The organism is Sulfurimonas limnophila, from assembly GCF_059705345.1.
The window spans coordinates 1,439,790-1,670,475 of record NZ_AP046127.1; the positions used below are offsets into that span (position 1 = coordinate 1,439,790).

The following is a 230,686-nucleotide window of genomic DNA, read 5'->3' on the forward strand; positions in this document are numbered from 1 at the left end:
AAATCTTTATGCTCAATACGCACAGATGTTTAAAGGTGAATTTGATGAAGAAAAAGCAAAAAGCTTTGGATTGCAGTCTCAAGCTCTAAACTTCCTAACACAACAAGCCCTTGTTTTAAATCTTGCAAAATCATACTCTCTTGAAGTTAGTGATGAAGAGCTTTTAAAAGAGATAACATCTAAAGAGTACTTTTTGAAAGATGGTGCTTTTGATAAAGATTTATATAAAGATGTTCTCTCAAAAAATAATATCAAGCTAAAAGAGTTTGAAGCTGATGTTAAAAAAGAGATTTTAATTAAAAAAACTCTCTCTTTATTGCCAATTGAAGCAAAAGATAGTGAAAATAAAATTTTAGACACTGCGATTAGTATTGCTGATAAAATTGACTACAAAGTTTTAAATACAACTCAAATCACACTTGATACATCTGATGAATCTTTGAAGCCATTTTGGGAAAAGATGCAAAATAACTTTATGAGTGAAGTTAGTTATGAGATAAAATACATAAAGCATGAAAAAATATCTAATGAGTATGATGATAAAACATTAAATGATTACTATATTGAAAACAAAGCATCTCTAAAAGACAAAGAAGGGAAAATTTTAGCCTTTGAAGATGCGAAAGATAAAATAAAATTTGAACTAGATGCTAAAGAGTCAAAAAAAGAGGCTCTAAAGAAATATGTTTCATATAAAAAAGGAGAAGTTGAAGCTTCAGAGGTACAAAGTACAATAATCTCTGCTTCAAATAACAGTTTTGGCATAGAGGCTCTTGAGATTATTTCAAAACTTACATCTGCGTCTCCTTTTTCAAAACCTGTTATGGTTGAAGGGAACTACTTTACATTTGAACTTGTGAACATAAATCAAGCAAAACCTAAGAGTTACGAAGAAGCTAAAAGTGAAATTTTGCCAATTTATTTAAGTGAACAAAAAAGAGAAAAATTAATATTGTTAGCAAAAAACTCTTTTGCTACATTTAATGGAAAAATAACCGATTTTATAACAGCAAATGACTCTAACGTACTAACAGATTTAACTAAAGATGAGGCTGATGAATTCTTATCTCTTCTCTTTACCTCTCAAGATAAAAGAGGATATGTTAGTTTAGAGAGTGGAACTGTTGTTATGTATAACGTTTTGGAACAAAAATTGCTAAACAACACTAACACTAATCCAAACAACTCGATTGTTAGATTAAAGAGTGCTATATTCAATGAAGGTCTGATTAAAAACCTTCAAAACAAGTACAAAACTGAGATTTTCATCAAAGGACTATAAGTTGAGCAGAAATGTTTTAGCCATAGATATAGGTTCAACAAAGATATGTGCAATTATTGCTGAAATCAGCAGTGATAAATCGATATCTATAACGGGAGCTGGTGTTTGTAAAGCACAAGGTCTCAAACGAGGAAGTATTACAAATATAGAACTTGCCTCAAAGTCTATAAGAACTGCATTAAATGATGCAAAACGAGTATCTGGAACAGAAGTAAAGACTGCGATAGTTTCTATATCTGGTGCTTACACAAAAAGTTTAAATTCAAGCGGAATAGTAAATATCCAAAATAAAGAAGTTAGCTTTAAAGAGATAGAGCGCGTAATGCAAGCTTCTTTATACAATGCAAATATACCAAATGAGTATGAAGTTCTTCATGCACTTCCTTATAACTTTAAGGTAGATGATCAAGACTACATAGAAGATCCACTTGGAATGAATGCTTCAAGACTTGAAGTTGATACACACATTATAACAACACAAAAATCAAACCTTAACAACCTAAGAAAAGCAGTTCGTGGAGCTGGTGTTGAAGTTGATAACATAGTTTTAGCTGGATATGCCTCTTCTATCGCAACATTAAATAGTGATGAAAAAGAGCTAGGTGTAGCGCTTATTGATATGGGCGGAAATACAAGCAACATTGTTATCCACTCAGGAAATTCAATAAGATATAACGACTTTTTAGGTGTTGGTTCAAGCCATGTTACAAGTGATTTATCAATGGCTCTTCATACTCCACTAAATATTGCTGACAATGTAAAACTTACATATGGTTCACTTTTGGCACCAAGCAATGATTTAATAGAACTTCCTATAATAGGAAACGAGAGTGCAACGCATGAAGTATCACTTGAAGTGGTCCATAATGTTATCTATGCAAGAGTGGAAGAGACACTCATGATTTTAGCTCAGTTTATAGAAAACAGCGGACTTAAGGATAAAATGGGAGCTGGAGTTGTTCTAACTGGTGGATTTTCACAAATGGAAGGGATTAGAGAGTTGGCTGTTGCTACTTTTGGTTCAGTTCCTGTTAGACTGGCAAAACCAAAAGAGATGCATGGACTCTTTGACAATCTTCGTTCACCAGAGTATTCAAGCGCGATAGGTCTTGTTATCTACGCTGCATCTGCATATACTCTTTATGAGATAGATGTAAACAGAAGAGTAAGACACTCAAATGAAGTATTTGAAGAACAAGCGCCTAGTATCAACCTAAGAGAAGAGATTCATACCCCAACTCCGCCATTTGAGCAAGATACAAAAAATATGATGATTAATCTTGGATTGAAAAAAGAGAAGAAAAAAGACGAAGCTGGAACATTTAGTAAATTTTGGAACTGGGCAACCCAGTTATTTTAAGGAGAAGATATGGAATTTTTAATCGAAGAAGCACGTAAAATTAGTGGTGCAAGAATTGTTGCTGTTGGCGTTGGTGGTGGTGGTGGAAATATGATTAGCCATATGATTAACAATGGTGTTACTGGTATTGAGATGATAATGGTAAATACTGATGCACAGGCTTTAAAAGATTCTACAAATGCAACAACTATTCAAATAGGAACAAAGCTTACAAAAGGCCTTGGTGCTGGAATGAAACCTGAAGTTGGTAGAGAGTCTGCTCTTGAGAGTTATGAAGAGATTAAAAATGCACTTGATGGTGCTGATATAGTCTTTATATCTGCTGGTCTTGGCGGTGGAACTGGTACTGGCGCTGCTCCTATTGTTGCTAAAATCGCTAAGGAAGTTGATGCTCTTACAATTTCTATCGTTACCAAACCGTTTATGTTTGAAGCTCCAAAAAGATTAAAACTTGCAAAAGCTGGACTTGAAGAACTTAAAAAAGAGAGTGACTCAATAGTTGTAATTCCTAACGATAAACTTCTCTCGATAATAGACAGAAAACTTGGAATCAAAGATAGTTTTAAAATAGTAGATGGTGTTTTAGCTCAAGCTGTAAGCGGAACTGCTGGTGTTATATTATCAAATGGGAATGATGATATAAACCTTGACTTTGCTGACTTAAAAACAGTTATGAGCCATAAAGGTATGGCACTAATGGGTGTTGGTGAGCATGAGGGAGAAAATGCTGCTTATGAAGCAATTAAAGCTGCGATTGAGTCTCCTCTTCTTGACAATGTTTCAATCAACGGTGCGATGGGTGTTCTTGTTCACTTCAACATGCATCCAAACTTCCCTATGATGGAAATTTCAGATGCTATGATTGTAGTTCAAGAGAGCGCACATGAAGATGCTGATGTAATATTTGGTACATCAACAGATGAATCTCTTCCTGAAGATTATGTAAAAATAACTATTATTGCAACTGGATTTGAGAAAGATTTAAAAACTGTAACAAATAACGAAAATTTTGTAAATGAGGCTTCTTCACATATTCAAAAAATTCGTCCAAGACTTGTTGTAGGCGGGGATTTAGATGGTAGCCATTTAGATATTCCCTCTTATATGAGAATACAACAAGATTAATTCTATCTTCTTCTCCTTCCCCACTAAATTGTGGGGTCATTTTTAAAATACAATACAAAAAGAGAAAATATGAAAATTTTACTCACTATCTTATCTGTTTTATCTCCTATCATCATATTTGCTTCTGATATAAGAAGTCAAGAACTCTCAACACAAAATATGCAAAAACAAAATGTTCAAATAACTAAACTTGCAGCTGAAGAGCTGTCAAAAACAGTTCCACAAACAATAGACAAACATACAAAACTTGTAAAAATTGAAGCTCAAGAGACTACTTTAGTTTATAGCTTCGAGATTGATGCAACTCCAAAAAGCGATGATTTTGTTAAAAAAGAAGATCATAGCAGAATGAAAGAAGCTGTAACTATAGGTATATGCAGAAGTTCTAAGCGTTTTTTAGAGGCAAATATCAATATTTTATATATCTATATCAGTGCAAAAAGTAAAAATGAGTTGTTTAGATTTGATATAGACAATAAGAGTTGTTCAAATCTTTGAGTAGTAAATAAAAGTCGTGCTTTTAAAAAATATTATCTCCTCTTTGGATTTTTTCTCTTCTCTCAATGATGAAGAGTTAGAAACTGTTGCATCCTTTAGCTCAATTGGAACATATGAGAAAGAGTATATTGTTTATTATGAAAAAACACAAAACACTTCTTTGCTTTTTTTACTAGAGGGCGTTGCAAAAGCTTATAAAATTGACAAGCATAATAATGAAATTTTTCTCCACTATATCTATGCACCATCGCTAATCTCAGATGTTTCAAGCTTTAAAAAAGAGACTCTTTTATCTTTTTCAAACGTCTCGCTCATAGAGGATTCAAAAATAGTTGCAATTGATTATAAAAAATTTAAAGAGCATTTTTTATCAAAAGGGCTTCTATGTTTAGAATTTACTAATGAGGTAATTCTAAAATCCCAACAGTTACAATCACTAATAAATAGAGAGTTTATATTTACTTCCGTAGCAAAGGTTGCCATGATGCTTCATGATGATTTAGATATGTTTAACTCTCTTAAGAGAACAGAAATTTCTCTTATTTTAAATATTCAGCCTGAAACACTCTCAAGAGTTTTAAATAGACTAAAGAGAGACAATATAATAGACTCTAAAAATACAAAGATAACAGTTTTAAATAAAGAGGCCCTACTTGGGGTTTACGAGGAGTAAAATATGCAAAAAATAAAAATTACTGGTGCACTTATATTTTCATTTTCAATAGCGTTAGCGTTTATCTTCAACTACACTTCTAAAAGAATATCTACTCACAATAATATACTCGCTGTTATGAATATACAAAAAAACTTTACACAAGAGATCTCAAAAAATATTTTTTACTCATATAAACATAAAGATGACTCTTCTAAAACACTGGAAAAATCTATCAAAGAGTTCTTAGAAAGTATGAATGAAGAAGATATTGGATTACAAAAAAATGAAAAAATAAGAAAACTATGGAATAACTTCTATCTTCACGTTCAAAACTTTAGAGATCATATAAATAGCGACTCTATATACTCTAACATTATTTTAGAAAAAGAGGTAAAAGAGATTTACAATACAAATTTAGAGCTTATTATACAGAGCGATAATTTTATAAAAGAACAAATTGAAAACTTTAATCAAACACAAAACAGTTATAAATTTGTTCAATATCTTCTCTTTTTTATCTTAGTTCTTCTTCTGTTATATCTATTTACACAACTAAAACTGGTAATGAATTTTATACAAAAATTTATTCTTACCTCTAAAGAGATTATTTCAAATTCATCTATTAAAACATTAAAGCCGCTTGATATTCAAGAAGATAATAACGAAATTTCAGAAGCAAAAGAGAACTTTAATCTACTTATAAAAAAGATAAATAACTCGATAGAAGCTTCTTCAAACTCTATGCAGCACACATACAAATCACTTGAGATAGTTGAGCAAAACATAGAAAATCTAGTGGAGCTTATATATGTTATGAATGAAGATAAAAGAGATAAAGAGCTTAGAAAAAAAGAAGACGCTATCATACAATCTTTTGAAGAGTTAGGCTCGTCTATGAAAAAACTCCAAAATCTAAAAAATGAACTAGACAATCTTATCTCATATACAAAATCTTAACTTAAATTTTAAAATTAATAAAATATTTTGACAGTAGTCAAATTTTTACACATCTCTTTACTCTAATATAATGTTTATGATTTGGGTAGTTTTTAACATCTCAAATGAATCAAAGGAGACAAAATGGCTAAGCATACTAAAAAACTTGTTTCGCTTCTTGTTGGTGCATCTGTAGCTGCGACTTCGTCGCTTGCTGATGGTGAACTTCAAAAAGTTATGAAAGCAAGAGGTCTGAGTGAAGTTGATGTAGTTCGTGCTGCAAAAACTTATAACCCTTCAGGCGTTAAAGATGAGTTCGTTGTATTTAGTTCAGCAGGTCAAGCTGGACAAGTTATCGTTTATGGTGTTCCATCAATGAGAATTTTAAAGTACATCGGCGTATTTACACCTGAGCCTTGGCAAGGATATGGCTTTGATGAAGAATCAAAAGCTATCCTAAGACAAGGTAACGTAAGAGGAAGAGAACTTAACTGGGGAGATACTCACCACCCTGCTCTCTCAGAAAAAGATGGAAAATATGATGGAAAATGGCTAGCTATCAACGATAAAGCAAACCCTCGTATTGCTATCATTGACTTAGCTGACTTTGAAACAAAGCAGATAGTTGTAAACCCTGTATTTAAATCAGCTCACGGTGGTGCTTTCTTTACTCAAAATAGTGATTATATTATTGAGGCGTGTCAATATGCTGCTCCTCTTGATAATAACTACCACCCAATTGAAGACTACAAAGAAGCTTACCGTGGTGGAGCTACTATGTGGAGATTTGACTCTAGCAAGGGTAGAATCAACGCAAAAGAGTCATTTACTATTGAAATGCCTCCATATATGCAAGATTTAAGTGATTCAGGTAAAGGTGTTTCTGATGGATGGGGCTTTACAAACTCATTTAACTCTGAAATGTATACAGGTGGAATTGAAGTTGGTATGCCACCAAACGAAGCTGGTATGAGTAGAAATGACACTGACTTTTTACATGTATATAACTGGAAGAAACTTGCAGAAGTTGCAAAAGACCCTAAAAACGTAAAAATTATCAATGATCATAAAGTTATTCCTATGGATATTGCAGTTAAACATAATGCACTATTCTTAATCCCTGAGCCAAAATCACCTCACGGTGTTGACGTTTCACCAGATGGTGAGTACATCACTGTTTGTGGTAAGCTAGATACTCATGCTTCTGTATATAAGTGGAGTAAAATTAAAAAGCTTATAGACTCTAAAGAGTTTGCTGGAAAAGACCCTTATGGTGTTCCTATCTTAGATATGAAAAAATCACTTCACGGACAAGCAGAACTAGGACTTGGGCCATTGCATAACCAATACTCAAATGTAGATGGTGAAATTTATACATCTTTATATGTTGATAGTCAAATTGTAAAATGGAACTATAAAACACTTAAAGTTATAGATAAAGTAAACGTTCACTATAACGTTGGTCACTTATGTGGTATGGAAGGTAAATCTGCTGATCCTCAAGGAAAATATATCATTTCTCTAAATAAATTAGCGATTGATAGATTCCAAAATGTTGGACCACTACACCCACAAAACCACCAACTAATAGACATTAGCGGTAAAAAAATGGATCTTCTTGTTGATATGCCTCTACCTCTTGGTGAGCCACATCAAGCTGTTGCAATTAGAGCAGAGAAACTTCACCCACACGTAAGATATACAATGGGTACAAACTCTAGAACAGATGAGATTCACGTTGGTAAAACACTTGCTGGTCAAGAAAGAATTGAGAGAAACGGAAATAAAGTTACAGTATATGCAACTGTTGTTCGTTCACACATCAATCCAGAGAGAATTACCGTAAATAAAGGTGATGAAGTAACATTCTATCTGACAAACTTAGAGCGTGCACAAGATGAGGCTCACGGATTTACTGTGGACCACTACAACATTCACGCATCACTAGAACCTGGTAAAACTGCAAGTCTTAAGTTTATAGCTGATATCGAGGGTGTTTTCCCTTACTACTGTACTGAGTTTTGTTCTGCGCTTCACTTAGAAATGATGGGTTATATGATGGTTAAAGACCCAAATAAAAAGTACGAAAGTGCTCAAAAAATGAAAATGCAAACAATGACTCCTGAGCAGCTTAAAGCTGAATATGACAAAACTGTTGCAACAAATGCTGCAACTGACGCAGTTATCCAGTCTGTTGTTGCGTTCTTAAAAGAGAACAAATATGAGAAACATAAAGTTGTAGCCGATCTTGTAACGGATGCGTTTGTTCAGTATAACCAAATTCCTGAACAGAAAAAATTAGCAGACAAATCTCTTAAAGCTGGAGACATTGAAAAAGCTATTCTTTTTGAAAACATGATTTGGCAACTAATGGTTAAAACAGCTGACGTTGGTATTAGAGCAAAAGATGCTCTTGTAAGACTAGTAGCAACTAAACAATCAGCTGCTGCATCTGCTGGTGAAAAAGCATTTGGAGAAGGCGGTTGTGGCGGTTGTCACGTTATCGGTAAAGTTTCATCTGGTCCAGATTTAACAGGTGTTCTTCAAAGACATGGTGCTGATGGAGAGAAATGGGTTAAGGATTTTGTTATGAATCCTGAAAAAATGTACAATGATCCTTATGTTAAAGGGATGATTGATTACTTTAACCTAAAAATGCCTAATCAACATATGGAAGAAAAAGAGACAAAAAATATCATTGAATACCTAAAATGGGTAGATGATAACGCAAATCTATTCTAAAATATAAAATAGATGCTATACAAAGGGAGGGGATGAAAATCCTCTCCCTTTTTTTATATAAAAAATAATAAATTTCATAAATCAATCTTATAAAAGAAATTTTGTTATATAATACTACTTAAAATAAAAGTTGAGGATTTACATTAATCTTCAGGTTTTATTTTATTTAAAAAGGAACTCTTTCAATGCATAAAAGTATTATAAAAGCAAGAGTGTTTGCCACTTTAGCCCTCATAATCTTAACCTTCTCTTTTACATTTCCTATGATAGCTTTTCATGGAACACTCAACAAAATTGAAGCTGGAAAAAATGATGATGTTTCATCATTTAGTAAAACTATATGGAACCTTTACAATCAAGGTAGATACAAGAGCGTAACAACGCCTAAAGAGGCACATAATAACTTGGATGAGATGATGTCATCTGCTTCTGAGATAGGTGTTGCATCACTTCCTATCTGGGCTGTATCACTTGAGGCTCCTAACTATCCAAAAGAGGCATTCCCACAAGGAATTCCAGTTTATTTTCACTTTGATGGATATAGCGGAGAAGTACATGAGATGAATACAATCAACCACTATGTAGGTATGGATCCTATGTGGGTTGGCGGAACTATTGAGAGAGAAATAGGTATCTATGCTCTTTTGGCACTATCTCTTGGAATGGTATTTTTTATAGCGTATAACAAAAAAATCCTAAACTATATCATGTTAGTTCCAGCATCTCTTCCACTTCTTTTTATTGCTGATTACTCCTACTGGTTATACTGGTTTGGACACAATCTTCACGATTGGGGAGCGTTTAAAATCAAGCCTTTCATGCCTACTGTTTTTGGAGATGGTAAGATTGCTCAGTTTACAACTCACTCATATCCTTCGATTGGTTTTTTTCTTATTGTAGCTATTGGACTTCTTAGTTTGCTAGCATTTTTTGCAAAACAAAAAGCTCTTAAAGAGATGAATCAATAAAAATGCTAAAGCTAACCTTTTCTCTTTTGGTTCTGTTTTTACCGCTTCTGGGTGCAAATATCTTACAAGAAGCGATAGATAATGCACCAAGCGGTTCAATATTGAAACTTCCTGCTGGAGTCTATAAAGGCAATATCACTATTGACAAGCCTCTTACGATTATAGGAAAAGAGGCTGGTGTTATAATTGATGGAGAAGGCAAAGGTACAGTAATTAAAGTTAAAAGTTCTTTCGTGACACTTAAAAATCTAAAGATAATTGGTAGTGGCGATAGACATGAAAACATTGATGCAGCTATAGTTCTCTCCGATGTTAAACAGTGTGAAGTAAGCGATTGTATTATAGATGATTGTTTATTTGGGGTAGATTTACAGATGGTAAGTAACTCTATCGTTTCAAACAATACTATAACATCAAAAGATTTTGAACTTGGTCTTAAGGGCGATGGCTTAAGACTTTGGTACAGTAACGACAATATCATCAGAAAAAACTCTCTTATTCGTTCTCGTGATATGGTTATTTGGTACAGTCACGGAAATTTAATAGAAGAGAACTTTGGCGAACATTGCAGATACTCTTTGCACTTTATGTACGCTGGTAAAAACCATGTGATAAACAATAGATACCAATACAACTCTGTTGGGATTTTTTTTATGTACTCTAAAGACACTGTAGCAACAGGCAACGTGATAAAAAGCTCTTTGGGTGCCACTGGAATGGGAATAGGACTAAAAGAGGTTACTAACTTTACAATCAAAAACAATACGATATTATATTGTGCACAGGGGATGTATATTGACAGATCTCCTTTTGAGCCAGACACAAACAACTGGATAGAAAACAATAAAATACTTTACAACTCTGAAGCGCTACATTTTCACTCACTAAGTGAAAATAACATTATCAAAAATAATAAGATAATGGGAAATATTGAAGATGTTGTAAATGATGGCAGGTCAAGCAAAACTTACAATAACGAGATAGTTCAAAATTATTGGGATAATTATGAAGGATTTGATAGAGATGAAAACAACATAGGAGATACACCTCACAAGGTATATCAATACGCAGATCAACTCTGGATTTATAATCCAGATGTAAAGTTCTTTTATGGTTCACCAGTTATATCTTTGCTAAATTTTTTAGCAAAGTTAGCACCATTTACAAAGCCGCTTTTTTTGTTTGAAGACAAAGAGCCGATAGTTAAAATCAAAGGATAAGTTTTGGAAACAGTTAAAACAGATAAAAGAGAGTTTATAAAATACTCCACTTTAGGAGTTTTAGGGCTTGTTTTAGGAGGAGGAATGGTTTTTTCTCCGTACGTCTTAAAGGCAGAACATAGATTAAGACCTCCTGGAGCTGTTGATGAGAAAAAGTTTTTAGCACTCTGTATAAAATGTGGTCAATGTCTTCAAGTATGTCCTTATCACTCTATAAAACTCTCTGATTTTGTAAGTGGTCATGGAGTTGGTACACCATATATAGATGCTAACGAGAGAGGTTGTTATGCTTGTAGCGCTGTTCCTTGTGTACTTGCATGTCCAAGTGGAGCACTGGACCATCACTGTGAAAAGCCTCAAGATATCCACATGGGTATCGCTGTCTTAGAGTTTCCAAATACTTGTATCGCTATGACAAATACGCCTATTCCAAAGGGCTACAACAAAGAGATGCATAAATTTACGAACGGTGTTGTAAATACTAATGAGCTTGAGACTAAGCTTCTAGAAAAATTTGACTCTTTCGAGGATAAGCAGTGTACTCTGTGCGCTGACATGTGCCCTATTCCAAATCCACTTAGCGCAATTGCTATGGTTAGAGATAGCGGTGGCGGAAATAGACCTGAGATATATGACGGATGTATTGGTTGTGGTGTATGTCAAGAAGTTTGCCCAACAAATACACCTTCAATAGTTGTTAAACCAAGAGTTACTTATGAGCAATTTTACTCACATAAAAGTTAAAGGCTAAAAAATGAAAATAGATAAAATCATCCTCGTTTGCACGGTTGTTCTACTTGGAATATTTAGTGGATGTAGTGACTCAAAAGATAAAGATAGTAAAAATAGCCAAGCAGTAGTTTCAGGCAGTGAAGTAACTTCTGCGCAAAGCATTGAAGTAGTTAAAAACGAAAATGCAGATGAGATAAAAGTTGCTATAAAGAAGAGTGACTTAAATCAGAGTCAATCATACTACTATGACTATAATATAAAAAGTGAATATGATATGAACTCTCAACCAGCAAATGATGATGCTTCTGTGAGAACAAAACCAAGAAGTGCAATTGATGCGAATCTACATGTAAGAAGTCCTTATGAAAATGTAGAAATATCTATGGTTGTCAAAAAATTTAGTAAAAATTTTATCGTTAAGTGTTCTGCATGTCACAACGACTATGCAAATGGCGTAATTGGGCCATCACTACTTGGCAAAGACGCAAATTTTATATTTGAAAAAATTTCAAAATTCAAAGATGGTTCTGCTAAAAATGTTCTTATGAAAGATTTGGTTTCTCAGATGGACGAAAAAGAGATAAGAGCCTTAGCAGAAGAGATTTACGAATTTAACAAAAAAATTAGAGAGATGAGAAAATAGAGATGAAAAATATTATTGTAGCAACACTAACACTATTAATTATTGGCTTGATGGCTTATACTGTGTCACAAGGAAGAGCATATCATGGCGGAGAACATGCAAAAGTTATAGATGACATGGGCAGTAATCAAAATACGCAAATGCAAACAGAAGCCCCAAAAATAGCACAACCACAAGAAAAAAGTGATAGAGATAAAGAGTCGGAGCAACTCAAAGCGCTAAAAGATAAAGCTGGAAATGTTGGCGATATCAAAGTGAGTGCAGCATATAAGAGCAAATGTTCAGCTTGTCACGGTGCTAACGGCTCTGGAGAACAAGACGGAAGAGCACTTATGGGTCCAAAACTATATGGACAAAATGCTGATAAACTATATAAAGATTTGGTTGATTTTAAAGCAGGAAGAAAAGAAAACATTATCATGAAGGGACTTCTTATCAACACAACTGAAGAAGAGCTTAGAAGTTATGCTGATGAGATAGGTGCATTCTCTTCTCAAGTACAACACTAAAAAAGGTGGATTATCATGGATAAATATAACAATAGAGAGACTATAAAACACTCCTCTTTTTGGTCAACTTTTTTTGATAGAACAAAAGATGGGAAAAAGATTTTTAGTTATAGAATGAAAAGATGGCTTCTAGTTATATCTGTGCATCTTCTCTTTTTTCTATCTTTTCATATCGATATACAGACCCTAGAGGGTACACTTAATGGTTCAAGATTTTTAGGTTTTCATCTTATAGATATTTTTACAACTATGCAGCTTTTCTTAGCTACATATGAACTACCTGTAAATATGATTATCGGAACTATAACTATTGTGCTTGTCTATCTCTTAGTTGGTGGTAGAAGTTACTGCGCATGGGTTTGTCCTTATGGAATACTCAGTGAAGTTGGCGAGAAGTGGCACAACACACTTGTAAGCAAGAAGATCATAAAAGAGAGAAAGTTTGACCATAGAGTTAGACATATCTTTTGGGCTATGTTTTTGCTCTTCTCTTTAGTGAGTGGTTATTTGGTTTTTGAAACTTTTAACGTTGTTGGAATTCTTAGCCGTATGATTGCTTATGGTTGGAGTTTGGCTCTTGTTTGGGTTGTCGTTGTTTTTGCTATTGAGGTTTTTTACTCTCGTAGAGCTTGGTGTACATACATCTGCCCAATTGGAACAACTTATGGATATATAGGAAAAGTCTCAGCACTTAGAATTGAGTGGAATGATAACTGTGACCACTGTATGGTTTGTCATGATGTCTGTTTTGAAAATCAAGTTTTAGAGATAACTAAAGCAAAATACGATGCACAAAGAGAAGAAAAAGGGATAACTAGAGAGTATATCACTGGGGCAGACTGCACACTATGTGGAAGATGCGTGGATGTTTGTCATGCAGATGCACTTAAATTTGATTTTAGACTAAAAAACTTGGTGTAGCAGATGATAAAGGTAAAGAATCTTACAAAAAAATTTGGCTCACATCTCTCGCTTGATGATGTAAGTTGCAATTTCAACAAAAGTGATTCTGTCGCACTTATGGGCGCAAACGGAGCTGGTAAAACAACGCTTATACGCTCTATTTTAGGCTACTATCACCCAGATGGCGGAGAAGTACTCATAAACGGGCTAAACCCTATAAAAGAGCGTACAGAAGTACTCAAAAACATCAGTTTTGTTCCACAACTTCCGCCTCCTATCAAACTAAGCATAGAAGAGCTTATGCACTACATAAGCGTAAGTGCAGATGTTGATAAAGAGTTAATCAAGCACTATGCAAATGAGATGAAACTTGACATCAGCGCAAACCTTAATAAATCTTTTTTTAAACTAAGCGGTGGAATGAAGCAAAAACTTCTCATAGCTATTAGCTTGGCAAAAGAGAGCAACATCATAATCTATGATGAGCCAACAGCAAATCTTGACCCAAAAGCAAGAGATGATTTTTACAGACTTCTTAGTAAAAACAGTGAAGAGAAGACGCTTCTCTTTGTTACTCATAGACTAGAAGAGGTAAAAGAGTTAGTAAATAGACAGATATATATGGACATGGGAAAAGTTGTTTCAGATGAAATTTTTTAGTTTTATCGCTTCTCTTATTTTTCTTATGTTTATATCTGCATGTAGCTCATCAGATGCAACAAGCTCAGAAAATAAAAAAAGTTGCCCAAAATGCAACATGCCTCTACCCTCATCAAATATCCATACTGCAAAGCTTCAAGATGGCACAAAGAGCTACTATTTCGATGATTTTGGATGTCTTGTTTTATGGGCAAAAGAGAAAAATATATCTTTGGAAGGTAAAAAGATAGAAATTTTCTCAAACGATACAAATAGATATATAGATGCTAATGTGGCTTATTTTATCATCAACGATAAAACACCTATGAACTATGGATTTGGCGCATATGAAAATGAGATGCCAAACTCAATCAAAGCAGATGAAGTGGAGCTAAAAATGCTCAGAGGTGAACATATGGCAAATCCAAAAATTAGAAAACAGATATTAGGGCAATAAAGGAGCGTTTTTTTGAAAAATTTATATTTAATTGCGTACTTAGATTTAAAAGAGTCTATAAGAGCAAAATGGTTCTTAGTCTATTCACTTGTCTTTGGCGGACTTATCGCTCTGTTTTTTATAGCAGGTGTTACAGAGTCCCAAGTCATGGGCTTTAGTGGACTTAGCAGACTATTGCTTATGTATATTCAAATAACGATAGTTATACTTCCTATTTTCATTTTGATAACAACCGTTCGCTCAATTTCTGGAGATAGAGATAACCATATCCTAGAGTATATGTTATCTTTTCCTATCTCATTAAAACAGTACTACTGGGGCAAAATCATAGGCAGATTTATCACTGTTTACATCCCTGTACTCTTTGCCATGATAATTGCTATACTTTACGGCGCGATGAAGGGTGCTGATATACCTTGGAGCATCTTCTTCTTGTATACTGGGCTTCTCTTTTCACTGTCGAGTACTTTTTTGGGAATAGCATTTTTTATCTCATCTTTTGTAAAGTCATCTGAAGTTGCTCTTGGCATCGCATTTTTTATCTGGATATTTCTACTTGCTTTTATAGATATAGCACTTATCTCACTTATGATGCAACAGAGATTTAATGAAGGATTTATCATCTTTATAGCGATGATAAATCCAATGGAGCTATTTAGAGTAGCTGCTATTTCACTCTTCGATCCAGAACTTACAGTTATGGGTCCTGTTGCATTTTATATTCTCGATTTGATGAGCCAAAAGGGCTTTGTACTGCTTTCTATCGCTTATCCACTCCTTTTAGGCATACTCTTTGCTTGGTTTGGATATACGATATTTAAGAGAAAAGATTTAGTTTAAGGAGGTAGTATATGAGAAAAATTCTATTGGCGTTAGTACTTATGAGCTCTTTAGCATTCTCTTATTCGATGGATTACGATAAAGAGAGTGAATGTTTGGTTAGAAAAATCAAAGTACACAAAGGACCTCAGTGGGTCTCTAAAATAGAGCTAAACAGCGGAAAAAAGATATTTTTCAGCAGTCCAAAATCTATGTTTGAGTTTTATCATCAACCTGGACGCTGGTTTGATATTGGAGTTAAGAGTGAAGATGACTTTAAAGAGATATTGGTTATGGATTATAACTCCCTAGAACCGATCAACGCTAAGGGTGCTTTTTATGTCTATGGAAGTTCTGTAACATCTCCAGCAGGTGATGATTTAGTTCCATTTAAAAGCTATGAAGATGCCCAAGCTTTTGCAAAAAAATACAATGGTAAAAGAGTATTTGCTTTTAGCGATGTAAAGGAGTCTTTAATTAGACTTCTAAATGGTAAGCTTTAATACACATTCCCACATTTTACATTAACACTTTGTTAACAAAAAATTAACATCTCATTTATACTTAATATGTAGACTTATAATAATAAATTTCTTGAGAGAGAAGTTTAAATATTGCGCCTAAATAGGGCAAAACAAAAGGATATATAATGAGAAAAATTCTATTAGCGTGTTTGTTGAGTGTGTCAGTTTGGGCAGCAGAGAGTAATGTTTATAAGGTAACTTACAAAGTTCCTGTTGATAAAGTTATAGTACACTTTGCTAAAAATCAAATTTCTCTGCTTTTAAAATTCTAAACTTTGTAAACTCTTTACCCGCTTCAAGTCCTAGTTCTTTAGCGCCCTCTTGTGTTATTCTCACAACACCAAGCGTCAATGTTAACTTATCTCCAGCTTTAAGAGCGTTAGAAAAATGAACCTCTTTTTTTGCATAAATCAGAGTATCTTTAAGAAGAGAATCTGCGCTCCATGGCATAACTTCTTTACCGTCTTTTGCTAAAACTCTCTCAAATACAAAAGGCTCTAAAACTATAGTTTTTCCATCTCTTATAATTGTAGCTTTAAGAATTCCCGCACGCAGGGCTTGGCCAAAGAGCGCATGATTTGATTTGTTTGTAATTAAAACGTCAAAACCTTGAGGCTTTTGCGTTACTTTAAAATCTATATAATCACCCATCTTATCATTCATGTGATATATACCAGCGATTCCGTGAAAGGCATGTGTTTTTGTCTCATTTATACTTACTTTTGAGCCAATTACTTGAGGCATATGACACGTAACACAGCTGTTTTTATCTTTTTCGCTAATTACTGCATCTAGCATTGTTATATCAAAATTGTGTTCATTATTTACATGAGAGTGACAACCCATACAGACATTGCCGTTATAAAAATTTTCATTGTCATAATTTATTTTGTGATAAGGAGAGCTTTTTGGCTCTTTTACAAGTCCAAACCAAGACTTTTCAGTTTCAAATGCAGCGCTACCTTTCTTGCCCTTCTCAGCGGTATAAAACTCTTTATGCTTACCTGTTGTGATGTTTGTATTAGACTCTTCACCCTCTTGAACCTCTTTTATATTATGACAATATACGCATGAGATAGGCTCTTCAACTTGAACTTCATTTTCAGTAAGTACGCCCTCTTTTAGGGCTTTTTCATCACTTGGAGAGTGACACTTTGCACAAGTGTAGCCTTTATCATCTTTTGGGTGTTTATCCCACATCGCTGCATGTATTGGGTTATTGTATATTGAGGCATTTTTATGTGAAGATTTGTAATACTCTTCGTATATTATAGGATGACATTTTTGACAAACTTTACTCTCATTTGCAAATAGTGTACTTATAAAAAGAGATATAAGAAATGGTAAAAAAAAGTAGCGCATAAGTAGCTCCGTTATAAAATTTTTGTATTTTAACGAAGCATATAAAAAGTTTTATTGATATCTGTCAGTAAAGGCTGCCTTAGGCTAAAAATACTCAACAAGAGCATCTTTATCGATATATTTTTTCTTGATATTTATAATTCCATTATCTTTAAAAAACTTCAATATTCTAGAGAGTGTCTCAGGCGAGACTCCTAATATCTCAGCAATTTCTATATTTTTTGTCTCAAAAAAATCATCACAGTGGTTATAAATATATTTTGCCACTCTCTCTTTTGAATCTAAAACTAAATTTGTAGAGATAATATTTTCAAGATTTTTTATCTTTTTTATAAGAGATGTCTGAATGTTAAACGCTAAGTTTGGGTTTAAAAATATAACCTCTTTTAGCTTTTCAAAATCTACCTTTAAAAACTCTACATCACTATAAGCCTTTGCGGTTGCAGGATAAGGAATACCCTCAAAATTTGCCACCTCTCCGATTAGCTCATTTTCGTGAAAATATTTAAGCACAATCTCTTTATGGCTTGATGATGTTTTATAAAGTTTGATTACACCCTTTACTAAAAGGTAGAGATATTTTGGTTCATCACCCTCATAAAAGACTATGTTGTCTTTGCTCACCTTATGCTCAGTAGTAAAACTCTCTATCTTTTTTATAGTATCTTCATCAATATTTTCAAAAAGAACTGTATTTTTTAAATGTATTCTCATTTTATTTTTTTAAGAACCTCATCATAAGTTAAAATCTCTTCGCCATCTTTTATAGACTCTTTTTTTTCATAAGCACTAAAGCCAAAAGCCATTGGCGTTACATTCTCAGATGTGTAAAATGCACCTCTTGCATCAATCCACTCACCACTATTTGCATCTGTAATCCAAATCTTAGCACTATCTTTAAAATCTATATTTTCTTCATCAAACCATAAGACCATACATCCAATATCATCAAATTTATAAACTTTATTTGTAGTTGGATGTTTTAGTTGAATACTATTTTTTCTATCACTTAAAACCATAACACATCTATCACACATATCTCTATCCCAGTGGATTTTTGCTGCTCCATCTTTAGGAGCATCTTTGCATCCTAAAAAGAGAGATATAGCCACTAAAAGAAGTGATATTTTAATCTTTAACATTGTAAATCCTTATAAAAAAACACCGTTTTTCAGGTAATAATTTAGTACATATAGTGTCAGTAATATAACATAAAGAGAGTTAAACAGAAGTGATATTTTATAGTTACTCTCACTCTCTTTTACAAAACTAACAACTAAACCGTAAAAGGTACCCATAAATAGAAAAAAGTACAGAAAATAGCCAACATAGTAGTAATCACTCTGTAAAAAACAAAACGGGCAGTGATGAGATGGAAGCTCATATATATATGTACCAAAGAAGAGTATAAGTGAAATAAGTGAAACTGGAATAAATAGCGCATTTATGGCACTAAAGATATATCTCTTTTTAAAAAAGAAAAACAGAACTATAAGAAGATAGTTTGTGTAAAAAACCATAAGCAGAAGTGAGTTGTCTATCTTAAATAGTGTAGAGAGCGCTGATGTTGAAGAGCTTGAATATATGCTCCCACAGCAACTAACCATCTTGTCTATCTCTATATCTTTAAACATAGAAAAATCAAGAGCAAGTTCTAACATCAAAAGAAAAAACAGCCCTACAAAAAGCCCGAACTTGTATCTTGTATATGGCTGATTTTTATCACTTATATCTACGGTGTGAACTCTAAGCCAATATGCAAAAAGATATAAGTTTATAATCTTGAGCACTATTAAGTACATACCGATTTGTGTTGCATCAACTACTCCAGCCGCACACATGGCACCTGTTATAACGTTTGAGATTTTATCAAGAGCAAAGATAAAAAAGATAAAAAGAGGAACTTTTATAGCAAATATATACTTAATTATAGTTGCCGTTAAAAAGCCTTGTTTTTCGAGCTTGTATTGCATAGCAGAGGTAGAATTTGCATCCCATTTTAAAAAAATTCTAAGGCTTAGCACAAACGCCACAACTGCAAAAATAGCAAAAATTATATTTAGGATAAGTATGGTTAAAACTTCTGGTGTAAGAAGCATTAGACAATCTTCCCTTGATATATCTCTATCTCCTCGTCAACTATATCTAATCCAAAAAAGAGCGGGTCGTGAGTAGCTATGATGATAGTTTTACCCTCACTTTTTAACTCTTTGATTATCTCAATAAAAGAGAGGGAGAGTTTCTCATCAAGATTTGCTGTTGGCTCATCTGCTAGGATAATTTTTGGATTGTTTATATTTGCTCTTGCGATTGCTACACGTTGCTGTTCTCCACCTGAGAGACTTTTTACAAGTTGCGTCTCTTTATGCTCTATATTGAACATACGAAGCACTCTTTGGAGTTTTTCTTTTATCTCTTTTTCGCTCAAATTCATGGGAACAAGAGGCAAGATTATATTCTCTTTGACGCTGAGTGTCGGGATAAGATTATATTTTTGAAAAACAAATCCTATCGTGTGACGTCTAAAATCCGATGCAAAGTTATCTGGAAGCTTTGAGACTCTATCGCCATCAACTAAAACTTCTCCGCTTGTTGGCTTACTTAGTGCCGCTATTAGCGAGAGAATCGTACTTTTTCCGCTTCCGCTTGAGCCTCTAAGAACGACTACTTGACCCTCTTTTATCTCAAGGTTTATCTTATCAAGTGCGATAACGCTCTCATTTTCGTTTACTTCATATTTTTTTATTACATTTATCAAACTGACCATTAGCGTATAACCTCATCTGCTTCAAGTGTAGCACTTCTCCACGATGGGATAATGATAGCAGCTATATATATTGGCACACTTAGGAAAAATATAAGTGCCAATGTCTGGATGTCAAAAACAAATGGAAGGTTAAAAGATGTTTTAAGTTGCGAATAACCTATAAAGATATTTTGTAAAAGAGGCGCTTTGAGTATATAGACAAAAGCCAAAGAGAGTGTTATACCAAAGAGGTATGAGAAAATTGAGACTATAAAGCCCTCATAAAACTTCTCTCTTAAAACGTCATCAACTCTCCATCCAACGGCTTTTAGTATCCCTATCTCTCTTTTTTGCTCACTGCTGAGTCCGCTTACTCTGTCATATATAATGATAAAAAAAGTAAAGAGTGAAACGCTAAAGAGCGCTAAGAAAATACCGCTCTTATAATCAAAGATGTTTTGATAACTGATTTTTAAATCATCTTTAGTTATCACTCTTGTATCTGGATATAGGAGTTTTATCTTTGAAGCCACAGTTGCTACTTCATTAAAATTTGCAACACGAACAACTATATCTGTAGCTTTTGTTTGTGAAATATCAAAAATCTCCCTGACACTATCTTTGCTCATAATGATAACATCGTTTGACTCAAGCTCACTCTGGGCTTTAAATGTAGCACTAATATCTACTCTTTTTAGTGTACCATCTGGTTTTATGAAGTTAAAGTACTCTTTATAGTAGCTCTTATCCATAACGCCTTTAACACCCTCGCCTACTATCATGGATGGTTTTGTAAAGTCAAGATTTGAAGCAACCTCTACAAATGATTTTTTGTACTGCTCCTCATACTCATCAATACCTACAAGGCTAAAATTTACCCCAGCATTTTCAAAGTAGTAGTATCCCCAAACCCTAGCTACTGCGCTACTTACACCGCGAATATTTAAAATCTCATCAACTGCACTTACATCGATATCATAATGACGACCAGCTTTAATCTTTTGCACTGTTATCTCAGGAAGTGCTTCTAGCGTCTGTTTTAGTTCATATTTTATGGAGTTTGTTATAAAAAAGAGTGAAGATAGCAAAAAGACAAGTATACTAAAGACTATCGAGATAAAAATAGTTTTATATTTTTGTCTAAGCAGAGAGTTTATCGCATACTCTACTATATAAAAATTTATCTTATTTCGCATCATTTGCCTTATATACGTATGTTGAAGCAAAGTACTCTCTTAGTGAGGCATCATCTCTATATATCGAGAAAAAATCACTCAAACTTCTATGTCTGACATAAGATGCCTCGGTAGAGATTGCCAAATCTGGAAGAAGAAGAGTGCCTACAAACTCCCTTTTTATAGCTAAAGAGCTCTCATCCAAACTTTTTGTTTTGTAGAGATACACAACTTCAAAAGATAAAAGTGAGGCTACAAAAATAAGAGTATATAGTAAAAATATGCTCTTTTTATTCATCTAATTTGTTTATTTCAGAGATTGTTATCTCTTTAAATCCAACTACACGCTCACCTTTATGATCCATACTAAAAGCTTTTGCCTCTTTTTGTGAGCTAAAAGGGATAAGCTCTTTGCCCATAGGACCATAAACATCACTTCCAAGAACATAAAAGGCACTCGATGCATCTATGGCTTTTTGTGAGTAATAATCTGTCACTAGAATCTTTTTGATGCCATCTCTATTTTCAAAATAGTACTTCATCATATCTTTTACACCATCAAATGAGTAGTGTTTGCCTTCATAAAAAATCTGCGCTGCCCATTTTGGATATTTATAGACAAACATACCGCATATTGGGCATTTATCATCTTTTGTTACTTGAATCGTATCTAATCTTTTATCATTTGCTTCAAATCTTTTTACTTCCCAAATATATAAAGATAGCGGTTGAAGCTCGTTTTCACCAAGAGTTCCACAAAGATGATTCTCTTGTAAATCTGCTTTTAGCTCATTTATCTGTACATAGTTGTTTGGGTCTAACTCTTTTTTACAGTTTTTGTCATATATCTTCTTACCCATCGGATAGACTTGCTTCTCTTTTTTGTTTTGCACCATCTCTATATCAGAATCAAGAGACTCTTGAGCCATCTTTAGAGCTTTGTCAAAACCAACTACCTCTCCGCCATGTTCTATATTAAAGTCATCGGCATCATCTTTTGATGCAAAGGCTAGTTTGCTTACTTTGCTCATAGTACCTTTTATATCTGAACCTACTACATAGTGAGCATCTTTTACAAAAATCAACTTTTGAGAGATAGCGTCAACAACTTTTACATCATTTATATCTATCTTATGCTCTTGCATATCAACTGCCAAACATCTAATAGAGCAGTACTGTTTATCTATATGATTTACTTTTGAAGTGTGTGAAGTTTTATAAAAACTCTCCAGTTTCATACCACAAACTGGGCACCACTCTTTTTGTGCACCTTTTTGGATTAGTTCTGGTTTTATTGTTGCAGATTTTGTAAAACCATCTGCACTTAAGTTTTGAGTTGTTAAAAAAAGGAGTGTGAAAGCAGCAAGAAGGAGTTTTCTTAACATGTAAAGCCTCTTTATATATAATTTCTAGAGGCTATTTTATCCTAAGAAGCATTAATCTTCTTATAAATAATATAAGTAGAGCTACTGCTAAAATCTTAAAATCAAGTTCACTTGCCATATGAAGATTTTTAAAAGTGTCGCTTAGTGTCGCTTCTTCACCAAGTCTTTGCATTGAGAGAATTTTTGGAGCATATACTCCGCTAAACATAAGAGCAGAGAAAACAACTGTTACAGAACTTCCAAAAATCAGTGAATCTCTGTGCCCGTTTTTATACATAACTATCTCATATATAGTTACAAAAAAAGCCAAAATATATATCCAATAGCTAAAACGGCTAAATATCTCAGCCATTATTTTCCCCTCGTTATATCTTCCTAGCTCAATGCCAAATAAAATAATATCAGTGTTAAAAACAACTGGAGCAACAAATGCACCCAAGACAATAACAGCTCCAAAAGTCGCAGCCAAAAGCAGAAGATAACCAAAATCTATGTAAATATTTCTTTTCAAGAGTTATAACCTTAGTGTAAAGCCCCTGTCAAAGTCACTGTAATCTTTATAAAAAAGAAGTGACTCATGAGGCTTAGTGTTTAAATAATTTTGTATTTTATCTTTTTGGTCATAACCCATCTCACAGCTAAATGAGTTAATCTTACCCCTTAAGACTCCATCAAGAAGCTCTTTTATAATCTCATCTCCAACACTGCCGCCAAAGAGCGCATTTTGTGGCTCATAAGAGAGGTTTGACTCCAGAGAAGCATCATCTGCTATGTATGGCGGATTTGATACAAGATAGTCTATTTTCTCTTTTATTGGTTCAAGCAGTGAGCCGTGACGCAACTCTATTCTATCCTCAAGGGCAAATTTCTCTATGTTTTTTCTTGCAACGCCAAGAGCGGCTTGTGAAATATCTACTGCTATAAATTTTGCATTTGGAAGAGATTTGGCAAGTATGATAGAGATAATTCCGCTTCCAACGCCAACTTCTACGATTGTCAGAGTTGAGTTTTTATCTTCTATATTTTTTAAAACTTCATCTATCAAAAGCTCAGTCTCAGGGCGTGGGATAAGTGCTCCACTATCTATATAAAACTCTTGACTATAAAAACTAACAGACCCTACTATATACTCAAAAGGCTCATTTTTAGAGCGTCGCTCAACCCAATCAAAGAGTTTTTCTATCTCTTTGACCTCCTTGTCTTGATTCATAAGTAGCCACAGCTCATCAACATTTAGGTGGTGCATCAAAAGAAGTTGCGCCTCACGTGAGGCTCGTGGGATACTCTCTTTTAACTCTTGAGTTATCTTATGAAGAACATCTTTTACTATATGTCTGCTTGACATGCCGACCCTAGCGCATCTGTATCAATATCTCCAAGTGCAACTCCGAGCACTCTTAATCTCTCTAATACGGGAGGATGTGTATAGTGAAAAAAGATATATAGAGGATGCGAGAGTGGAAAACTTTTGTTCTCAGTCACCAGCTTTTTAAGTGCATTTGCAAGTTCTATCTCTCCACCTGCCCCACATAACTCACTCCCTACTCTATCCGCTTCGTACTCATTATGTCTGCTCACAATGCCCATAATAGGCATCATTAAAAAACCTAAAACTGGCATAAAAAGAAGAAGAAGTATCATAATGGAATATGGTGCTTGTGAAATACCAAGCTCCATATATAGCGAAGATGGAAGGTTTCCAAAGATGCCAAACATCCCAAAGAGCATCGCTCCAACAAGTGCAATATTTTTATAAATATCTCCATGTGAGAAGTGTCCAAGCTCATGTCCTAAAACCGCCAAAAGTTCTCTTGTGCTTAGTTTTTCTAAAAGCGTATCAAATAAAACCACACGTTTTGCTTTTCCAAAACCGCCAAAATAGGCATTTAGTCTTGCATCTCTCTTACTTGCATCACTGATAAAAATACCAGAACTTACAAAACCAGTTTTGTTCATCAGCTCTTTTATCTCAGCGTCCAACTCCTCATTTTTAAGCGAAGTAAGTTTGTCAAAAAACATCGCTCTAAAAGTCGGGTAGAGCATATTTATAAGAATCACTACCCCAAATATAAACAGAAAGCTCCAAAACCACCAAAGAGCAAAGTTTGAGATAATCGCATAAATACCCCAGATAACCAGTGAGCCAAAGATAAGAGTCATAACAAATGAGATAAGCGTATCTTTTACCCATTGAGCTTTACTTGATTTGTTGAAACCAAACTTCTCATCAAGTACAAACTTCTCATAGTAACCAAAAGGAAGAGATGTAACAGAACCTATAACCAAAAAGCCCATAACAACGGCTATATTTAAAAAAGCTTCATTTTCAAAGTGAATATTTTGCTCTAAAAACTTAACTCCAAAACCAACCCAAAAGATAAAAAAGAGATAATCTATAAAAGTTGTAGCAATACTCATCTTCTCTTTAGCAACGCTGTAATTACCAGCTTTTAGAAAATCATTATCACTAAGAAGGATAGCTTTTTTTCTCTTTGCCACATTTACATAACCTATCTGCATAACGCTTGTATATATAGTGATAAGAATAAAAAGTGTATAAATTCCCATGATAGTCATCAACATCATAACTGCCTTTAATTTTTTTGCAATTTTATCATTCATGCACATCAAATATCCTTTAACAGAATTTTAGGTACAATCTTTAAAACTTCAAAGAGATATTTATGAGTAAATTTAGAGGCAAAAAAGTATCTATCGCACTTGGTGGCGGCTCTGTTTTAGGCGGTGTACATGTAGGTGTACTAAAGGCTCTAGAGGAGTATGATGTAGAGATAAAATCCATAAGCGGAACAAGTGCTGGAGGAATAGTTGCCTCTCTTTATGCCTTTGGCAAAACCCCAAAAGAGATAGAGCAGATAGTTTTAAATTTTGAGTGGAAAAACCTTGTAACGCTTACATTGAGCAAATTTGGAATTTTATCAAACGAAAAAATAGGTGAAATGATAAAAGAGAATATAGGAGAGACAAACATACAAGACGCAAAGATACCTCTTAGTATGGTAGCAACAGATATAACAGATGGTAAAAAAATCATACTAGATAAAGGAAGCACATCTAATGCAGTTATGGCTACTACCTGTGTTCCAGGGATTTTTATTCCTGTTGATATTGATGGAAAACTACTTGTTGATGGCGGAATTGTAGAAAATATACCTCTGAGTTGTTTAAGAGATAAAAATGTAGATTTTATAATCGGTGTAGATTTAATTTGTGATCACTCACATAAAAAACCTCAAAATATTATCGAGGTCTTGTACAACAGTTTTAATTTTTTAGTAAAAACAAACAAAAACATCCAATCAAAAGATGCAAATCTCCTTATAAAACCAGACCTCTCAAACTACAATGCCATCGATTTAGCCCAAATGAGAGAGTTGATAGATATAGGCTATAAAGAGACAAGAAAAATGATGAAAAATCTATAATTAATCTCTTTAGATGTAGAATATTTCCATGCCAAAATAAGGAGTGTTATTATGAAAAGTTTAGTTGGATATGCAAAGTTATCCCTTGTTGCTACAAGTCTGCTTTTAATGGTTCCTGTTGTTGCTTCTGCTACGCAGAGTATGGGTCGAGATATGCCAATTTTTGAAAGTTTTGATTTAAATAAAAATGGAACTCTAACTGAGAGTGAAATGAAAGAAGCAAGAGCCCTAAGAGCAAAAGAGCGCGAAGAAGCTGGCAAAATGCTAAGAAATAAAAAAAATCACTATGAGTTTTCAGATATTGACTCAAACAAAGATGGTGTAGTTGATAAAGAGGAGTTTAAGACACATCAACAAAAGAGAATAAGATAATAAATCTCGGCATGTTCTGTTTTTTACATGCCGATACTTCCCCTTTATAAAACAGACCATCAATTACTTCCCAATTAAACAAAACACCTCAAGAGTGTCAAGAAACTGTTAAGAGAGCACACATAAATATTTGACACAATCATTTTATACTTCCAACATATAGCAAACAAAAGGAAGAAAAATGAAGCTCATAATTACACTGTTTTTACTTTTTACTATCTCATCTGCCTCAGTTATAAATGAGTATCTAAGCGCTCTTGCAAAACAGGCTAAAGCCAAAAATCCAAAATTCACTGAATTTGATGCAAAAAGAGGAGAGGCGATTTTTACCTCAAAACATATAGGAAAAAAAGGTAAAGAGGTCTCATGTGTCTCTTGTCATGGGAATGATTTAAGTAAGCCTAGTAAAAATTTCTTTACCGCAAAAGAGATAGAACCGCTCTCTCCTAAAACAAATCCGAAGAGATTTAGTGAAGTTAAAACTATCGAGAAGTGGTTAAGAAGAAACTTCAACGATGTTTACAATCGTGAGGGAACAACCGAAGAAAAAGGTGATGTAGTAACTTACATCATTAACAAATAAGGAGTTAAAATGAAGTTATTAATCTTAATCATAGCGCTAAGCAGCGCGGTTCTAGCAGGTAGTTATGGTAAAGGTGATGTTGCACCAGTAACAGATGAACTCTACAAAAAAGAGTGTGGCTCTTGTCATTTTGCATATCAGCCAGGGCTTCTGCCATCAAATGCTTGGAATAAGATGATGCTAAATCTTGGAGATCACTTTGGCTCAGATGCTAGTTTGGCAAAAGAGGATTATGACTCTATTTTGGCATATCTAAACAAAAACAGTGCGGAAAAATTTGCAAACTATAAAAGAAGCGCAAAAATACTCAATAGCCTAAAAGCTAAAGAGGTTCCAGAGTCAATATCAAAAACTCCTTATATGATTAAAAAGCATAGAGAGATAAGAGAAAACTTGATAACCCAAAAAGAGGTAAAAGGCCTATTTAACTGTATTGCATGTCATACGACCGCAGAAAAAGGGATATACAGCGAGAGAGATATTAGAATACCTAACTTCGGCAGATGGGAAGATTAAAAGGAGAGAAGATGTTTAACTCTTATATCTGGTCACTTCCATCAAGAGTCTTTCATTGGCTCTTTGTTGCTCTGATACTACTTGCGTTTTTAACTGATGATGACAAGATACTAAACTACCACGCACTTATTGGTTATGGTGTTTTGATTTTGCTTATCTTTAGATTTTTTTGGGGCTACATTGGTCCAAAGTACTCAAGATTTAAGGATTTTCCACTTGCACTTAGGGACGTCAAAGAGTTTGCCTTAAATATTTTTAGCTCTAAGCAAAAATACATAGGACACAATCCTATCGCCTCTTATGTGATGATAGGAATTTTTGTTGTTGTTTTTCTAACTATAATTACAGGTATTTTAGCTTTTGGAGTACAAGAAGCAAAAGGCTTGTTATCTTCGCTAAATAGTACTTTTTTCAAAAAAATGGAGCTCTTTGAAGAGGTACATGAGTTTTTTAGCAATCTCTTAATTGTTCTTATAGCAGCTCATCTGTTGGGCGTATTTAGCGATAGAGTGCTTCATCCAGCACATAAGACACTAAGTTCTATATTTAATGGGTTGAAGTCTACAAAAGAGGATTTTAGCATTAAGCTAAATATCTTCCAAAAGCTTTTTGCTCTGATATTTCTGGCTCTATTTGTTGCCTTTTTTGTTTTTAACATAAGCACAAAAAACAATCCTCTAGTCGCTTCAAAACATACAACTGTTGATTACAAGATGCAAAACGCTCTTTTTGTAAAAGAGTGTGCATCTTGTCATACACTATATCCGCCTCATATACTCCCCTCTGCTTCATGGGTAACTATGATGGGTGATTTGGAGAATCATTTTGGAGATGATGCTTCGCTTGATGAAGCACAAAACAGAAATATTTTAGATTTTTTAGTGAAAAACAGTGCTGAGACTTCAACTCAAAAAGTGAGCGTAAAGGTTTTAGATTCGATAAAAAATAAAGATATAATAGCAATAACCCAGAGCGATTTTTGGAAAAAAAAGCATAAAGATATTCCAAAAAAAGTTTTTGCACACAGAGATGTAAAGAGCAAAGCAAACTGCAAAGCGTGTCATAGCGATATAGAAAAAGGATTGATTGAAAATGATAAAATTAAAGATATTAGCGCTTTTATGTAGTCTGTTTCTACCGTTTTCTCTTTATGCAGATAGTAATTATAAACACGAACATGAAGAGAAAAAACACCACATTTACAAAAATCTCAACTACCTAAACCTTAGCAAAAATCAATACAAAGAGATGAGAGAGATACTCATAGAGTATAAAAAAGATTATGAAAAATTTAATAAAAAAAGAGAAAAAAGAGAAAAAAAACTCCAAGAGTTGATGAAAGAAGATGAGTTTAGCAAAGAGAAGTATGAGGAGATTGTAAAAGAGATACAAGAAGATGCTCTAAGCTTAGAGGTAAAAACATTAAAAGAGATTCACTCTATTTTATTGCCACAACAAAGAGAGAGTTTCTCATACTATTTGCAGGAGTGGAGAGTTGAGTAGAAAAGTTTTACTTATAGAAGATGATTTGCAAATGCAAACTCTTATAACAGATTATTTAAGGGAGTATGCCTTTGTATGTACTGCATTCTCGCACCCAAAAGACGCCATAAAAGAGCTCGAAAAAGATAACTCTTACTCTATCGTCATACTAGATTTAATGCTCCCTGACATGGATGGTTTTGATGTTTTAAAAAAGATAAAAAGCATAAGCAACATCCCAATTATAATCTCTTCCGCAAGAGGAGATATAGGAAATAAGATACATGGTTTTGATCTTGGAGTGGATGATTATCTTGCAAAACCTTATGAGCCAAGAGAGCTTGTTTTGCGCATTGAGAATATACTAAAAAAGGCGCATGATTCTAAGATAAAAGTCGGAGAGTTTGCGATAGACAAGGCAAACAGAGAGGTTGTTTTAGATGGCTACTCAATTGATTTTACAAAAATAGAGTTTGAAATATTTCTGTTTTTAGTAGAAAATATGAATAAAATATCTTCGCGTGAGCAGATTATAAACGCCACTTCACTCGATGAAAATGCAAAAAACAGAACAGTCGATACACATATAAGCAACATAAGAAGCAAGATTGGCGATGACTCAAAAGAGCCCTTGTTCATTAAGTCTGTATGGGGCATAGGCTATAAGTTTGTGAGCTAACATGTCAATCCTGAAAAAAATATCGATACTTTTTTTAATAAGTTTTATCCTTATGAGCGTTATTGGTTTTTGGATTGATAACATCAACTCAAAAAGAGTAGATGAGCTCATACGAGATAAATATCTAAAAATAGCTAATGAGATATTTCAAAATATCGACAACAGCAAGAGAGTTGAGGAGCTAATCTCTAAATATAACCTCGCGAGAGTTGATAAAGAGGATAAAAGCAAGAGGGAAATTCTCTACTATGAAAAGCACACATTTGGTTTTATCTCTATCAAAAAAGCATCACTTGAAGATGAGTTTCTCATCGAGATAAATTTTCTCGATGAGAACTACAACCTAAAAACACCAAACGAAGATAATATCAACGACAAGTTAATGCTAAATGTCCTTATATTTTTAGATATTTTTGTTCTGTTTCTTATCTTTTTATATCTTCTAAAACTCCTCTCTCCTCTTAAAAAAATCACAAAAGGGATTGAGCATTTCTCTAGTGGAAATTTTGAGAGTAAAATAGATATAACGTCAAACGATGAGATGGGAACACTCTCAAATACCCTAAACTCAATGGCATCCTCTTTAAAAGAGCTCTTAAAAAGCAGAGAAGAGCTTCTTAGAGATATAGGACATGAGCTCAGAACACCCATAGCAAAAGGTAAGTTTGTTATTCAAAAAATAGAAAATACCACGCAAAAAGAGCTTCTTCAAAAGATATTTTTAGACCTTGATCTATTAACAAACGAGCTCCTAGAACTAGAGAAGTTAAACTCTACAAAATTAAATTTATCATTATTTAGCGCAGAGACACTCCTAACTGAAGCACTAAGCAAACTCTATATCAGCGATGAGTCAAGTATAAATATTGAGATAAAAGATGATTTTAAAATAGAAGCGGATTTGCATTATCTCTCAACTGCTCTTAAAAATCTTATAGATAACGCACTAAAGTATGCAACTGCACTTCCCATAACAATTAGCATCTCAACTAAAAAAATATGTGTCATAAATAGAGGAAAAAGACTCTCAAAAGAACTTGAGTACTATTTACAGCCTTTTACGCAAGAGCTATCTCAAAGGGATGGTTTTGGGCTTGGTCTTAGCATCGTAAACAAGATACTTGCAAAACACAACTTTTCACTGGACTACACTTATGAAGAAGAGAAAAATATATTTTGTCTGCACTTAGATGCAAAGGTTGTAGTTAGGTAGCACCATCTCCAAAGAGATGGCACTGAGCAGGACTAAACTAATCCTTGCTCTATCATAGCGTCAGCTACTTTTCTAAATCCTGCGATATTTGCACCTAAAACAAGGTTTGTAGGTTCGCCAAATTCAGCAGCAGTAGTACTAGCGTTTATATAGATATTTTTCATAATTTGAGCAAGTTTTGCATCAACTTCTTCAAAAGTCCAGCTACACATTGAAGCATTTTGTTGCATCTCTAATTGACTTGTTGCAACACCACCTGCATTTGCCGCTTTACCTGGACCATAACAGATTTTAGCATCAACAAATGCGTGAACTGCCTCAAGAGTTGATGGCATATTTGCACCTTCACTTATACAAACACAACCGTTTGCTAGAAGATTTTTTGCATCATTTAGATTTAACTCATTTTGCGTAGCACTTGGAAATGCTGCATAACATGGAACTGTATAAACACCGTTACAATCTTCTGGATACTCTTCAATCGGAGTATATTTTGCATTTGGTCTATGTTTTAAATACTCTGTCAATCTCTCTCTTCTTACCTCTTTTAGGTCTTTTAAAAGTTCTAAGTCGATTCCCTCTTCATCATAAATCATCCCGTTAGAGTCACTACAAGTGATAGGGATAGCCCCTAAATGATAAAGTTTTTCAATTGTATAGATAGATACGTTTCCGCTTCCAGAGACTACACATCTTTTGCCCTCTAGCGTTTCGCCTCTGTCTTCAAGCATATATTTTGCAAAGTAAACAGCACCATATCCAGTAGCCTCAGTACGTGCTAGTGAACCACCCCATTTAAGTGATTTTCCTGTTAATACACCCTCGTATTTGTTTGCAAGTTTTTTATACATACCAAACATATATCCGATTTCACGCCCACCTACTCCGATATCTCCAGCTGGAACATCAGTATTTGCACCGATATGTCTAAATAGCTCACTCATAAACGCTTGGCAAAATCTCATAATTTCGTTGTTAGATTTACCTTTAGGGTTAAAATCACTTCCGCCTTTTCCGCCACCGATTTGAAGCCCTGTAAGAGCATTTTTAAATATTTGCTCAAATCCTAAAAACTTAATAACTCCAGCATTTACACTTGGGTGAAATCTTAAACCGCCTTTATATGGTCCAAGTGCCGAGTTAAACTCTATTCTATACCCCTTATTTACCTGAATAACGCCATTGTCATCAACCCAGTTCACACGAAAGAGAATCTGTCTCTCAGGTTCTACAATTCTTTCTATAATCTTGTGCTCTCTATATTTTGGGTACTTAACCATTAATGGTCTAAGTGATTCAAGAACCTCTTCAGCAGCTTGATAAAACTCTTTTTGAGACGGGCTTGATCTCTTTAAATACTCAAAAACTTCTTTTACATATGGCATATATTTTTCCTTAATCTTAAAATAGAAAAGGATATTACTCTAAAAAAAATTAAAAAAATGTAAATCTGCATAATTTTTAATCAATTTTTACTTGATTATTTTCTTTTTTTTTGATAGCTATAAAATATAGTCAACCACTTTTGACTCAAGTGTTACACTTTTTATAAGCTCAACAACCTTTAAATGCTCTGGATGGATTGCATAAGCCTCTAAATCCTCTTTTGTCTCAAATGTCGAGTAGAGTGACAAATCAAATGCTCTTGGTGAGAGAGTAAAATTTACTCCAACTTCCATTTTCTTAAGCTCAGAAATAAGCTCTACAAGAGCATTTAACCTCTTTGTAACTTCTGCAAGATTTGCACTTTTGTTTTCATCACTAAATTTAAACATAACTATATGAACTATCATAAGAAACCTCTGTTTTTTTTGTGAAATTCTATCTAAAAACGATAAAATAGCCTTATGAAAAGAATCTTTAAAGAGCTATATGGCTCGGGCATACTGTTTTTCTACTTCTTTAAATGGCCATTTTTTATAGCATTTCCATATCTTTACAACAATGGTTTAAACAACAACTATATTTTAAATATTTTATGGTTTTTTACGGCTGGATTGATATTTAAAGATTTTTACATCATGTTTAAAAACAGAGGCTCTTAAGTGGTTATTTCCAAAAAAAATCAGCGATTATTACCACAAAAAAGATACCTATAAGATTTAACGCAAACCCATATCTAAGCATATCTTTTACATTGACAGCGCCACTGCTCATAGCTATGGCATTTGGCGGCGTGGCGATTGGGAGCATAAAGGCGTAACTTGCACAAACAGTTGCTACCATCATAAAAAGCCTAGCGTCCATATTTGTTTGGATTGCAAGAGCGTAGATTATGGGAAGTATCACAGAGATGAGAGCGGTATTTGATGTTATCTCTGTTGTAAATGTTACAAGAACCGCGATAGATAGGATTATAAATAGCAGAGGGTGTTGGCTAAAAGTTATAAGATAAGAAGCGACCTCGTTTGCTAAACCACTTGAACTAAAAGCTGCGGCAATAGAAAATCCTGCTCCAAAGAGAAACATTATCCTAAATGGGACCTTACCTTTGTCATCCATCCAATCAAGTATAGAAAAAGGCGGAGCAAAAAGCAAAAGTCCTCCGCCAAGCAAAACAACACTCTCATTTAACCCAAGCCCACCCCAGTAACTTCCAAGAGGAGCATTTAGTAAAAGAAGAAGGATAATCCCACCAAGCAGTAAAAGTATCTTTTTTTGCTCACTGTTTAACTCTTTTTTCTCCTCTTCAAAAGATATTTTAGCGCCACTTACTCCGATGCTAAGAAGAGAAGCAACAGCTATAAACATGACAAAAACCAAAGGCGTCATCATCCAAATCCACTCCACAAAAGAGAAAGCCTCCATCCCCTTATCTTGCATAAATCCAAGCAAAATTAGATTTGGCGGAGTTCCTATTGGAGTCAAGATACCACCAACACTAGCACCATACGCGACACTCAGAGCAAATCTCATCTTTAGTTTTGCATCATCGCTTAGAAATAGTGCGACAGGAATAAGCAGAAGTGCGGTTGTTGTGTTTGACAAAAGAGAACTGATGAGACCTGAGGAGATAGTCAGAGAAAAAATAATTCCCTTTGGGGTAGCTGGAAATATAGAAAATATTTTATTTGCTATCCATTTGTGCAAATTACTCTTCTCAACAGCTATGGCTATAAAAAAGCCTCCCAAAAATAAAAAAATGATAGGATTTGCATAGTTTTGAGTTGTAAGGTTTGTAGATAATATGCCAAATGATGGAAATAAAACGATAGGAAGCAAAGAGACAACCCCAAGAGGCAAACCCTCGTTTGTCCAAAGAGTAACCAAAAAAGCAATAACCCCTAAAAGAAGGGCTTGAGTAAGTGTAAAAGGCATAAAAGAGAGTAGAAAAACTACAAGTGCGATTATCATTGCAACAGCTATTTTTTTATATGCAACCATATCTATATCTACCATTTTTAAATCTCTTTTTTTTGATATTTGTATATTTTATCTTTTTGCTCTTAAATTAAAAATATATATAAAATCAAACTCTTTTAATAATTCTATGTTATAATACTAATTATTTCATTTTATATAAAAGGGTGTTGTCATGAAAAAAATAGTTAGCTTATCTTTAATTGTTGGTGCATTATGCACTATGTTTGCTTCAGAGACTCCAGAAGAACTAGCAACTAAGAAGTGTGGAGAGTGTCATCTTATGGGTGAAATCACAAAAGAGAAATTAGACAACATGAAAGCACCGCCATACTGGGCTATTGCTAAAAAAGCAAGAGAGCGCTATGAAAATGAAGAGGATAAAATCAAGTATATAATTGACTATGCACTGCATCCAAGTGAAGAGAAGATGCTCTTTCCAGTTGAGACAAAAAAGAAGTTTGGAGTTATGCCTTCACTTGAAGGAAAAGTAACTGTACAAGAGCTAAAAGAAATCTCAACTTATATCTTAGAGAAAAAGTTTTAACTACTCTAATTAGCCAAGAAGTTGCGAAGGCTTACATGCGGGTCTAAACCCTCTAACATATTGTAAACTTCTCTTGCTATTGGAAGGTATAAATCCTTCTCTTTAGCGATTGAATAAAGTGCGTATGTAGTTCCAATTCCCTCTGCTACTTCTCCCAACTCTTCTACTATCTGTTCTTTTGATTTTCCCTCAGCGATACCCAAACCAACACGAAAATTTCTGCTCATTGTAGAAGATGCAGTTAAAAAGAGATCCCCTGCTCCGCTTAGTCCGACAAAACTCTCCTCTTTTGCACCATAAACTTTACCAAATCTCTGCATCTCAACCAGACCTCTTGAAATCAGAGAAGCTGCCGCATTTTTTCCAAGCCCAAGCCCCTCGCAGATACCTGCGGCTATGGCTATAACATTTTTATAAGCTCCCGCAACTTCAGCACCAGCAACATCAGTTGATGTATATGTTTTTATAAATGATGGAAAAAAACAGGCGAATTCTCTGCTTAACTCTTCATTGCTAGAGTTTATGACAAGTGCCGTTGGTAGAGATTTCATAACCTCGGTTGCAAATGATGGGCCTGATAGAAAAGCTATATTTTCTGAAGGAACATACTCTTCATATATCTCATTTAAAAACTTACCACTTGTCGCTTCTATACCTTTTGCTGCGACTAATATTTTTTGATTATTGTAGATAAAATGCTCTTTGAGCCATGAAGAGATTTGCTGTGCTGGTATCGCAATAACCAAATACTCTAATCTTAAAATCTCTTCCAAAGAGACAAAGTTTTTCATATCTCTAGGAGTTCTTGAAGTTATATAAACTTCACACTTCTCACTTAGTGCAAAAGCTAGAGCGCTCCCCCATTTTCCAGCTCCAATTACGCCTACTCTACTCATCTGCGCCTCCTATTAATTTCTCAAATTCTATTATATCTCGCTCAAATCCAACAACAACAAATTGATAGCCATTTTTTATCTGTTGATGTTTTGCTTTTGCAGAGTAGATAAATTCCGTATCGCCATTTTCATCTATCACAGATAAAAGTGTTATATTATAATCTTTGCTCCAATTTATATCTGATGCAAATAACCCATCAAAATATTGGGCATTTTTTACAATAATTTGAGCAATTTTCACATTACTTTTCTCATATAAAATATTGTGTAGAACTTCCGTAATCATCGGCTTTTTAAGCATTTCAACAATAATATTTGCAGTAGTTTGTGTAGTTGGAAGAATCTTTGATGCACCAGCTAAGATAAGCTTATCTGTACTCTCTTTATCTTGAGATAGCGCTACAATTTTTAAATTTTTAAATGTCTCACGAAGAGAGAGCGTTAAAAATATATTTTTTGACATATCCTCAAGTATGCAAAATGCCTCACACTCATCTATGTTTACACTATCTCTTAACTCATCCCAATCTTCACTCAAATCAAAAGCTTCTATCTCATAGCCATTGCTATCTTTAGATACGCTCTGTCCATCAAGATTAAAAATATATATCTTTTTATAGTGAGATTTTATATTTTTTTCTATCTCAAATGTATAATCATTATGCCCAAATATTAAAGCTATCTTATGCATCACTACTTTCCTTTGTGCAGATTATCTGTAAACTCTTTTATAAACTGCATGTTGCCTATAAGAAGAAGATAATCGCCAACTTCTAATGATGTATCATATGTTGGATTAAAATAAAAATTTCTTTTGTTCTTTTTATATATGCCCAATAGTATGATTCTATGTTTATGGCACTCCAAATTTGCTACAGCTTTAAAACTTTCTATAATTCTCTCATTTATAATAATCTCTTGCATATCTATACCGTTATAGTTAGAACGAAGAGCATGAATAGCTTCAAATGCAACAGGCTTTCCAACAAACTCTTTTGCTATCATTCCAACCAACTCTTTTTCATACAAAAGTTCGTTTACACCTGCAAAAAGCAATTTGTTCCTATTTGCTTTAGCTTTTAATATAGAGAGGATAAAAACATCTTTGTTAAAAGAGCGAACTGTCAAAGCTGTATAAACATTTTCAACATCACTATGGCTTAAACACAAAATGGCTTTTACTTGCGTCTCTATATTTATACGAAGTTTTCGATAACTCTCTATGCTTCCAGGGTCGTAATGAAGTGCAAAAAATCCATCTTTTTTGGCTTGTATGGCTTTTTGTTCATCCTCTTCTAAGATTATCACTTCACTGTTTTGTACAAGTTTTTTTGCAACCTCTTTAGAGATATTTTCATACCCACAGATAAGGTAAAACTCTCTTTTTTTTGCAATATCATCGATTAGCTTTGTATCTTTTATCTCATCTAGTTTTTCAGTAAATGCGGTAACTATCAAAGATGTTGTAAATGAAAAAACTGCGATTCCAGCTATGATAACAAAGATGGCGACAACTCTTCCAGCCTCTGTAATTGGGGTTATATCTCCATATCCAACTGTAGAGATTGTAACAACAGACCAATACACCGCTTCAAAGAGCGTATTTATAGGTGATGCTGGATTGTTAGCTTCCATCACATAAATAAGTACTGATGAGACAAAAACGACGATAGAAGCAAAAATAAAGAGTGTTAAAAATTCAAATTTCTTAGCAGCAACTACTGAGGTAAAGACTTGAATACTCTTTGCATATCTAAAAAGCTTAAAAACGCGAAAGAGAATGAAAAGTCTAAGAAGCCTTAACTCATGGAAGAATGGAAGAATTGCAAGTAGGTCAATAATAGCTTTTACAGAGATTATATATCTGATTTTTTGATAAAAAATATCTCTAAGAGCAAGAGAGAGATTAAACTCAGCTCCAAACATAACATCATGTTCACTCTGCTTTATAATCACCTCGGTAATACTGCCACTTATCCAAAATCTAAGTAGATACTCTATCAAAAATATAACTGAGACTACATAATTATTATAAAAAAGAAGTTCATCATTTACATGTGATTTAACCTCTCTTATCAAAATAAAAACACTTGAAAATATAAGTGCAATCATAAAAAAGTCAAAAACTTTTTTATATTTATAGTTACTATTTTCTAAAAGATTGTAAAAGAAATGTTTTGTTTTTGTGTAGTTCTTCGAGGTGTTGATTTTATATGCTGCATCTAAGAGCAGAGACTTAAGCAAAGCTCTTATCCAAGCTTTGCTTTTAGTATATCGTTAACTGTTTGTGGGTTTGCACTACCTTTTGACTCTTTCATAACTTGCCCTACAAAGAAGCCAAAAAGTTTATCTTTTCCACTTTGATACTCCGTTACTTTATCGCCATTTGCAGCTATTACCGCGTCACATATAGCCTCTATCGCACCACTATCACTCACTTGTTTTAGCCCAAGCGTGTCAATTGCACTATCTACATCAACACTGTTTTGCATCAGATAATCAAGTACATCTTTAGCCGCTTTTCCGCTTATCGTGCCATCTTCGATTCTCTTTACTAAAAGAGCTAATTTTTTTGCATCAACTGGAGAGTTTGATATATTTATCTCTCCTTTAAATCTGCCTTGAAGTTCTGTTGTAAGCCAAGTAAGTGCATTTTTAGAGCTAACTCCCTCTTCCATCATACTCTCAAAATAGTGAGCCATCTCTATCGCAGAAGTTAAAACACTTGCACTATACTCATTCATCTCATAATCTTTTACAAAACGCGCCATCTTTTCATCTGGAAGCTCTGGGATTTTAGAGTATTTCTCTAACATCTCATCTGTTATAACTGTTTTTAGCAAATCTGGCTCTGGAAAATAACGATAATCAGCAGCTTCTTCTTTTCCACGCATAGAGCGAGTCTCTTGTCTTACCTGATCAAAAAGGCGAGTCTCTTGAACTATCTCACTCTCATAAGAGCCATCTTCCCAAGCATCACTTTGGCGCTCTACTTCAAGCTCTATTGCTCTTTGGATAAATCTAAAACTGTTTATATTTTTAATCTCTACGCGAGTATATAACTTCTCATCACCTTTTGGACGGATAGAGACGTTTACATCTACGCGAAATGAACCCTCTTGCATATTTGCATCACCGATATCTAGGTAACGGATAATTGAGTGTAATTTTTTAAGATAGAGCGTTACCTCTTCGGCACTTCTCATATCAGGTTCACTAACTATCTCTAAGAGTGGAGTTCCTGCACGGTTTAAATCTACTTTTGAGATAGCTCCGTCATGTATATTTTTTCCAGCATCAGCTTCGATATGAGCACGATTTATACGAATAGTTTTATGCGAACCATCCTCAAAATCGATGCGCAACTTTCCATGTTCTACCACTGGAGTATAAAGCTGTGTAATCTGATAAGCAGATGGAGAATCTGGATAAAAGTAACTTTTTCTATCAAAATATGATGTTTTATTTATGGTTGCCCCAACGGCTGCTCCAAACATTATAGACTTATGAAGAACCTCTTTGTTAAGCACAGGAAGCGCACCTGGAAGAGCTAAACAAGTTGGACATGTATTTATATTTTGTTTATGATTAAAGCTCGTTGGGCATGAGCAAAAAAGTTTAGTTTTTGTGTTTAATTGAACATGGACTTCGAGTCCGATAACTGTTTCAAACATAGATTTCCTTGATAAAAGAGTATTAAGATTGTGTTGGATTTTACCCAATTAATGCTTTTAAGTTTCATAAACAAAATCCAAATAATTTACTCAGCTTTCGCACATAAAACCCAACTCTTTTTGAGTATAAGCGTTGAGTACAGCGAGAATAGTCAGTAAATCTTTATTATCCTTGACAACATTTTCAATTTCAGAGATTTTTGTCAGTATTTGAATGAAGAGTTGCATTGATATTGCAAGAGTTTCAAGCTCACACTCTAAGTCTCTAAATAATTCTCCTAGAGTTTGTGGCTCATGTTTTATGCGATTGATATAGCTTACAATGTTGTAGGCAAACATTGAGAGAGTTATTTTTGCAATTAGTGATTCATAGATACGATTCTCTTCTTTGCCAAACCCAAACAGGTTTCGCAAATCTTTGTAACCTTGCTCAATATTCCATCTCTTTTTATAAGTTGCTAGAATCTCTTTGCCTATAATGATAATATCAGTTGAGATAAAAACCAACAAGTCTTTACCTGTGTGCAAAAATACGAGCTTGACTTTGCCTAGAACAGCATGTTCTACAATTGCATCGAAATATTTATAAGATATTTTTCCATGTTTGCCACTCTGTTTATGACGAGAGTTTTTCATACTATCATAGATTGCATTCATAGTTTTATGTTTGCCCTTAAAGTTCCAAATGAGTTTATTATTTGGAAGTCTTGCTATTACTGGCATGCCAAGCTCATTAGCTTGATGTATGAAGTCTGGTTTAGCGTACCAACTGTCTATAAGTAGGTAGTCTGCATCTACCCCTTGCTCTAACGCTCTCTCAAGCATCTCAATAGCTAAAATGTTTTTACCTTTGAGAGATTCAACTTTACGCTTATGAGAATTACTACGATGATGAACAGTTGAAGTGAATTCAGATATATCTTTTCGACGACTATCATTCATCTTGATGGAAAAATCAAGTTGAAATGTTGAATGTGAATCTGCATAATTTAGAGATACGATATTGAGCGCATTTATGCTTCTGTGCTCTTTATTGCTCCAAATATATTTACAGCTTCCTTCAATATGTTTACCACTTTTAGCTTCGACTGTGTCATCAATAATGAGCAAGCGATGTTCACCGTTTTTATGTAGAGGTTTTATTCTTTGCAAAAGCGCAGTAGTGCTTAGTATTAAAAACTTTCGCCAGTTGTAACGACTCTCTTTGATAAATCGGTAATAAGCGTCTTTGCCAAATGCACTATCGCTCTTTTTTATGAATGTAGACTGTCTTTTATTCATGATAAGCATATACACGAAGTGTAAGATTATTTGAAATGGTGGATAGCCGACATTTCGTTTAATGAAGTTGCTCTGCTTGAGTATTTTTGTGATTTTTATCTCTATTAGCACTTCAAGGATTGGATTCTTTAATATGCTTTTCATAGCAGTTTCTATATAATTTGCAAGTTCCATAAAATAGACCTTTATAATGATGTTAGTGGTAACATAATTATACTAAAAAGCGCCTATTTATGGGCTTTCGTAGATAAATTAAACATCAAAATCTATGTGCGAAAGTTGAGTAATTTATAAAATAGGTTTTTTGTTATATAATAATTCACCATGAAAAGAACAAAATCATTACTTTATCTTATTGTTATGCTTACTTTTTCATTGCACCTAGATGCTATTGAATTTGATATAAAAACCTTTGGTACTATAGGTGCGGTTTATAGCGATAATGAGACTCAGATATTTAGAAAAGATATTTCTCAAAAAGATGGCTCGTCAAATGATATAAACTTTAAAACAGACTCTCTGCTTGGAGTACAAACCACAATAGAGATAGATGAAAAACTATCTTTTACTCTTCAAGGTGTTGGTGCTTATGCTTATGATGATGAAATAAATGCAAAGATAGATTGGGGATATTTAAAATATGCTATAAATGAAAATATCTCAATTCAACTTGGAAGACTAAGAACTCCATACTATAGAAATTCTCAAAATCTAAATGTAGGATACTCAAATCTTATGATTAGAGAGAGTGTTGAAGTTTATGGCCAAGTTCCTTTCTCTTCGTACAATGGTCTTCAATTAACATATATGGACATAATAGGCAGATATTTTTATGAACTTCAAGCTGGATATGGAAGAGAAGAGCTAGTAGTTCCCTTTCACTCTATAAATGAAAAAGTAGATGTTAAAATAGAGAACTTATATACCGCAAATTTTACATTTGGCACACCAGCCATCCAAGCAAGAGCCACATATCTAAGAGCAGATATCACTGCGACCAACGATACTCTAAATCAGCTATTTGATGGAATAAGGCTCTTAAATCCAACTTTAGCAAATAGTTATGAGTTTAAAGATAAAAAATCAGAGTATATTGGATTTGGTATATTTATAGACTACAACAATTTTATCTTTAGTAGCGAGTACGGACAAAGAAAAATACCTAGTTTTTTTGCTGACTTACACGGCTACTACGCAACTCTAGGATACAGTTTTGATAAGTTTATACCATTTATAACATACGCTAAAACAGAGATGGACAAACCAACATATGAAGCAAACAGTGGCTTTGCCTCTCTTGATTACATCCTTAAATCTCAAAATCTTGCACAATCATCAAAGACACTCGGTGTAAAATACTATATCAACGATAATTTAGATTTTAAATTTCAGTATGAATATGTAGTTCCTGATGGCGAGTATGGAAGTTACCATCTAAACACATCTACCAATCCAAAAAGTATGAATGTACTATCTATGGCTCTGGATTTTGTATTTTGAGAACATTTTTTAAAATACAAATAATAACTCTTCTACTTTTTATCATCCCATTGCTTGATGCTCAAATTATTATAGTTACAAACAAGAGTTCTGATTTTGATGTAATTTCAAAAGAGATGATTCAATATATATATTTAGCAAAAACAACAAAAACGCAGGGTATCAAAGTGGAACCTCTTTTATCTAAAGATGAAACATTACATCGTAATTTTTGTTCCACAATTTTGTGCAAGAGTGTACCAGAGTACAACAGCTACTGGACAAGGCTGTTATTTAGTGGTCAAAAATCAATAACAAAAAAATTAGACTACAAAGAAATAGTAGATAAACTAAAAAAACCAAATACCATAGCGTATATAGAAAAAAAAGATCTTAAAAAAGAGTGGAAAATAGTATATGAATCCAATTAAATTTCTTCGCAGTTACTGCCTCTCAGTATCACTTCTTAAAAAGTTTTTACTTGCTCCTGCACTTGGTCTCGTGCTTGTACTGCCTTTTTATATATTTGCATTTTACTACATGTACAGTATGCAAAATTCTATTCAAGAGTTTAACAAAGAGCTTATACCTCTACAAGAAATCTCTTACGACAATATATTCTTGCTTCATAAAATAGTTAATGAGACAAATAACGCAGTAAGCGCTAAAGAAGTAGAGTGGCTAGACAACTCCCAATATGATGCAAACAGTATAAGAAAAAATTTACAAAAGTTTTCAAATACTACTTATAGCAATGAAGCAAACGATGCTCTTGTTTCCTTCAATGAGTATTATAAAAAAGTAAAAGAGGTATCTGTTAAGATAATCCAAGAGAATTACGACTATAAAAATATTGATACCGATACAAGGATTTTAGTTCAAAGATATAACTCTATAAATGAGCAGTTTAATGAGCTAAAGTTAAAAATCAAAGAGCATATGGAATCAAATGTAAACTCAATTTATGAAAAGATTAAATTTCTACTATTTAATGGCAATCTAATATTTTTATTATGGTTTATTCTATCTACTATGATTATATTTTTTGTGCATAAGGATTTAAAAGAGAAGATTAAAAATATCGTTATCGACTCAAGAGAGATAGCAAAAGGAAATGTTGATTTTAAAAAGCGTTTAAATACAATCGCAGATGATGAACTCGGTCAAGTAATAACTTCTATAAATATTTTCATAGATAAACTTCACAAAAGCCACCAAAAACTCTCTACCGCTAAAGCAAAACTAAAAAAACTCTATATAACAGACCGATTAACTGGTGTTTACAATCGAGCAAAGATAGATGAAACGATAGAGAATGAGCTAAAAAAAGCAAAACGTAACAATAGTATATTTTCTATTATTGTCATAGATATAGATTACTTTAAAAATATAAATGACGGATATGGGCATCTTGTTGGAGATTCTGTTTTAAAAGAGTTCTCTAATAGATTAAAAAAGAACCTAAGAGAGGTTGATATTATTGGCAGATGGGGCGGAGAAGAGTTTATTGTAGTCTGCTTAGAAGCAAATATAGAAAACACCTTGCTTGTTGCTCAAAATTTAAGAGCAAAAATTGAGGAGCATAGTTTCGCTAATGTAAAAAGTGTAACTGCTAGTTTTGGAGTCTCCACGTATAGCGCAAATGACTCTCTTGAATCTATCATTGAACGTGCAGACAGAGCCCTATATATAGCAAAAGAGAGTGGAAGAAATAGAGTTTGCTCAATCTAGAAATACTATTTTTCTAATAGTATAATTTTTATCTCAAACTTTTCTGAAACAGTTTTTACTCTTTTTATATATCTATCATCGCCATTTTCAACTATAAATCCGATAGCTGGTTTTTTACCAGTTATCTGCGCATAATAAAGTGATTGACCAATAGCCTCTGCCCATTTTTTAGCAAAATCAACTTCTATCGCATATTCGTCTGTTAAACAATCTACTCTCGTTTTATCTGGGAGTACATACTCTATCTTACCACCTAGTTCTTGACACATTTTAGTCTGATAATATTTTTCATTTTTTTTAACATTATCGTCTTCTTGCTTCAGAGTTAAATCATTTTCAAAAAAGATATATAAGAATGCTAGAAGAAGTGTAAACAGAAGAGAGATTTGTTTATTGCTCAAAGTTATTTTGGCTCTTTGGAGTAGATTTTTTCCAATAACTCGCTCTGCTTTTTCATCTCATAATATTTTTCTCTGTTTATCGCAAAAGCATCAAGAGTTAAAATTAAAAATAGTGAAATAACTATAAAAGTAATTGTTATAAAAAGAGCCAGCGAAAGACCTAAAGGAGAGAAGATTTGGAAGGTTATAAGAGCACCAAATAAGACTATTGCCCATGATGCTCCAAGCAAAAAGCTGATAATTCTATCGAATTTCTCTTTTTGCATAGATAAGGCTTAGTGCTCTTCGACAGCTACAGCACTACCAAGATAAACGTAAGTAAGCATCATGAAGATGAACGCTTGTAAAAATGCCATAAATGTAAGAAGTGCATATGGTATCATAGGAAGAACCCAAGGTGCAAGCATAAGGATAACCATTAAGAACATATCATCACCCTTTACATTTCCAAAAAGACGAAAACTTAGTGATACTAAACGAGAAAAGTGAGAAACTATCTCGATAGGAAACATCAACCAGTATAACCACCAAACAGGTCCTAAAAAGTGTTTAAAGTACTTAACAACACCTTGACGACGGATACCTTCAAAGTTATAGTAAACAAATACAGAAAGTGCAAGTGTAAACGCAAACTCTAAAAATGCAGTAGGAGCTTCAAAACCTGGAATAACACCGATTAAGTTAGCAATACCAACAAAAAGACCAATAGTTGCAACAAGTGGAAGATAGCGACGAGCAGCTTCTTGCCCCATAACATCTGTTCCCATTTTAAGAACACCAGAAATATATGCTTCCATTATGTTTTGAGTTCCAGTTGGAACAATTTTTAGATTTGACATAGCCATTCTAACTAGAACTAGTGCGATACCAGCTGCTAGCAACATATGTGTCATATAGATAAAAGTCTTTTCGTGAGAAATTAGACCAAAAAATGTGAACAATTCACCCATAGGTGTTCTCCCTTGCCTCGTAAAAATTGTGTGATTATAGTAAAATTAGGATTAAACTTTTATAATAAAATAAGTTTTTTATCTATTTTTTTTACTTTTGTCCTGTTTTACATCTTTTGCAGTGTAGTTTTTCCCTGCAATACTCTCTAAAAATACAGTTGCGTAAGAGCCTTTTGGCAGAGAAAAAGAGAGAGTTAGCATAGTCTCTTTTTTTACAAATTTACACTCAATGTCGCTTGGATAGATAAGAGCTTCTCTTCTTTGACCCTTCTCTTGTAAGAACTCATCATCAAATCTCTCTTCTATCTCTCTTGCTTCATACTTTGCACGAAATGTATCTCTACCGCATAAAAGACCTGTTGGAACTATTTTGTTTTGAGCAAACTCTTTTGTTGGAACTATCTTTGGTGTTGAGAGTTTGCCATCTTTTGAAAGTAAAACATCTCCGCTCAAAAGTAAGAACTCACCGTTGTTTTTCTCTCTGCTCAAAATTATTCGCTCTCTTAGCCACTCATTAAAGTAGTGGCTCTGATATACCGAAATCAAAAAGCTCTTTATCTTTGCGTCTTCGATAAAAATCTCTCCCTTTAGCATATCTTTTGCTTGTGTAATGCTACCCTCATCTCGTCCAAATCTCTGATAGCCAAAGTAGTTTGGAAGTCCATTTTTTGCTATCTTTCTAGCAACTTTCTCTATTTTACCAGCGTCCATAACATCAACATCATAAAGATTTATACTAAATCTGTTGCCTTTTAAATCACCCATTCTAATAGAGTGCGAATGTCTTGTCTTTTCTAAAATTTTTATATTTTTATGTTGAAAATTTTTAAGTAGTGGCTCATATTTTGACTCTACTGAGATGTACTGGGTAGTTGTTGCATGTTTGTCTTTAAGTCCAGCGTAACCTATCTTTTGTGCAGGAAGCTCTAAGAGTTCTGCAAAAACAGCTATCATATCCCATGTAGTTATCTCGACTTTTTGTATCTTTAATATGAGATAATTTCCTCTGCCTAAAAACTCATCTTTGGCGATTTCATCAACTCTAAAGTCTCTCTCATTTTGATAAAACTTAAAATCTATATCTTGTGTGCTTAGTAGATACTCTCTATCTAACTCTTTTATAATTGTAGAAATTTTAGCTCCTTTGAAGCAGTTGCAATATCTTTGTGTATCGCTTTTTTTAACTCCTCTAAAGAGTCAAATTTTCTATTTTCTCTGATAAATGAGACAAAACTTATAGTAGCCTTCTCTCTGCAGATAACCTCGCCATCAAGTATATGGCTCTCTAGTGCAAAACTTCCATCAGTTGTGATTCTATGACCTACAAACGAAACGGAAGGGTGAAAATGTTCCTCATCATCAATGCGTGTCAGAGTTACATAAACTCCCTCTTTTGGCATCAGATACTCTTTGGCTTCTAGATTTATTGTAGCAACCAGCTCTTTTTTACCTATGCCCTGTCCTCGTACTACACTCCCTTTTACCGTATAGTTATGTCCTAAAAATCCGTTTGCACCTTTTATATCGCCGATTTGAAGTTTAAGTCTTATTTTATGAGAGTGAACAGAATCTCCGTGAAGAGTTACTTCATCTATAACCTCTACTTCTGCGTCTTCATTCTCTTTTAGAAAAATCTCTCTTAAGTCGTTAAATGAGTATTTTCTATCTTTACCAAAATGAAAATCATAACCGACAACAATCTTGTTTAGCTTTGGAAATTTCTCTTTTAAAAAAGCCACAAACTCTTTGCCACTCAAATGACGAATCTCATCTAACTCAAGATACATAATAGGATGATGAGAAAAATTTTCACGCTCTTTTTTTGGAGTTATATTTGCATAACCAGTCTCGATAACAACTATCGTACTATTTTCATCAAGTGCATTAAAAAGTTGTTGATGCCCGATATGCATACCGTCAAAACCGCCTATTGCTATGGATGTGCTGTTTTTTAAAGACACCATTTACGCAACTCTATGGGTAATGTTTTGTATATTTTCTTTCTCTTTTTCATAAGTTTTGTATAAATCATAATTATTTTGTAGATTTAGCCAAAACTGTGGCGTAGTACCGAAATATTCAGATAGCTTTAGAGCCATCAAAGAAGTTATGCCTCTTTTTTCATTATAAAGCTCGCTAAGCGTCTTAATGCCTACATTTAAGTCATGCGACAATTGGGCTTGGGTGAGATTAAGAGGCAGAGTAAACTCATCTCTTAAAATAACACCTGGGTGCGTGCTTGGTCTTATTGCTTGCATTTTATACTCCTTTATTTGTGATAATCATCAATATATACATCATAAGCATTGGAATTTTCAAATCTAAAAATCACTCTAAACTGCTCATTTATCCTGATACTGCAAAAACCTTTTAAATCGCCCTTCAAATACTCAAAATGATTTGAAGGAGGAACTCTTAAATCGCTCTCATCAAACGATGCTTCAAGCATATCGAGTTTTCTTTTGCCGACATTATTAACAGACGCAGAAAATTTCTTCTGGTATTTACCCTCAAAAAGTTGCTCTGTATATTTGCATTTAAAAGATTTTATCATATTGGTATGTTATCACAATACGATAAGTTAGTCAATAGAATAAATACTACTATCTATCTAGCAATGCATACTTAGTTATCACTCTTTTGCCTTTTGCTTCTATACCACTTTTCAAGCCCGTATATACTTATCAAAATCCAAAAAAACTCTATGATAAAAGAGGCAAGATTCCAGTTGTAAAGAAGCGAATACATAATAAGCAGCGAACCAAAAGCGTTGAGAAACGAGTACAGAAAACCTTTTGAGTCTATCTTTTCGCTCTGCAGTAAAAAATATGTCACCACAACTATTGCAACACCTACGATACCTACAACATCTATCATAAAACTATTCATCTATTGTCTCCGTTGTTTATTTGCTAAACTATTTACGTTTATATCCTCTAGCGATAAAGAAAAACTACCATTTTTAAGCGTCGCTTTTTTTCTCGCTCCCATGCTGTGCTTGGGAGTGTGTATCTTAGTTTATTATTTTACATGTATGCATTCCCAAGTGAAACTTGGGAACGAGAAAAAAACTACCATTTTTAAGCGTCGCTTTTTTTCTCGCTCCCATGCTGTGCTTGGGAGTGTGTATCTTAGTTTATTATTTTACATGTATGCATTCCCAAGTGAAACTTGGGAACGAGAAATCGTTTTGGGCATTATAACTTTCTAAGCAAAACGACTCAAAAAGTATTGCAATTTGTCATATTTTACTTCTCAAAAAAGTAGCAATACTCCAGATTCCCCTCTTTACCTGTTAGTTTTGAGGGCGATTTTAAAACGAGTTTCCACCCTTTTAATCTACATGCGTCTTCAAACTTTATCATTGCCTGTAAAATTGCTTTCTCATCTGTTACAACACCATTTTTGTCTCTTTTTGCTTCTCGTCCTACTTCAAATTGTGGTTTAAAAAGGAGGATGATTTTATCCTTTGAGAGTCGTTCTACATCATCTAGGATATGAAGCAGAGAGATAAAAGCAACATCACTTACAACTATGTCAAACTTTTTCTCGTTCTCAAACTCTCTTATATCGCAACCCTCAAATGAGTGGACTCTTGCATCATTTTTTAGGCTTATATGTAACTGCTCACGTCCAACATCTACGGCAGTTACCTCTTTTGCACCCTCTTCTAGTAAAACCTGCGTAAAACCGCCAGTTGAAGAGCCGATATCTAGGGCTGTTTTATCTTTTAGATTAAGAGACAATTCGCCCAAAAAAGCACTGAGTTTAAAAGCACCTCTTGAGACATACTCTTTATGCTCTTTTACTACCACTTTATCGCTATTTTTTAAAGCATACGAACTCTTGATTATCTGTTCTCCGTTTACGCTTACAAGTCCCTCTTTTATGATGCTTTGCGCTTTGTTTCTGCTCTCGCATTGTCCGTTTTCTACCAGATAGTTATCAAGTCTGCTCAATTTTACCCCTCATCTCTTCTTCATTTAGACACGCCACACCCAAATCCATAGCTTTATCGTATTTGCTTCCCGCATCTTCGCCGTAAATTACGAAATCAGTTTTCTTAGATACTGAACTCGCCACTTTTGCACCTAAACGCTCTAGCATCTCTTTTATAACATCTCTTGACTCGCTCATACTTCCAGTGAGCACTACACTTCTACCCTTAAATGGGTTCTCTTTTGCCTCTTCTCTTTTAATAGGCTCTAACGGTTTTAAAATAGTTTGCAGTTTTAAAATGGTCTCTCTATTTACTCTGGCAAACTCCAAAACAGACTCTGCCATCTCCTCGCCTATACCCTCAAGTGCAACTATCTGCTCTTTTGTAGCATCCAAAAAACCGCTTCCAAATTTTGCACTTAGAGTTTTTGACGCAACCTCTCCGATATGCTCAATCCCAAGAGAGTTTACGAAACGCCAATACTCACACCCTTTTGCATTCTCTAGGGCATCAAGCAGGTTTTGAGCTTTTTTCTCCTTGAAACCCTCTAATGCTAAGAGTTTCTCAAGTGTCAAATCAAACAGATCAACAACACTGCTCACAACTCCTGAGTTAAAAAGTGCCTCAACTATCTTAGAACCCAAACCGTCTATATTTAGACACGGTTTTGAAGCAAAATAGATGATAGAGTTGATAACTCTTGCCTCACATGTAAGGTTTTGGCACTTCAAAAGGACACCCTCATCAAGGAGTTCGCTCTGGCATACTGGGCAAGTTGTCGGTCTCTTATACTCTACTTCACTGCCATCTCGTTCATGTGTTAAAACTTTTATGATTTTAGGGATTACATCACCGCTTCTAAGGATGATTACTTTGTCATGCAAACGAATATCTTTTCTAGCTATCTCATCAAAATTATGCAGAGTTGCCCTCTCAACTATAACCCCATCTATATTTGTAGGCTCTACAATTGCCACTGGAGTAACAGCTCCTGTTCGTCCGACTTGAAGGACTATCTCTTTTATGGTGGTTATCTTCTCAACCGCTGGAAACTTGTATGCAACTGAAAAACGTGGATTTTTAACAGTGTAGCCCATATCTATCTGAGCGGCTATTTCATCTACTTTTACAACCATTCCATCTAGCATCATCTCATAACTATCACGATTTTTATTCATCTCGCCATAGACTGTCTCTATCTCATCAAAATCTTTGCATGTGGCTCTTAGAGGTGGGTTTTTAAACCCTAGTGAGTAGATATACTCCATCTTTTGACTTAGTAGTTTATGCTCAAGCGTGTTCTCTCCGACACCATAAGGCAAAAATACTAGATTTCTTGAAGCTGTTATCTTAGAGTCAAGTTGTCTTAAACTCCCAGCGGCCGCATTTCTTGGGTTTGCAAAGAGAGCCTCGCCATTTTTTGCTCTCTCTTGGTTTATTTTCTCAAACTCATCTTTATATATAACAACCTCCCCACGAATCTCAATTTTATCTTTATGTTTTATTGAGAGAGGAACTGAGCGGATAGTTTTTACATTTTGTGTTATTAGTTCACCTATTTCTCCATCGCCTCTTGTGATAGCTTGGATAAGGTCTCCATTTTCATAGATAAGATTTAGCGATGCACCATCATATTTTGGCTCACAATAAAATGTTATGTTTTTATCTAGCTTGTATGTTTTAGTAAGCCACTTTTCTAAATCTTGTGAGTTAAAAGCATCTTCCAAACTCCACATACGGCTTAGATGAGGAGCTTTTACAAATCCCTCAGAGATAGCGTCGCCTACCCTTTGAGTCGGAGAATTTTTTAAGACATCTTCTTTATGGTTTATTTCATACTCCAAAACCTCATGGTAGAGCTTGTCGTAAACCTCATCTGTTGTAATTGCGTCATCAAGGAGATAGTAGTGATACGAGTAGAGATTTAGAAGCTCTACTGCTTTTTTATATTGTTCAAAATTCATGGTGCAATTTTAGCTCAAAGTTGTTAAAAGATATATTTATGATAATGAGTATCATATTTATCTTCTATTAAGTTTGTTTTATCTAAACTTCTAATTAAGAATGAATATCATTACTATAAAAGGAAAAATTATGAAAAAAACTATCTTGGCATTAACAGCTGTACCATTTTTACTAAGCGCAGATGTAATCCCAGCTATAAACTCAAAAGGCGGGGCTTTAGTTATGCCTCAAGGAAAATTAAAAGCTGAAATAAAACAGATAAATTTTGATAGAAAAAATATGTTTAACAAAACAAATGAGGTTCAAAACAGAGAGAACTTAGATGCAACAGCAAATATAACTTTGGTTTCTTTGTACTACGGATTGAGTGATGAGACCTCGATAGGAGTGATGGTTCCATACAAAAATATAGAAGCAACTGCATCGCTTGGAGGCAATGCAGTTGAGATACAAAACAAAGGTTTAGGCGATATTTTGCTAATCGCAAGGCATGTTCTTATGCCTATGCAAGAGTGGGGATTTCAGCTCAGTGTTGATGGTGGACTAAAACTTCCAACAGGCTCTACAAATGGCTCTTTTAAGGTATCTCCACCAATAGCAAATGGCGTAAATACGCCTCTTCCAACGCAAATGGGAACAGGAGAATTTGAGTATAAACTTGGGGTCGGAGTTACAAAAATGATAAGTGATAGTTGGGAAGCGTCTGCACATACTATGTACACTTATAGACCAAAAGCACATAATGATTATGATTTTGGAGATGAAATATCACTAGACCTTGCAACTACAAAAGCAGTTACAAAACAGTTTAATATCGGAGTAGAATATAATTTTATATACAATACAAAAACCAGTATGGGTAGCGATACAAACGCTCAACTTAGAGCAATGTTGCCATTTAAAGCATTTAGTGGGGAGAGTGGGTACATAACACCTCAAATTGAGTTTTTACCATTTGCAAAACCAAAGATTCATTTTGGTTTTGGGGTATCATTCCTTAGTAATTACAATTTAAAAGAGTATCAACCTCTTGAGAAAAGAAGATATATCTTTAGAATGGGTTATCTATTCTAATATTGATTAGAATCAATGATAATTAATATCATTATTGATAATATTACACTAAACAACACCAAAGGAAAAAAAATGAGAAGTTTTATACGTAGTTTTTTTGCGCTTATGTTAGTCACTGTTTCACTATTTGGAGCTCAAAAATTAGACAAAATAGTAATCGCTGGTCCATTTGCATCAGTTTCACACCCTATTTTACATATGATTGAGACAAATGCACTTGGGGATGTAGCCGATAAAGTTGAGTTCAAACTATGGAAAAATCCAGATGAACTCCGTGCTATCGCCATTAAAGGCGGTGCTGATTTTATAGCTATACCGACAAATACAGCAGCAATTCTACACAACAAAGGTGTAGATATAAAACTTCTCAATGTCTCTGTTTGGGGTATTTTGGGGATGATTAGCCGAGATGATTCGCTAAAAACCCTTAAAGATTTCAAGGGCAAAAAAATAGCTGTTCCATTTCGCGCAGATATGCCAGACATCGTTTTTAAACAGCTTCTAAAAAAAGAGGGTTTAGACCCGCAAAAAGATTTTGAACTGCTTTATGTGGCTTCTCCCGTTGATGCTATGCAGATGCTTATTATGAGACGAGTTGACCATGCACTTTTGGCTGAACCTGCTATCTCAATGGCTCTTAGAAAAACAAAATCTTTTCCTGTTAGCCTTGTAGCGCCAGATTTGTTTAGAAGTGTTGATTTGCAAAAAGAGTGGGCAAAGGTGTTTGACACAAATGGAGATATTCCTCAAGCTGGAATCGCAGTTATGGGGCATATAAAAGATGAACATATCATTAAAAGATTTAACGAAGAGTATGAAAAAGCTCTTGCATGGTATAAGGCAAACCCTAAAGAGGCAGCAAAGGAAGTCGTAAAAACTCTTGATATGTTAAGAGAAGATGGCGTAAGCGACTCAATAGAACATGTTAGGCTTAAAAATATAAGTGCAAAAGATGCAAAAAAAGAGCTAGAGTTTTTCTTTGATGTACTAAAAGCTGAAGATCCAAAGAGTATTGGAGACAAACTTCCTCAAGACAGCTTTTACTATGGGCTGTAACTTATGAAGTTTGCATTAAAAATATTAAAAGATTTTCCTGCATTTCTCTGGAGTGGATGGGGAGCGGTTGCTTCTATTTTACTCTTTATCGCTCTTTGGGACAGCGGAAATCAGGTTTATGGCAACTTAGTTCTTCCCTCCCCATTGGAGACTTTTAAAACACTTCACGCAATGCTAAATGATGCAAATGTTATAGCTGAGATAAAAACAACTCTCTATCGTGCATCTGTTGGTTTTGGGATTTCACTTCTTTTTGGAACTGCTTTGGGACTTCTGGCTGGTTTTTTTGCGACAGCTTCTATGATGAGTCGTCCAATTGTGACAATTCTTGTCGGTATGCCTCCGATTGCTTGGATAGTTTTGGCAATGATATGGTTTGGAATGGGAGATGAGACTGTTATATTTACAGTAATCGTTGCCTCTTTTCCTATCATTTTTGTTGGCGCACTTCAAGGAACTAGAACGCTTGATGGGGATTTAAAAGAGATGGCTAAGAGCTTTGGCTTTCCATGGCACATGAAGTTTCTTGATGTCTATTTTCCTCATATCTTCTCCTATGTATTTCCTGCATGGGTTAGTGCGCTTGGGATGGCGTGGAAGATAGTTATCATGGCAGAACTCTTAGCAACAAGTGATGGCATAGGCGCATCTTTGGCAACTGCTAGAAGTCAGTTAGACACTCCAACAGCATTGGCCATCGTTACTATCATGATAGGCTCACTGATGTTTATAGAGTACATTATCTTAGAGCCGATAAAGCGAGAGGTTGAGTTATGGAGAGATTAGAAGTAAAAGGGTTAAATCATAGTTTTGGATTTACAAAAATATTGCACGATATAAACTTTACACTAAACAAAGGCGAGGTTCTCTCGATAGTCGGACCAAGTGGAGGCGGAAAAACAACACTTCTTCACCTCTGTGCCGACTTGCTTGATGTTGAAGAGGGGAGCGTTAAAAACACATTTTTAAGCACTGCTTTTGCATTTCAAGAGCCAAGACTTCTTCCATGGAAAAATGTGATTGACAATATCTCACTAGCTCTAATTGCAAAGGGCGAAAAAAAGAGCGAGGCTATCAAAAAATCACAAGAGATTGCGCTTCGTTTTGGGCTTGAAGAAGATGATTTTGATAAATTTCCAAAAGATTTGAGTGGCGGTATGAAGCAGAGAGTCTCTTTTGCAAGAGCGTTGGTCACAAAACCATCTCTGCTATTTTTAGATGAGCCATTCTCTGCTCTTGATATTGGGCTTAAAAAAGAGCTTCAAAGTGTTTTGATAGATATGATAAGCAAAAAAGAGTTAAGTGTCCTCTTTATAACCCACGACCTGATGGAGGCTATCCGCCTAAGTGATGAGATGTTGCTTCTAAAGGCAGATCCAGGGCATATTGTCAAAAAATTTAAGTTTGATATAGTACAAAATCAAAGAGATGATAAGTATGTTTATGGCAAAAGTGCCGAGATACTACAAGATAGCGAGATAATAAACACATTTGAGTTGGAGCTAAAATCATGAGCAACATAGAAGAAAAAGAGCAACAATTACGTGCTACAAACCACTATCTTTACTATCCAGATGAGAAAAATGTTCCACCATATCTAGCGTATGGTTTTAGACCTATATTTCTGCTTCTTGCACCATATATGATAATCTCAATGGTTTTATGGGGACTTGTTTGGAGTGGAGTTTTAAACATCCCTTTCATGGAAAATATCTTAGTCTGGCACGTTTATGAGATGATTTTTGGTATCGTAACTGCTGGGACTATGGCGTTTTTAACAACTGGACTTCCTGAACTTTTCCCTGGTTTTGTTCCTATCATCGGAAAAAAACTTAAAAATGTGATGATTTTATGGATAGCTGGACGAGTTAGCTTTTGGTTTATAGATGTAACTGGTGTGTACCTCTCAGCCATACTAAACCTCGCTATGCTTGGATGGCTTATCTGGTTTGCAAAAGATGCCGTACTTGACAAGCTTCAAAGACATGCCTCACTTGGATATACAATGTTGGCACTTCTTATCATAGAGGCGTGGTTTTTTGCCTCTATGGCTGGAATTGCCAAAACTCCTGCAATGGATATACTAAAGGTAGCTTTAGGTGCTAGTGTTATCTTGATACTTCTTGCTATGCGACGCGTAAACATGGAAGCTGTCAATGAACTTATGGAAGATAAAGGGATAGATGATGTCTATGTTGCCCGTCCTCCTGTTACAAACCTTGCCATCTTTAGCGTTATGGCGTTTACAATAGTTGAGTTTTTATACCCAAACAACTCTGCGCTTGGATGGCTTGGTTTTGCTGCTGGAGCTGGTATATTGGGCATTACAAGTGACTATATACTAAAAGATAAAGTAATCATAAATCAACCATACGTGATATATCTAAGCCTTATTTTTATACTTCTTGGCGCTGGTTATGCTCTTATGGGCTATGCGATTTTAAGCGGTGAGTTTGAAAATATATCTCATTTTAGACACCTCATCACAAGTGGTGGCTATGGTCTTGCTTACCTGATGGTTATGATAATCATCGGCTGGATACATACAGGAAGACATCTGACATCAAACATCTATACGCACTTGATGGTAGGTTTGATTGTAGTAGCAACACTTATGAGAAGTATGATTCCATATTTTGAGGAGTATTCAAGCACACTCTATATGCTCTCTGCGCTGATTTGGACCATTCCATTTATGCTCTATATAAAACAGTTTTTTAGCTTTTTAATGGCTCCTAGAGCTGATGGTATCAAAGGCTAAGCACTCATCAAATCGGTTGGACGACCAAAGTAGTAACCTTGGAATTCGTCCACTCCATACTCTTTAAGTAGTTCAAATATTTCCTTGGTTTCAACATACTCTGCAACTGTTGTTATTCCTAACTCTTTTGCAAATCTAACGATGCTTTGAACCAAAATCCTTGACTCATTATCCTCTAGTATATCTTTTATAAGGGAACCGTCTATCTTTAGATAATCTGGTTTTATCTGCAAGATATGTGCATAGTTTGCATAACCGCTTCCAAAGTCATCAATCGCAATTAAGATACCTATATCTCTTAATCTTTTTACTACCTCTAAAAGTCTCTCAAAATTCTCAACACCCTCATGCTCTGTTATTTCTACTACAACTCTCTTGGGCGATTCAAACTTCTCTATACCGCTCATAAGAGCATCTATGATAGATGGATTAAAAAAATCATTTGGTAAAAAATTTACAGAAATCTTCTCGCTTCTCGTAGCAAAGAAGTTAAGACTCTGTTCTAACATCTCTTTTGCAATTTTTATATACAAGCCATTATTCATCGAGACCTCTAAAAATTCTGAAGGAGGGAGTATATTTTTTTTACCATTATCAAACTCTACTATTCTAACAAGAGCCTCATACTTCACAATAGTTCCTTTATCATCTGTAATTGGCTGGAAAAATGGAACTACATTTTTATGTTCAAGTGCATATTTGATGGTTTTTTTTATGTTTAAAATTGCGTGTGAAGACTCTTTTGTATCAACATTTTTTGAATATACCATATAACTCAAAGAGTTCTTTTTGGCTTTTTTGAGTGCCATTTGAGCATCTTCTAAAGAGTGCGCGTGATCAAACGCTATACCAGAATATATCTCAACTCCAATAATCTCATCTACTCCATAAATAGATATTTTTAACGAGTGAATCTTAGCGTGAAGCTTTTGCGTAAGTTTCAAGTAGCTTCTATTGTCAAAATTTTCTTCATTTTTCAAAAGCACATACTCATCAGATGAGATTCTATATGCCTCAAGACCATGCTCTTTTGCAAACTCTTTAAAAGAGTGCGCGACTTGAATCAGAGTCTCATTTCCAGCACTTACACCATAAAGCTCATTTAAAAGACTAAACTCTTTTATGTTGCTAAGAATTAGTACTTTGCTATTTGCAGAAGATAGAGCATCATCTAGCGCATGTCTGTTTTTTAGATTTGTTAAATGGTCTGTATAAATCTGTTTTGAAAAGTATTTCAATATTTTATTGAAACCAAAATGCAATACTGCAACAAGAATAACCATCATAAAAGCTATCATAAAAAAGAGCATATATATAAACTTTGTATTTTTATCCGCAATCTCTTTGATATCAAAACCAACAATTAAATAGCCAAGATTTTCTGAGAGATGGTTTTTAAGTGATATATTCATACTTACTTTATATAAGCTCTCACTTCTGTTGCTATCCATAAAGTATTTTTTCAAATTTTGTATATTATCGATTAACACATGTTCATCATCTATCTCTACTATCTCTTCTCTAGAGATAACATCAAGCAATTTTTTATCAATAGCAATACCTAACTCCGTCTTAAAAACAGAATTTAGCTCATGTAAAAAATACTCTGGTGAAATTCCAAGTTCTACATTTGCTACATATTTTTCATTGTAAAATATTGGTCTTGTTATGCGATATGTCATCTCAAACCTACCAACTTCAAAACCATCAAATGAGTGTCTAAAGAAATTTGTATCGGCTATGAGCTTTCTTTTTTCACTCATCTTATCCCCAAAAAATTCAGGCTTATGAGCACGATAAAGTGTTATGCCATCTTCTGAGCGAAAGGTTAAAATATTTACAGCTTTTTTGCTCTGTTTTAATTTTTTATAATACGGAGATACGATAGCGTCTATGGTTTTATAATCATTTTCTGATATTGCCCTTGATAATCCTTCACTCATAAGGAGTTCATCTAATCTTATATCTAAATCTACTTTTTCATCTTTTAGATTGATTTCAAAGAGCCTCTGTGTTGAGCCTGCCATTCTCTCAAACTCACTGTTTATCGATTTTTTAAGTTGATAATTTAAGAACAGATAGACAATCAAGGAGGATAAAAGCAGGATAAAGAGTGTTAGTATAAGTGTATTTCGTTTAGTCATATTTGGTGTATTCATAAAATAATATTCTTTGCTGTTTAAAATGTCCTTGAATTATATAACTTTTATCTTAAATCTTTGTCTCTAACCATTTTCTTTTCTTATAAATATAGACGTAAATCAACCCTTTTATCAGAGTTTCTACATTCATAATAATAAATATAGCAACGATTCCGTATCCCATTTTATAAGCTATATATGATGGGATTACTCTAAAAATCCAAAGAGAGGCAACACTTATCTTTAGTGTTATCTTTGTAGCCCCAGCACCTCTTAGTGCTCCCGAATATACAAACATAATAGCAAGAGGGATTTGAGCAAGACCTACAAAGATAAGATAGTAAGATGCAACCGCTACTGTCTGTGCATCTTGTGTGAAAAAACCAACCAAAAACTCTGGAAATGTTATAAGAAAAAAGCCGACAAAACCCATAAATATATATGCGACTCTTCCGCTGATAATGCCCATGTTATAGGCTTTTTCTCTATTGTTTGAACCCAAACTCTGCCCTACTAAAGCAGTAGCCGCTATGGCAAACCCAAACCCTGGCATAAAAGCAATCCCCTCGATACGAAGTCCTACTTGATACCCCGCTAACTCTGCTGTTCCATACGCTGCAATGATAGATACAAAAAACAGAAATGAGATACTAGATATTCCACGCTCTAGTGCCGCGCTCCAACCAACATGCCAAACTCTGATGATGTCTTTTGTGCGAATGATAGGGATGATATTTAGTTTTGAGTATGGTTTTTTTAGAAGTATGTAGTACGCAATAATGTTAAAACAGTAGGCGATAAGCGTAGCATAAGCTGCCCCTTCAATCCCCATCGCATCAAAACCGTAATGACCAAAAATAAAAACATAATTTAAAGCGGCGTTAATTACGGCTGAGATTAGCTTTATATAGAGTGAGTTTTTTGTATCTCCCGCTGCGGAGAGTGCATTGTAGAGAAGTGTATCTATAAATATTACAACAATTCCAAGTGAGAGTACCTTAAAATAGAGCGCTCCAAGCTCTACAACATCGCCCTGCGCACCCATAATAATGTAGAGATATTTACTTCCAAAGTACCCGCCTATTGTTACAAAGATAGATAAGATAGAAGCAACAATAATGAGTGAGTAGAGAAGCGAAGAAGCTCTTTTCTTTCTCCCCTGCCCTATAAAGCGTGATATTAGAGCATTTCCGCCAACAACATAGAGAGTCATCAAAACATTTATAACCATCATAAACTGCATACTCATACCAACAGCCGCCAAAGCTGAGACGCTAATCATCCCGACCATAAGCATATCTATGAGAATTTGTAAAATATCTACTAGGTGTTTAAGTGCGGCGGGAACTGCGATGGAGAGTACTTTGCGGGTATCTTTAGAGACTACTCTTGAAAAAATTGTGATACCTCTTGCATAGCGATTATTAGCTCTTGTTTTGTTTTAAACTCTAAAATTTTTTTATCTTTTTCATCTTGATGCAGTGGAGTAAAATCAAAAACAAGTACATATGAGAGTACCTTTACTTTATCGCCATAAAGTTCCACCCACTCAAGGCTCATCTCTGCGCTCTCGCCATTTAGTTCAACTACAACAGCTGGATAGAGTCGTACAAGCTTACTCAAGTCAATCTCACCAACAGTTGAGTGATAAATCATATTTTTCATATTAAAAACTTCTATAAATCTATTTTTCGTATGGTAGCTAAGAGGAGTTGATTATTGGCTTATCTATACAAAACTGATAAAACAAAAAGTTTAAATTCCACAAATATTTCACAAATATACGCAATAATGCAACTATATTTTTTATATAAGGGTACTTCTTTTATGAGTAAATTTTTATCTCTCTTTTTAGCTCTTTTTCTCTTAAGTTTACAGGCACAGACACTCACTATTGAGAGTTGTATTGAAAAATCTTTGCAGAATCATCCAGACATTAAAAAGCTCTCTTTAGGGTTAGCGCAGAGTGCTTACGCTGTTGATGTAGCAAAGGCTGACTACTTGCCTCAAGTAACTCTGAGTGCAGATTATAATCCTCACAACACTTTTGTTATGCCACAAAATGGCTCTTTTAACACCATAACAGACGATAGTTGGCAAGTTGGAGGCGTGATAAATCAGAAGATATATGACTTCTCAAAAACTGACTCAACTATAAAAGCAAATGAAAATGGTGAAAAAATAGCCTCACTTTCACTAAAAGATGCTGCGTCTCTTCTTAGCTATAACATCAAAAACATCTACAACTTAGCACTATTTCAAACTAAAGCCCTACAAACAAGAGAAAAAGATTATCAGACAAAAGAGGAACTATACAAACAAGCAAAAGCACTTGTGCGTGAGGGCTTAAAGACTCAAGCAGATGAGATGAGTATGCTCAGTGCTCTTTATGGCGCTGAGGATGCAATAGCGCAAAGCAGAGCAGAACTACATAAGGCTCTCACAACGCTCTCTTTATATATGGGCGAAGATGTGGCATTTGATGTGACTCTTATCGATGAGTTTGTAGAGCAAAAAGATGACTTTAAGAGCACAAGCGAAGATGCTATAAGAAAAAACTATGCTCTATCTAGTGCGCAAGAACAAATCAGTAAAGATTCACTTCTCTACAAAGCTGCTAAAGCCCAAAATTACGGCTCAATTGATGCGATTGCATCTTATTCGCATCAAAGCACTCTTAACGAGTATGACACCTCAATGGTTGGCATTGGGATAAAGATACCGCTTTACAGTGGGGGAAGAATATCTTCGTTAGAGCAAATCTCTCGCATAGATATTGAGATGGCAAAAGAGTCATACAACACAAAAAAACTTCAACTCAAGGAGGAGATTGAAACTCTTCTAATAGATTTGCAAAGATTTCACTACACGACCAAAGCTAAAGAGGCACTCATAGATTCCACAGAGGCTACAAAAACTATAGTTGAAGCCAGATACAAAGAGGGTCTCTCCACATACATAGAAGTTTTAGATGCTTCATCGCTAAATTTACAAGCTACACTTGGGCTCTTAGAGTCAAAGTTCGCTATACGAAAAATCATAGATAGATTAGAATACTTAAGAGGAGAAAAAGAGTGAAAAGTTACTTAAAATATATAACAGTTGGGCTTATTATCGCAGTTGGAGGAGCTATTTTTTACAACAAAGTTTATGTTGTAAAATCAACTTTTGCAACAATAAAGCCAACAAAAGGGGATTTGGTTGTAAATATTCGTGGCATTGGAAATGTAGACGCTAAGAACATCTACAACATCACAGCACAAAGCGGGGGAAAGATAAATGAAATCTTTTATGATGAGGGAGATGAAGTAAAAAAAGGAGATTTACTTCTTAGTATAGATGCCGTTGATATGCCTCTTTTAGTAGACGAAGCAAAAGCTTCCCTTTCAAAAGCTGGGCATGAGGCTAAGTCCGCAAAAGAGACTAAAGAGGCTCTTGAGGCACAAAGGATGCTCCTAGAATCAACTCATCAAAGATATAAAAAACTCTTAGAGCAGAAGTTTCTCTCCCAAGCAGAGTACGATAAAGCAAAGAGCGACTTGGACAATATAGACGCGCAGATAGCCTCTTCAAAGGCAAAAATCGCCTCAGCTCTCTCTGAAGAGTTACGTCTGAAAAAAAGCATAGAAGCGTTAGGAGAAAAGCTCCAAAGATTTAAAATCTACTCGCCGATTGATGGATATATAATCTCAAAAGATGCAGAACTTGCATCTTATGTTCTACCCTCTTCTACTATTTTTAAAATCGTTGATCCAAAAACGTTATGGGTTCGTGCTAATGTTGATGAGAGAGTTGCTTCAGAGTTGAAAGTCGGACTCAAGGCGACGATTAGACTAAGATCTAAACCAAATGAAAATATCCCTGCAACGCTTCAAAGAGTAGTAGCCATGAGTAACGCTGTAACTTTGGAGAGAGAGATAAATGTCGGTTTTGATGTTACCCCCAAAGAGTTTTATATAAATGAACAAGCAGAGGTAAGTGTAGAGGTTGCAACCTATAAAGATGCTATAAAAATACCATCAAAACTGCTTAGAACATATAAAGAAAAAAGGGGTGTTTGGGTAGCTGAGGGCGAAAATGCTCAATTTAAACCTATAGAGATTTTGGCGCAAAGTGATGAAGAGGTTGCAATTTCTTTGGGAATTGATGCACAAACAACTCTTCTTGTATTAGAAGAAAACAAAAAACCTCTAAGCGATGGAATGAAGATTTTTAGATGATAGATTTAGCGGCAAAAGACATTAAACACACCCTTGGCAAGTTTTTAGTAACTGCTATGGGTGTTGGTATGTTGCTTGGGATTGTTCTCATTATGATTGGTGTTTATCGTGGAATGATGGCTGATGCGGAGATTTTACTCGATGACATTAAAGCTGATTTGTGGATAGTTCAAGAGGACACGCTAGGACCATTTGCGGAATCTTCAAGAGTATATAAAGATATGAGAGAGACTATCTATGTTATGCAAGGCATTGAGAAAAGCGAAGCCATGACATTTCAAAATATCCAGTTACCTCATCGTAAAAAACCAGTTCGTGTTGTAGCTGTCGGATACGATATATATGGCTCAATCAACCCAATAAATGAAGCAAGATTAATAGCTGGGCGAGTTTTAGAACATGAGCATTATGAGATAGTTGTAACTGATAAAACAGGATTTGAGTTAGGTGAGATAATCAAGCTAGGCAGAAATGATTATACTGTTGTTGGAATCACGCATAGTACGGTCTCAAACGGTGGAGACCCACTTGTCTATCTAAACCTAAAAGATGCGCAAGAACTTCAGTTTTTATACTCAAACAAAGAGATTCAAAACAGCGTAGCAAGAGGGGTGAAAAACTCAGAATCTGACATGGTAAACACAATTATCGCAAGAGTAAAAAGTGGTTACGATATAGAAGAAGTAGCAGCAGAGATAAGAAAATGGCAACATAAAAGTGTTTATAGTGCAAACGACCAAAAAGAGATACTTACAAAAAATCTTATTGAGAAATCATCAAAACAGATAGGGCTCTTTACCGCTATTTTAGTTGTAGTCTCTACCATCATAATCGCGCTTATCATCTACACAATGACACTAGAGAAGATGAAAGAGATAGCCATTATGAAGCTTATGGGACTACCAAATAGCCTTATTATCTCCATGATTGTAAAAGAGACTCTACTTCTTGGAGTTTTTGCATTTATATTTGGAAATATCTTTGCTCTTCTTACTTACGACAAGTTTCCAAAGAGAATCGTGCTTGAGATTCCAGATGCGTGGATGCTCTTTGGTGTCATCATCATAGCCTCTATCCTAGCCTCTTTTGTGGGTGTTAAAAAAGTTATCAGCGCAGACCCTTCATCTGCAATAGGAGGATGATATGAAAAAAGAGTCAGCGATAAAAATTAAAAATTTAGTCAAAAACTTCGGCAAAGATGAAAATCTAGTTAAAGTAATAGACAATGCCTCATTTGAGATAAACAAGGGCGAACTCGTAGCCCTAATCGCTCCAAGCGGTGCTGGAAAAACAACACTCTTGATGATGATAGGGTGTGTGTTAGAGCCTACTAGCGGAGAGATTTGGCTGGGAGAGGAGATGGTTTATAACAACAAATGGATAGCCAAAGATACGCGCCGTATCCGCAGAGAGAAGATAGGTTTTATCTTTCAAGCCCACTATCTTATACCATTTTTAAATGTTATAGAGAACATAACACTCCTTCCACAAACTAACAAAACAAACAAAAAAGATGCTGATAAAAAAGCGATGGAACTGCTAAAGTACCTTGAGATTGCAGATAAAGCCCATAGTATGCCATCTCAGCTCTCAGGCGGACAAAACCAAAGAGTAGCAATTGCTAGAGCTTTAGCTAACAATCCAGAGATTATCTTAGCAGATGAGCCAACAGCCGCACTAGATGCAAAACGATCAATCAGCGTTATACAAATGCTCAAAAAAATAGCGATTGAGCAAAACGTAGCAATCATCACAGTTACCCATGATGAGAGAATCCTTCCATACTTTGACAAGATTATGAAGATAGAAAACAGAAGCATTGTTTTTGAAGAGTTAAGTGAAACTCAAATAGTTTAAAACTTTCTCTTTAGCTTCACAATTATTTCACAACCCTCCATTATAATTATGAAAACAAGGAGCGAATCATGAAAAAAAGTATTATTTTATCTATGTTGGCAATTAGCCTCTCTTTTGGAGCAGACTATACACAAATGAGTACACAGGAGATGCAAAACATGCGTGGAAGCGTTCCTGAGGCTGATAGAGAAGCTTTTAAAAGTGAGATGCAAAACAGAGTTCAAAATATGAGCGCAGAAGAGAAAGACTCTTTTAAACAAAGCAACTCTAAAGGTGGCTCAAAACAAGGTCCACAAGATGGAACAGGCAATATGTATAAAGGTTCAAACGGCGGCGGCGGCGGTGGCGGTGGAAGAGGAAGAAGATAACCTTTTCTAAATAATTTTTTACAATAACAACTAAAGGATATATTATGGATGTAAGTTCAGCTGGTTCAATGCAACAAATGCAGATGCAGATGAGAAAAATGGATGGCTCTGGCGGTGGTCAAGGTCAAGGCGGCATGAGAGACATCATGCAGAGTCTATCTACTGAAGATAAAAATCAAATGATGGAACAACTTAGCGTAATGAGTCAAGAAGAGAGATCCAAAACAGTTGCACAAATGAAAGATATTGATGCAACTACTCTAAGTGAGCAAGATTACACTAAAGCACTACTAGAGATACTAAACAAAGCAGATACAAATGAAGTTCAAACTGAAGGCTTTTCAGTATATGCATAACAGTTTTTAATGTATAATTTTTTATGAAAATTTTATACCTTGAAGATGATATACCTCTCTCAGATACCGTCGCTGAGTTTCTTAGCGAAGAGGGATTTGAGGTAAGCTCTGTTTATGATGGCGAAGAAGCTCTAGAGCGTATCTATAAAGAGAGTTTCGATCTGTTTTTATTTGATGTAAATGTTCCAAAAATTGACGGATTTAAGCTCTTGCATGAGCTAAGAGAAGCAAATATCTCAACTCCTGCAATTTTTACAACCTCACTCAAAGGCATTGATGATTTATCGATGGGCTATGAGTGCGGTGCTGATGACTACATAAAGAAGCCCTTTGCCCTAAGAGAGCTACTCTTTCGCATAAAAGCACTTCTAAGACGAGAGTTTAAATCACAAAATGAGATAACAACCATAAGTAGTGGAGTAAAGTTTAACACCTTCACCAACGAGCTCTATATTGCGGATAAAAAAACGCCACTAAACCCTAAAGAGTCTATTTTACTAAAACTTCTGCTAAAGCATCAAAATGAGTGTATTTTACTAGAAGATATATATACCGAGCTTTGGTCACATGATGAGCATTACAGCGATATGAGCCTAAGAACATATATAAAAAACCTACGTAAACTTCTAGGCAAAGAGCAGATTTTGAGCATAAAAAAAGTAGGATACAAACTTGTACACTAGCGAGAGAAAAAGTATATTTTATGTGCTTGGGCTCTATCTAAGCTCTACTCTCCTGCTCATTGCCACACTCTTTGGCAGTTACTACTTTTATAAACAAGATGAGCTTATACACTCTGAGCAGAATATATTAAAAGAGTACAGCTCAAATCTACAAGAGAGACTTCTTTATGTCCATGATAACAGCGACACAAAATATGAATACCCAAGATTTAAAGAGTTTAGCAGTGCTATTTATGATATTGATAAAAATCTCATCTTCTCAACTATCAAAAAAAATGTACAAAATCTTGATAATGAGCTATTTTTCAAAGGCCAAAAAGCATACTATGTAACTTCTATAAATCCTCACTATCTAGGCGCTGCGTTTATGGTTATAGAAAAAGATGCAAAACCTTTAAATATCTTAAATGACCTTATCGCCACTGCTCTTTTTATTATTATCCTTACTTTTATAACCTCCTATTTTTTAGTAAAAGCCGTACTTAAGCCTCTAAGAGACAACTTGCGTCTTCTTGACAACTTCATAAAAGAGACTACACATGAGCTAAATACACCCATAACGACAATTATGGCCAATATCGAGACGCTAGATAGTAAAAACTGTGATGAAAAATCTCTAAAAAAACTACAAAGAATAAAGAGCGCATCTGCAACCATCTCAAACCTCTATGAAGATTTGGTATATCTGCTCCTAAACCACAAAGTCTCATCACAAAACGAAGAGCTTGATTTATCGCAAATTATATACGACAGAGTTGAGTATTTCTCTTTTATGTCAAACGCAAAAAAGCTTAACATTAAACTCGATATTGATGATGGAGTTATCTTTTATGCAGATAAGAAAAAGATAGAAAAACTCATAGACAACATCCTCTCAAACGCCATAAAATACACAAACAAAGCGACAACTATAACCATTGAGTTAAAGCCATCACATCTTTTTGTTTTGGATGAGGGCAACGGCATGAGCCAAAAAGAAGTAGGTATGATATTTGAGAGATATAAACGCTTCGATAAAACTCAAGGCGGTTTTGGCATAGGATACAGCATCATAAAAGCGATAATCGATGAGTACAACATAAAAATCGAGATAGCATCAGAGCTTAAAAAAGGTACAAAGGTGACTCTAAGATGGTAAAAATTACGCTAATTATAACTCTGTTTTTAAGTCTGCTTGATGGCTCCACATTTAAAGAAAACTGCCTAAGTTGTCATGAAAAAGATTTTAAATTTAACATGATATTAAAAAAATATACCCAAAAATACAGCAGTGAGAGAAAAATCAAAGAAGCTATATTTGAGTACTTAAGAGAGCCAAGTGTTGAAAAAGCAATTTTGCCTTATGAGTATATAAACAGATTTGGCATAAAAGAGAAGAGTGAATTGGATGATAAAACATTAAGAGAGATGATAGACATCTACTACGAAATGTTTAATCTAAAATCTAAAATTTATTGATTAAATATATTGGATATCTTTGCATCAGATATACTTTCTAAAAAAAATCAAAGTTTAAGAACAGAAATAAGCAAACTTAAGTTTTTAATAGAAAATAATTTTAAAATAAAAATTAGAACTATCTTTTTTGGTTAACATACTAAATATATAAAATTGTACAATTCTCACATTTATTTTATGGAGCTAAAAATATTAAGTTTAATAAACATAGTATCGATAACTTAAATAAATTCCAAACAAAAAATAATTTAATTGAGGAGTTATAAAATGAAGTGTCCTGTATGTACAAATGTTCATTTAGTTATGAGTGATAGACAGGGTGTTGAAATAGATTACTGCCCAACTTGTAGAGGTGTATGGCTTGACAGAGGTGAACTTGATAAGATAATCGAAAAAAGTGCATCTTCTTCAAATTCATATACGAGCAACTCACATGCCCAACCAAAGTATGAAAATACTCAAAAAGAACATTTTAATAAATATAATAATCATGAGAATAATGGGTATCATAAAAAGAAAAAAGAGAGCTTTTTCTCAGAACTTTTCGATTTTTAAAAAAGAGGTTTAATGATACTTTATATACTCGCAATTATGGCAGGATTCGTAATCCTTGTTTGGAGTGCAGATAAATTTGTTAGTGGTGCAGCTTCTGTTGCAAAACATTTAGGAATGCCTAGTTTATTGATAGGTATTTTGATAGTTGGATTTGGAACAAGTGCGCCAGAAATGGTCGTCTCAGCTATTGCAGCGATGGAAGGCAATCCAGCACTTGCTCTTGGTAATGCTTTGGGTTCTAATATTGTTAATATTACTTTGATTTTAGGAGTTACAGCGATTGTCGCTCCTATTAGTGTGAAGTCAAAAATTGTAAGAAAAGAGATTCCATTATTACTTTTAATTGTTTTACTCGCAGGATATATATTAGTTGATAATGCGCTTACATTCAATGAGGGAATTATCCTTATATTTGGCTTCTTTTTACTTATAGGTTGGTCAATTTTTGCCGCTATTAAAGGCAAAGGTGATGCACTAGAAGCTGAAATGGATAATGAGCTCATTGAACATAAAATGAGTTTAAGGGCAGGAGTTATTTGGCTTATTATTGGACTCTTTTTGCTAATCGCAAGCTCTCGACTTTTAGTTTGGGGTGCAATTGGAGTTGCTACAGAATTTGGTGTGAGTGATTTGATTATTGGACTCACTATTGTTGCTCTTGGAACTTCTTTACCTGAACTTGCAGCTTCTATCATAGCTGCAACAAAAGGTGAACATGATATCGCTATTGGAAATGTCGTTGGTTCTAATATGTTTAATATCTTAGCCGTTATAGGTATTGCAACGCTTATTGCGCCTATGAATAATATTGCTTTAGAAGTATTGCAAAGAGATTGGCTTATAATGTTAATTTTAACAATTGCACTTTTAATCATGACTTATAGGTTTAAAAAACAAGATGGAAAGATTACTCGAATAAAAGGTATGTTTTTAGTCGTTGCTTACGTTGCTTATAACACATACCTCGCAATGAGTTTAACAGGAAATTTATAATTTCTAAGAGAGTAAAAAGAGAGTTTTTTTACTCTCTTTTATTAAAAACTGAATTTATTGGTTTATTCTTAATTTTTTTGTCTCTTAAAAATCTTTACAACAAACAGAACTACAGCCCCGATAACTGAGCCAATCAACATGTCGTTTACAAAAGCAGGAAGAGCATCTATAAAGTAGTTATGGAAAAATTCTACTTTATGTGTAAGTATTCCACCACCGACTAAAATCATGGCAAATGTTCCTACAAAAGCCAAAATTTTTATCAATTTTGGCATAGCATTTATGAGAAAAAGTCCGCTTTTTTGATGCTCTTTTTCTATAAGGTAAAAACCGACATTATCCATTCTAACTATCATTGCGACAAGCCCATAAACACCAAAAGTAGCTACAAGAGCAACTATAACAGTAGAAGATACTTGTACCATAAACGGCTTTGTAGCAACCGCAGCAAGGGCAATTACTACAATCTCGATAGAGAGTATAAAGTCAGTTACGATTGCCGATTTTATTTTTTGTTTCTCTATCTCTAAAATAGTCTCTGGAGTTGAGTTTAGTAGCTCTTCATTTTTTTCTTCATGCTCTTTATGAAACAGATACTCCTCTATCTTCTCAACGCCCTCATAAAGCAAGAAAAGCGCACCAAACACAAGTATAATCGTAATGAGAGTAGGCGCTATTGCAGTTAGTAAAAATGCAACAGGCAAGATGATGACTTTATTTTTCAGTGAGCCTTTTGTTATAGCCCAAATTACTGCCAACTCTCTTGATTGCTCAAAACCTGTCGCTTTTTGAGCATTTACCGCCAAGTCATCTCCAAGAATTGCCGCCGTTTTTTGAGTAGCAACTTTACTAGCAACTGCTACATCATCAGCGAGCATTGCAATATCATCTAAAAGTAAAAAAATCCCTGATGCCATCTTTTGTGTTTTTCCTTAAGTATTTTAAATTTTTACATCTTTTATATTTTGACTCTTTATTACCCATCTAAAATAGAGCGCACCAACGATAAACATAAATCCAATAAGAGAAGTTATAAACTCTAGTGAGTACCCTTTTGTAGCCAAAAAACCTACCATATACGATATAAATGTAGCAGCCGCTAAAAATAGCATATCGTTATAAGCCACAATCCGCCCATAATACTTTGAGTCTATATTTTGTTGCAAAAGTGTGTATGTATATGACCAGAGAGTTGTAGTAAATAGCCCAACAAAAACACTCGCAATGAGCGACATGTAAAAATCACTCATCAAATAAGCCCAGAGCCAAATTGCCAATGCTTGAGATAAAAAGAAATAGGACATTTTTTTATTATCTGCCCATCTAGATAAAAGTATTGGACCAACTACCAACCCAATTGCCCTAGAAGCATGCATCATCCCAAGAGCTAAAGAAGTTGCAATGACAGAGGCGTAGTATTTATCAACCATCAAAGCAACTAAAGCATCAAAAGCAGTAAACCCAATAAAAGCATGAAGCATCATTAGATGAATAGCATGAGGCGTTCTCTTTAGATACCTAAAAGTATCACTCATCATCTCCGTAAAGCTCTCTTTTGTTTTTATAAACTCTACATCTATATTTGTCTTGTAAAGAATATAAAAAGCAAAAACAAACATTGACGCATCAAGGATAAACGCAACCTTTACTCCAAGCCAAAAAACTACAAAACCACTAAGAGCCATACCCAAAGTATAAGAAAATGACCAGATGATAGAGTGTATCTCATTTGCTCTTTGTAGTTTTTTTCCATCAAGAATTTTTGGCAGCAGTGACATCTCTGTTGTAAAATAAAAACTAGCAGCCGACATCTTTAAAAAAACTAACATATACAAAAGCCACAAATCTGAAATATCCTCTACAAAGAGAAGAAAAAGAGTTGTAAATATCTCAAATACAAGAAGAGACAGAAGAAGTGTTTTTGGTTTTACACTATCAATGATAGAGCCTGAAAACGGAGCTTGTATAATTCCTGAGAGAAAATGAAGCATAGCCGTAAAGGCAACAACATCTGGTGAAACTTCCATCTTTAGCAAGAGAGTGTATATAGCTACATTGCTAAACCAAGCCCCAAAATAGGCTATTAACTGTACTGTAGATAGACGTCTCAATATTGGTTGTGCTTGTAATAATTTTATGTACTCATTCATAAATGCAAGGGTATCATAAATAGATACAAAATAGAAAAATCAAAAATAATGTTTTTTAATTAAAGTATTTTATTTTTATGCCGATTTGGACTCTAGAATGTTTTAAAATAAGGAGTACGTCATGGATGGCATAGCAAATGTAGCGAAACAACAACAATCTCAAATGAAATCAGCTCAAACAGAGCAGACTCATCTACAGCAGACTCAAGTACAACAACCAAAGCAAGTTGATTTGGTCAAAGAGATGCAAAAAGAAAATTCTCCAAAGATAGATTCTAAAGAGCAAGTACAAGACTTGGTAAATCAACTAAACAACGCACTAGCTCCAATGAATACAAACATAAAATTTGGTGTTGATCAGCAAGATATCTTTTATGTTTCAGTAGTAGAGTCTGAAACAAGCAAAATGATAAGAAGATTTCCAGCAGAACAAGCTGCAGAATTTTTACCAAAAATGCAAGAAGTAACAGGAATACTGTTTGATTCAAAAGGGTAATAAAATACCCTTTTGAAACCATTTTAGCCCCTCTTTTCCATTTTACTATCTCCCATTTATCTTTTTTTGCTAACCCTTATTTAATATCTTTTGTAGTAAAATCGCGCCAATTATTTTGTTTATAAAGGTTTTTATTATGAAAAGAGAAGTTAAAAAAGTAGTTTTGGCGTATTCTGGCGGACTTGACACTAGTGTTATTTTAAAGTGGCTTCAAGATGAGTACAAATGTGAAGTTGTAACATTTACTGCCGATATCGGTCAAGGCGAAGAGGTTGAACCTGCACGCACCAAAGCCCTCTCTTTGGGAATAAAACCTGAAAATATTTTTATCGATGACTTAAGAGAAGAGTTTGTAAAAGATTATGTATTTCCTATGTTTAGAGCAAATGCTATTTATGAAGGCGAATATCTTCTTGGAACTTCAATAGCAAGACCACTTATCGCAAAAAGACAAGTTGAAATCGCTCACCTAACTAATGCAGATGGCGTAAGTCATGGTGCAACTGGAAAAGGAAACGATCAAGTTAGATTTGAGATGGGATATTTAAGCAAAGACTCAACATTAACTGTTATCGCACCATGGAGAGAGTGGGACTTAAACTCAAGAGAAAAACTTTTAGCTTATGCCGAAGAACATGGTATTCAGATAGAGAAAAAAGGTAAAAAATCTCCTTATTCTATGGATGCAAACTTACTTCACATCTCTTATGAAGGTGGAATTTTAGAAGATCCAAATGCAGAACCAGAAGATAGTATGTGGTTATGGACTACTAAACCTGAAGATGCACCAAATACTCCAGAATATATAACAATAGGCTATGAAAACGGAGACCCAATCTCTTTAAATGGTAAAAATCTAAGCCCTGCGACTATGCTTGAGACACTAAACAAAGTAGCTGGGAAGCATGGAATCGGTCGTGCTGATATTGTAGAAAACAGATACGTTGGTATGAAAAGCCGTGGATGCTATGAAACACCAGGCGGAACTATAATGCTAAAAGGACATCGCGCAATTGAGTCACTAACACTTGATCGTGAAGAGGCTCACTTAAAAGATGAATTAATGCCTCGTTATGCAAAATTAATCTATAACGGTTTTTGGTTCTCACCTGAGCGTGAGATGCTTCAAGCGGCAATTGACGCAACACAAAAAAATGTAAACGGAGAAGTTAGACTAAAACTCTACAAAGGCTCTGTAACTGTTGTTGGACGTAAATCAGAATCTTCACTCTTCAATCCAGAGTATTGTACATTTGAAGAAGATGCTGTTTATGATCAAAAAGATGCAGCAGGATTTATCAAACTAAATGCACTAAGATTTATTATTGCTGGCAAAGCAAGAAAAAAATAAAACCCTAAAGGAAATAGCATGAGCATAATCAAGATAGATATGAATTCACCTGAATTTCAAGAAGAGTTACAAAAAACTATAAAATTTACAGACAAAGTAAATAAACAATTTGGTTGGGTATACAACCCTCAAGAAGAGGTAAATGAAGGCGTACAGATGGGTCTTGCTAGAAACAAGATGATGTACGGTAAAAGATTTTGCCCATGTTTTATGGTTGAAGTTGTAGATGAAAAACCAAGAAGCGTAGAAGATAGAATCTGCCCATGTAAACCAGCTATTGAAAAAGAGATGCCAGAAGATGGTGTTTGTCACTGTGGAATTTACTGTACACCTGAGTATGCAGCAAATAAAAGAGCTGAAATGGGTATGGAAGAAGCAGTTCACACCCATTCTCGCGGTTTAACCAAAGAAGAAGCTATACTTCTTCTAAACCAAAAAGAGCTAGATGGCGATGAAGTTATTTCTCTTCTTGAAGCAAGAGAACTTGGTATGGTAGAGTTTAACCTTGTAGATGTTCGTGAGCATATGGAGTGGCAGATGGGTCACATAAAAGGTGCAAACAAACTTGTTCCGACAAGCAGTTTTTTCGCAGCACTTGATGACGCTAAACTAAATAAAGAAGAAAATATAATCCTCTACTGTCATGTAGGAAGCAGAAGCGCTCATGTTGCTAGAATATTAAATGACATGGGATACCAAAAGATAGGAAATCTAACTTATGGAATAGTATCTTATAGTGGTGAAATAGAGAGATAAGGAAAAAAATGAAAATACTTTTAATAAAAGATGTAAAAACGCTCGGAAAAGCAGGTGAAGTAAAAGAGGTAAAAGATGGCTATGGCCAAAATTTCTTAATTGCAAAAGGTTTTGCAAAACATGCAACAGCCGAGATTTTAGCGCAACACAAAGAAGATGAAAAAATAGCAGCAGACAACCTAGCACAAGAGATAGCGTCACTTAAAGAACTAGCTATAAAACTTGATAAAGCTGAGATTGTTATCACTAAAAAATTAGGACAAAATGGACATCTCTTTGGTTCAATTACAAAAGATGAAGTAGCCCATGCTCTTTTTGAACAACATAAAATTGAAATCGATAAAAAACATATCACTGATAAGCTATCGATAAAAACTGTTGGCGAACATGATTTAGACTTAAGATTAGGTCATAGTATCCATGCAACACTACATGTGGATGTTGTAGGCGAATAATGTTTGATGCAACAACTATCCTTGCATATAAAGGCAAAAACAGAGCAGTAATCGGCGGAGATGGGCAAGTTACTTTTGGAAACAGCGTACTAAAAGGCAATGCTACAAAAATACGTACACTCTATAATGGCAAAATCTTAGCTGGTTTTGCTGGGAGTACTGCTGATGCTTTTAATCTTTTTGATATGTTTGAAGAGTTTTTAGAGGCAAAAAAAGGCGATATTTTAAAATCAGTTGTCGAGTTTTCAAAGGCGTGGAGAAAAGACAGAGTTCTTCGCAGACTTGAAGCTATGATGATTGTGCTAAATGGTGAGCATATTTTTATACTTACTGGAAACGGTGATGTTGTTGAGCCTGAAGATGGAGAGATAGCTTCTATTGGCAGTGGTGGAAATTTTGCAATTTCTGCAGCACGTGCACTTAAAAAACACTCGTCTCTTGATGAAGAAGCTCTAGTTAGAGAGAGTTTAAGCATAGCCGCTGATTTGTGTATATATACAAATCACAATATCAAAATTCTTTCATTAGATGGAGAGCCTAAGTGAACTTAACACCAAAAGAGATTGTTGAATATCTAGACAAATATGTAATATCTCAACATAATGCTAAAAAAACAATCGCTCTTGCTCTTAGAACAAGATATAGAAGAATGCAATTAAGCCCTGAACTTCAAAATGATATTACACCAAAAAACATCCTAATGATTGGCTCAACTGGAGTTGGTAAAACAGAAATCTCAAGACGATTAGCTAAGATGATGAAGGTTCCTTTTATCAAAGTTGAAGCTAGTAAATACACAGAAGTAGGTTTTGTAGGGCGTGATGTTGAATCTATGATTAGAGATTTAGTTGTTGCTTCCATAGCTATCGTTAAAGCCGAAAAAGAAGAAGAAAATAGAGAAAAAATTGAGAACTATGTCTTAAACAAGATAGTTGAAAAACTTATTCCCCCACTTGCATTTGGTGCTAGTGAGAGCAAAAAAGATGACTACCAAAGACTTCTTAGTGTGATGGAAGAGAGAGTTTTATCTGGAGAAATGGACGATCAAATCATACAGCTAGAAGTTGAGAAGATTCACATAGAGTTTAATGACACAAACCTTCCTCCAGAGATGGCAAAAGTGCAAGAGTCATTTTCTCGTGTATTTTCTCAAATGAATAAAGAGGACAACAAAAAAGAGCTAAGCGTAAAAGACGCTAAAGTAATCCTAAGAAATGAAGCAAGTATAAAGCTTATAGATTCTACTCATATAAATGCTGAAGCGCTAAGACGCGCTGAGGATGGAGGGATTATTTTCCTTGATGAGATAGACAAAATAGCTATAAGTGAAAAATCGCAAAGTAGAAATGACCCAAGCAAAGAGGGAGTTCAAAGAGATTTATTGCCTATTGTTGAAGGAAGTAGCGTTTCTACAAAATATGGAACTATAAATACAGACCATATTTTATTTATTGCAGCTGGTGCTTTTCATCTATGCAAACCAAGTGATTTGATTCCAGAGCTTCAAGGAAGGTTTCCTCTTAGAGTCGAACTTGAAGCTCTAAATGAAGACACTCTATATAAAATACTAACTCAAACAACAAACTCTCTGCTCAAACAGTATGAAGCGCTACTTAGTGTTGAGGGAATGAAACTGATTTTTGAAGATGAAGCGATTAAAGCTATCGCTAAATTAGCACATCGAGCAAATGAGATAGCCGAAGATATAGGAGCTAGAAGACTTCATACTGTCATAGAGAAAATCTTAGAAGATGTTAGTTTTAATGCGAATGAGTACAAAGATAAAGAGTTTATAGTTACTTCAAAACTAGTACATGAAAAGTTAGACACCATAGTTGAGAATGACGATCTCTCTAGATATATCTTATAGGAAAAAATATGGCAAACTCCGCCTCAACTAAAGCATCAAATTTACAAACCAAAGCTGGTTTTGTCTCTCTAATAGGTCGCCCAAACGCAGGAAAGAGTACTTTAATGAACTCTCTTTTAGGTGAAAATATAGCAATGGTTAGCCAAAAAGCCAATGCAACCAGAAAAAGATCAAATGCCATAGTTATGCATAATGACACTCAAATTATCTTTGTTGACACGCCAGGTTTACATGAGAGAGAAAAAGTACTAAATCAATTTATGCTTGATGAGGCTCTAAAAGCCATGGGTGATTGTGATTTGATAGTTTATCTAGCTCCTGTTACTGACAATGTTGAAAACTATGAAAAATTTTTAAAACTTAATAACTCAAAAATAAAACATATCATAGTCCTAAGCAAGATAGACCAAGTCTCACAAGAAAAGCTTTTTAAAAAGATATTGCAATACAATCAATTCTCAGAGAGCTTTGAAGCACTAATCCCAATGGCAGTTCCGAAAAAAGTTGGGCATAAAGATCTGCTTGAAACAATCTCAAAACTACTTCCCGCATCGCCATTTCTTTTTGATCCGCAAGATTTAACAAGTGAGCTTGTGCGTAATATCTATGCTGGATTTATCAGAGAAGGAGTTTTTCAAAATGTAAGTGATGAGATCCCTTATGAATCTGATGTTATCATAGATAAAATTTCTGAAGAGAAAAATGTAGATAGAATCATTGCCACTATCATCGTAGAAAAAGAGTCTCAAAAAGGGATAATTATTGGCAGAGGCGGAGAAGGTATAAAAAGAATAGGTAAATATTCTAGAGAGAAGATAGAAATGTTAAGTGGAAAAAAAGCATATCTTGATTTACAGGTTGTTGTAAAAAAAGGTTGGAGCAAAGATAAATCATATTTACAAGAGATAGGTTACACATCATGAAATTACTACTGCTAATACTACTGAGTTTAAATGTTTACGCTGTTGATATATTAACAAGCTATAGAAATAACGGTACTGCTGATATAGAGAAGCAGATGGATTTGGAGTTATCAAGTGAAGATTATTGGAAGACTCAAGTAAAAGATAGAGATGTTAATTTTGGATATATTGAATCATTTACAAATATACTTGCATGTGATAAATCACAATCATCTCTAAATCTATACTCACTTGATGAAAACCAAAGTTTTAAATTTAGAAAAAAATATAGCGCCTTTACAGGAAAAATGAAAGGTGATAAGATAAAAGAGGGAGATTTAAGAACTCCAACTGGAATTTATCAAATCACCCAAAAACTCTCAAAAGAGACTAATCTAGACCCTTTTTATGGACCATTTGCTTTTGTCACTTCATACCCAAATGTTTATGACTCTTACAAAGGTAAAAATGGCTCTGGTATTTGGATACATGGGCTTCCAGCAGAAGACAGAGATGAATTTACAAGAGGTTGTATCGCGATAAATAATCCAAGCATTGAGTGTTTAAATAAAAATATAGATATATCAAAAACACTACTTGTTATTAATGACTCTGAAGTTAAGAATAATGTCTCAAAAGAGAACCTTGCTTTGATTTTAGCGCAGTTATATACGTGGAGATATGCGTGGCTTTATGATGATATAAAAAATTATCTAAGTTTTTATGCTTCAAGCTTTGTTAGATTTGATGGAATGGATATAGAAAAATTTAGAAGCTATAAAACAAGAGTTTTTCAAAAAGGTGAGAAAAAAACTATTATTTTCAATAATATAAATGTTTTACCTTATCCAAACAGCTCGAATATTTATGAAATTACATTTCAAGAACACTATAAATCTGATACATTTGAGTTTAATGGAGATAAAACTCTAATTATTGAGCTAGACGAGAGTAGAAAAATAAAAATATTAACAGAAAAATAAAAGAGAGTATTATGAAAATCATTTCACTAAAACTCTCTATATTTTTACTTTTACTTACTCCACTTTTTGGAAATATTGAGCTTATTAAAAAAGAAAACAATGACTCAAATACTACCCTTCTTGTTATTGGTGGAATACATGGTGATGAGCCAGGTGGGTATTTTGCCGCATCAATCTTAGCATCTCATTACAAAATAGAATCAAAAAACTTATGGATAGTTCCAAATCTAAACCAAGATAGCATTGTAAAAAACAATAGGGGCATTAATGGAGATATGAATAGAAAATTCTCCGTCATAGATAAAAATGATAACGACAAACAAACCGTTGAAGATATAAAAGAGATAATTTTACAAAAAAATATCTCTTTAGTTTTAAATCTACATGATGGTAATGGGTTTTACAGAAAAACCAACAAAGGAAATATATTTAATCCAAACGCATGGGGGCAAACATGTGTTATAGACCAATGCAATCTAAGCAAGGATCAACCATTTGGTGATCTAAATAAAATTGCCCTTGATATAAAAGAAGTAATCAACAAAAAACTTATTGAAGAGCATCACACCTTTGACGTTAAAAATACAAATACTAAATTTGAAGATGAAGCTATGCAACTTTCACTCACATACTTTGCTGTAACTAACAATAAACCAGCGTTTGCAATAGAGAGTAGCAAAAACTTATCTTCTCTGTCTCAAAAAGTTTTTTATCATCTCTTAGCGATAGAAGAATTTATGAACATCATGCATATATCTTTTAAAAGAGAGTTTGAACTAAGTCAAGAGAAAATAGAGGAAATACTTCAAAATAACGGGAATTTGATAATAAATAATAACATTTGCATAAATTTAACTAATATAAAAAAAATTTTAAGCTTTATTCCGATAAAATCAGAAAATAACGTGTTTAAATTCTCAAACACGCTAGGAAGCGTTGTTCAAGAGGGACAGAATTTTGTTGTTTACATAGGCAACAAAAAAATAACCACTCTTGTTCCACAATTTTTTAAAATACAAGAGTCTTGCACAAAAGAGTTTGAAGCAGTTGTAGACGGAGAGAAACGCTCTTTAAATAGCACTTTAGATTTTTTTGTAAATGACGATTTTAAAATTATTAGTGAAAATGAGTATCGTGTGAATATAATTGGTTACAAGGCAGTTGGTCAAGTTGATGATAGTGGTGTAGATATCTCACTTAAAGATTTTGACAAGAGATACTCAATTGATATAGACGGTATGGTTTATAGAGTTGAGTTTTATAAAAATAGTGAATTTTGTTTTATGTCCAAAGTTCATTTTAAACAGGATGATGCAAAATGAGTAAAAAAGAACAACACTCTTTTTCTAGTGTACTTTCTATAAATCCATACAAAAACAATTATGTTTCAACTATTGCAAGTAGTTTAAACGTAACAACAACTCCGATTTATAGCAAAGAGCAGTATGTAATATCTTATCTCAATACAAAAAGTTTTATTAACAGCCATATAGCTATAAGTAAAAATATACCTGATGAAGATTTATATGATGCAATATACAATAAAGCGTATGATGAGCTAGGTCTTGATCAGGCGATTTTGTACCAAATAGAATACATTGAAACTTTCAATAAACTAGATGAAGCAAATAGAAACTTTCATGTATTTATAATTGATCCTATTACTGTTAGCGATGTTTTTAAAAGCGCAGTTGATAAAATTAAATATATTGACCAAATTATTCCATCACCTCTTTTATTAAAATCGCTCTATTCAAGAGATTTAATTGAAGATAGCGGAGTTCATTGTTTTATATATTTTCAAGAAAATGATACGTTCATTACAATCTACAACGAAAAAGAGTTTTTATATACAAAGTCTATAAACTACTCATTTACGCAGATGCATGAGAGATTTTGTGAACTGTATGGAGAGATGGTTGAATATGAAGATTTTATTCACTTTCTATCTTATGAAGATCTTAAAACTACTGAAAATAACTACAAAACATTTATTATAAAACTATACAAAGAAATCTTTGCAAATATAAATGATATTTTAACTTATGTAAAAAGAGCTCTAAGTATAGAAAAAATAGAGTGCATATATATAGACACTCAGCTTCCTTCTGTTACAAAAATATATGAAATGGCAGAAGTAGAACTCGGCATAAAGAGCTCAAGCTTTAATTTTAACTATGGATTTATAAGTAACGACGCGCACATAGATCATTTTCATGCGCTAATGCATATTTACTCAACTCTTTCACAAAAAGATAGATATGAGTGTAATTTTACAATTTACCACCGCCCTCCAAAATTCACACAAAGAGAGAGTGGTCGTGCCATACTACTCTCCGTTGCAACACTACTCATGGCATTTATGTATCCTGTTTCATATTGGACACTAACTTATGCTCAATCTCTGCAGTACAAACTACTTGAAGAAGAGTATAGAAATGTACACAATGTTAAAATAACTAGAGAGCAAATTATCAAAAGCAAAGAAGCAGAAAAAGAGAAAATTTCTAAGCTTGTAAATAATGAAAAAGAAGAGTATACAAGTAAAAAAAATACCTTAGTAAAAATTCATGATGTAAAAGTAAATTATCCAATGAAAGCTGATTTATTACAAATCCTTACAAAAGATTTTAATACTTTTAATGTAAATCTTGAGACTGCTTTTTATGCTGAAACAGAAAAGAGTGACAAATCAGAGGCTTCTAAAGAGTTCAAGTTTGGTTTAGTATCTTCAAATGATAAAAAAATAACAGATTTGATTAAATACTTAACAAAAACCTATGGGGAGAAATTTCACTTCTCTATAAATGAAATATCGTATGACATAGAAGAGAAGTTATACTTCGGGGAATTAAAGGTGAATTTAATATGAACTTTAAATTAATGATTGAAGAGACCTTACAAAGAATGGACTCCTTCTTTAAGGAAAAATCTCAAAAAGATACCTATATGGTATATCTTATGATTATTGTTATTTTCTCTGCTTTGGCTTATCCATTTTATGATAGCTCAACTAATGAGTTTAATGCTATAAAAGATAAAGTAACTCAAGTAACAACAAAAATAGATGCTGATAAGATTTATCTTAAAATCAACACCGAAGCTACAATTGCTAGACTTGGCGAAGAAATTGTTGGCTTAGAAAATGATTTAACTATTCTAAAAGATCAAAACAGTTATATTAAAGAGAAAATAGAGGCAATATCGTCATTGATATATAATGAAAAAGCTTGGGGTGAGTATTTAAACTCTATTTCAATTCATGCTAAAAACCATAATATTAAAATTGTAAACTTTGTGAATACTTATTCGCTTCACAATGAAGCTTCTTTTGGCCATGTTCTTGATATCTCCCTAAAAATCACGGGGAATTATCTTGACATCGTAAAATTTATCAACTCTTTAGAGCAGAGTGAATTAGTAGTAGATGTTCATGATTTAGATATAAAGGCACAAAATGCGCTTAATACAAAAATTGATATCTCTGTCTGGGGGATTACATACTAATGAAAACAACATTAATAATATTACTAACATTATTGTTATCAAATAATATACTTGCATCTGAACTAGACTGGGTTAATGAACAAATCGAAGCTATTAAGCCACCAAGAAAAGGTGTTGTAGTATCTGGTGTAGAGAACCCGTTTGTATTTTTAAAGAAAAATATGCCAAAAGACAAAGATGGCAAAAAAACTGATACATCAACACCAAAAACAGGAATTGCTAGTAGCATAGAAAAACCAAAAAAAGAGGTTATAACCGCTGCTAGTTTTGATTTAAGTGCGATTATTAACTCTTCAGCTATGATCAATGGAAATTGGTGCAAAGTTGATGATGTTGTAAAGGGTTATAAAATCTCTGAAATTAGCAAAGATGGCGTAATCCTAAAAAAGGATAAGAAACTTATACTCTTATCAACAGCAACAAAAAAACAAACTCTAAAATTCAAAAATAAGTAGGGCAGATATTATGAAACTTATAAAAACAACAGTGTACTCAACTCTTTTAACACTTCTTCTCTCAAGCAGTGCTTACGCAGCAGATTGTTCTTATGAACTATTTAGCATTAGTTCTACAAAAGATACAAAGATAATTGATTTTATTGAACAGCTTAGTGATGAGTGTAACTTTAGTATTATAGTTACTGATCCAAATGCACAAAAATTTTTGGATACAAACTTAAACAAGACAAATCTAAACAACCTTACAATAGATGAAGTTTTAAACATTGTATTAAAAGAGAACAACCTAACATACACTCTTCAAAATAATCTACTCAAAATTTCATATCTTGAAACTAAAATGTTTAATGTTGATTACATTCTTTCACAAAGAAAAAGTGAATCAAAAACGAACATTACGCTCTCATCAGAAGGAGCAGGAACAGCTTCTGCAACAACTGGGACAACTGCTTCTACTTCTGCAAATGGCGTAGATGAAACAGGTGGCGGCTCAGCCGGTAAATCTGGTATGAATGTAAATAGCACTGATGAAGTTCAGTTTTGGCATCAACTAGATTTAGAGTTTCAAAGTGTTCTAAATAGACCGCAAGATGTTTATGTTGCTCAAGCACCTATTATAAACAAAAATGCTGGGATTATCACAGTTACTGCTACTATAAAACAGATGGAAAGATTTGAAGATTATCTTAAAAAACTTCAAGACAAAGTACAGCTCCAAGTTCTTATAGATGTTCAACTGCTATCTGTTACACTAAGTGATGGAAAGACAACAGGTGTTGATTGGTCACAGCTATATAAACTTCAAGATATTGACGTAAGTATCGATAAGCTTTTTCACAAAAATATAACAGAATTTGAAGATAATAAAATTACAACTGCAATAGCAGGCGGAGGTGCAAGTGAAAACTCTCATCTTATAAAAATAAGTGCTAGTGGGAGTTTAAACGAAGTTATTAAGTTTCTTAAAACACAAGGGGATGTTAGTTCGATATCAAATCCTAAAGTTTTAACACTAAACAATCAACCTGCACTTATTACAGCAGGGACTGAGTACTTTTATAAAATCATAAGTACTGAAACTCTATCTGGAACCACAAGCGGAACTCAAAGTACAAGTGAGGATTTACAATCAGTATTTGCAGGAGTCTTACTAGATATAACACCAGAAATTTCAGATGATGATATGATAACACTAAAGATCAACCCTTCTCTATCAGAAACTGCAACTGATATATCTACAATTGTTGGTGAAGACAGAACAATGCCTCCTGACCTTCGTCGTCGTCAACTCTCTTCTGTTGTAACTGTAAAAGATGGAAACCGTATTATCTTAGGTGGTTTAATTAATACTAGTAATAGTATAGATATAAATAAAGTACCTATCTTAGGTGACATTCCTGTACTAAACTATCTTTTTAAATATGAAAATAAATTAAAAATAACTCAAGAATTAATTATAGTAATTGAACCTCATATTGTTATCAAAGGTAAAGAGAACTTATCTCTATCAAAATTAGGTTATCAAGGAATGTCTGATGATGTTTTAAAAAACACAAAAGATGCTCTAACTACTACTACAAACAGCATAAAAGAGAATGAGTGAATCCAAGTATCTATGAAAACTCTAGAGATGTTTTTTTAGATACTGTTAATGCTAAAGACTACATCCAGCTTGAGAGAGTCTCCACTATCTACCAATCTCTAAAGGACTCTATAGAAAAACCACTCAAAATGGTTCTTCTGTATGGAAAGCCAGGAACTGGGAAAAGTATGTTTCTCTCAAGACTTTATCAGAACATGCTCCCTTTACAAAAAATATGCCTTTACAAAACTCCTATTTTAGATGAGAGTGAATTTTTTAAAATATTAGCTCAGGACCTATATGGTATAGCATATGAGGGAGAGTTAAATTTTACACAATTTATTAAAGTTGTAGAGAATAGAGAGCTTGAAGGAGCGATTGTCCCTTTAATACTTCTTGACGAAGCTCAACTTTACTCAACTTCAATGATGGAGAAGATAAGACTACTCTCAGATACAAGAAAAGTTAAGTTTGTTATAGCTCTTCACAAGACTGAAAAAGAAGATATTATCGCAAAAGAGCATTTTCAGACAAGAATTTGGGAGAGCATTAGGCTTGATAACTCCTCAAATTCAGAGCTAAAAATATATATTCAAAAGAAATTAATGAAAGTAAACTGTATCGATACCGCAAGTATGTTTACGCAAAAATCTATAGACCTAGTTCATAAACTAACTGATGGAAATTATAGAGATGTAAATAAGTTAATATATACTCTTTTTGATATTTACTCATACTATGCCAATACAAATCCAAATAAAATTAATAAGAATGAAATCTCAATTAAATACATAGAGATGGCTGCAATACACACAGGACTTATAGATGCTTAATGTGAACGACTTAGAATTAAGACATAAAAAATATAAAAAAAGCTACTACTATCCATATTTAATTGTTTTTGCCGTTGTTATAATAGTGCTTATGTCTGTTTTATTGTTTACTCTATACAATGAAAATTTAGAAATAAAAACAGAAGCAAGAAAAGAGCAAATAGTTATATCTACTAATTTGGATAAAAAAATTGAAACGCTAAAAGATGATACAAATAACACGCAACTTGTTTTTGAGCAGAATAGCTCACTAAAAGATGAAGTGGCACCCATACTAGAGATAAAAAAAATTGAAGAAAACAGTGGCTTATTAGAAATAAAAGAAGAGAAGATAGAAGAGACAAAAAGAGTTATACTAACTCCATCTTTAAATTTTATAAATAATATTGAATCAAACACTGTTATAAAAAATCAAACTCCTATCCTTTTAGATACAAAAGAGATTAAAGTTGAAAATATAGAGCCAATGACTGAAGAAGTTAAACATATAGAACAAAATATTGCACAAAAAACAATAGAAGTTATAGAAACAAAACCTGTTCACATAGAAGAAAAAAAAGGTTCTATCAACATAGAGAGAAAAGATGAAGAGAATGATATAGCAGATGTTATAAAAAGATTTAATATAAATCACAATCCAGCACTCAGTCTTTTCATAGCAAAAAAATATTATCAATTAGGCAATTGGGAACAAGCCTATAATTTCGCTCTAATGACAAATGATATAAACAACAATATAGAAGGCAGTTGGATTATATTTTCAAAATCACTTGTTAAAATGAATAAAAAAGAGTTGGCAATTGAGACTCTTAAGAAATATATCTCTTTTTCTAGTTCATCTCAGGCAAAACAGCTTTTAGATGAGATTACTTCAGGAAAATTCAAATGAAAATTTTATTAATTCTTTTAACTGCAATTATATTAAATGCAGATATCAAACAAGATATACTGCACCTTTATCAAAATAAAAACTTTGAAGAAGCCTGTGATATTGGTTTTAAAAACTTTAATGACAATTCAAAAGATGAAGAATATGTCTCAATTTACTCTTTTTCATGCTTAAATATTGACTATGTTGATCGTCTCTCGGTATCTATCACTACTCTTAAGTTCTCAAAAGAGGGAAGAGCGAATGCAACTTATTTTTCTACTATCCTTTTACAAAAAAAACTTCTATATTATGCAATGATTGATGATTATGATATTTCTAATTTAATTCTTCCAAAAACCGATTATGTACTCTCTAAAGTATTTGATTTATATGTAAAAAATGTAAAAGGTGAAAAAAAAGAGTTTTATTTTTTTGATGATGAAGATAATAACAATTTAAAATATAAACTATATGTTTTAAAAGATGATAGAATAGACAAGATAGTAATTGAGGAATTTTACAACTCAATTACTATAAAAAAACATATTTACTGGTAGGAAACATGATGGACAGAATTACGTCAGATTTATTGGCTAATGGCTCTATAATGAAGAGTCAGGTTGATAGATTAATTGCCAAAGGTCTTGATAGCAACCTAATCCTAAGAGATATTACAATATCTGGATTTATGACCATGGATAGGCTTGTAAGATTTATTGTAGATAAAATTCAAGCTGGAGAATACCATCTTTCTATCATAAACAATTATGACTATATTCAAGAGAAAGACATACTTGTAAAACTAGCTCAAAAGCAAAATGTTTTATTTCTTGATTTAGATTCAATAGATATGGATTATAGACTTATAGAAAAAGTCTCTCTTACACAACTAAAAAAATATTATGCATTCCCTATTTCAGAGGATGAGCTAAGCATAACAGTTGCTTTTTGTGATCCATTAAATATAGAAGCGCAAGAATCCATACAGAGATTATTTCCAAAAAAACCAATTAAAATTGCAGTAGCAACCAAACGACAAATTGATTCATATCTTTTTAAAGTGGAATTAAAAGACAGTATAAAAGGACTTGTAAAAAAAATTCGTGATGAACTAAACTCTATAAGTTCATTAGAGGAGCAACAAGAAGCTTCATCAATACTACTCTTAATCGATGTAATACTCAGCGCATGTATTAAAGACCGAGCTAGTGACGTACATATCGAACCTACAGAAAAAAACTGTGTTGTTAGAACACGTATTGATGGTAAATTAGTTGAGATATTTATATTTGAAAAAGATATATACCCTCCTCTTGCATCTAGGCTTAAATTATTAGCAAATCTTGATATTGCAGAAAAAAGAAAACCTCAAGATGGGCGTTTTTCTACAATGGTTGGTCCAAGAGAATACGACTTCCGTATTTCTACACTACCTATCTTATATGGTGAATCAATTGTTATGAGGGTTCTTGATAAGCAAAAAGCACTTGTAAAACTTGAAGATGCAGGAATGGATTCATTTAGTTATCAGAGATTTTTAAAAGCTCTACAAACTCCATATGGCATTATATTAGTAACAGGACCAACAGGAAGCGGAAAAACAACAACACTATACGGAGCGCTAAATGAGCTTAGAAATGTTGAAGATAAAGTAATCACAGTTGAGGACCCTGTTGAGTATAGAATGAATTTAATTCAACAAGTACAAGTCAATGCAAAGGTAGGTCTTTCTTTTGCAGCAGCTCTGCGCTCAATTCTAAGACAAGATCCAGATAAAATAATGATTGGTGAGATTCGTGATTCAGAAACACTAGAAATTGCTGTCAAGGCAGCCTTGACTGGTCACTTAGTTATATCGACTCTCCATACTAATGACTCAATAAGCGCAGTTACTCGTATGGTAGACATGGGAATAGCTCCTTATCTTATTAGCGGCTCTTTGGTTGCGATACAAGCGCAAAGACTTGTAAGAAAAATATGCACAAATTGCAAAACAGAAGACAGAGTTTCTGCATCTGCATTGGAAGAGTTAAGAGGATTAGCTCCAGCTGATAGTAAGTTCTATATTGGCAAAGGGTGTAGAGAGTGCAAAGAGACAGGTTATATGGGAAGAGAAATGATTTGTGAAGTTTTAGTTGTTAATGAAAAAATCTCATCTCTTATTGCTAAAAATGCATCCGTAGAACTAATACATGCTCAAGCGGTTGAAGATGGATTTATAGGCCTATTTCAAAATGGTATCGAAAAAGCCCTAGCAGGGGTAACAAGTTTAGAAGAAATTTTAAGGGTGGCAAAATAATGAAATACTTTGTAGCAACTATACTTACTAAAGGTAAAAAAGAGCAAATTGGAATGTATGCCGAGGATAGAAAACAGGCTAATGAGCTTGTTAAACTAAAGTATTCTGGAATTATTTTAAAAGTTTCAGAAGAGACAGAACCTCTTGAAGCTCAATTTAAAAGATTTAAAACAGATTTACTAAGCAATGTAAGAAAAAGAAAAATCAAACAAGATTCACTCATTGCTTCAATAAGACAGTTAGCTGTTATGACAAATGCTGGTATATCCATATATGATTCACTTAGTGAAATATCAAGATCAACAACAGATGAAACACTAAAACTTGTTTTTGGAAAACTAGCAGAAGATATTAACTCTGGACATTCGCTCTCTAAATCAATGAATAATTTTCGTTTTGAACTAGGAAATCTTGCAATAGCAATGGTTCAACTTGGTGAAAAAACAGGTAATTTAGATGATGCTCTATACTCTCTTGCAAATATGCTCGAAGAAATTCGTGCAAATGTAATAAAGTTTAAAAAGGCAATGGCATATCCAAGAAATGTAATGATAGCCATGGCAATTGCTTTTGTAATATTAATCTCCTATGTAGTTCCTAACTTTAAAACTATGTTTGAAAAATTAAATGCAGAGCTTCCTCTTCCAACGCTAATATTGCTAAAACTAGAGTATTTATTTAATAATTTTGGGCTCTATGTACTAGCTATTTTGTTTATATCATTTGTTATTTTTAAATATTTAATTAATAACTATAAAAATATAAGATATGGTTGGCATGAAGTTTTATTACGAACATATCTGATAAAGAACATCATAATGTTTGCAACACTAAGCAGATTTACTCTTGTTTTCTCAGAATTGATTAGAGCTGGTATTCCTATAGCAGAAGCGCTTGACACATCAATATCTATGATTGACAACCTTCCTCTGAAAAACAAATTATCCTCTGTTAGATTTGCTGTAGAAAAAGGTTCCGCACTTAATGTAGGGCTAGAAGACACAAAACTTTTTGAAAATATGATTATACAAATGGTAAGTGCTGGGGAAGATAGTGGTACGCTAGATACAATGATAGGTAAAGTTGCGGAGTACTACAAGATGAAATTTGATGCTATTATTGATGGTTTATCAGAATCTGTTGAACCAATTATGCTATTTATTATTGCTAGTATGGTTTTACTACTTGCTCTTGGTATATTTTTACCGATGTGGGATATGGGTAATGCAGTTATGGGTAAAAAATAGAAAATATTTTCTATTAACCCATAAAATTTTGACGCTTAAGCTATATTTGTAAAGACCTTTTGAACATCTTCATCATCTTCTAGCTTATCTATTATCTTATCTATGTCAGCTTGTTGTTCTTCGCTAAGTGATATTGGAGATGTTGCCATTCTCTCTAAATTTGCTTTTATAATTTCAATACCCATATCTTCTAAAGCGCTATTGATTGAACCAAAGCTTTTATAATCAGCACTGAGAATAACTATACCCTCATCTTCTTCTATCTCTTCTAGTCCAGCATCAATAAGCTCAAGCTCTAACTCTTCTATGTCCATTCCATCTTTAAGTAAAAACTCAAAAATAGCTTTTCTATCAAACATGAACTCCAAAGAGCCTTTAATAAGCATCTCTCCGCCATGTTTTGTTAATATATTTTTTACATTAGCAACTGTTCTTGTATTGTTATCAGTCATACATTCTATAAAAAATTGAACTCCATATGGAGCTTTTCCTTCAAAGCTAACTTCTAACATACTTGCGGTATCTTTTGCAGACGCTCTTTTAATTGCCGCTTCTATGTTGTCTTTTGGCATATTTTCAGCTTTTGCATTTATGATTGCTGTTCTGAGCCTTGCATTCATATCGGGGTCAGTTCCACCCTCTTTTGCTGCCATTGTAATAATTTTTCCAAGTTTTGGAAACAACTTTGACATTGCTCCCCATCTTTTTAATTTTGATGCTTTTCTATATTCAAAAGCTCTTCCCATACACTTTCCCCTGCCTGTTATATATGCTTTACTCTATTTAGACTGATTTTAAAATCAAAAATGTATAATAGCATAATACAATGTACTAGGAATTTAAATGCTCTCAAATTTTAAGATTAAAAACCATTTTTTCAATGCTTTTCGTGAGCTTTTTGTTCATCATCATGGCTCCCTAGAGTTTAGAGCAAAAATATTAGCACTTATAATTTCAGCAAATGAAGAGATAAAACCAGATAATTATACTATCGTTAAAAATATAGGAATGAGTATATATAAAGATGATGAAGATAGAGCAAATTTACTCATGCTATTAACAAAAGAACTTGTTTCTAGGGTAAAAGAGCATAATAGTCTTGACATTGACACTATTGTTGTAAATATTCAAAAAGAGCTAAAACTGACACCTAGATATGCTAAAAAAATAGATACAGCCTCTCTTGAACCACTTTTAAATATCTCACATAATAGCGATACTCTTGCTTATCAAAAAAATATGATAGAGTTTTTAGAATCTATAAAAGAAGAGACGCTTCACGATAAAAAATCACAAATTGCAAAAGATGAAGAGAGTCTTGAATCTAAATATTAAAGCTATCTTTATCAAAAAAGCTCTCTTTTGAGACGTTTTTAAATGAAGCATTTAAGCTTGTAAATAGGGTTGGAAACTCTTTTTCCATTTTAGAAAGCATCTCTTTTGTACTAGCTCTAGCATGTGGCATTTTTATATCAAATCTCATTGATGGACATGCTTCATCACCAATTGTTTCTATATTGTTATCATGAGCAAATGCTGCTAATTGTCGCTCTCTCATCTCAATAAGCGGACGAATAACAGTTACTCCCCTATCCGCTTTATATTTTGGAGCTAAACTTCTAAGCTGCCCATTATAGATAAAGTTCATAAAAAAACTCTCTGCTGCGTCATCCATATGATGACCTAGGGCTACTTTATTACATCCAAATTTTTCTGCTGCGGTATAAAGGGACCCTCTTCTCATTCTTGAGAAAAAACTGCAGAAGGATGAATTTTTTCTTATCTTATCCTCTGCAATATTATAGATATTTGTATCATAAACCTCATACTCAATATCATACTCTTTACAATGAGCTTTTAGTTTATCATAGTTTTCACCCATTCCATAAGAGATAGTCACCGCAATAAATTCGAACTTAAATGGGGCACGACGTTGTTGCTCTTTTAGTGCATGAACAAGTGTTAGCGAATCTTTGCCACCACTAAGACCAACCAAAATCTTATCACCCTCCTCTATTAAGTTAAAAAGAGCGTTTGTCTTGCCTAGCTTTGACATGATTTTTTTAGAAATTTTAATCTGCAAGCTTATCAACCATTTTTATTATAAACTCCGCACTCTCTTTTGCACTACTCTCTAAAAACTCATCAAAACTAAAACTAGCATCCATATCAGCTGCATCACTAATTGAACGAAGAATAAAAAATGCTACATTTAAAGCGTTACAAACAACCGCAACACTTCCACCTTCCATCTCAAGAGCATCTGCACCAAATGTCGTTCCTATCCAGTTTTTTCGCTCTTCATTAGCTACAAACTGGTCTCCAGTTGCAATGATTCCCTCTTGAATATTTTTACCCATTTCAGATGCTACTATCTTGCTTATTTCAATCATCTCTTTATCTGCTTCAACAAATACAGATCCCCCAGGAACATAACCATATGGATGTCCAAAAGCAGTAATATCTAGATCATGTTGAGATAGTTTTGTTGCAACAATAAGATCTCCAACTTTTAAACTACTTGATATAGCTCCAGCAACTCCTGAAAAAAGTAACTTAGTAGCCCCAAAATGTTCTATCATAGTTGTAGCTGTTAGAGTTGAAAATACCTTTCCGATCTTACTATAAGCAATAACAAGTTCAATACCCTTATATGTAGCTTCATAATAACTATTCCCCGCATAAGCTGTTGTCTTATATGTACCTATCTTCTCCAATATCGGAGAGATTTCCTCAGGCATTGCACCCATTATCGCTATTTTCATATCTGTCCTTATATCTCAAATGTTTTAACTATTTTCTCATATCTTGGTAATTTATGTATAATTTGCGCATTTTCATCAACAATACAACTTCCACCCCAAAAACCAAGACCATCTTCAAAGCCAACTCTATTTACAAATATAAGTTTTGCTTTACACTCTTTGGCAACACTCTTTACAATCTCATACCACTTGTCTTCTATCTCTAGCCCATCATCGCTAAAGCCACGAGCTGGAGAGGCTACAAGAGCAATAATATAATTAGGATTTTCATTTATTAAATCTTTATGGACGCTTTTATGCCATAAATCTTCACAAACTACCATAGATATTTTCAACTCATTGTTTAAAAAACTCTCAAAAATATCTCCTGCTAAAAAGTATCTAGCCTCTTCAAACATCCCATAATTAGGTAAATGAACTTTGTAGTGATTTGATAAAAGTTTGCCTTTTGAAAAGTAGAGTGCAGCATTTCTAAAGTTATCTCCATCTCTAATTGCAGCACCAACTACTATATCAATATCTAAGCTTAAATCTTTAAAAATATTCAACTCATCAATAAGCCAAGCATCTTCATATAACTTATCTTGGAGCATATAGCCATTAAGTGATAATTCTGGAAAAACAATCAAATCACTCTCATCTTTATATGCACTAATTATAGATATAGCCTCCTGTAAGTTTGAACGATTTAATTTAGGTGCTATTTGTGCTAAAGTTATTCTCATACTAGTTACAAATTTGCTCAACTACTTCAAGTAAAGATTTCATGTCTGAGATAGTATATGTCTCAAGATCTGGTGCTATTCTTTTATTTAATCCTTTAAGGGTAGCTCCATTTCCAAACTCAATTGCAATATCTACACTATTTACAATATTTAAAATTGATTGTTTATACTTAACTGGCTTTATTAACTGCTCAGTTAAAAGTTCAATTGCTTCTTTTTTTGTTGAATATGCAGCTGTTGTTACATTTGATATAACTGGAGCTTCAAAATTATCATGTATCATGCTCTCCATTAAGCTTTTTAGAGGAATTTGTGCTGGAGATAATAGTTCGCAATGACTAGCAACTGACATATTTAATAAAAGTGCTCTTTTTGCACCAGCATCTTTAAAAGTCTGTTCTAATGAAGCCAAGTCACTTTTCATTCCAGCAACAACAAGCTGTCCATCTTGATTATAATTAGCTGGCCAAACTTTTTTACCTTCTTTTTGAGCTACTTCACAAATATTCTCAACACTATCATCATCTAGGCCCATAACTACCATCATCCCAGCTTCTATATCCGAACATGCATCTTGCATAAGCTGTCCACGTCTATGAACTAACTCAACAGCATCTACATATTCAATCGCTCCGCTTGCACACAATGCTGAAAATTCACCCAAAGAGTGTCCTAAGAAAAGTTCTGCCTTTATATTTGGGCACTTTTCCTTAAATAGACGATAAGCAATCATCTGTATAAGAAGTATAGATGGCTGTGTGTATGCTGTTTGAGATAAAAGATCATGCTCACCAAATATTAACTCATCAAAATTAAGTCCAGCTCTTTTTCCAGCTTCCTCAAACATCTCTTTTGCCAATTCTGAATTTTCATAAAAATCCCTACCCATTCCGGTTGCTTGTGAGCCCTGCCCAGCAAAAATCATTGCTATTTTTTTCATTTATGTCCTTTTATAAATATTTATCATTTTCTGATATTTTTTTTCTTAACGTGTTTCTATTTAAACCAAGTTTATCTGATAGTTGTAGTTGTGATTTAAATTTTTGAAGCCCTGCTTTTATTAGTGGTACTTCATAAAGATGTAGAAAGTTTTTATAATCACTATTGGAACCAAGTTTTTCAAAAAGATACTTTTGAATAATCTCCATTAATTCATTCTCATTAATATTTTGAAGCAAATATTGTATCATTATTTGTTTTTTTAGTGAATGAGAATTTTTACTCAAATCAGGGTTAATATTGGTAATTTTTAACATTTCTGATGCACCAAATAAAGAAACTGCTTCATTTATATATTTATCAATTAAAAAAGAAACATCTTCTGGTCTCTCTCTCAATGATGGTATATCAAGTTTAATGCTAAAGACCTTATCAACAAAGTCATTTTTATATAAATTAGATGCTGTTGCTACAATTCTTATACTACGTACTGTAACAATATCTAAAATTTTTTTTATATTAGGTGAGTTTTCTAAATTAGTAATAATTACACTATTCATGCTATCAAGAGCAAGTAATAGTTCATCATAATTTGATGCATCAAAAATTATTGCATCTGGAAGTATATAGCTAGCTAAACTCTTCTTTCCAACACCACTTTCTCCAATAATAAGAGCATTTACACTAAGTGATTTTAAAAGAGTAGCTGTTTTAAAAGCTTGCGTCCAAGAAGCAGACGCATTTATATGTTTAGCATCCACAACCCGTGCCACCGCCAGTGCCACAACAATCATCTTGTTGATTTTCTGCTGGTATACCACTCATTAATTCCTCAGCAGATGCTTCTCTAATATTGTTTACAATAACAAGAAAAGTTAGCTCTTTTCCAGCCAAAGGATGATTAAAATCTATAATAACGTTTTCATCTCCTATCTCTTGCACAACTACCTGAACAGTACCACCATCTTCGCCTTGACCGTATAGAGTCATTCCAACATCTAAATCAATTCCTGCAAATTGATCTTTTGGAACCTCTTGCTTAGCTTCTGCATTATACTCTCCATAAGCATCTTCAGCTTTAACAACTACATTAGCTTTTTCTCCAATAGACATATTGGTAATTGCATTTTCTAAACCTGGAATAATTTGACCTCTACCAAACATAAAAACAAGCGGAAGTCCGCCAATATTACTATCAACTACTTTTGTTCCATCATTTACTTCGTATTCAATTGATACGATTTTATCTTTTTCTATTGCCATACAGTATACCTTTTAATTTATTTTGTAGATTCTATCAAACTATTATTTTATTGAGCTTAATTTCTTTTTTGCAATATCTGCTTGTTTACTTTCTGGATATTGACTTTTAACAGCGCCATAAAAAATTTCAGCATTTTTTTTATCACCACTTTTCTCCATGGAGATTGCGGTATGAAGGAGAAGCGTTGGCATATAAGTAGCCTTATCATAAAGCGTTGCACTCTTTTTAAAATATGCTATTGCTTCAGAATAGTTATTGCTATAATATTCAATTTCTCCAACCATATAATGAGAATATGCAGGTTTATAATTTTTTTCAACTAGCTCTTTATAAAGTGCTATTGACTCTTTATAAAGTTTTTTATCATAAAAATCTTTTGCTTTTGTATCAATTTCTGCTGTTGATAACTCTTTATTTTGTGTACTTTGTGTACTTTTTGCTTTTACTGGTGTCTTTAACTCTTTTGCAATAAGATCTTTAAACTTATTTACATCATTTACCAATGAATTAAATTCGTTTTTAGTAATGTAATTTTTATTTATTACATCAATAAGCTTAGAGATCTCAGCAAGTTGAAGATTTATTTTTTCAATATCTTTACTGTTGACTTGGATTGATTCCATTACACGTTTATCATATTCGCTCTTATTGTCTCTCTGAAGTGATATTTCATTTTCATTCGACTTAAGTTTGAGTTGATTTTCACGACTTGTAGAACTTATTGTTTCAATTATTGTTTGAAGTCCATCTATTCTTTCTCGTAAGGAGTCAACTTCATTTGCTTGATTATTGCTTTTTACAACAACTTTTTGAAGATTTTTTTTAGTTTCAAGTAGTGTTGCCTCAGTGGAAGAGAGGCCATAAGGATTTGGATTATTCAAATTACCAGCACCGAACGCTGATGGTTCGGCACTAAGCAAATATGAAGGTAAGATTATTGCTAATAAAGCAATTATTTTACTATTATTCATTAATTATGGTAAAAGTTTAAAGTCAACTCTACGATTTTGTGCCCAGCACTCTTTTGTTTTGTCTGTACAAGCTGGACTACTTTCGCCAAAACTTACCATAGAAACACGATTTGCATCAACACCTTCAGCAACTAATGCCTTTTTAACTGTTTCCGCTCTTTTTAATCCTAAAGCAAAGTTATACTCATCACTACCCCACTCATCACAATTACCTTCTAGTTTTACTAAGAATTTACTTGCTTTTGAATTTGCGATTGAAGCATCAGCTGAAAGATTTGCTTGCATATCTGCTTTAATACTAAATTTGTCAAAATCAAAATATATTGTTTTTAACTCTTTTTCAATTCTTGCCATATACTCTGCTGCAGTCTCTGAATTACTTGCAACTGGAGCTTTTACTGATGGAGCAGATTTTACTGGAGCAGCTTGTTCTGCAACAGCACCATCATTAGCATCAACTTGAGGATCTTTATCTCCACATCCACTTAAAACTAAAAGTGCTGCTACAGCACTTGCTAGAACTATACTTTTCATTCTTTACTACCTTATGTTTTTATTTTCGCAATTATACCTAAATAAAATTAATTTTTATTTATAAAATATTATTTTACCAATCAATTGATTGAATTTTACCAAACTGTAACGGAAAAAGATAGTTTTTATTATGATTTAATCTAATTATTCCAACCGAACTTTGTGATTGATAATTTTTAACAAAGATGATTGCATCACCATCTATAGAAAATTTTGGAAATTCATTTACACCAACAGCAGTAAGTCTTCTAATGAAATCACTCTCCATTGAAACTAAATGTAAATTAAATGTATTATTTGAAAATGAATCTGAGCTCTCTCTAGCTTTATATACTACATACTTGCCATGAACACTGCATGCAGAATTGCTTTTTCCATAATAAACCATCTGTGCAACACTGCCAGAATTTATATTTAGAGAAAAAATATTTGGATATCCTAATCTATCAGAAACAAAAATAATACTATCGCTTCCCATAAATTGTCCACTAACATCAATACCGCCATAGTTAGTCAATTTTTTTGTATTTTGCGTTTTCACATCATATATAAATACATCTGGTTGACCGTTTGGTGCCATTGTAAAAAGCAACTTTGACCCATCTTCGTTTACATCAGAACATATCATCATTCCATCAGATGATTTAATAACTTTACTTTTTCCAGTTTTCAAATCTATATGCTTAAGTGTTGGCTTTGTTTCATTAAGAGAAGTGTAATAAAAAGCACTTTGCTCTTTATTTGACCATTTTGGAAAAAGATTGAAACCACCTTTAACTACAACATGTTGGTATGTTAAAGTATAATCTGTAACTACTAATTCGCTTCTTTGTGGAGATATCATTCTTGAAAAAATAACTTTTCTTTTAATCCACTCTACTGGGCTTTCTCCCATAAAATTATTTATATCATATGCTATTGTATGAGAAACAAACATATATATGTCAGAACTATTAACTTTATAATTTTTATTAAAAACTACATTATCTTTACTGATAAGTTTCATTTCAAGACTCAATGAATTGCTATCATCTTGACTTAATTTATACCTTAATACATAATTCATATCTTTATTTTCAACAAGAACACTACTTGCATCAAAATTAACATTTCTTTGAACTCTATCTACATTAAAAATTGATAGCACATTTAAATCTGCTACAAGTGATTTAAAAAACTTAACTTTAAAAGTAGAATCATAACTTACTGATGCATCTTCTAATGCAATAGAAGGTAGTGTATCGGCTTTTTTTATAACATCAATAGTAGCATCATTTGCAAATATAGATATCATAATTAATAAAATTGAAATTATTATTTTCAAAGTTTACTCCTGCGAAATTAAATTTATTACGTAAGTACCTGATTTGTTGTCAGGATTTTTTGGAAAAAGAACATTTATTAATCTTCCTTTTATTTTGTCACATTCACTATTAAAACTATCACTATCAGAATATGTAAGTATCCTAAAATCAATAACTTTTCCAAATGAGTCAAGCTCTATAACGGCTTTTATCATTTTGCCTTGAGAATTTTCTGGCGGTGTGAAGTATTGATAAACAATTGCTTGAATATTAGCTAAATATTCGTTTACTTCAGATCCTGTTGAACTTTTAGAACTTTTTTCGGACTTATCTTTAGAGTTCACTTTTTCTATTTTACTACTTATTGATTCTACTTTATTTTCTGTGGATTTTTGACTTTTTTTAGATAGCTCTTGAGCAACTCTCTTGTCAAGCTCTTTTTCTATTTTTTTATCTTCTTTTTTAATGTCTTTAGTCCAAACTTGGCTAAATAAGTTATCAATATTTAACTCTTTTTTTTGAGGGGTTGTTTCAGTTTTTTCTTGCGGTTCTTGATTTACAATTGGTTTTTCAACCTCTTTTACAACAGGCTTATCAACGGCTTTTTTTACATTTGTAGATTGAACACTTACCATATCTAATGAAACGGAAACAAAGTCATCTTTTTTTAATGCATAACTTTTCATATCCTTAGATACAATAATAGCTATAAAAAAAACTACTGTAAAAAAAGCAAAAAGAGATAGCGATATAAAACCGCTAATATAAAAGTAGGAGTCCTTGTTAACCATTAGTAGCTAATGAAACCTCAATAAAACCAGCTTGCTTGACTGATGCAAGAACAGACATAACAACACCATAATCTAAACTCTTATCTGCACTTATTAAAACAGTCGCTTTTAAATCTAATTGCTTTGAATAAAGAAAAAAATTATCTAAAAAAGCATTTAATTGAAAATTGTCTTTATTCACTTTTAAGTTTTTATCTTTGTCTATAGTGATGTGAACAGGTGGTATCTTTGATAGTGATTTTGTTTTTGAGCTCTGAGGAAGATTTATTTTCTCTTCATATATCATATTTGGTGCAATAACCATCATAATCGCTAAAAGCACTAACATTACATCCACCAAAGGAGTAATGTTTAATTCAGGTTTTTCATCCCAGTTATAAGCCATCTGTTATACTTTTCTTGCAAGAATTGCATCGCTTTGCATTTCAAGAAAACTGATTAATTCAAATGTTTTTCGCTTGAGTATTTGATGATACGTATATGCAAAAATTGCAACAAAAATACCTGCCGCAGTTGCGACCAATGCATCAGAAACACCAGCAGCAATAACTGACATACCGCCACTGCTTTGTCCTATATGTGTAAATGTATCCAATATAGAGACCACAGTTCCAAAAAGCCCAATAAAAGGAGTAGTAGATGCAAAAACAGAAAGGATAGATAGGCCTTTTGTAGCCTCTTTTGTTGCTGCTTGTAATCCTAATGACAATATATCTTTATTAATATTTGAACTTGATCTCAAAAAACTATTTAAATATGATTGTGGACTTACAACTGAAGCTCCCATTAGAAGACTCTCAAGAGATCTATTCTCAATTTCGAGCCAACTATTTATAGAGAGGTATCTGTAGAAAAAAACCCAATTTAGCACTATAAAATATATAGCTAAAAGAGTTAATACACCCAACGTAACTGGATGACTTTTTATATAAAAATCAATAATTTCGTTAATCATTATATTTACAGTAAATTATGAGCAGCCGACTCTAATCTTGCAGTAACAGTAGCTATTGCAGGGTTATTATCTTTAATTGATTCAATAAGTTCTTTAGCATCGCTAAGAGCTTTCGCAACACTGTTTTCATTGTCACCACGAATTGCTACTGCACCTTCAACTAACACTATAACTTTTTTCTCATCAACTTGGACAACACCCCAGTTAATAAGAATTGATTCGACTGATTTATCTTCTTTCTCTATATCAATTACACCAGCCTCAAGCAGTGTAGTTAACGATGAATGCTCTGCTAAAACACCAAACTCGCCCTCTTCACCAGGAAGAGTTACACTAACGGCTTCACCATTATAGATCACACCATTAGGAGTTAGTATTTCAAGTTTTAACTTATTCATATCAGTCCTTTATGAATTACTTAATTTTTTGAGCTTTTTCAATAGCCTCATCAATACCACCAACCATATAGAAAGAACTTTCTGGCATATGGTCACACTCACCACTTAGAATCATTTTGAAACCTTTGATAGTGTCAGCTAAAGAAACATATTTACCTGGAGAACCAGTAAATACTTCAGCAACGAAAAACGGTTGAGACAAGAATTTTTCAATTTTACGAGCACGTTCTACAACATTTTTATCATCTTCAGAAAGTTCATCCATACCAAGAATCGCAATAATATCTTGCAAATCTTTATACTTTTGAAGTGTTTGTTGTACACCACGAGCAACACCATAATGCTCTTCACCTAAAATTTGTGGATCAAGTAATCTTGAAGATGAATCCAATGGATCAACTGCAGGATAGATACCTTTTTCAGCAATTTTACGGTTAAGAACAGTTGTTGCATCTAAGTGAGCAAAAACTGATGCTGGAGCCGGGTCAGTTAAGTCATCCGCAGGTACGTATACAGCTTGAACAGATGTAATTGAACCATTTTTTGTAGATGTAATTCTATCTTGAAGTGCACCCATTTCACGAGCAAGAGTTGGTTGGTAACCAACAGCTGAAGGGATACGACCAAGAAGTGCAGACATCTCTGAACCTGATTGAGCGAAACGGAAGATATTATCAACAAACATCAATACATCTAGACCTTTTTCATCTCTAAAGTACTCAGCCATCGTAAGACCTGTTAGTGCAATACGGTTACGTGCTCCTGGAGGCTCACTCATTTGACCATAACACAGTGCAACTTTATCCAAAACGTTAGAATCTTTCATCTCGTGATAAAGGTCATTACCCTCACGAGTTCTCTCACCAACACCAGCAAAAACAGATAGACCGTCATGCCCCATTGCAACGTTATGAATAAGCTCCATAATGATAACTGTTTTACCAACACCTGCACCACCGAACAATCCAACTTTACCACCTTTTGAATATGGTGCAAGTAAGTCAACAACTTTGATACCTGTTTCAAACATCTCTGTTGTAGTTGATTGCTCAACTAAAGCTGGAGGCTGACGATGGATTGACCACATTGGAGCATCAGTTACTTGTTCACCGTCATCGATAGTTTCACCAATTACATTGAAAATACGTCCAAGTACTTTCTCTCCAACTGGGACTTTAATTGGAGAACCAGTAGCTGTTGCATCCATTCCACGAACTAAACCTTCACTCATATCCATTGCAATCGTTCTAACACGACCGTCACCTAAGTGTGCTGCAACTTCAAGTACTAAACGAGTTTGTGTACCTTCTAAATTTATACTAACTTCGATTGCTTCATTAATTATTGGAAGATAACCATCAAAATCAACATCAACAACCGGGCCCATAACCTGGCTAATTTTACCAATCATATTTTTCTCCATTATTTCATAGACTCCACACCACTTATAATCTCTATAAGTTCTGTTGTAATAGCTGCTTGTCTAGCTTTATTAAATTTAACATTTAATGACTTAACCATATCTTTTGCATTGTTTGTAGCCGTATCCATTGCTTGCATTCTAGCACTATGCTCAGCAGCAACAGAATCTATTAGTGAATAGTACATTGCATATTGTGCATATCTATTTACTAAAGAATCCAACATCTTCTCTTCATCTTGAGCTTCAACTTCAAGCATTGATTTTTCTGCTTCAGTACATTCAAATTGAGTAGCATCTACCGGCAATATTTTGCTGATATGCAACTCTTGTGTTATCATGTTCTTGTAACCATTGTATACAAGGTAAAGAGCATCTACTTTTCCATCTTTAAAATCTTCTATTGAAGTCAAGATAAATTCATCAGAAATCTCTTTATCAGGTTTTGAACTAAGATTTGCAACTGAGTCAAAAAGTTCAACTTCATTGTATTTAAAAAATTCAATTCCTTTTTTACCGATTCCACGTAAACGTACTTTTACATTTTTTGCTTTGTACTCTGCTAAAAGTTTTTTAACAGCTTTAATAGTTTGAATATTAAATCCGCCACATAAACCTTTATCAGCAGTTACAAAAATAATGTCAATCGTTTTTGGATTTTCAATCTCTAAGAAACAGCGATTGTCAATTCCTCCAACTTTATTGCATTTGATACGTCCAGCAATTTCGGCAATTACCTGATTCATTTTTGCAGCATATAGACGAGAGCGCTTTGCAAGCTCCTCAGCACGACGAAGTTTTGCAGTTGATACAAGCTTCATTGCACGAGTCGTCTTTTGAGTATTAGAAACACTCTTAATCTGTCTTTGAATATCTTTCAAGTTTGCCATTAAGTTATCCTTACGCTACTATAAAGCTAGCTTTGAACTCTTCAAGTGCTTTTTTCATTAATGCATTGGTATTATCATCTACTTTAGAAGTACTTCTAATATTTTCAAAAATTTGAGGATAAGATGCTTCAATAAATGGATACAACTCAGCTTCAAAACGAACTACATTTGATGGCGCCATGTCATCAAAGAAACCTTCATTACCAGCAAAAATAATCAATACTTGCTTTTCTACAGAAAGAGGAGAAAAAGGTGGTTGTTTTAGAACTTCGACCATTCTTTGTCCACGCTCAAGCTGTTTACGTGATGATTCATCAAGATCAGATGCAAATTGAGCAAATGCTTGTAATTCACGATACTGTGCAAGGTCAAGTCTAAGTGTTCCTGCAACTTGTTTAGTAGCTTTAATTTGAGCAGCACCACCAACACGAGATACAGAAAGACCGACGTTAATAGCTGGACGTACACCTGAGTTAAATAGTTCAGTCTCTAAGAAAATCTGTCCGTCAGTAATTGAAATTACGTTTGTTGGGATATAAGCCGATACGTCACCTGCTTGAGTTTCAATAATTGGTAGAGCAGTTAAAGAACCAGCACCTCTTTCATCAGAAACTTTTGCAGCTCTCTCCAATAGACGAGAGTGAATATAAAAAACGTCACCAGGATAAGCTTCACGACCTGGAGGGCGACGAAGGATAAGTGACATTTCACGATATGCAACTGCATGTTTACTTAAATCATCATAAACAATTAAACCATGTCTAGCGTTATCACGGAAATATTCACCCATTGTAACACCAGTATATGGAGCTAAAAATTGAAGAGCCGCTGCTTCAGCAGCAGTTGAAGAAACAACAATTGTATATTCCATAGCGCCATGATCTTCTAAACGACGAATAATTTGTGCAACTGTTGACTCTTTTTGCCCAATAGCAACATAGATACAGATAACACCATTACCTTTTTGATTGATAATAGCATCAAGTGCAACTGTTGTTTTACCAGTTTGTCTATCACCAATAATAAGTTCTCTTTGACCTCTACCAATTGGAACTAGAGCATCAATTGCTTTAATACCAGTAGCAAGAGGTTCGTGAACTGATTTACGAGCCATAATACCAGGAGCTTTTTCTTCAACGAAACGAGTCTCAGTTGTTTCAATAGGACCTTTTCCATCAATAGGCTCACCAAGTGCGTTTACAACACGACCAAGAAGTGCATCACCAACTGGAACACGAAGAAGACGACCTAGTCTTTTTACAGACATACCCTCTTTCAATAAAGAGCCTGCTCCTAGGATAACAACACCTACTGTGCTCTCCTCAAGGTTCATAACTAAACCTCTTGTTCCCTCTTCAAACTCTACCATTTCTCCTGCCATAACATTGTTTAGTCCATAAACTTGCGCAACACCATCAGCATACGAAACAATTTTACCTGTCTCATTTATATCAACACTTAGTTCAAAGTTATCAATACGTTCTTTAATTATTGAGCTGATTTCATCAGCTTGAATTTTTGTTACCACTACACGTCTCCTCTCGTTGAAAGTTAAATTGCTTTTATAATGTGTTCTATCATTTGATTATTGATTCTTGCTTTTGAGAAACTAATCTCAACACCAAGGTCTTCAACATCTACTTTTATACCGTTAAAGTTATCTTTTACAAGCTTTAATGATATTTTAGAATTAAATTTACTACCTAATCCATTGCCTAAATCTTCCATAACCTTTGAATCTACAACACTATCGCTATACACGATTCCGTTATAAACTTTATTAGTTTTGGCAATATCTTTTCTCATTACTTCTGCAATTGCAGGAATGATATTTATACGATTATGCTCAGCAAGCAGTTTAATTAAATTTTCAACATCTTTATGACCTGCTGACTTAACAGCTGCCAATAAAATTTCTGATTTTTGATCTCTGCTTACATCTGGGTTATTAATAATTTGAATAAATTTTTTATTATTAAAAGCTTCAGATAATATAGAAAATATCAAAGCTATCTCCTGCATCGACTCTGCATTAGAACGTTGTTTAATAGCTTTGAGATATCTCTTTGCAATCAACTCTTCCATTTATGCCACCTTCTTTAAGATAACATTAGCCATAGCTTCTTTGTCAAAAGAATCATCACTTTGACTTAAAACTTCACTTAGTGTGTTTTCAACAACACTTCGAACCATTTTTCTCTGTTCAAATTCCATAAGCGCAGCTTGTTGCTTTATCATTATTTCGATATCACTTTCGCACTGTGCCATGATTGTGTCATTTAAAACTTTATTCTCTTTTTTTAAGCTTATTACTAAATCTGTAGCAAACTTTTCTGCAGCTACAACTTTAGCAAGAACATCTTTTTTTAGAGAAACAGACTCTTTTAACTTGTCTTGAACTTTTTTCATCTCATCAGCAATAGAGTTGCTTCTTGATGCAAAATAGTTCTTTGCCGGCTCCGCTATAAGATACCAAACAAGTCCAGCAAACAGTAAAAAGTTAACCGTTCTTTGGACAATATCAGTCTCTGCATTACCACTAGATGCCAATGCATATGTTGATATCATTAGCATAAATACTAAAATTCTACTCACACAACATCCTTATATTTGACTAAATTTAGCTTTAACAGCTTCTTTAAACAGTGGTATTTGTGATTTTAAATCACCACTTAACTGTTCACGAGTACGAGCAAGTAACTGCTCAAACTCTAAATACTGACTAGCTAATTCAGCACGTTTTGCTTCTATTTTACTCTCTGCTAAATCTTTAGCATCCGCAATAACTTTTTCTCTCAGGGCCGAAGCTTCCAATTTAGCATTTGCAATTATTGATTTTGCTTTTAATTCAAGTTCATTGATTTCATCATCATTAGAGCCTACTTTTTCTAGGTCTTTTTTGATATCTTCATCTCTTTTACTCATATAAGCAAATAATGGATTGTAAAGCCAACTGTTTAGAACGGCAATAAGAGTAAGAAACACGATCAATGTAGCTACAAGTAGTATCGGGTTTATATCTAACATAGCACCTCCTAAAAGTTGCGTGATTATACTATTTTAAAATTAAAAGAATTGTTAAACTGATAAAATTTTTAATTTTTTTTTATATTTTTTATACATAATGTAAAAAAATGTAGGTATCTAATAAATTTATTTTGATAAATTTATTAAAAATTGTTCTAACTGTAGCTCATTTTTAAACTCAATAGTTAAACTTTTATTTGAACTTTTTGCCACAAATCCAAGCTCTAGTAATCTCTCTTTTATATCTCCAAAATCATACTGAACTTCTTTTGATTTTTCTTTTGGTTCACAATTAGTATTTTTAATACTTTTAATTGTTGCTTCAACTTCTCTAACACTTAATTTTTGCCCAATAATAGAATTTACTATTAACTGTTGTTGTTTTTCATCAAGTCCAACTAAAACTTTTGCATGTCCTGTTGTAATTTTTTTCTCAACAAGAGCTCTTTGTGTTTTTTGAGAAAGCTGTAATAAACGAATAGTATTTGTTATGTGTGTTCTGCTTTTATGAATTTTAGTTGATAGTTCTTCTTGTGTAATATTGTGAAGCTTAATAAGTTCACCATATGCATGTGCCAACTCAATAGAGTTAAGTTCATCTCTCTGAATATTTTCAATAAGCGCAAACTGTCTCATCTTCTGCTCATCGCTATTTAAAACAATTGCGCGAATTGTTTTTAACTTTACCAATTTAGATGCACGAAGTCTTCTCTCTCCTGCTATAAGAACATAACCATCAACATCCTCTGTAACTATAATTGGCTGTATTAAGCCATCATTTTTTATAGACTCTCCAAGCTCAAGAAGTGAACTCTCTTCAAAATGTTTTCTTGGCTGATATGGGTTTGGTCTTATATCCTTAAGAGAAATCTCTACAATTGAATCTTTATGAGAAACTTCATTCTCATAAGCCTCTTCGATTTCACCTAAAAGTTCACCTAAGCCTCTTCCTAATCTTTGCGTCTTCATTCTTTCATAATCGCTTGTGCTAAATTTTGGTAAGAGATAGAACCCATAGATTTTACATCATATAAAATCGCAGGCTTACCAAATGATGGTGATTCTGCTAATTTTACATTTCTAGGAACAACAATAATCTCCCCATCTGTGTCTTTGAAAAGTTTAGCGCTAAAGTGTTGTTTTAAATCTGCAAAAACTTGCTTTGATAAGTTATTTTGAGCACTAAACATTGTTGGCAAAAAACCTTTAATAACTAACTTTTGATTAATTGATTTTCTAACTAACTTCACAGTGTTTAAAAGTTGTGCCAATCCTTCAAGAGCAAAAAATTCACACTGAATAGGAATAATTACAGAGTTTGATGCTGAGAGTGCATTTATCGTCATTGGTCCAAGTGCCGGTGGAGAGTCTATAATAATATAATCATAATCTTTTAATACACTTGCCAATGCTTTTTTAAGTAAAAGCTCACGACCTTTTGAGTTTTGAGCATCATAGTACTCTTTTTCTATACCAACCAAACCAATATTTGATGGTGCTAAATGTAGTGTTGGAAGTTCAGATTTTAAGATAATATCTTTTAGTTTTTTTGTGCCTATCAATACATGATAGATATTAAACTCATAATCATTTCGATGGAAACCTAGTGAAGTTGTAGCATTTGCCTGAGGGTCTGAGTCAATTAAGAGTACTTTTTTTTCTGCTACGGCAAGTGATGCAGCTAAGTTTACGGCAGTAGTAGTTTTACCAACACCGCCTTTTTGATTTGCGATTACAATCACTTCACTCATCGTCTGCTATATATCCTCTCGCCGTTAATTACAATTGAGCCATCATCTTGCAATGAGGCATTACCTAAAGAAATTATTAAATTTTTATCGTGCGTGTAAAAGTTTTGATTCTTGTCAAATTCTAACTTATATTTGCTAAAAACTTGCTTCCATAAGCTCTTTTTTTCGATATTGGCAAAAAATCTCTCTACTAAAAAATTCCTCTCCAAAATGATATCTAGCTTGGCAAAATTCTCCGGTGCATCAACTATATTTAATCCAACACCACAAAGAACGCACTCATTAACTACATTTGTAATCATTCCACCAATTTTTTTATCATTTACATAAAAATCATTTGGCCATTTAAGCCAAACTTTTGAACCAAGCTCTTCTAACGTCTCTTTTAAAATATAAGAAAAATAAATAGATGCTGACTCTAGTTTTAAATCTTTTGGCAACTCGGCAAATGAAATTACGAATGATAAAAAAAGGTTATTTTTAATTGAGCTCCACTCATTTCCTCTACTACCTATTCCATCCGTTTGTACATCTGCTACTACTGCATAAGGAGGAGTAATTTTTTTTTCTAAAATCAACTCTTTTAGATATTTTTGTGTGGAATCTACGCACTCAAGAGAGAGTATCTGCAATATTTAATCTTTTTCCGTTTATATAAGAGAGTGCTGACATCTCGTTTTTTGACTCTGGCTGAATAGATATTATTTTAATGCTTCCCTTGTTGCACCCAACAATGATTCCATCTTTTTGAATATCTAAAATTTTACCACTCATATTTTCACTCTCACACTCAACTAACTCAATGTTTTTTAGTTTCAATCCTGAAGAGAGATAAATTCCTGGCCATGGAGTAAATGCGCGATATTTATTAAAGATTACAGAAGCGTTATCAAACTCTATCTCGCCATCTTGTTTAGTTATTTTTTTACAGTGTGAAGATAGAGAGTCATCTTGTTTTTTTGGAGTATATTTTGCAAAGTTTTCTAACACATCAATAGTTAAATCAGATGCAATTTCAGTAAGTTTTGCAAATAGAGATTCCGACATCTCATTTTCATCAACTTCTACCTCATTTATTTTTAAAATATCTCCAGTATCTAGTCCTTCATTCATCAGCATAGCAGTTACGCCTGTTTTAGTGTCGCCGTGCAGTAGTGTTTGTTGAATTGGACTTGCACCTCTATATTGTGGCAAAATAGATGCGTGTAAATTTATACAAGGAGCATGTCCAAGTATCTTTAATGGAAGTATCTGACCATATGCTGCTACAACAATATAATCACACTCTATGCTTGTAATTTCTGCAATTATCTCTTCATCTCTTAGGCGATTTGGTTGATAAATTTCGATATTATATTTGAGAGCTATGTTTTTTGCAGCAGGAGAAGTTAAAATTTTTTTACGCCCTACTGGCTTGTCAGGCTGTGTAAATAGTGCCACTACATCTATATTTTTGCTTTGTATCAATCTCTCTAAGATATGAGCTGCATAATCAGGTGTCCCCATGAAAATAATTTTCATTAATTACTGCATGTAAAGAGAGTTCCGCCTGTGTGATTGCCCTCTAGCATTAAGCTTTTTATATCATCTAAATTATATCCGCTTGTAAGAACCATATCTATTTTATTATTCAAAAGATAGTTAGCAGCTTTTAGTTTTGTTAAAATTCCACCTGTTGCAAAAGCTCCATGAGGAGTTGCATCTTTCTCTAACTCATCAGCGTTAATACTATTTACGATTTTTAAAACTTTAGCATCCAAGAACATTCTTGGATCTTTGTCATAATATGCATCAATATCCGATAGGATTATCAGTAAATTTGAGTCTGTATATTTTGCTACATACGCTGATAGTTGATCATTATCTCCAACCACTAACTCTTTTGTAGTTGTCGCATCATTCTCGTTTATAATGGGAATAACTCCATTTGATAAAAGTGTATCAACTGTATCTTTGATTTTTCTGCTCTCATCTTCCATTTTAAAATTTGCTGCAGTTACTAAAACCTGAGCCGTTAAAATATCGTGAGTAGCAAATTTTTTAGCGTATTTTTTCATAAGTATTGGTTGTCCGATAGAGGCTAGTGCTTGTTTATTTTGAAGTATGCTTCTATCTAACTTTAGTGCTGTATATCCAGCAGCAACGGCACCAGATGAAACAAGTATCACTTCAGAGCTTTTTCTAAGTTCAACCAAGAAATCAACTAAATTTCTCATCCTCTGTAATGCTATCGCATCATTTTCTGTTAGTACTGCGCTTCCAACTTTAACAACAACTCTTTTCATTTTTTTATCTCTATAATTTAAAAATTACTTACTATAAATTCTATTTGTTTGAACAAGGTTAAATAGTGCATGTTTAAGCGGTTCTATATTTTTGTTTATTGCTGAAGAGATTGGCAGAACAAAGTATGGAATTGTTCTATCATATCCAAGAGTCTCATCTGCGCTATTTTGAATAAAGTAAGGAATCTTTTCATCAAAGCCAAGCTCATTGTTTTTACTAGCTTTAACTCCTACAATATCAAAGAAACTATTTACCAAGTCAGCAATCTCATCTTGTGAAACAACATCTGCTCTTGTTAGTGCTATCGCATATTTGCTACTTCCAAGCTTATCGGAGAATGCAGCAACTTCTGCCTTTAGCGTCTCTATCTGCTCTCTTAAATCTCTGTATGAAGCCAAATCTACCATAAATAGAAGTATTTGTGTTCTCTCAATATGTCTTAAAAACTCTATACCAAGACCTTTGCCCTCATGTGCTCCGCCAATAATCCCAGGAATATCTGCCATGATGAATGACTCAAAATCACCTATATTTACTTGACCTAGCTTTGGAGTAAGTGTTGTAAACTCATAGTTTGCAATCTCTGGACGTGCATTTGATACAGTTGAGATTAGAGTCGATTTCCCTACATTTGGAAAGCCAACCAATCCAACATCTGCAATAAGCTTAAGATCTAACTTAATTCTTCTTGTCTCACCTTTTTCACCTGGTTGAGCATATGTTGGTCTTTGGTTAGTAGATGACTTAAAGTGAGTATTTCCAAGTCCACCTTTTCCACCGCTAATAAAAAGTTCTTCTTGTCCATCTTTAAGCATGTCAAACACTACTTCATTGCTGTCCATATCTATTATTTGTGTACCTGGAGGAACTATGATTACTTTTTTTACACCTGATTTTCCAGCCATATTTGTACTCTCACCTGGAGCACCGTTATCTGCTTTTATATGCATTTTCTTTTGAAAATGTGAAAGGGTGTGCGTATTGTTATCGCATTTAAACCAGATGTCACCACCTTTTCCGCCATCGCCACCGTTTGGGCCACCGTTAATAACGAATTTTTCACGACGAAAAGAGACACAACCTTGTCCGCCTTTTCCTGAAGAAACTGTAAGTTCTACGACATCTGTAAACATGAAAATCCTTGAGTGTTAATACTTAAAAATAAACTATATCAAAAGAGTAAATTGTTAAATATTTAAATTATCTAGGTGTAAAAACCTAATATTTGAAGAGAAACATCTGGGCAGAAGCCCAAATATTATAAATTATGCAGCAGGAACGATAGAAACTTGTTGACGTTTTTTATCTTTTCTGTGAAAAGTTACAACACCAGCAACTAGAGCAAAAATTGTATGGTCTTTTCCCATACCAACATTTTTACCTGGATGAATTTTAGTTCCTCTTTGGCGAATGATGATGTTACCAGGTATTACAACCTCTCCACCATACTTTTTAACACCAAGTCTTCTACCAGCCGAGTCACGATTATTTTGTGTACTTCCCTGACCTTTTTTATGTGCCATCTTGAATCTCCTTAGTTAATTTTACAGCTTAAAATTATGCTGCGATTTTTGTAATACGAACGCGTGTATAGTCTCTTCTAAAGCCTCTTTTAACTTTAGAGTCTTTACGACGACGCTTTTTAAAGGTAATAACTTTTTTCTCACGACCTTCATTAATAACTTCAGCAGTTACAACAGCTCCTTCTACAAAAGGTGCTCCCATTTTAAGTTCGCCTGCGTTAACAGCAAGAACTTCTTTGATTTCAAAAGTAGCTTTAGGCTCAAGAGTCATTCTATCAAATAATAAAATGTCACCTTCTTGAACTTTATACTGCTTGCCACCGTTTTTGATAATTGCGTACATATACAATTCCTTAAATCTTTAAATACTTATAGCTCTCAAAAAACATAAATCTAATGCTTTTATCGATTTCGTTTCTACAAAAAGTTCGGAATTATACTCTCAGTAGCTTTAAGTTTTGTTTAACTTAAACATAATTACCTTATTTAAACGATTATTTTACTTTAATAGCAATTTTCAATCTCTCTTATAAACAGATGTTTTTTTTAGCAAATGGTTTTGTCTTTAAAAGTATCAAATGCGGTATTAAGAGCTCAAGATTAAATCTGCTATTTTATTTAACTACTCCAAATCTTTATAGCTTTGTATATTTATTTTTTTTAAATTAAAGTGTTTATGTTCACACTCAAGAGTACTATTTTTAAACAGTTCATTAGCATTTATTTTATCTATATCTATATCTTCATGCTCATGTTTCAAAAGTACAAAATCATCGCCGAAAATACGAAAAATTTTAAAGTTTTTATATTCTGCTCTTAAATATGCTGCAAACTTTTTTAGAAAAATATCTCCTGCGTCCCAGCCATTTTTCTTGTTGTAAGCGGTAAAATTTCTTATATAGAGTATATGTAGACAGACAAAAAGATTTTCATTTTTACTTTTATTTATTATAAAATCAAAATAGTAGTGATTGTAAAGATGTGTAAGTGAATCTTTATAGAAGTATGCAAAACGTGCATCATCGATAAGTGTCTCTGCCTCTTGGTTTATGCTCTCATCAATATCAAAAGTTGCTAAAACATTAACTGCTATATCTACAATTTTTGGATCGTAATACTTTGCTTTAAATTTTTTTAGCTCCTCTATCGCTTCATATTTACTTTTTTTAGGTTTATATACTCTGCTAGTTGTCATTGCATCAAATGAGTCGGCGATTGTCATAATCCGTGAGAACAGAGGTATCTCTTCGCCCTTTAGTCCTCTTGGATAACCGCTTCCATCATAATATTCATGATGAGCATAAACAATGTCTGCTAGTTCCTTGTACATTGGTATATCAGATAAAATTGAAAAACTTGTACTTACATGCATTTTTATCAAAGCATACTCTTCATCTGTAAGTTTTACTGGTTTGAGCAAGATAGCATCAGGAGTTATGATTTTTCCTATATCATGCAGTATTCCAGCTTCATAAATCAAATCACACTCTTTTTGTCCAAACCCCATAGCACGAGCAATATCTCTAGAGTATATCGCAACTCTCTCGCTATGTCCGCCAGTATATGTATCTCGTCCCTCTATCATCTTTACAAAAGAGAGTAGCATCTGTTTGTGGTTTGAAACAAGTTTATTTTGCAGAGTAAATATTTTTGCTGTTCTCTGCCCAACCATATCCTCTAGTTGTGTTTTATAAATTTCATTTTCGCGAAATGCACTTATTTTATCGATAGATTGAGCAACTGTTTTTAAAATTTGCTCATAATTCATAGGTTTTATAATATAGCCACTAACCCCAAGCTTTATAGACTGTATCAAATAATCAGAATCGGTATAGGCAGAGATAACAACCACTTCTTGCTTTTCATCGACTTTTTTTATCTCTTGTATCAGTTCTAAACCATCCATATTTGGCATTCCAATATCAGTTATAACAATATCAGGTCTGTTAATCAGATACTTTTTAAGGCCTTCTCTGCCGTCTTGAGCTGTTTCTACATGCATAAATAATTTACTTAAAAAAGAGAACATCTCATCGCGCAGTTTCTCTTCATCTTCAACATAGAGAATTGAAATCTCTTTAGATTTATCTTTTATTGAATTTATAAGCTCATTAATCATCTGCACTATTTTTTTTCTCCGCATTTAGGTAGTTTTACTATAAAGCAGACCCCTTCTTTTATGTTTGATACCTCTATCTTGCCTTGTAAATGATCTTCGACAATCATTTTGCTTATATAAAGACCGATACCTGTTCCATTCTTTTCATCTTTAGTTGTAAAATATGGGTCAAATATTTTTGGGAGTATTTCACTTTTTATCTCTCCTCCATTATCGCATATTTTTATATTTACGTGCGTCTCATCTTCAAAAACATTAACTTCAATAAGAGCATTCTCTGTTTTATTTGATACTAGCGCGTCTTTTGCATTATTTATTATATTTACAAGAACCTGCATAACTTCTCTTGGGTATCCATTTATCTCTGTTTTAGAATCATAAGAAGTTTCAAATCTGATACTATTATTTTTTAGACTATCTTTGACTATTGAATATACTTCATCTACTATATTTTTTAAATTTATTTTGGAGACACTTTTGTCTGGCTTGAAATAATTTCTAAAATCATCAATAGTTTTTGACAAATACTCTGTTTGCTTTAGAATATCTTTTGAATAATCATCTGCTTTATTTGCGTCAAAATTTCCAAGAGCGGTATCAAGAAGCATGTTGTTTGCTATCATAGAAACTATGCTTATTGGCTGTCTCCACTGATGAGCTATCATTCCTATCATCTCTCCCATAGCTGCATGGCGTGATTGTGCCATCATCAACTCATCTTTTTTCTTTAGCTCTGTAATATCCATAGCCGAGCTTATCACAACACGGCTTCCGTCTATAACTCCAAGCGGAGCGGAGCTAAACTGCCAAATAACAGTATCTCCATTTTTAGTGAAAATAGAGTACTCTCCCTCTTCAGTTTTTGCATCAAGTTTATAAAGTTTGTCTATATATTCTTTTACGATAGGCATCTCTTTACCATAAGCTTTTTGTGTCCATTTTTCAATAGTATCTATTTCGTTATAGCTGTATCCGCTGAGAGTCTTCCATGCTTTGTTTACTAAAACAACTTTTCCTTTTTCATTATGAAGCATAATAGGATTTGGTGCTTCTTGAATTATTTTTTCTAGCTCTCTCTTTTTTTGTTCCAGTTCTAAGAGAGACCTTTCTCTATCTGTAACATCTTCGTGTAAAATTACAATATTTTCAACATTTCCCAAAGAGTCTTTAAGGGGATAAATACGTGTATTTAAAGTGCGCACTCTTCCCTCTCCAGCTTCTGTATCTCCTCTTGAATCAAACTCATATAGCGGAACAGTAACACTCTCTCCTGCGTAAGCTTGTTCTATATACTTTAATAAGCCTGTTTTTTCTACCTCTTTGCTCTTTAAAAGATTAAATTTATTAACTGTAACAGTTGCGGCAAAACCCCATAAAACTTCATAAGCACGGTTTACCTCTATCTGTAAGCCATCTTTATCATACACTTCCATAACAGATGGAGACTCTTTCATAAGCTGTTTAAATCGTTTTTCACTCTCAATCAAAGCTTCTTGTGATTTTTTTTGTTCAGTTATATCTACCGAGTTTACTACAAGACCTATAATCTCACCATCAGAGTTTAATAGCGGGGACTTTGTAGTAAGTATATAAACTCTTTTGCCATCAGGATAAGTTACCCAATCATAATTTAACTTTGAAGCTTTACCATAAAGTATCTGTTCGTCATGTTGAGACAGAAAATCTGCAAACTCTTTATCAAAAATATCATAATCACTTTTACCAATAATCTCATTTTTTGATTTCCCTGTAAATTTCTCAAAAGCTCTGTTACATGTTAAGTATATTAAATTTCTGTCTTTTGCAAAAAACAAATTTTCAAGGCTGTTCATGCTATTGTCATAAAGCTCTTGTAGCTCAGCTATATCTTGTTCTACTTCAACGTTGTTTAGAGCATAAGCTATATCTCCAGCAACTTCTAAGAGAAGCTCTTTATCATCACTATCTTTAATATATTTTTTATCTATACGAAGAGTTAAATATCCAAAAACTTTATCTTTATATTTTAGTTCTAGATTAAAAGCGCTCTTAACGTTATGTATATCTTTTAAAAGACACTCTAGGCACTGCTCATCAGAATTTTCTATAAAATAGGAACTATCCTCTCTTGAGGCTTCTATACACTTAGGTATCCAGCCACTCTTTATCTTCTCTACAAACATATCTGCATTGTGGCTTTTGTCTGTTGTGTATATATATTTAGGCACTTTAAAATTATCATACAAAACTATCCAAGCACTCCCAAAAACATGCTTTGAGACTAAGGTATCACATATTTATTGGATTAATTTATCAATGTTTTTTTCTCTTATTATAATCTGATTTACATCTCTTATAACAGATAGAACACTATTTAGATGCTCATTTTTATATAGATAATTTGAAATACGATTTATGGTGTAATAAACAATTAAAATAAAAGAGATTAGAAGTAATATCGATGCAAAAAAGTCGATTAATATCAGCTTTTTAAAATTTTCATCTGAAACAGTTTTTAGATAATCGGCTCTATTATGCACATAATCATAAAGGTTACTAACTGAGTTCTCAAGCTTTTGCACATGATTTGGCTCTGAATTTTTAGCAATCTCTATGACTTGTGCTATATAGTTACTATCAATAAGAGAAATAATTGCATCACGAACTGGTTGACAATCTTCAAATACATCTTTTGTCTCTTTTAAAAGTGTTAAGCCATGGTTTGTAGATATATTATTTTTGATAATATCAAAGTTACTATAAACATTTTTCTGTGTTAGCTCAATCTCTTTGATTAGTTTTTGTACTTCTTCATCTGATTTTGCTAGGACAATGTCTTTCATATTTTTATGAATTTTATAAATATCTGATTTTATTAAAAGAGCGGAGTTGGAGACATTTAGAGTATATTTGTAAGTCGCAGCATCTGCTTCACTTACATCATACATCTGATAAAAACTAAATGTTTTTGATATTATGGCAACAACAGCAATAACTATAAATAGATAAACTATAAAATATATCTCTTTTTTACTCTGCCCTATTTTTTTCATAATACCCTCCTCTCTCACTATCTTCTAGATAACAGACAATTATGCAAAAGTACCTGTATTTATTCTACAACTAGAAGCATTTGATATGACTTAATCAACTACCTTCTTTGATTCATAAAACCCTCTTAAGTATCTATCAAGTGGGCTTATTATTTTATATATCACAGGAACTATGAGAAGTGTTAAAAACATTGAGCTTAAGAGTCCGCCTATGATGGAAATAGCCATTGGAGCTTTTGTCTCACTTCCAAGTCCAGAGCTTAGAGCTAAAGGAAGCATTGCAAAGACCATCGCAAGAGTAGTCATAAGGATTGGGCGGACTCTTTTACGTCCAGCTTCAAGGAGTGCTTCATCTGTATCTTTGCCATGCTCTTGTGCGTGGTTTGCAAAGTCAACTAGCAAAACTGCATTTTTTCCAACCATTCCCATAAGAAGCATAAATCCTATCATTACAAAAAGAGAAAACTGAAGTCCAGAGATATATAGAGCCAAAATCACACCTATGATACTAAGAGGAAGTGCAACCATGATGATGATAGGTTGGATAAGCGACTCGTAGAGAATGGCTAGAATGATAAACATCAAAATAACGCTAAGACCGATTGCAACGCCAAACGCATCAGCGGTTTTACCCATCTCCTCAGCAAACCCTGTAAATCTGTACTCTACGCCTGAGGGTAAAAGTGAAGTTATCTTCTCTTTTGTGTACTCAATAGAGCTACCTAAATCAAGCCCAAACAAGTCAGCAAAGATTGTAACTTCTCTTTGACGGTCAAAGTGATTAATAGCTCCTAGAGCATATGAGTCTTTAAACTCAACCAGACCATCAAGATAGATTAGTTTTTTATCTCTGCTTCTTACCTGTATCTTTTTTATATCCTCAAGTGAGACTCTGCTCTCATCGCTAAATCTAAGTGTTACATTGTACTGTTTACCACTCTCTTCAAAGTATGAGATTTCCAAATCACTTGAAAACGCAATCGCTATTGCCTCTGCGATTTGTGAAGCTGAGACACCGTAGAGTGAAGCATTTTCTCTTAGTATATTTATATCAATCTGCTGTTTCTGGTCATCCAAATCTGTATCAATATCCATAAATCCATCTTTTTTCGCCAAATAAGCAACAAGATTTTCTTTACCACGCTGTAAATCTTCAAACGAATCAGATTTTAAAACTATCTGATAAGGGACACTCACCCCTGCACCCTTTATATCTGGAATAGCTGAAGCAGTTATAAACATCTCCCTCTTAAAAGGCTCTAGGCTTTCTCTAAAGCCTTGGATAATTTGCTCTTGATTTAACTCTCTTTTGTCTTTAGGGGTAAGTTTTACATAGATGAGTGCTTTATGTTTCTCTTGTGTAGTGTTGTAGCCAACGCTTAGGGTTGTGTACTCAACATGAGGATTTTTTCTAACCAAATCTTCAACTGTTTTTGATTTTTTAACCATCTCTTGCAGTGATACCGAGGCATCTGCTTTGATTTTTATCTCAAACTCTGCTTTATCCTCTTTTGGTATAAAATCCATACCTATTTTTGGAAAGAGGCTAAGAGAAGCAAAAAATAGTAAAAAGACTCCAAGAAGAACCAAATACTTAAACCTTAAAACCTTTTTTAGTATAGCTTCATAAAAACGCTCTATTGCCCTAAAGAACGGCTCAGTCATGTTGTAGAACTTACTCTCATCTTTACGTAAAACTCTAGCACTCAAGCTTGGAATGAAGCTTAGTGCTATGGTGTATGAGATGATGATAGCAAAGCCTACTGTCATAGCAAAGCTCTCAAAAAACTTTCCAACAATCCCGCTCATAAACGATACAGGGACAAATACAGCAAGAAGCATTGCAGAGATTGCTAGGATTGTAAAAGCCATCTCTTTTGTGCCTTCGTAAGCTGCTTCGTATTTGCCCAGACCCTCTTCCATCTTTTTGTATATATTCTCAATTACAACAATAGCGTCATCTATAATTATCCCAATAGCCAATGTTAGACCTATTAGCGTCATTTTATTTAGCTCAAAACCCATGTAGTCCATCAAAGCAAATGTACCAAAAATAGAAGATGGGATAGTAAGTGCGGATACTAGCGTGATTGTAATGTTTCTTAGAAAAACAAAAACGATGATTGAAGCCAATATCGCCCCATAAATAAGGTCAAACTCAACATCACTTAGAGAGTTGATGATAAATGGAGAAGTATCGTTTAAAACCTCAACACCAAATCTCTCTCCCGCCATACTCTGAAGATGAGGAACAACTTTTTTGACACGTTTGATTATATCTATCGTATTTGTCCCTGAGATTTTTTGAACCTCAAGCATAACACCTTCAACACCATTGTATGAAGCGTAACTTTTTGCATCACTCAGGGAGTCTTCAACAGTTGCGATATCTTTTAGCTTTATATTATCTTTTATCTTTATATCTCTAAGTTCTTCTATGCTTAGAGCGTCTGCTTTTGTCTTTAAAATAAACTCTTTAGTTTTAGTTATAAGCTTACCACCGCCGATTTTTACGTTTTCTTTTGAGATTGCGTCGTTTAACTCAGCAATAGTTATTTCATATTTGTTAAGAGCTTGTGGGCTTGGAAATATCTTTATCTCTCTATCTTTGTATCCGATGATATTTATAGCGCCTACATTATTAATCTTCTGCACTGCAGGTTTTACCTTCTCGTCTGCAAAGAGCATAAGCTCTTTTAGATTGTCTGTTTTTGCTGTTAAAAATATATTTATGATAGAAGCGCCACCAATATCTAGCTTACTGACAAGTGGTACTTCGGCATCACTTGGAAGTCTGATGGAAGCAACTTTGTCTCGAACATCATTTGTAGCTTCATCGATGTTACGCTCTAAGAAAAACTTTACAGTAACTATACTCACTCCATCACTACTGCTAGATATTATGCTATCAATCCCGCCGATTCTTGAGATTGCCTCTTCGACTTTGTCTGTTATCTGCGACTCTATGGTTGAAGCCTCTGCTCCTGCATAGTTTGTCTGAATGGTTACTATCGGAAAATCGACATTTGGAAAGAGCGCTGAGGGCATTGCCTTGAAACTTATGTATCCAAATATTACAAGCGTGAGGACATACATAAGTGTCGTGATTGGTCTTTTGATTGATAGTTTGTACATCTAGTTACTTTTTTGAGTCTGTTACTATATAGCCATCGCCAAAGAGTCCAACTAAAAACTCTTTAACCTCAACTTCTGCTATGAGTTTTCGATTTTGCTCATTTACATGTGGATATATTTTTGAGATAACGCCCGAGTGCTCACTTGCATCACCATCTATCTTATACTTAAACGTCTGTCCAGCTTTAACTATGCTCCAGTACTTTTGGTCAAACTCTAAGATGAGTTTTCTTCTATTTTGGCTTTGAATTTTAAACACACTCTTTGGCTGCATCTCCGTTACCACATCGCCTACTTCTGCATCTTTTTCATAGATAATGCCGTCAAACGGGGCATAGATAGCTGTTTTTTTATAAAGAGCCTCTCTGTATGTTAGATTTGCTTTTGCACTTTGAAGTGAAGTTTTCGCGCTCTCATACGCAAATGCAAATGTATCAAATCTAGCTTCATCAACAAGATGTTTGACTTTTTCTTCTCTTTCATAATCTCTTTGGGCATATTTTAGAGCAACTTCTGCTTTGTCAACATCAGCTTTTGCAAGACTCAAAAGTGCATGTGAGTCTTCATTGTAAAGTTCTGCCAAAAGAGCACCTTTTTTAACTCTGCTTGAGACATCAACATCCATCTTTTTTATCACTCCTCCAGCATTAAAAGCTAGAGTTGCATCTTGGATTGCTTTTACAAAAAAACTAGCATAAACCTCTTGTGCAGATAGATTAAACGCTAAAAGCAGTAGCGCTAAGTATATTTTTCTCACTCTATAAACTCCTCTAGTTTTTTACCGCTGTAAAAATAGTAAATTGCATAGGCTATTTGAAGCTCATAAAGTGAACTCTCGTAAGTAGCCATTGCTTCTGTTTTAGCACTTAGTGCATCAAGATAAGTAACATTATCAACGATTCTGGCTCTGTATTTCTCTTCTATTGTAACAAACGCACTGCTTGAAGCAACTAAAGAGCTTTTAGCGCTTTTTATCTTTAGCTTTTGACTCTTAACTCTTTGCAGGGCTATCTTCTGTTCTGTTTTTTGCTCATTAGTGCGGTATTTTATCTGCTCATTTATAGCTTTTGCATTTAACACAAGAGCCTCTTTTGCCTTACTTGCAACGCTGTTGTCATAGATAGTCATATTTAAACTTATCATTGCTACATTTTGCTTATCTATCTCAAGAGGATTATTTGGTGTTGTAGTTCCGTACTCATATTTTGTATATATATCTTCTAACTTTATGCTTGGGTAGTAGATAGCATCTTGTGCCTCTGCACCCCTTTTTATAGCTATCTCTTGATAAGAGAGTGATTTTATAGAGTCACTCTGTTCATACTCCAAAGAGTTAACATCTTTAAAATTTGACAACTCAAGAGCATCTATGCTTTTGCCAACTTGTAGCTCTAGATATTTTTTAGCACTTATCATCTCAAAATTTAACGACTCTATCTCATATATCTCTTTATCATAAGCCGCTTGAAGTCTCTCTACACTATCTTGTGTAGCCAATCTTGCTTGATAAAACTGCTCTACTCTCTCTAGTTGCTTTGCTAAAGAAGCTTTTGCGTCAAGCTTTGCTTTCATACGTGCCTCTAGGCTTAAAATGGTGTAAAAGCCTTTTGTTATCTCAAGAGAGAGTGTCTCTTTTGTAAATAGCTCATCGTGCGTAGTTGAGAGAAGCTCATTTTTTGCCTTCTCGTGTAGTGCAGATTTTACTCCGCCATCATATATATCTACTTCAAACTTCCCATAAAGAGCGTAAGTATCTTCTATCTGGAAAAGAGAGGCATCACTTATATTTTTATATGAAGCGCCTATATCTATCTTTGGATAATAAGCATTTTGTTTTGAAGCGACTTCACTCTCTTTTGCGTTTTTTATATATTTTTTTGATTCTAAAATGGAGTTATTTTGATACGCAAACTCTAAGATATCTTTTAAACTCTCTGCATGTATAAACATTGGCAGGAGTAAAAAAAGTGCTTTTTTCATTTTACAAGGGCTATGGCATCAATCTCAACGAGGGCATTTTTTGGCAATGTTTTAACCGCTACTGTGGAGCGAGATGGTTTATGAGAGCCAAAAGCTTCTGCATATATCTCATTTACTGTGACAAAATCATCCATAGAAGCTAAAAATATTGTAGTTTTTATAACACTATCCATTGAAGCTCCAGCTTCTTCTAAAACAGCTTGTAAGTTTTTTAGAACCTGTTTTGTCTGTACTACTACATCATCCTCAAGCATAACACCCTCAGGAGTAAGTGCAATCTGCCCAGATGTAAAAACCATCCCATTTGCAACTACTGCTTGTGAATATGGACCTATTGCCGATGGCGCTTTGTTTGTTTGTACGAATTTCATATATATCTCCTTAATCTTTTTTTGCTTCGTCTACTTCATTTAAGAGTTCATTAAAACCCTCAAAACTTCTATAACCTATGGTCGTATAGATTATCTCTCCCCTATCATTTAAAAAATAGTGTCTAGGTACAGGTTTTGTCTCTAGGTGAGAAGGAATGTCGTCTATATCTCTTGAGAGATAAATGAGAACATACTTCTCTTTTAATTTTTTCAGTACATCCTCGCGAGACAAAATCTCATTTTCAAACTTCTCGCAGTATTTACAATACTCAGAACCTAAAAAAAGATACACATCCTTCTTTTGCGCTTTTGCTTCGCTTAGAGCTGCTTCATAGTCGCTTGGCCAGTTAAAACTAGCACTTAATGTAGCTATTAACATCACTATTGTTAGTAAAATTTTCATCTTCTCTCCCTATTCCCACGTATCTATGAGATGTTTAAAAACTTCATAAAGTTTCTCTACTTCATCTATTGTGGTTCTCTCATTTATAGCGTGAATTGTATCATTTATTACGCCAAACTCAACAACTCCAATCCCAAGTGGAGCCATATGCCTTGCATCTGAAGTTCCTCCAGCAGTTGAGTGTTTTGGTTTTATGCCACTGATTTGCTCAATTGAAGCATCAAGATTTTTTACAAGCTTAGTTTTTGTATCAGTTTTAAAAGGATAAGAGCCTTGAGTAAGACGTAAATCATAATCTAAGCCTTCTAAGTTTTTCTCAACAAACTCTCTAACCTCTTTTTGAGAAGTAAGAGTAGTATTTCTTACATTAAACATAATCTTAAGCTCATTTGGAGTTACATTTGTAACCTCCATACCAGCTCTAATGTCCGTTATAACAAACTTGCTTGGAGAGAAAAACTCATCGCCATTATCTATGTCTACTCCAGCCATATTTGCCAATCTTGGTGCGATTAGATTTATGGGGTTTATAGACTTTTCAGGATATGCGGCATGTCCCTGTTTTCCTCTTAGAGTTATATAGCCGTTGATAGAGCCTCTTCGTCCTACTTTGATGGCATCACCAAAAGCTCTCTCACATGTAGGCTCTGCAACAACTGCAAAATCTGGGAGCATATTTTTCTCACTAAGGTAGTTTAATACCTCGATTGTTCCATAAGTCCCCTCGCCCTCTTCATCTGAAGTTAGCAAGATGGATAGAGTTCCATTAAAATGTTTAGTATCTTTAATAGCTTGAACAAATGTTGCAACACCGCTTTTCATATCTTGCGCACCACGTCCATATATATATCCGCCTCTTTCTATTGCGATATATGGGTCACTATCCCACCCATCTCCAGCAGGGACAACATCTACATGTCCAGCAAAACATAGATGATCGCCTTGTGAGAATTTTTTATATAAGAAAAGGTTTTTAACACCCTCTACATCAACTCTAATCGCTTCAAAGTCACCTAAATAACTTTGTATAAAATCTAAAAGTCCGCCATCATCTGGGGTTTGGCTCTTTGAGCCTATCATAAATTTAAAAAGTTCAATTGTATTCATATCTTGCCTTAGGCTAATTTATTGAAGTGTGAATTATACTGTTTTTTATTTAGATGACAAATGTTATAAATTTTCACACTTTTTAATATTTTTTATAAAATTCATCTGTTTTCATTTATCTATAATATAAATTTATGATATTATCGCCTCAATTTAATTATGAAAGGTTTTTATGTCAGGGTTTAAAAAAGGAAATTGCAAAAAATATTTTAATGAAATTACAAATTATTTAGATGAATACTCATACAGACATAAAAGGTATCATATAAACTTTGCTATTGCGATTGTCTACTGCCCAGATAGCGATTTAAATCCAGACCTGCACTTCAAAGCTAAAAGAAAAACAGATAAATATATCTCGTTGCAGAGCAATCTCTTTTTTGTTGTATTTGACTGCATTGACTCAAACTCATCAAAAATTGCAACACAAAATCTTGAAAATAGTCTCAAAGAGAGCTGCACGGATAGAGAGTTTTTTATTCACTCTATCTCTAGTACAGAGTATGAAAACAGCTCAAATATGCTTGAGACACTCTTTAGAACTCTTGAGAACTCATTTTGCACTAAAGATAAAAAGAGCTCTACTCCCAATCATCTAGTATAAATTTTTTTGACTCATTTATCTCTGGAGTTGTCTCTTTTTTTGGCTCTGTTTTGCTTAATTGTTCTTCATACTTCAACTCTAGCCCACTGCTAGTCATCACAAAACCATCAACTCTTATCTTGCCCTCATGGATTTTTTTATGATGCTCTTTACATAAAGGGATGAGATTATGTTTTGTGTTTTTATGAAAATGTCCTATAAAACCATCCTCATCTGCTAAAGATTTATGTTTTATGTGATGCACATCTTCTGCCATATCGCCACAGATTACGCACTTTGTAACATATAACTCTTTGTTGTACTTTGAGCTTTTTTTCTTAACCAGCAACTCCAACTCATCAAAATCTTTAGCCAATCTTTTTCTAATGCCGTTTGCAATATCCAAAAAATCACTATCCATATGAAGCGATTTTGCAAACTCCAAACCATATATACTGCTCCCGCTTCCACTCTGAAGAACTCTGTTGAAGAGCAGTTTGTCCTCTGCTTCATCATACTCAACGCTTAGATGCAAATCCACTACATTTTTCAAATCACGTATCTCTTTCATGGTTGAGAGCTGATGAAGGTGTGTTGCAAAAAGAAAGATTGAGCGGAGTTTTGAGAGCTTTATGATAGCACTTGAAACTATGGCAACTCCAGAGAGCGTCTCAGTTCCATGACTTATCTCATCGCCTAAAATCAAAGAGCGCAGAGTTGCACGATTGAAGATGTTTTTAAGTTCAAGCATCTCAACTGCAAATGTGGATAACCCTTTTGCAAGATTGTCTCTTGAGACTATCCTTGTAAATAGAGAGTCAAAGAGTGAAAATCTCATAGCTGCTGCACTTACATAAAAACCAGCCTGTGCCATCAGTGTTGCTAACCCTATACTTTTCATAAGTGAAGATTTACCGCTTGAGTTTATCCCATAAAGAAGTACGCCATTTATCTCATGTCCATCATGAACACTCAAATCAAGCATAACTGTTTTTGGATGAGGCAGGTCAATATATGCGCGATTCCCCATCACTATATCATTTGGAACATATATACCGCTTCTCTCTTGTATCTCTATGAGAGGATGGCGGAGTTGCATGATTTGGATAAAGTTTTCTTCACGCTCAACTTCAACAATGGTTGGTCTTGAGTGTTTATACATCTGTGCAACTTTTGATGAGCTCACACCAACATCCAAATCAGCCACATAACCTATAATACGGTCAAAAAGAAGAGCGTAACGCTTCTCATAAAGAGCTTGAAGATGCATAAATCTCTCTTTTGCCAAAACCACAATTTTACGGCGGTTTTTCATAATCAAATCTGAGAGATTATCAGTAAAAGCAGAGGTTATTTTTACATTGTTTGTTAGTTTTTTAACACTAAATTTTTTAAAATCTTCATCTTTGTAAAACTCTTTTTCTATCATAGAAAATCTATTTTTGCTAAGAGATATGTAATAACCCTCTTTTTCTAAAAGACCGAGTGCTACATTTGAGCTATTTGAGTTTGAACCCCCAACGAGAAGCTCAATTTTTGCCATAATATCTTCAAATGCGATAAGCATAGTTTGGTTCTCTTTGACTAAAGTATCTATCGCCTCATCGACACCATTCATAAGAAAGTTTTCATCAACGCTATTTGTAGTAAAACGTCTTGAAACATCCAAATCTATACTCTTTGAAATATCTCTTAAAAATTCATCAACTTCGCTCTCACTAAATGGCGTCTTTTGTATCTTGTGCTTCTTTGCATACCCAACCAACTCTTTTACGCTAAGCATTGAGTCATATATATGGTTCATCTCAAAAGGGTGAAGCCTCCCAAGATAGAGCCTTCTTGAGAGTCTCTCTAAGTCATAAATCCCACGCATAACTTCATCCAAATATCTTACATGCAAAGAGAGTTTATCTATGAGGTTATAACGGCGTTCTAACTCATCTTTTTGTATGATTGGATTTAATAGTCTCTCTTTTAGAAGTCTGCGCCCAATGGCTGTTGCACTCTTATCGAGGAGTTTTAATAGTGTAAACTCATTTCTATCTTTAGATATTACGCCCATCTGCTCTAGCGCACTGTTTCCAAGGTACATGTAGCGTCTGTTGTCTATGATTTTTGGCAGGTCAAGTTTTTGAACTATATGTATATCATGTTCAATCACAAAATGGATAAGAATAGCCAAAGACTCGCTTATCATTGGGCTTCTCTCTAAATCGAGATGCTCAATAGCTGAGAGTAGAGATTTTATCTGATAAACCTCACAAAAGAGCCTGTTTTGAAACTCTACGCGAGGTCTTTGGTTGTTTATGCTGTAGTGGTAGTGCTGGGCGATTTCAAGATATTGCATAGCATGGCGCTGGTCTTCAACTCCATCTAAAAAAGTAACAACTATCTCAGAGGTGCGATAAACATTTAAAAGATTGAAAATTTCATCTAACGCATAAGCTGGGTCTTCGCTTGTTCCATGAGATTCATATAGCCAAGTTTTGCCAGTAGTTACGTCTATGGCGCTATATCCGACTTCATAAATATCTCTATGTTTATCAATCAAGATTGAGACTATATAGTTATCATCGTTATCAACTATATAGTCAAAGTTAGTTCCTGGAGAGACAATCTGGGAGATATAACGGCTTATTTTTGGAGGGTTTCCTCTCTGTTTTACAACAATAACTGTATATTTTTGCTCTGCAATAAGACGGCTTAGGTATCTATCAAATGAGAGAGCAGGAACACCTGCTAAGAGCGGGTTTCTATCACTGTTTTCGACTATATTTTTATTTTTTTTAGTGAGCTGAATATTTAAGAGTTCTGCTATCTCTTTGGCTTTACCAACCTGCTCATCATCGTTATTTACTTCATAGACTTCAAAAAAAGTTCCAATCTCTATAAAAACAACTGTATCTTTTCCATACTTTTGCTCAAAATGTCTCTGAAGTTCAAAATATGTTTGAGTTAGCAATTTATCTTTATTGTTTAAAATAGAGTCTATATCTGATGAGAGCATGGATTACTTTTTTATTGTATTTTTAAGATTTGGATTATAGCACAAAGAGTGTCTATATCTCATCTCACGTTTCGTAAAATAGCCTAAAAAAATCTTAGTTATATTTGTTTATATAATAATATTAAGCTGACACAATAGTGATTTTTGATATACTCACGCAATTTAATATACAGGAACATTGTTATGAATCGTAAAATATTACTCTCACTATCTTTAGCATCTGTGCTTTTTTCTCAGGATATCAAAACGACATTAGATGAAGTTTTATCTACCAATCCTACTGTACTAGAGAGACTGAAAAACTATAATGCAACAAAAGAAGATATTACGACTGCAAAATCTGGATATTTGCCAAAACTAGACCTATCTATCGGGGTTGGTAAAGAAGATGGCAAAAGAGCTCCAAACAGCACTCCATTTGATTACAGTGTCTATCAAAATTCGCTTACACTTTCACAAAACATTTTCAAAGGTTTTGAAACTCAAAGCAGAGTTTCTCAGCAAGAAAACAGAACTGTCTCTGCTGCTTACAGCTATATAGAAAAAGTAAATCAAACTTCGTTTGAAACATTAAACGCATACATTGAAGTTATGAAAAACAGAGAACTTCTCTCTACTCAAAAAGAGAACGTTGAGATAAATACAGAAATTTTCAACAAAGTACAAAAACTTTATGATGCTGGACTTACAACACTCTCTGAAGTAAACAAGATAAAATCAGCTCTTGCTCTTGCAAAAGCAAATTATGTTGTTCAAGAAAATACTCTTCTTGATGCAGAACATAATATGCAAAAACTACTAGGGCACTCTATCGATGCTAATAGTATGACAAGACCAACAGATGAAGTAGCCCTTCCTCTAAATGTTAAAGAAGCTGAGGAGTTCGCTAAAGAAAATAATCCATCACTACTTGTTTCAAAATACAATATCAAACTAGCAAATGCCACTTATGAAGAGAAAAAATCTCCATACTATCCATCTGTAGATCTTGAAATATCACAAAATTTAAACAAAAATTTAAGTGGTATCGAGGGCAAGTATGAGAACTTAAGAGCTATGGCATACTTAAAATACAACTTTTTCAACGGTTTTGCAGATGAATCAGCAAAACAAAAAAGTATAAGCACTATTAATCAAGAAATGCAAATTAAAAACAGACTAGAGCGTGACGTTACTGAGAGAGTAAATCTTTCATGGAGTGCTCATGAAAAACTAACAGAGCAGTTAGGGCACCTAAATGAGTACAAAGAGTTCTCTCTTCAAACTTTAACACTCTACTCAAAAGAGTATGACTTAGGTCGTCGCTCACTTCTTGACCTTTTATCTGCACAAAATGATTTTATTGCTGCAAAAGCTCAAATAATAAGCTCCCAGTACAATATGCTCTTTGCAAAATATAGAATTTTAGATGCAATGGGAACGCTTGTTACAACAGTTTTACAAAACAGTGAGAATCTATATGCAAATGTAGGGTTACGCGGAGAAACTCCACAAAATAACGATGAGTTGCCTATTTCTTACAATAAGTAATAAAAAAATATAATAATGGCATAATATTAAAATCATAGAAAACAGAGCAAAATAGACTCGTAAAACTATAATATTTAAAAAAAAGGTTCTATATGCTTTTAACAAATGTAGAAAATTTAAACATGGATGCTCTGCTTGAGTGTTTAGTTCTTTTTACAAAACTATATCACAAGCCATACTCAGCGGAAGCCCTAACTGCTGGGCTTCCTATTGAGAGGGGCAGTGATTCGCCAGAGCTATTTTCTATCGAAAATTCAAAAGGTCTCTTCTCTCGAGCATCTGAAAAAGCTGGTCTTAAATCATCTCTTATCAAACGACCTCTTTCTCAAATATCATCACTTCAACTTCCTATGATTATCTTGCTATCAAATCAAGGTGCTTGTATACTAGACAGTTTTAGCAAAGATGGAACTATGGCTAAAATTGTTATGCCCGCAGAAGAAGCAATTGAGCAGTGGGTTGATATCTCTGTTTTAGAAGATGAGTATATAGGCTTTGGCTTTATGATAAAAAAAGCTTTTGAATATAACGATAAAAATTCAAGAACACTTCACATAAATCAAAAACATTGGTTTTGGAGCACTATAAAACTATCATTACCTATTTACAAAGATGTTTTATATGCCTCACTGCTTATAAATCTTTTTGTCTTAGCCTCTCCTCTCTTTACGATGAATGTTTATGATAGAGTTGTCCCAAATAACGCTATTGAAACGCTTTGGGTTTTTGCCATAGGAGTAGCCGTTGTTTATATCATAGATACTTTTTTAAAGTTCACCAGAACATATCTGCTTGAGTCTGCCGCAAAAAAAAGTGATGTAATTATGTCTTCAATCATTTTTGAGAAAGTTCTTGACTTAAAGATGGCACATCACCCATCTTCTGTTGGCTCTTTTGCAAGTAACATAAAAGACTTTGACTCTATTAGAAGTTTTCTTACAAATGCTACTATGACAGCCGTTATAGATCTTCCTTTTACTATTATCTTTCTTCTTGTTATCTGGTATCTTGGCGGTCTTATTGTAATCATTCCGATTGTAACTATATTTTTAATTATCGCTTATGCTATTTTGATTAAAAACCCACTGCAAGAGAGTATAGAGAGTACGCATGAAGCTAGTGCTAAGAAAAACTCTATTTTGATTGAAGCTCTAAACAATATCGAGACATTAAAAACTCTAGGTGCAGTAAATCAAGTACAGTGGAACTGGGAGGAATCAACTGGAGAGATTGCAACTAAAAGCCTTAAATCACGCCTTCTTTCTTCATCAATTCCTACAATAACACAGTTTTTGATACAACTAAATACAGTTATGATAATTGTCTTTGGTGTTTATTTAATCAAAGAGTTTGAGCTATCTATGGGTGGACTAATAGCTATAGTTATCTTAACTTCAAGAACTCTAGCTCCAATGGGTCAAGTTGCAGCACTCTTAACAAACTATGAAGAGACAAAAACATCTTATGAGACTCTAAATGAGATAATCTCTCAACCAAGCGAGAGACCTAGTGGAAAGAAATTTGTTGAGAGACCTAAGTTTAGCGGTCAAATAGAGTTTGTAAATGTAACTTTTTCATATCCTAACTGTGATATGCAGGTTTTAAAAAATGTCTCTTTTACCATAAATGCAGGTGAACATGTTGCCATAATTGGACGTATTGGCTCAGGGAAAAGTACGATACTGAAGCTTGTTTTAGGCTTGTATGAGCCTAATTCTGGGCAAATTCTTATAGATGGGATTGATATAAAACAGATAGACCCTGCAGATTTGAGAAAAAGTATGGGTTATGTTTCACAAGACATTATGCTTTTTCGTGGAACAGTAAAAGAGAACATCACTTTTTGTGCCTCTCATGCAAGTGACTCGGCAATGCTACGAGCATCTCAAATTAGTACAACTGCTGAATTTATAAAAAAACACCCAAAAGGGTATGAAATGCCTATTGAAGAGCGTGGACAAGGGCTCTCTGGAGGTCAGCGACAAAGTATTGGGATCGCTAGAGCTTTCTTGCTGAACTCTCCAATTATGCTTATGGATGAACCAAGCAACGCTATGGATCAGATGACTGAAGCGAAACTCTTAGACAATATGCAACGTGAGTTAGAAACTAAAACTGCAATTTTAGTAACTCAAAAAATGTCACTTCTTAGAATCGTACAAAGAGTTATAGTTATGAATGAGGGGAAAGTTTTTATTGATGCACCAAGAGATGAAGCACTAGCTAAACTACAAGGAAAAGAAGGCGCTAATGAAAAAAAATAAACCTTTAGAGTACACAAAAAACGACTATAGTTTTATGAACAGCCTTAGCGCTGCTGTTTTAGAGCATACTCCTAAAAAAATGAGTGTTGTTATTAAGATTTGGCTCTTTACTGTTGCAGCTTTAATTATCTGGGCGTCTCTTACAAAAGTTGATGAGATAACCAGAGGAGATGGAGCCGTTATACCTTATGGACAAAATAAAATCATACAAAATTTAGAAGGCGGGATTATAGAGTCTATCTTGATTGAAGAGGGACAAATCGTTAAAGAGAATGAAGTGATTTTAAAGATTAGCAATGCTAAGTCAGTCTCTACTTCCCGTACAAATGAGATGACATATTATGAGTTAGAAGCAAAAAGATTGAGACTTTTTGCACAAGCAAATGAACGTGAATTTCAAACACCAGAAGTTACTGATGAAGAGTTCAGACGTCAGATAAAATTGGCAGAAAATTTATACAACTCAAACAAAACAGAGTTTAATGCCAAAGATAGATCACTAGCAAATATGATTACACAAAGAGAACAGGCATACAAAGAAGCAAGTGCTAAAGTATACTCTTTACAAAAATCTTTGGAGTTTGTAACTGAAGAGATCTCTATGACTGAACCAATGGTTAAAGAGGGTGTAAAATCCAAAGTTGACTTCTTAAAATTAAAAAGAGAAGCAAGTGCAATTGAAAATGATATTCAAGCAACTAAACTCTCTCTTCCTAGATTAAGCGCTGCTATTGAAGAGTCAAAAAATAAAAGAGAAGAGTCAAAGCAACTATTTATAAATACCGCAAAAGAGGAACTAAATAAAGTTATAGCAGAAATTGCTAGACTAAAAACTCAACAAGTAGCCTTTAGCGATCAAGTTGATAGAACGATGGTAAAATCACCAGTTGAGGGGATTGTACAAAAATTATTTATAAACACAATAGGTGGTGTTGTTCAACCTGGGGCGGATTTAGTAGAGATAGTTCCTACAAATAAGAAGTTATATCTAGAAGTAAAAATAAAGCCTAGTGATATAGCTTTTATTCATCTAGGAGCGGTTGCAAAAGTAAAAGTATCTGCATACGACTTCGCTATTCACGGTGGACTTAGCGGAAAAGTTGTAAATATATCTCCAGACACTATAACAGACAAAAAGGATAACACTTTTTATATCATACATGTTATAACTGAAAAAAATTATTTGGGAACAGAGGCAAAACCACTAAATATTATCCCTGGGATGACTGTAAATGTTGATATCGTAACAGGTAAAAAAAGCGTTATGGAGTATATTTTGAAACCTATTTTAAAATCAAAACAGTATGTTTTTTCGGAGAAGTAGATGAAGATACTTTTTTTTAGTTCAGATTTTAATATTGTTGATGAGTGGAGAGATAAGATTTTTCATACAAACACCTCTTCATGTTACGATATTTCTTCTTTGTCTAATGAACTAAAAAAGTCTCCTGAGGCTATTGTAATAGCAGATTACGACTCTCTTGCCCATGATATAAACAACATGATAGCAACTGCTTCTGCGCCTTTAAACCTTATTGTTCTTGAGAAAGCCCCATCTGTTGTAACTGGAAAAATGCTTATTTTGCGTGGAATAAAAGCATATGGAAACTCAAGAATGCATAAAATTCATTTCACGCAAATGGTTGAAACGCTAAAAGATAAAAATATATGGACATATCCAGAGCTAACAGCATCTCTTGCTTCTACAAATAGCAAAACAGGCTTAAGTAAAGAGTCTAGTGAACTGATAGAAGAGAGATTGACACAAAAAGAAAAAGATGTCTTAATGCTGATATTAAATGGTTTGACAAACGATGCAATAGCATCTTCTCTGGGCATAACAACAAGAACAGTAAAAGCTCATGTAAGCTCTATATTTTCTAAATTGCATGTAAATGACAGGGTTTCTCTGATTTTGCTTCTAAAGTAATTTTATCTCGTATGTAGATATTTTTTCTACATACGAGCAGATTTTACGAGTGTGTAATAATTAAATCATCTTGGATATGAAGTTTGACAGTTTCATCTTGATTTGACGTATAGTCATTAAATCCAGCTACTGTTTGGCTTGTCGCTTGACTCCAGTTGTCACTATTTTGTAGAGTAACGTTATCTGAACTGTCTCCAGTAATAAAGAGCTCATTATCCGTATCTGTTATGTTCACTACATCACTAAGTGTTAATGATATATTTTGAGTGCCATCTCCTAGATTTATCTCTTCAATATTTTGAACTTTACTAAAATCTATTGTGTCATAAGTTAGAAGAGTATCGTAACCTGTTCCACCATTAAACGTATCGTTTCCGCCTCCACCTATTAAAAGGTCATCTCCATCTCCGCCGATTAAAATTTCATTAGCACTTGTCCCTGTTATTACTGAACCTTGAACTGTTGTAATGGATACATGAGCTGTATCACTATCAATTCCATCTGTTAAAGTGTAATCGAAAGATGACAAATGAGAAGCTGAAGTAGGTTCAATCGACATCCAGAGTTGATAGTCTCCACTATCATATGAAATATTGCTTGAATTGTTATTCCATGCTGTAGCATCTATGTAGTAGTAGCCATCTGCAGAAGCAGTGTACTCAAGATAAGAATCAAGTGAATTTGAGTGATAAGCACTCTGAACAGATCCTAATCTACCAAGCGATGCTAAGGCATCATCGTTTTCAGCCAATAGCGTACCACTTGCATTATAAAGTTTAAGATACATATCAACTGCGCTATTATCTGTACCAATATTCTTTTGACCGTTGTCAGCACCATCAATATCTAAAATTATTTTTTCACCTGCATACAGATATACTTTTATATAATCTTGGTCCGTTGTATTTGGAGTTGCGTTTCCATCTTCTATTCTACCATTCCACTTAAAACTAGGCAGCAAAGCATTTGTAACATATGCCGCATCTGATGCACTAACTTGTCCAAATTTACTTCTTGAAACTTCATATGCATGAGCCATATCATTATTTAAAGCATTTGTTTCTGAATCAGAGGCAAATATATCCGATTCATTTACTATTTGTGCATTTGCTCCAAAAGACGCTGTATCTTTAAAAACAACAGTATCAGTCCCGCTAACGGTTCCATTTAATGCATTAAATGTATTTGATATATGTAAGGTATCATTTTTATCTACATCTGTATCATTAAGAGTCAATACACTTGCAGCAATAGTAATATTTTCTCCTGCAGCAATATTTGTAATAATACTATTATCTGTTGCCACTGGTGCATCATTTGTCCCAGTAATATCAATTCGGATAACATGGCTATCAGTTCCATCAGCAGTAGCAACAATAAAAGTATCTATATGCACTTCATCTTTTGACAATGATTGAAGATTATTATTATCTACCGTATATGTCCATTCTCCATTCTCTGTAATTGATAAGCTTCCTAACGCATTTCCGCTTGGTGTAACAGTTGTATTAAATGTCCCAGTATTTCCATCAGCAAGAGTATTTACTAAATTTCCTCCTGCACTTAAAATACCAGAACTCTGATCTTCTGTAAACGAAGCACTATCAACAGTTGCCGTGATTGTTGAACCATTTATATGTATATTTAAATTTGCAGAAGATTTATCGCCATCAGCATCTGTTATTTCATATATAAAATTCTCACTAGATATACTAGCTGCATCAACAGCAGGTGTATAGCTTACTTTGTAAAGATACATATGGTCAAACATTCCACCTGATTCAATCACAAGGTATTTAAAATCAGAAGATTGTATCTGAATTGATTGATCCCCAGTACCAAAAAATGAGAAGAAATGGCTAGTTGAACCATTACTAACAATATTACCTGCGCTATCATAAGTAGACCATTTTACCGTTGGAAACATAGAAAATAAAGCAGTATCATTAAACTGTAATGCAACATTCGTAATGTTAGTATTAAACTCTAACACAAGTGCGTCATTACCATCAATACTGTTGTTATAAATAAAACTGCTATCTTTTACCCCTATCCCATGACTGTTTTGTGAAACTTGATCTGTATGAGATGCTAAAGTAGAAAGCAAGAGTTTTGAATTAGCTTCATACAAATCATCTGCGCCAAAAAGTTGATTACCTTGATACCCGTAAAGATTAACATCATCCCATTGTGAAATAGTTGCTCCTCCAGTTACAACTGGGTCCAAACCTGTATAAGTATATGTATAGTCACCATTTTCATTGAAAACAATATCTCCATATTTTGCGTTAATACTTAGATTGCCACTTCCGTCAAATGAAGTATATTCCACACCATCATATTTGACACCAAAAAGTGTCGTAGTTCCATCTCCTGCTGTATCAACTTTACCATTATAAGAGTCAGTAATTACATTACCAGATGTTGTGACTTCAGAAATTATGACGTTATCTACATTATCGTAAGCAATAGGCGCGTCATTAACAGCAGTTACTGATGGGTCAACATTAGCAGGTGTGCCGTTGATTGTGCCATCGTTTGGAGTAAGTGTAAATGCTGGTAAATCAGTTCCGCTATTAACAAGCATAAGACCCGCAGCTGTAAGTGTTACATTACCACTACCATCAAGTGCATAGTTAGTTGGATCGCTTAGAGTTACAGTAACTTGGCTACCTTCTTCATCATATGTTGTATAGGTTGCAACTACAGAGCCTACTGCGTTTGCAGGTGCATCTTCTGTGAAGTTATTAGTAGCTGTAATAGTAATAGTTGGTACATCATTAACTGGTGTTACTGATGGGTCAACATTAGCAGGTGTGCCGTTAATTGTACCATCGTTTGGAGTAAGTGTAAATGCTGGTAAATCAGTTCCGCTATTAACAAGTATAAGACCCGCAGCTGTAAGTGTTACATTACCGTTTCCATCAAGTGCATAGTTATTTGTATCACTAAGAGTTACACTAACAAGGCTACCTTCTTCATCATATGTTGTATAGGTTGCAACTACAGAGCCTACTGCGTTTGCAGGTGCATCTTCTGTGAAGTTATTAGTAGCTGTAATAGTAATAGTTGGTGCATCATTAACAGCGCTAACTGATGGGTCAACATTAGCAGGTGTGCCGTTGATTGTGCCATCGTTTGGAGTAAGTGTAAATGCTGGTAAATCAGTTCCGCTATTAACAAGTATAAGACCCGCAGCTGTAAGTGTTACATTACCACTACCATCAAGTGCATAGTTAGTTGGATCGCTTAGAGTTACAGTAACTGGGCTACCTTCTTCATCATATGTTGTATAGGTTGCAACTACAGAGCCTACTGCGTTTGCAGGTGCATCTTCTGTGAAGTTATTAGTAGCTGTAATAGTAATAGTTGGTGCATCATTAACAGCGCTAACTGATGGGTCAACATTAGCAGGTGTGCCGTTGATTGTGCCATCGTTTGGAGTAAGTGTAAATGCTGGTAAATCAGTTCCGCTATTAACAAGTATAAGACCCGCAGCTGTAAGTGTTACATTACCACTACCATCAAGTGCATAGTTAGTTGGATCGCTTAGAGTTACAGTAACTGGGCTACCTTCTTCATCATATGTTGTATAGGTTGCAACTACAGAGCCTACTGCGTTTGCAGGTGCATCTTCTGTGAAGTTATTAGTAGCTGTAATAGTAATAGTTGGTGCATCATTAACAGCGCTAACTGATGGGTCAACATTAGCAGGTGTGCCGTTGATTGTGCCATCGTTTGGAGTAAGTGTAAATGCTGGTAAATCAGTTCCGCTATTAACAAGTATAAGACCCGCAGCTGTAAGTGTTACATTACCACTACCATCAAGTGCATAGTTAGTTGGATCGCTTAGAGTTACAGTAACTGGGCTACCTTCTTCATCATATGTTGTATAGGTTGCAACTACAGAGCCTACTGCGTTTGCAAGTGCATCTTCTGTGAAGCTGTTTTGGTTTGTGATGGTAATTGTAGGCGTGTCATTAGCATCTGTAGTATCTGCTGGGTTAACGGCTGTGGTTGCAGTAGAGTTAGTTGAAGTTGCTGTTACATTGAAATCTGGAAGGTTTGCTCCTGAGTTTACAACTGCAGCACCTGTAGATGTGAGAGTTACCTCTCCAGTTGTTGGGTTAATTACATAGTTAGTTGTATCATCGATTGTAAATGTAATAGCTCCGCCATCTTCATCACTTGCTACTGATGTTGCTACAACTGTTCCTGCTGTTACTGAATCTTCTGTAAGTGTTGCTACTGGAGTTACGTTTAGTACTAGAGCATCATTTACAGTTGTAGTATCTGCTGGGTTAACGGCTGTGGTTGCAGTAGAGTTAGTTGAAGTTGCTGTTACATTGAAATCTGGAAGGTTTGCTCCTGAGTTTACAACTGCAGCACCTGTAGATGTGAGAGTTACCTCTCCAGTTGTTGGGTTAATTACATAGTTAGTTGTATCATCGATTGTAAATGTAATAGCTCCGCCATCTTCATCACTTGCTACTGATGTTGCTACAACTGTTCCTGCTGTTACTGAATCTTCTGTAAGTGTTGCTACTGGAGTTACGTTTAGTACTAGAGCATCATTTACAGTTGTAGTATCTGCTGGGTTAACGGCTGTGGTTGCAGTAGAGTTAGTTGAAGTTGCTGTTACATTGAAATCTGGAAGGTTTGCTCCTGAGTTTACAACTGCAGCACCTGTAGATGTGAGAGTTACCTCTCCAGTTGTTGGGTTAATTACATAGTTAGTTGTATCATCGATTGTAAATGTAATAGCTCCGCCATCTTCATCACTTGCTACTGATGTTGCTACAACTGTTCCTGCTGCTACTGAATCTTCTGTAAGTGTTGCTACTGGAGTTACGTTTAGGACAAGTGGGCTATTTATGCCTAATCTACGAATATCTTCATTAATGTCTATCTCTAAATTTGTTTGATTTTCTCCAAAACTTCTCTCTCTCAGATCAGCATTTATATTTGAAAGCGTATAAGTTGTCTCTAAAAACTCTGCTCCTCTGCCTTGGGTTGACTCAACAGCAACAGCTTCTCCAGCAGCAGTTTCTAAATCTTCTATATTTTTGATATCACCACTTTTTTCTAAAAGAGTTATAATCGAATCTTGTTCAGTGACTGTATCTTGTAGTGCAAACTCTTTTTCTAAAAGAGAAGTATCAAATAGTTGTTTCTCTTGTCCAGAAATTACTATATCAGAACCATTTTGGATTGTAATAATGATGCTATTTTGAGATGTATTTGCTTTGTCTCCCACGATAGTTTGCTGTTCAAAAACATCATCACCTTGAGCCACTTTATTTTCTGAACCATCAACACCTTTAAGATTAAACACTCCATCTACACTCTTAACTTTTCCAATAATTGATGACATAATAAACTCCAAATATAATTTTTTATTATGTTATGATAATTTTAAATAAAAGGATATTGTACTTGAGTACATTTTTGTAATAGGTAAGGAAGTTTGATTATTTTAAAAGAGTCTATAAAAGTATAGCTTCGTGGTGGACAGAGAGGGATTTGAAAAAGTCTTACCCCTATTATATAAAAATGGTGTATAATTATGCACTTAAATAAGGAGTGACAAATGAATACTACTAGATTAAACATAACATTGCCTACTTCTATAAATAACGATATAACTCGTTATGCAGAGGAGTTAAATGAGAAAAAAAGCCATATTATCGCTTCTGCTCTTGAGATGTACTTTGACTATCTTGATATAAAAGTAGCAGAAAAAAGACTTAATGATTCTAATTTTAAAACTGTTTCTATGGATGAATTTTTTAAAGAATTGGATTTAGATGTACGAGATTGATTTTGCTACTACTGCAAAGAAAGATTTTAAAGTTATTAATAAAGCTGATACAACTTTTATTCGTGATTCTTTATACGATTTTGCTCAAAATTTTAATTCTGAGTATGAAAAATCTCTTATGCACTCTGGCAAGATAAAAAAGCTTAAAGGACAAAAAGAGGTTCTTTATCGTTTAAAACTTCGTTCTTATAGAGTTATATATAAAAAATATGATAATAAACTCGTCATTTTAGTTTTACATGTAACTACTCGTGAAGGTGCTTATAAGAGTTTGGATTAGTTCCTCTCTGGCTACTCTGCTTTTTTATCTTACTCCTATTAATTTAACACTACAATCGTGCATTATTCCGTTTTCATAGTGACTAACTTCAATCACTACTCATCTCTATATCTTGATTTTAAAAAACATGAGTTAAAAAATTCTACTCTTGATAAATATACAAATATAGTTAAAAACAGAATAGATCCTATTTTCAAAGATATAGATTTTGATAGAAGTATCTTTATTTATCAATAATTTTACGTTTCGGTGTAAGTAAGGGATTTTTTTATTTTTTTAAAGGCTTTGTAAGTCCCCAAAATAGGGCTTCGTGGTGGACAGAGAGGGGTTCGAACCCTCGGTACAGTTACCCGTACGCATCCTTAGCAGGGATGTGGTTTCAGCCGCTCACCCATCTATCCATTGAAGGTTGCAATTATAGTCATATATAGATAATAAATAGCTTAACTAAGGCTATATATTATTAAATTTGTTCTAATACTTTTCTAACTACCTCTGCGGGGTCCTTGGAGTTGTAAATCGGGCGACCAATAACTATAAAATCAACTTGCGCTTTTTTTGCAAAAGCTACGTCAGCTACTCTTTGCTGATCTCCTGAATCTTCTCCAAAAGGGCGAATTCCTGGAGTGAGCGTCATAAATTTTTTATCTGTTATATTTTTTATAGAATTACTCTCATAAGCCGAACATACCACGCCATCAAGTCCGCTTTCGTAAGCATCCTTTGCAAACTGATCTGCTTTTGTGGCAATTGAACTCTCATAAACTTGGCTAAATTCATCTTCATTAAACGATGTAAGAGCAGTTACTGCTAGAACTATTGGACGGTTTTCATATCGCTCAAGTCTGCTCATAACTTCCTTCATCGCTCGTTTTCCAGCACTTGCGTGTACATTGAACATATCAACACCAAGGGACATAATAGACTCCGCAGCATCTGCCATAGTATTTGGAATATCATACAATTTTAAGTCTAGAAATATTTTAAAATCTGGGTTAATCTTTTTTATATCTTTTAAAAACTCTTCACCATCTCTTATGTAAGAACGAAGCCCTACTTTTAACCAGACATCATAATCTTTTATCTTGCCAATAAGTTCTAAATTTTCCTCTTTGGTTGGCAAATCAAGGGCTACACAAAGTTGCATCGGTTCTCTTTTAAATTGTATTTTGGATGAAATTGTAACATTATTTTCTTGCAGTAAGTAAAAAGACACCATACTCTTTTTCTGGCTTTTTAATCGTGTTTACTTGTGTGCACTCTATATTTTTAAAGCCACTACTCTTTACTATCTCACAAAGCTTAGCGGTATCAAAACCATAGTGAAAAACGCCCTTGTTATCGGAGTGAAAACTTCCATCTTCAAGCTCAAGGTCTGCAATGGCGATAAATCCGCTCTCTTGTATATTTGTGTAAATTGTGGAAAAAAAACGCTCTAAATTCTCTATATGATGCAGAGTCATAGAGCTTACAAGCCCATCAAAGCTTCTTTTTAGTGGTGAGGCAATTATATCTTGGAGAAGTGGCTCTATACTTAACTCAGGAGTGTTTTTAGAGCAAAGTTCATCTAGCATACTGCGCGAAGTATCAACGCCATAAACTTTTCTAACATGTCGTGCTATCTCAAAGCCCAAAAGCCCTGTTCCAGTGCCAAAGTCTAAGAGTTCCATCTCATTATTGAGAGTAATTTTTTCTAAAATTGCTTCGCCTATTGTTTTTGTATTGGCATTGCTGTTTTTATCCCAATCTTTTGCTTTATCTTTAAAGTTGTCGTGTGGCATTTTCATCTCTATTTGTTGTTGTATTTTGAGGGAGGATATAGAGTAGAAAATCTACTCTATATTTTTATAATTTACAAGATTGAACTGCTGAAGCGATTGTTGCTACTACTGATGGGTCTTCAAGAGTTGAGATATCTTGAGTAATCTCTTCTCCTTTTGCTATTGAGCGCAGAATTCTTCTCATGATTTTTCCAGAGCGAGTTTTTGGAAGTCCTACAACAAAAACTACATCATCACAAAGAGCGATATTTCCTATCTCTTTTTGGATAACTTTGTTGATAGCTTTTACCTCTTCAACTTCATCTGCTATACCGCTGTCTGATTTTAAAACGATATAAGCAAAAATGCCCTCACCTTTTATCTCATGTGGCTTTCCTACAACTGCAACTTCTGCAACATTTGGATGTTTTTTGATAGCAGCTTCAACTTCAGCTGTTCCCATCCTATGCCCAGAAACATTGATAACATCATCAGTTCTGCCTGTGATTGTGATATAACCTGCTTCATCATAAATAGCACCATCACCTGTAAAGTAGACTGGTTTGCCATCTTTTTTTACATCACCAAAGTATGATTTTACAAATCTCTCGTTATCTCCCCAAACACCTCTAATCATTGCTGGCCAAGGACGAGTTACACACATAAGACCTTTTTCGCCAACTTCAGCTCTGTTTCCATTTTCATCTAAAATCTCAGCCATGATTCCTGGAAGCGGGAATGTTGCACAAGCTGGTTTTATAGGAGTTGCTCCTGGAAGCGGAGATACGATATGTCCACCTGTTTCAGTCTGCCAGTAAGTATCAACGATTGCACATTTACCGCCGCCTATTGCCTCATAGTACCATTTCCATGCTGGTGGGTCTATCGGCTCTCCAACTGTTCCTAATACTTTTAGGCTTGATAAATCATATTTTGCTGGTTCATTCTCACCTGTTTTATGTAGCACACGGATAGCAGTTGGAGCTGTGTAGAACTGATTTACTTTATACTCTTCAACCATCTTCCATGGACGACCTGCATCTGGATAAGTTGGAACACCCTCAAACATTATAGTAGTTGCACCCATCGCAAGTGGTCCATAAACTATGTAAGTATGCCCAGTAATCCAGCCAACATCGGCTGTACACCAGTAAGTATCGTTCTCTTTTACATCAAATACCCACTCCATAGTCATCTGTGCCCAAAGAATATATCCAGCTGAATTATGTTGAACACCTTTTGGCTTACCTGTACTTCCTGAAGTGTAAAGTAGGAAAAGAGGGTCCTCAGAGTCCATAACTTCTGGCTCACACTTTACATCTTGATGCTTGATAAGTTCATTGTAAGAGTAGTCACGCCCTGCAACCCAAGTCACATCTTCGCCATTTCTCTCAACAACTAAAACTTTTTTTACAGGAGTTTCGCCCTTTAGAGCCTCATCTACAACTGGTTTTAACATATACGGCTTATCTTTTCTAAATGCACCATCAGATGTAATTACAACTTTTGCCTCTGCATCTATGATTCTGTCTTTTAGTGCTTCAGCAGAGAAACCGCCAAATACGATAGAGTGGATTGCCCCGATACGAGCACAAGCAAGCATCGCATAAGCAGCCTCAGGAATCATCGGCATATAGATGATAACTCTATCGCCTTTTTTAACTCCAAACTCATTTTTAAGAAGATTTGCAAATCTATTTACGTTGTAATAGAGTTCAAGGTAAGTGATGATTTGCTTATCGCCTCTATCGCCTTCAAAGATTATCGCAGCTTTGTTTTTACGGCTCTTTAAGTGACGGTCTATACATTGAACTGAAACATTTAGTTTTCCGCCATCAAACCACTTTACAAATGGAAAATTACTCTCATCCATTACATTTGTAAAAGGTTCCATCCACTCTAGTTTCTCTTTTGCGTAACTGCCCCAAAAGCCCTCATAATCTCTTGTTGCATAATCTTGCAACTCTTGATATTCACACATATTTTTAATTCTAGCACTTTTGCTAAACTCTATATTTGGTTTAAAAACTTCTCTATTCACTGTTTTTCCTTTGTTAATTTTAAATATATCATCGCCGTCATAATTGCGTCATTAACGGCATTGTGTACACCCATATTGGGTATTGAGCAATTTCTTAAGATTGTATCAAATCGTAAATCAATATTTCCTTGCGGAATTAGTGAAATCGTTTTATCAAAGTATATTTCAGATACTTCAATCATTTTATTTGGAAGTGTTATTCCAAGAAGAGGCTTTGTATATCTATTTATCATACTCACATCAAACTCCAAATAATACCCTATAAGCGGCCTTGAGCCAATAAAATTTAAAAATTCTACAATACCCTCCTTTGTTGTTTTTGCATCCTTTAAATCAAATGGTCTGATACCATGAATTTTAATGCTAGTAGAGCTTATCTCTTTTTCGTTTTGTAAAAAAACTTCAAAAGTTTGAGATGTTAAAACCTTGTTGTCTTTTATCTTAACGGCCCCTATTGAGAGAATCTCATCCACTTTAGGATTTAATCCTGTTGTCTCTGTATCAAAGACAACATACTCCCCGCTTTTATCATCCTCAAATAAAAATTCAAATGCGCTATCTTTTAATTTTTTACGATTTGCATTTTTTTTAAAATTTGCGATAAAAGAGAACATTATTAAACAACCATATTTAAATGAAAGTGAAAGTTCATAAATTTTTTGAATTTATTTATGATTTTAAAACTGTCTTTTAGTAAATCTCTCTGATTTTTCTCCAAACTCAGAGGATTTATATAGTTCGCTTCATCTATATTTTTAGCCTCCAACATCGCTTTTAATCTTATAGAGCTTAATGTATCAAAACTCTCTATAAGTTCAGTTGCAAATGTTTTGTCTATTACTCCATGATTATTTAACTCTTTGATTCTCTCTACTGTGTTTGTCTCTTTTATCTCATATTGAAGAGATAGCGTTCTTATGCCGTGAACTAGGGCAAAAATACCGCCTTTTTTGAGGTCTAACTTATCTTTACGCTCTTTTTGAAGAACAAACCCAGAAAACAGAGAAAGTGGAGTTTCAAAGCTCAAAACTGCTTTTGCAATATGCGCTAAAACATCATCTCTTGAGTGAAAACTGTTATGAAGATACTCTTTTAATTCATCAAGCAAAGAGCAATCTCCAGCGATACATTTTGCATCCAAGAAAATGCTCATGTTTTTAACACTCTCCTCACTCATATCATAAGTCCATGTTGTAATCAAATCTTTATATGCACTTGAATTTTTGCGCCAAAACTCATTGCTTACCATCACGTTACCACTGCATTTGGGAAATCCAAGTTCAAGTAGGTAACCATTTAAGCGCATCATTGGTTCACGAAAAAGCTCTATATCTACGCCATTTTTAATGATGAGAGCATTGTCTTGATCGCTCTTTAGAGTCTGCTCTTCTCGACCTTCACTTCCCATCACTATAAGTGCGCATTGATCTCTAAGTGAAGGCTCTACACACATCTCAAAGAGTTTGTTGTAGATTTTATCGTTTAGAGTTGCAATGAGTTTTGTGATATACCTTACCTTTACACCTTTTGCTCTAAGAGTAACAATAAGGCTTTTAAAGTCATGCCCAAGCGCTTTTAAGTCATCAATATTTTGCGCTTTATCTATCTGAACAGCTACAAGATGCGAGTGACTTGCAAAGTAACTTAGAAGGTCGAGTTGCTCTAAAACACCTACAATTTTATCTCCATCAACTACTACAACTCTCTTGATAGCATTGTGTGTCATCATAAGAAGTGCATTAAACAAGAAGTCATTTATATCTATGCTGATAATCTTTTTTGAAGCGATTGAAGATATATTTTTACTTAAATCGTTATCGCCTAAAAGCAGTTTTTTTCTCAAATCTGTATCAGTGACTATCGAGTAACCATTTTTCTCTTTTACAAGGATTACCTTTGATTTGAGTTTTTCCTGCTTTAGAAGTGCGCTATGTATAGTTTCATCTTCTTCAACAATACATGCGGTATGGAGAAAAATATCTGAAACCTTTGAGATAAGAAAAGGTGAGAGTTCACTTTGAGTGTCATAATCTTTTAGCTGTTTATGACGAGTTATAAAGTCTTGTAAAAAGTATCCTTGAATCTCCTTATCCTGCATCAAATCAAGAAAATCCTCTTTTTTGATCTCATAACAGATAAGGTCTTCATCAACTATAAACTTTGCTTTTGTGTTACCATAGATAAGTGCATCAGCATCAAAGCTATCTCCTGCTCCATACACATTATGAATCTCATCATCAATATACTCTGTTACAGAGCCTTTAATGATGATATAAAAAGCGATAGAGGAGATAGCAGGAGATACAAGAAGGGTTTGGTTTGGATAGTAAGCTATGTCGATTTTTTTCATCAGTCCATCCATAGCACTGGAGCTCAGCAGCTCAAATGGATGGATAGATTCGATAAGTTTTCTTTGATCTAAAATACTCATTTTATTTTCCAAATACCAAGAAATTTTGTTCCTCATTTTGTGACCACAGCGGTCTAGGCGAAGCAAAAGGAATTTACTTCCTTTTGCAAACATATCTAGTGAGAACTTGCACCCTCAGCACCGATACCTGTTTGAGCTCTGATAAACTGAGCATCAAATCTATCTTGCTCATCTTTAGCATCTTGAGACTTATCAGTAACCGAGAAGAACCAAGTCGCAGCAAATGCTACACTCACTGAGAACAACGCTGGGTATTTATAAGGGAAAATTGCTTCTGCATTATGCATAATATCAACCCAAACAACTGGACTAAGGATAACAAGGATAACCGCACTAGCAAGACCTAATGTTCCACCAATTACAGCACCACGAGTTGTAAGTTTTCTCCAGTACATTGAGAGCACAAGGATTGGGAAGTTTGCAGATGCAGCAATCGCAAACGCAAGACCAACAACAAATGCGATGTTTTGGTTCTCAAACGCGATACCCATAATAATTGCAACTACACCAAGAGCAACTGTTGCCATTTTAGAAACTCTCATCTCTGTCATAGAATCAACTCTGCCTTTTCTAAATACAGAAGCGTAAAGGTCATGGCTGATTGCAGATGCACCAGCTAGTGTAAGACCAGAAACAACTGCTAAAATAGTAGCAAATGCAACCGCTGAGATAAATCCTAAGAAGAAGTCTCCGCCTACTGCATGACTTAAGTGAATTGCCGCCATATTGCTTCCACCTAAAATCGGTGAACCGCCACTAACTGCATCTTTTGCAATATCAAGGTACTGAGGATTTTTAAATACCATAACGATAGCACCAAAACCGATGATGAAAGTTAAAATATAAAAATACCCAATAAAGCCTGTTGCATAAAATACTGATTTTCTAGCCTCTTTTGCATCACTTACAGTAAAAAATCTCATAAGAATATGTGGAAGACCAGCTGTTCCAAACATAAGAGCAACTGCTAAAGAAATAGCCGAAATTGGATCACTTACAAGTCCACCTGGGCTCATAATCTCGATACCTTTAAGCTCTGTTGCGTGTGAGAAAAGTGCACCAAAACTAAAATTATAGTGTGCCATAACAGCTATTGCCATAAATGAAGCACCAGATAGAAGTAAAAATGCTTTAATGATTTGTACCCAAGTAGTTGCAAGCATACCGCCAAACACTACATATAAAATCATAAGAACACCAACAAGTACAACTGCCAACTCATAAGAGAGTCCAAACAGAAGCTGTATAAGTTTGCCTGAACCAACCATTTGCGCGATAAGATAAAGAACAACCGTTGCAATTGAACCAGAAGCTGCAAGTGTACGGATTGGAGTCTGCTTTAGTCTATATGAAGCAACGTCTGCAAATGTATATTTTCCTAAGTTACGAAGAGGTTCTGCAATCATAAATAAAATGATTGGCCAACCAACTAAAAACCCGATAGAGTAGATAAGACCATCATACCCTTTCATATATACAAGACCAGAAATTCCCAAAAATGACGCTGCTGACATGTAGTCACCAGCTATCGCCATACCGTTTTGAAAACCTGTAATTCCACCACCTGCTGTGTAGAAATCTTTTGCACTCTTTGTGCGCTTTGCAGCCCAATAAGTGATACCTAAAGTTGCTCCAACAAATATAAGAAACATAACTATTGCAGAGATATTAAGACCTTGTTTTTGAACCTCGCCAGTAATTGCATCTGAAGCAAAAAGAGCAATAAAACCAAGAATTAAAAATAAAAATATTCTATTCATTAGTTCTCCTTTATCGAATTTTTAATTTTATTGTTTAAATCATCAAATTCACCGTTTGCTCTCTTGGTATAGATACCAGTTAAAACAAATGCGAAAATAATAACCGCCATCCCAATAGGAATACCAATTGTTGTTACCGAATCAGAAGAGATTGGTGTACCTAGTGCTGATGGGTTAAATGCTATCGTTAATATAAAAGCAAAATAGACAATCAGCATCAAAATAGATAGCCTTACAGCAAAACCATTTCTCTTTGAAATCAACTCTTTGTAGTTTGGATCGTTTTTTATCTTCTCAACCATATCTTTGTTCATCTAATTCTCCTTAGAAATTATAGTTAGCTATAAATCTGTACTCATTCCAGCCAGTTTTACCAGTGTTAATCTCTGCAAACCCTCTTGTAAAGTTTCCACGAAGACGAAGTTGCAAGTTTTTTACAGATTGCACGTTATATATCGCATCAAATCCTGATTCACTTGCGGTTCTCTCAATTCCGTATCCACTGTTCTCATCCATATCAAACTCTGCATAGTACGCTGTTGTTGTTAAGTTTGCACCCATATCTTTAAAGTTATAAGTAGCCGCAACCTTACTAGCAGCCGTTCCAGCCATAAACATATGACGAGTTACCATGCCTTGAGTATAGGCAGGCATACCGCCCCATGGAGACACAGTAGCATTTGCAAGACCACCAGCAGTTGCTTCAGCTGCACTATTTTCGCCTGTTTTAGAGTATGCAAAAGATAAATCAAGGTTTTGTACTTTAAAGCCAAACTTTGCTGCTGCATAAGTACTATCTATATCTCCGCCAAACTCATCACCCACAGAGTCCTCTTTTATAACTTGAACTCCAGCGTAAGGCTTAATCATGTCAGTTATCAAACATTTCCACGAGAAGTTTGCTTCTGCATAAACCATATTCATAATGTCATGTGCATAGTAATCCCAAAGAGTTAACTTTAAATTTTCTATGCCAGTGTATGTAGCAGATGCCATAGTAATACCATCAGTTGATTCGCCAAAAGCGTAAGTTCCTACATTTGCAAACTCACCAGTTTGGTCTAAACTATCAACATATGAGTAACCAGATGTTGCAGATAACAACTTATTTGCCTTTGAGGCATTTAGTGTTGCACTATATACTCTACCAAATGTTCCTTGTGCAAATTTTGTAATATGCCCTAGCGTCAATGTAGTATTTGAAATGTCTTTGTTTGTTAAAACATAAGCTTCAAAAAGGTTTGGAATCATTCTAGCATCATCATCACCAAGCATTGGTGTCATGAGTTTTTGACGTCCGCCCTTAAATGACGTGTTGGCATTTTTGTACTCAACATACGCCTCTCCAAGCATTGTATAGTTCTCATTGTCTTGTCCAAGAAGCGTTTGATCAACTGTGTTTCTTGAATCAATTTTATTTGTAGTATAAAAAGCAGCCCCTAAATTAAAACCCTCTAAAGAAGCTGTTTCGTATTTCAAATATCCGCCAATAGCAGTTGAGCCTCTATGAGTTCTAGTCCCTGCACTCCCTTGATACTCTCTATCTATATAAAACATACGAGCTTGTCCGCTCACTTTACCTTCACTAAACATAGTGTTAATATCATCTGCCGCATTTAATGAAGCTGCCGATACAAAGCTAATAGCAGCGATGCTAAGAACTAACTGTTTTTTCATATTTTTCCCTTTTTATAAAATTAAACTCTCTAATCCTAAAATAGAAAAATAGCATGAACATAGCATTTATAAAAAAAACTAATATGAGCTAAAGTTATAAGAAAATATGTGTAAAAAAGTAACTTTATTTAATATTTAATCCACCTTAAACAAATCAAAACACTATATCTTTGTCTAATAATATAAATAAACTATATTATAATCTCAACTTATAGACAAAATTTATATAATGGAAAAAGTTATGAAAGAAGTTATAAATGCGTACAGAAAACAAAAAATAAATGTTGACTCTTTTTTAAAAACATTTATAAAGAGTCTTGATAAAAACTATTTTGATGAATCTTTACAGATTTTAAAAACACACAGATTTATACAGTTGATGTATGGCGTTGATTCAGAGTTTAAGCAATCAACATCAGTTATATCAAAAAAAGAGTCAGACTCTTCTCAGCTTGGAAGCAACAAGAGCCACTACTTTATGAAACTTCAACTTGATGAAGATGATATATATATCTCAAATCCATATATCCATCATAAAACTGGAAAAGCGAGTGTTAGTGTTGTTCACTATGTAGACTCAACCTATTATATATTTGATGTTAATCTTATATATCTTTTAGAAGATTTAAAACTTATCGAGTATAACAGCGTTCACGATAAGATAAAGAGAACTATATATTTCTTTGGCTCTACCATGCTCGCTATCGTTGCTATTGCACTTATCGTATATGGCGGTTATGTATTTTTTGCTCTTATCTTTTCACTATCTAGCTCTGATTTTTTACATGATATATTCAAATCCATCATCTCAATGACGCTAGGACTTGCCATTTATGACCTTGCAAAACAGATTTTTGAACATGAAGTTATATATCAATCATTTCATCAAACAGAGGATAAACAGTACAAAGTTCTAGGAAAGTTTTTAATCTCAATCATTATTGCACTATCTATTGAAACGCTAATGGTGGTATTTAAAATCGCACTTGAAGATACGTCAAAAATGTTGTCAGCTTTTTATCTGCTAATAGGCACAACAATCATGCTAATAGGCCTTGGTTACTTCTATAAAACCATCCAAGAGTCAACGCCCAAGGATGATTGCTAAGGCTTGTCTATCATGTAGCCCATGCCGCGAACATTGATTATAAAATCCTCTTTTAGATTTTTTTTGAGTCGATTAATCTCGGCTCGGATGGTTGCGTTGTCAACTATCTGCTCACTCCAAACATAGGTTTGAAACTGCTCAAAATCAACTATTCTGCCTCTGTTTCTTGAGAGCAGGTCTATTATCTGAGATTGGCGTTTTGTCAGTATTTGAACCTCTTCCTCGCTCCCATGCTCCAGCGTGGGAGTGTGTACTTTTTTGTATGCTTTGACTTATATGCATTCCCACGAAGACCGTAGGAATGAGGCTTAATCACGGTTTATCCACCATATACCCCATCCCACGCACATTAATAACAAAACTTTCAATACAAAAACCCAAACAGCCAGAGCGGGATTTTGTTGCCGCTGCCTATCTCTATATCATCAGATACGATGAAGCTATCCGATAGGTCTTTTATTTGCTTATATTTTTTGTTTTTACCGCCTACTTCAAATGTATATCTGTCGTCTATGAAAAAATCACCTTTTTTAGCAACCTGAACTTCATGCGCTACTCTTAACATACTTGCAAAAAAGGTCTCTCTTATAGTTCCTAGCTCAAAGTCATGGCAGTAGGCGTAGTGCAGGTTTGTATTGCCTAGATAGATTTTTTCTGGTTTAGTAAAGATACTATCCCCTTTTGTTTTCGCTCTTATAACATGCAGTACTTTTGCTTTATGCAGATATTCCAAAAATCTATACAACCCTTTGTAGTTCTCTTTCATATCCATTTTTACAAGCAACTCTTGTATGTTTGGAGTAAAAGGGAGCGATTGACAAACAAGTCTTACCAGTTTTTTGAGGTTGACAACATTGTTGTACTCTATGGGAAATACGGAGGGAATATCTATCTCAATGACTGTATTTATGGTCTCACTCAGTCGCAAAAGATAGTTTTCTTTGTCTTCAAAATAAAATGGATAGTATCCGCTTTGTATATACTCTTTGTACGAGAGTCGCAGGTTAAATTTTTCCAGCAAGTCATACGCTATGTCTATGTGGTCTGAGAGTATCTCATCAAGCGAAAAAGATGGAAGTTTGATATCGTTGTTTAGTTCGATAAACTCACGAAAAGACAATCCTTCAAAATGATAAACAATCGCTCGTCTGCTCAAATCGGCTTTTGCGTTATCTATCTGCAACGCACTTGAGCCACTAAATATAACTTTGAGGTCTAAGATATCGTAAATCTTTTTAAGCTCTAGTTCAAAATTTTGGTATTTGTGTATCTCATCAATGATGAGCACTTTCCCATCCTCCTTTGCAAAAACCTCCGCCACTTCAAAAAGAGAGGGAATGGCAATAGCATCCGCACTAATGTAGAGCTTTTGGCTAAATGGCAAGTCAAGCTCTTTGAGGTACTGCACCAAAAATGTGGTTTTGCCCACACCTCTAGCACCTACAATGCCTATAAGTTTGGGTTTTAAATCTATCTTGTCGTAAAAGTATCTTTTATATGTGAAGTTATGTTTTGAGAAGATTTTTCTCTGAAAATCTCTGATTTCTTCTAGCATCTTTTATCCTTCTGTGCTAGATTGTATCATAATTGGATTTTAAAGTCCAATTTTTAGCTATATTTTTGGTTATAAGACTTTAATTTTGCTATTTTTGCTTAAAAGGCTGTCCTTTCTCTTCTCGCTCCCATGCTCCCGCGTTGGAGTGTGTACTTTTTTGTCTGCTCTAGCTTATATACGTTCCCACAGAGACCGTGGGAACGAGGAAAAGTGTTCATTTTATCTTCAACACTTCTTCACATCTTTGTCAAAACTCAGTTTTTTATACCCTTGTAGTTTACTTTTTGCACAGATAAGTGCATCGACAAAATCAATATTTTTGTTTTCTATGATTGAAAGAGTCTCAAAGAGTATCGCTTTGTTGTGACTCACAACTCCATCAAATGCCAAAATAGTTTTAAGGTCGTTTATCACACTGTTTTTGTCGCACTTGTAAAATTTAGTCAATACAAAATAGCTTTCCATCAAAACACCCTCAAGTATCTCTACTTGGATTTTTGAAGATTCGATTTGTTCAAAGATTACTATGCTCTGGGCTAAAAACTTTTCATCGTCTCCTATCAAAAATCGGATGATGACATTGGTATCAAGAAGATAAACCATATTTTTCTTCCATAGCTTTAAGAAACGCTTCTTGTTTTATCTGCTCTATATTCATAGATGAAGGATTTACTTTATCTTTATATTTTCCAGCCATTAGAGCCGTCTGTGATTGTTTACGAATCGGATAAACAAAAGCCAAAGATTGTTTTGTTCTTTTGTCAACTACTTCTAAAACCTCGGTGAGATTTTGGAAAATAGAGATATTTTTTTGAAGTTCACCTATACCAATACTCAACATTTCTATATCCTTTTATATATTCTTCTTATCATTCTATATAAATAAATTTCATTTGTCAATATCTTAAAATGGAGACGGGCTACTTTTCTCGCTCCCATGCTCCAGCTTGGGAGTGTATACTTTTTTGTCTGCTCTAGCTTATATGCGTTCCCACGGAGACCATGGGAACAAAGAAAGGATGATTGCTAAGGCTTGTCTATCATGTAGCCCATGCCGCGAACATTGATTATAAAATCCTCTTTTAGATTTTTTTTGAGTCGATTAATCTCGGCTCGGATGGTTGCGTTGTCAACTATCTGCTCACTCCAAACATAGGTTTGAAACTGCTCAAAATCAACTATTCTGCCTCTGTTTCTTGAGAGCAGGTCTATTATCTGAGATTGGCGTTTTGTCAGTATTTGAACCTCTTGATTAAAAAGAAGTGTGCTGTTTTCTTGGTCGTAACTATAATTTTTACAAAGTCTTAGATGCACTCTTGGGACGATATTTGAGAGCTTTACTCTATCTACTCGCAAGGACAACTCTTTTAGATGAAAAGGCTTCTTTAGATAGTCGTGACACCCCAAAGTGTAGGCCCTTGAAATATCTTCTATATCAACTAACGCACTTATGTAGATAACACTTACATGGATTTTAAGCTCATGGATTTTCTCTAAAAATGTAAGCCCGTCAATTCCAGGGACATTTATATCTAAGATAAGCAGGTCATAAGAGTTCTCTTTTATAGCATTAAAAGCCAAAAGCCCATTAAAGAAGCTCTCTACATGATGCCCTTCAGATTCAAGGTATTCGCAGATTGACTCATTTAGCATCACTTCATCTTCTAAAAGCAGTATCTTCATCAATCTCCAATAACTTTAAACTTATACCTAAATGTTGTTGAAGTCTCATCTGATAAAACACTCACTTCAACACCCTCTTCATCACATATGCTCTTAACCAGCCTAAGCCCCAATCCAAAGCCTTCTGTGCCTTTTTCTTCTCTATAATAAGCATCAAAAACTCTATTCGTATCTTGGATTATTTTTGATTTGCTACTAACCATAAACTCAACATATGAGCCAACTTGCTTTAGAGCCACCTCAACGCTCTCATTTGGAAGTGTGTATTTTATGGCATTTGTAAGAGTGTTGTCTATGACTCTTTGGAGCTTAGTCTCATTGAAGTTAACATATAACTCATCTTTTGGAGAATTGTAGCTAAAAGTTATAAGAGAAAACTCCGCTACCTCCCTAAAAAAATCTATCCTGCTGCTTAGAAAATTATTTAAATTTATCACACCCTTTTTATACTCTATATGATCTTTTTTTACAAGATAACTCAAATCATCATAGATGTTAAATATATTTTTTGCAGCAGCTTCTATCTTTGAGAGTTGTCTATCTTTTGGATTTTTCATAAGATATAACTCAATACTTGTCAAAATAACACTAAGAGGCGTGTTTGTCTCATGTACTGTATAACGTAAAAACTCTTTTTGGGACTTTAGCAAATCCTGCGAAAATGTCTTTTGTTCTTCTAGGTTTTTGTTTATATCAAGCAGAGCGGCAGTTTTTTTCTTTACCCTCTCCTCAAGCCCAAGATTAAGCTCTTTTAGGCTCTTTTTTTGCTCATTTATTTTACTAACCATCTCATTTGCATAGCCCACCATCATCTTAAAATCTTGGAAAAATATGCTATTTTTATTTATCTCTTCTTCTTTGTCGATAGCAGTTTTAAAAGCGTCTAAAAATGTCTGCGTATCTCTTTGAAGCAGTTTATTAAAAAGCGTGTTTAGCCCCAAAAATATGGCAAATATAATAAAAGAGAGAGTAACAATGGCTAAAACTGTTTTTATCAAAAGTGCTTTTAACTTTTTTTGATTTTGCTCTAAAATAGTACTATCAGGTATAAGATGATTTTTTACTACATAACTCTGCTCTAAGGCTCTCTCATACTCCTTGTACATCTCCTCTACAAGCAGACCCACAAAAACCAAAGTAAAGAAAAATACAACCAAAATAGTAATAACATCAGCCTGTTTTATACTGATATTTTGAAATAGTGCTTTTATCTTCATAAAAGCCTACATCATGTCAAATATCTCTGAAATATCCACTTCTATTTTGCCCAAAGATTTATTTGCATCAACCTTCTCGAGCTTAACTTCTGGAGAGGTAGAGAACTCAACATCAGAATATCTATGCTTCTCAAATAGAGGCAATGAAGCTATATTTATATTCTTTAGCATTGAAAATAAGTTTACCACAGCACTCCCATTTGGAATAACGATAAATTGATTATGCCCAAAGTAGCCTATAAATGCATCAGGCATACTTTTTTGCTTAATCTCTTTTATTTTATTTGCAAGACCTAGCTCGACTTCTTGAGCTTCTTCTTTTCCGTACCATTTCTCAAGATTTTCAAAATGTTTTATTTTTAAAAATATCATATCTAGCATACTTGTTTTTTGTTTTAAAAGCTCTATTTTTTCAAGCACAAATTTCTTACTAGGAAGCTTTGTTACCTCATCAAGAAAGAGAGCATTGTGTATAGCGGTTATATCGCTAAATGTGAGTATGTAACTATTTTTATCATCTATCTTAGAACAATTTACTTGATATTCAAAAGTTATCGTATTTTTGAGTATTCTTACTTTTCTATCTTCTTCTTTAAGTGTCTTTAACTGCTCTATAAGCTCTGCATTGCTTGTAGCACTTATGCAGTGTGATGCTTCTTCAAACAACACCCCTATCTCTGGCATCTCCAACACAAGCATCTCGAAAGTATCAAAATCACCAATCTCTAAAAAGGCTTTATTTGCCATAACTATTTTGTTATCTTCTAGAACAATTATCCCTATTTTTGCCTGATCCACTATAAGCTGTGCTCTTTTTGAAAGAGAGACAATTTCATCTTGAAGTTTTGTCTGCTCCTTTGTAAAACTAAGCTCTTCTGCAATCTTATAAAGTACATATAAAAACTGCTTGTTGTTAAAAGGCTTCAAAACAAAACGGTTAACATTGAGGTTTATAAGTTTCATTAGATATTCGCTGTCATTGTGAGCTGAAGTTACCAATACCACCTGCTCATAATTTATCTCTTTCATAGCCTCTATCATCTCTATGCCGTTCATATTTGGCATATTTATATCTGTTACAACAACATCAAACTTTTTCTCTTTATATTTTTGAAGTCCTATAGCTCCATCTTCTGCTAAAACTACATCAGGGAAAAAACGACCTAAAAAATCTGCTGTCTGCTTTCTGATAAGTTCATCATCCTCAACGTAAAGCACAGAACAGACTGAAGCATACTGTTTAAGTTTGATTACATTGATACTAATTTCCATCTTCGTTTTCCTTCTTCATTAATGATATTGTAAATATTGTAGAAACTCCTTCTACTTTTACATCCAAATATCCACACAGATGCTCTTCTACAATCATCTTTGACATATAAAGCCCTAAACCTGTACCGTTTTTCTTATCTTTAGTGCTGAAATATGGGTCAAATATCTTCTCTATTATCTCTTTTGGTATGCCGCCTGCATAATCTTTTACAACTATTTCTACTCTTTTTGGCTTATCTACTGCACTTATCTCTATGACTCTGTTTTCTATTTTCTTCTCAACATACGCATCCATAGAGTTTTTGACAAGATTTAAAATAATCTGCTTCACATCATTTTTCTGCGTAAAAAGCTTTATATTCTCATCAATACTATTTTTTATCTCAACTCCGTTGCTCTTTAGAGTGCTATCAATTATCATACATGTATCTTTTACGAGATACGCAACGCCTACCTCTTCCATCTTCATATTTGGTTTAAAAAAGTTCTTAAAATCATCTATCGTTTCGGATAAATACGCTATTTGTTTATTTATAGTCTCCAAGTTATCTTGAAATCTTTTCTCATCTATATCTTGAAGTTCTATATCTAAGAGCATATTGTTTGTAGTCATACTCATCCCAGTTAGAGGCTGTCGCCATTGATGGGCAATCATACTTATCATCTCTCCCATAGCCGCAAACTTGGACTGTTTTGCTATAAACTTATCTTTATCACTTAACTGAAGAACAAAATACTTAACAGTAAAATAAATTCCAAAAAACACCACTAACATCATAGCCTCAATCAATATGAAGAATTTAATCATCTCATTATCTGAATCAATTGGGGAGTAGATAGCATCTATTGCGCGTATCTCTCCTAGCTTCTCGTTGAAACCATTTTTATCTCCATATATCTTGATCATACCTTTTGGAGCTTTACTTGGGTCACCGTGACACTGCAAACATGACTCATTGTTTCTAGCTACTGGAAGTGCAAAAAAGAGTGTTTCTTTGCCATTATGTGTAACTATCTCCTTGTATGATTTCATATCTGAGTTGTTAAATTTTTTTAGTACTTCAGCCTCAAATGGAGTCGCTTGATTTATAGGATTTGTTGGGTTGTTACTTGGAAATCTTAGTTCAATATTTTTATGAGAATCGCTATGTTTTTTTGCATAATTTTCTTTAAAAACCTCATATATATGAGAAATAATATATGTAGAAGATAAAAGTGTCGGATCAAAGTAATCTTGTGAGAGATTTTTATCATTTATAAGCTTATATACCGCTGGTTTTTGATAGTTTGCTATAAACTCCTGCATAGAATCAAACATCAAAACATTCTCTTCTATAAGTTGATTTGCCTTTTCTTGATGAAACTCTTTAAGTGTAAAATAAAAAATTATAGTACCTAAAATAAAAGAGAGTATAAATATAATTTTTATCTTTTTTAGTAAACTTTCCAATGCAAATCTTCCTTTTTGTAGTTGTTTGATTTGCAGTATATCGTTTTTTTATTTATAAACTTACACTATAATTCCAAAAAAAATATCTACATAAAGGTTACATATGTTTGGAAGACAACTAAGAAAATACGAGTTAAGTGCTGAGGAAATAGCTAAATTTCAATGGGCAAAAATTACTACAAGCAAAGGTGACATCTGGGTAAAACTGTTACCTGAAGAGGCTCCAAATACTGTTGCAAACTTTGCACATTTATCAGAATCAGGTTTTTACAATAACCTTAGTTTTCACCGTGTAATCCCTGGATTTATGGCTCAGGGTGGTTGTCCAAATGGAACTGGAACAGGCGGACCTGATTGGGCTATCCCTTGTGAAACAAAAACAAATGTTACTAAACATAGAAGAGGAGCACTCTCTATGGCTCACGCTGGGCCTAACACTGGTGGAAGCCAGTTCTTTATAACATTTGTTGCTACTCCACATTTAGATGGCGTACACACTGTTTTTGGAGCAATCGAGAAAGATGATGAAGATAGCTTCTCTACGCTAGACAGCATAAAAGGTCAAGACGTTATAAACTCTATTGAAGTTTTACAAACTCGCCAATAAAAATTTCTAATTACCCTCATGCTCTCAAGCATTGAGAGTAAAATTTTTCAAGGAACTCATATCTTAGTCCATATATGTTGCAGCGTAGACTCCCACTTTTTTTTAGAAAAGCTCCAAAAAGATTATCCAGATGAAAAACTTATTGGATTTTTTTACGACCCGAACATTCACCCATTTTCAGAATATCAGCTTCGTCTTCTTGATGTAAAACGCTCTTGCAAAAAACTAGGTATTGAACTTCTTGAGGGAGAGTATGATTTTGAAGCGTGGATGGAAGCTGTACGAGGTTTAGAAAATGAACCTGAAAAAGGCAAAAGATGTGAAGTTTGCTTTGATAAAAGATTTGATGTAAGCGCAAAAAAAGCTCTTGAACTCGGCGAGAAAAGCATAACAACAACTCTGCTTGTAAGCCCTCTAAAATCACAAGAACAGCTAAAAGTAAGCGGTGATAAATTTTTCAAAGAGCATGGTGTTGAGTTTATATTTTATGATTATAGAAAAGATGGCGGTACAGCAGAGCAAAGCCGTGTTACAAAAGAGGAGCAACTCTATCGTCAAGACTATTGCGGATGCATCTATGGACTAACTATGCAACGAGAACAGCAAGATCGCCTTATGGATGAGATGTTTTCTCATATATCCAATCAGATTCAGCCCTCTAGCATTGAAGAGAGGCTTGAGATGTATGAGCAAAGAAACGAACTTGAAGAGAATGGTATCGCTTACAAAATCATTCGAGAGAAGTTTTTAAATTATCGTCAATTTAGCTTTAAACTCTATGCCAATAGAGATGAAATCATAGATGCTTATGCTCTTTTTTACTCTAATCTTCCAAGAAAAAAAGCAAATGGAAACATAGAATTTTGCGATAAAAATATCCACTATTTCAATCGTGAAGAGATAAAATTTGTAACATTAGAGTTTTTTAACTCTGTATGTAAAGTAAAATATAAAAACACTAAAGAACTTATATTTAGCCCTCCTAGCGTTAAAGAAGAGATAAGATTTAGAGATATTTTACTCTCATCGAGCTACGATTTAAGCCCTATTATTATCGTTGATGAGATTCCAAAAACAAAACTCTCTATTGAACTTGATGCTAAAACTTATGAAGATATGAGAGAAAAACTAATCATTCTATAATATTTTTTTAGCTAAAATAGCCAAAATTATTATAAAGGCTTTTCTATATGATTATGGACGTTATTGAAATTCAAAAAATTATTCCTCATCGTTACCCATTTTTACTTTTAGACAGAGTTACAGACATCAAAGAAAATGAATCACTTATCGGTTATAAAAACGTGACTATCGGCGACAACGTATTTCAAGGTCACTTTCCAGGTCATCCAATCTATCCAGGCGTTATGATTTTAGAGGGCATGGCTCAAGCTGGTGGCATACTTGCATTTAAGAGCATGGGCAACATGACGCAAGAGGAAGCTGCTGGTAAAGTTGTCTATTTTATGAGCATAGATAGAGCAAAATTTCGCGCTCCTGTAAAACCTGGCGACAGACTTGAGTACCGCATAAGCGTTATAAAAAACAAAGGCCAAATCTGGGTACTTGATGGCAAAGCTTATGTTGATGATGTTTTAGTTTCAGAAGCAGAACTAAAAGCTATGATTGTAGATAAATAATGAGTAAAATTTCTCCACTTGCAATCATAGAAGATGGTGCAGTTATAGGCAAGGATGTTGAGATAGGTGCTTACTGCATTATCTCCTCAGATGCAACTATCGGCGATGGAACAAAGATAGAACAAAACAGCTGTATTTATGGCAAAACAACCATAGGTAAAAATAACCATATCTTTTCACACGCAGTTATCGGTTCAGCTCCACAAGATTTGAAATTTGCTGGGGAAGATGTAGAACTAATCATTGGCGATAACAATAAAATCAGAGAATTTACACTCTTCAATCCTGGGACAAAAGGCGGTGGCGGAAAGACTATCATCGGCTCACACAACCTTTTTATGGGTTATGTTCATATAGGGCATGATGTTATCATCGGAAATCACTGTATCTTAGCAAACGCTGCAACTCTTGCAGGACATGTTGAGATGGGAGACTATGCAGTAATCGGCGGTATGACTCCTATCCATCAGTTTGTTCATATAGGCGAGTACGCAATGGTTGCTGGTGCATCAGCACTTGCTCAAGATGTACCTCCATTTTGTATGGCAGAGGGAAATCGCGCGACACTTAGAGGACTTAACTTAACAGGTCTTAGAAGAAATATAGAGCGCGAAGAGATTGATGAGATAAAGTCAGCATACAAAGAGCTTTTTGAAGCTGGAAAAGCTTTAAAAGACGCTGCAAATGAGATACTTGAACACACAACAAGCCATCATGTTCAATCGCTTTGTAATTTTGTTCTTAAAACTAAACGCGGTATCCCGTATGAAAGGAAACATCTATGATAATCAGATCATGTAGCTTTTGTAATGCGCTAGAGAGTGATGAAAACCCACTAATTGCAGGAAACAGTGTCTATATATGTAAAAACTGTGTTACTTCTGCATATAAGATAATGTTTGGAGACGACAAAGTTCACTCATCAGCGGATGCTGATTTGCATGATGAAAACAGCACTCTTATGACTCCAAAAGAGTTAAATATTTTTTTAGCTGATTATATTATCGGGCAAGAGAGAGCTAGAAAACTTCTTAGTGTAGCTGTATATAACCACTACAAAAGAATTTTTAAAACTCACACAACCAAAGATGATGATACTGAGATAGCAAAATCTAACGTACTTCTTATTGGACCAACTGGAAGCGGAAAAACACTTATGGCTCAAACAATTGCTAGAGTTTTAAATGTTCCTATTGCAATTGCTGATGCAACAAGTTTAACAGAAGCTGGATATGTTGGAGAAGACGTTGAGAACATTCTAACAAAGCTTCTTCAAGCAGCTGATGGTGATGTAGAGAGAGCACAAAGAGGGATAGTATTTATCGATGAGATTGACAAAATTTCCCGCATGAGTGAAAACCGCTCCATCACTCGTGATGTTTCAGGAGAGGGTGTACAACAAGCTCTTTTAAAAATCATAGAGGGTGCTGTTGTAAACATTCCGCCAAAGGGTGGAAGAAAGCATCCAAATCAAGAGTTCATAGCGATTGATACGACAGGAATTCTTTTTATCTGCGGTGGTGCATTTGATGGGCTTGATGAGATACTCAAGAAGAAGCAAGGCGAAAATGTTTTAGGTTTTGGTCATGAAAAAAAGAGTAAAACAGAGCAAAAGATGAGCTATGACGCGGTTGAGCCTGATGACTTGGTAGGTTATGGTCTTATTCCTGAGCTTGTTGGGCGTCTTCCAATTATTGCATCGTTAAATGAGATTACAGAAGATGATATGGTTCGCATACTAACAGAGCCAAAAAACTCTATCATAAAGCAATACAAAAAACTCTTCTCAATAGACAATGTTGTATTGAATTTTGAAGAAGACGCGCTTAGAGCGATAGCTACAAAGTCGATAAAAAGAAAAACTGGTGCTCGTGGACTTCGTGCAATTTTAGAAGAAAATATGATAGATATTATGTACGAACTTCCTGAATACAGCGGGTACGAAGTACTAGTAACAAAAGCAGTTATTGACGACGGTGAAGCTCCCGTCTATATCAAAAAGAATTCAAAACAAATTGCATAAGGTAAAATAATGATATTTAACAAATTAATTGGTCTTTTTTCAAACGATTTATCTATTGACCTAGGAACAGCAAATACGATTGTAATTGCAAAAGGCAGAGGCATTATAATCAACGAGCCATCAGTAGTTGCTGTAAAAACTGGTAAATTTGGACAGCAAAGAGTTCTAGCAGTAGGACATGAAGCAAAAGAGATGGTTGGTAAAACTCCTGGAAATATAAAAGCTATTCGCCCTATGCGTGATGGCGTTATTGCTGACTTTGATATGACTGAGAAGATGATTAGAAAATTCATTGAAAAAGCTCATGGAAGAAGTTCTCTAATAAGTCCTAGAATTATTATCTGTGTTCCTTATGGATTAACTCAAGTTGAGAGAAAAGCTGTTCGTGAATCTGCTCTTAGCGCAGGTGCTCGTGAAGTTTTTCTTATAGAAGAGCCAATGGCTGCAGCAATTGGAGCTGGAATAGATATACGTGAACCTCAAGGAAACTTAGTCGTTGACATCGGTGGCGGTACTACCGAGATAGGTGTTGTTTCTCTTGGCGGTCTGGTACTTTCAAAATCAATTAGAACAGCTGGCGATAAGATAGACCAAGCAATCGTAAACTACGTAAGAAGAAAATATAACCTTCTAATTGGCGAGAGAATTGCTGAAGAGATAAAAATAGCGATTGGAACTGCTGTTACTCTTGATGAAGAGCTAAAAATGGTAATTACTGGCAGAGACCAAGTAGAAGGACTTTTAAGCTCAGTTGAATTAACAAGTGAAGATGCTAGAGAAGCCATGAAAGAGCCTCTAAAAGAGATAGCAGAAGCACTTCGTGATGTGCTAGAGCAGATGCCTCCAGATTTGGCTGGTGACATAGTAAATCACGGAATTATCTTAACAGGCGGTGGAGCACTCATCCGCCAACTAGATAAATATCTCTCAGATATTATCAAAATCCCTGTATATGTAGCAGATGAGCCTCTACTTGCAGTTGCTAGAGGAACTGGACGCGCATTAGAAGAGATAGATTTATTACAAGAACTTTTTGAAAATGAATAAAGGGCTTCTTAGCTTTTTTCTCATCTTTACTGCACTCATAATGGGTGCACTTTATTATACAGATATTATTCAATCTCCTTTTATTTCTGTATTAAACAAAATCAAAACCAACTATCACGCCTCTAGCGAATATGTAGAAAAACAGATTCAAAAACATCTATTTCAGGCAAAACATATTGAAGAACTTAATGAAAAAATAAAAAAATATGAGAACAATTGTCTCATAATAGAGCAGTTGTCATATGATATAAACAATCTTTTTTTAGAGAGTTTCTCTGATCTCAAAATTGATCCAGATGTAGAGCTTGTTAGAACAATCTCATATCAAAAGTTTGGCGATTTAAATAGAGTTTGGCTTGAAGTAAATGACTATAATGCATCTAAAATTTATGGTCTTGTTTACAATAATCTTGTAGCTGGAATAGTAATATCTCAAAACGACAGACCTCTTGGGCTTTTAAACAGCGATTTAAAAAGTTCATACGCTGTATATGTAGGGGCTCAAAATGCTCCTGGCATTATTCATGGAAACAATTCTAATCATCTTATTGTAAAATTTATTCCTGCTTGGTTTTTGATAAATGAGGGCGATAAAGTTATAACTTCTGGTCTAGATGAGATATTTTTTCAAGGACTAAATGTCGGAGTTGTTGTATCTGTTACAAAATCGCAAGGGTATCAAAGTGCGGTTGTTGAACCCTTCTATAAAGCAAATGCACCAAACTACTTTCATATGATTAAAAAAGTCAAATAACTCATCAAGTTTTAAGTGCCTTTTACCTATAATAAACAAATTTTTTTATGCACTAATGCAACTCTCGAAAAATATAGTTTTTCGTAGCTTTAGGGGGGTTGGAAGGGACTTTGGTCCCTCCCGCTAAAACGGACTTGTTCGTTTTGGTGCGTAACATCAAACAAAAGGTAAACAATGCCAAAACGCACCGACATTCATACTATTTTACTTATTGGTTCAGGTCCGATTATCATCGGTCAAGCTTGTGAATTTGACTACTCAGGAACACAAGCTGTTAAAACTTTAAAAGAGTTAGGCTACCGCGTAGTCCTTATAAATTCAAATCCTGCAACAATTATGACAGATCCAGAATTTGCAGATAGAACATATATTGAACCTATTAAAGAAGAGATAATTGCAAAGATTATAAAAGATGAGGGTGTTGATGCTATTCTCCCTACAATGGGCGGACAAACAGCACTAAATGTAGCTACTAGTATGTATGCAAAAGGTATGTTAGAGGGTGTAGAGTTTTTAGGAGCATCTCCTGAAGCTATTCACAAAGGTGAAGACCGTTCAGCTTTTAATAAAGCTATGATTAAGATTGGTATGGATTTACCAAAAAGTCGTAATGCTTACAGCGTTGATGAAGCTTTAGAAGTTGCTCTAGAGATAGGTTTTCCAGTTATAAGCAGAGCCTCTTTTACACTAGCTGGCGGTGGTTCAGGGGTAGCTTACAATATGGAAGAGTTCAAAAAACTAGCACAAGAAGGTATCTCCGCGTCTCCTGTAAATGAGATAGAAATAATGGAGTCGATGCTTGGCTGGAAAGAGTACGAAATGGAAGTTATCCGCGATAAAGCGGACAACTGTATCATAGTTTGTGCTATTGAAAACTTTGATCCGATGGGTGTTCATACAGGTGACAGTATCACTGTTGCACCTGCTCTTACACTTACAGATAAAGAGTATCAAAGAATGCGTAATGCTTCTTTTGACATACTAAGAGAGATAGGTGTTGATACTGGCGGAAGTAATGTTCAGTTCTCAATTGACCCTAAAACTGGGCGTATGATTGTAATCGAGATGAACCCTCGTGTTTCACGCTCTTCTGCACTCGCGTCTAAAGCGACTGGTTATCCTATTGCAAAAGTTGCAACACTTTTGGCTGTTGGCTTTACTCTTGATGAGATTACAAATGACATAACTGGAACTCCTGCATCATTTGAACCAGTAATTGACTATGTTGTTACAAAGATTCCTAGATTTACGTTTGAGAAATTCCCAGAAGCTGTAAATACGCTAAGTACTAGCATGAAAAGTGTCGGCGAGGTTATGGCGATAGGTAGAACTTTTAAAGAGTCTATGCAAAAGGCTCTATGTTCACTAGAGACTGGACTTTGCGGATTTGATCCAATTGATGCTGATTTTGATTTTATTAAGCATGAGATTCGCCGTCCAAATGCAGATAGAGTTCTATATGTTGCAGAGGGTTTCCGCCGTGGCATGAGCGTTCCTGAGATGTTTGATACATGTCAAATTGACCCTTGGTTTTTATACCAGATAGAAGAGATAATAAAAAGTGAGCAAAGCATCACAGACAAGATACTCTTTGATGAACAACTTATGAGAAGTGCAAAAGTTGATGGCTTTTCAGACAAAAGAATAGCTCAGCTAATAAGTAAAAACTTAGATATAAAAGTAGAAGAAGAGGATGTTTATAAGGCTAAAAAAACTCTTGGGGTAACCTTAGAGTATAACGAAGTTGACACATGTGCAGCAGAGTTTGAAGCGCTTACTCCATACCTCTATTCAACAACAAATATCACAAAGCTTCCAAATGTAAAAAAAAGAGCAAGTGAGGCGAAAAAAGTTCTAATTTTAGGCGGCGGACCAAACAGAATAGGACAAGGTATAGAGTTTGACTACTGTTGTGTTCACGCTGCATTTGCACTTAAAGAGATGGGTATAGAGACAATTATGTACAACTGTAATCCTGAAACAGTTTCAACAGACTATGACACTTCAGATGTACTATATTTTGAACCAATTGATTTTGAACATGTAAGAGCTGTGATTGAAAATGAAAATCCAGATGGCGTAATAGTTCACTTCGGTGGACAAACTCCACTTAAACTGGCAGATTCTCTAACAAAAATTGGAGCTAAAATCGCTGGAACACCATCTGCTGTTATTGATTTAGCAGAAGATAGAGAGCAGTTTTCAAACTTTGTAAACCAGCATGGACTAAAACAGCCCGCAAATGGACTTGCTCGTTCTAAAGAGGAGTCTTACCCTATAGCGGAGAGACTTGGTTATCCTGTTCTTGTTCGCCCATCGTTTGTTCTTGGTGGTCGCGGAATGAGAATCGTTTATTGCGAAGATGAGTTAAGACAATATATGGACTTGGCTGTTTCAGTCTCAAATAACGCTCCAGTTTTGATAGATAAATTTTTAGATCAGGCAATTGAGCTTGATGTTGATGCTATTTGTGATGGCTTGGATGTTTATATCGGTTCAGTTATGCAGCATATTGAAGAGGCTGGAATTCACTCAGGCGATAGCGCATGTTCACTTCCTCCTGTAAACTTATCAAAAGAGATGATTGACAAGGTAGAAGCACAAACAAGAACTATCGCTCTTGGTCTTGGTGTTCATGGTCTTATGAACGTTCAATACGCAATTTATCAAGATGAGATATATCTGATAGAAGTAAATCCAAGAGCTAGTAGAACTGTTCCTTTTGTTAGTAAAGCGACAGGTATGCCTCTTGCAAAAGTTGCAACTCGTGTAATGGTTGGAGAAACTCTAAGAAATGCTCTAAACTACTACGACAAGTACAACATCGTTATGGAAGAAAATGGGCTTTTAAAACCTCGTTTAAAAGGGCATATCTCTGTTAAAGAGGCAGTATTTCCTTTCCATAAACTATATGGCGCAGATTTAGTTCTAGGGCCTGAAATGAAATCAACTGGTGAAGTTATGGGTATCAGTTCTAACTTTGGTATCAGTTTTGCAAAGGCTCAAATTGCAGCTGGAAACAGAATTGTAACAGAGGGTACGTGTTTCTTATCATTTGTAGATACAGATAAAAAATATGCACCTGAAATTGCAAAAGGGCTTCATAAACATGGCTTTAAACTTGTTGCAACTAGAGGAACACAAGCAATAATAGAGGAAGCTGGAATTCCATGTGAAATTGTTTTAAAAATTTCAGAGGGTCGTCCAAATATTGAAGATAGTATGAAAAATAATGCTATTCATATGGCAATAAATACATCTGATAATAACACTTCAAAAAAAGATGCAGTAGTAATTCGTCAAGAGGTTCTAAAGAGAAGTATTCCTTACTTCACAACTCTTAGTGCTGCAAGAGCGCTTATTTTAGCTCTTGATGAGATGCAAAATGATTCTTGGTCTTCATCAAAGGCTCTACAAGATTTTCTAGCATAGAGATGAGTGTAATACTTACACAAACCGACACTACTGTCGGTTTTCTATCTCAAAATTCACAAAAACTTTATGAGATAAAATCTCGCCCTCAAACAAAGCCTTTTATAAAAGTATTTCAAAATTTTAATAGCTTTATAAAAGATTTTCACAGAGTGCCAAATAACAGAAAAAACTTAGTTCGTCGCTCTAAAAAAACCTCATTTATTGTTGGTAATTTCTCATTTAGAATTGCTAAACTTCCTCTTGATTCACAAATTCTAAGAGACTCTTCTTGGTTTTATTCTACCTCTGCAAATAGAAGCAGTGAGAGATTTGATAGGAACTTTTGTGAAGTAAAAGCTGATATAATAGTAGAAAACAAAGATGGTTTAGTTGAAAGCATCTCTTCAAAACTTATAAAATTAAACTCTAAAAAATTAAGAAGGTTACGATGACAAGAGCAATTCAAGCACTACTGACTGGTATGTTTATAACTTTTATATTAGACTTTTTTCTTTTTTTAGGAGTTATGCTTCACTATATAGAATTCTACAAAATAGACCTATATTACAATATTTTATTTGTAGACAATCAAAACTGGTATCTATTTTTCTTACTCTCTATAATTTTTGGATGGATGGTTATCTATATAAAAAATTATAAAATCGCTCTAATTCCAATAGTAGCAATATCTATATTTACCTCTCTTACTTTGTTTGAAGATTTTGGTTATATGGCAGGAGAGGCTATGTTTATGAAAAAAAATATCACTCTGCATAGTTCTAAATTCAGCTATAACGGCAATATTATCTATGATGGAAGGCAAGAGATTACTTTTTATCGCAATGATATATCTAAAATAGTAACTTTAAAGAAAAAGGATTTGATTTAATGAAACATATCTACTCAATAGCAAAAGGTGTAGCCCTTGGAAGCGCTGGAATAGCAATGATGAGCATTCTTGGCGGATGTGAATCAAACAAAAAAGAAGAGCAACATCAAAATAAATTTTTGGTAATTGAACAACAAGCAGATGGAAAATATATCGTTGTAGAAGAGATGCCAACTGATGGGCCAAGCAGAGCAATCATTCGAGAGATAGATGCAAACGGAAACAAAACAGAACGTTTCATGAATGAAGCTGAGATGAAGGCTTTAGCAGAACAGGAGTTTCAAAAAGTTCAAGATGGCACATCAGAGACTATGAGTAGTAACGAAGGAAGTGCAGGAATGGGACTAGCAGGAACAATTCTGGCAGTAGCAGCAGGTTCTCTTTTGGGAAATATGATAGGAAATGCTCTTATGAACAACAAAAACTTTGCATCTAAATCATCTGCCGTAAACAAAAGCGCTTATTCTCGACCAGCTAGTGGCGGATCAACAGGCAGTTCATCATCTGCTAAGAAGAGTTACTTTGGTGGCTCAAGCAGTTCATCAACTTCTACCAAATCATACGGGAGTTAATTTTTTGATAAATTTAACTAAAATAAAACCACTTCAAATAGAGCAACTAGAAGAGCTAGGTTTTACATGGCATACTGATAACGACAATAGCAAATATCTAAGCGATACTCTTGTAAATGTCACACACGATGAAGCAGAGGCTTACTATGAGGCTGCAAATGAGATATATGACATGTACGCAAAAGCAGCTGAGTATGTGATAGAAAATAATCTTTTTTTTGAACTAGGCATTCCTTTTAATCTCATAGAAGCTATAAAAAAAAGTTGGGAAAATGATGTTCACTGGCATATCTACTCTAGGTTTGACTTTGCTGGAGGAGTTGATGGAGCGCAGATAAAACTCCTAGAATTTAATGCTGATACACCTACCTCCCTATTTGAAACTGCACTATTACAATGGGGTTTATTAAAGAGCAACAACATGGATGAAGAGGAGCAGTTCAATAATCTGTACGAAGCTATAAAAGAGAACTTTAAACGTCTTATAACACTCTTTGAGGATACCGAGCTCTTTGATGAGAGGTATGATGGATGGAAGATACTATTTTCATCTGTAAGCGGAAATGATGAAGAAGAAGCGACTACAAGATTGCTTCAACAGATTGCAACTGATGCTGGTTTTAACACTGCTTTTGAGTATCTAGGAGATGTTAAGTTTGATGAAGATGGAATCTATGATAGAGACGATAACCAATACGAGTACTGGTTTAAACTCTACCCTTGGGAAGATATAGCAACCGATGAGCCTGAACTTGCCACAATGCTAACGACCATTATGCAAAATCAAAATGCAATCATCCTAAACCCTGCATATACGCTTCTTTTTCAATCTAAAGGGATGTTAAAAATACTATACGACCTCTTTCCAGATTCGCCATATCTGCTTAAAACATCTTTTGAGCCTTTGCATGGAATAAAACAAGTTCAAAAAACTGTTTTTGGTAGAGAAGGTGCCAATATAGAAATAATTGATGCTCATGGCGCAGTGCTCAACAAAGAGGATGGTCCATATAAAAATCATAAAAAAATCTATCAAGAGTATGTTGAGTTAAACAGAGATGCAAATGGAGAAAAATATCAAGCTGGAGTTTTCTTTGCCTATGAGGGAGCTGCTCTTGGATTTAGAAAAGGCGGAGAGATTTTAAACAATATGAGCAAATTTGTGGGACATGTTTTAGTATAAACACTCCCACACCTTTAACTATCTGCTTCCTTGTAGTTTTTGTTTGAGAATTATTTTACCAGACTCAACACCAGGTTGATTATAAGCGTCTATATACATAAATTTTGCACAAACAGAAGTAAGTAGTTCATACTCATACATAAGCGCTGCTATACTTCTCTCACTAACCCTGTCTATCGTAATAACATCACATGGAATATCGCCTAAATTTTGAATAGACTCTATTGTTGCATCTGCTTGTTTATTTATAAGTGATGAAAATTCTATATTATCTATATAGTTTAACTCTTCTAAACCTTTTAACTCTACCTGAGGAATTTTTAGGTTATTTTCAAAATCATTTACTTTGATTACGGTAACTGTTTTATCACGTCTGCCTTCAACTATAAGCTGTAAAAAAGAGTGCTGATCTATTGGTCCAATAATACCTATTGGCGTTAGTCCTTGTCTTGTTGCATTTATATCAATTTTGCCTAAACTCTCGCCCCAAAGCTGTATATACCAGTTGTTAAAACCATCAAGTCTTGACGAGTAAGAGAAAAGTACATTTATATTGAAGCTATTTTTATACTCTACAAAAAATCTAGCCTTCTTTACTATTCTTTCGTATGTATCTTCTTTGCTGAAAAACGAGTCATAAGCAGTTTTGGCACCATATAATAGTTCATCTATATCTATACCAATAATTGCTAAAGGGAGAAGTCCAACTGCACTAAAAACAGAAAATCTTCCTCCAACATTTTTTGGTATCTCAAAACTAACAATATCATTTGCCATCGCGTACTCACGGAGTTTTGAGTCACTCTCAGTTACAACTACTGTATTGTTTTTGTCACATTTAACCAAAGAGTTTATATATTTAAAGATAGAAACTGTCTCTATTGTGGTTCCAGACTTTGATATAACTATAAAAAGAGTATCGTCTAGGTCAATATTTTTTATCTTTGATTGTATATCTATAGGATCAGTCGTCTCTAAAAAATGCAGTTTTTTTGTTAAGTTTTTAGAGTATTTTAAAAACTTGTATATTGCATAAGTTCCAAGAGTACTGCCACCTATACCAATAACCACAATGTTTTTTTGCATAACTTTAGAAGCGTACTCTTTAAAGAGAGAGACATTTTGATGCACAAGGCTATAGTAGCCGATGTACTCTCTCTCCGCTTCTATTTGAGTAAAAACATCTTCATCTGAGATAGAAGGGTTAAAATTGTGCTGGTATTGCATCTCTACTCTTTAGTTTTGTTGTAAAAAAAGTTTGTAGCTTCCACAAAGCCATCTACGCCACCGCAGTCAAATCTTTTTCCTTTAAACTTATATGCGATGACTCCGCCTTGTTTTGCTTGTGTCAAAAGTGCATCTGTTATCTGAATCTCTCCGCCTTTACCAGGTTTTGTATCTTCTAAGATATCAAAAATATCAGGAGTTAAAATATATCTTCCTATAATTGCCAAATTTGAAGGAGCGTCTTTACTCTCAGGTTTTTCTACCATATTTGTAACTCTTAAAACACTATCTTCTTCTTCAAAACCAGCAACTATTCCATATTTATTACTATCTTCAAGCGGTATCTCTTCAACAGCCACGATAGAACATCTATATTTTTCATACAATTTTACCATTTGCGTTAAAACAGCTTCGCCATCATTATCACACAAGTCATCTGCTAAGATTACTGCAAAAGGCTCATCACCTACTAGAGTTTGTCCTGTTAAAATAGCATGGCCCAACCCTTTCATCTCAACTTGTCTCGTGTAAGTAATAGTACAGTTTTTAACGATATCACGTATCTCTTTCATAAGCAACTCTTTGGAAGTTCCATTTATCTGATGCTCAAGTTCATACGATCTGTCAAAGTGGTCTTCTATCGCGCGTTTTCCACGACCTGTCACTATCGCCATAGTGTTTATTCCTGCTTCTCTTGCCTCTTCAACGCCATATTGTAAAAGCGGTTTTGTTAGGATTGGCAACATCTCTTTTGGGATAGCTTTTGTTGCAGGAAGAAACCTTGTTCCATAACCAGCTGCTGGGAAAAGGCATTTTCTTATTTTTGTGTTATCTTTTGGCATTCCATAACCTCTTGATTTTAGATTTTTATTAATTTTATATATACCTATAAATCTCGAAAAACTTGTTTTTCGTAGCTTTAGGGGGTTGCAAGGGACTTTAGTCCCTGCCATTAAAACGGACGAGTTCGTTTTAATGCGTAATATCAGTTTTTTAACTTGTACACTTTGGCATGAGGGGTTAAAATAACCTCTTCAAACAGCATTCTATCATACTCTTGCAAAACTGATAACTGAATATAGAGCGAGTTATATGTTTTTTCATCAACAAGCAAAAATGTATTATAACTTGACATAAAAATCAAATTTAATTCACCATTTTGATTTACAAGTTGAACGTTTTTTGTAAACTTCATATTCTTGTCATAAGCACTCTGAACAACTCTTTTTATCGGAACTTTATTCTCATTTATCTTTACAATCATCTCTTTTAAATCAACAACAATTCCTTGAGATAAATTTAATATATTTTCTTCTTGCTTAAACTGTTTTGTTGCGTAAAAAAATGAGCGATTTTTCATATTTCCGTTCATCAAGTCAAGATTTGAGAACATCTCAACAGTTGGATAAATATCTATCATCCTATATGGAAGATAGAAGTAGATATCTCTTGTTTTTTTAGGAAGTTCAATGTCTCCTTCAAGAGAGAGTAAAAAATCATTTGTATCGCTAAAGCCATACTTTTTTGTCATCTCTTCTATATTTGAGAAGATAGTTAGGTTTTTATCTCTAATCATCTTCTCATTCTCTTTTTGAAACTTAAATTTTTCCTCACTGTATTCAACATCAAGTCTTGCAAGTTTTGCTGATACATCTTGAGGATTTGTAAGCATAAAGCTCACTGGAAAGTTCACATCTCCAGCATGTTTTCCGCCATCTATTAGAGTCTTTACATCACTATAGTATCTTATAGGATACCCATAATCCCACCATGCAATAACATAATCCTCTCTACTAGCTCTGCTTTTAAGCATATCTAGCACTTTTACCTCATCTGTGTTAAAAACTGTAGGAACTTTATACTCCTGAATATGAGCTATATTTGGAGTCAAGATGAGAAGTGTAAAAGCAGTCATTGATAGAAATTTTAATCTTTTAGTTGGCATAAAACGAGCTATCTCAGTTATTAGAAAAGCTACTCCAAAGGCTAAAACTGGAACTGCATAGATAGTAAATCTAAGTCCGCCGACATAAGCTAAAAATCCAAGCCCGACTAATGGAACTCCAAAGAGCATTACTCTATGTTTGTATGACAAATATATATATCCTGCGACAGAAGCTACAAATGTAATAACATGCCCACTGATTCTATCTGCAAATACATTAAAGGGTATATGCCCAGCTTCCCGCACAGTCTGCATAACAGAGTAGAAGTGAAGCTTCAAGCCCTCTTCTCCCATCATTAGAGCATCTTTAAAAACATAACCTTTTAATTGACTCCAGATAGGATTAAAACCTCCAGAGACAAAAAACAGAACAATAGAGAGGGCTAAAATATAGTGAACATATTTATCATACTGCTCTCTCTTGTAGAGAAAAAAGGCGATTAAAACAAAAATGGCCCTTATATAGCCATCAAACCCAACCATCGCAAACATCATAATTGCCAGTAGTTTATAGTTATAACTATTTTTTCTATCAAACAAAAGAGTATAAAGAAGTATCAGGGAAAAAAATGCACTCTCTAGTGAGTAGCTTTGCGGATACCACCATCTGTAAATTAAAATATCAACTGCTGTTATTAGTAGATATTTATCCTGATTTGTTCTGATTGCCCAGATAATAGACCATAACAAAAACATAGGAAGTACAATGTTTAACATATCCGTATCATAGTAGCCTATCATAGTTCTGTTGTAGTAACTATGAGCGATACTAGCTAGAAGTGCGGCAATAAAGCCCATCTCTAAGTTATCTATGCTCTTAGCGATTAATATTATTGGGATAACTATAAGCGAACCAAGAAAGATAGGCATAAAGAGGATAACGCTCTCAAAAGAGAACGGCAAGATATATGCAAAAAAAGCGCTCACCTGTGAAGCAGCTCTATCAACTGGAGAGAGGTCAAACTCTTGATGATTAAAACCATTTAAGATATCTCTGGCACCCTCAGCCCAGTAGTAGCCATCATTTGTGTTTATCATAAACTGACCATTAAACCAAAAAGGTTGATAATCTGAAAACTGATAAAACCAAATCATTCTAATGGCAACAGAAAAAAGAAATGCCAAAGCTATGTAGAGTAGTGTAACCTTTGTATCTTTTGTCAATGAATGCACTCGCTATCCTTAATTAAATCTCGTTATAAAGGCTATCTCTCTGGGTCGGAATAAAACCGCTGTTTTTAATAAGAGCTTTAAAATCTTCCAGCTTTACGCCATTGGCACTCTTTGCCCCTGCTGCGGAGTTTATAGACTCTTTTTCTATCGTTCCATCTAAATCATTTGCGCCAAACTCTTGAGCTACAAGGGCAAGATTTACAGTTGAAGTTACCCAATATGCTTTTAGGTTTGGCACATTATCCAAAACTATACGACTAATCGCCATTGTTTTTAAAATCTCATTTGCGGTTATTGGCTCTTTTATATTTAAGTAGTTATTCTCAGTTTGATATACAAGCGGAATAAAGCAGTTAAAACCACCAGTAATATCCTGAAGTTCTCTTATACGCATCATATGGTCTATTCGATTGGCACGACTCTCTATATGTCCAAAGAGCATAGTAACATTGCTTTTTTTGCCTCTCTCATGCCATTTTCTATGAATCTCAAACCACTGATCGGAGGTCACTTTGCCTTTGCAGATAAAATCCCTTACCTTCTCATCAAAGATTTCAGCTCCGCCACCAGGCATAGAATCAACTCCATTTTCAATCATCAAATCAAGTATCTCATCATAAGTTTTACCGTAGTGACGAGATAAAAAATCGACCTCAGCCGCAGTTAACGCTTTTACATGTAAGTGCGGATAAGCTGTTTTAATTTTTTTAAAAATCTCCAAATACCACTCTATCCCTGTATTTGGGTTATGAGCGGAAACGATATGAACCTCACTTGCGCCACGAGAGTCGATATCTTTGACTATTTCCATAATTTGTTCATGCGTCATTGTGTATTGATTTGGATTTTTTCTTGTTGCCGAATACGCACAAAATTTGCAAACATCGGCGCAGACATTAGTTGGATTTATATGACGATTTATATTGTAGTAAGTTTTTTTTCCATGCTTTTTTTTACGGATAGAGTCCGCTAAATCGCCAAGCTCAAAAAAATCCATCTCATAAAGCGAGAGAGCTTCATCAAAATCGATTCGCTCACCTCTTGATATCTTATCTCTTAGGCTCATAACTATTTTAATGCCTCAAATTTTGAGAGTTCATCTAGTTTTTCCCATGGATAATCACTCTGACCAACCTGCCCACGAGCCGCTACATCTGCATACAAAAATGTCTCTTTCGATGGATGGTCTAAATTGAATTTTCGTGTAATCCAATTTGGAGTTAGAGAGAAATTATCAAGAACAAATGTTGACAACTTATCATCATCCAAACCATCAATTACAGTTCCGTAAGTGTCAACTGCAACAGAAGTAGGACGAGCAACACCTATCGCGTAAGATATTTGAACAAGTGCTTTTTTTGCAACTCCTGCTGCGACTATATGTTTTGCAATGTAACGTGCCGCATAGAGTCCGCTTCTGTCAACTTTTGTATAATCTTTTGAACTCTGCGCACCGCCACCAATTGGTGCATATCCGCCAAAGCTATCAACTATAAGTTTTCTACCCGTAAGTCCTGAATCATGCAGTGAAGAGTGAGAAACATACTTTCCAGTTGGATTGATGTGAATGATACAGTCGTTTTTGTTATAAATCTCACTTGGAAGTCCTGCGTCATCTATAAGAGCTTGAATCAAAGCTCTTACGCTGATAATATCCATAGTATTTACGCATGGAGCGGACACTACGATAGTGTGGATTTTTTGCGGTTGGCACTTCTCGAAGTTCTCTTTTTTACCATAATCCATAGTAACTTGAGTCTTGATATCAACACCTAGTTTTGAAGGGTTTGCTTTTGCATAGTTGTAAACTTTTTCCATCAAAACTCTTGCGTAAGTTATAGCACTTGGCATATAGTTTTTTGTCTCTATATCGGCATAGCCAAACATGATTCCTTGGTCACCCGCTCCAATCTCGCCATCTTCTTGATCAACACCTTGATTAATGTCTGGAGATTGTGCGTTTAGGAGCACTTGGAGTTCTACATCTTCAGGATGCAGACACTCCTCTTTTGTAAAGTATGGATTACCATCATAGCCTATCTCCACAAGAGCATCATGAACGATTTTCTTATAATCTTCAGTAGTAACTCTAGTTTTTGAAGTTACCTCTCCGCCGATTACGATGTGCTTTCCTGCAACAAAAACTTCTGATGCAACTCTTGATTTTGGGTCTCCAATAATTAGTCTATCAACTATACTATCTGCGATTATATCCGCACATTTATCTGGATGCCCAGGACTAACTACTTCACTTGTAAAAAGGTACATATATTTCCTTGAGTTATTATCAGTGCACAAGGCTCTCGCCTTATGGACTAGTTTGAAAAGCCCCTTTTGATTTTGACCTAAAGGCCAGGTGCTCTCCACATTGAAGTCGTAATATTATCATCTACTAACTTTAATTGTACTGCATACGCTTTTTGGAACTTCTCTTTTATCTCATCATAAATTTTTTTATTTTCCATATTTGGTTCATATACTCTATCCCAAACAACGAGTTTTTTTGCAGCATCTGACATATCTTTATATACCCCAACTCCAACTCCAGCAGACATCGCTCCGCCGAGTGCTGTTGCTTCTGTAACTTGAGGAATTTTCACTCTGCACCCTGTTACATCAGAGAGTATTTGAGGCCAAAGAGAGCCCTTGGAAGCTCCTCCTGCAAAAACTATGGTGTCAAATTTTACACCCGTAAAATCTCTAATTTTATCAAGATTTATGGATGAGACTATAGCGGCATTTTCTTGCAAACTTCTAAACATTGAAGAGCGATTACAAATCTCTGGGTTTATATTAAGATTTAAAAAACTAGGCGCTGCGTGGTACCATTTGCCATACTTCATAGAGTCTGAAAATATAGGCATAATCCCATAAGAGCCAACTGGAATTTTGGAAGCCTTCTCCTCCATGATAGTATAAACATCTACGCCTCTCTCTTTTGCTTCAAGCTTCTCCATCTCACAAAAAGCATCTCTAAACCACCTCATCACCAAACCGCTAAAAAAGGTTATCCCCTCAGCTTGAGATTGGGAAGATATTACATGTGGGTTTACTCTTATACCCATGTCAAGTGGCGGAGGTGTATTTTTGTCTATATTTACCACTTGTTGCCAAAAAGAGCCACCCAAAACTGCTGCTTCTCCAACCTCGACAACACCAAGTCCAGCACTTCCCAACTGAACATCGCCACCACCCATGACAACTTTTGTACTTGTAGCTAGTGATGTTACAACAGAGGCCTCTTCTGTGACACTTCCCATCAGAGTTCCAACCTCTAAAACCTCGCCAAATATATCATACCTTAAACCCACTTTTCTCAACATATCACTCGACCAAGTACGGTTTTTTAATGAAAAAATCCCTGTTGTTCCACCATTACTTGGATCAGTAGCAATAACTCCGCTAAGACGAGCCAGTATCCAATCCCCTATCATAGAGATTTTAGCAACTCTCTCATAAAGCGCTGGTCTGTTGTTTTTTAGCCACAAGATTCTAGGAATAGCTCCAAGTGCAAAAGTCTGCCCAGACTCTGCGTAAAACTCCTCCTCTATGCCTTTAAAGTTCTCCTTTAGATAACCTACTTCTCTATCCGCTCTTGCATCAACATTTGCAACAGCCCAAAGTTCTCTGCCATCTTTATCATAAAGAACAATCCCCTCACGCATACTTGTAGCACTAAGAGCTAAAATATCTTCGCCCCTCAAGTTCGCTATCTCAAGAGATTCTCTTATGCACTCACACACCAAAATCCAGTTTGCATCAAAATCAAAACTCATAGAGTTAGCCACACCCTCCTCTTCCAAGTGCGTCCACTCTTTTTGAGAAACACTTATTTGATTGCCCAAAGTGTCAAATATTACGGCTCGTATGCTCCCAGTTCCTGCGTCTATTGCCATTAAGTAATTCATTCACATCTCCAATGTATTAAATATTTCTGTGTATTTAAATTGAATCAAATATCATTGCGTATATCTACATGCAGGATATCTATTGCATCCCCAAAAACTGTTCTTTTCATACTTTTCTTTGGCTTGTTTTGATTTCGCTTCTCTTAATACTAACAAACCTTCATTGCATCTAGGGCATTTTTGAGGCGTGTCTTGGATTTTTATATCCACAACATCTTCTTTTACATCTACATCCTCTTTTTTTAATTTAAACTTCTTTGTGTAGTCAAAATCTATTGGAGTGTGTGCATTTATAAGCAACTCTGCTATTTCTTTGGCTTTTTCAATGTTGTATGCTTTGCTTAAAAGAGTTATCGCCTTAAAAAAACCAACATTGTCTATCTCTTTATTTCTTTTTGAAACAAAACTGTCTCCTCGCTCAAACCTATCTGGTAGTATTTTATTTGTTATGTTTGTATTAGGATGGATTAAAACTTTGCTAGAAACTTCTATCCCGCCAAACATATCTACTCTTTTAGATAGCAAAGCATGAGAGTTTATAAACTCCTTTAAAACTAGTGCATGTCTTTTTGATTGTTCAAGCGGATTTGGATAGGTGTTTGTGTAGTTGTTGTTTTTCAAAGTTAAAGAACCGTCGTCATTAATAGTCATAGTCCCTTTTGCACTTTTAGTCTCCAGCAGTTCTATCCCTATTCTTGAAATCAAAATATGGTCAAACTGCGCCACTCTTCCATTGTACTCAAGCCTTATATCATGCAACAGTAGAACATTTTTACTTTTTTCAAAAGCAAAATCAAGATAATAAGCATTATCTATCTCAGCTTTATAACCAGCTTCAACCCTTTTTAAATCTGCATCAATCAACTTTTGCTGGGCTTGGCTTTTACTCTTGAAAAGCAAATCCCTAAGAGTTTCTATCTGTTTTGATTTGTCATCAATTTGCTTGAGTATCACTTATTACCTTCTTATAATTCACAAAATCATTAACCCAAAACCTCTAGCTCGTCGCTGTATTTGTCTTGGCAGTACTGCTCGTAACTATTTTTGTAGATTTTATAGTGCTCAGTTGCTTTATGCCCATCTAGTGCGGCTTCATCTCTCCATGTCTCAACTGCAAAGAACTTCTCTTCTCTATCCTTGCACTGAAAAATATCATAAAATATACATCCATCTTCTGCTTTAGAAGGTTTTACCATAGCACTTAAAAGCTCTTTCATCTTTTTTACGCCATCTTTTTTTGCTATGAATGTCACTTTTTTTGTAATTGTCATCTTTTTTTATCTCCTGTTTTGATTAATTTTTAGTCAGAGGATTATATCGAATTAGAATATAATAGGAAAAAAATTAAGGTTTTTATTTTGGATATAACTTTAGAAATTGAAAATCTCATAGAGAAAAATGGTAGCGATTTTGAACTCTCTAAACTTTTTAAAATATATATAAATGAGTATAAAAACTCCCTAAGTGAACTGTTTAAAAAGAGCCAAGGGAAGGACTTTTTAGTTCGCCACACAAAACAACTCGACTCTATCATCTCTTTGATGTACAAAACAATCTTAAGACGTATATTTGGCAACTATATACCTATGAGAAGCTCTATTCCTATCGCTATCGTAGCTCTTGGAAGTTATGGCAGGGAGCAGTTGTGTGTTAATAGCGATATAGATTTACTTATAGTTTATGAAAAAATCGATGGATTTAACAGCGAACTCATAATCGAGAAATTCTTCTACCTAGCCCTTGATGCTGGGCTAAAACTAGGTCATAGAGTTCATGAGGTAAATGATCTCTTTCGTGCAAGTAAAGAGGATATTACCATTAGAACTTCTCTTATGGAAGCAAGATTTATCACAGGCTCAACTCTAACATGGCACAGCGCTACAAATGCACTAACTAAGATACGTCTTCACAGCCAGAGAGAATTTATACTAGCAAAGATAAGCGAATCTCAACTAAGACATAAAAAGTACCCACAATCAATGCAACCAAATATAAAAGAGAGCGCAGGTGGGCTTAGGGATTCAAATCTTCTGTTTTGGGTAGCGCAGACCATCTATGGGGTAAAATCTCTAAAAGATTTAACTGGCTCTCTTTTTTTAGAAGATGAGTACAAAGAGTACAGAATCGCCCTAGAGTTGCTCTTTCGCGTAAGAAGCGCTCTTCATCTGATAACAAAAAAACAAGAAGACCGTCTCTTGCTTGAACTAGTTCCTGAAGTAAGCACCATGCTTGGATTTAAAAATCATACAAAAATGGTTACAAAAGTTCTTGAAGCGCAATGGCGCATAAGCAATTTTACGCAGATTTTTGTAAAAAAAATGGCTAGAGAGTTTATAGTAGATTTGTCTCAATTCTCAAAGATTAAAAGCGGACGTATATGCAGAGGAGTTTATCTACTAGATGATAGAGTTTATGCATCTTACAATCTTTTACCATTACCGCTAAATAGACTTCTTGAGATATTGGTTGAACTAGAAGACAAACCTTACAAATTTGATGCTGGATTTTTAAATCAACTTACATATACAAAGATAGAGTACCCCCTAAAAACAAAAACATATACCCTCATCAGAGAGCTTTTTAGAAAAAAACATACATATGAGTTCTTGAAACTTTTTTATGATGCAGGAATACTTCATCGCCTATTTCATAGCTTTAAAAAGGTGCTTCATATGCCACAGTTTGACGGCTACCATCACTACCCAGTTGATATTCACTCCATCAAATCGGTTGAAGCATTAGAAAACATTCAAGAACCTTTTATAAAAAATCTCTACGACTCTTTTAATGAAAATGAAAAATTACTTCTAAAAATTGTCACTCTTTTTCATGATAGCGGAAAAGGTAGAAGACAAGACCACAGTGAAGTTGGCGCAAAACTTATAGCACCATTTGCAAAAAAAATAAAGCTAAAAGATGAAGAGATCCAAAGGTGCACAACTCTTATAAAACATCATGTTACTATGAGCAATATAGCCTTTAAAGAGAATATTCACAACGAAAAAACGTTATATAAATTTATGTCAAACATAGAAGATGTGAAAAATCTAAAACTTCTATATGTTTTAACGTATGCCGATATTAACGGCGTTGGGGAAGGTGTTTTTAACTCATTTAACTCAAATCTTCTTTTTGAACTATACACAAATGCACTAGAAGCTGGTGAGAATTTTGGAAGAATAAATGAAGCAACAAAGAGAATAAATATAGAAAAACGTGTAGCAAAGCTTCCAGAGTTTCTAAATCTTCCTAAAGTTTTACAAAATAAACTTCTACACGTAGAATCAAATCTTTTCTTTTTTAAACATACTCCTCTTGATCTTATAAAAATAGCCACTACTGCAAAAGAGACACAAAAGTACAACTTTTCAATCAATACAGACAAATCTTTAAATATAGAAATATACAGAAAAATACCCCTAAACATAGGCTATCTTCTCGCAATGCTCAGTCATCTTGATGTAGCTTCTATGGAGATTTTCACACTCTTTGATGATGTGAAATACTTTAAGATAGAGTTTATAGAGCATGTTGATGAAAATGAGGCTTACCATATAGAAGAGATTGTAAATAATGCTTTTGATATGAGTAGACACGTTAAACTAAAAGATGTGAAAATATACTCAAATGAGATACAAATCGATTGTGAACACTCGCTCACACATGCTGAAATCACAGTAAACACACAAAATCAAAAAGGACTCTTAGCCTATATTATGGAGTGTTTTGAGGAGCTAAACATAAATATTGTAACTGCAAAAATTCACAGTACCAAGCATAAAGTAAGAGATAGCTTCTTAATCGAAAAACAAAATGATATATGCAATAATGTCGAGAAATTATATAAGACACTGATAACTAAAGGCAAATAATGTGCGGAATTGTTGGATATTTAGGAAAAAAAGAGACTAAAGAGATTTTGCTAGATGGGCTAAGAGAGCTTGAATATCGTGGATATGACTCAGCTGGAATAGCAGTTTTGGAAAATGGGCAATTCTCAAACTACAAAGCAGTAGGTAAACTCATCAATCTTGAAGCTAAAACTAAAGATTTTAAAACAAATGGCTTTGCTATTGGTATTGGTCATACAAGATGGGCGACACATGGAAAACCAACAGAGCTAAACGCTCATCCGCATTTAGGCGAATGTTCTTATGTAGTTCATAACGGTATTATTGAGAACTACGCAACTCTTAAAAAAGAGCTTCAAAATAGTGGAGTAACTTTTTTAAGCCAAACAGACACAGAGGTAATAGTTCATCAGTTTGAGAAGAATCTAAAATTATGCAAAGATAGTTTTGAAGCCTTCGCTAAAACCATAAAAGAGCTTCATGGAGCTTATGCTATCTTACTTGTGACAAAATCAAATCCTGACACAATCTTTTTTGCAAAACATGGCTCACCTATGCTTATTGGTATAAATGAAGAAAATGAAAAATACTTTGCCTCTTCAGACACCCCTCTAATTGGGCATTGCAAGAGCGTTTCTTACTTTGAAGATGGAGATTTTGGTTATGTGACTTCTGATGAAATAGCTATTTTTAACACTCAAGGTATAAAAAAAGATGCTAAATTCACACCATTGTCTCAAAACAAACTTCTTGCACAAAAAGATGGTTTTAGATTTTTTATGGAGAAAGAGATTTATGAGCAGAGCGTTGTAATCTCAGATACTTTAATGGGAAGAGTCGGCGAGGATGAGATTATCTTTGATGAGCTTGACCCTGCCCTCTTTGATGGAATTACTGAGATAAAGCTATGTGCCTGTGGTACTTCGTATCACTCCGCTATGAGTGCTTCTTACCTGTTTGAGCGTTATTCAAAGATAAAAACATCACTAGAGATTGCAAGTGAGTTTAGATATAGAGACCCTATTATGACAAAAGATACGCTCTTTGTAGTAATCTCTCAAAGTGGTGAAACTGCTGATACTCTTGAAACGCTAAAGATGGCAAAAGCAGCTGGGCTTAAAACTCTTGTAATCTGTAACGTTGACAACTCATCTATGGTAAGAGTCGCCGATGCTTCTATCCTTACCCGCGCAGGAATTGAAAAAGGTGTCGCTTCAACTAAAGCATTTGCCACACAAGTTGTTGTTTTTTGGATGCTATCTTTATATGTTGCAAAAATTAAAGGCTCTCTTAGCAGAGCAGAGATAGCTTCACATATCTCGACTCTCAGAGAAGTCCCTTCGCATGTAAGAGTAAGCGATGAGATGCACGAGAGAATAAAAAGACTCTCTAAGAGATACCTTCATGGTCATGGGTTTTTCTTTATAGGTAGAGATATATTTTATCCTCTGGCATTAGAGGGTGCGCTAAAACTAAAAGAGATTTCATATCTTCATGCAGAGGGGTATCCAGCTGGCGAGATGAAACATGGTCCTATTGCACTAGCAGACCCTGAGCTATTTACTATCGCCCTACTTCCAAAACATCTTCACTATGAAAAATCAAAAAGCAATGTTGAAGAGTTGAGTGCTAGAGATTCTACTATCTGCGCGATTAGTCAGATACCATTTGATAAAGCGGATGATTTTATAGAGATTACTCCATGTGAGAGTTATATGCTTGAGTTTTTTGAGATGATGGTAGTTGTACAACTTCTCTCGCTAGAAATTTCTATAAGACTTGGAAATGACGTTGATATGCCTAGAAATCTGGCAAAAAGTGTAACAGTAGAATAATTGTTTCTTATTTAAAACTACATTTAATAATTTCTTAGGTACTATAAAAAAAATTATTAAAAAGTGATTTCAAATGACAACAAAATCTAGACTTTTAGTTATTGTTACTTTTATGCTTCTTGCATTAACAGTTGCGACGATTATAAACATTTCTCTAAATTTTAGAGACTATAGCATCAACAGTGCCGTTGAAAAATCTCAAATGGCTGCCAATATCGTAAAAGATGGCTTAACGGCGCATATGGTCAATGGCATAATGGATAAAAGACAATATTTCTTAGACAAAATTGCCACGAGTAACAACATCAAATCTCTTTGGATTGCAAGAGGAGAAAAGGTTATCTCCCAATACGGAGAAGGCCTATCTTCTGAAGCCATGCGAGATGCCATTGATGAAGAAGTTTTAAAAACAGGTGAGAGTGTTAAAAAAATCACTGAAAATACTAAAAACACAATTTTAAGAGTAACCATTCCATATAAAGCTTCAACTCCAGTTGATAACACAAACTGTATCTCATGCCACAATGTAAATAGAGGAGACACTCTTGGTATCATAAGTATGGAGTTTGATATAAGCGACATGAGAAGCAGCGGTATGATGACTATTTTAAAAATATTAGGTATAAACCTTCTATTTATAATTGTTGTTCTGCTTCTTATCAACTATTTTGTAACACCATATATGAATCTTTTCACAAATCTCCAAGATGGAATTAGAAAAGCATATCGCGGAGATTTTACACATAAATTTATCTCAAAAGTCGGCGGTGATGCAAAAAGTGTTGTCGAGCAGATGAACTCACTATTTACAAAAATGCAAGAGACATTTGGAGATATAAAATACAATCTTGCTACTTTTATACCTCAAGGAAGTGTTTCTTTAAGCGATCCACTACATGAAGCAAAAACTATCATAAGTGAATTATCTGATATCTATAAATTTAAAAAAACTATCGAACTTGATGGCTCAAAAGATGAAGTATATACGAGAATAGTTGACATACTTAAACTAAAATATCATGTAGGTCACTTTGCATTTTATGAAGTGAACAATGTTACATCTGAGAGAAAATTAATATATAGCACAGATGAAGAAAATATCTGCTTTGAAAAAACAAATAAAAATGCCTTAGAGTGCAGAGCATTTAGAACAAATACGGTTACGATTTCAACAGAGTTTCCAAATCTATGTCAAGCTTGTGTAAGTCTAAATCTTGACTATGTTTGTATCCCTTTTAATATAAACCACGATATATCATTAACTGTATCTATGACATCTGGCAACAGAGAAGAAGTTGATCTTATGAAGAAAAACATCTCAAGCATAAGACACTATCTTGAAGCTGCGAAACCTGTTATTGAGAGCCAAATATTGATGGGTAAACTTAGAGACACTTCACTTCGCGATGGAATGACTGGACTTTATAACAGAAGATTCCTAGAAGAAGTTATTGATAAAATTATGAGCCAAGCAAATAGAAACAAAGAGACATATTCAGTTCTTATGTTGGACGTTGACTTCTTTAAAATGGTAAATGACACATATGGGCATGATGTAGGCGATAAAGTAATTGTAGCACTTGCAAAAGTATTAAAGAGCTCTATCCGTGAGTCTGATTTAGCTATTCGTTATGGAGGAGAGGAGTTTGTTATTCTTCTTAGTAACGCAACAGATGAGGGAACTATGCAGGTTGCAAATAAGATACACTCTGGATTTGCAGCACTCTCTTTTGATGTTGGTTCATCAGAGACACTCAAAAAGACCATAAGCATAGGAATATCAAAATTCCCAACAGATGGGGACACTATATGGAAATGTATAAAATATGCAGATATTGCGCTATATGAAGCAAAAAATACAGGAAGAAATAAGATAGTAGAGTTTCATGCAGATATGTATAAAAGCGGGGATGAGTTTTAATTAAGAAGTAGGGATAATTTAATTAATCCCTACAGTGCTTTATAGGCATCTTGCCTATAAAAGCTATTTACATACTACAAGCAGATACGCCTGGAGGAGTTGTTGGCTGAACGCTCTCATTACTCGCTCCACCTTTTGCATTTACTTCTTCAATAGTTGCCCACACAGAAGCAGCCGCAGCCATGTAACGCTTTGCACTCTCACTTGTTGGATTCACAAAAGTAATAGGCTTACCCTCATCTCCACCAGTTCTAATACTAGGCTCGATTGGAATCTCTGCAATTATCTTTGTATCAAACTCTTTAGCCATAGGACCAGATGTTCCTTTTCCAAAGATATCATACTCTACACCAGTATCTGGAGCGATAAAACCACTCATATTTTCAACTATACCAGCTATTGGAATATTTAATTTTTTAAACATATCTAATGAACGACGAGAGTCATCAAGAGAAACAGTTTGTGGTGTTGTAACAGTAAGACCAGCAGTTACAGGTACACTTTGAGCCAGTGTTAGTTGTGCATCACCAGTTCCTGGAGGCATATCGATAACTAAAACATCTAAATCACTCCAAAGAATATCTCTTAAGAATTGCTCGATAGCTTTCATAATCATAGCACCACGCCACATAAGTGATTGTCCTGGCTCCATAAGTGAACCCATTGACATAACTTCAATACCATACGCTTTCATTGGAAGAACTTTATTTCCAGTAACTTCAGGTTTTTGATCTTCAATACCCATCATACGAGGGATATTTGGACCATAGATGTCTGCATCTAAAAGTCCTACTTTTTTACCTTGTGCAGCAAGAGCGATAGCTATATTTACAGACGTAGTTGACTTTCCAACTCCACCTTTACCAGAGCTTACCATTAAAAAGTTTTTAATATGTGGAGCGATATTTTTATTTTTTGGTTTTTGAGCTTCTGGCATTTTTGGAGCTTTTACGTTTACAGTAACGTTAGTTGCACCAACTGCTTTTAACTCTTTTGTCGCATCATCAGTAATTTGCTGAGCAACTTCTGGAGCACTTGAAGTAATGTCTACATTAAAACTTACATCACTTCCATTTATCTCTATACTGTTAACAAAACCAAAAGTAACTATATCCTTTGTAAAACCAGGATATAAAACTTTTGATAGTGCTGAATTTACAATATCTTTAGTCATATCTATCATTTCCTTTATAATTTTTATTTTTGTAACTCTACCATAATTAAATAAGACAAAAATTATCCTATATCAATTAATCCTCTTTCTTAAGCTCCCAGAGCTTCACGCTCTTTAACCTCTCTAGCAATTTGCTCAATCGCTTCAGGATTATCCATAATGCTTTGAGTTATCTTATATGAACAAAATTTAGGTCCACACATTGAACAAAACTCAGCCTCTTTAAATACATCTTGAGGAAGTGTCTCATCATGGTACTCTCTTGCTCTCTCACTATCGAGTGCTAACTCAAACTGTCTCTCCCAGTTAAAGCTGTATCTTGCATCGCTCATCTCATCATCTATATCTCTAGCACCTTTGCGTCCACGAGCAATATCTGCTGCATGTGCCGCAATTTTATATGCAATGATACCTGCACGAACATCTTCTGCATTTGGCAGACCTAAATGCTCTTTTGGTGTTACATAACAGAGCATACTAGCACCATGCCATCCGCCAACAGCCGCACCGATAGCTGAACTTATATGATCATATCCAGCCGCAATATCTGTTACCAAAGGTCCCAAAATATAAAATGGCGCTTCATGGCAAAGTTCGCGCTGAAGTTTCATATTGCGCTCAACCTGATTTAACGGAACATGTCCAGGACCTTCTATCATAACCTGAACATTTTTCTCCCAAGCTCTTAGAGTCAAATCACCTAAAACCTTAAGCTCACCTAGTTGCGCATCATCACTTGCATCGGCTAAACATCCAGGACGTAGGGAATCTCCAAGACTCAAAGATACATCATATTTTGCACAAATATCTAAAATATCATCAAATGCCGTATAAAATGGGTTTTCTCTATGGTAGTGCATCATCCAAGCAGCCATCAAACTTCCGCCACGGCTTACTATTCCCATCTTTCGTTTTGCAATTTTTGGCATAGTTTCAAGTAAAAAACCAGCATGTATCGTAAAGTAACTAACACCCTGTTTTGCCTGACGCTCTAGTACTTCAAGCATAACTTCTATGCTTAAATCCTCTATCTTGTTTCCTACATCATGAAGAATTTGATAAATTGGCACTGTGCCTATTGGAATCTTTGAAGATGCTATTACAGCTTTACGTATCTCATCTAAATCTCCACCAGTAGATAAATCCATAGCAGTATCAGCTTTGTAATGCTGAGAAACCTGCATCTTCTCAACCTCTCCTTGAACATCTGAGGCAATTGCAGATGAGCCGATATTTGCATTTATCTTACATGTAGCAGCGATTCCTATTGCCATGGGCTCAAGTGTTGTGTGGTTTACATTTGCTGGAATTATCAATCTTCCTCTTGCAATTTCGCTACGAACTAACTCTGGGGATAGTTTTTCCAGCTTTGCAACGTACTCCATCTCTTGTGTAATAATGCCTTGTTTTGCGTAATACATTTGTGTCTTTACAGCATCGTCTTTACGCTTTTCTACCCACAATGATCTCATGGTTGTCTCCTTTAAAAATTATATATATCGTATGTTAAGTCATTGGAAATATAATCAAATAAAGTTAATCTAATATTAACTCTATTATTTGATTTCATAATTTATAATAATAGAGTGGATGTTTTATAGTAACAATTGCCCTCTTCAAGATAAAAAAAAGCTTTTGGTGTGTATAATTTCGTAACACTATAAAATTTTAGGGGTTTGATTGTCAACTATAACACTCATCTTATTAGCAGCTGGTAGTTCTTCACGTTTTGGGCTTGATATGAAGAAGCAGTGGCTTCGAATAGATACTCAGCCATTGTGGCAATTTGTAGCAAATAGATGCGAAAAAACAGACCTTTTTAACAAAATTATTATAACCTCTTCACTTGATGACATAGAGTTCATGAAAAACTATGCAGATTACACATTTATAGAGGGTGGACAAACGAGACAGCAATCTCTAAAAAATTCCCTTGCACACGTAGATACAGAGTATGTCCTTGTAAGTGATGTTGCTCGTTCTTGCATAGATGAAGCTTTTTTAAACACAATCATCTCTCACATAGGTAAAAGTGATTGCATTGTTCCTTTTCTAAACATAACAGATACTATCGTGTATGACGGTAAAACGATAGATAGAGAACGCGTAAAAAGAGTTCAAACTCCTCAACTCTCACTAACATCTGCTCTAAAAGAAGCCCTTTTAAGTAAAGAAGAGTTTACTGATGAGAGTAGCGCTATTGTCGCGAATGGTGGAAGCAGAGAGTTTATTTTAGGAGAAGAGAGTGCTCATAAAATAACTCATATAGAGGATTTAAAAAAACTCACTTGTCTTACTCCTCCATCAAACGACACTCTAAGTGGTGTTGGTTTTGATGTTCACGCCTTTGATGATAAAGGTGAGATGTTTCTTGGCGGTATAAAGATAGATTCTGCGTATGGATTTCTTGCTCATAGCGATGGAGATGTAGCCATACACGCCCTAATTGACGCTCTTCTTGGCGCGGCAGGTATGGATGATATCGGGATGATGTTTCCTGATAATGATGCAAAATATAAAGGGGCGGATTCTAAAGAACTATTAAAGAGTGTTGTTACAAAACTTCGCCATTTTGGGTTTGTTATAGTAAATGTAGATATAACTATCGCAGCTGAGAAACCAAGAATCGGAAACTATAAAATGGCGATGAGAAAAACACTAAGTGCTCTTTTAAATATACAAAGTCAAAGAGTAAACATTAAAGCTACAACAACTGAAAAACTCGGTTTTATCGGCAGAGGTGAAGGTGTGGGCGTAATTGCAAATGCAAATTTAAAATATTTTGATTGGACAAAGATTTGAAGATACTTATAATAGAAAATGAAGTTTATTTAGCCCAGAGTATTGCTACTAAGTTAAGTGAATTAGGTCATGTGTGTGAAATGTGTACATCTACAAGAGATGCGATAAAAAGTAACAACTATGATGTTGTACTTCTCTCAACAAACATAAATGGCCAAGATTTTAATCCTGTAATTGAGACATTTAAAAAATCTATCATTATCTTAATGGTATCTTACATAAGCAATGACACCGTTTCAAAACCTTTATCTGCAGGTGCAAAAGACTACATTCTTAAACCTTTTATGATTGAGGAACTTATTAGAAAAATAAACCACTATCAAGATTATGAAAAATTAAAAAAGAGAAATGTTGCGTATGACAAATATCTAACACACAATTTCTCATCACTATCTAGTGAACATAACTTTGACAATGTTGAACTTCCAATCTTTATCTCAAGTGCTTATCAAAAACATGCTGACTCGTTTGCCTTCGAGTATGCAAAGAAAAAAAATCTTCCACTTCACTTTATAACTCTTAGTGATTCAAAAGCTCTTAGTGAAATTGAGTCTATAACTGACAATTCTCTTGTTTATATAATTGATTTACAAATACTTAAAAAAGCTGAGAGAAAAGTACTTTACGCTCTACTTGAAAATAAAAAAGCGATTATCTCAAGTACAGATAAGATAGAAGATGATGAATTTTCCGTTATTGAGATGAAGAGTGAAAGCAATGTCTTTGATCAAGGCGAAATTCTGCCTATTGAAGAGTATGTAAAGTTTATAGTTTTAAATTATCAGCATAAATTTCCAGATACAGAACTATCAAAAAAGCTAGGGATAAGCCGTAAGAGCTTATGGGAAAAGCGAAAGAAGTATGACATTGTTAAGAAAAAATAAAACACTTCTTATTGACAAAGAAGCAGCTTCTGCACTTGAACTCTTAAAAGACGGGCTACTATCACCTGTTGAATCACTAATGAATGAAGAACAGAGTAAAAATGTCCTAAAAACTGGTCTCTTCAATGGCAAATCATTTCCTTTTCCGTTTCTTCTAGCGCCTTCTGGAAAAATGAATGCAGAGGTTCTTGCTTCGCTTGAGAAAGATGAAGAGGTTACTATTATTTTTGACGATAAGCCATTTGCTTATTTAAAAGTTGATAGTGTTTTTCATATCGATCCAAGCGAGAGAATAAAGCAAATCTATGGAACTGATGACATCTCCCATCCAGGAGTTTTTGCAACACTTAAAAGAATTGGCTCTTTGGCAGTATGTGGAGAGTATACACTAGCAAATAGGTCAAGCAATAACAACAAACAGATAATAGAAGAAGCAAAAAAACTTATAGATGCAAAACATACAACAGCCCTTGTAATGGCTGCAAATCCTCTTCACCGTGCTCATGAAAAGCTGATTCGACAAACTCTAGAACATACAGATTTACTTGTTATATTTTTATTGAAACCATATACAGAATCAAATTTAAGCTATAACATTAGAAAAGAGACGCTTGACTATTTTATAAATAATTTTCTTACAAAAAATCACGTAGTTATTGTTCCATTGGAAAACAGCTATATATTTGCTGGTTACAACGAGATAATCATTGATGCTATAGTTGCTAAAAATTATGGCTGTGACAAACTAACAATTGGACGAAATCATGCAGGTCTTGGGATGTTTTACGACTGTAACTCAAATAAATCAATAGTTGATAAAGTCGTGGGCATAGAGATAGAGATAACAGTAGCAAGTGAGTACGTATACTGCGATAAATGCACAACACTTGTTAGTAAAAATACTTGTCCTCATGGGCAACATCATCAGATTTCATACCATGCTACTTCTATTTTGGAACTTCTTGAACTTGGCATACTGCCACCTACGATTCTTATAAGAAAAGAGATTTCAGCTGTAATCCTCTCAAAACTTCATCAAAAAAGATTTAAAAATCTTGAAAAACTATACTACGATATTCTACCTAGTGAAGGTCTTTTAGAAGAGCACACAGAAAATGATTTTTATCTTGAACTTATGAAACTTTATCAAACAACATCACTGACATAGGATATACATGAACTGGTTTTTTATAACGCTAGGATACAGCGGCCTCTCTCCAAAAGCCCCAGGTACAGTTGGAACAGTTGTTTCACTTCCTCTTGGAATGTTAATTCTTATCTATTTTGATGCACAAACACTATTTTTAGCAACTCTGCTTATCTCAATTATCGCTGTTCGTGAGATTAACAAATATGAAGCAAAAAGCGGTATCCATGATGATAAACGCATAGTCATAGATGAACTAGCTGGAATGTGGTTTGCACTAAGTATAGCACCTGCAATCAGTGTTGGCATAGGTGATGTAGCTGATTTTCAAAATGGATTTTTGATTCAAAGCTTACTATCGTTTGTGCTATTTAGATATTTTGATATAACTAAACCATCCATAATAGGAAGACTTGATCGTGAAGCTAAAGGCGGACTTGGTGTTGTAGCCGATGATGTGGTAGCTGGTGCAGTAGCTGGAATAGTGAGCGCTCTTATCTGGCAAGGTCTCTTAGAGCTTCAAAAAATGCTCTAAGAGTACAATTGCATCAGATAGAAAGCGGATCATCTGATGGCTCTATCTCTTCAAAATCTTCTATAATTTGCTCAAACATTCTCATAGTACTTTTTGCTTTTGTTATCTGCTCTTCAAAGATTGAACTAGAAGATGGAAATGCTTCTGCCAACTCTTTATAGATTAAAACACGCCCATTAATATGTCTATTTATTTCGTTAAATGCAGTTCTTAAATACTCTTTTGAATTTGTATGTCTAAATAGCGCTCTAACCATCTTTACACGCTCTTTTATAGGGATAGATTCATCTATCGCTTCTGCTATTCTTTTTATATCTAGTCTTGAGAGATAAACTCCGCTAATTGCTGGAGCTAAAAGTTTTGCAGTCAGAGCATCTACAAACTGAGGAACTGGAACCTCATCATCTTTATCAGTTATATCGTTTGGATTTTTGTTATCCTCTGGGTTAAAAGTACAACTATCTTTTACAAACTTATCAAACTCGGCTCTCAAATCACTTAAATCATCTTTATTCATCACTTCTCCTATTTTTTTAAAATTTCATATCACTTTTATCATGCTCTAAATGTTTTTTATCTTCCAAAAACTCAAATGTAGCACTACTTATAACATATAGCATCTCTTCAAAGCCGCTATATGTGGCTCCAAGTTCATTTGCTCTTACTTGAAGAGCTGAGAACTCTTTTTTTTGTTTCATATCTATATTTACAGCGCTTAGCTTACTAATCATCGCTAAAGAGTCAAAATCAGAAAAATCAACAACAGCGTCATATAAAGATAAATCTACTTCCATATTATCCGCTAGACGATTTATATCTGCGTTCTCTTTTGCTGTTTCATTACAAAACAGCATCAACTCCTCTATCTCATTAAAGTAGTAACTTATCTCAAACTCTTTTGCAAAAAATAGAAATGCTTTTGCTCTTGCATCAACTCCAAGAAGCGCTATTTTTTTGGCACCATTATCTTTTAAATATTTAACAAGCGCTCTAGAGAATAAAACATCACCAACTAGTTTGTTCTCTTCTCTGATTACAACATCACACAAACCACTAAACCAAACAGCTTCGCTTCTCTCATCAAGAGTTTCTAGGACATTTTTTACATACTCATTTGATATAAGAGCCCCATTTACATGTGATTTTTTCATATTTGAGAGCGTAAAGAAAAAATCATCCTCCCGTATATTCATAGGAATCATCATCGCATTTTTATTTTTTGCTTTAAATAGCTTATTTAGCGTTGCGGAGATGCTGCTTTGTCCTGCAAACTCTCCTATATAACCATATAGTTTTGTGTGATGTGATATCTCATTTGCATCATTCATCATGTTACATAATCTCCTTTTATCCCCCAAAGTTCTCTTGCTTCTTCATCTTCTGCTTTACATCTGTAACAGAGTTTATCGCTAGAGTTTGTACTGAAAATAACATTACACTCATCACATCTTCTTACTTTAAATGTGATGAGATTTTGAACTGCTGGTTCAAAAAATTCTTTTACTCTATATGTTTGAGAGAGCGTAATAGCATCTGGCTCACAAACGTCATGACATATATGGCACTTTATACATAAAAATGGATCAAACTCTATTTTTGAGTTTTTAATATCTGAGCTAAGTGCGCCAGTTGGACAGACTCTATAACACATCTGACATGCGGTACATGTGCTCTCATCAACAACTTTCATTGATGTGAACGTTAGTTCATCTGACTCTATTATATGATATATTGATGGCTTCTCTACCCTCTTTAGAGCCGTAAAGAAGAGCTTTCTTCTATCTGTAATGCGTTTTTGCTTAAGTAGTGCTATATCGCTCTTTTGTAAAGTATGCTCTACTAACTCGTCCGTTGCTTTTTGTATCTCTTTTTCAAACTCAATCTTTGATTTTATCGCACCCTTAAGATTTACTTTTGAAAAAAATTCTCTTCTTGTTGAACTCTGCTCTTTTGAATCATCTGTTTTTTCATACTTAATATTTTCAAGTTTTATAACAGCACTGCTCTGCATCGCTTCAAGTATATAAGATGCCTCTTCATAGTTTTTCTCGATTTGAGGCTTACACTTATGAGCGATAGCACACTCATCACAATGTCCCATATCAAAAATCATCTCTTTTTTAAGAAGTGCCATTGAGATAATGTTCTCTATGTTTAATGCCGCAATACATGGCACATTTTTTCTACATGAGATAAGATTGTCACTATCTTCTATATAGTTAAAAAAGAAATCTGTTGTACTAAAATCATCTAAATACAGCGCTTCATTTGGGCATACGCTATCACAAGCTCCACATCCAACACATGCTGAGAAGTTGATTGATGGAAGAGGATTGCCTCCAACAACAATAGCCGCAGTTGGGCAGATAACTTCACATTTGTTGCACTCGCTCTCTTTTGAGAGCGATCTTACACAACGACTAGCTTTTAGCTGTATCATCTTAAGCTTTTTGCTCTTTTATAAGATACTCATTATCACTAAGAATAAATTCTAATGCCAAGTCAGCTGCATCATAGTAAAGAGGTGTTCTAGCTTCATATTTTACATTTATAAGATACATCGGAGCCCATCTCAGCAGATGCTTATTTAAAAACTCACTTTGTGTCTCTCTTAGTGCTTTTATAGCCTCTGTATCATTCACTTCAAGCGCCTTTAATTCAGCCTCCACAAGATGATGCATAAACTCAAACTCAACACCTATATGATCAGATGATATAGCTCTTGCTGCTTCATAATCAACCATAAAGTTGTATGCACTGTACATATCTGTTACTGGATTAGCCCCGCCTGTCTCAACTTTTTGATCTTCTCGTGTGTAAAAAGTCTCATATGGGATAAGGTGTAAAAGCGATAAATTTACAAAATCTGGGTCTATATACTCTTCTAAAAGTTTTTTATCTTCAATATTTAAAAAAGGTTCCCAACTTTTAAGTGTTGGGAAAAAATCTAAAATGTTCTCATCACTTTTTATCATTTTTAGCATTGTTTCATCTAGTTCTTGAAGTAATATTCTAGATAAAAGTGCGTAAATATTGGCTCTTGCTTTAGTATTTTGCATTCTTTTTTTCTTTATTTTGATTTTTTAATTTATGATTCTATCCAAAAAGTCTAAATCTAGGATTATGTATAAATTTTTATATGCCCTCTGCAATCATCGCATCTGCTACTCTTTTAAATCCTGCGATATTTGCGCCATCAACATAGTTTCCTTCAACTCCATACTCTTTTGCGCTAAGAGCTACTCTTTTACAAATTTGCTGCATCGTCTCTTTTAGTTTTACATCAACATCTTCAAAACTCCATCTCTGCATTGAAGCATTTTGACTCATCTCAAATTCACTTACCGCTACACCACCAGCATTTGCAGCTTTTGCAGGAGCAAACGGAATTTTATGACTTAAAAACATTGCTATTGCTTCTGGAGTTGATGGCATATTAGCCCCCTCTGTTAAACAAGCACAACCATTTACAATCAAATTCTGCGCATCTGCTTCGTTTAGTTCATTTTGAGTTGCGCAAGGGAATGCCGCATAACAAGGAATATCCCAAACAGAGTGTTCTCCCTGCGGATACTCGGACACTGAGATATATTTTGCTTCTGGATGGATATCTATATATCTCTCAAGGGAGACTCTTTGATTCATCTTCAACTCTTTTAAAAGTGGCAAATCAACGCCTCTTGAGTCATATATCATACCACTTGAATCACTGCATGTAACTGGGAGCGCTCCAACTTGAAAAAGTTTCTCAATCGTATGAAGAGCGACATTTCCTGCTCCGCTTACTGTACATATTTTACCATCAAGACCCTCTTTACCTTCCATCTCAAGCATCGCTTGTGTAAAGTAAACAACGCCATAACCTGTTGCTTCTGGTCTCATAAGTGACCCGCCAAACATATATGGCTTGCCAGTTAAAACGCCCTCATACGATGAAGTTACTTTTTTATACTCTCCAAAAAGATAGCCTATTTCTCTAGCTCCAACTCCAATATCACCTGCTGGAACATCGATACGTGCTCCTATATATTTACTTAACTCTCTCATATATGCGGAGCAAAATTTCATAATCTCAAAATCGCTCTTCCCTTTTGGATCAAAATCACTTCCACCTTTAGCACCACCTAGCGGAAGCCCTGTAAGTGCATTTTTAAATATCTGCTCAAATCCTAAAAATTTCAACACACTCTCATTTACAGTAGGATGAAATCGCAAACCTCCCTTGTATGGTCCTAAGGCATTATTAAATTGTATTCGATACCCAGTATTTACTTCTATTTTATTACTGTCATTGAGCCATGCCACTTTAAATTTTATAATTCTATCTGGTACAATAAGTCTCTCTACAATTGAGTATTTTTTATATTTTGGCTCTGATTCTAAAAGTGGGGCGATAGAGTAGATAATCTCCTCCATTGCTTGATAAAAAATAGCATCACATTCGCTCTTATTTTTCTCAAATTTTTTTATATCTTCTTGTGCAATTCCCATCTACAAATCCTCTAAATATCTTAATTTTGCAATTCTACTATAAATTGATATAAAAGCTTTTTTTGTCCGTGGAACAGTAATGCAAAATACCAAAAATAATAATTATTTTTGGTATAGATACATACAAAGGGAATTGATATAAAACAAATTTAGTAATAATTTTATGTGATAAAATTCAAACAAAAAAGGATTTCACATCACTTACACACTCATACATACAATTCATATTTTTTCAGTATTTATATATGGCGGCTTTTTATTTATAGATATACTTTTTTTATCTAAAATGAATCAAACATTAAATGAAGCAGAACATGCAAAAGCAAGAGAAGCAATTATGATGCATGTAAGAAAAGTTGTTCCATATGCCCTAATGGTAGCCGTAGCAAGCGGTCTTTTTCTAATTTCACAGATTTTTGGAAAAATAGAAAATGGTTCTCTGTCTCATTTTCAAACACTTCTTAGTATTAAAGCTTTTTTTGGAATTTGGTTAGGTTTTAGAGGTATAAATCAAAAACTATTCAAAATTAACCCTTGGGTTTTCAAGAGTCATTTTTTTCCGTTTAGTCTTGTTGTTATCATTATACTTTTATCCCAATTTATGTATTTATAGGCATAGAAAAATAAGATAAATTCATAATAATATTTTAAAAAGTATGCTATCATTCATTAAATCAACACAACAAAGGTCTCTTGATGTTTAAAAGTTTAAGTATTCATAAGAAAATGAACTATTTTATCGCGATGGTAACAGTCTCTGTATTTTCTGCAGCGATTTCTATTTTTATCGCCATGGGATATATAGATTCGGAGTATGAGCATCTCCATGAAAACTCTATGATTGGTGGGTTAACAACACTAAAGATAGAAAAAAACCTCAATTATGTAAGTAGATTATCAAGAGATATAATACTTGGCGGAAAATATGAAAAAAATATAGCAAATCTTGAAAAAACTATACATAGCATTGAAGAAGGGTTTAACTCTCTTGAGACGCTAATGACAGAAGAGAACACTCTTGGTATGGTTGCAGAAGCCAAAACATCAACGATGCTGTTTTTAAATAACACTCTAAAAATGATGAAATCACTTGATGCTGAAGATATAAAAAATAATAAAGCTCAAATCTATGAACACTACTCTCAAGAACTAACTCCATTTGCAAACACATCAAGAGAGTCATTTAAAAAACTAGTTGATTTTAAATCTAAAGAGCTTGAAGATGACTCCGCTTCACTTGCTAAAGTTATAAACTTCTTTAAGTACTTAGCTCTTGTTGCTGGTATTGCTGTTGGTCTTGTTGTTTTAGTACTAGCAACTGTTATTAGAAAATCTATAACTTCTGGGATTAATGATTTTACTTCTTTAATTAGCATTGCTGCTAAAGGTGATTTTAGCAAAACAACTACTGCAAATAATAAAGATACTGAGCTTGGAATTATGGGGCATGAACTCTCTGAGCTTATTAAGCACACAAAAGATCTTATCCACGAAATAAATACAACAATTACAGATGCGTCAAAAGGTGTGTTTACACATAAAATATCATCTGAGGGAATGAGTGGAGAGTTTGTTGATGCAATAGAGAGTGTTGGAAAAAGCATAGAATTTATGAAAACACAAAATTCTAAGGCGCAAAGAGATATCTTCAACTCAAAAATAAGCACAAAAAGTGTAAATGTTTCAGAGTCATTATCTCTTATTATCTCTGATTTAAGCTCAAATATCAATGATTTAAAAACGATTACATCTGCTACTAAAGAGGCTTCTGAATCTGCTATAAGCTCAAGAAATGATATCTCAAATATCACAAGAGAACTAAATGCACTTACAGAACAGGTAAATACAAATAATCTTAGTATTTTAGAGATTACAAATCAGGCAAACGAGATTACTTCTGTTATTCAACTTATTACTGATATAGCAGACCAAACAAACCTACTAGCCCTAAATGCTGCGATAGAAGCTGCTCGTGCTGGTGAACATGGACGTGGATTTGCAGTTGTTGCAGATGAAGTAAGAAAACTTGCAGAGAGAACGCACAAAGCAACGGGAGAAATTTCTGTTTCTATAAAATCTCTACAACAAGATATGAATGAGATTCAAACAAGTGCTGAGAGCATGAAAGTTACTGTTGAGGATTCTACTCAAAAAATAAATGGATTTGAAGACACTCTGATTGAACTTAGCAACAACTCACTTAAAATGGTTGATTACTCTTATGGGATGGAAAACAGCATCTTTATCGTTCTTGCTAAACTTGAGCATATCTTATACAAATCACGTGTTTACAACTCTATTATTTCACTTAAAAAAATGTTTGAACAGCAAGACACACATGAATGTGAACTTGGCGTCTGGTATGACGATGAAGGCAAGAAAAGATTTGCGGATACTGTATCATTTAACAAATTAGCAATTCCACACCAAATAGTGCATAAAAATGCAAATTCAAATCTACTGTATCTTGACGTAAGAGCAGAAGAAGAGACTCTTAAAAATTCACAAAATATTATCAATAACTTTGATAATATGGAAAAAGCTTCAGAAGAGTTGTTTGCACTTCTTGACACAATGCTTCAAGAGTCAAAATAACAAAAATATCTACTCCCACTCTTCATATATTGAGTGGGAATGCTTATCTTTTTTATAACGTCTCGAATTTTTAGTTTTTTCTAATTGATTTGAAAGATATAAGATGTCTTCTTTAATCTCCTCTATCTCTTTATCACTATCTTGATAAGAAACTATCTTTTTAACTAGTTTTTGAAGCTCTTGTAAATCACCTTTGTAAATAGCTATCTCTTCAACTCTGCTGAGCACTTTTAAACTATTTTGGACTTTCTTGCAGTAGCCCTCTGTTGTGATGTTTTGAGTAGTTAAAAGGTAAGACAGTATACTCTTGTGAAATCTCTCTAATGCCCTTATGTAACGCAATCTTTGGGAATTGTCTATAGCTTTTTGCGATGCCATCTCTAACCTATTATTTATTTGTTGATATAATTATACACTTAATTATAAGTTATGGAGAACAATACTTGAAAAAAATCTTGCTATCGCTTTTGCTTCTGTCTGCTTCACTTTTAGCGACTATTATTAATGAAGAGGCTACTCAGCAGCTCATTGATTCAAAAACACCAATTGTAGATATAAGAACACCAGCTGAATGGAAAGAGACAGGACTGCTAAAGGGCTCAATTCCTATTATGCTTTTTGATGAAAAAGGCAATTATGACCTTAAGGACTTTTTAGAGAAATTAAACAAAGCAGTTGATACAACAAAGCAGTTTGCAATAATTTGTAGAACAGGTAGCAGAACTAAAGTTTTAGCTACCTTCTTATCACAAAAATTAAATTACGATGTCATAAATATAAAAAGTGGCATACTATATGCCAAATTTATAAAACTACCAATTGAGCCTTACTCTCTTAAGTAACTCTCTTTGGCTCTATTTTATTTACTAACGCATATAGTGTTGGTAGATAAATAAGATTTAAAACTGTTCCCCAGATAAGACCAAAACCTATTGAAATAGCGATTGGCTGGAGTATTACAGCCTGTCCTGTTGCATAAAATATCAGAGTAAAAAGCCCTAAAAATGTTGTTACAGATGTTATAACAATTGGGCGAAGTCTTAGTTTTGCTCTTTTTAAGAACTCATCTATTTTGTGCGTTCCGTGAAGAAAATCAAGCATAATAATTCCATCATTAATTACAACTCCAGCAAGACCTAAAATACCTATAATTGATGGCATTGTTAAGTTTATCCCTAAGAGTTTATGCCCTAAAAGTGCCCCTAAAATAGAAAGAGGAATAACGCTCATTACCATTAATACATATTTTATTTTTGAAAAAATAAGAAGCAAAGTTAAGAAAATCAAGAAAAGTGCTAAGAGAACAGCTTTCTTCATATCATCCTTTAGTTGTTGATTTTTCTCTTTTTCTCCCAAAAGGGCAATATCTACACCTGAGTTTCTTATCTCATTTAAAGTTGGTTCCAAGATGTCTAAAACTTCTTGTGATGTTATTTTTCTTTTATCTATATTTGCATAGACTGTTTTAATGATATTTCCATTTAATTTATCTATTTTTTCATAATCTCTTATCTGCGTAATTTCTGCTATTTCTGAGAGTTTTACATATCTTCCATCGCTCAAAGCAATGCTAAAATCTAAAAAAGTAGCAATACTGTCTTTTGCGCTATCTTCTGTTTTAATATCCATTACACCTAAATTATTAAATGTAGTTGACTGCTTTTTCTCTAAAAAATAGTTACTCAATGTCTTCGCTACAAAACTCTCACTAAGCCCTAAACTCTCTCCATACGAGTTTATTTTAATGACATATTCCATCTTTCCGTATTTTATATTATCACTATAGTTTCTAATGGTTTCTATACTTTTTAACTGCTCTTCAAGCTTTTTAATTCCATCTTGAAGTGCAGCATCATTGCTTCCTGAGAGGTTAATCTGAATATCACTTTTTATAAGTCCAGACTTATCTTCCATTACCCCCAAATCTTCCATATTATACTTCGCTCTATACTTCTCTATAATCTCTTTTGCCCTAGGAGATAGCTCAAAAGTCTGTTTTTTTCTTATCTTCTCAGGGTTGTTAAAATCAAAGCTAAAGTTTAGAACTGGGTTTATATACCTATCTACCCAGTCCGTCTCTTCTCTATCATAAAGCTCCATAGTAATCATAAAAACACCATTGTTTCTTTGTGTATCACCAGAGAGACTTCTTCTATACCCTATAATTGAAGATATTGATTTTAACGAAAACTCTTCTGCGTATGTCATTAGATCTGCTTCTATCTCTTTTGAAACTTTAAACGTATCCTCTAGCGGAGTGTTAATATCAAGTTTTGCAGAGATGTATAGATAATTTCCATCAAAGTTAGGAAAAAATTGAAACTTCATAGATTTCATCGTATAAAAAGTTGCAACTGGAATAAGAATCAGAAAAAGTAAAAGCGTTATTTTTTTATGATTTAAAAATTTTAAAATAGCTCTCTGGTAAAGCTCTTCAAAAGGCGTCCAGCTTATCAAGTTGGTACTTTTTCTTAAAAACTCTTGAGCATGAAGAGGAAGAAAGAAAAAACTCTCTAAAAGGGAACCGATTAAAATAATCACTACCGTAATTGGAATCAGTATTATAAAAAGAGCTATTTCGCCTTGCAACATAAAGATTGGCAAAAAAGCCACGACTGTCGTAATAGTAGCAAGTGTTACAGGGAGCATCATCTCCTTTACACCTGCAATAGCAGCATCATAGTTATTCATACCATCATCTATATATCGTTGAATATTCTCTCCAACAATGATTGCATCATCAACTACGATACCTATGACAATGAGCGCACCAAGAAGAGAGACGATATTTATAGAGTAACCCATATAGTAAATACTTACTAATCCAATAATAAATGAAAAAGGTATTCCAAGAGCTACTATTGTCGCGATTCTGATGTTTATAAGAATTGCCATCGAGATGAAAACCAAAATCAGACCAAACATCAAGTTTGAAACTATAACGTCTAGCCTCTGTTGTACTGGTTTTGATGTATCTTCATAAAAATAAAAATCAACATCTTTATAGTTTTTTTCTATTGATTTAACATAAGCTCTTAACTCCTTAGATAGAACGATTGAATCGCCTTGTGTACCCTTTGAGATAACAAGTGAAATTGTTTTTTTGTTGTTAAATGTAGCTAGTGTATCAGTTTGTGGGTACTCTATACTCACTTTGGCAATATCGCCTAGCTTTATATATTTGCCGTCTATATTTAAAATGCTCTCTTCATACTCAGCCGCATTGGCTTTACCGTTTGAAGTGGAGATGTAAGCAAACTTTCCTCTCTCTTCTATGTTTCCCACTGGAAAAATATATGATAAATTTGCTATGGCTTTTTGAACACCATCATGTCCTAAGCCATAAGCTAAAACTGCAGCAGAATCTATTTTAATATTTACCTCTTCATTAGAATCACCACGTATCAATACCTCGCTGATACCATTTAATTTTGATATTTTTGTTTTTACATCCTGTGCTACAACAGTAAGTTCGCCTATTGGAAGCTGTTCTGAGGAGATTGCAAGTTTTATAAGAGAGCGTGTTTTATCAAGAAGTCTTGCAACTGGCTCATTCATATCCGATGGAAGGTATTGCCTTGTTAGTGCTATTGCATCCTTAACCCGACCAAGAGTTATCTCCTTGTTTGTGCTTTTGTTTAATGTTAACAAGATAGCAAATGCGCCAGGAGTGATTGTTGTTTCTGTTTTATCTATTCCAGTTATATTGCTTAGCTCGTCTTCGATATCACGAACAGCCATTTTATCCATTATAGTCGCACTAGCACCGCCGTAAGAGCCTAAAACACTGATTTGGTCTAGTTCTACATCTGGAAAAATCTCTTTTGGAATATTTGTATAAGAGTTTACCCCCATAAATATCAGAAAAGCTAAGATTGCATAATTTAATCTGTTGTTTTTTATAAAATACTCTATAAGCTTAATCAATGTCGTCTCTTATAGAAGTGATTTGATAACATTACTTACACCTTGATGCAAGTTGTAGTTTGAGATTGGGAAATCAAGAGACTCATTTTGAAGATTTACACTATTTTTTGAGAGATAATCTCCCAAAGTTTTCAAGTCTATCTCTTTATATTTTTTACATGTATCATTGTCCAGTTTCGTTCTTAACAAAACACCCGCTTCGTTTGATTTTTGAATAGTAAATGCCAAGTTTTTCAAGCTTACAAAATCATTCCATCTAAAAAAAAGCTCTAGCGTGAGCTCATCCACTGCTTCGCCTTCTGGATTAAAGAGCATGTTTGCATCTCTAAGTGGGATTAAAACACTCAAAATTGCCTCACTAAAAGGAACTACTCTGCTTCTCCAAAATGGAGACTCGTTTCTTTTTTGTAACTCATCTTCTAAAACTGCTAAAATAGTTTTTATATCTGCACTCTTAAATAGTGTATAACTCTCTTGTTTCATAATTTTTCCATTGTATATAAATTTGTGCCATTATAAATTCTTTTTAGTATAATTTGGCTTTGATAACTTATTGGGGGTTTAAATTGAATATATCTAAAACTTTTATTACAAACGCTATCGCTGTCACACTTGTATTTTTATCATTTTTATTTGAAGATACTATTAGCTCTTTAGCCCTATATAGCGGTCTTTTTGCACTATCTGGAGCACTTACAAATCAGTTGGCAATTTACATGCTTTTTGAAAAAGTACCATTTTTATATGGTTCTGGGGTAATTCCTGCAAAATTTGAAGCATTTAAAGAATCAATCAAATCACTAATGATGACTCAATTTTTTACACTAGAGCAACTTGAAAACTTTTTCAAAAATGAGGAGAAGAAGATAGATTTAACACCTATAATCCAAAAAACAGACTTCTCCCCAGCTTTTGACGCACTAAGTAAAACCGTGATGGAATCCTCTTTTGGTGGAATGCTTGGAATGTTTGGCGGAGCAACTGTTTTAGAGAATTTACGTGAACCATTCTCTATAAAAATGAAAGATGCTGTTATAAAAATTACAAATACACAAAGTTTTAACGAAACACTACAGTTTCATCTTCAAAACTCATCATTAAGTGAAGATACTCTTAAATCGATAGAAACCATCATAGACACAAGACTAAATGAGCTTACTCCAAATATGGTAAAAGAGATGGTTCAAAAAATAATTCAAGAACATCTCTCGTGGCTTGTAGTTTGGGGTGGTGTCTTTGGAGGAGTTATTGGAGTTTTGAGCTCATTTTTATTTTAGTTAAATACATACTTAGCATCAGTAAAATAAGTTATTAAAAAATTTCTATCGTTACATCTGCAACATCAACAATATCACCTTGGCGAATTTTTGCTCTTTTTCTAAGCTCTACTTCGCCATTTCTTTTTACATGACCATCTGCAACAATAAGCTTTGCCTCAGCTCCACTATCAACCAAATCTAAAACTTTTAAGAGCTTAAAAAGCTCTATATATTCATCTTTTAACTCATATTTCATATTTTTTTATACCTCTTTGTCTATTACTGAAAATCCTAGGTCGTACATTGCTTTATCTACCATTTGGGTTGCTTTTATCATAGTCTCTTGAGATATGTCTGGAAGTTTGCCTCCCCACATCTCTTTGGCCTCTTCGAATCCTCTGAGCATTCCTTCTCTTCCTGCACGGAGAAGTTGTTCATCTCCACCTGCTCCATTTATAACAAAATCAGATATCCTTTTTGACGTTTGATCTACTCCAAAAAAACCATCTTTGCTAACTAGCTCACTCGCTTCATCTTGAGAGAGAGATGCTATTGGCTTTTTGTTGTAACCTATATCTTTTAAAAAACTTTGAAATGCGTCATAGTCATCTGAGGAGACATCACCATTTTTAAGAAGTGAGTTTTGAGCTGTTGCTGAGTTAAAAGCCATAGCATTTGCATTTTGCTTAATCTGCTCTCTTATCTCCATAGCCTCATCTTTTGATATTTTTTCAGTGTAAATAGTCTTGATTTGCGCTATATCTTTTGCAGCATTTGGAAGAGTTGTATTTGATGATATTTGCATGATTTATCCTTTAATTTACTATTTATTACATAGTATCGACTTATCGATACATTCTCTAAAGTTTTTTATTTTGTACACAAAACTTAAAATTTCAGCTATAATTCTACCCGATGATAGATTTTTGTGTGCGAGTTCATCTATAGTATATTCTGCTAGACAAACGACTCTCCCTATAATTTGACTCCACTTTCTTTACGAAAGTGAATTTTTACCAAAGAGGTACTACACATGGCAGAATTGCTAGACGGATCAGTTAAATGGTTCAATGAAGAAAAAGGTTATGGTTTCATTCAACAAGAAAATGGCGGTAAAGACGTATTTGTACACTTTCGCCAAGTAAACAGAACAGGACCAGGTCGTGTTTCATTATCTGAAGGTCAAAAGGTAACTTTTGAACTAGGAGAAGGTCAAAAAGGTCCTCAAGCAGAGAACGTAACTCCACTTTAGTCCACACTAAAACCCCTATTTTAGGGGTTTGTCTTCACTTCAAAAATTACAAAAGACCACAGAAATTTAAAATTTCACTCTATTCGACACCTAAATCACTCTTTATTTCTTTCAAATATTTTTTTACTCTCCAGTGTTGCACTTTAAACTTGAATTGGCGACATTTAATGTCTGTATTATACAATATACTTCTTGTATTCAAAAGCAATTTATTATATCAGGATATAATATTTTAAAATAAGTAAGGATAATATTTATGGATACAGTAATCAGGCTAATAAAGGAACTCTTTGAAAACTCTATATCATTAAGAGAAACAATAAAGTTTATTAAGTTCAAGAGGTCATTACTGATAACTATATTTTTATCAACTTTAATGTATTTCTCAACTGGTTGGATTTTTTATGTTGCACTAGCTATATTTACTTTATTTTTATTTGGGCTCCTTGCCATTCTTGTGGGAGTAAAACATTTTTTTATCTTAATAACTGATGAAGCAAAAGAGGATGAGTTGAATAATAATAGAGAATATATGTTATTAGCAGTTATACAAGACGGCCGTTATCTGCAATATGCTAGTGAAGAATTGAAATCTGATAAAATAATTATTCTTAAAGCTGTAGCTAACCATCCATCAGCTGTTGAATATGCAAGTGATGAGCTAAAGTCAGATAGAGATTTTATATTTGAAGTATTAAAAGTTAATGGAGAAGCATTAAGATATATTCTTAATGAACAAACTGACGATAGAGAACTTGTGTTAGAAGCAGTAAAAAACTTTGGAGATGCTTTATCTTGTGCTAAAGAAGAACTTCTTTTAGATAAAGAAATAGTGTTAACAGCTGTTTCAAATGGCGGGTATAATTTACACTGGATTCATAATAATGAACTATCTAACGATAAAGATATCGTTCTTACAGCTGTAAAGAATGATCCAAGAGCATTTGAATTTGCTGGAAGTAGAATAAAAAATAATAAAGAAGTTGTACTTGAAGCAGTAAAAATGGATGGCTACTTACTTCAATTTGCTAGTAGTCAATTAAAAGATGATAAAGAAATTGTATTGGAAGCTATTAAAAATGATATTGGTGCATTAAGATATGCAAGTGAATCTTTGCAAAAAGATGAAGATATAAAAAAATTATATGAGAGAAGAATATGAAAAATATTACCGAACAAGAGTGTATGGAAAGAGAAGGTAACTCCTCTATAAGGTTTTACTTTGCGGGTTTTATCCCGCAAACTTCAAAATATTTTTCTACTCTTTAATCCAAATTCAACTCAAATACTTTTACTAAAAACAAAACTTTTTTTTACAAAACCACTATTTTCATAAAATCTATGCGCATCTTCTCTTTGAAAGCCTGATGAAAGAACTATATTTTTACACATACCCATTTTTGCATAATCACCCAAATACTCAAGCATCATTTTTCCATATCCAACGCCTCTATACTCTTTACTTGTTACCAAATCAAAAATAAAAAGATGTCTTTTATCATAAAGATTAGTCTGGATTGCAACACCTGCATATGTAATGAGTTTTTCTTCATCCATAATGCCAAACATTTTATACTCCATACTTCTCATATCATAAATCAAATCTTCAAACTCATTATAAGATAGTGTTGTACGGAGCTCACAAAGAACTTCATAAGCCATCTGCAACTCTTTTAAATCAAGCTCTCTTATCTGCATATAAATCCTATACTTATCTATTATAAAGAATTATAACTAATTTGATACAATACGCCCAAATAAAACAGATATTGGGGCGTTAATGGCTACTAAAAACTTTGAAGTTGTGATTATTGGTGCTGGTATTTCAGGCACTGCTTTAGCTTATGAACTCTCTAGATATACAGATATAAACTCAATTGGAATAATAGAAAAATATAGTGATATCGCTACTCTAAACTCATGTGGAACAAGTAACTCTCAAACTATACACGTAGGAGATATTGAAACAAACTATACTCTTCAAAAAGCTGCTATAACTAAACGTACCGCAAAAATGGTTGAGAAATATTGTCTGCAACACCAATATCAAAATAAGATAATCTTCTCTCATCAAAAAATGGCTCTTGGCGTTGGGAAAAAAGAGGTTGAATTTTTGCTACATCGATATGAAGAGTTTTCTGAACTCTTTCCATATCTTGAAGTATGGGACAAAGAGCGATTAAAAGTTCTTGAACCTCGCGTTGTATTTGATGTAGATGGAAATGAGCGTAAGGAGGAGATAGTTGGCATAGGAGCAACAAATCAATGGACTACTGTTGAGTATCAAAAACTCTCGCACTCATTTTTAGAAAATGCAAAAAAAGAACAAGATACAAATATTGAGCTTTTTTTAGATACTCAAGTTGAAGAGATTAAAAAGAGTAAAAAAAGAGGTTATGTTATAAAGAGTAAAGGTGGGACTTTTTATGCGGATTTTGTAGTTGTTGATGCTGGAGCACATTCACTCTTTCTTGCACACAAGATGGGGTTTGGTCTAAACCTTGGATGTTTGCCAGTTGCGGGGAGTTTTTACATGACAAAAGAGAAAATACTAAACGGCAAAGTGTATATGCTTCAAAACCCTAAACTCCCTTTTGCTGCTCTTCATGGAGACCCAGATATTCTTGCAAATCAGAACACTCGCTTTGGCCCAACAGCACTAATGTTGCCAAAACTTGAAAGGTATAAAAAAGGTACTTTTTCAGACTTTTGGAAAACTCTTAGATTTGATAAGAATATAGCGCTAGCACTATACAAGCTCTTAAGGGAGCGTGATATTCGCAACTATATACTTAAAAACTTTTTATTTGAAATACCATTTATCAACAAGTATCTATTCTTAAGAGATGCTAGAAAAATTGTTCCTTCTCTAAAAATAGATGAATTTAAGTATGCAAAAGGTTTTGGTGGAGTTCGTCCTCAAGTGTTGGATAAAGATCAACAAAAACTACTACTTGGAGAAGCTTCAATATGTACAGGAGAAGGATTGATTTTCAATATGACGCCTTCTCCAGGGGCTACATCATGCCTTGGCAACGCTGAGAGAGATTTAAAATATATAGTAAAGTATCTTGGCAAAAATTTCAATGAAGAAAAATTCAACAATGAGCTTACAGATGGAGAATACTGCGTTCTTAGAGCACCGATAGAGTCACAAAAAGCAGTCGTTAACTTAATAAGAGCAGAGATAAAAAGAACTGAAGAGAAGTATCTACAAGAGCTACATATTGGTAATCCTGATGAATCATTCTGGAATGCCCCGCATAGTAAAATATAAGGAAAATTATGAAAAATATATTATTGATGAGTCTATTTACACTACTTCTACTTGGATGCAGTACCAAAGAGTTTAACGCAGGAGTAGATAGCATAACTGGAGATATAACAAACGCTTTTGAGGGTTCAAAAGACAAATCCCAAAAATAACAATAATCGGCTTTTAAACAACCATTAGCTATAATCGCGAAAAACAGTGAGCAGGGTAAAATCTCTGCCTAAATAAGAGAAAATCATGGTAACAGTACAAAATTTAGTAATGCGTTATGGAAATAGAGTTTTATTTCAAGATATAAATCTTAAATTAGACCGTCATAAAAGATATGGTCTTATTGGTGCAAATGGTGCAGGAAAAACAACTTTTTTAAAGATACTTTGCGGTCAAATTAAAGAGTATGAGGGTGATATAATAATCCCAAAAGCAAATAAAGTTGGCGTTTTAGGACAAAATCAATATGCTTATGAAGAGTTTACAATTGCTGATGCAGTTCTATATGGAAATAAAAAACTATATGATGCAATCAAAGAAAAAGAGATAATCTATGCGACTGGCGACTTTGAAGATGATGCCGTAAATGATAGATTGGCGGAGCTAGAAGTTATCTGTGTTGAAGAAGATCCAACTTATGAATATGATGTAAATATTGCAAAAATTTTAGAAAATGTTGGGATTCCAGCATCTCAACACAATGACCTAATGAGTACGCTTGATAGCGCAGATAAATTTAAAGTTCTTTTAGCTCAAGTTCTCTATCCTAGACCTGACGTGCTCTTCCTTGATGAACCTACGAACAATCTTGATATCCAAACTATTAGTTGGTTAGAAGATGAACTCCAACGTCACGAGGGAACTATGGTTGTAATCTCACACGATAGACACTTCTTAAATTCAGTTGTTACAAATATACTTGATGTTGATTACCAAAAAATTCGTGAATTTACTGGAACTTATGATGATTGGTATATTGCTGCAAATGTTATAGCAAAACAACAAGAACTTGGAAATGCAAAAAAAGAGAAAGAAAAAGAGGAACTTGAGGCTTTCGTTCGCCGTTTCTCTGCTAATGCTTCAAAAGCAAAACAAGCAACTTCAAGACAGAAAAAACTTGATAAACTTGTAATTGATGATATAAAACCATCTTCAAGAAGAGACCCAAGTATCGTCTTTAAAGCAAAAAGAGTGATGGGAGATGAAGCTTTACAGATTACAGATATCAACCACTCTTATGGCGAGAATGAAATTTTAAAAAATATAACTTTCAAATTTGAGCCAGATGAAAAAGTTGCACTAATTGGTCCAAATGGTGTTGGTAAAACAACTTTACTTAAAATAATTATGGAAGAGATAAAACCTACAAGCGGAAAAATACACTGGGGAGCAACTATTGAAAATAGTTATTTTCCTCAAGATACAGCTGACATCATTAAAGGTGATGGTACTTTATATGATTGGCTTAGAGGTTTTGATTCTAAACGTGATATTGCTGAGATTAGAAACTGTTTAGGTCGTATGCTCTTTAATGGTGAACAACAAGAAAAATCTGTTATAAGTATCTCTGGTGGTGAAAAACATAGAATGATGCTTAGTAAAATGATGCTAGAGGGTGGAAACTTTTTAGTACTCGATGAGCCATCAAACCACCTAGACTTAGAGGCTATCGTTGCTCTTGGTGAGGCTCTTTACAACTTTAAGGGAAATGTTATCTGTGTGTCACATGACCGTGAGCTTCTTGACTCTTTTGCAAATCGTATTATTGAACTTAGAGTTGATGGAACTTATGTTGACTTCAAAGGAAGTTATGAAGAGTTTGCAGAGGCAAAAGAGAAAGGCCTAATCTAATAATTTAGGCTTTTTCTAGCTTAAACCACCACCCAAAAAAGGAGATTTAAATGCAAAAATATAAAGATTTTTTAGGGCTGGGAATCGCTGGAAACTTTGCTCTTCACTTAGCTCAAGCTGGAGAGCTTGAAGATTTTAAAGATATTATCACAGCCGATGAAGCAGCCCCTAAGGGGATATTTCCTTTTTACCTTCCATCTACCGTAAAAAATGAGGCCCTTGGGTCATCCTTTAGGGCTAAAGAGATTTTAACCACCTACCCTCTCTCAAGTACAACAATAAAACTGCCAACTCAAAACGTAAACATTCAAGCTGAGCCTGAAGTAGCACTTATTTGTGACTTAACATATGATAGCAATAACAGAGTCTCAAAAATCACTCCAACACATTTTAGTGCTTACAATGATTGCTCTATTAGAGTTGCAGGGGCTTCTAAGATAAGTGATAAAAAAAACTGGGGAGTTTCTTCCAAAGGTATAAGTGAAAATTTAATCAAAATAGATAGCTTTGAGAGTGGCGGGATAATGGATAGCTACTCTATATGCTCTTTTTTAAAAAGAGATGATGATATTCATGCTTATGGAGAGGATGTAGAGTTGCTTGGTTATAGCTACTTTTACAAAAAACTGAGCGATTGGATAATAAATCAATTAAATACTCAAGAAGATTTTGGACCGCTTGAACCTTTGAGTGAGTATATTTTAGAGTGTGGAAATCCAAGCAAAGCTATAATCAGCATAGGGGCGACCAGATACACGCATTATGGTGAGAATACTTTCTTAAAAGATGGTGATGAACTTTTTGTAATCCTTTACAATAACACCAATCTATCTTTAAAAGATATTATTGAGAGTATAAAAAACAACAGTTACGACAGCCAATATATAAGTCTCTTAAAGCAAAGAGTTACAAATTGAGCAGAGGAAAAAAGCTAGATCTTTTTATAGGTGCTGAGATAGAAGATGGATGGGCAAAAGTAGAAGATGCCAGAAGATCTGAAATAGTACAAGACATCATAGAACCATCAAAGCACTTTTTAATCTTTAAAAAAGAGAAAAGAAGAGGAAAAACAGTTACCATTATTGGGGAGTTTTATTTAAGCGTTGATATGCAAGAAAAAATATTAAAAGATTTAAAGAAAAAAATTGGATGTGGTGGTACTATCAAAGATGGCTGGATGGAATTTCAAGGTGAACTAAAAGATAAATTAAAGCCTCTACTGCTCGAGGAGAACTTTAGATTTAAAAGCGGTCATTAGACTATGCACTCTCTTCTTCGAGATGGTGCGCAGTTGCAACACTTATATATGTTGTAAGCGCGTATCTATCTCTTCCGCTCTCTTTCGCACTGTATAGCATCTCATCAGCCTTACTTATAAGCAGTTCTTCCTCTAAAGCATTATCGGCTATACAGCATGCTATTCCTATGGAGATAGTTAAAAACTTATCTATTTTAGAGCCTTCATGCTCTATTTGAAGTTCTTTTACTGCACTACATATATTAGCCGCAATGGATGTGCTATTTATCTCTGATGTGTCTGTAAGTAAAACTCCAAACTCTTCACCACCCAACCTAAACACAAAATCGCCTGGGCGTTTTAAAACTTCTTTGAAAACAGCCGATACACTCTTTAGGGCAACATCCCCTTTTACATGCCCATATGTGTCGTTATACTGTTTAAAATAATCAATATCAAGCATCATAAAAGTTATATACGAATGATTTCTTTTTGCTCTTTTTATCTCTCTGTCATAAACTAAATTGAAATACCGTCTATTGTGTAGTGAAGTTAATGAGTCTGTGTATGAAGCACTCTCAAGTCTTCTATTGGCAATTTTTAGCTTTTTTGTTGCTACTTCAAGAGCACTCTGATCGCTTTGAATACTTTTGAGAACATAATAAGAAATTACCATAACGCCAAATATAATAATAAGTAAAAATATTCCTATCTTGAACAAAGAAGATTCATAAACAATTAAAAAGTTTTTTCGCTCATACTTTGCCACTTCTACTTCATAATTGATAAGTTTTTTTATCACTTGATGTATATATGTTACTTTTTTTTCTAGCTGCTCAAATGATAACTTTTGTATATCTTGCCCATTTTCTAAAGCCTCGTATATACTTAAGAAAAAATCATTTGTATTTTTTATCTCGCTTGACGTATACTCAACATAAGCGAACTCACCATCTCTTTTAAAATGAGTTTCATAGTTTTTCCACTCTCTTTCTATAATGCTTATTGAGAGTTTTATTTCTGATTTAACCTCGTCTTGTGGGATTTTCATATCTTTTGCTTTATATATTGTTCCTACTAGGTTATCGTGATATGTTTGTAAAATTGTATTTAATTCATTTACTGGCACAAACGAGCCAAAATAGAGCGAGTCAAGATTTTTCTTCATAGAGTTTATATTTATTGCACCCATAATGCCAATCAGTACAAGAGACATAGAAAGGATTATAAATATAGAAAAAAGTTTGCTTCTTAATTTTAATGTATCAATAAAATTCATCTATCTCCCTATACTATATCTCTAAATATAGCAAACTCTATGCCAATCACAGAGGAACTCCTTTGTAAAATAAAACTCTTTTATGCTAAAATTCAAAATCTATGAAATTAAAGTAAAAACAAGTATGAATGAAAAATTAAATCTTATTAAAAAACTATCATTTTTCAGCTCTCTTGATGAAGAAAAATTAAAAATTATTGACTCTATTTCAAAAATAACTGCTTATGCAAAAAACTCTATTCTTTACTACGAAAATGACATCAACAATAAAATATTTTTTCTGGTTTCTGGGCTTATTAAAGTATATAAAATTGATAAGTTTGGAAACGAAATTTTTCTTTACTATATCTACAAAAACTCTTTAATCTCAGAACTTACAACAATCAGAAGTGATATGATTCACTGCTTCTCAAATGCTGAATTTGTAGAAGAAAGTGTTGTATTGGAGATAGATTTTTTAGAATTTAAAAAAGAGTTTTTATCAAAAAATATACTTAATAATGAGTTCATAAATGAGATTCTCTCAAAAACACATCAGCTCCACTGCGTAGTAAATAGAGAACTAGTTTTTGATGCGACTGCCAAAGTAGCATTTACTCTTCATAATGACTTGGAGATGTTTAACTCACTCAAAAGACATGAAATCTCCTTTATGCTTCATATTCAGCCAGAGACACTATCTAGAGTTTTAAACAAATTAAAAAGAAACTCTATCATAGATACAGAGAGTTCAAATATAATAATCCTAAATAGTGATATGCTAAAGAATGCATATAAAGGCAGTTTCTAATGATAAAATCAAATAAAATCAGCACAAAAATCAAGTTTATTGGCGCTCTACTTATATTTCTTATAGCGTCTGTCATAGGAACAACTATATATCTAAATCATCAAAATATAAAAGATGCACTTGTTATAAATATTGCTGGAAAACAGAGAATGCTCACTCAAAAAATTGCCAAAAATGTTTTCTACATTCATTACAAATCATCAAGTGACTTTAAGGAGTTGGATGGAGCTTGTGATGAATTTATAGATGGATTAAAGACTCTAAAATTTGGAAATTTTGATAAACAAATATCTCCTTTTCATACATTTGAGATTTCTGTTCAAATCTCAGAAGTTGATAAACTCTGGGATAAATTTTATGATGATGTGCAAAATTTTAAACTCTTAACAAATGCAGAGATTAAAGATGATATAAAAATAGAAGATATTATCGTATCTATTTACAAAGAGAATACAGTACTTCTCAAAAATGTTGATAAATTAGTTACGTTGTATACTAACCATAGTGAAGAAAAAACTAATTTTATTAAAAACTTTCAATACACTTCTGGCTTTATCCTATTTTTGCTATTTTTATACTCTCTAATGCAACTAAAATCAATAGAATCACATGTTGATTCATTTATGCAATACTCAAAAATGCTTATTGGAAATGAAGATATTTCAAATATCTCTCCTATAGAACTAGAAGCAGAGAGTGAGTGTGAAATCAAAGAGGTAAGTGATACAATAAATTGCTTTATAAATAAGATAAACTCAGCAGTAGAATACTCTAACGAAGCACTTCTACAATCTCAAAAAGCTTCATCAAAACTAGAAGAACTAACAGACGAATTTGACACTATTTTAGAAGAGATAAAAGGCAATTCATCTGCCTCAACACACCTAAACAATAGCGAGGATATGGTTATAGAATCCACAGAGGTTCTTATAAGCTCAACAAAAAAACTCTCTAATCTTAAACTAGAGCTAGACAAACTAATAAAAAGCTGCCAAGAATTAAAGTAATCTTAAAAAAATCATTTCTATCTCTTATTTTCATTTTAAGTGTTACTTATATTTACACTTAAGTAAATATTAAACAAATCTTAATAAAAAAAACTACTCTTATGACTCAAGTCAAAGATTTTATTACTCTAAAGTGATACTATTTATCTATGTTAATGGGCACCTTAACAAAAAAGTAAGGTTTATTAACTTACAATATTCGTGTTTCTAAAATCATTTAAGAGGAGAAAATATGTCACTTTCAAGAAGAGAATTTCTTAAAAGTTCAGCGGCAGCATCTGCAGCAGCAGCGATTGGTATGAGTGTACCAGCAGAGCTAGAGGCAGCAGCGGCTACAGCTGAGGGCGACTGGAGATGGGACAAGGCAGCTTGTCGTTTCTGTGGTACAGGTTGTGGTATTATGATGGCAACAAAAAACGGTAAAATTGTTGCGGTAAAAGGGGACCCTGCGGCTCCAGTAAATCGTGGTCTTAACTGTATTAAAGGTTACTTTAATGCTAAGATTATGTATGGTGCAGATAGATTAACTCAACCACTACTTAGAGTTGATGCAAATGGAAACTTTGATAAACAAGGTAAATTTGCTCCAGTATCTTGGAGTAGAGCTTTTGATGAGATGGAAGTTCACATCAAAAAAGCACTTAAACATGCTGGCCCTGAATCTGTTGGTGTTTTTGCTTCAGGACAATATACAGTTATGGAAGGTTATGCAGCTCAAAAGATGATGAAAGGTGGATTCCGTTCAAACGCATTTGATCCAAATGCTCGTCACTGTATGGCATCTGCTGTTGTTGGTTTTTATCAAACATTTGGTGTTGATGAGCCTTCTGGCTGTTATGATGATATTGAATTAACGGATACTATCGTATCTTGGGGTTCAAATATGGCAGAGATGCACCCGATTCTTTGGTCTCGTGTAACTGATAGAAAATTATCTGATCCAGATCGTGTAAAAGTTATATCTATCCAAACTTATACACACAGAACTTCAGATATTGCAGATATTGAGATTATCTTCTCTCCAAATACTGACCTTGCTCTTTGGAACTATATTGCTAGAGAAATCGTTTATAGAGATGCAGCTGAGGGAATTATTGACTGGGATTTCGTAAAAAAACACACTATTTTCACAGCTGGACCTGTAAACATTGGTTATGGTATGAGAAAAAGTGATGAAAAATCTATCAAAGAGGGTAAATATACTCCACTTGAGATGGAAACTATCTCTAAAGAGATGAAAACTACTGTTTCTAATAAAGAGGGTCCAGCATTAGAGCCATTTGGTTATAAAGCAGGCGATACTATGACTCATACTGGTGGAACTTTAGGTCACTGGGAAATCTCATTTGAAGATTACAAAAAATCACTTGAGCCATACACTCTTGATTATACAGCAGCAATTGTAAAAGGTGATCCTGATGAAAATATTGAAGTATTTAGAGAAAAACTTCAAGCATTAGCAAATCTTTATATTGAAAAAAATAGAAAAGTTGTATCTTTCTGGACAATGGGTATGAATCAACATACACGTGGTACTTGGGTAAACACACTGTCATATAACGTTCACTTTATGCTAAACAAACAAGCTGTTCCAGGTTCTGGAGCATTCTCTTTAACAGGTCAGCCTTCTGCTTGTGGAACTGCTCGTGAAGTTGGTACATTTACACACAGACTTCCAGCTGACATGATGGTTGCAAATCCTGCACACAGAAAAATTGCTGAAAACAAATGGATGGTTCCAGAGGGAACAATCAATCCAGTTGGTGTACAACATATTATGAAAATTCATCGTGACATTGAAGATGGACTTATCAAATTTGCATGGGTAAACGTTTGTAACCCTTACCAAGATACTGCAAGTGCTAGCCACTGGATTAAAGCAGCTCGTGAGATGGATAACTTTATCGTTACTTCTGATGGGTACCCTGGTATCTCGGCAAAAGTTTCAGACCTTATTCTGCCTTCTGCTATGATTTATGAGAAGTGGGGAGCTTATGGAAATGCTGAGCGCCGTACACAACACTGGAGACAACAAGTTCTTCCAGTTGGAGATGCTATGAGTGATACATGGCAATGGGTTGAGCTTTCAAAAAGATTTACAGTAAAAGAGTTATGGGGCGAGTGGGCACCTTCTGGTCCTAGAAAAGAAGCTCTTCCAAGCGTTATAGAAAAAGCTAAAGCTATGGGATATAACGAAAATACAACTATGTTTGAAATTCTTTTTGCTAATGATATTGCAAAATCTTACAAACTTGATCAAAATGATCCAATTCAAAAAGGTTATGACAATTCAGAAGGTTACGGAGACAGCAGAAAAGTTGTTGGCAGTGATGGAAAAGTATTTGAAGGTTATGGCTTCTTTATTCAAAAATATCTTTTTGAAGAGTATGCTGCATTTACACGTGGACATGGTCATGACCTTGCGCCATTTGATATGTACCATAAAGTTCGTGGTCTTAAATGGCCAGTTGTTGATGGTAAAGAGACTCAGTGGAGATTTAACGCTAAGTACGATCCTTACGCTGCAAAAGCTACAAAAGAGAGTGGTAACTCACATGCGTTCTACGGAACTATTGCAAAAGCTCTAAAAAGCGGAGATTTAAAGGGTATGGATAAAAATACTGAACAAAAATCACTAGCTAACAAAGCTAAAATCTTTGCTCGTCCATACATGGATCCACCAGAAATGCCAGATACAAACTACGACACTTGGTTATGTACAGGTCGTGTTCTAGAGCACTGGCATTCAGGAACTATGACTATGCGTGTACCTGAACTATATCGTGCTGTTCCAGAAGCATTATGTTATATGCATCCAAAAGATGCTGAAGCTAAAGAGCTTAAACAAGGCGCTCTTTGCTGGGTTGAATCTCGCCGTGGTAAAGTAAAAGCTAGAGTAGAAACTCGCGGCAGAAACAGACCTCCAAGAGGATTAGTCTTTGTTCCATGGTTTGATGAAAAAGTATTTATCAACAAAGTTTGTCTTGATGCGACATGTCCAATGTCAGGTCAAACAGACTATAAAAAATGTGCTGTAAAAATCTATAAAGCATAATAAAGAAATTAAAGGAGAGGCGATTTTTTAACAAAAGTCGCCAAAAAAGATGAATAACAAAATGCATAGTGATAGAAGAAAATTTATTCTTAGAATGGCTAGAGGAGCTGGAATAGCTGCTCTAGGTGGATTTGTATGGAGTGCGTATGTTGATGAAGTAACAGCATCACAACTCATGCTTCGCCCGCCAGGTGCCATAAAAGAAGAAGATTTTCTAAAAACATGTATCAAGTGTGGGCTTTGTGTTGAAGCCTGTCCTTACGATACTCTATTGCTTGCAAAACCAGGTGATCATAAACCTTTAGGGACTCCATATTTTATCCCTAGAGATATTCCTTGTTATATGTGCCCAGATATTCCTTGTGTGCCAGTATGTCCTACTGGTGCGCTCAATGAAGCTAGTGTTACAACTAATGGTAAGCTTGATATAAACATAGCAGAGATGGGACTTGCGGTAATCGACAGAGAGACGTGTATAGCCTTTTGGGGAATTCAGTGTGATGCATGTTATAGAGCATGTCCTATTTTAGGTCAAGCGATAAGTGTTGAATACAATAAAAATGAAAGAACTGGAAAACATGCATATCTAACGCCTGTTGTTCATGCTGATGCATGTACGGGCTGTGGACTTTGTGAAAAAGCTTGTGTAACTGAGAAAGCTTCTATTTTTGTACTTCCAAAAGAGGTTGCAATGGGTAAAGCTGGAAACTATTACATCAAAGGCTGGGATAAGAACGATGAGAAGCGCCTTGAAGATGCTACTGAGATAAAAACACAAACAGAGATAAGCAAAGATAAAGCAGTTGATTCTTTAAATGATGCGGGAGGTTTATACTAATGAGTACTCTTTGGAATAAATATCGTTATCTATTTTTTAGAAGAACAACGCAGATTGGTTTACTTTTTTTATATTTTGGTGCAAATGCTTGGGGATGGACTCTTTTAATGGGAAATCTAAGCTCATCATCTTTACTTAAAACGGTTCCATTAAGCGATCCATATGCAGTTTTGCAGATGATTGCTGCTGGTGCTGTTCTAGCTACTGATTTAGTTATAGGGGCTCTTATTATCACTATATTCTATCTTATAGTAGGCGGTCGTGCTTTTTGTAGTTGGGTTTGCCCAATTAACTTAGTAACTGACGCAGCAGCACTTTTAAGAAGAAAAATTGGTGTTGATAACTTTGCAAAAAAACAACCAGCAACTCGCAATATGCGCTACTGGGTTTTGGCTCTGAGCTTGATTATATCGTTTGCTATGGGTGTAACAGCATTTGAGTTTATATCACCGATATCTATGCTTCACAGAGGTATAATATTTGGTATTGGTTTTGGATGGGCAGCAGTGCTCATTATTTTTCTTTTTGACCTTTTAGTTTTAAAAAATGGTTGGTGTGGGCATATATGTCCGCTTGGTGGATTTTATTCACTTGTTGGTAAATTTAGTTTAATTAGAGTAGATCACACTCAAGAAAACTGTACACTTTGTATGAAATGCAAAGTTGTTTGCCCTGAGCAACAAGTTCTGTATATGATAGGAAAAGAGAGTATTCCTGTTCTATCTGGAGAATGTACAAACTGTGCTAGATGTATTGAGGTTTGTGATGATGATGCTCTTAATTTTTCAATCAGAAAACTAGTAAAAAATAATAAATCGGGAGAGTAAAATGAAAGCAATAGGTAAAATAACGATTGGTTTAGTTACTGCTGCACTACTAATGGTTGGTTGTGTGTCAGAAAGTGCTAAATCTACTCCACAAAAAGTTGTGGACAAGACTGTAACTGAAGAGTCTTTAGGCTTAAGAAAAACTGATATATATAGCGAAGATGCTACTGTTGCTTCTAAAACTGAGTATAGATCAGCTCAAGCAACTACAAGTACTAAGATACAAAGAGCATTTCAAGATGCTCCGCCTATGATTCCACATGATACAGTTGGAATGCTTCCAATCAAATCGGAAGACAATAGATGTGTAACTTGTCACATGCCAGAAATCGCTGGAGCAATGGGTGCTACACCAATTCCTGTTTCACACTTTACAGACTTTAGACCTAGAGCTAAACTCGTAAATAACGAAGTAGTTATTCCTGTGGACCCTTATAAAAATGAGACACAAATTGTTAAAAAAAGCGAGTTACAAAATGCTAGATTTAACTGTACTCAATGTCATGCTCCACAATCTCAAGGAAACTTACTTGTTGAGAACACTTTTGAAGCTGTTTACACATCAAAAGATGGTGCAAGCAAATCGAGCTGGGATGAGAGTAAATATACTAAATCATTAAACACTGTTATTGGCGGTCCAAGCTTTGTAACAGAAGGTGACTTAGCAAATAAAAATTCTAAAGCTGGTAGCTTAGGCGGCTCAGCTCACTAATGCAAAGAAGAGAGCTATTTGGCTCTCTTGCTTCTTCACTAAGAGGTGAAAAAAAGCAAGAGAAACCTTTACGTCCACCTTACTTTGGTGATGAATCTCTTTTTCATAATGAGTGTAACAAATGTGCTGGAGTATGCGCCACTGTTTGTGAAGAAGATATAATCAAAATAGCAGATGATAAAACGCCATATATACTATTTTCTCTTAATGGTTGTACATACTGCGATAAGTGTGCTGAGGCTTGTGAGTTTGGAGTTTTAAAAGTAGAAGACAAACAACAACTTGGCGCAATTATCACTATAAACAAAGATAAATGTCTAAGCTGGAACCACACAATGTGTTTCTCATGCAAAGACCCTTGCTTAGACAATGCGATTGATTTTAAAGCTATGTTTATGCCAGAGATAAACAACAAATGTACGTCATGTGGATTTTGTATTAGTAGATGTCCAACTGACGCAATTGATATAAAGGTACTCTAATGAAACTCTTTTTAATTCTTACACTTTTTCTATCTTCTCTTTTCTCAGCCGCTATAAAAGAGCCAACTGGTAGTTTCACTGCGAGTGGCTCTGTTGTGGATATGCTATATAAAGATGGCAAACTATATTGTGCAACAGATGCAAGCAGTGTTGATATATTTGATTTTGAGACAAAAAAACTGATTAACAAAATAGAGGTCAAAAAGATTTTAGATTTTATGGGCGACACCATAGACTCAAAAATATATTCAGTTGACGTTATAGAAGATAAGATACTTATACTATCACAAGACAAAAAAGGCTTTAGAAGAATTCATATCAATCAAAATGGAACCACTAAGGCTCTTTTTGATTACTCAAAAGAGCTCACAGTTGCAAAAGCTAGATTTTTAGATGCAAACACCATACTTCTTGGTCTACTAAGCAATGAATTAGTATCTTATAATATAGCAAAAAACTCACAAAACTGGTCTATACAAGTTTCAGGCGCTAAGTTTTCAGACTTTGTTTTAAATGAAGAAAAAAGTGAAGTTGTAGTTGCAGATGAGAGTGGAAACTTAAAAATACACTCCACTAAAGATGGAAAATTTATAAAACTTTTAGCTGATCAAAATCTGGATAATGTTTTTCAAGTTGACTATAAAAAAGGCGTTATTGCAACCGCTGGACAAGATAGAAGAATGGTTATATATGTTCCAAAATTTGATTCTGCTTATTATACAGAAACGCAATTTTTGATTTATAGTGTAGGACTCTCTCCAAGCGGAAAGATAGTTGGTTTTGCTTCTGATGAGAACAACAATGTGACACTTCAAAACACTATCACAAAAGCAAACATTGGTAAATATGGAGGCAATAAAATGACTCTAACGAAGATACTATTTATCAATGAAAATGACTTTTTAGTTGCAAGTGATGACAAAGCTATCAATCAATACAGTATAAAATAAATTTTAAAAAGGAGAGTTGTTATGGAATTTAATGAGAGTGAGTTTTTGATAGAGACTGAAGTTCCTAGTGATGAAGTTATCATCTCAAGAACTGATTTAAAGGGCAATATAACGTATGCAAATGAGCTTTTTTGTGAAATTAGCGGTTATAGTCTTGAAGAACTTGTTGGAAAACCTCATAGTACTGTAAGACATCCTGATATGCCTCGTAGTGTTTATAAAGATTTATGGCAAACACTGAAAAATGAGAAGCAGTGGAGTGGTGTTGTAAAAAATCTCCGAAAAGATAGAGGTTTTTACTGGGTAAAGGCTATAATTTCTGGGGTATACAGAGATGGAGAACTTGTTGAGTACAAATCACTAAGAACGCCTATAAGTTATAGTGAAAAACTCCAACATCAAAAACTATATGATAAGATGCGCAAAGAAAATGGCGAAAAGCTCAGAAAAGTAATTTACGAATAAAATTTATAGTTTAATTTAAAAGGAAAAAAGATGAATATATCAAGCATAGTAGTAAAAACCGCTCCAAAGTATATAGATGAAGTTGTTCAAAGTCTAAAGGATTGTGAAGCATGTGACTATCATATGCACGATGGTTTAGGCAGAATTATTATCACTATTGAAGGTGAAGGTGTTTCAGAAGAACTTGAAAAACTTAAAATAATAGAAGCAATTCCTCATGTGGTAACAGCAGATATGCAGATGGCATATAGTGAAGATGAGTTAGATGCGCATATGGAAGTCATCGAAGGTGGCAATGCCGTACCTAAAATGTTAAATGATGACAATCTAGATATTGCAAACATCGTATATAACGGTGACTTAAAGAAAAAAGATGATTTATCTACATTTACTAAAAAATTCGATGAGACAAAGAGGTAAGTTTTGTCTGCGATATTTGAATCAACAATAAAAATGGCACAAGGAAGCAGAGAAGATTGGTATATAGAGCTAAAAGATGCTGTTGAAGGTACTACTGAAATCTGTGCTGACTTACAAGAGTACTCTAAGAAGATAGAAGAACTTGGAGCTGAGTATGGCGGAAATATAGAAGTAAAATGGAGCAAAGACGAAAATGTTCCTCCCTACGTTATGGACAGCATAAGATTTGAGATGTCACAGCTTCAAAGAGAGATTGAAGATGAGATAGGTGAGAGTCTCATTAAAGATAACAAGGCTAACTAATTGGAAGCAAAAGCTATCAAATCACTAGAGTATCTTGATGTTGATGCAATAGATAAATATTTAAGCAACGTTGAGTACATCATCATGGCAGCACCTGCTCCTGAGTGCTTTAGTGAGAGTCCAATACATTTTACAATTTTTCTAAACACAGCAGAAAAATTTCCACAAGAGATTCAAGAGGCTATTTTTGGAAAGTTTTTAATTGAAAACAGTATCACAAACCCTCAAGAGATAATGAGTCAGCTTATGCCTGTTGGCTTTTCAAGCGGTGTTCATGAAACTCACATGCCACTTCTGCTCATAAAGCGTGAGGACATAACAGCAATCCCACATACAACTATGTTTGTCATGGATTTTTTAGCTGATTCTGATAACTTTAGTGAGACAAAAGAAAATAGCTTGACTGGGTGGAGTTATAGCTACAACTAACACAAAGGTTTTGATGAATTCAAAATATAGAGTTATCTTACTGATAACTATATTACTTATTATATTATCTTTTAGCATATCTACTGTAAATTATTTTGTTTCATTAGACAGTGCTCAAAAACAGCTAAAAAACCAATCTTTGCCTCTCTCTTTAGATAATATTTACACAGAAATACAAAAGCATATAATAGAGCCTTACCTAGTCTCTTCTATGATGGCAAACGATACTTTTGTTCATGATTGGCTACTAAAAGATGAAAACAATCAAGAAAGAATCATCAAATACCTAGAGTCAATAAAAAATAAATATGGGATGCTTAGCGCCTTTTTGGTATCAGAGAAAACTAAGAATTACTACACACAAGATGGCTTTATTGAAGCAATCAATCCAAATAATAATACAAACAAATGGTATTTTAACTTTTTACAAAATCAAGAAAATCATGAAATCAACATAGATTTTAATAAGCATATTTCAAACTCGTTGATTATGTTTATAAACTATAAAATTTTTGATAATTCATATAAATACATAGGTGCGACAGGTGTAGCTTTAAAAATATCATATATTGATGACATGCTAAAGCTTTTTAGACAAAAGTATGGCTTTAAGGTGCAGTTTTTTGATGAAAATGGGAATATAGTCTTGTCAGAAAAAGGGGAAAATTTACATACAAATATAGATAAAACAAATATTTCAAAAGAGATTATTGATAAAATCATTTCCAAAAGCACAACTATGATAGAGTTTAAAAAAGACAATGATGACTATTTGATAAATACAAAATATATCACTGAATTAAATCTTTATCTATCAGTAGAAGCAAAAATAGACAACTATACAAAAGATGTAAAAAAAATATTATATTTCAACATTCTTCTCTCTCTTAGCATAACTATTATTATCTCTTTTGTTGTCTTTAGAATTATCAGAACATACAATAACAAGCTTGAATCTATGGCTTTTAGAGACCCTTTAACAGATTTGTATAACAGACGCTATTTTGAAGATGAATTTTTAAAAATAATAAAAATGCATAATAGAACAAGACAGGAATGCTGTATAGCTTTTATAGATATCGATAACTTTAAAGATGTAAATGATACTTATGGGCATGATATTGGAGACTTGGTACTTAAACAAATATCAAATATTCTTAAAAATAACAATAGAGAAGTAGATCTTATATCAAGATGGGGTGGGGAAGAGATTGTTATACTCTTTTTAAATACAGATATTACAGCAGCTATGATAATTACTGAGAAACTTAGAGAATTAATTGAAAATGATGCCGTCTTAAGACACCTTACCTCTTCGGGAATAACAGCTAGTTTTGGAATAACCGCAGTTATGTCAGATGATAATATTGACTCTGTTTTAAACAGAGCAGACAAAGCCATGTATACATCAAAATCAAATGGTAAAAATATTGTTACGGTTATCTAAAAACTATTAAATATCTCTTTTGCTGATATGACAAATAATTTCTACCTCTTCGATAGTTTTCGCGATAGAAGATGATAGATTCTCGCATCCATCTTTGGTTACTAAAATATCATCCTCTATTCTAATTCCTATTCCTCGAAACTTCTTTGGTACACTTTTATCATCTTTATCGATATATAGACCTGGTTCAATTGTTAAAACCATTCCCTCCCTTAGCGCTATCTCTTTGTTGTTTTTATCTCTATATGGTGCTGGGTCATGAACGTCTATGCCCATCCAGTGCCCTATTCCGTGCGGATAGTACTTTTTATGTTTTTGCTCTTTAATAGCTTTTTTAACACTTCCATTTAAGATTCCAAGTTTTATCATTCCCTCAGTTAAGAGTTTCTCTGCCTCTTCTTGAAGCCTACTTCTCATTATTTTTGGCTTTATCATACTGATAACTTTTAGTTGGGTATCTAAAACTAAATTGTATAGCTCTTTTTGAGGCTCACTAAATTTACCATTTACTGGGATGGTTCTTGTTATGTCACTAGCGTAGTAGTTATGTTCACACCCCGCATCTATCAAGATAAGCTCTCCATCAACTAGTGGTTTAGAATTTTCTATGTAGTGAAGAGTGTTTGCGTTGTTTCCACACGCCACTATTGACGTATAAGCATCGCTATAAGCTGCATTGTGTCTAAATTCATGCTCTACCTCTGCTTGTAGTTGATACTCATACTTGCCCTCTTTATTCATGCTCATAGCTCTGTGATGTGCTTTTGCTGTAATTGCTATTGACTCTCGTATAAGCTTTATCTCAGAGGCAGATTTTATAAGTCTCATTTTTTGTACATGTGCAATGATGTCAAGTTTTTCTTTAAAAAATTTTGTACTTTTTAAAATCTTATTTAGAGTGCTTTTTTTTGAATTTATCTCAAAATAGATATTTTTTTTACCTTTGATAGAAGCTTTAAATATATCTTTAAATTCATCTATCTCATAAACTTCATCAACTAAAAATCTCTTCTTTGCCTCTTTTACGCCTAATCTTTTCCCATTCCACAACTCTAATGTCTTATCTTTTTTATGAACAAAAAGAGCAGTTTTAAGACCTTTTTTTGTTTTTATGAACATAAGAGCTGAGTTATCTTCTTTAAACCCACAAAGGTAGTAAAAGTTGCTATCTTGTCTATATGGATGATGCGTGTCGTTTGAGCGAGTAGCCTCCTTGGCACTAAATATAACTGCGATAGAGTTTTTTAAAAACCCCTTTGCTAAAGTATCTCTTCTCTTTTTATATTCGCTCTCTTTTATCACTTACAAACTCCGTCTAACCACTCTATATTTTTTGAAATTATCTCATCAAGAGCCTTGCTAAGTGCTTCTACTCCGCCATTTGCATCTGCTGTTTTGGTATCTATTTTAGAGGTAAATTTACTTGTTGATACTACACTGTTTGTTTTTGTATCAATAAGAGATATATTAAGAACTACATTAACATAAGAGCCACTCATATCTTTTGTATAAAACTGCATAAACTCTTCTATATCTACCTCTAAAATGTAGTCGCTCTTAACTCTTGATTTAAAAGAGTGCACACTCTTGAACATAGCAGAATCTCTTATGCTTTTAAATAACTCTAAGGTTATAAAACTACTTGGTGACTCTTGCCAATGTGACTGCGAATAAGAAAATATTTTGTTATCAGATTCTGTATAGTCCATATTTAAAGAGAGCAAAGATGCGGAGCTAAAAGCTTGAGATATTTTTAGCGATTTCTCCCTGCAGCTATTGGCGCTACTCTTTGTTTGTGCATCTTTAGTGATAACTCTAAACTCAGTTACGTGTGGTTTTATAGTTGTACAGCCAACAAATATAAAAAGTATTATTGATATAAATATTATCTTCATTTTATTTCTCACCTGGTCCTTTTTTAATCTCTTCTTGCATAAAGAGCACATCAGCTGGGCTTCTCTCATGAGCGTCTAGTGTCTCTTGCATTTTAATTATAAGATTTTGCATCTCTATAAGCGTGTTGTTTATAGTTGGCAAGAGATCATTTGTAATCTCTTTGATATTAAAATCCCCACTCTTAACCGCACCCTTAAATGTATCCATAGAGTCTTTAATCCCTAGATAGCTGTTTGAAATAGAGGTAAATGACTTAGAGATGCTCTCTTCCCAAGCACTACTGCCATTGATAAACTTCTCTATACGAGGGAACATATCATCTAGTTTTTTAGAGGCGCTGTTTAAATTTTTCATAGTTTCTTGAAAATCATCTATTGTTTTATCATCTAATGTTTTGTTTAGTTTTGAGATAAAAATATTGCTATTTTTTAAAAGAAGTGTTATCTCTTTTTGATTTTCATCCCTTAGTGCACCGCTAAGACGTTGTAGTGTATCTGAAAGATTTAGAGTAATGTCTCCAAGCGTATTTTCAAGTTTTATCAAAAGCGATGGAATGGTTTTTATAACTGGATACTCCTGTCCATTTTCTCTCTTTAGTGGAGCCGCGCTATCATCACCAAAACTTAAGTTTATATAGCTAAGTCCTGTAATGCCTTGCGATGTAAGTTGCGCCATTGTAGATGATTTTATAGGAGTTGATTTAAGTACATTTACTAAAACTACTATCTCTTCAGAGTTACTTGGGTTTATACTAAGACGAGTTACTTTACCAACGCTTATCCCTCTAAATTTAACAGGAGCATCAAGGTTTAAACCCAAAACTGACTCTTCAAAATGGATGGCATATGTTCTCATCTCAATATCTTTAGATGGTTTAAGTAGCCAGTACCCAAATCCAAGCATTAAAAATATTGCAAAGAGCATTAAAAACCCGATTAAACTATAATTTACTCTATTATTCACAGCCTCTACCTTTTCATACCGCTAAAAAAAGTTTGTATAAACTGATTTTCAACGCTAAATATATTATCTAAATTACCTTCATAGACCACTTCTTTATTATCGATTATCGCAACATGGTCTAGTGTGTCGTAGATTGAACGCAAATCGTGTGACACCATTACAATGGTAAGTCCTAGCAAATCTCTTAGTTTAACTATCAAAGAGTCAAACTCTCTAGCAGATATTGGGTCAAGCCCACTTGTTGGCTCATCTAAAAAAAGAAGCTTTGGATCCATGGCTAGTGCTCTGGCAAGACCTGCTTTTTTTTTCATTCCACCGCTTATTTGTGATGGAAAGAGATAAGCATCTTCAGCCCTTAAGCCAACTATATTTATCTTAAAAGCAACAATCTCATCAATCATAGCTTCTGAGAGATCACTATACTCAACAAGAGGAAGCGCAATATTGTCTCGCAGATTTAGAGATGAAAATAGCGCTCCATACTGAAATAAAACACCCCATCCGCGTCTAAGTTCCATTGCATCTTTATAGCTGATATTTTTTAGTTTATGACCAAGTACTTCAATATCTCCGCCATGAAATTCTTGAAGCATTACCATCTCTCTAAGCAACGTTGTTTTGCCACATCCACTAGGGCCAAGTATGCCATATATACTTCCCTTAGGCACACTCAAATTTACGCTTTCATGAACTACTTTTTCATCAAAGACAGTTCTAACGCCACTTAGTTTAATAATACTATTCATTATATCCCCAAGTTTGTAAAAGCTATCGAGAAGATAGCATCACATATAATTACCGCAAAAATTGACTCTACAACGCTTTTTGTTGTATTGAACCCTATACTCTGCGTATCATCTTTAACAAGCAGTCCTTGATATATTGCAATAGCGGCAATTAAAAAGGCAAAGAAAGGTCCTTTAATGATACCGACTATAAAGTGTTTTATGTTTATTACTTCATTAAATCTATCCAAAAACATATCAACAGTTATCTCTAAATCAAGATTTGCAACTACCATTCCGCCTATTATTGCCATAATATCTGAGACAAAAATAAGAATTGGCATCGTTATCATAAGCGCCACTATTTTTGGAACAACCAAAAATCTATATGGATCAAAGCCCATTGTCTGCATAGCATCAAGCTCTTGAGTTATCTTCATAGCCCCAATTTGTGCTGTAAAAGCAGAACCGCTTCTTCCAGCTATTACTATTGCGGTGATAAGCGGGGATAACTCTCTTAAAATTGAGAGCCCTAACATATCTACTATAAAAATATTTGCCCCATATAGCTTTAGTTGATAAGCAGATTGATACGCTATAACAACACCGATTAAAAAACTAGTAAGGGCAATTATTCCAAGCGCCTTAATGGCACACTCGTTCATTTCAAAAGCAATCTCTTTAAAGCGTATATTTTTATAAGAGATAAGATATCGTAGCTTGTGTGTAAATAGTTCTCCAATAAATGCCATAAAATATACAAAGTTTAGATAAGTTTTGTAGCTTTTTTCGCCTATTTTTTCAATTGGATCTCTTTTTGGTTTTTTTGCTATTTTTTGAAGTGTTGCTTTTTGAGATCTGATTAACTCTAACATATCAAAAACATCTCTGTTTTGACACTCTATTTCTACGCTAGAACCATTTAGTTCAAGCTTTTTTTGCAGATTATTTAAAAATATAGAACCTGCACTATCTAAAAAAGATAACTCAAGAAGATCTATAACTACACTTTTTTCTTTTGAAAATTCTGTTTTATCTATCTCTTTTTTATATCTCATAAGATTATAGAGGGTAAGCTCCCCTCTAAATTTTAGAGTGAGCCCATTATCAAGATGGATAATTTTAAAAGAGGAGTAATTCATACGGGAAGCTAAAAATCTCTTTGTAGAAGTTTTTTAACTTTTAAGATAGTTATAATTCTATCTTCTTGTTTTCCAACACCATCAATTGATGTATCATCACCACTTGCAGTATCAGGCGCTGGTCCTATATTTGACTTTTTGATTCTTATCGCCATTGTGAGCCTGTCAATTACAAATCCTGCAACATCATCTCCATCTCTCATGACGATAAATCTTGTCTCTTCATTATGCTTTTTTTGGTTTAGTCCAAATTTCAGACGTAAATCTATAAGTGGAATAACAGCACCACGCATATTAAAAACGCCGACAACGTACTTTGGCACTTGTGGAACTCTAGTCCATGGAAATGGTTTAATAATCTCTTGAATAGATAAAATTGGAACAGCGTACTCTTCATCCCCGATTACAAAACCAACTAATTGAACAACATCATTTACATTCTCTTGATTACTATCTCTTAGATTCTGTTTTTTGATTATCTGTTGTAATTTATCGCTCATTTTAAAAACTCCGATCTAAAATTAATGTTTCTTTGAACTACGCTCATTAGATAATCCGCAGAATATGGCTTAGTAATATACTCAACCATTCCAGACTCAACTCCGCGCATTCTATCAGATTTGCCAGTGCGAGAAGTTACAGCAATTAGAGGCAGATTTTTATAGCGGTTATATTTTTTAATCTCTGTTGCAAGTGAATAACCATCCATTCTAGGCATCTCTATATCAACAAGCATCGCATCAAAATTGTAATCGCCCTGTTTTAAGATACCAAGTGCTTCTTGTCCATCACCCGCTTCAACCAATGTCACACCAAGTGGCTCTAACGCTTTTCTCATAATAGTTCTGTCAGTTTTAGAGTCATCTACTATCATAACTGTATAGTCACTTGCTTTTGTTTTTTCATATGTCAGCATCGCTGCATCAGAAGTGCTATCGACTATTGCACTTGCCTTAACATGTTTTGCCATATCCATAATTGCTACAACATCAACGATAAGCGTTACGCCGCCATCTCCTCTGATTGTTGCTCCAGCAATGCCATCTATTCCTTTGAGGAACTCTCCAAGAGATTTTATAACAATCTCCTCTTGTCCAACAAGAGTATCAACTATAAGCCCTAGTTTACTAGCCCCAAGCCCAAGAACAACAACATAAGCATATTCACTTGAGTCTAAAATACGCTCAACTTCAAAAATATCCCCGATATGCACAAGCGAGAGAACATCTTCACGAAGTCTCATAACAGAGCGACCCTCAACGGTATAAACTTCATCTTTTGATATTCTAACAGTCTCTAAAACTGAAGCAAGAGGGATAGCATAATGCTCCTCTTGAACACCAACTAAAAGTGCTTGAATAATAGCTAGAGTTAGTGGTATCTTTAACTTCATAGAAGTTCCGATTCCTATTTCACTATCTATGTCTATGATTCCGTTTACTTTTTCGATATTTGTTTTTACAACGTCCATACCAACACCGCGCCCTGAGACGTTTGTGACAACTGCTGCTGTTGAGAAACCTGGTTTAAAGATAAGCGCAAACGCCTCTTTATCACTCATATTGTCAGCTTCTTTTTCTGTTATAAGCCCTTTTTCAAGAGATTTTCTCTTTAGCATATCAACATCAAGGCCTTTTCCATCATCATCAATCTGAATAACGATTTGGTTGCCTTCATTGTACGCTTTTAACTTTATCGTACCTGTCTCACTTTTACCCTGTTCAGCACGTATCTTAGGGATTTCTATCCCATGGTCACATGAATTTCTAATGATGTGAACAAGAGGGTCACCAATCTCTTCAACAATCGATTTATCAAGCTCTGTATCTTCACCAAATATTTCAAGCTCTATTTTTTTATTAAGTTCTCTGCTTAAATCACGAATCATTCTAGGGAATTTGTTAAATACTTTGCCAATTGGAAGCATTCTTGTTTTCATAACAGCAATTTGCAGGTCAGTTGTAACGATAGAGACGATAGAAACAACCTGATTTAGCTCTTCTAAAAAGCTCTCGCCCTCATAACGCTCTTCAACGTCATCATTGATTTTGATAAGTCTGTTTTTAGCAAGAACAAGTTCTCCGATAAGGTTCATTAAGTGGTCAAGTCTTTTTACGTCAACTCGGATAGTCTGCTCAACATTTGATTGTTTTTTTGCTGGAGAAGCAGCTCTTGCCTCATCGCTTGAATCTGAGTCATCACCAAAAGATGCTGGTTTTCTTGCTGGAGTAACAACAACTGGACTCTTCATAGCGGGTACATATTCATCTTCGGCATCATTTTCATTTGACGCTTTTGCGCTATCATTTGATGCTCTTTGTTCTCTTTTTTCTTTATCTTCTGCTTGTCTTTGTTGAAGAAGTCTCTCTATCTCGGCCTCTAACTCATCAGCATCCATATTGTCGTAATCTGGCTCATTACTGTTATCAACGTTAACAATCTCTTCCTCTTTAGGCTCTTCTACTTTAATCTCTTCTTTAGGTGCTGGTGTTGATTTTAGAACTTCATCCTCACCGTATCCCTTAGAACATTTATCAAGTCTTGAAACACAGCCAGAGACATCAATGCCATCATCAGCGCTTGTATCACGAATTGTAGTTAAGAGCGCTTTCATAAGGTCAATTGACTCTAAGATAACATCCATAATAGCTGGAAGAATAACGAGTTCTCCATGTCTTGCTTTATTTAGTACATCTTCCATATGGTGCGTCAAGTGCGTTAAAACATCAAAGTTTAAAAATGATGAAGCCCCTTTTACGGTGTGTGCTACACGAAATATTCTATTTAAAAGCTCTAAATCATCTGGTCTTGTTTCTAATTCAACTAAATCCTGATCCAGTTGCTCTATAAGCTCGAAAGACTCTACTAAAAAATCTTGCAATATCTCTTGAAATTCATCCATATTTATACTCCCTACTTCATATGTGCACGAACAATACGTGCTACTTCATTGTAAAATGAACTTGCTTTAAACTTAACCAAGTAAGCTTCACCACCAGCCTCAACACCTCT

237 protein-coding genes and 1 tRNA gene (2 of these 238 only partly in view) are annotated in these 230,686 nt (G+C 34.3%); 118 read left to right on the forward strand and 120 right to left on the reverse strand.

Going from position 1 to position 230,686, the window contains the following annotated elements; all coding sequences use genetic code 11:
* The 18 genes from AC6H33_RS07230 to AC6H33_RS07315 form a co-directional block, all read left to right on the forward strand.
* A protein-coding gene (locus AC6H33_RS07230) for a peptidylprolyl isomerase (protein WP_497604216.1) crosses the window boundary here: on the forward strand, positions 1–1,282 show its 3' portion. The gene continues 182 nt to the left of window position 1, outside the view; only the last 1,282 of its 1,464 coding nucleotides appear in the window; its start codon lies beyond the left edge, outside the window; its stop codon occupies positions 1,280–1,282.
* A 1-nt stretch (position 1,283) separates the two neighbouring features.
* Complete coding sequence (gene ftsA / locus AC6H33_RS07235; protein WP_497604217.1) at positions 1,284–2,642, forward strand: cell division protein FtsA; 1,359 nt, start codon at positions 1,284–1,286, stop codon at positions 2,640–2,642.
* Positions 2,643–2,651: 9 nt separating this feature from the next.
* Positions 2,652–3,767, forward strand: coding sequence for a cell division protein FtsZ (ftsZ, locus tag AC6H33_RS07240; RefSeq protein WP_497604218.1), 1,116 nt, complete (start codon positions 2,652–2,654; stop codon positions 3,765–3,767).
* Positions 3,768–3,836: 69 nt separating this feature from the next.
* Entirely contained in the window at positions 3,837–4,265 is a 429-nt protein-coding gene (locus tag AC6H33_RS07245; protein WP_497604219.1) for a DUF8479 domain-containing protein, read from the forward strand.
* A 16-nt stretch (positions 4,266–4,281) separates the two neighbouring features.
* A complete protein-coding gene (locus AC6H33_RS07250) occupies positions 4,282–4,938 on the forward strand; it encodes a Crp/Fnr family transcriptional regulator (RefSeq protein WP_497604220.1) in 657 nt (218 codons plus the stop codon).
* Between the two features lie 3 nt (positions 4,939–4,941).
* A complete protein-coding gene (locus AC6H33_RS07255; protein WP_497604221.1) occupies positions 4,942–5,877 on the forward strand; it encodes a hypothetical protein in 936 nt (311 codons plus the stop codon).
* A gap of 123 nt (positions 5,878–6,000) precedes the next feature.
* Positions 6,001–8,598: a Sec-dependent nitrous-oxide reductase gene (nosZ, locus tag AC6H33_RS07260; RefSeq protein WP_497604222.1), complete on the forward strand. Its 2,598-nt coding sequence runs from the start codon at positions 6,001–6,003 to the stop codon at positions 8,596–8,598.
* A 185-nt stretch (positions 8,599–8,783) separates the two neighbouring features.
* Positions 8,784–9,566, forward strand: coding sequence for a cytochrome C (locus AC6H33_RS07265; protein ID WP_497604223.1), 783 nt, complete (start codon positions 8,784–8,786; stop codon positions 9,564–9,566).
* A gap of 2 nt (positions 9,567–9,568) precedes the next feature.
* Positions 9,569–10,786, forward strand: coding sequence for a nitrous oxide reductase family maturation protein NosD (locus AC6H33_RS07270; RefSeq protein ID WP_497604224.1), 1,218 nt, complete (start codon positions 9,569–9,571; stop codon positions 10,784–10,786).
* A 3-nt stretch (positions 10,787–10,789) separates the two neighbouring features.
* The gene (locus AC6H33_RS07275; RefSeq protein WP_497604225.1) at positions 10,790–11,530 is read left to right on the forward strand and encodes a 4Fe-4S dicluster domain-containing protein; all 741 of its coding nucleotides are present in this window, start codon (positions 10,790–10,792) and stop codon (positions 11,528–11,530) included.
* Between the two features lie 10 nt (positions 11,531–11,540).
* Positions 11,541–12,161 (forward strand): c-type cytochrome, encoded by a 621-nt coding sequence (locus AC6H33_RS07280; RefSeq protein ID WP_497604226.1) that lies wholly within the window; start codon positions 11,541–11,543, stop codon positions 12,159–12,161.
* Between the two features lie 2 nt (positions 12,162–12,163).
* On the forward strand, positions 12,164–12,670 hold the full coding sequence (locus tag AC6H33_RS07285; RefSeq protein WP_497604227.1) for a c-type cytochrome: 507 nt from the start codon (positions 12,164–12,166) through the stop codon (positions 12,668–12,670).
* A gap of 15 nt (positions 12,671–12,685) precedes the next feature.
* On the forward strand, positions 12,686–13,591 hold the full coding sequence (locus AC6H33_RS07290) for a NapH/MauN family ferredoxin-type protein (RefSeq protein WP_497604228.1): 906 nt from the start codon (positions 12,686–12,688) through the stop codon (positions 13,589–13,591).
* 3 nt (positions 13,592–13,594) lie between these two features.
* Positions 13,595–14,233, forward strand: coding sequence for an ABC transporter ATP-binding protein (locus tag AC6H33_RS07295; RefSeq protein ID WP_497604229.1), 639 nt, complete (start codon positions 13,595–13,597; stop codon positions 14,231–14,233).
* Positions 14,220–14,669 carry a hypothetical protein gene (locus tag AC6H33_RS07300; RefSeq protein WP_497604230.1) on the forward strand — a complete coding sequence of 150 codons (450 nt, stop codon included), beginning with the start codon at positions 14,220–14,222 and terminating at the stop codon, positions 14,667–14,669. Before AC6H33_RS07295 ends, AC6H33_RS07300 begins: the two co-directional genes overlap by 14 nt.
* 12 nt (positions 14,670–14,681) lie before the next feature.
* Complete coding sequence (locus tag AC6H33_RS07305; protein ID WP_497604231.1) at positions 14,682–15,509, forward strand: ABC transporter permease; 828 nt, start codon at positions 14,682–14,684, stop codon at positions 15,507–15,509.
* A gap of 11 nt (positions 15,510–15,520) precedes the next feature.
* Positions 15,521–15,991 (forward strand): nitrous oxide reductase accessory protein NosL, encoded by a 471-nt coding sequence (locus AC6H33_RS07310; protein ID WP_497604232.1) that lies wholly within the window; start codon positions 15,521–15,523, stop codon positions 15,989–15,991.
* A 146-nt stretch (positions 15,992–16,137) separates the two neighbouring features.
* Positions 16,138–16,284 (forward strand): hypothetical protein, encoded by a 147-nt coding sequence (locus AC6H33_RS07315; protein ID WP_497604233.1) that lies wholly within the window; start codon positions 16,138–16,140, stop codon positions 16,282–16,284.
* Here AC6H33_RS07315 and AC6H33_RS07320 read toward each other — a convergent pair.
* From AC6H33_RS07320 to AC6H33_RS07370, 11 genes are all read right to left on the reverse strand, one after another.
* Complete coding sequence (locus AC6H33_RS07320; protein WP_497604234.1) at positions 16,250–17,374, reverse strand: multiheme c-type cytochrome; 1,125 nt, start codon at positions 17,372–17,374, stop codon at positions 16,250–16,252. The genes AC6H33_RS07315 and AC6H33_RS07320 overlap by 35 nt on opposite strands.
* A gap of 84 nt (positions 17,375–17,458) precedes the next feature.
* On the reverse strand, positions 17,459–18,088 hold the full coding sequence (locus AC6H33_RS07325; RefSeq protein WP_497604235.1) for a Crp/Fnr family transcriptional regulator: 630 nt from the start codon (positions 18,086–18,088) through the stop codon (positions 17,459–17,461).
* Positions 18,085–18,516, reverse strand: coding sequence for a hypothetical protein (locus AC6H33_RS07330; protein ID WP_497604236.1), 432 nt, complete (start codon positions 18,514–18,516; stop codon positions 18,085–18,087). Before AC6H33_RS07330 ends, AC6H33_RS07325 begins: the two co-directional genes overlap by 4 nt.
* A gap of 9 nt (positions 18,517–18,525) precedes the next feature.
* Positions 18,526–19,473 (reverse strand): hypothetical protein, encoded by a 948-nt coding sequence (locus tag AC6H33_RS07335; protein ID WP_497604237.1) that lies wholly within the window; start codon positions 19,471–19,473, stop codon positions 18,526–18,528.
* A complete protein-coding gene (locus AC6H33_RS07340) occupies positions 19,473–20,141 on the reverse strand; it encodes an ABC transporter ATP-binding protein (protein ID WP_497604238.1) in 669 nt (222 codons plus the stop codon). The genes AC6H33_RS07335 and AC6H33_RS07340 overlap by 1 nt, the downstream gene beginning before the upstream one ends.
* Positions 20,141–21,316, reverse strand: coding sequence for an ABC transporter permease (locus AC6H33_RS07345; protein ID WP_497604239.1), 1,176 nt, complete (start codon positions 21,314–21,316; stop codon positions 20,141–20,143). The genes AC6H33_RS07340 and AC6H33_RS07345 overlap by 1 nt, the downstream gene beginning before the upstream one ends.
* On the reverse strand, positions 21,306–21,593 hold the full coding sequence (locus tag AC6H33_RS07350) for a hypothetical protein (RefSeq protein ID WP_497604240.1): 288 nt from the start codon (positions 21,591–21,593) through the stop codon (positions 21,306–21,308). Before AC6H33_RS07350 ends, AC6H33_RS07345 begins: the two co-directional genes overlap by 11 nt.
* Positions 21,586–22,680: a nitrous oxide reductase accessory protein NosL gene (locus AC6H33_RS07355; protein ID WP_497604241.1), complete on the reverse strand. Its 1,095-nt coding sequence runs from the start codon at positions 22,678–22,680 to the stop codon at positions 21,586–21,588. Before AC6H33_RS07355 ends, AC6H33_RS07350 begins: the two co-directional genes overlap by 8 nt.
* A gap of 31 nt (positions 22,681–22,711) precedes the next feature.
* Positions 22,712–23,191, reverse strand: a complete 480-nt coding sequence (locus AC6H33_RS07360; protein ID WP_497604242.1) for a DUF4149 domain-containing protein — start codon at positions 23,189–23,191, stop codon at positions 22,712–22,714.
* 3 nt (positions 23,192–23,194) lie between these two features.
* Positions 23,195–24,025: a peptide chain release factor N(5)-glutamine methyltransferase gene (gene prmC / locus AC6H33_RS07365; protein ID WP_497604243.1), complete on the reverse strand. Its 831-nt coding sequence runs from the start codon at positions 24,023–24,025 to the stop codon at positions 23,195–23,197.
* Positions 24,007–25,302 carry a M48 family metallopeptidase gene (locus AC6H33_RS07370; protein ID WP_497604244.1) on the reverse strand — a complete coding sequence of 432 codons (1,296 nt, stop codon included), beginning with the start codon at positions 25,300–25,302 and terminating at the stop codon, positions 24,007–24,009. The genes prmC and AC6H33_RS07370 overlap by 19 nt, the downstream gene beginning before the upstream one ends.
* Before the next feature lie 62 nt (positions 25,303–25,364).
* Between AC6H33_RS07370 and AC6H33_RS07375 the strand changes: the two genes are divergently transcribed.
* From AC6H33_RS07375 to AC6H33_RS07410, 8 genes are all read left to right on the forward strand, one after another.
* A complete protein-coding gene (locus AC6H33_RS07375) occupies positions 25,365–26,126 on the forward strand; it encodes a patatin-like phospholipase family protein (protein ID WP_497604245.1) in 762 nt (253 codons plus the stop codon).
* A gap of 51 nt (positions 26,127–26,177) precedes the next feature.
* Positions 26,178–26,498, forward strand: coding sequence for an EF-hand domain-containing protein (locus tag AC6H33_RS07380; protein WP_497604246.1), 321 nt, complete (start codon positions 26,178–26,180; stop codon positions 26,496–26,498).
* A gap of 181 nt (positions 26,499–26,679) precedes the next feature.
* Positions 26,680–27,081 carry a DUF1924 domain-containing protein gene (locus tag AC6H33_RS07385; RefSeq protein ID WP_497604247.1) on the forward strand — a complete coding sequence of 134 codons (402 nt, stop codon included), beginning with the start codon at positions 26,680–26,682 and terminating at the stop codon, positions 27,079–27,081.
* Between the two features lie 9 nt (positions 27,082–27,090).
* Positions 27,091–27,597, forward strand: coding sequence for a diheme cytochrome c (locus AC6H33_RS07390; RefSeq protein ID WP_497604248.1), 507 nt, complete (start codon positions 27,091–27,093; stop codon positions 27,595–27,597).
* A gap of 11 nt (positions 27,598–27,608) precedes the next feature.
* Positions 27,609–28,724 carry a cytochrome b/b6 domain-containing protein gene (locus AC6H33_RS07395; RefSeq protein ID WP_497604249.1) on the forward strand — a complete coding sequence of 372 codons (1,116 nt, stop codon included), beginning with the start codon at positions 27,609–27,611 and terminating at the stop codon, positions 28,722–28,724.
* A complete protein-coding gene (locus AC6H33_RS07400; protein WP_497604250.1) occupies positions 28,690–29,100 on the forward strand; it encodes a Spy/CpxP family protein refolding chaperone in 411 nt (136 codons plus the stop codon). Before AC6H33_RS07395 ends, AC6H33_RS07400 begins: the two co-directional genes overlap by 35 nt.
* Positions 29,093–29,758 carry a response regulator transcription factor gene (locus AC6H33_RS07405; protein ID WP_497604251.1) on the forward strand — a complete coding sequence of 222 codons (666 nt, stop codon included), beginning with the start codon at positions 29,093–29,095 and terminating at the stop codon, positions 29,756–29,758. The genes AC6H33_RS07400 and AC6H33_RS07405 overlap by 8 nt, the downstream gene beginning before the upstream one ends.
* A 1-nt stretch (position 29,759) precedes the next feature.
* On the forward strand, positions 29,760–30,971 hold the full coding sequence (locus AC6H33_RS07410; RefSeq protein ID WP_497604252.1) for an ArsS family sensor histidine kinase: 1,212 nt from the start codon (positions 29,760–29,762) through the stop codon (positions 30,969–30,971).
* A gap of 32 nt (positions 30,972–31,003) precedes the next feature.
* Here AC6H33_RS07410 and gdhA (AC6H33_RS07415) read toward each other — a convergent pair whose 3' ends face one another.
* Together gdhA (AC6H33_RS07415) and AC6H33_RS07420 are read right to left on the reverse strand one after the other, a co-directional pair.
* On the reverse strand, positions 31,004–32,356 hold the full coding sequence (gene gdhA / locus AC6H33_RS07415; protein WP_497604253.1) for an NADP-specific glutamate dehydrogenase: 1,353 nt from the start codon (positions 32,354–32,356) through the stop codon (positions 31,004–31,006).
* 117 nt (positions 32,357–32,473) lie between these two features.
* A complete protein-coding gene (locus tag AC6H33_RS07420) occupies positions 32,474–32,764 on the reverse strand; it encodes a Dabb family protein (protein ID WP_497604254.1) in 291 nt (96 codons plus the stop codon).
* A 54-nt stretch (positions 32,765–32,818) separates the two neighbouring features.
* Here AC6H33_RS07420 and AC6H33_RS07425 point away from each other — a divergent pair, with 54 nt between their 5' ends.
* Entirely contained in the window at positions 32,819–33,016 is a 198-nt protein-coding gene (locus AC6H33_RS07425) for a hypothetical protein (protein WP_497604255.1), read from the forward strand.
* A gap of 4 nt (positions 33,017–33,020) precedes the next feature.
* On the opposite strand, the gene AC6H33_RS07430 is transcribed toward AC6H33_RS07425, so the two are convergent.
* Positions 33,021–34,370, reverse strand: coding sequence for an SLC13 family permease (locus tag AC6H33_RS07430; protein ID WP_497604256.1), 1,350 nt, complete (start codon positions 34,368–34,370; stop codon positions 33,021–33,023).
* 136 nt (positions 34,371–34,506) lie between these two features.
* Between AC6H33_RS07430 and AC6H33_RS07435 the strand changes: the two genes are divergently transcribed.
* Positions 34,507–34,878, forward strand: a complete 372-nt coding sequence (locus tag AC6H33_RS07435) for a cytochrome c family protein (protein WP_497604257.1) — start codon at positions 34,507–34,509, stop codon at positions 34,876–34,878.
* Positions 34,879–34,883: 5 nt separating this feature from the next.
* On the opposite strand, the gene AC6H33_RS07440 is transcribed toward AC6H33_RS07435, so the two are convergent.
* The 5 genes from AC6H33_RS07440 to AC6H33_RS07460 all read right to left on the reverse strand — a co-directional run bounded on the left by AC6H33_RS07440 (position 34,884) and on the right by AC6H33_RS07460 (position 40,903).
* A complete protein-coding gene (locus AC6H33_RS07440) occupies positions 34,884–35,774 on the reverse strand; it encodes an NAD(P)H-dependent glycerol-3-phosphate dehydrogenase (protein ID WP_497604258.1) in 891 nt (296 codons plus the stop codon).
* Positions 35,767–36,465 (reverse strand): NAD-binding protein, encoded by a 699-nt coding sequence (locus AC6H33_RS07445; protein WP_497604259.1) that lies wholly within the window; start codon positions 36,463–36,465, stop codon positions 35,767–35,769. The genes AC6H33_RS07440 and AC6H33_RS07445 overlap by 8 nt, the downstream gene beginning before the upstream one ends.
* Before the next feature lie 2 nt (positions 36,466–36,467).
* The gene (locus tag AC6H33_RS07450) at positions 36,468–38,018 is read right to left on the reverse strand and encodes an ion transporter (RefSeq protein ID WP_497604260.1); all 1,551 of its coding nucleotides are present in this window, start codon (positions 38,016–38,018) and stop codon (positions 36,468–36,470) included.
* 5 nt (positions 38,019–38,023) lie between these two features.
* Positions 38,024–39,448: an Asp-tRNA(Asn)/Glu-tRNA(Gln) amidotransferase subunit GatB gene (gene gatB / locus AC6H33_RS07455; protein WP_497604261.1), complete on the reverse strand. Its 1,425-nt coding sequence runs from the start codon at positions 39,446–39,448 to the stop codon at positions 38,024–38,026.
* 90 nt (positions 39,449–39,538) lie between these two features.
* Positions 39,539–40,903 carry an IS4 family transposase gene (locus AC6H33_RS07460; protein WP_497603908.1) on the reverse strand — a complete coding sequence of 455 codons (1,365 nt, stop codon included), beginning with the start codon at positions 40,901–40,903 and terminating at the stop codon, positions 39,539–39,541.
* Positions 40,904–41,053: 150 nt separating this feature from the next.
* Between AC6H33_RS07460 and AC6H33_RS07465 the strand changes: the two genes are divergently transcribed.
* The 3 genes from AC6H33_RS07465 to AC6H33_RS07475 are packed head-to-tail and all read left to right on the forward strand — an operon-like array spanning position 41,054 to position 43,939.
* Positions 41,054–42,229: a hypothetical protein gene (locus AC6H33_RS07465; protein WP_497604262.1), complete on the forward strand. Its 1,176-nt coding sequence runs from the start codon at positions 41,054–41,056 to the stop codon at positions 42,227–42,229.
* Positions 42,226–42,639, forward strand: coding sequence for a hypothetical protein (locus tag AC6H33_RS07470; protein ID WP_497604263.1), 414 nt, complete (start codon positions 42,226–42,228; stop codon positions 42,637–42,639). The genes AC6H33_RS07465 and AC6H33_RS07470 overlap by 4 nt, the downstream gene beginning before the upstream one ends.
* Entirely contained in the window at positions 42,626–43,939 is a 1,314-nt protein-coding gene (locus AC6H33_RS07475) for a diguanylate cyclase (protein ID WP_497604264.1), read from the forward strand. The genes AC6H33_RS07470 and AC6H33_RS07475 overlap by 14 nt, the downstream gene beginning before the upstream one ends.
* Before the next feature lie 5 nt (positions 43,940–43,944).
* Here the strand turns inward: AC6H33_RS07475 and AC6H33_RS07480 are convergent, their stop codons facing one another.
* The 10 genes from AC6H33_RS07480 to ligA form a co-directional block, all read right to left on the reverse strand.
* Positions 43,945–44,340 (reverse strand): hypothetical protein, encoded by a 396-nt coding sequence (locus AC6H33_RS07480; RefSeq protein WP_497604265.1) that lies wholly within the window; start codon positions 44,338–44,340, stop codon positions 43,945–43,947.
* A gap of 2 nt (positions 44,341–44,342) precedes the next feature.
* On the reverse strand, positions 44,343–44,606 hold the full coding sequence (locus tag AC6H33_RS07485; protein WP_497604266.1) for a hypothetical protein: 264 nt from the start codon (positions 44,604–44,606) through the stop codon (positions 44,343–44,345).
* A 9-nt stretch (positions 44,607–44,615) separates the two neighbouring features.
* A complete protein-coding gene (locus AC6H33_RS07490; protein ID WP_497604267.1) occupies positions 44,616–45,290 on the reverse strand; it encodes a F0F1 ATP synthase subunit A in 675 nt (224 codons plus the stop codon).
* A 78-nt stretch (positions 45,291–45,368) separates the two neighbouring features.
* The gene (locus AC6H33_RS07495) at positions 45,369–46,424 is read right to left on the reverse strand and encodes a tRNA pseudouridine(13) synthase TruD (protein WP_497605983.1); all 1,056 of its coding nucleotides are present in this window, start codon (positions 46,422–46,424) and stop codon (positions 45,369–45,371) included.
* Positions 46,409–47,254, reverse strand: a complete 846-nt coding sequence (locus tag AC6H33_RS07500; protein ID WP_497604268.1) for a bifunctional riboflavin kinase/FAD synthetase — start codon at positions 47,252–47,254, stop codon at positions 46,409–46,411. Before AC6H33_RS07500 ends, AC6H33_RS07495 begins: the two co-directional genes overlap by 16 nt.
* Positions 47,255–47,548: a HigA family addiction module antitoxin gene (locus AC6H33_RS07505; protein ID WP_497604269.1), complete on the reverse strand. Its 294-nt coding sequence runs from the start codon at positions 47,546–47,548 to the stop codon at positions 47,255–47,257.
* A gap of 11 nt (positions 47,549–47,559) precedes the next feature.
* Positions 47,560–47,844 carry a type II toxin-antitoxin system RelE/ParE family toxin gene (locus tag AC6H33_RS07510; protein WP_497604270.1) on the reverse strand — a complete coding sequence of 95 codons (285 nt, stop codon included), beginning with the start codon at positions 47,842–47,844 and terminating at the stop codon, positions 47,560–47,562.
* Between the two features lie 71 nt (positions 47,845–47,915).
* Positions 47,916–48,179: a CBU_0592 family membrane protein gene (locus AC6H33_RS07515; protein ID WP_497604271.1), complete on the reverse strand. Its 264-nt coding sequence runs from the start codon at positions 48,177–48,179 to the stop codon at positions 47,916–47,918.
* Between the two features lie 359 nt (positions 48,180–48,538).
* Positions 48,539–49,249, reverse strand: a complete 711-nt coding sequence (tlyA, locus tag AC6H33_RS07520) for a 23S rRNA (cytidine-2'-O)-methyltransferase TlyA (RefSeq protein WP_497604272.1) — start codon at positions 49,247–49,249, stop codon at positions 48,539–48,541.
* Positions 49,236–51,194 (reverse strand): NAD-dependent DNA ligase LigA, encoded by a 1,959-nt coding sequence (gene ligA / locus AC6H33_RS07525; protein ID WP_497604273.1) that lies wholly within the window; start codon positions 51,192–51,194, stop codon positions 49,236–49,238. The genes tlyA and ligA overlap by 14 nt, the downstream gene beginning before the upstream one ends.
* A gap of 130 nt (positions 51,195–51,324) precedes the next feature.
* Between ligA and AC6H33_RS07530 the strand changes: the two genes are divergently transcribed.
* The 5 genes from AC6H33_RS07530 to AC6H33_RS07550 all read left to right on the forward strand — a co-directional run bounded on the left by AC6H33_RS07530 (position 51,325) and on the right by AC6H33_RS07550 (position 56,086).
* Positions 51,325–52,269 carry a transporter gene (locus AC6H33_RS07530; RefSeq protein ID WP_497604274.1) on the forward strand — a complete coding sequence of 315 codons (945 nt, stop codon included), beginning with the start codon at positions 51,325–51,327 and terminating at the stop codon, positions 52,267–52,269.
* A gap of 72 nt (positions 52,270–52,341) precedes the next feature.
* Complete coding sequence (locus tag AC6H33_RS07535) at positions 52,342–53,325, forward strand: ABC transporter substrate-binding protein (RefSeq protein WP_497604275.1); 984 nt, start codon at positions 52,342–52,344, stop codon at positions 53,323–53,325.
* Positions 53,326–53,328: 3 nt separating this feature from the next.
* A complete protein-coding gene (locus tag AC6H33_RS07540) occupies positions 53,329–54,111 on the forward strand; it encodes an ABC transporter permease (RefSeq protein ID WP_497604276.1) in 783 nt (260 codons plus the stop codon).
* Positions 54,099–54,839: an ABC transporter ATP-binding protein gene (locus tag AC6H33_RS07545; RefSeq protein WP_497604277.1), complete on the forward strand. Its 741-nt coding sequence runs from the start codon at positions 54,099–54,101 to the stop codon at positions 54,837–54,839. The genes AC6H33_RS07540 and AC6H33_RS07545 overlap by 13 nt, the downstream gene beginning before the upstream one ends.
* Entirely contained in the window at positions 54,836–56,086 is a 1,251-nt protein-coding gene (locus AC6H33_RS07550; RefSeq protein WP_497604278.1) for an NnrS family protein, read from the forward strand. Before AC6H33_RS07545 ends, AC6H33_RS07550 begins: the two co-directional genes overlap by 4 nt.
* Here AC6H33_RS07550 and AC6H33_RS07555 read toward each other — a convergent pair.
* The 3 genes from AC6H33_RS07555 to AC6H33_RS07565 form a co-directional block, all read right to left on the reverse strand.
* Positions 56,083–58,245, reverse strand: a complete 2,163-nt coding sequence (locus tag AC6H33_RS07555) for an EAL domain-containing protein (protein ID WP_497604279.1) — start codon at positions 58,243–58,245, stop codon at positions 56,083–56,085. The genes AC6H33_RS07550 and AC6H33_RS07555 overlap by 4 nt on opposite strands.
* Positions 58,246–58,297: 52 nt before the next feature.
* Entirely contained in the window at positions 58,298–59,518 is a 1,221-nt protein-coding gene (locus tag AC6H33_RS07560) for an MATE family efflux transporter (protein WP_497604280.1), read from the reverse strand.
* A 92-nt stretch (positions 59,519–59,610) separates the two neighbouring features.
* Positions 59,611–59,892 carry a hypothetical protein gene (locus tag AC6H33_RS07565; RefSeq protein ID WP_497604281.1) on the reverse strand — a complete coding sequence of 94 codons (282 nt, stop codon included), beginning with the start codon at positions 59,890–59,892 and terminating at the stop codon, positions 59,611–59,613.
* Positions 59,893–60,054: 162 nt separating this feature from the next.
* Between AC6H33_RS07565 and AC6H33_RS07570 the strand changes: the two genes are divergently transcribed.
* The 11 genes from AC6H33_RS07570 (at position 60,055) to AC6H33_RS07620 (ending at position 68,717) form a co-directional block, all read left to right on the forward strand.
* Entirely contained in the window at positions 60,055–61,305 is a 1,251-nt protein-coding gene (locus AC6H33_RS07570) for a TolC family protein (RefSeq protein WP_497604282.1), read from the forward strand.
* Positions 61,302–62,447, forward strand: coding sequence for an efflux RND transporter periplasmic adaptor subunit (locus AC6H33_RS07575; protein ID WP_497604283.1), 1,146 nt, complete (start codon positions 61,302–61,304; stop codon positions 62,445–62,447). Before AC6H33_RS07570 ends, AC6H33_RS07575 begins: the two co-directional genes overlap by 4 nt.
* Positions 62,444–63,589, forward strand: coding sequence for an ABC transporter permease (locus tag AC6H33_RS07580; RefSeq protein ID WP_497604284.1), 1,146 nt, complete (start codon positions 62,444–62,446; stop codon positions 63,587–63,589). The genes AC6H33_RS07575 and AC6H33_RS07580 overlap by 4 nt, the downstream gene beginning before the upstream one ends.
* A gap of 1 nt (position 63,590) precedes the next feature.
* Positions 63,591–64,304: an ABC transporter ATP-binding protein gene (locus AC6H33_RS07585; protein ID WP_497604285.1), complete on the forward strand. Its 714-nt coding sequence runs from the start codon at positions 63,591–63,593 to the stop codon at positions 64,302–64,304.
* Between the two features lie 68 nt (positions 64,305–64,372).
* Positions 64,373–64,672, forward strand: a complete 300-nt coding sequence (locus AC6H33_RS07590; protein WP_497604286.1) for a DUF1104 domain-containing protein — start codon at positions 64,373–64,375, stop codon at positions 64,670–64,672.
* Positions 64,673–64,716: 44 nt separating this feature from the next.
* Positions 64,717–65,028 (forward strand): hypothetical protein, encoded by a 312-nt coding sequence (locus AC6H33_RS07595; RefSeq protein WP_497604287.1) that lies wholly within the window; start codon positions 64,717–64,719, stop codon positions 65,026–65,028.
* 23 nt (positions 65,029–65,051) lie between these two features.
* Complete coding sequence (locus tag AC6H33_RS07600) at positions 65,052–65,711, forward strand: response regulator transcription factor (protein WP_497604288.1); 660 nt, start codon at positions 65,052–65,054, stop codon at positions 65,709–65,711.
* Entirely contained in the window at positions 65,701–66,849 is a 1,149-nt protein-coding gene (locus AC6H33_RS07605) for a sensor histidine kinase (RefSeq protein ID WP_497604289.1), read from the forward strand. The genes AC6H33_RS07600 and AC6H33_RS07605 overlap by 11 nt, the downstream gene beginning before the upstream one ends.
* On the forward strand, positions 66,843–67,169 hold the full coding sequence (locus AC6H33_RS07610) for a hypothetical protein (RefSeq protein ID WP_497604290.1): 327 nt from the start codon (positions 66,843–66,845) through the stop codon (positions 67,167–67,169). The genes AC6H33_RS07605 and AC6H33_RS07610 overlap by 7 nt, the downstream gene beginning before the upstream one ends.
* Before the next feature lie 267 nt (positions 67,170–67,436).
* Positions 67,437–67,724: a TFIIB-type zinc ribbon-containing protein gene (locus tag AC6H33_RS07615; RefSeq protein WP_497604291.1), complete on the forward strand. Its 288-nt coding sequence runs from the start codon at positions 67,437–67,439 to the stop codon at positions 67,722–67,724.
* Between the two features lie 12 nt (positions 67,725–67,736).
* Positions 67,737–68,717: a calcium/sodium antiporter gene (locus AC6H33_RS07620; RefSeq protein ID WP_497604292.1), complete on the forward strand. Its 981-nt coding sequence runs from the start codon at positions 67,737–67,739 to the stop codon at positions 68,715–68,717.
* Positions 68,718–68,785: 68 nt separating this feature from the next.
* On the opposite strand, the gene AC6H33_RS07625 is transcribed toward AC6H33_RS07620, so the two are convergent.
* Positions 68,786–69,634, reverse strand: a complete 849-nt coding sequence (locus AC6H33_RS07625) for a DUF808 domain-containing protein (RefSeq protein WP_497604293.1) — start codon at positions 69,632–69,634, stop codon at positions 68,786–68,788.
* 24 nt (positions 69,635–69,658) lie between these two features.
* The gene (locus AC6H33_RS07630) at positions 69,659–70,867 is read right to left on the reverse strand and encodes an MFS transporter (protein WP_497604294.1); all 1,209 of its coding nucleotides are present in this window, start codon (positions 70,865–70,867) and stop codon (positions 69,659–69,661) included.
* 121 nt (positions 70,868–70,988) lie between these two features.
* On the opposite strand from AC6H33_RS07630, the gene AC6H33_RS07635 reads away from it, so the two are divergent.
* The 18 genes from AC6H33_RS07635 to AC6H33_RS07720 all read left to right on the forward strand — a co-directional run bounded on the left by AC6H33_RS07635 (position 70,989) and on the right by AC6H33_RS07720 (position 88,477).
* Positions 70,989–71,363, forward strand: coding sequence for a flagellar protein FlaG (locus tag AC6H33_RS07635; protein ID WP_497604295.1), 375 nt, complete (start codon positions 70,989–70,991; stop codon positions 71,361–71,363).
* A 136-nt stretch (positions 71,364–71,499) separates the two neighbouring features.
* Positions 71,500–72,714, forward strand: a complete 1,215-nt coding sequence (locus AC6H33_RS07640; RefSeq protein WP_497604296.1) for an argininosuccinate synthase — start codon at positions 71,500–71,502, stop codon at positions 72,712–72,714.
* Between the two features lie 18 nt (positions 72,715–72,732).
* Complete coding sequence (locus tag AC6H33_RS07645; protein ID WP_497604297.1) at positions 72,733–73,470, forward strand: ferredoxin-thioredoxin reductase catalytic domain-containing protein; 738 nt, start codon at positions 72,733–72,735, stop codon at positions 73,468–73,470.
* An 8-nt stretch (positions 73,471–73,478) separates the two neighbouring features.
* Complete coding sequence (gene rplI, locus AC6H33_RS07650; protein ID WP_497604298.1) at positions 73,479–73,925, forward strand: 50S ribosomal protein L9; 447 nt, start codon at positions 73,479–73,481, stop codon at positions 73,923–73,925.
* Entirely contained in the window at positions 73,925–74,470 is a 546-nt protein-coding gene (gene hslV / locus AC6H33_RS07655; RefSeq protein WP_497604299.1) for an ATP-dependent protease subunit HslV, read from the forward strand. Before rplI ends, hslV begins: the two co-directional genes overlap by 1 nt.
* On the forward strand, positions 74,467–75,795 hold the full coding sequence (hslU, locus tag AC6H33_RS07660) for an ATP-dependent protease ATPase subunit HslU (RefSeq protein ID WP_497604300.1): 1,329 nt from the start codon (positions 74,467–74,469) through the stop codon (positions 75,793–75,795). The genes hslV and hslU overlap by 4 nt, the downstream gene beginning before the upstream one ends.
* Positions 75,796–75,803: 8 nt before the next feature.
* Entirely contained in the window at positions 75,804–76,718 is a 915-nt protein-coding gene (era, locus tag AC6H33_RS07665; RefSeq protein ID WP_497604301.1) for a GTPase Era, read from the forward strand.
* Positions 76,715–77,680 (forward strand): L,D-transpeptidase family protein, encoded by a 966-nt coding sequence (locus AC6H33_RS07670; protein ID WP_497604302.1) that lies wholly within the window; start codon positions 76,715–76,717, stop codon positions 77,678–77,680. The genes era and AC6H33_RS07670 overlap by 4 nt, the downstream gene beginning before the upstream one ends.
* Positions 77,681–77,691: 11 nt before the next feature.
* Positions 77,692–79,002, forward strand: a complete 1,311-nt coding sequence (locus AC6H33_RS07675) for a M99 family carboxypeptidase catalytic domain-containing protein (RefSeq protein ID WP_497604303.1) — start codon at positions 77,692–77,694, stop codon at positions 79,000–79,002.
* Positions 78,999–80,552, forward strand: a complete 1,554-nt coding sequence (locus AC6H33_RS07680) for a hypothetical protein (RefSeq protein WP_497604304.1) — start codon at positions 78,999–79,001, stop codon at positions 80,550–80,552. The genes AC6H33_RS07675 and AC6H33_RS07680 overlap by 4 nt, the downstream gene beginning before the upstream one ends.
* On the forward strand, positions 80,549–81,187 hold the full coding sequence (pilO, locus tag AC6H33_RS07685) for a type 4a pilus biogenesis protein PilO (RefSeq protein ID WP_497604305.1): 639 nt from the start codon (positions 80,549–80,551) through the stop codon (positions 81,185–81,187). The genes AC6H33_RS07680 and pilO overlap by 4 nt, the downstream gene beginning before the upstream one ends.
* Positions 81,187–81,642 (forward strand): hypothetical protein, encoded by a 456-nt coding sequence (locus AC6H33_RS07690; protein ID WP_497604306.1) that lies wholly within the window; start codon positions 81,187–81,189, stop codon positions 81,640–81,642. The genes pilO and AC6H33_RS07690 overlap by 1 nt, the downstream gene beginning before the upstream one ends.
* A gap of 10 nt (positions 81,643–81,652) precedes the next feature.
* The gene (gene mshL, locus AC6H33_RS07695) at positions 81,653–83,248 is read left to right on the forward strand and encodes a pilus (MSHA type) biogenesis protein MshL (RefSeq protein ID WP_497604307.1); all 1,596 of its coding nucleotides are present in this window, start codon (positions 81,653–81,655) and stop codon (positions 83,246–83,248) included.
* A complete protein-coding gene (locus AC6H33_RS07700; protein ID WP_497604308.1) occupies positions 83,245–84,060 on the forward strand; it encodes an AAA family ATPase in 816 nt (271 codons plus the stop codon). Before mshL ends, AC6H33_RS07700 begins: the two co-directional genes overlap by 4 nt.
* Positions 84,053–84,949 carry a hypothetical protein gene (locus tag AC6H33_RS07705; protein WP_497604309.1) on the forward strand — a complete coding sequence of 299 codons (897 nt, stop codon included), beginning with the start codon at positions 84,053–84,055 and terminating at the stop codon, positions 84,947–84,949. Before AC6H33_RS07700 ends, AC6H33_RS07705 begins: the two co-directional genes overlap by 8 nt.
* A complete protein-coding gene (locus AC6H33_RS07710) occupies positions 84,946–85,488 on the forward strand; it encodes a hypothetical protein (RefSeq protein WP_497604310.1) in 543 nt (180 codons plus the stop codon). The genes AC6H33_RS07705 and AC6H33_RS07710 overlap by 4 nt, the downstream gene beginning before the upstream one ends.
* 8 nt (positions 85,489–85,496) lie before the next feature.
* Positions 85,497–87,230 carry a GspE/PulE family protein gene (locus AC6H33_RS07715; protein WP_497604311.1) on the forward strand — a complete coding sequence of 578 codons (1,734 nt, stop codon included), beginning with the start codon at positions 85,497–85,499 and terminating at the stop codon, positions 87,228–87,230.
* Positions 87,230–88,477, forward strand: coding sequence for a type II secretion system F family protein (locus tag AC6H33_RS07720; protein ID WP_497604312.1), 1,248 nt, complete (start codon positions 87,230–87,232; stop codon positions 88,475–88,477). Before AC6H33_RS07715 ends, AC6H33_RS07720 begins: the two co-directional genes overlap by 1 nt.
* 35 nt (positions 88,478–88,512) lie before the next feature.
* On the opposite strand, the gene AC6H33_RS07725 is transcribed toward AC6H33_RS07720, so the two are convergent.
* Positions 88,513–89,223, reverse strand: coding sequence for a YebC/PmpR family DNA-binding transcriptional regulator (locus AC6H33_RS07725; RefSeq protein WP_497604313.1), 711 nt, complete (start codon positions 89,221–89,223; stop codon positions 88,513–88,515).
* Between the two features lie 97 nt (positions 89,224–89,320).
* Here AC6H33_RS07725 and AC6H33_RS07730 point away from each other — a divergent pair, with 97 nt between their 5' ends.
* Complete coding sequence (locus tag AC6H33_RS07730) at positions 89,321–89,812, forward strand: hypothetical protein (protein ID WP_497604314.1); 492 nt, start codon at positions 89,321–89,323, stop codon at positions 89,810–89,812.
* Here the strand turns inward: AC6H33_RS07730 and AC6H33_RS07735 are convergent.
* The 36 genes from AC6H33_RS07735 to dapE form a co-directional block, all read right to left on the reverse strand.
* Positions 89,802–90,533 carry a tRNA 2-thiocytidine biosynthesis TtcA family protein gene (locus AC6H33_RS07735; protein WP_497605984.1) on the reverse strand — a complete coding sequence of 244 codons (732 nt, stop codon included), beginning with the start codon at positions 90,531–90,533 and terminating at the stop codon, positions 89,802–89,804. The two genes, AC6H33_RS07730 and AC6H33_RS07735, sit on opposite strands and share 11 nt — an antisense overlap.
* 16 nt (positions 90,534–90,549) lie before the next feature.
* Positions 90,550–91,242 carry a 5'-methylthioadenosine/adenosylhomocysteine nucleosidase gene (locus AC6H33_RS07740; protein ID WP_497604315.1) on the reverse strand — a complete coding sequence of 231 codons (693 nt, stop codon included), beginning with the start codon at positions 91,240–91,242 and terminating at the stop codon, positions 90,550–90,552.
* A gap of 8 nt (positions 91,243–91,250) precedes the next feature.
* Positions 91,251–91,967 carry a nitrilase-related carbon-nitrogen hydrolase gene (locus AC6H33_RS07745; RefSeq protein WP_497604316.1) on the reverse strand — a complete coding sequence of 239 codons (717 nt, stop codon included), beginning with the start codon at positions 91,965–91,967 and terminating at the stop codon, positions 91,251–91,253.
* A gap of 1 nt (position 91,968) precedes the next feature.
* Complete coding sequence (gene fabD / locus AC6H33_RS07750) at positions 91,969–92,907, reverse strand: ACP S-malonyltransferase (RefSeq protein ID WP_497604317.1); 939 nt, start codon at positions 92,905–92,907, stop codon at positions 91,969–91,971.
* Positions 92,908–92,917: 10 nt separating this feature from the next.
* Positions 92,918–93,727 carry a Fis family transcriptional regulator gene (locus AC6H33_RS07755; RefSeq protein ID WP_497604318.1) on the reverse strand — a complete coding sequence of 270 codons (810 nt, stop codon included), beginning with the start codon at positions 93,725–93,727 and terminating at the stop codon, positions 92,918–92,920.
* On the reverse strand, positions 93,657–94,169 hold the full coding sequence (locus AC6H33_RS07760) for an FKBP-type peptidyl-prolyl cis-trans isomerase (protein WP_497604319.1): 513 nt from the start codon (positions 94,167–94,169) through the stop codon (positions 93,657–93,659). Before AC6H33_RS07760 ends, AC6H33_RS07755 begins: the two co-directional genes overlap by 71 nt.
* A 42-nt stretch (positions 94,170–94,211) precedes the next feature.
* On the reverse strand, positions 94,212–95,141 hold the full coding sequence (locus tag AC6H33_RS07765) for a tetratricopeptide repeat protein (protein WP_497604320.1): 930 nt from the start codon (positions 95,139–95,141) through the stop codon (positions 94,212–94,214).
* Between the two features lie 3 nt (positions 95,142–95,144).
* Complete coding sequence (locus tag AC6H33_RS07770) at positions 95,145–95,675, reverse strand: OmpA family protein (RefSeq protein WP_497604321.1); 531 nt, start codon at positions 95,673–95,675, stop codon at positions 95,145–95,147.
* Positions 95,676–95,748: 73 nt separating this feature from the next.
* Positions 95,749–96,999, reverse strand: coding sequence for a Tol-Pal system protein TolB (tolB, locus tag AC6H33_RS07775; protein ID WP_497604322.1), 1,251 nt, complete (start codon positions 96,997–96,999; stop codon positions 95,749–95,751).
* A 3-nt stretch (positions 97,000–97,002) separates the two neighbouring features.
* The gene (locus tag AC6H33_RS07780) at positions 97,003–97,665 is read right to left on the reverse strand and encodes a TonB C-terminal domain-containing protein (RefSeq protein ID WP_497604323.1); all 663 of its coding nucleotides are present in this window, start codon (positions 97,663–97,665) and stop codon (positions 97,003–97,005) included.
* A 97-nt stretch (positions 97,666–97,762) separates the two neighbouring features.
* Positions 97,763–98,155 (reverse strand): ExbD/TolR family protein, encoded by a 393-nt coding sequence (locus AC6H33_RS07785; protein WP_497604324.1) that lies wholly within the window; start codon positions 98,153–98,155, stop codon positions 97,763–97,765.
* 3 nt (positions 98,156–98,158) lie between these two features.
* Positions 98,159–98,725, reverse strand: a complete 567-nt coding sequence (locus AC6H33_RS07790; protein ID WP_497604325.1) for a MotA/TolQ/ExbB proton channel family protein — start codon at positions 98,723–98,725, stop codon at positions 98,159–98,161.
* Positions 98,726–98,730: 5 nt separating this feature from the next.
* Entirely contained in the window at positions 98,731–99,123 is a 393-nt protein-coding gene (gene atpC / locus AC6H33_RS07795) for an ATP synthase F1 subunit epsilon (RefSeq protein WP_497604326.1), read from the reverse strand.
* A gap of 16 nt (positions 99,124–99,139) precedes the next feature.
* On the reverse strand, positions 99,140–100,534 hold the full coding sequence (gene atpD / locus AC6H33_RS07800) for a F0F1 ATP synthase subunit beta (protein ID WP_497604327.1): 1,395 nt from the start codon (positions 100,532–100,534) through the stop codon (positions 99,140–99,142).
* 11 nt (positions 100,535–100,545) lie between these two features.
* A complete protein-coding gene (gene atpG, locus AC6H33_RS07805; RefSeq protein WP_497604328.1) occupies positions 100,546–101,433 on the reverse strand; it encodes an ATP synthase F1 subunit gamma in 888 nt (295 codons plus the stop codon).
* A 10-nt stretch (positions 101,434–101,443) separates the two neighbouring features.
* Complete coding sequence (gene atpA / locus AC6H33_RS07810) at positions 101,444–102,961, reverse strand: F0F1 ATP synthase subunit alpha (RefSeq protein ID WP_497604329.1); 1,518 nt, start codon at positions 102,959–102,961, stop codon at positions 101,444–101,446.
* Positions 102,962–102,984: 23 nt separating this feature from the next.
* Positions 102,985–103,518, reverse strand: a complete 534-nt coding sequence (locus tag AC6H33_RS07815) for a F0F1 ATP synthase subunit delta (protein WP_497604330.1) — start codon at positions 103,516–103,518, stop codon at positions 102,985–102,987.
* On the reverse strand, positions 103,519–104,028 hold the full coding sequence (locus AC6H33_RS07820) for a F0F1 ATP synthase subunit B (protein ID WP_497604331.1): 510 nt from the start codon (positions 104,026–104,028) through the stop codon (positions 103,519–103,521).
* A gap of 9 nt (positions 104,029–104,037) precedes the next feature.
* The gene (locus tag AC6H33_RS07825) at positions 104,038–104,460 is read right to left on the reverse strand and encodes a FoF1 ATP synthase subunit B' (RefSeq protein ID WP_497604332.1); all 423 of its coding nucleotides are present in this window, start codon (positions 104,458–104,460) and stop codon (positions 104,038–104,040) included.
* 126 nt (positions 104,461–104,586) lie between these two features.
* Positions 104,587–105,429, reverse strand: coding sequence for a ParB/RepB/Spo0J family partition protein (locus tag AC6H33_RS07830; RefSeq protein ID WP_497604333.1), 843 nt, complete (start codon positions 105,427–105,429; stop codon positions 104,587–104,589).
* Positions 105,426–106,211 (reverse strand): ParA family protein, encoded by a 786-nt coding sequence (locus AC6H33_RS07835; protein ID WP_497604334.1) that lies wholly within the window; start codon positions 106,209–106,211, stop codon positions 105,426–105,428. Before AC6H33_RS07835 ends, AC6H33_RS07830 begins: the two co-directional genes overlap by 4 nt.
* Positions 106,208–106,843 carry a biotin--[acetyl-CoA-carboxylase] ligase gene (locus AC6H33_RS07840; protein ID WP_497604335.1) on the reverse strand — a complete coding sequence of 212 codons (636 nt, stop codon included), beginning with the start codon at positions 106,841–106,843 and terminating at the stop codon, positions 106,208–106,210. Before AC6H33_RS07840 ends, AC6H33_RS07835 begins: the two co-directional genes overlap by 4 nt.
* Positions 106,824–107,732, reverse strand: coding sequence for a methionyl-tRNA formyltransferase (fmt, locus tag AC6H33_RS07845; protein ID WP_497604336.1), 909 nt, complete (start codon positions 107,730–107,732; stop codon positions 106,824–106,826). The genes AC6H33_RS07840 and fmt overlap by 20 nt, the downstream gene beginning before the upstream one ends.
* Positions 107,732–108,496 (reverse strand): glutamate 5-kinase, encoded by a 765-nt coding sequence (proB, locus tag AC6H33_RS07850; protein WP_497604337.1) that lies wholly within the window; start codon positions 108,494–108,496, stop codon positions 107,732–107,734. Before proB ends, fmt begins: the two co-directional genes overlap by 1 nt.
* Positions 108,497–108,520: 24 nt before the next feature.
* Positions 108,521–109,630, reverse strand: a complete 1,110-nt coding sequence (obgE, locus tag AC6H33_RS07855) for a GTPase ObgE (protein ID WP_497604338.1) — start codon at positions 109,628–109,630, stop codon at positions 108,521–108,523.
* A 132-nt stretch (positions 109,631–109,762) separates the two neighbouring features.
* Positions 109,763–110,020 (reverse strand): 50S ribosomal protein L27, encoded by a 258-nt coding sequence (rpmA, locus tag AC6H33_RS07860; protein WP_011373044.1) that lies wholly within the window; start codon positions 110,018–110,020, stop codon positions 109,763–109,765.
* Positions 110,021–110,054: 34 nt separating this feature from the next.
* A complete protein-coding gene (gene rplU, locus AC6H33_RS07865) occupies positions 110,055–110,363 on the reverse strand; it encodes a 50S ribosomal protein L21 (RefSeq protein WP_325334434.1) in 309 nt (102 codons plus the stop codon).
* Between the two features lie 279 nt (positions 110,364–110,642).
* Complete coding sequence (locus tag AC6H33_RS07870; RefSeq protein WP_497604339.1) at positions 110,643–112,139, reverse strand: GGDEF/HDGYP domain-containing response regulator; 1,497 nt, start codon at positions 112,137–112,139, stop codon at positions 110,643–110,645.
* A gap of 5 nt (positions 112,140–112,144) precedes the next feature.
* Positions 112,145–114,364 carry a PAS domain-containing sensor histidine kinase gene (locus AC6H33_RS07875; RefSeq protein WP_497604340.1) on the reverse strand — a complete coding sequence of 740 codons (2,220 nt, stop codon included), beginning with the start codon at positions 114,362–114,364 and terminating at the stop codon, positions 112,145–112,147.
* 51 nt (positions 114,365–114,415) lie between these two features.
* Complete coding sequence (locus AC6H33_RS07880) at positions 114,416–115,171, reverse strand: MCP four helix bundle domain-containing protein (protein WP_497604341.1); 756 nt, start codon at positions 115,169–115,171, stop codon at positions 114,416–114,418.
* Between the two features lie 90 nt (positions 115,172–115,261).
* Entirely contained in the window at positions 115,262–118,306 is a 3,045-nt protein-coding gene (locus AC6H33_RS07885) for an efflux RND transporter permease subunit (protein WP_497604342.1), read from the reverse strand.
* A 4-nt stretch (positions 118,307–118,310) separates the two neighbouring features.
* A complete protein-coding gene (locus tag AC6H33_RS07890) occupies positions 118,311–119,063 on the reverse strand; it encodes an efflux RND transporter periplasmic adaptor subunit (protein ID WP_497604343.1) in 753 nt (250 codons plus the stop codon).
* A complete protein-coding gene (locus tag AC6H33_RS07895; RefSeq protein WP_497604344.1) occupies positions 119,060–120,286 on the reverse strand; it encodes a TolC family protein in 1,227 nt (408 codons plus the stop codon). The genes AC6H33_RS07890 and AC6H33_RS07895 overlap by 4 nt, the downstream gene beginning before the upstream one ends.
* Entirely contained in the window at positions 120,283–120,657 is a 375-nt protein-coding gene (locus AC6H33_RS07900; protein ID WP_497604345.1) for a RidA family protein, read from the reverse strand. The genes AC6H33_RS07895 and AC6H33_RS07900 overlap by 4 nt, the downstream gene beginning before the upstream one ends.
* Positions 120,658–120,667: 10 nt before the next feature.
* Complete coding sequence (locus AC6H33_RS07905) at positions 120,668–121,060, reverse strand: thioredoxin fold domain-containing protein (RefSeq protein ID WP_497604346.1); 393 nt, start codon at positions 121,058–121,060, stop codon at positions 120,668–120,670.
* 9 nt (positions 121,061–121,069) lie between these two features.
* On the reverse strand, positions 121,070–122,167 hold the full coding sequence (gene dapE, locus AC6H33_RS07910) for a succinyl-diaminopimelate desuccinylase (protein ID WP_497604347.1): 1,098 nt from the start codon (positions 122,165–122,167) through the stop codon (positions 121,070–121,072).
* Positions 122,168–122,339: 172 nt separating this feature from the next.
* Between dapE and AC6H33_RS07915 the strand changes: the two genes are divergently transcribed.
* Positions 122,340–122,771, forward strand: a complete 432-nt coding sequence (locus tag AC6H33_RS07915; protein WP_497604348.1) for a hypothetical protein — start codon at positions 122,340–122,342, stop codon at positions 122,769–122,771.
* Here AC6H33_RS07915 and AC6H33_RS07920 read toward each other — a convergent pair.
* Positions 122,749–125,757 (reverse strand): MutS-related protein, encoded by a 3,009-nt coding sequence (locus tag AC6H33_RS07920; protein WP_497604349.1) that lies wholly within the window; start codon positions 125,755–125,757, stop codon positions 122,749–122,751. The two genes, AC6H33_RS07915 and AC6H33_RS07920, sit on opposite strands and share 23 nt — an antisense overlap.
* 183 nt (positions 125,758–125,940) lie before the next feature.
* Between AC6H33_RS07920 and AC6H33_RS07925 the strand changes: the two genes are divergently transcribed.
* The 4 genes from AC6H33_RS07925 (at position 125,941) to AC6H33_RS07940 (ending at position 131,481) form a co-directional block, all read left to right on the forward strand.
* Positions 125,941–127,287 (forward strand): TolC family outer membrane protein, encoded by a 1,347-nt coding sequence (locus AC6H33_RS07925; protein ID WP_497604350.1) that lies wholly within the window; start codon positions 125,941–125,943, stop codon positions 127,285–127,287.
* 92 nt (positions 127,288–127,379) lie between these two features.
* Entirely contained in the window at positions 127,380–129,551 is a 2,172-nt protein-coding gene (locus AC6H33_RS07930; RefSeq protein WP_497604351.1) for a type I secretion system permease/ATPase, read from the forward strand.
* A complete protein-coding gene (locus tag AC6H33_RS07935; protein ID WP_497604352.1) occupies positions 129,538–130,875 on the forward strand; it encodes an HlyD family type I secretion periplasmic adaptor subunit in 1,338 nt (445 codons plus the stop codon). Before AC6H33_RS07930 ends, AC6H33_RS07935 begins: the two co-directional genes overlap by 14 nt.
* Positions 130,876–131,481 carry a response regulator transcription factor gene (locus AC6H33_RS07940; protein WP_497604353.1) on the forward strand — a complete coding sequence of 202 codons (606 nt, stop codon included), beginning with the start codon at positions 130,876–130,878 and terminating at the stop codon, positions 131,479–131,481. It abuts the gene before it with no gap.
* Between the two features lie 43 nt (positions 131,482–131,524).
* On the opposite strand, the gene AC6H33_RS07945 is transcribed toward AC6H33_RS07940, so the two are convergent.
* Entirely contained in the window at positions 131,525–136,855 is a 5,331-nt protein-coding gene (locus tag AC6H33_RS07945) for a beta strand repeat-containing protein (protein ID WP_497604354.1), read from the reverse strand.
* Between the two features lie 216 nt (positions 136,856–137,071).
* On the opposite strand from AC6H33_RS07945, the gene AC6H33_RS07950 reads away from it, so the two are divergent.
* The 3 genes from AC6H33_RS07950 to AC6H33_RS07960 all read left to right on the forward strand — a co-directional run bounded on the left by AC6H33_RS07950 (position 137,072) and on the right by AC6H33_RS07960 (position 137,819).
* Positions 137,072–137,302 (forward strand): hypothetical protein, encoded by a 231-nt coding sequence (locus AC6H33_RS07950; RefSeq protein ID WP_497604355.1) that lies wholly within the window; start codon positions 137,072–137,074, stop codon positions 137,300–137,302.
* Positions 137,289–137,582, forward strand: coding sequence for a type II toxin-antitoxin system RelE family toxin (locus AC6H33_RS07955; RefSeq protein WP_497604356.1), 294 nt, complete (start codon positions 137,289–137,291; stop codon positions 137,580–137,582). Before AC6H33_RS07950 ends, AC6H33_RS07955 begins: the two co-directional genes overlap by 14 nt.
* A gap of 78 nt (positions 137,583–137,660) precedes the next feature.
* Positions 137,661–137,819 (forward strand): tyrosine-type recombinase/integrase, encoded by a 159-nt coding sequence (locus AC6H33_RS07960; RefSeq protein ID WP_497605985.1) that lies wholly within the window; start codon positions 137,661–137,663, stop codon positions 137,817–137,819.
* A 74-nt stretch (positions 137,820–137,893) separates the two neighbouring features.
* On the opposite strand, the gene AC6H33_RS07965 is transcribed toward AC6H33_RS07960, so the two are convergent.
* From AC6H33_RS07965 to AC6H33_RS08005, 9 genes are all read right to left on the reverse strand, one after another.
* Positions 137,894–137,983: transfer RNA gene (locus AC6H33_RS07965), tRNA-Ser, on the reverse strand.
* Positions 137,984–138,045: 62 nt separating this feature from the next.
* A complete protein-coding gene (gene pyrF / locus AC6H33_RS07970) occupies positions 138,046–138,729 on the reverse strand; it encodes an orotidine-5'-phosphate decarboxylase (protein ID WP_497604357.1) in 684 nt (227 codons plus the stop codon).
* A 40-nt stretch (positions 138,730–138,769) separates the two neighbouring features.
* Positions 138,770–139,363 carry a class I SAM-dependent methyltransferase gene (locus tag AC6H33_RS07975; RefSeq protein ID WP_497604358.1) on the reverse strand — a complete coding sequence of 198 codons (594 nt, stop codon included), beginning with the start codon at positions 139,361–139,363 and terminating at the stop codon, positions 138,770–138,772.
* Between the two features lie 64 nt (positions 139,364–139,427).
* The gene (gene acs / locus AC6H33_RS07980) at positions 139,428–141,323 is read right to left on the reverse strand and encodes an acetate--CoA ligase (RefSeq protein WP_497605986.1); all 1,896 of its coding nucleotides are present in this window, start codon (positions 141,321–141,323) and stop codon (positions 139,428–139,430) included.
* 56 nt (positions 141,324–141,379) lie between these two features.
* Positions 141,380–141,997, reverse strand: a complete 618-nt coding sequence (locus tag AC6H33_RS07985) for a 3'-5' exonuclease (RefSeq protein ID WP_497604359.1) — start codon at positions 141,995–141,997, stop codon at positions 141,380–141,382.
* A 2-nt stretch (positions 141,998–141,999) separates the two neighbouring features.
* A complete protein-coding gene (locus AC6H33_RS07990) occupies positions 142,000–143,814 on the reverse strand; it encodes a putative nucleotidyltransferase substrate binding domain-containing protein (protein WP_497604360.1) in 1,815 nt (604 codons plus the stop codon).
* Positions 143,815–143,909: 95 nt separating this feature from the next.
* Entirely contained in the window at positions 143,910–145,574 is a 1,665-nt protein-coding gene (locus AC6H33_RS07995) for a cation acetate symporter (RefSeq protein WP_497604361.1), read from the reverse strand.
* Entirely contained in the window at positions 145,574–145,888 is a 315-nt protein-coding gene (locus tag AC6H33_RS08000) for a DUF485 domain-containing protein (protein ID WP_497604362.1), read from the reverse strand. Before AC6H33_RS08000 ends, AC6H33_RS07995 begins: the two co-directional genes overlap by 1 nt.
* A gap of 10 nt (positions 145,889–145,898) precedes the next feature.
* Entirely contained in the window at positions 145,899–147,251 is a 1,353-nt protein-coding gene (locus AC6H33_RS08005) for an OprD family outer membrane porin (protein ID WP_497604363.1), read from the reverse strand.
* A gap of 241 nt (positions 147,252–147,492) precedes the next feature.
* On the opposite strand from AC6H33_RS08005, the gene AC6H33_RS08010 reads away from it, so the two are divergent.
* Positions 147,493–148,359, forward strand: a complete 867-nt coding sequence (locus AC6H33_RS08010) for a hypothetical protein (protein WP_497604364.1) — start codon at positions 147,493–147,495, stop codon at positions 148,357–148,359.
* Here AC6H33_RS08010 and AC6H33_RS08015 read toward each other — a convergent pair.
* The 8 genes from AC6H33_RS08015 to AC6H33_RS08050 form a co-directional block, all read right to left on the reverse strand.
* Positions 148,356–148,598: a helix-turn-helix domain-containing protein gene (locus AC6H33_RS08015; RefSeq protein WP_497605987.1), complete on the reverse strand. Its 243-nt coding sequence runs from the start codon at positions 148,596–148,598 to the stop codon at positions 148,356–148,358. The genes AC6H33_RS08010 and AC6H33_RS08015 overlap by 4 nt on opposite strands.
* A 125-nt stretch (positions 148,599–148,723) precedes the next feature.
* Positions 148,724–149,914, reverse strand: a complete 1,191-nt coding sequence (locus AC6H33_RS08020; protein WP_497604365.1) for an AAA family ATPase — start codon at positions 149,912–149,914, stop codon at positions 148,724–148,726.
* Positions 149,915–150,139: 225 nt separating this feature from the next.
* Positions 150,140–150,517 carry a type II toxin-antitoxin system VapC family toxin gene (locus tag AC6H33_RS08025; RefSeq protein ID WP_497604366.1) on the reverse strand — a complete coding sequence of 126 codons (378 nt, stop codon included), beginning with the start codon at positions 150,515–150,517 and terminating at the stop codon, positions 150,140–150,142.
* Entirely contained in the window at positions 150,501–150,755 is a 255-nt protein-coding gene (locus AC6H33_RS08030) for a hypothetical protein (protein WP_497604367.1), read from the reverse strand. The genes AC6H33_RS08025 and AC6H33_RS08030 overlap by 17 nt, the downstream gene beginning before the upstream one ends.
* A gap of 185 nt (positions 150,756–150,940) precedes the next feature.
* Positions 150,941–151,597, reverse strand: coding sequence for a response regulator transcription factor (locus tag AC6H33_RS08035; protein ID WP_497604368.1), 657 nt, complete (start codon positions 151,595–151,597; stop codon positions 150,941–150,943).
* Positions 151,597–152,814, reverse strand: a complete 1,218-nt coding sequence (locus AC6H33_RS08040; protein ID WP_497604369.1) for a sensor histidine kinase — start codon at positions 152,812–152,814, stop codon at positions 151,597–151,599. The genes AC6H33_RS08035 and AC6H33_RS08040 overlap by 1 nt, the downstream gene beginning before the upstream one ends.
* A 6-nt stretch (positions 152,815–152,820) precedes the next feature.
* Positions 152,821–154,086, reverse strand: a complete 1,266-nt coding sequence (locus AC6H33_RS08045; RefSeq protein ID WP_497604370.1) for a response regulator transcription factor — start codon at positions 154,084–154,086, stop codon at positions 152,821–152,823.
* Complete coding sequence (locus AC6H33_RS08050; protein ID WP_497604371.1) at positions 154,076–155,536, reverse strand: c-type heme family protein; 1,461 nt, start codon at positions 155,534–155,536, stop codon at positions 154,076–154,078. The genes AC6H33_RS08045 and AC6H33_RS08050 overlap by 11 nt, the downstream gene beginning before the upstream one ends.
* 103 nt (positions 155,537–155,639) lie before the next feature.
* Here AC6H33_RS08050 and AC6H33_RS08055 point away from each other — a divergent pair, with 103 nt between their 5' ends.
* The 12 genes from AC6H33_RS08055 (at position 155,640) to AC6H33_RS08110 (ending at position 167,665) form a co-directional block, all read left to right on the forward strand.
* Entirely contained in the window at positions 155,640–156,143 is a 504-nt protein-coding gene (locus AC6H33_RS08055) for a peptidylprolyl isomerase (protein WP_497604372.1), read from the forward strand.
* 60 nt (positions 156,144–156,203) lie between these two features.
* On the forward strand, positions 156,204–157,286 hold the full coding sequence (locus tag AC6H33_RS08060) for an epoxyqueuosine reductase QueH (protein ID WP_497605988.1): 1,083 nt from the start codon (positions 156,204–156,206) through the stop codon (positions 157,284–157,286).
* Between the two features lie 50 nt (positions 157,287–157,336).
* Positions 157,337–157,783: a 3-hydroxyacyl-ACP dehydratase FabZ gene (fabZ, locus tag AC6H33_RS08065; protein ID WP_497605989.1), complete on the forward strand. Its 447-nt coding sequence runs from the start codon at positions 157,337–157,339 to the stop codon at positions 157,781–157,783.
* Complete coding sequence (gene lpxA / locus AC6H33_RS08070) at positions 157,783–158,568, forward strand: acyl-ACP--UDP-N-acetylglucosamine O-acyltransferase (protein WP_497604373.1); 786 nt, start codon at positions 157,783–157,785, stop codon at positions 158,566–158,568. Before fabZ ends, lpxA begins: the two co-directional genes overlap by 1 nt.
* Positions 158,565–159,806 (forward strand): ATP-dependent Clp protease ATP-binding subunit ClpX, encoded by a 1,242-nt coding sequence (gene clpX, locus AC6H33_RS08075; RefSeq protein WP_497604374.1) that lies wholly within the window; start codon positions 158,565–158,567, stop codon positions 159,804–159,806. Before lpxA ends, clpX begins: the two co-directional genes overlap by 4 nt.
* Before the next feature lie 9 nt (positions 159,807–159,815).
* Complete coding sequence (locus tag AC6H33_RS08080) at positions 159,816–160,853, forward strand: rod shape-determining protein (RefSeq protein ID WP_497604375.1); 1,038 nt, start codon at positions 159,816–159,818, stop codon at positions 160,851–160,853.
* Positions 160,846–161,607, forward strand: a complete 762-nt coding sequence (gene mreC / locus AC6H33_RS08085) for a rod shape-determining protein MreC (protein ID WP_497605990.1) — start codon at positions 160,846–160,848, stop codon at positions 161,605–161,607. The genes AC6H33_RS08080 and mreC overlap by 8 nt, the downstream gene beginning before the upstream one ends.
* Before the next feature lie 174 nt (positions 161,608–161,781).
* Entirely contained in the window at positions 161,782–165,039 is a 3,258-nt protein-coding gene (carB, locus tag AC6H33_RS08090) for a carbamoyl-phosphate synthase large subunit (protein WP_497604376.1), read from the forward strand.
* A 2-nt stretch (positions 165,040–165,041) separates the two neighbouring features.
* The gene (locus AC6H33_RS08095; protein WP_497604377.1) at positions 165,042–165,473 is read left to right on the forward strand and encodes a Sua5/YciO/YrdC/YwlC family protein; all 432 of its coding nucleotides are present in this window, start codon (positions 165,042–165,044) and stop codon (positions 165,471–165,473) included.
* Positions 165,470–165,910, forward strand: a complete 441-nt coding sequence (locus AC6H33_RS08100; protein WP_497604378.1) for a hypothetical protein — start codon at positions 165,470–165,472, stop codon at positions 165,908–165,910. Before AC6H33_RS08095 ends, AC6H33_RS08100 begins: the two co-directional genes overlap by 4 nt.
* Complete coding sequence (locus AC6H33_RS08105) at positions 165,910–166,482, forward strand: Cj0371 family chemotaxis-regulating polar lipoprotein (protein WP_497604379.1); 573 nt, start codon at positions 165,910–165,912, stop codon at positions 166,480–166,482. Before AC6H33_RS08100 ends, AC6H33_RS08105 begins: the two co-directional genes overlap by 1 nt.
* Before the next feature lie 4 nt (positions 166,483–166,486).
* Positions 166,487–167,665: a glutathionylspermidine synthase family protein gene (locus AC6H33_RS08110; protein WP_497605991.1), complete on the forward strand. Its 1,179-nt coding sequence runs from the start codon at positions 166,487–166,489 to the stop codon at positions 167,663–167,665.
* A gap of 18 nt (positions 167,666–167,683) precedes the next feature.
* Here AC6H33_RS08110 and AC6H33_RS08115 read toward each other — a convergent pair whose 3' ends face one another.
* The 8 genes from AC6H33_RS08115 to AC6H33_RS08150 all read right to left on the reverse strand — a co-directional run bounded on the left by AC6H33_RS08115 (position 167,684) and on the right by AC6H33_RS08150 (position 177,189).
* Positions 167,684–168,892 (reverse strand): glucose-6-phosphate isomerase, encoded by a 1,209-nt coding sequence (locus tag AC6H33_RS08115; RefSeq protein ID WP_497604380.1) that lies wholly within the window; start codon positions 168,890–168,892, stop codon positions 167,684–167,686.
* 2 nt (positions 168,893–168,894) lie between these two features.
* Positions 168,895–169,734, reverse strand: a complete 840-nt coding sequence (gene galU, locus AC6H33_RS08120) for a UTP--glucose-1-phosphate uridylyltransferase GalU (RefSeq protein ID WP_497604381.1) — start codon at positions 169,732–169,734, stop codon at positions 168,895–168,897.
* A gap of 143 nt (positions 169,735–169,877) precedes the next feature.
* Positions 169,878–172,010 carry an STT3 domain-containing protein gene (locus AC6H33_RS08125; protein ID WP_497604382.1) on the reverse strand — a complete coding sequence of 711 codons (2,133 nt, stop codon included), beginning with the start codon at positions 172,008–172,010 and terminating at the stop codon, positions 169,878–169,880.
* Positions 172,011–172,023: 13 nt separating this feature from the next.
* Positions 172,024–173,076 carry an aminofutalosine synthase MqnE gene (gene mqnE / locus AC6H33_RS08130; protein WP_497604383.1) on the reverse strand — a complete coding sequence of 351 codons (1,053 nt, stop codon included), beginning with the start codon at positions 173,074–173,076 and terminating at the stop codon, positions 172,024–172,026.
* Between the two features lie 2 nt (positions 173,077–173,078).
* Positions 173,079–174,278: a methionine adenosyltransferase gene (gene metK, locus AC6H33_RS08135; RefSeq protein WP_497604384.1), complete on the reverse strand. Its 1,200-nt coding sequence runs from the start codon at positions 174,276–174,278 to the stop codon at positions 173,079–173,081.
* A 77-nt stretch (positions 174,279–174,355) separates the two neighbouring features.
* Positions 174,356–175,918, reverse strand: coding sequence for an autoinducer-2 kinase (gene lsrK / locus AC6H33_RS08140; protein ID WP_497604385.1), 1,563 nt, complete (start codon positions 175,916–175,918; stop codon positions 174,356–174,358).
* A gap of 51 nt (positions 175,919–175,969) precedes the next feature.
* Positions 175,970–176,872 (reverse strand): NERD domain-containing protein, encoded by a 903-nt coding sequence (locus AC6H33_RS08145; RefSeq protein ID WP_497604386.1) that lies wholly within the window; start codon positions 176,870–176,872, stop codon positions 175,970–175,972.
* Positions 176,873–176,901: 29 nt separating this feature from the next.
* Positions 176,902–177,189, reverse strand: coding sequence for a putative quinol monooxygenase (locus AC6H33_RS08150; protein WP_497604387.1), 288 nt, complete (start codon positions 177,187–177,189; stop codon positions 176,902–176,904).
* An 87-nt stretch (positions 177,190–177,276) separates the two neighbouring features.
* Here AC6H33_RS08150 and AC6H33_RS08155 point away from each other — a divergent pair, with 87 nt between their 5' ends.
* From AC6H33_RS08155 to AC6H33_RS08165, 3 genes are all read left to right on the forward strand, one after another.
* A complete protein-coding gene (locus tag AC6H33_RS08155) occupies positions 177,277–179,790 on the forward strand; it encodes a [protein-PII] uridylyltransferase family protein (RefSeq protein WP_497604388.1) in 2,514 nt (837 codons plus the stop codon).
* A complete protein-coding gene (gene glmS / locus AC6H33_RS08160) occupies positions 179,790–181,604 on the forward strand; it encodes a glutamine--fructose-6-phosphate transaminase (isomerizing) (RefSeq protein ID WP_497604389.1) in 1,815 nt (604 codons plus the stop codon). Before AC6H33_RS08155 ends, glmS begins: the two co-directional genes overlap by 1 nt.
* A 73-nt stretch (positions 181,605–181,677) precedes the next feature.
* The gene (locus tag AC6H33_RS08165) at positions 181,678–183,525 is read left to right on the forward strand and encodes a GGDEF domain-containing protein (RefSeq protein WP_497604390.1); all 1,848 of its coding nucleotides are present in this window, start codon (positions 181,678–181,680) and stop codon (positions 183,523–183,525) included.
* Between the two features lie 67 nt (positions 183,526–183,592).
* On the opposite strand, the gene AC6H33_RS08170 is transcribed toward AC6H33_RS08165, so the two are convergent.
* Positions 183,593–184,699: an Mrp/NBP35 family ATP-binding protein gene (locus AC6H33_RS08170; protein WP_497604391.1), complete on the reverse strand. Its 1,107-nt coding sequence runs from the start codon at positions 184,697–184,699 to the stop codon at positions 183,593–183,595.
* An 89-nt stretch (positions 184,700–184,788) separates the two neighbouring features.
* Complete coding sequence (gene thiC / locus AC6H33_RS08175) at positions 184,789–186,171, reverse strand: phosphomethylpyrimidine synthase ThiC (protein WP_497604392.1); 1,383 nt, start codon at positions 186,169–186,171, stop codon at positions 184,789–184,791.
* A 208-nt stretch (positions 186,172–186,379) separates the two neighbouring features.
* Between thiC and AC6H33_RS08180 the strand changes: the two genes are divergently transcribed.
* Genes AC6H33_RS08180 through AC6H33_RS08195 form a run of 4 tightly spaced genes read left to right on the forward strand, consistent with a single transcriptional unit; the run spans position 186,380 to position 190,067 of the window.
* A complete protein-coding gene (locus AC6H33_RS08180) occupies positions 186,380–187,501 on the forward strand; it encodes a bifunctional 2-C-methyl-D-erythritol 4-phosphate cytidylyltransferase/2-C-methyl-D-erythritol 2,4-cyclodiphosphate synthase (protein ID WP_497604393.1) in 1,122 nt (373 codons plus the stop codon).
* Positions 187,498–188,385, forward strand: coding sequence for a response regulator (locus AC6H33_RS08185; RefSeq protein ID WP_497604394.1), 888 nt, complete (start codon positions 187,498–187,500; stop codon positions 188,383–188,385). The genes AC6H33_RS08180 and AC6H33_RS08185 overlap by 4 nt, the downstream gene beginning before the upstream one ends.
* The gene (locus AC6H33_RS08190) at positions 188,363–189,553 is read left to right on the forward strand and encodes a sulfate adenylyltransferase (protein ID WP_497604395.1); all 1,191 of its coding nucleotides are present in this window, start codon (positions 188,363–188,365) and stop codon (positions 189,551–189,553) included. The genes AC6H33_RS08185 and AC6H33_RS08190 overlap by 23 nt, the downstream gene beginning before the upstream one ends.
* A gap of 7 nt (positions 189,554–189,560) precedes the next feature.
* Complete coding sequence (locus AC6H33_RS08195; protein ID WP_497604396.1) at positions 189,561–190,067, forward strand: phosphatidylglycerophosphatase A family protein; 507 nt, start codon at positions 189,561–189,563, stop codon at positions 190,065–190,067.
* A 13-nt stretch (positions 190,068–190,080) separates the two neighbouring features.
* Here AC6H33_RS08195 and AC6H33_RS08200 read toward each other — a convergent pair whose 3' ends face one another.
* From AC6H33_RS08200 to gdhA (AC6H33_RS08220), 5 genes are all read right to left on the reverse strand, one after another.
* A complete protein-coding gene (locus AC6H33_RS08200) occupies positions 190,081–190,584 on the reverse strand; it encodes a hypothetical protein (protein ID WP_497604397.1) in 504 nt (167 codons plus the stop codon).
* A gap of 16 nt (positions 190,585–190,600) precedes the next feature.
* Positions 190,601–191,398: a hypothetical protein gene (locus tag AC6H33_RS08205; protein ID WP_497604398.1), complete on the reverse strand. Its 798-nt coding sequence runs from the start codon at positions 191,396–191,398 to the stop codon at positions 190,601–190,603.
* Positions 191,395–192,507, reverse strand: coding sequence for a 4Fe-4S binding protein (locus AC6H33_RS08210; protein ID WP_497604399.1), 1,113 nt, complete (start codon positions 192,505–192,507; stop codon positions 191,395–191,397). Before AC6H33_RS08210 ends, AC6H33_RS08205 begins: the two co-directional genes overlap by 4 nt.
* 1 nt (position 192,508) lies before the next feature.
* A complete protein-coding gene (locus AC6H33_RS08215; protein ID WP_497604400.1) occupies positions 192,509–193,126 on the reverse strand; it encodes a TorD/DmsD family molecular chaperone in 618 nt (205 codons plus the stop codon).
* Between the two features lie 76 nt (positions 193,127–193,202).
* Positions 193,203–194,558: an NADP-specific glutamate dehydrogenase gene (gene gdhA / locus AC6H33_RS08220; protein ID WP_497604401.1), complete on the reverse strand. Its 1,356-nt coding sequence runs from the start codon at positions 194,556–194,558 to the stop codon at positions 193,203–193,205.
* 286 nt (positions 194,559–194,844) lie between these two features.
* Here gdhA (AC6H33_RS08220) and AC6H33_RS08225 point away from each other — a divergent pair, with 286 nt between their 5' ends.
* Together AC6H33_RS08225 and AC6H33_RS08230 are read left to right on the forward strand one after the other, a co-directional pair.
* Entirely contained in the window at positions 194,845–195,171 is a 327-nt protein-coding gene (locus AC6H33_RS08225; RefSeq protein ID WP_497604402.1) for a hypothetical protein, read from the forward strand.
* A gap of 83 nt (positions 195,172–195,254) precedes the next feature.
* On the forward strand, positions 195,255–197,153 hold the full coding sequence (locus tag AC6H33_RS08230; protein ID WP_497604403.1) for a methyl-accepting chemotaxis protein: 1,899 nt from the start codon (positions 195,255–195,257) through the stop codon (positions 197,151–197,153).
* 9 nt (positions 197,154–197,162) lie between these two features.
* Here AC6H33_RS08230 and AC6H33_RS08235 read toward each other — a convergent pair whose 3' ends face one another.
* Positions 197,163–197,531, reverse strand: coding sequence for a hypothetical protein (locus AC6H33_RS08235; protein ID WP_497604404.1), 369 nt, complete (start codon positions 197,529–197,531; stop codon positions 197,163–197,165).
* A 65-nt stretch (positions 197,532–197,596) separates the two neighbouring features.
* Here AC6H33_RS08235 and AC6H33_RS08240 point away from each other — a divergent pair, with 65 nt between their 5' ends.
* Entirely contained in the window at positions 197,597–197,995 is a 399-nt protein-coding gene (locus AC6H33_RS08240; protein WP_497604405.1) for a rhodanese-like domain-containing protein, read from the forward strand.
* Here the strand turns inward: AC6H33_RS08240 and AC6H33_RS08245 are convergent.
* Together AC6H33_RS08245 and AC6H33_RS08250 are read right to left on the reverse strand one after the other, a co-directional pair.
* Positions 197,988–201,080, reverse strand: coding sequence for an efflux RND transporter permease subunit (locus AC6H33_RS08245; RefSeq protein WP_497604406.1), 3,093 nt, complete (start codon positions 201,078–201,080; stop codon positions 197,988–197,990). The two genes, AC6H33_RS08240 and AC6H33_RS08245, sit on opposite strands and share 8 nt — an antisense overlap.
* Positions 201,081–201,089: 9 nt before the next feature.
* Positions 201,090–201,563 (reverse strand): hypothetical protein, encoded by a 474-nt coding sequence (locus AC6H33_RS08250; protein WP_497604407.1) that lies wholly within the window; start codon positions 201,561–201,563, stop codon positions 201,090–201,092.
* A gap of 83 nt (positions 201,564–201,646) precedes the next feature.
* Between AC6H33_RS08250 and AC6H33_RS08255 the strand changes: the two genes are divergently transcribed.
* Complete coding sequence (locus AC6H33_RS08255) at positions 201,647–202,357, forward strand: DUF445 domain-containing protein (RefSeq protein ID WP_497604408.1); 711 nt, start codon at positions 201,647–201,649, stop codon at positions 202,355–202,357.
* Positions 202,358–202,391: 34 nt separating this feature from the next.
* Here the strand turns inward: AC6H33_RS08255 and AC6H33_RS08260 are convergent, their stop codons facing one another.
* Entirely contained in the window at positions 202,392–202,595 is a 204-nt protein-coding gene (locus tag AC6H33_RS08260; protein ID WP_497604409.1) for an RNA-binding S4 domain-containing protein, read from the reverse strand.
* 6 nt (positions 202,596–202,601) lie between these two features.
* Positions 202,602–203,144, reverse strand: a complete 543-nt coding sequence (locus tag AC6H33_RS08265) for a hypothetical protein (RefSeq protein ID WP_497604410.1) — start codon at positions 203,142–203,144, stop codon at positions 202,602–202,604.
* Between the two features lie 228 nt (positions 203,145–203,372).
* On the opposite strand from AC6H33_RS08265, the gene AC6H33_RS08270 reads away from it, so the two are divergent.
* Entirely contained in the window at positions 203,373–203,591 is a 219-nt protein-coding gene (locus AC6H33_RS08270) for a cold-shock protein (protein WP_011373133.1), read from the forward strand.
* A gap of 256 nt (positions 203,592–203,847) precedes the next feature.
* Entirely contained in the window at positions 203,848–204,753 is a 906-nt protein-coding gene (locus AC6H33_RS08275) for a DUF4116 domain-containing protein (protein ID WP_497604411.1), read from the forward strand.
* Positions 204,754–204,872: 119 nt separating this feature from the next.
* On the opposite strand, the gene AC6H33_RS08280 is transcribed toward AC6H33_RS08275, so the two are convergent.
* Entirely contained in the window at positions 204,873–205,289 is a 417-nt protein-coding gene (locus AC6H33_RS08280; protein WP_497604412.1) for a GNAT family N-acetyltransferase, read from the reverse strand.
* 82 nt (positions 205,290–205,371) lie between these two features.
* Here AC6H33_RS08280 and AC6H33_RS08285 point away from each other — a divergent pair, with 82 nt between their 5' ends.
* The 5 genes from AC6H33_RS08285 to AC6H33_RS08305 all read left to right on the forward strand — a co-directional run bounded on the left by AC6H33_RS08285 (position 205,372) and on the right by AC6H33_RS08305 (position 209,965).
* Entirely contained in the window at positions 205,372–206,868 is a 1,497-nt protein-coding gene (locus AC6H33_RS08285) for an FAD-dependent oxidoreductase (protein ID WP_497604413.1), read from the forward strand.
* A gap of 8 nt (positions 206,869–206,876) precedes the next feature.
* Positions 206,877–207,017 (forward strand): hypothetical protein, encoded by a 141-nt coding sequence (locus AC6H33_RS08290; RefSeq protein WP_497604414.1) that lies wholly within the window; start codon positions 206,877–206,879, stop codon positions 207,015–207,017.
* 85 nt (positions 207,018–207,102) lie between these two features.
* Positions 207,103–208,707, forward strand: coding sequence for an ABC-F family ATP-binding cassette domain-containing protein (locus tag AC6H33_RS08295; RefSeq protein WP_497604415.1), 1,605 nt, complete (start codon positions 207,103–207,105; stop codon positions 208,705–208,707).
* 50 nt (positions 208,708–208,757) lie between these two features.
* A complete protein-coding gene (locus tag AC6H33_RS08300) occupies positions 208,758–209,624 on the forward strand; it encodes a DUF5718 family protein (RefSeq protein WP_497604416.1) in 867 nt (288 codons plus the stop codon).
* Entirely contained in the window at positions 209,621–209,965 is a 345-nt protein-coding gene (locus AC6H33_RS08305; protein ID WP_497604417.1) for an SUI1 family translation initiation factor, read from the forward strand. The genes AC6H33_RS08300 and AC6H33_RS08305 overlap by 4 nt, the downstream gene beginning before the upstream one ends.
* A gap of 1 nt (position 209,966) precedes the next feature.
* Here AC6H33_RS08305 and AC6H33_RS08310 read toward each other — a convergent pair whose 3' ends face one another.
* Positions 209,967–211,223, reverse strand: a complete 1,257-nt coding sequence (locus AC6H33_RS08310; RefSeq protein WP_497604418.1) for a diguanylate cyclase domain-containing protein — start codon at positions 211,221–211,223, stop codon at positions 209,967–209,969.
* A 124-nt stretch (positions 211,224–211,347) separates the two neighbouring features.
* On the opposite strand from AC6H33_RS08310, the gene AC6H33_RS08315 reads away from it, so the two are divergent.
* The 13 genes from AC6H33_RS08315 (at position 211,348) to AC6H33_RS08375 (ending at position 222,948) form a co-directional block, all read left to right on the forward strand.
* Complete coding sequence (locus AC6H33_RS08315) at positions 211,348–212,013, forward strand: Crp/Fnr family transcriptional regulator (protein ID WP_497604419.1); 666 nt, start codon at positions 211,348–211,350, stop codon at positions 212,011–212,013.
* Positions 212,013–213,020 carry a type IV pili methyl-accepting chemotaxis transducer N-terminal domain-containing protein gene (locus AC6H33_RS08320; RefSeq protein ID WP_497604420.1) on the forward strand — a complete coding sequence of 336 codons (1,008 nt, stop codon included), beginning with the start codon at positions 212,013–212,015 and terminating at the stop codon, positions 213,018–213,020. The genes AC6H33_RS08315 and AC6H33_RS08320 overlap by 1 nt, the downstream gene beginning before the upstream one ends.
* Before the next feature lie 232 nt (positions 213,021–213,252).
* Positions 213,253–216,075: a nitrate reductase catalytic subunit NapA gene (gene napA, locus AC6H33_RS08325; RefSeq protein ID WP_497604421.1), complete on the forward strand. Its 2,823-nt coding sequence runs from the start codon at positions 213,253–213,255 to the stop codon at positions 216,073–216,075.
* A 49-nt stretch (positions 216,076–216,124) separates the two neighbouring features.
* The gene (gene napG / locus AC6H33_RS08330) at positions 216,125–216,913 is read left to right on the forward strand and encodes a ferredoxin-type protein NapG (RefSeq protein ID WP_497604422.1); all 789 of its coding nucleotides are present in this window, start codon (positions 216,125–216,127) and stop codon (positions 216,911–216,913) included.
* Positions 216,913–217,740: a quinol dehydrogenase ferredoxin subunit NapH gene (gene napH, locus AC6H33_RS08335; RefSeq protein ID WP_497604423.1), complete on the forward strand. Its 828-nt coding sequence runs from the start codon at positions 216,913–216,915 to the stop codon at positions 217,738–217,740. The genes napG and napH overlap by 1 nt, the downstream gene beginning before the upstream one ends.
* Position 217,741: 1 nt before the next feature.
* A complete protein-coding gene (locus AC6H33_RS08340) occupies positions 217,742–218,452 on the forward strand; it encodes a nitrate reductase cytochrome c-type subunit (protein WP_497604424.1) in 711 nt (236 codons plus the stop codon).
* Positions 218,452–218,934 carry a ferredoxin-type protein NapF gene (locus AC6H33_RS08345; protein ID WP_497604425.1) on the forward strand — a complete coding sequence of 161 codons (483 nt, stop codon included), beginning with the start codon at positions 218,452–218,454 and terminating at the stop codon, positions 218,932–218,934. Before AC6H33_RS08340 ends, AC6H33_RS08345 begins: the two co-directional genes overlap by 1 nt.
* On the forward strand, positions 218,934–219,884 hold the full coding sequence (locus tag AC6H33_RS08350) for a WD40 repeat domain-containing protein (RefSeq protein ID WP_497604426.1): 951 nt from the start codon (positions 218,934–218,936) through the stop codon (positions 219,882–219,884). The genes AC6H33_RS08345 and AC6H33_RS08350 overlap by 1 nt, the downstream gene beginning before the upstream one ends.
* Positions 219,885–219,905: 21 nt before the next feature.
* Positions 219,906–220,349 (forward strand): PAS domain-containing protein, encoded by a 444-nt coding sequence (locus tag AC6H33_RS08355; RefSeq protein WP_497604427.1) that lies wholly within the window; start codon positions 219,906–219,908, stop codon positions 220,347–220,349.
* Between the two features lie 30 nt (positions 220,350–220,379).
* Positions 220,380–220,769, forward strand: coding sequence for a chaperone NapD (locus tag AC6H33_RS08360; protein WP_497604428.1), 390 nt, complete (start codon positions 220,380–220,382; stop codon positions 220,767–220,769).
* Between the two features lie 3 nt (positions 220,770–220,772).
* Positions 220,773–221,072, forward strand: coding sequence for a hypothetical protein (locus tag AC6H33_RS08365; RefSeq protein ID WP_497604429.1), 300 nt, complete (start codon positions 220,773–220,775; stop codon positions 221,070–221,072).
* Positions 221,073–221,501, forward strand: coding sequence for a hypothetical protein (locus tag AC6H33_RS08370; protein WP_497604430.1), 429 nt, complete (start codon positions 221,073–221,075; stop codon positions 221,499–221,501).
* A gap of 13 nt (positions 221,502–221,514) precedes the next feature.
* A complete protein-coding gene (locus tag AC6H33_RS08375) occupies positions 221,515–222,948 on the forward strand; it encodes a sensor domain-containing diguanylate cyclase (RefSeq protein ID WP_497604431.1) in 1,434 nt (477 codons plus the stop codon).
* Between the two features lie 6 nt (positions 222,949–222,954).
* On the opposite strand, the gene AC6H33_RS08380 is transcribed toward AC6H33_RS08375, so the two are convergent.
* The 8 genes in view from AC6H33_RS08380 to AC6H33_RS08415 are tightly spaced (at most 11 nt apart) and all read right to left on the reverse strand, a layout consistent with a single transcriptional unit that may run on beyond the window.
* Complete coding sequence (locus tag AC6H33_RS08380) at positions 222,955–224,250, reverse strand: aminopeptidase P N-terminal domain-containing protein (RefSeq protein ID WP_497604432.1); 1,296 nt, start codon at positions 224,248–224,250, stop codon at positions 222,955–222,957.
* Entirely contained in the window at positions 224,247–224,843 is a 597-nt protein-coding gene (locus AC6H33_RS08385; RefSeq protein WP_497604433.1) for an ABC-type transport auxiliary lipoprotein family protein, read from the reverse strand. Before AC6H33_RS08385 ends, AC6H33_RS08380 begins: the two co-directional genes overlap by 4 nt.
* A 1-nt stretch (position 224,844) precedes the next feature.
* Positions 224,845–225,807, reverse strand: coding sequence for an MlaD family protein (locus AC6H33_RS08390; protein ID WP_497604434.1), 963 nt, complete (start codon positions 225,805–225,807; stop codon positions 224,845–224,847).
* A gap of 5 nt (positions 225,808–225,812) precedes the next feature.
* Entirely contained in the window at positions 225,813–226,553 is a 741-nt protein-coding gene (locus AC6H33_RS08395) for an ABC transporter ATP-binding protein (protein WP_497604435.1), read from the reverse strand.
* On the reverse strand, positions 226,553–227,674 hold the full coding sequence (locus AC6H33_RS08400; protein ID WP_497604436.1) for an MlaE family lipid ABC transporter permease subunit: 1,122 nt from the start codon (positions 227,672–227,674) through the stop codon (positions 226,553–226,555). Before AC6H33_RS08400 ends, AC6H33_RS08395 begins: the two co-directional genes overlap by 1 nt.
* 8 nt (positions 227,675–227,682) lie before the next feature.
* Positions 227,683–228,174, reverse strand: coding sequence for a chemotaxis protein CheW (locus AC6H33_RS08405; protein WP_497604437.1), 492 nt, complete (start codon positions 228,172–228,174; stop codon positions 227,683–227,685).
* Positions 228,171–230,576 (reverse strand): hybrid sensor histidine kinase/response regulator, encoded by a 2,406-nt coding sequence (locus AC6H33_RS08410; protein ID WP_497604438.1) that lies wholly within the window; start codon positions 230,574–230,576, stop codon positions 228,171–228,173. The genes AC6H33_RS08405 and AC6H33_RS08410 overlap by 4 nt, the downstream gene beginning before the upstream one ends.
* 11 nt (positions 230,577–230,587) lie before the next feature.
* A protein-coding gene (locus AC6H33_RS08415; RefSeq protein WP_497604439.1) for a chemotaxis protein CheW crosses the window boundary here: on the reverse strand, positions 230,588–230,686 show its end. It continues 843 nt past the right edge of the window; 99 of the gene's 942 nt are visible here — the last part of the coding sequence; its start codon lies beyond the right edge, outside the window; the stop codon is at positions 230,588–230,590.

Excerpts from the sequence above, each read along its gene's own strand:
- AC6H33_RS08310 (WP_497604418.1), bottom strand. The coding sequence starts at position 211,223 with ATGAATTTTATTGATACATTAAAATTAAGAAGCAAACTTTTTTCTATA.
- AC6H33_RS08200 (WP_497604397.1), bottom strand. The coding sequence starts at position 190,584 with ATGAATAAAGATGATTTAAGTGATTTGAGAGCCGAGTTTGATAAGTTT.
- AC6H33_RS08045 (WP_497604370.1), bottom strand. The coding sequence starts at position 154,086 with ATGGAAATTAGTATCAATGTAATCAAACTTAAACAGTATGCTTCAGTC.
- proB (WP_497604337.1), bottom strand. The coding sequence starts at position 108,496 with ATGAAAAGAGTTGTTGTTAAAGTTGGAAGCGCAGTACTAACAGAAAAT.
- AC6H33_RS08100 (WP_497604378.1), top strand. The coding sequence starts at position 165,470 with ATGACAAGAGCAATTCAAGCACTACTGACTGGTATGTTTATAACTTTT.
- AC6H33_RS07325 (WP_497604235.1), bottom strand. The coding sequence starts at position 18,088 with ATGAGAATACATTTAAAAAATACAGTTCTTTTTGAAAATATTGATGAA.
- clpX (WP_497604374.1), top strand. The coding sequence starts at position 158,565 with ATGATAATCAGATCATGTAGCTTTTGTAATGCGCTAGAGAGTGATGAA.
- pyrF (WP_497604357.1), bottom strand. The coding sequence starts at position 138,729 with ATGCAACTTTGTGTAGCCCTTGATTTGCCAACCAAAGAGGAAAATTTA.
- AC6H33_RS07705 (WP_497604309.1), top strand. The coding sequence starts at position 84,053 with ATGCTTAATGTGAACGACTTAGAATTAAGACATAAAAAATATAAAAAA.
- AC6H33_RS07280 (WP_497604226.1), top strand. The coding sequence starts at position 11,541 with ATGAAAATAGATAAAATCATCCTCGTTTGCACGGTTGTTCTACTTGGA.
- AC6H33_RS08195 (WP_497604396.1), top strand. The coding sequence starts at position 189,561 with ATGAACTGGTTTTTTATAACGCTAGGATACAGCGGCCTCTCTCCAAAA.
- thiC (WP_497604392.1), bottom strand. The coding sequence starts at position 186,171 with ATGAGATCATTGTGGGTAGAAAAGCGTAAAGACGATGCTGTAAAGACA.
- acs (WP_497605986.1), bottom strand. The coding sequence starts at position 141,323 with ATGTGTGAATATCAAGAGTTGCAAGATTATGCAACAAGAGATTATGAG.
- AC6H33_RS07715 (WP_497604311.1), top strand. The coding sequence starts at position 85,497 with ATGGACAGAATTACGTCAGATTTATTGGCTAATGGCTCTATAATGAAG.
- AC6H33_RS07730 (WP_497604314.1), top strand. The coding sequence starts at position 89,321 with ATGCTCTCAAATTTTAAGATTAAAAACCATTTTTTCAATGCTTTTCGT.
- obgE (WP_497604338.1), bottom strand. The coding sequence starts at position 109,630 with ATGTTTACAGATGTCGTAGAACTTACAGTTTCTTCAGGAAAAGGCGGA.
- AC6H33_RS08295 (WP_497604415.1), top strand. The coding sequence starts at position 207,103 with ATGGTAACAGTACAAAATTTAGTAATGCGTTATGGAAATAGAGTTTTA.
- mqnE (WP_497604383.1), bottom strand. The coding sequence starts at position 173,076 with ATGAGCCTAAGAGATAAGATATCAAGAGGTGAGCGAATCGATTTTGAT.
- AC6H33_RS07870 (WP_497604339.1), bottom strand. The coding sequence starts at position 112,139 with ATGATTAATGAGCTTATAAATTCAATAAAAGATAAATCTAAAGAGATT.
- AC6H33_RS07500 (WP_497604268.1), bottom strand. The coding sequence starts at position 47,254 with ATGGTGTCTTTAAAAAACAGCACATCCATAGCAATAGGCGGTTTTGAC.
- AC6H33_RS07955 (WP_497604356.1), top strand. The coding sequence starts at position 137,289 with ATGTACGAGATTGATTTTGCTACTACTGCAAAGAAAGATTTTAAAGTT.
- AC6H33_RS08375 (WP_497604431.1), top strand. The coding sequence starts at position 221,515 with ATGAATTCAAAATATAGAGTTATCTTACTGATAACTATATTACTTATT.
- AC6H33_RS07885 (WP_497604342.1), bottom strand. The coding sequence starts at position 118,306 with ATGTACAAACTATCAATCAAAAGACCAATCACGACACTTATGTATGTC.
- AC6H33_RS08280 (WP_497604412.1), bottom strand. The coding sequence starts at position 205,289 with ATGCAGATAAGAGAGCTTGATTTAAAAGAGTTGCAGATGGCTTATGAA.
- AC6H33_RS07505 (WP_497604269.1), bottom strand. The coding sequence starts at position 47,548 with ATGCAAGCAATAAGACCAAGCACGCACCCAGGTGTTATTTTAAGAGAT.
- AC6H33_RS07720 (WP_497604312.1), top strand. The coding sequence starts at position 87,230 with ATGAAATACTTTGTAGCAACTATACTTACTAAAGGTAAAAAAGAGCAA.
- rpmA (WP_011373044.1), bottom strand. The coding sequence starts at position 110,020 with ATGGCACATAAAAAAGGTCAGGGAAGTACACAAAATAATCGTGACTCG.
- AC6H33_RS07900 (WP_497604345.1), bottom strand. The coding sequence starts at position 120,657 with ATGAAATTCGTACAAACAAACAAAGCGCCATCGGCAATAGGTCCATAT.
- AC6H33_RS07515 (WP_497604271.1), bottom strand. The coding sequence starts at position 48,179 with ATGAATAGTTTTATGATAGATGTTGTAGGTATCGTAGGTGTTGCAATA.
- AC6H33_RS07835 (WP_497604334.1), bottom strand. The coding sequence starts at position 106,211 with ATGAGTGAAGTGATTGTAATCGCAAATCAAAAAGGCGGTGTTGGTAAA.
- AC6H33_RS07690 (WP_497604306.1), top strand. The coding sequence starts at position 81,187 with ATGAAAACAACATTAATAATATTACTAACATTATTGTTATCAAATAAT.
- AC6H33_RS07585 (WP_497604285.1), top strand. The coding sequence starts at position 63,591 with ATGAAAAAAGAGTCAGCGATAAAAATTAAAAATTTAGTCAAAAACTTC.
- AC6H33_RS07245 (WP_497604219.1), top strand. The coding sequence starts at position 3,837 with ATGAAAATTTTACTCACTATCTTATCTGTTTTATCTCCTATCATCATA.
- AC6H33_RS07385 (WP_497604247.1), top strand. The coding sequence starts at position 26,680 with ATGAAGCTCATAATTACACTGTTTTTACTTTTTACTATCTCATCTGCC.
- AC6H33_RS08360 (WP_497604428.1), top strand. The coding sequence starts at position 220,380 with ATGAATATATCAAGCATAGTAGTAAAAACCGCTCCAAAGTATATAGAT.
- AC6H33_RS07565 (WP_497604281.1), bottom strand. The coding sequence starts at position 59,892 with ATGAAAAATATGATTTATCACTCAACTGTTGGTGAGATTGACTTGAGT.
- atpG (WP_497604328.1), bottom strand. The coding sequence starts at position 101,433 with ATGGCAAACTTGAAAGATATTCAAAGACAGATTAAGAGTGTTTCTAAT.
- AC6H33_RS07670 (WP_497604302.1), top strand. The coding sequence starts at position 76,715 with ATGAAATTACTACTGCTAATACTACTGAGTTTAAATGTTTACGCTGTT.
- AC6H33_RS07410 (WP_497604252.1), top strand. The coding sequence starts at position 29,760 with ATGTCAATCCTGAAAAAAATATCGATACTTTTTTTAATAAGTTTTATC.
- AC6H33_RS07290 (WP_497604228.1), top strand. The coding sequence starts at position 12,686 with ATGGATAAATATAACAATAGAGAGACTATAAAACACTCCTCTTTTTGG.
- AC6H33_RS07920 (WP_497604349.1), bottom strand. The coding sequence starts at position 125,757 with ATGCTCTCATCAGATATAGACTCTATTTTAAACAATAAAGATAAATTG.
- gatB (WP_497604261.1), bottom strand. The coding sequence starts at position 39,448 with ATGTTTGAAACAGTTATCGGACTCGAAGTCCATGTTCAATTAAACACA.
- AC6H33_RS07355 (WP_497604241.1), bottom strand. The coding sequence starts at position 22,680 with ATGTTAAGAAAACTCCTTCTTGCTGCTTTCACACTCCTTTTTTTAACA.
- AC6H33_RS08285 (WP_497604413.1), top strand. The coding sequence starts at position 205,372 with ATGGCTACTAAAAACTTTGAAGTTGTGATTATTGGTGCTGGTATTTCA.
- AC6H33_RS07620 (WP_497604292.1), top strand. The coding sequence starts at position 67,737 with ATGATACTTTATATACTCGCAATTATGGCAGGATTCGTAATCCTTGTT.
- AC6H33_RS07735 (WP_497605984.1), bottom strand. The coding sequence starts at position 90,533 with ATGTCAAAGCTAGGCAAGACAAACGCTCTTTTTAACTTAATAGAGGAG.
- AC6H33_RS07630 (WP_497604294.1), bottom strand. The coding sequence starts at position 70,867 with ATGAATGAGTACATAAAATTATTACAAGCACAACCAATATTGAGACGT.
- mreC (WP_497605990.1), top strand. The coding sequence starts at position 160,846 with ATGAATAAAGGGCTTCTTAGCTTTTTTCTCATCTTTACTGCACTCATA.
- AC6H33_RS07535 (WP_497604275.1), top strand. The coding sequence starts at position 52,342 with ATGAGAAGTTTTATACGTAGTTTTTTTGCGCTTATGTTAGTCACTGTT.
- AC6H33_RS08265 (WP_497604410.1), bottom strand. The coding sequence starts at position 203,144 with ATGCAAATATCATCAAATACAACTCTTCCAAATGCTGCAAAAGATATA.
- AC6H33_RS07905 (WP_497604346.1), bottom strand. The coding sequence starts at position 121,060 with ATGAAAATTTTACTAACAATAGTGATGTTAATAGCTACATTAAGTGCT.
- lpxA (WP_497604373.1), top strand. The coding sequence starts at position 157,783 with ATGAGTAAAATTTCTCCACTTGCAATCATAGAAGATGGTGCAGTTATA.
- AC6H33_RS07770 (WP_497604321.1), bottom strand. The coding sequence starts at position 95,675 with ATGAAAAGTATAGTTCTAGCAAGTGCTGTAGCAGCACTTTTAGTTTTA.
- AC6H33_RS07545 (WP_497604277.1), top strand. The coding sequence starts at position 54,099 with ATGGAGAGATTAGAAGTAAAAGGGTTAAATCATAGTTTTGGATTTACA.
- AC6H33_RS08080 (WP_497604375.1), top strand. The coding sequence starts at position 159,816 with ATGATATTTAACAAATTAATTGGTCTTTTTTCAAACGATTTATCTATT.
- AC6H33_RS08000 (WP_497604362.1), bottom strand. The coding sequence starts at position 145,888 with ATGAACAAAGATATGGTTGAGAAGATAAAAAACGATCCAAACTACAAA.
- pilO (WP_497604305.1), top strand. The coding sequence starts at position 80,549 with ATGAACTTTAAATTAATGATTGAAGAGACCTTACAAAGAATGGACTCC.
- AC6H33_RS07270 (WP_497604224.1), top strand. The coding sequence starts at position 9,569 with ATGCTAAAGCTAACCTTTTCTCTTTTGGTTCTGTTTTTACCGCTTCTG.
- AC6H33_RS08030 (WP_497604367.1), bottom strand. The coding sequence starts at position 150,755 with ATGTTGAGTATTGGTATAGGTGAACTTCAAAAAAATATCTCTATTTTC.
- AC6H33_RS07400 (WP_497604250.1), top strand. The coding sequence starts at position 28,690 with ATGATAAAATTAAAGATATTAGCGCTTTTATGTAGTCTGTTTCTACCG.
- atpD (WP_497604327.1), bottom strand. The coding sequence starts at position 100,534 with ATGATTGGTAAAATTAGCCAGGTTATGGGCCCGGTTGTTGATGTTGAT.
- era (WP_497604301.1), top strand. The coding sequence starts at position 75,804 with ATGGCAAACTCCGCCTCAACTAAAGCATCAAATTTACAAACCAAAGCT.
- AC6H33_RS07425 (WP_497604255.1), top strand. The coding sequence starts at position 32,819 with ATGAAAAGAATCTTTAAAGAGCTATATGGCTCGGGCATACTGTTTTTC.
- napA (WP_497604421.1), top strand. The coding sequence starts at position 213,253 with ATGTCACTTTCAAGAAGAGAATTTCTTAAAAGTTCAGCGGCAGCATCT.
- AC6H33_RS08225 (WP_497604402.1), top strand. The coding sequence starts at position 194,845 with ATGAATCAAACATTAAATGAAGCAGAACATGCAAAAGCAAGAGAAGCA.
- AC6H33_RS07370 (WP_497604244.1), bottom strand. The coding sequence starts at position 25,302 with ATGAATGATAAAATTGCAAAAAAATTAAAGGCAGTTATGATGTTGATG.
- AC6H33_RS07995 (WP_497604361.1), bottom strand. The coding sequence starts at position 145,574 with ATGAATAGAATATTTTTATTTTTAATTCTTGGTTTTATTGCTCTTTTT.
- AC6H33_RS07510 (WP_497604270.1), bottom strand. The coding sequence starts at position 47,844 with ATGATAAAATCTTTTAAATGCAAATATACAGAGCAACTTTTTGAGGGT.
- AC6H33_RS07760 (WP_497604319.1), bottom strand. The coding sequence starts at position 94,169 with ATGGCAATAGAAAAAGATAAAATCGTATCAATTGAATACGAAGTAAAT.
- AC6H33_RS07485 (WP_497604266.1), bottom strand. The coding sequence starts at position 44,606 with ATGCAAAAAGAGAAATTCGATAGAATTATCAGCTTTTTGCTTGGAGCA.
- AC6H33_RS07635 (WP_497604295.1), top strand. The coding sequence starts at position 70,989 with ATGGATGGCATAGCAAATGTAGCGAAACAACAACAATCTCAAATGAAA.
- AC6H33_RS07465 (WP_497604262.1), top strand. The coding sequence starts at position 41,054 with ATGAAAAGAACAAAATCATTACTTTATCTTATTGTTATGCTTACTTTT.
- AC6H33_RS08165 (WP_497604390.1), top strand. The coding sequence starts at position 181,678 with ATGACAACAAAATCTAGACTTTTAGTTATTGTTACTTTTATGCTTCTT.
- metK (WP_497604384.1), bottom strand. The coding sequence starts at position 174,278 with ATGTACCTTTTTACAAGTGAAGTAGTTAGTCCTGGGCATCCAGATAAA.
- AC6H33_RS08190 (WP_497604395.1), top strand. The coding sequence starts at position 188,363 with ATGACATTGTTAAGAAAAAATAAAACACTTCTTATTGACAAAGAAGCA.
- AC6H33_RS07580 (WP_497604284.1), top strand. The coding sequence starts at position 62,444 with ATGATAGATTTAGCGGCAAAAGACATTAAACACACCCTTGGCAAGTTT.
- napH (WP_497604423.1), top strand. The coding sequence starts at position 216,913 with ATGAGTACTCTTTGGAATAAATATCGTTATCTATTTTTTAGAAGAACA.
- AC6H33_RS07945 (WP_497604354.1), bottom strand. The coding sequence starts at position 136,855 with ATGTCATCAATTATTGGAAAAGTTAAGAGTGTAGATGGAGTGTTTAAT.
- AC6H33_RS07530 (WP_497604274.1), top strand. The coding sequence starts at position 51,325 with ATGAAAAAAACTATCTTGGCATTAACAGCTGTACCATTTTTACTAAGC.
- AC6H33_RS07420 (WP_497604254.1), bottom strand. The coding sequence starts at position 32,764 with ATGATAGTTCATATAGTTATGTTTAAATTTAGTGATGAAAACAAAAGT.
- AC6H33_RS07390 (WP_497604248.1), top strand. The coding sequence starts at position 27,091 with ATGAAGTTATTAATCTTAATCATAGCGCTAAGCAGCGCGGTTCTAGCA.
- AC6H33_RS07925 (WP_497604350.1), top strand. The coding sequence starts at position 125,941 with ATGAATCGTAAAATATTACTCTCACTATCTTTAGCATCTGTGCTTTTT.
- nosZ (WP_497604222.1), top strand. The coding sequence starts at position 6,001 with ATGGCTAAGCATACTAAAAAACTTGTTTCGCTTCTTGTTGGTGCATCT.
- AC6H33_RS08025 (WP_497604366.1), bottom strand. The coding sequence starts at position 150,517 with ATGGTTTATCTTCTTGATACCAATGTCATCATCCGATTTTTGATAGGA.
- AC6H33_RS08300 (WP_497604416.1), top strand. The coding sequence starts at position 208,758 with ATGCAAAAATATAAAGATTTTTTAGGGCTGGGAATCGCTGGAAACTTT.
- AC6H33_RS08035 (WP_497604368.1), bottom strand. The coding sequence starts at position 151,597 with ATGAAGATACTGCTTTTAGAAGATGAAGTGATGCTAAATGAGTCAATC.
- AC6H33_RS08170 (WP_497604391.1), bottom strand. The coding sequence starts at position 184,699 with ATGACTAAAGATATTGTAAATTCAGCACTATCAAAAGTTTTATATCCT.
- AC6H33_RS07975 (WP_497604358.1), bottom strand. The coding sequence starts at position 139,363 with ATGCCACACGACAACTTTAAAGATAAAGCAAAAGATTGGGATAAAAAC.
- AC6H33_RS07710 (WP_497604310.1), top strand. The coding sequence starts at position 84,946 with ATGAAAATTTTATTAATTCTTTTAACTGCAATTATATTAAATGCAGAT.
- AC6H33_RS07395 (WP_497604249.1), top strand. The coding sequence starts at position 27,609 with ATGTTTAACTCTTATATCTGGTCACTTCCATCAAGAGTCTTTCATTGG.
- AC6H33_RS07340 (WP_497604238.1), bottom strand. The coding sequence starts at position 20,141 with ATGGTCAGTTTGATAAATGTAATAAAAAAATATGAAGTAAACGAAAAT.
- AC6H33_RS08250 (WP_497604407.1), bottom strand. The coding sequence starts at position 201,563 with ATGAAACAAGAGAGTTATACACTATTTAAGAGTGCAGATATAAAAACT.
- AC6H33_RS07985 (WP_497604359.1), bottom strand. The coding sequence starts at position 141,997 with ATGTTCTCTTTTATCGCAAATTTTAAAAAAAATGCAAATCGTAAAAAA.
- AC6H33_RS07350 (WP_497604240.1), bottom strand. The coding sequence starts at position 21,593 with ATGAATAAAAAGAGCATATTTTTACTATATACTCTTATTTTTGTAGCC.
- AC6H33_RS08340 (WP_497604424.1), top strand. The coding sequence starts at position 217,742 with ATGAAAGCAATAGGTAAAATAACGATTGGTTTAGTTACTGCTGCACTA.
- AC6H33_RS08410 (WP_497604438.1), bottom strand. The coding sequence starts at position 230,576 with ATGGATGAATTTCAAGAGATATTGCAAGATTTTTTAGTAGAGTCTTTC.
- AC6H33_RS07330 (WP_497604236.1), bottom strand. The coding sequence starts at position 18,516 with ATGTTAAAGATTAAAATATCACTTCTTTTAGTGGCTATATCTCTCTTT.
- AC6H33_RS07445 (WP_497604259.1), bottom strand. The coding sequence starts at position 36,465 with ATGCATAAGATAGCTTTAATATTTGGGCATAATGATTATACATTTGAG.
- AC6H33_RS07595 (WP_497604287.1), top strand. The coding sequence starts at position 64,717 with ATGGATGTAAGTTCAGCTGGTTCAATGCAACAAATGCAGATGCAGATG.
- AC6H33_RS07310 (WP_497604232.1), top strand. The coding sequence starts at position 15,521 with ATGAGAAAAATTCTATTGGCGTTAGTACTTATGAGCTCTTTAGCATTC.
- AC6H33_RS08400 (WP_497604436.1), bottom strand. The coding sequence starts at position 227,674 with ATGAATTACTCCTCTTTTAAAATTATCCATCTTGATAATGGGCTCACT.
- AC6H33_RS08010 (WP_497604364.1), top strand. The coding sequence starts at position 147,493 with ATGAAAGAAGTTATAAATGCGTACAGAAAACAAAAAATAAATGTTGAC.
- AC6H33_RS07285 (WP_497604227.1), top strand. The coding sequence starts at position 12,164 with ATGAAAAATATTATTGTAGCAACACTAACACTATTAATTATTGGCTTG.
- AC6H33_RS07315 (WP_497604233.1), top strand. The coding sequence starts at position 16,138 with ATGAGAAAAATTCTATTAGCGTGTTTGTTGAGTGTGTCAGTTTGGGCA.
- AC6H33_RS08055 (WP_497604372.1), top strand. The coding sequence starts at position 155,640 with ATGTTTGGAAGACAACTAAGAAAATACGAGTTAAGTGCTGAGGAAATA.
- AC6H33_RS07475 (WP_497604264.1), top strand. The coding sequence starts at position 42,626 with ATGAATCCAATTAAATTTCTTCGCAGTTACTGCCTCTCAGTATCACTT.
- rplU (WP_325334434.1), bottom strand. The coding sequence starts at position 110,363 with ATGTACGCAATTATCAAAAACGGTGGCAAGCAGTATAAAGTTCAAGAA.
- AC6H33_RS07950 (WP_497604355.1), top strand. The coding sequence starts at position 137,072 with ATGAATACTACTAGATTAAACATAACATTGCCTACTTCTATAAATAAC.
- AC6H33_RS07725 (WP_497604313.1), bottom strand. The coding sequence starts at position 89,223 with ATGGGAAGAGCTTTTGAATATAGAAAAGCATCAAAATTAAAAAGATGG.
- AC6H33_RS07880 (WP_497604341.1), bottom strand. The coding sequence starts at position 115,171 with ATGAAAAAAATAGGGCAGAGTAAAAAAGAGATATATTTTATAGTTTAT.
- AC6H33_RS07930 (WP_497604351.1), top strand. The coding sequence starts at position 127,380 with ATGCTTTTAACAAATGTAGAAAATTTAAACATGGATGCTCTGCTTGAG.
- AC6H33_RS07740 (WP_497604315.1), bottom strand. The coding sequence starts at position 91,242 with ATGAAAATAGCGATAATGGGTGCAATGCCTGAGGAAATCTCTCCGATA.
- AC6H33_RS08095 (WP_497604377.1), top strand. The coding sequence starts at position 165,042 with ATGAGTGTAATACTTACACAAACCGACACTACTGTCGGTTTTCTATCT.
- AC6H33_RS07430 (WP_497604256.1), bottom strand. The coding sequence starts at position 34,370 with ATGGTAGATATAGATATGGTTGCATATAAAAAAATAGCTGTTGCAATG.
- AC6H33_RS07600 (WP_497604288.1), top strand. The coding sequence starts at position 65,052 with ATGAAAATTTTATACCTTGAAGATGATATACCTCTCTCAGATACCGTC.
- AC6H33_RS07320 (WP_497604234.1), bottom strand. The coding sequence starts at position 17,374 with ATGCGCTACTTTTTTTTACCATTTCTTATATCTCTTTTTATAAGTACA.
- AC6H33_RS08235 (WP_497604404.1), bottom strand. The coding sequence starts at position 197,531 with ATGGCATCGCAAAAAGCTATAGACAATTCCCAAAGATTGCGTTACATA.
- AC6H33_RS07295 (WP_497604229.1), top strand. The coding sequence starts at position 13,595 with ATGATAAAGGTAAAGAATCTTACAAAAAAATTTGGCTCACATCTCTCG.
- AC6H33_RS07560 (WP_497604280.1), bottom strand. The coding sequence starts at position 59,518 with ATGGTCGGGATGATTAGCGTCTCAGCTTTGGCGGCTGTTGGTATGAGT.
- dapE (WP_497604347.1), bottom strand. The coding sequence starts at position 122,167 with ATGAATACAATTGAACTTTTTAAATTTATGATAGGCTCAAAGAGCCAA.
- AC6H33_RS07335 (WP_497604237.1), bottom strand. The coding sequence starts at position 19,473 with ATGCTTCTTACACCAGAAGTTTTAACCATACTTATCCTAAATATAATT.
- AC6H33_RS07590 (WP_497604286.1), top strand. The coding sequence starts at position 64,373 with ATGAAAAAAAGTATTATTTTATCTATGTTGGCAATTAGCCTCTCTTTT.
- AC6H33_RS08115 (WP_497604380.1), bottom strand. The coding sequence starts at position 168,892 with ATGCAATACCAGCACAATTTTAACCCTTCTATCTCAGATGAAGATGTT.
- AC6H33_RS07940 (WP_497604353.1), top strand. The coding sequence starts at position 130,876 with ATGAAGATACTTTTTTTTAGTTCAGATTTTAATATTGTTGATGAGTGG.
- AC6H33_RS07675 (WP_497604303.1), top strand. The coding sequence starts at position 77,692 with ATGAAAATCATTTCACTAAAACTCTCTATATTTTTACTTTTACTTACT.
- AC6H33_RS08395 (WP_497604435.1), bottom strand. The coding sequence starts at position 226,553 with ATGAATAGTATTATTAAACTAAGTGGCGTTAGAACTGTCTTTGATGAA.
- fmt (WP_497604336.1), bottom strand. The coding sequence starts at position 107,732 with ATGAAAATTATTTTCATGGGGACACCTGATTATGCAGCTCATATCTTA.
- AC6H33_RS07550 (WP_497604278.1), top strand. The coding sequence starts at position 54,836 with ATGAGCAACATAGAAGAAAAAGAGCAACAATTACGTGCTACAAACCAC.
- AC6H33_RS08275 (WP_497604411.1), top strand. The coding sequence starts at position 203,848 with ATGGATACAGTAATCAGGCTAATAAAGGAACTCTTTGAAAACTCTATA.
- AC6H33_RS08210 (WP_497604399.1), bottom strand. The coding sequence starts at position 192,507 with ATGATACAGCTAAAAGCTAGTCGTTGTGTAAGATCGCTCTCAAAAGAG.
- AC6H33_RS07255 (WP_497604221.1), top strand. The coding sequence starts at position 4,942 with ATGCAAAAAATAAAAATTACTGGTGCACTTATATTTTCATTTTCAATA.
- AC6H33_RS08215 (WP_497604400.1), bottom strand. The coding sequence starts at position 193,126 with ATGCAAAATACTAAAGCAAGAGCCAATATTTACGCACTTTTATCTAGA.
- AC6H33_RS08005 (WP_497604363.1), bottom strand. The coding sequence starts at position 147,251 with ATGAAAAAACAGTTAGTTCTTAGCATCGCTGCTATTAGCTTTGTATCG.
- AC6H33_RS08320 (WP_497604420.1), top strand. The coding sequence starts at position 212,013 with ATGATAAAATCAAATAAAATCAGCACAAAAATCAAGTTTATTGGCGCT.
- AC6H33_RS07830 (WP_497604333.1), bottom strand. The coding sequence starts at position 105,429 with ATGAAGACGCAAAGATTAGGAAGAGGCTTAGGTGAACTTTTAGGTGAA.
- AC6H33_RS08150 (WP_497604387.1), bottom strand. The coding sequence starts at position 177,189 with ATGACAATTACAAAAAAAGTGACATTCATAGCAAAAAAAGATGGCGTA.
- AC6H33_RS07915 (WP_497604348.1), top strand. The coding sequence starts at position 122,340 with ATGTCAGGGTTTAAAAAAGGAAATTGCAAAAAATATTTTAATGAAATT.
- atpC (WP_497604326.1), bottom strand. The coding sequence starts at position 99,123 with ATGAATAAGTTAAAACTTGAAATACTAACTCCTAATGGTGTGATCTAT.
- AC6H33_RS08290 (WP_497604414.1), top strand. The coding sequence starts at position 206,877 with ATGAAAAATATATTATTGATGAGTCTATTTACACTACTTCTACTTGGA.
- AC6H33_RS07440 (WP_497604258.1), bottom strand. The coding sequence starts at position 35,774 with ATGAGTAGAGTAGGCGTAATTGGAGCTGGAAAATGGGGGAGCGCTCTA.
- AC6H33_RS08345 (WP_497604425.1), top strand. The coding sequence starts at position 218,452 with ATGCAAAGAAGAGAGCTATTTGGCTCTCTTGCTTCTTCACTAAGAGGT.
- AC6H33_RS07375 (WP_497604245.1), top strand. The coding sequence starts at position 25,365 with ATGAGTAAATTTAGAGGCAAAAAAGTATCTATCGCACTTGGTGGCGGC.
- AC6H33_RS07540 (WP_497604276.1), top strand. The coding sequence starts at position 53,329 with ATGAAGTTTGCATTAAAAATATTAAAAGATTTTCCTGCATTTCTCTGG.
- fabD (WP_497604317.1), bottom strand. The coding sequence starts at position 92,907 with ATGAAAAAAATAGCAATGATTTTTGCTGGGCAGGGCTCACAAGCAACC.
- carB (WP_497604376.1), top strand. The coding sequence starts at position 161,782 with ATGCCAAAACGCACCGACATTCATACTATTTTACTTATTGGTTCAGGT.
- AC6H33_RS07680 (WP_497604304.1), top strand. The coding sequence starts at position 78,999 with ATGAGTAAAAAAGAACAACACTCTTTTTCTAGTGTACTTTCTATAAAT.
- AC6H33_RS08205 (WP_497604398.1), bottom strand. The coding sequence starts at position 191,398 with ATGATGAATGATGCAAATGAGATATCACATCACACAAAACTATATGGT.
- AC6H33_RS07790 (WP_497604325.1), bottom strand. The coding sequence starts at position 98,725 with ATGATTAACGAAATTATTGATTTTTATATAAAAAGTCATCCAGTTACG.
- glmS (WP_497604389.1), top strand. The coding sequence starts at position 179,790 with ATGTGCGGAATTGTTGGATATTTAGGAAAAAAAGAGACTAAAGAGATT.
- AC6H33_RS08350 (WP_497604426.1), top strand. The coding sequence starts at position 218,934 with ATGAAACTCTTTTTAATTCTTACACTTTTTCTATCTTCTCTTTTCTCA.
- AC6H33_RS07825 (WP_497604332.1), bottom strand. The coding sequence starts at position 104,460 with ATGTTAGATATAAACCCGATACTACTTGTAGCTACATTGATCGTGTTT.
- galU (WP_497604381.1), bottom strand. The coding sequence starts at position 169,734 with ATGCCAAAAGATAACACAAAAATAAGAAAATGCCTTTTCCCAGCAGCT.
- AC6H33_RS07380 (WP_497604246.1), top strand. The coding sequence starts at position 26,178 with ATGAAAAGTTTAGTTGGATATGCAAAGTTATCCCTTGTTGCTACAAGT.
- AC6H33_RS07555 (WP_497604279.1), bottom strand. The coding sequence starts at position 58,245 with ATGAATACACCAAATATGACTAAACGAAATACACTTATACTAACACTC.
- AC6H33_RS08405 (WP_497604437.1), bottom strand. The coding sequence starts at position 228,174 with ATGAGCGATAAATTACAACAGATAATCAAAAAACAGAATCTAAGAGAT.
- AC6H33_RS07615 (WP_497604291.1), top strand. The coding sequence starts at position 67,437 with ATGAAGTGTCCTGTATGTACAAATGTTCATTTAGTTATGAGTGATAGA.
- AC6H33_RS07625 (WP_497604293.1), bottom strand. The coding sequence starts at position 69,634 with ATGGCATCAGGGATTTTTTTACTTTTAGATGATATTGCAATGCTCGCT.
- lsrK (WP_497604385.1), bottom strand. The coding sequence starts at position 175,918 with ATGAATTACTTAATGGCAATAGACGCAGGAACTGGGAGCATACGAGCC.
- AC6H33_RS08105 (WP_497604379.1), top strand. The coding sequence starts at position 165,910 with ATGAAACATATCTACTCAATAGCAAAAGGTGTAGCCCTTGGAAGCGCT.
- mshL (WP_497604307.1), top strand. The coding sequence starts at position 81,653 with ATGAAACTTATAAAAACAACAGTGTACTCAACTCTTTTAACACTTCTT.
- hslV (WP_497604299.1), top strand. The coding sequence starts at position 73,925 with ATGTTTGATGCAACAACTATCCTTGCATATAAAGGCAAAAACAGAGCA.
- AC6H33_RS07990 (WP_497604360.1), bottom strand. The coding sequence starts at position 143,814 with ATGAGTATTTTAGATCAAAGAAAACTTATCGAATCTATCCATCCATTT.
- AC6H33_RS07435 (WP_497604257.1), top strand. The coding sequence starts at position 34,507 with ATGAAAAAAATAGTTAGCTTATCTTTAATTGTTGGTGCATTATGCACT.
- AC6H33_RS07935 (WP_497604352.1), top strand. The coding sequence starts at position 129,538 with ATGAAAAAAAATAAACCTTTAGAGTACACAAAAAACGACTATAGTTTT.
- AC6H33_RS07460 (WP_497603908.1), bottom strand. The coding sequence starts at position 40,903 with ATGGAACTTGCAAATTATATAGAAACTGCTATGAAAAGCATATTAAAG.
- gdhA (WP_497604253.1), bottom strand. The coding sequence starts at position 32,356 with ATGCCATATGTAAAAGAAGTTTTTGAGTATTTAAAGAGATCAAGCCCG.
- ligA (WP_497604273.1), bottom strand. The coding sequence starts at position 51,194 with ATGAATTTTGAACAATATAAAAAAGCAGTAGAGCTTCTAAATCTCTAC.
- AC6H33_RS07570 (WP_497604282.1), top strand. The coding sequence starts at position 60,055 with ATGAGTAAATTTTTATCTCTCTTTTTAGCTCTTTTTCTCTTAAGTTTA.
- AC6H33_RS07300 (WP_497604230.1), top strand. The coding sequence starts at position 14,220 with ATGAAATTTTTTAGTTTTATCGCTTCTCTTATTTTTCTTATGTTTATA.
- AC6H33_RS07645 (WP_497604297.1), top strand. The coding sequence starts at position 72,733 with ATGAGCATAATCAAGATAGATATGAATTCACCTGAATTTCAAGAAGAG.
- AC6H33_RS07610 (WP_497604290.1), top strand. The coding sequence starts at position 66,843 with ATGGTAAAAATTACGCTAATTATAACTCTGTTTTTAAGTCTGCTTGAT.
- AC6H33_RS07345 (WP_497604239.1), bottom strand. The coding sequence starts at position 21,316 with ATGCGAAATAAGATAAATTTTTATATAGTAGAGTATGCGATAAACTCT.
- AC6H33_RS07895 (WP_497604344.1), bottom strand. The coding sequence starts at position 120,286 with ATGAAAAAAGCACTTTTTTTACTCCTGCCAATGTTTATACATGCAGAG.
- AC6H33_RS08260 (WP_497604409.1), bottom strand. The coding sequence starts at position 202,595 with ATGAAATATGAGTTAAAAGATGAATATATAGAGCTTTTTAAGCTCTTA.
- AC6H33_RS08355 (WP_497604427.1), top strand. The coding sequence starts at position 219,906 with ATGGAATTTAATGAGAGTGAGTTTTTGATAGAGACTGAAGTTCCTAGT.
- AC6H33_RS08230 (WP_497604403.1), top strand. The coding sequence starts at position 195,255 with ATGTTTAAAAGTTTAAGTATTCATAAGAAAATGAACTATTTTATCGCG.
- AC6H33_RS07765 (WP_497604320.1), bottom strand. The coding sequence starts at position 95,141 with ATGAATAATAGTAAAATAATTGCTTTATTAGCAATAATCTTACCTTCA.
- AC6H33_RS07815 (WP_497604330.1), bottom strand. The coding sequence starts at position 103,518 with ATGGAAGAGTTGATTGCAAAGAGATATCTCAAAGCTATTAAACAACGT.
- rplI (WP_497604298.1), top strand. The coding sequence starts at position 73,479 with ATGAAAATACTTTTAATAAAAGATGTAAAAACGCTCGGAAAAGCAGGT.
- AC6H33_RS08020 (WP_497604365.1), bottom strand. The coding sequence starts at position 149,914 with ATGCTAGAAGAAATCAGAGATTTTCAGAGAAAAATCTTCTCAAAACAT.
- gdhA (WP_497604401.1), bottom strand. The coding sequence starts at position 194,558 with ATGGGAATTGCACAAGAAGATATAAAAAAATTTGAGAAAAATAAGAGC.
- AC6H33_RS07785 (WP_497604324.1), bottom strand. The coding sequence starts at position 98,155 with ATGGCTTATAACTGGGATGAAAAACCTGAATTAAACATTACTCCTTTG.
- AC6H33_RS08040 (WP_497604369.1), bottom strand. The coding sequence starts at position 152,814 with ATGAAGATAAAAGCACTATTTCAAAATATCAGTATAAAACAGGCTGAT.
- AC6H33_RS08315 (WP_497604419.1), top strand. The coding sequence starts at position 211,348 with ATGAATGAAAAATTAAATCTTATTAAAAAACTATCATTTTTCAGCTCT.
- AC6H33_RS08270 (WP_011373133.1), top strand. The coding sequence starts at position 203,373 with ATGGCAGAATTGCTAGACGGATCAGTTAAATGGTTCAATGAAGAAAAA.
- prmC (WP_497604243.1), bottom strand. The coding sequence starts at position 24,025 with ATGTCAAGCAGACATATAGTAAAAGATGTTCTTCATAAGATAACTCAA.
- AC6H33_RS07265 (WP_497604223.1), top strand. The coding sequence starts at position 8,784 with ATGCATAAAAGTATTATAAAAGCAAGAGTGTTTGCCACTTTAGCCCTC.
- AC6H33_RS07745 (WP_497604316.1), bottom strand. The coding sequence starts at position 91,967 with ATGAGAATAACTTTAGCACAAATAGCACCTAAATTAAATCGTTCAAAC.
- ftsZ (WP_497604218.1), top strand. The coding sequence starts at position 2,652 with ATGGAATTTTTAATCGAAGAAGCACGTAAAATTAGTGGTGCAAGAATT.
- AC6H33_RS07490 (WP_497604267.1), bottom strand. The coding sequence starts at position 45,290 with ATGGGTGAATTGTTCACATTTTTTGGTCTAATTTCTCACGAAAAGACT.
- AC6H33_RS08385 (WP_497604433.1), bottom strand. The coding sequence starts at position 224,843 with ATGAAGATAATATTTATATCAATAATACTTTTTATATTTGTTGGCTGT.
- AC6H33_RS07640 (WP_497604296.1), top strand. The coding sequence starts at position 71,500 with ATGAAAAGAGAAGTTAAAAAAGTAGTTTTGGCGTATTCTGGCGGACTT.
- napG (WP_497604422.1), top strand. The coding sequence starts at position 216,125 with ATGAATAACAAAATGCATAGTGATAGAAGAAAATTTATTCTTAGAATG.
- AC6H33_RS07780 (WP_497604323.1), bottom strand. The coding sequence starts at position 97,665 with ATGAAAAGTTATGCATTAAAAAAAGATGACTTTGTTTCCGTTTCATTA.